Origin of the sequence: Hydrotalea sp. AMD, assembly GCF_004100315.1 — a bacterium.
Taxonomy (GTDB): domain Bacteria; phylum Bacteroidota; class Bacteroidia; order Chitinophagales; family Chitinophagaceae; genus Hydrotalea; species Hydrotalea flava.
Genome location: NZ_SCKY01000002.1, coordinates 57,672 through 264,729, shown reverse-complemented (window position 1 = coordinate 264,729; position 207,058 = coordinate 57,672). Strand labels below are relative to the sequence as shown.

The window sequence follows — 207,058 nt, the reverse complement described above, 5'->3', positions numbered from 1 at the left end:
GGCCGGAATATTTTTTTCAATCAACCCACAGATCAAGTCCCATTGTTCGTTTGTGATATCCATAAATGTCGTTTCTCTTATAAACGGCAAATTCATTCAATTTATTACAAAAAACATACTTTTGAGACATGCTCTAGTAAAAGTCTTAGCGAACTTGAAAAATTAGGCTGTTTTACAACAAGGATTGAACAACGAAGAGGATTTAAAACAAAGGTATTTGAGGTAACTTATAATCTTTTTATTTTGCTTAATGATATTGAAAGAAAGGCAAGAAATACGAAATTAAGGTAAGAATCTATCTTTTCTGTATATGAAGTAATTTGTATAATATTTTGCTTTATTAGTTTAGGCACTTGTCATAAACCAGGAATAGTGGTTTATTATATGAATATAAAATTAAACATTTGTCTACCTTAAACCCTACTGTTTTTGGGGGAGCTCACCCCTGTAAAATATCATAGATTTATTTTGGCCTTAACTGATCATGCAAAATTGGTGAAAACTTGTTTTTCGTTTTTTTAAAATTATTTAAGTTTACGTGCTGTTATTGTTTTAAATTCATTACAATTGTCGTTTGTATTTTGGATCAAAATCAACCATCCACTCAATGCCGTACTTGTCTCTAAACATACCAAAATAGGAACCCCAAGGACTGTCGCCAATAGGCATTTCTATTTTCCCACCTTCTGAAAGCCCATTAAATAATTTATCAGCTTCTTCCTTGCTTTCTGCACTTATAGAAATCTTACTTCTTGTCTCATTTTCGTTGTGCCTGCCCATAAATTCGGGCGTATCACTGGCCATTAGCACGTTATGTTTACCAATGGGCAAAGCAATATGCATAATTTTATTTTCTTCACTTTCTGCAATAGGATGTTCGGGATTTGAAAAGTCTTTGAAACGCAGTATCATCGCAAATTCACCTCCAAAAACTGACTTATAAAAGGTAAATGCTTCTTCTGCATTTCCGTTAAAATGAATGTAAGGATTGATTTGTGCCATTTTATTTTTTATTTTATTAAATTTAATACTAATTTTTAAATAGTGTTAGTAGGTAAGTGTCTTTGTAAAATTACAGCAACAAAGTAGCAAAACGACAACTCCATAATCAATAAACACCCGGATAATTTACCGGTTTCGTTTAACAGGCGGCTTCATTGTTGGCGCTACGCAGCCAACGAAGCCTTAGTTGTTATGGGCTGTTATTCTAATAGTTTAACATTATACATCAACATCATGTCACTATAATCGACATATACTTGAAGCCTACCGTTTTGAGAATTTAGCTTTAGCCATCTAACATGACATCTTAATCCATTTGCATCAACACAAGCATATTCAAAAGTGTCGTCACCATCACTATCTGTATATTTTTCATAAGTTTGATAAATGTCATAAACTTGAGTCTCTTTGCTGTAAATAGTAATCCTGTTTTTATCCAAATCAAAAACAATTAATATATTAACCTCGGTAGGCTCACTCCATTTAGTCCAACCATAAGTTCCTTTTGTCTTTAAACTAAAAATTGACGAACGAAATTTCATTACTTGTCCGAAGCTAATGTTTAGATTACAAAGTAACAATGCCATTAATAAATACTTTTTCATAAAATATTATTTAATTATCATTTTGAATTTGATACACTTTTCTATCTTCTCCATCAATTGTACAAGAAGCATCTTCTTAAAGCTTAGCAGGTGTTATATGGTCGATGTCAAGCCAACCACCATTAGGAAAGTCAATTTGCACAACTTCACAATCTTCTACTTCAACGTCTAATGTGTATGTTTGGCTGTAACCCGTTTCTGGATTGTAGTAATTAACTGTTGCGGAATATGTTCCGTCTTCAAATTTGCAACCTGAATTTGAAGAATATTCGTCATTATCTTCGTTACTTTCTTCTTCTTCTGAATAATTAGATGAGTTACTTTCATAATTTCTGTTGTCGTAGCTACTTGTATAGTAGTCGTTATTTTGTTTTTCAGATTTTGAAGAACACGAAGTTAGAATCGCTGTTAGTGATATTCCGATGAATATGTATGTCAAAAAGTGATATGTGTTCATTACTCAAAAATTTTGTCATACCATTTTGAAACATCGTCCCTGATTAGGTCATAATACTTGTATATTATCAAAGCCAAATTAAATTCTGCTCTTTTGCTTTTGCTCTCGTTTATGGTAAAATAGCCGTAAAAATTGCCGTCTTTGTCCACAACTACGGGTGGGTTTGAACTATACTTGTTCCAAGGTGAGTATGAGTTGTATTCGTTTCCATATGTTCCATACTCATTCCATATTGATTTTGAATTGTAACTATTTCCGTAAGTTCCATATTCATTCCAAATAGAATTATTGTCGTAACTGTTGCAGTTTAGACAACCAAGATATTCATCGTGATTTTCTCCACCGTAAAGATGTAGCGTTTGTCCAAATGTCGTTGTCGCTGAAATAAAAATTAAAGCAATCAAAAATATTTTTCTCATTGTCGTCCGTTTTGCTCGTTTGTAAAATTACTGCCAACGAACAGGGCTTGCTGCAGGTGTGGCATTAGGTCTTATGTATGAGTTGACAGGATACTCGCTTAAATTTAAGAGTAAAATATCCGCTCATTTTAAAACTTCATTTCCATGGCTAAAGTTAATCAATTAGATTTCACAGGTAGTACCATTTTCTGTGGCCTTGATGTACACAAAGTTAGTGTTCCGTCTGCCCGGAGCCGCTGCTGATTGATGAACTAAAAGTACAAGTTAAAAACCAAAAGCCCAATAGCATTCCGTCCAGCCCGGACTGAAGCCGAACAGCGAACTGCCGCTGAAGCTAACAACGTCCAGCCACACTTGCAGCAAACCCCATGTTGGTGGCAGGCTTTTTAGTCTGCCATTTCTTTTTCAAGTTCTGAAAGAATTTTAATGAGTTGCGTAACATCGCTTTTTTCAAGAGTGATAAAGCCACTATAAATATTGTCATCACCAGTCTGCCCAATACTAATAAACACTTTACCGTTGTCATTTAAATAACAATCCATTTCATTATTGTTGTCGTCCGAAAAAACTGTCCTTGTTGCCATAATTTATTTGCTTTTTGCTTTTGTTTTAATTGAATTTAATTTGTTCTCTGCAATCGTTGCAAGATGAGGTGCGCTATAAACATATTCTAAAATAGCACTGCACAATGCATTTACAATAGGAATTTCTTTTTCTGTTAACTCTCCGCTTCCTGCATGTGCACCGATATTCCCAAAGTCTTTCAACCCTGATGCGACTTTGACAAGTTTTTGAGGTATTTCGTTTTTGTCTGCAAGTTCTTTTAGCATTGCTGCTAATGTTCCAGAAGATGCTTGCCGGTCTAAGCAAACTAATTCAAGCAGCCGTCTCATTAAAATGGCGTAAGCATTTACGTCAATAGATTTTACTTTTTCTGCTGCTTTATACGCTGTCAAAATTTTTTCAGGAAGTCCAATAGGATAATTTGCATTTTGAGGATACAAAAAGTCATAACTAATTTCATCGTCGCTTTCCATATCGTCATGCCATGTGTACGAAACAATATTGATTTTTTCACAAGCAGGACACCTCAAAACATTGTAATGAATACCCCATGCGCCAATTGGTCCGTCATCTGGGTCATAATCAGTTTGGTCATCATTTACATTGCCGACTATTTCCATTTTAGCAATGTTGCCGCAGTGTCTGCAAGAGATTAGTTTTGATAAATTCATTTTGAATAATTAGGGTGTGTCCGATAAGCTTGCCACCAACTTATAAATATACGAAACTTTACTATTTGAATGGATTAAGGTTAAAAAATATTGTTGTTCTGATTATCAATACTGTATGACACTTTTGCGAAATACATATACATTTTTACACGCTTTCGTAAAGCCAACTATTTGATTTTTTATTTTTTACATCCTCTCAGTATATGAATACTAATACAGTAACCATTCACTCAAAACCCATGCATCGATTTTTACCCTAAAATAATAATAATTATGAATAAAATCAATTCAACCAAAAAAAATCATAATAAAAGTTAATTTTTTTTTATAATTAATTGAGTATAAATGTTTTATTTTGAAAGAGTATGGCAAAATAGTACACAGTTTCTTTGTAGCAGCATAAGTGGTTAAAAATGGTGTTTAGAAACCAATAAAACGGTATTGATGGCCAGCAATAAACTTGTGTATCAAATAGCTGGGTTACCACTAAAAAACCACCCCGTAAAACTTAAAGGGGGAAAACGTTTAGCCGTGTAGGTGGTAAGAATTGAAAAAATAATACCCCCAATTTTCAATTGCAGCAACAAAGTAGCAAAACGACAACTCCATAATCATTAGCCCCCTAATTTACCGGTTTCGTTCAACAGGCGACTTCATTGTTGGCGGTTCGGCTTTTTTTTCAAAGTGCTTTTTCAATTCGTCTGACTGAAATAGTAATTCCATTTCGCACATTGCTTTCTTAGGATTTTCATTGTCAAAATTTCCAAGAGCAATAGAGTTTGCTAAACCTGTCTTTAGGTTCGGTTTTAATTTCAAATAAATGTCGTCATTTTGTTTCGTGAAGAACTTTTGTGTCTTTTTCGTAATTCTTTAAGTGTTTTTTTAATTCTGTTTCCACACTTGAGCAAGTGTTGAAATACTTTGATGTTTTTTCAAAATGAAGTAGAAACCAAAATTCAAGACAAGGATTATTTACGATTACAACAACGTTTGTATAATTCGTAATAAGGTCTGTTCTATATTCTTCAAATATTTTAAGTGGTGATTTTTTTCCTTTGGGTGCTTCATTTTCTTCCTTGATAACAGTATCAAGATCAATTATCCAAAACACTTTTGTAAATTCTTTGTTTGATAAATCACAAACCAAATTGTATTGCTCTTCTACACTTTTTTTGTTCGGGATTTCAGGCTTTATACTAACACGAATGTCTCGCTCGTTTTGCTGGGCATGTTGATTAAAAAGAATTAAATTTTATATGGACAAAGAACAATCTTGCGAGAGGGAAAGATGATCTTTCATACTATCATCTTTCTCTTTCAAAAGAAAAAAATTAACACATATTACCCCTTTACTTCCTCAGTCGTTAGGTACATAGGATACTTTTGTTAGCCGTTCGTTGTTAATTTTCGCCTTTAAGGTCCATATGTATTTGGTTAAATAAAGCAATTATAATTGAGTAATAAACTTGTCAAGTTATTTGTCTAAGTATTTTAATTGTAAGGAATAAAAAATTATAAATATTAATGGAAAAATGAGTGCTATAAAATAAATAGTGCGAAAAATCATAAAATCAGTTATAATTGAAATACCAATTGTCGGTAAAATTTCACCAATTAACCAAAAATAAAATCCATCTTTTTTCATTTTTCGCATTTTTAATGCACCATAGAAACAAAGAATAATAGCAACTATATTTATTAAAAGAATTGGAAATTTATTTTGAAATGCAATAGTTGCAAATTCTAATGTTCTTTCATTGTATATGTTATTTAAAAATGAATTTTTGCCCGTCTGTTCAATAGCTGTTTTTATTTCTTCAATACTTTCATCGCCAGATACATACTCTTTAATGCTACTATACAAATCGAAGACGCAGCCAATTATAGTAAAGATTGTCAAAGCATTGATTATTGGTGTTATTTTTTTGGTCATTGTTTATTGATTTTTCGTGAGATGTATTCATAATTATATTTTGCTTTATAAAAATGAGGGTCAATAATTAAAGCCTGTTTGTAATCGTTTAAAGCCTCTCTAAACATTCCTTTATTAGTATAAGCAAACCCTCGATTATACCACGCCTCTTTATAATTTTTATCTCTTTCAATATATTTTGTGAAATAATAAATAGATTTATCCCAATCTTCTTTTTTGGCATATGCAATTCCCAAATTATAAATAGCATCTGTATAATTTGCATCAATAGCTAATGATTGCAGATAATAGTTAATTGCTTCATCATAATTCCTGTTTTTTAAAGAATGATTCCCTTGCTCTTTTAAAAATACCTTCTTATCTGTTTGACTCATTGCTATGGTATTTGCAAAATTGAGTAGTATAAAAAAAATTATCTGTTTCATTGAAATAAAGTTTTAATTGCTTCAGTTAATTTTGTCTGTATATTTCCAAAGTTGTCAGGGTGTTTAATGGATATTATGCATTTCCTCGTTGAAGGAGAGATAATTGAATTTTTCACTTCAATTAAGTAACTAATGCTATTGAGACCATAACCATATTTTGTATTTTTTACAATAGATTTTAGTGGCGTTACTTTTATTATGGCATCCGAATTCGTATGATTGATTTTTGCCTCAATTTCTTCTTTAGTAATAAACGAAAGTGGTGTTATAGTGAGCGTATCTAATATATTAATATTATTTTCCTTTAGTGCCAATAATAATTTAGATATAAAGAAATCATCTCTATTTGCTTGTGTAGAAAAATCAAATAACACATAAGAAGTTTTGATTAATTTCTTGTCATTAGAGTTTGTAGAAATTTGATATTTCAGATTCATACATGAATTAAGAAATACAAATGATAACAATAAAATAGTTTCTTTTTTCATTTTTTTAAATTTTAAAATTCAATAGTCCGGTAGTTAATTAAGCAGCCATAGCGCCTATATTCAGGCACCGGCCGTATAGCTTTCTTATTTTATTATACTTCAGATCCAGACCTAAGTTTGAAAAAATAGTTTCTGTCAGGTACTTATTATAGAACCAGATTTTGATGCTTCGCATAGAAAAGGGCGTTTCGTTTTTGTCAGGTAAGTTCGCCCAGCAACTGTACTTCATTAATGAAACCGTCATGAGTGATAAATTAAAATGGTTATACAATTTCGTTTCTGATCGGGCCTGGCATTCTTCCAGACCGGTATATTGTTTGGCATCCCGTATCAAAAACTCGATCTGGAACCGTAACTGATAATATCGGATAATTTTTTCACCTTGCAATTCCGTGTCTGTACTTAACAGAATTACATACCCTTTCCGGGCCTTGCTTTCCAGATGTATCACTTTTACGATACGCTTCAGTGCCACACACCAAACTTTCAACTCAAATCCCTCCATATCCTCATCCTTATAGCAGCGCTTCCATTTACGCTTATCTATTTTCTTCACATTTACCTTTCCCGCATAGCTCCGCTTTCTGCCTCTGCCCGGATTTTGAGGGCCATTATACAGGTACAGCAAATTGGCATCGGGGCGCATCCGCGTAATTACTTCCAACCGCAACAACAGTACCGGGTCAATAAAGGTCTTCTTCATAAAGTACCCATCCACCGCCAGGTACTTCGTGTAGCACAATACTGCCCTCAGATTCTTCTTTATTATACCCACATAATGAGCCACCAATTGGCTCTTCATACCCGCCGGCGTTTGAACCGCCTCTATACTATACGCCGTTGAATCCCCTACATCCACCAGTGCCAGGCAGCCTATTTCCAGTCCAGGCTTTGCCCGTTGATCCTTGCCACTCCAAAACCGGTCTTTACCATAGGTCTTTTTACCGCTCTTCCTAATATAGGATGGATCGAATGCCGCTATGCATTCTTTACCCTTCAGCCCGTTCATCGATCCCTCAAACCAGCTACTGAAATTAATCTTCCGGTTAAACTGCTGACGAATACTCTTTTCTGCATACCCTCCGCCGCCATACCGAAACAGATTCAAAAAGTTGTGACGAACAGGAAGCATCACCCATTTCTCAAAAACCCAATGCAGAAATTTTTGCTGCGGTTTGGTTATTCCTTTTACTTGTTCTATACTTGCATCGATAAAGCGCTTCGCTTTATTAAAGGCGGTTATGTTGTTCTTCACAAAACAGTTTACCGCCTTTTTCCTTTCTATTACTCTACTGTTAACATCTTTTCCCCTCCAAATTTGTTATCCATATCCAATCCTTCTCAACCTTAAAAAACTACCGAAGTATTGAAAATTAAGAGATGGGCTTTTTGAAAACCCATCTCCTTTCTAGTTTACTTTGTTGCGTCAATTAAGGCAAAAATACCAGCAACAATTGAAAGAATTGCTGATAAGATACCCCAAATGCTTAAAAGTGTTGTTAACATACGTTTAAATTTTAAGTGTTAGAAAATAAAGAACAATTTACAAATTTTATTTATACTAAATTTTTTATATCACTATTATTTGATGCTGGTTGTCCTTACAATGACAGCTAACGTTCGAGTATTTGCGAAGGCAGGGAATTCATTGATTGTCCAGCCCGGTACAAATGCCCATTTAAAATATGTTGTTGAAGTTAAGAACTAAAGCTGAACATTGAAAGTCGAGCCCGAACCGCTGCTGATCCCTGCACATAGCTGATGTTACAATGTCCAACCCTGCTTTTGCAAATACTTTTGTTGCATGCCGTTAAAATTTCATTACAACATTTTCAATAATATCCTCAATAAAGGAAATAGCTTTTGTTTCTTTTATTACGACAGTATTTGGATGGGCACATGTGTTTCTAAAGTCAAGTTTTTCGTCTAATATTTTTCTTGTATCGTTTGAAACAATTTTTGCGACACGAAGCAATTCAATAAAGTCAGACTCTTTAATGTCGGAAAAGTTGTCCTTAATTGAAACTACAATTTTCTTGTATTTTCCATGTGTCTGAATTGCATTATTAAATTCTGATAATTTTTTAGCTAATACAAATTCATAAATTGTGTCCATAGTTAAAAGCCAAGTCGTCACTATGGCTGCCCGAAATGATTTTATTTCGAAACAACTAATAGCTTCTTCTAAAAAGGATTGTTGCTCTTTGCTTTTTAATTTTGGAATAAGGTCTCTTAACGTAGTTGAAATGATTTGTTTGTGAGTACTTCCTAAATAAACAGATTCTAGGCTCTTCCTTGCATTTCTTTCAAAAGTATATCCACTTCCTTTTTTAACAAAGGTCGGAGGCTTTTCATCAGTAAGTTTCTTTACTTCATTATTTACGTTTGCAGGAACTCTAAGACTTTCATTTTCGAAGCAACTTCTTATTTGTGAAGGAAGAAAACTGTCCACTTGATGTTCGACACAAAAGAAAAAACTCATTAGTTTAACTTGTTCTTTTTGAGTCAAGTTTTCAAACCCTTCAACTTTGTCTAGTAATTCAGATATTTTTAGTACCATTAGCTTTTCGGTGGTAATTTTTCATCTACGAATATTTCTCCTGTTCTTGCTAACCTCCATTTACCTTCTTCGCCCGGCTCAAAAAAGTCTTTATCATTTTTAGCATTGATAATAATTTGTCGAAGGTGGTTTGGTCGTTTAGGAATAGAGAGTGTACGATAAGCATAGTCAATATTTCCTTCTGAAAAATATTCAGCACCTTTAAGAACTGTGATGTAGTAGCCAATTACGGCAATAACATTTGCTGTGGTTTTACCTGGATTTTTTTCTTTCAAAAAATCTTCTAAAGATGGATTGTCTTTGTCTTTGTGTATATCAAATTTTTCAATAGCAATGTTTTTTGCTTTCGTTGGCTTGCTGACTTTCTTTTCCTTTTTCCCTTTTATTTTTTCCTCATCTTGTTTCGTTTCGGTTTCTTCATCTTCCATATCATCAATCACTTCCTTTTTTGCAGCTGCTTTTTTTGAATCAAGTTTATCCTTAAAAATGTCCAAGTATTTAGAAACAAACTCTTCTGAACCGACAAGTTCTACCGTGCCTTCCTTTAAGTTTATTAGGGCTTTTGTCTCCATGGTTTAGTTTTATTGTTTAAGTTATAGAATGTTTGTCAATTTGAGGGCTGTCAATTAATGGCATGCAACTCAAAAATATACGAATTTTTCCAAGATTTTCTTGTTAAAAAATGAATAGATATTTCTATTGATTCTCAATCAATCATCCCATTTTTGCGAAATACATATTGCTTTTTTTATTCTTTCGTAAAGCACACCTGGCCGGTTTTGATCAATCCGGCCAGGTCTTTGAACAAACTCATAGTATTCGTTAAATCTTGAAGGCTATGCAAGCTTATGCAACGTTCGAGTATTTGCGAAGGCATGGAATTCATTGATTGTCCAGCCCGGTACAAATGAACATTTGAAAATATGTTATTGAAGTTATGAACTAAAGCTGAACATTGAACGTCGAGCACGAACAGCTGCTGATGCTTGCACATAGCTGATGTTTCAATGTCCAGCCCCTGCTTTTGCAAATACTTTTGTTGGCAGAAGTTATAAATAAAGTCAATACTCGCTTTTAAAAAGAAGATACTGACTTAACAATTTTTATTTCATTTATTTTTAGTGTTTTCTTATTTCTTTATAAAATTTATAAAAAAAATAGATACACATGAAGAATATAAAATAAATTGAAATGTACTCATTATTTTTTATTTCTGTTATTGCTTTGTTTATGAAAAAAGCAATAAATAGAAATGGTAAAAAAAAGTACCTAAATGCTCTTGCGTATTTTGTTTTGGAAAGATATTTTTTGTTTATCCACCGAAATATAACCCATACTGCAATAACATAAATTCCGATTAATATAAATTGATTATTTCCCATATTATATAATTAATATTATTTGAGTCCAGGACACTCAGCGTGAATACAATAAGCACAACAAAGAAAATAAACTGGTCCTGTTTCTGCTGTAAGTGCACAAAGAGTTATACACGCATACACCCAATTACTACATGGATTCGATGAAACTGCCATAGTTGCAACTAAACTATTTGTTGATATACTATTAGATACATTTTTAGAAAAATCATATGTCAATCGATTTGTGAATTCAGTGTAAGTAACTTTATTTTTCTGGAAACTACTTAACATCTTACCGACAGTACTTGCCTTTTGCAAATCCGATACTTCACATGAGGTGCAAAAATGATTATCTCCCTGATCATTAATGTTATACCTTAATATAAATCGTGCTGCAGCATTTTTTACTTTAATTGCCTTTTCTAAATATTCTTGTTTACTCATGTTTAGAATTTTCAAAACAGTTGGCAAATCAGAAAAGTTAACTTTTGCTAAATCTACTTTTGAATTTATCAGTTTATTAATAACCTCCAAACTGTTACTAATAATAAACTTATAGTCTTTGTCAGAACTATAAGCAATAATTTTTTCTTGATCCGTCATCGGTTTACTAACTGTTTTTACAAATGTTTTAGAGTAAATATTATCATCTTTAATATTTACACCTTTCTTACTACATGATGATATAATCGTAAAAATTAAGATACACAATAGAGTATTTTTTTTCATAAATGAAACTTTTAATAATTATTCTTACCTTCAGATTAGGCGCTGTTCCAGAATTTTCCGCCGTCGGCAGTTGTCATTTTTTGTTGTCACTCTCTATGATTTAACGCACTCTTGGCTTAGAGGTGTATCCAATTATTTCTGCCAACTCACTTATTTACGAATATTTAGGCGTTCCGCTTTATTAGGTTGAAAAATATTGTTGTATTGATTTTCAAAGTATTATATCACTTTTGCGAAATACATATACATTTTTAAACGCTTTCGTAAAGCCAACTATTTGATTTTTTATTTTTTACATCTTCTCACTATATGAATACTAATAATGTAACCATTCACTCAAAACCTATACACCCATTTTTACCCTAAAATAATAATAAATATGAATAAAAGTGATTCAACCAAAAAAAAATATAATAAAAGTTGATTATTTTTTTATAACTAATTGATTATAAATGTTTTATTTTGAAAGAGGATGGCAAAATAGTATACAGTTTTTTTTGTAGCAGCATAAGTAGGTAAAAAATGGTGTTTAGAAACCAATAAAACGGTATTGATGGCCAGCAATAAACTTGTGTATCAAATAGTTGGGTAACAACTAAAAAACCACCCCGTCAAACTTAAAGGGGGAAAACGTTTAGCCGTGAAGGGGGGTGCATCTGAAATGGAAAACGAAAATCCATTTTCATCAACCTTTAAAGAAGTCTATTACATTTCAAATTTGTAGAAAGTGAAAATTAGTATAACTTAACATGCAATAGAAACGTCCTTATGCTCTAAAATATTTTGACGGAATGATTCAGGTACAATTTGTAAAACAATTCTATAGAATAAAGAATAACACAACAACAAAAGAATGGAAGGTAGTATTCCTTCAAAAATTCTTAAACTTTTCTTTCTCAATAATTTTGTACCTCTATTGTACCTCAAATAATATAAAATCGATGAAAATCAATACCAGTAAAGACTTTTAACATTAGTTCGATTCCTGTTCTGGCACTATGCCGGAAAAAGAGGTTGTCTTAAAAGTGTTTCGCAGCCTCTTTTTACTCGGTAAAGGAAGAAGGGATGGAGAAAACGCTCGTTTATGCAAATCTAAGCCCCTCATTTTGCTATTAATATATCCACTTTCATTTTATTGTTTTACATTATAATAAAATATAATACCTTAAATCACAACCTATCTTATCATTCATTTATTTTTATTTGCACAATAACACTAAAAAATACTCATATCAATTATCTTTATCCGCTAAAACCTGAAAAGCATGTTGAAAGTAGGTGTATTTGGCGTTGGCCATTTAGGTAAATACCATTTAAATAACTGGAAAGAAATAAAAGATGTTAAATTGGTTGGCTTTTTTGATCCCAATAACGATGCAGCCAAAGAAGTTGCCAATCATTATGGCTTAAAACGTTTTTTAGATGAAGATAAATTAATGGATGCCTGCGATATTATTGATGTAGTAGTACCCACCGATAAACATTTTGAAATTTGTATGTCGGCCATTAGAAAGGGAAAACATGTATTTGTAGAAAAACCTTTTACCCATACTATTCAGGAAGCAAAAAGTTTGGTAAATACAGTGAAAGAAGCCAACATTAAATTACAGGTAGGCCATGTTGAACGATTTAACCCCGCATTTCTGGCAATCAAAGATTTAAAGCTGAACCCAATGTTCATTGAAGTGCATCGGCTGGCACAATTTAACCCCAGAGGAACAGAGGTGAGTGTTATTCTGGATTTAATGATACATGATATAGATATTATTTTAAGCTTAGTGAAAAGTGGTGTGAAAAATATTTATGCCAGTGGTGTGGCCGTTATGACTGATACACCCGATATTGCCAATGTGCGCATTGAATTTAACAATGGATGTGTTGCCAATTTAACCAGCAGCCGTATTAGCATGAAAAAAATGCGAAAAATACGCTTGTTTCAAAAAGATGCCTATTATGGTATCGACTTTCTGGAAAAGAAAACCGAAATTATAACCTTGAAACAACCGGAAGACAACAATAGCTTTTCATTTGATATAGAAACCCCCAATGGTACCAAAACAATCGCTGTATCGAATCCGGAAATTGAGCCTGCCAACGCCATTCAACTTGAATTGCAAAGTTTTGTTGATGCAATTAAAAACAATACACCTACTTTAGTGAGTGAAATTGATGGTTTACTGGCGCTGGAAGTTGCACACCAAATACTTACAAAAATTAATAGTAATAATATTGCCATATCTTAAATGTGCGCCAATGTTTTATAAGACTTTGGAAATAAAAAAGCTTGCACGAACTAAAGAAAATGTACAAAGACGACAAACCAAAAGTTTGTTGTACAATGCTGTTAAAAGATTTACTGATATCATACTTTCTTTGTCCGCATTAGTTGTATTGGCCCCTCTCATTATTTTTATTATTATCAGAACCAAACTTTCTTCACCCGGAAACATTTTTTATTTGCAGGAAAGAATTGGTTACAAAGGCATTCCATTTACCATTTATAAGTTTAGAAGTATGTATGCAGATGCTGAAAAAAACGGCCCACAGCTTTCTTCAGATGATGACAAACGCATTACCCCATGGGGAAAAATTATGCGCAAATGGCGCTTAGATGAAATTCCGCAGTTATGGAATATCCTTAAGGGAGATATGTCGTTGGTAGGACCAAGACCCGAAAGGCAATTTTATACCAGCCAACTGATAGAAATTATACCGGATTATGCCGCTTTATTTTTGGTAGAACCCGGTCTTACTTCTTTGGGTATGATTGAATTTGGATATGCATCTAACATCCATGAAATGGTAGAACGTGCCCAATATGATTTAATATATGTACAAAAAAGATCCTTTTTGTTGGATGCAGGAATTATTCTAAAAACATTTCTCATTATTATTTTGGGCAAAGGAAAATAAGCAACGAAATTTTATGCATGAACAATGAATTTCAAATAATACCCGCTCATGCAATTAATACTAAAAAATGGGATGTATGCATAGCCCAATCGCACACCCCGCTTATTTATGCTTATACCCGGTACTTAAATGCACTTTGCCCGCAATGGGTGGGTTTTGTACTCAATAATTATGAAGCCGTAATGCCGGTGCCCTTCAAAAGAAAATGCGGTATTGCTTACTGTTATCAACCAAACTTTATTCAACAATTGGGTTTATTTGAAAAAAATTACAACACCTATCCTATTCATGAACTTTTAAAATGGGTTCTGAAAGAATTTAAATATGGCAATTTATTTATTCCTTTTTATCACCCGCTGCCCAACATTCAAAATTGCACTATTCAGGTTCGGGATAATTTTGTGCTGAACTTAAAGGCTGATTACAGCCAAATTGCAGCCAACTACTCAGGAGATTTGAAAAGGAATCTGATGAAAGCTTACAGCAATCAGTTGGTGTACCACGACAAAACCCATGCGCAATTGATATTAAATCATTTCTACCAGCTTTATCACCCTGCCATGCATTTGAAGCAACAAGATATCACTGCTTTTGCAACACTTTTAATGCAAAACGAAATGCAGTCATGTTTTTTTGTACGAGGTGTGAATGCTGCTAATGGAGTATTAGTTGCGGGAGCCATTTTTCTGAAAGACTGCAACAGAATTTATAATATCATGAATTTTACAACCGAAGCTGGCCGTAAACTGAGTGCCAATCATTATTTATTAGATCAATGTATTCATGAGTTTGCCGGAAAAGCATTGTTATTTGATTTTGAAGGCTCTTCTCAAAAGGGTATTCAGGCTTTCTATAAAAATTTTCATCCCGACCATCACCCCTATTTACAACTACACATCAACCAACTACCCCTGCCTTTCAGGTATTTAAAACAATGATGGATCTTCTAAAAATTTCTGCGCAATTAATAAATCAATGGGCCTTGTAATTTTTATGTTTTGGTATTCCCCTTCAATTAAATGTACGGAAACGCCGGAGTGCTCTACAACAATTGCCTCATCAGTAAACGAAGCTTGGTAAGGCATTTGAAATGCCGGCAATAAAATACTGCTTTTAAAAGTTTGAGGTGTTTGCATTAAATATATTTCATCTCTATTAATGGGGATAGAAGTTTGGCCTTTGAGTTGCCTTATACTATCAGTAGCTTTAATGGCAGGAATGGCGCTTCCTTTTTCTATGGCCTGATGATAACATTGCTGAATAAGTTTTGTACTCAATAAGCAGCGCACTCCATCATGTACAAAAATAACCGCATCTGTTTTCGATGAAATTGCTGCTAAGCCTGATTGTACAGAATGAAACCTGGTATCGCCACCTGCAACAATTTGTATCCGTTGGTATTGAGGCAAGGAACGGATCATTGTTTCTCCTGCTTCAAAATAAGCAGCCGGTAAAACCAAAATCACATGCATATCTTCAAAAGCGGCAAAAAAAGTTTGCAGGGTATACAACAGAATTGGCTGGTTATTGAGCAATAAAAACTGTTTGGGTAAATGCGATCCCATTCGAACACCTGAACCACCGGCTACAATCACTGCAATTTTTTCCATGAAATATTAATCATTAAAATACAAATGTAGCAGTGATTAGAAAAAGTATTGCTATTTTAAGCATAAATAGCTAACTCATAAAATCCTTTACTGTTTTTAGCTGCCCTGTACATACCTGCACTGTTAAATTCCATGGCTATATTGCCGTGAGCATCCACACCAATCATCCCTCCCTCTCCTTTCATGGCTACTAATTTTTTATGCACCACTTCATGCATGGCTTCCTGAAGCGAAAAGCCTTTGTATTCCATTAAACAACTTACATCATGTGCAGCAACTGCACGAATAAACAATTCTCCATGCCCAGTGCAACTAATACCACAGGTTGCATTATTGGCGTAAGTTCCTGCACCAACAACAGGACTATCGCCAATGCGACCATATTTTTTATTAGTCATTCCACCTGTACTGGTAGCAGCAGCAATATTGCCATTGGCATCACAAGCTACTGCACCAACGGTACCAAATTTCTTATCTCTTAACAATTCTTCTAAATGATGGTTGGTATGATCTAAAGAGTAGTTATCACTATCTCGAATGGCCTTCCATTGTTCATACCGAAAGGGGGAGAAAAAATATTCATCGGGTTCTAATTTAACACCTTGTTTAATCGCAAAATCGTTAGCGCCCTTTCCACTTAAAAAAACATGATTGCTATGCTGCATTACTTCAGTGGCAAGTACTATCGGATTTCTTACATTACGTACACCCGCAACAGCACCGGCATTTAAAGTAGTGCCATCCATGATGGCTGCATCCATTTCCTGAACGCCTTTCTTTGTAAAAACCGCACCTCTTCCTGCATTAAACAAAACATTGTCTTCTAATAAAACGATGGCGGCTTTAACCGCATTAATAGCACTGCCGCCATTTTCAAGTACTGCATAACCAGCCTCCAATGCTGCAGCCAGTCCACCTTCATAAGCCTGTTCTAATTCGGGGGTCATATCTTCTTTTAGAATAGTGCCGGCACCCCCATGTATTACCAATGCGTAAATTGACATGCTTGTAGAATTTCAACCCGAAATTATACAAATCAACGAAGTAAAATTTTGAAATATATTTACAGAATGATGAAGAACATGCAATGTATTTGCCAGTTTGTTGAACAAAGCTATGAAAGCAGGATGTTGCATTCTTTCAATAATTTTTCTTTTTGAATAGCAGCGGTACCCACTTCTTCACAAACCAACCCACCGGCAATATTTGCCATGTCAGCTGCCAGGGCAATTTGACGGGTTGCTGCATATACCAGCGAGGCTACAGCAATTACGGTATCGCCGGCACCGCTAACATCTGCAATGTTGCGCACATGTGTAGGAATAATTTTAGATTCATTCCCATATTGATAAAAAACCCCTTTTTCGGAAAGTGTAACCAGTGAAATTTTGTGTGCTAAAATATTGGCTAATTCGGCATGTATTTTCTCCAAAACAGATTGGTTCACTTCTTCCAACAATAGGTTAAGCCCTTCTTTTACCTCTTTTAAATTAGGTTTAAAAATATCTACCCCTTTGAAGGATAAGAAGTTTTTCTTTTTAGGATCTACTGCTGTAAGCACATTATACTGCTTACAAAGTGCAATTGTTTTTTGAATAATTTTTGGAGTAAGTACTCCTTTGTTGTAATCTTCAAAAATGAGCACATTGGGTTGATGCTGCATAAAGTATTGCTCTACATTATGCAATAAAGCATTTTCAGTTGTTTCATCAATATCAGTAGCTACCTCGCAATCTAACCGCAGCATTTGCTGGTTACGGCTCATAATTCTGGTTTTATTGGTGGTAACCCGATTAGGTGCTGTTATAATAAAACCGGTATCAATCCCATTTTGACTGAGCAAACCGGTTAACAGTTTGCCATCATCATCATTGCCAATTACAGATAAAATTGTGGTGGGTGCACCCAGAGAAATGGTATTTAAAGCTACATTACCAGCACCACCAATACGCAATTCTCTTTTATCTAATGCTACAACAGGTACCGGTGCTTCAGGAGAAATACGATCTACATGACCCCACCAATAACTATCTAACATTATATCGCCAATTACGGCTACTTTAATTTCTGTAAAACGATGAAATAGTGCTTCGAAATTCATTTATTGATGCTTTGACTTTGTTGCGAGTGCAAGATAATACAAAGGAATACCTAAGAGTGCAAAAATTAATCCCGGCCAAGTATATTCTGATTTATAAATAATTAATAGTGTACAAAAAGTTAATCCCATTATGATATATAATACAGGTAAAACCGGGTAACCAAATGCACGGTAAGGCCTTTCTGCCGCAGGCATTTTTTTTCTGAGAATGAAAATGCCGATAATGGTTAACACATAAAAAATTACAACAACAAAAGAAACCATATCTAATAAATCGCCATACTTTCCGCTTAAGCATAGTATAGAAGCCATAGCACATTGTATCCATAATGCAAATTCGGGAACGGCTTTTTTGTTTAGCCGTGCTGTTTGTTTAAAAAACAAACCATCATTGGCCATTGTATAATAAACTCTTGCACCTGCCAAAATTAATCCGTTATTACAACCAAAAGTTGAAATCATAATCATCACTGCAATAATGATAGTTCCTATATTACCGAAAATAACATGTGAGGCAGCTACAGCAACCCGATCGTTTGCTGCTGAGGCAATGCTTTGCATGGGCAATAATCCGGTGTAAACAATATTGGTAGACACATAAACGATGGTTACCAACAAAGTTCCAAGAAACAGGCTTAAACCTATGTTCCGTTTAGGGTTTTTAATTTCCCCCGCAATAAAGGTTACATTGTTCCAGGCATCACTACTAAAAATAGAGCCTACCATGGCTGCGGCTATGGCACCCATTGCAGCGGCCATTCCGTAAGATTGGTATGAACCATCTTTGTTGAGGCGTTGCAAATGCCATGCATTTTCAGTCCAGTTCTTGTGCCAAACTTCAGGTTGTAAGGCCATCCATCCAAAAACAATTAAACCAAACAAACTCAATAATTTGGTTAAGGTAAAAGTTGTTTGAATGAATTTGCCGCTTTTAATGCCACGGGTATTGATATAAGTTAAAAGTACAATGATGGCAATTGATAAAATTTGTGCGGGAGAAATATGTAATGAACCGATGCTAAATAACACTATATCATCACCTACCTGCGGAATAAGATAAGCCGTGAATTTGGCAAATGCCACCCCAACGGCTGCAATGGTACCTGTTTGAATAATGGCAAAAAAACTCCATCCGTACAGGAATCCTATTAAAGGGTTGTAGGCTTCTTTTAGATAAACATATTGCCCGCCCGCCTTTGGGAACATACCACTTAACTCACCATAACTTACTGCAGCAATTAAAGTCATTAACCCGGTCAGTAACCAAACAACAATTAACCATCCGGCAGAACCTACATTTCGGGTAATATCTGCACTCACAATAAAAATACCGGAACCAATCATACTACCGGCTACAATCATGGTAGCATCTAATAAGCCTAAAGAGGGTTTAAAGGAGGTTGTACTCATAAAAAAAGTCCCTTATTGCATTTGGGACTTGAAGATAATGATTTGATGGTAAAAATTATTTTTTCTGACGATATTGTTCATTCAATCCTTTTACAATATCAGCAGTTATATTATAAGCTGTATCTTTATAATACATCATATCAGGTACATTCGAAAAAATATATGCATAACCTTTACTTTGATTATACTCTTTCAGGTAATCTTCAATTCGTTTTTTTACATCCTGTAATTTCTTGAAACTTTCATCCTGCATTTCCTGTTCCATTACCTGCCGCTTGTTTTTAAGATTTTTATCTAAATCCATAATTTCCTGTTGCCTGCTTGCTATCTCGGCCTGGCTTAATGCGTTCCCATTTTTTTGTAAATCCTGGTATTTATTGCGTAATGAATTCTCTAAACCCGATAATTCTTTGCCCATTTCCTGATCTTTGGCCATTAATGCACTTCTTACTTCTTTCAATAGAACATATTGATTTTGCAATGAATCCATTTCAAAATAAGCTATTTTAAAACCATTGGCGGGTACGGCTGTATTTGAATTTGAAACAGTTGTTACAAGATGATTTTTTTCAGTAAAATGTGCATACAATAAATAAGCAACTGCAAGTACTAAAATAGCATTAATGATAAGTAGAACATTTTTCATATTAAAATTTTAATTAAGTTAATTTTTTCATCAAATGTGCATAATAATGCCGGAAAATAATTGTAGGGGCATTCCATAAATGCATTTCTACAGAAATTGCAACGAATATACAGGCAATTAAAATATTCAAGAAAATTAGCAGTTACTTTTAAAAATTAATTAGGATTTAACGAACAAAAAAGCCTGCAATATTGAATCATCTCAAAAATTACAGGCTTATTATATATAAATTACAGAAACCGATAATGAATTAGATAAAGTTTATTCATCCTCATCAAAATTCATAGCTTCTCTTGCGGTAGCTAATACATCAAAGTCTTCTTTACTACCCACTATTAAATTTTCAAATTCGCGCTGTCCGGTACCGGCAGGTATTAAATGACCGGTAATTACGTTTTCTTTCAAACCAATCATTAAATCGGTTTTACCCTGAATGGCAGCCTGACTTAAAACTTTGGTGGTTTCCTGGAATGAAGCAGCTGAAATCCAACTCTTCACGCCCAGAGAGGCTTTGGTAATACCTAATAATACCGGTGTAGCAGTGGCTGGTTTTGCATCGCGTACCTCCACCAACTTTTTATCTGCACGGCGAAGGATAGAGTTTTCTTCTCTCAATTCACGCAGTGTAACAATTTGTCCAGCTCTTAATTTGGTACTTTCACCCGGATCTGTAACTACTTTCTTATCGAAGATGCGGTCATTTTCTTCAATAAATTCAAACCTGTCTTCTAAGTCTTCTTCTAAGAACTTCGTATCACCTGCATCTACAATTTCTACTTTCTTCATCATTTGGCGAACGATTACTTCAATGTGTTTATCATTAATATCCACACCTTGTAAACGATATACTTCCTGAATTTCATTTACAATGTATTCCTGAACTGCAAATGGTCCTTTGATGGTTAAAATATCATAGGGTGCAATTTGTCCGTCAGAAAGAGGTGCGCCTGCTTTTACAAAGTCGCCATCCTGTACTAAAATCTGGCGGGTTAATGGTACCAGATATTTCTTTACAATACCATCTTTTGCTTCTACAATGATTTCACGGTTACCGCGTTTTACGTTACCAAATGCTACCACTCCGTCTATTTCACAAACAATTGCAGGGTTTCCCGGATTTCTTGCTTCGAATAATTCGGTTACCCTTGGCAAACCACCGGTAATATCTCTTAATTTCCCTAATACACGTGGTATTTTTACCAGCACCTGACCTGCTTTTACCTCTTCGCCTTCTTCTATTGAAATATGGCTACCAACAGGTAAATTGTATTGACGCGTATCTTTACCTTCTACAATAATGGTAGGAATTTTGGTTTTATCTTTCGATTCAATAACCACTTTTTCGCGGTGGCCGGTTTGTTCGTCGGCTTCATCCCGATAAGTGTAACCATCAATAATATTTTCGAATTTAATTACTCCATTTTGTTCGGCAACAATTACGTTGTTAAATGGATCCCAAGTACAAATAACTTCACCTTTTTTCACCTGCTGACCATCTTTTACCATTAAAGTAGAACCATAAGGTATATTGTTGGTAATGAGTAAACGATCATTTTTTTCATCCATTAAACGCATTTCGCCGGTACGTCCAATTACAATATTCACTTTATTTCCTTCATTGTTTAAAGTGCTTACTGTTCTTAAACCATCAAAACGAACGGTACCATCAAATTTTGCCAATAAAGAAGATTCAATGGATGAGCTACCCGCAACACCACCTACGTGGAACGTACGAAGGGTTAACTGTGTACCGGGTTCACCAATTGACTGGGCAGCAATGATACCTACAGAATCGCCACGTTGTGCAATGTAACCTGTTGCCAGGTTTTTACCGTAGCATCGTACACATACGCCTTTCTTAGCCTCGCAGGTTAATACGGAGCGAATTTCTACGCTGTCTATTCCGGAATCTTCAATTTGTTTGGCCACATCATGGCTAATTTCTTCGCCTGCTTTTATAATCAATTCTTCAGTAACAGGATGCAACACATCGTGTAACGAGGTTCTACCTTCAATTCTATCTGATAATGGTTCAATAATATCTTCATTATCTTTTAATGCACTGATTGATATACCTCTTAAAGTTCCGCAATCATCTTCAGCTATTACCACATCCTGCGCCACGTCAACTAATCTGCGGGTCAAGTAACCGGCATCAGCAGTTTTAAGAGCAGTATCGGCTAAACCTTTACGGGCACCATGGGTAGAAATGAAGTAGTCTAATACGTTCAAACCTCCTTTAAAGTTAGACAGAATGGGGTTTTCAATAACTTCACTACCTGAGCTGCCACTTTTACGGGGTTTTGCCATCAATCCACGAATACCCACCAACTGTTTTACCTGTGTTTTTGAACCACGGGCACCGGAATCAAGCATCATGAAAACAGAATTAAATCCTTGCTTATCAGTAGCCATTTCACGAATAAGGGTTTCAGTAATCCGCATATCTACACGGCCCCAAATATCAATTACCTGGTTATAGCGTTCGTTATTGGTAATTAAACCCATATTATAACTTTCACGCACCTCATCTACTTCGGCTTTGGCACTTTCCAACAACTGGTCTCTTATTTCAGGTACAATCAGGTCGTTTACACTAAAGCTTAAACCTCCTTTAAAGGCCATGCGGAAACCAAGTGTTTTAATATCATCCAGAAACTTAGCTGTTTTTGGAATATTTGTTATTTTAATGATATTACCAATAATTTCCCGCAGGCTTTTTTTGGTTAATAACGCATTAATGTAACCTACCTCTTCCGGTACAAACTGATTGAATAAAACACGACCAACGGTAGTATCGATAATTTTCTTTTCTAATTTACCATCTGCATTGCGAACATGGGTTCGTAGTTTAATATTGGCATGTAAGTCAACACGTTTTTCGTTGTATGCAATAATTACTTCATCCATGTTGTAAAAAGTTTTTCCTTCACCTTTTACAATTTCAGTTTCTGTGCTCTTTTTACCTTTTGTGATGTAGTACAAACCAAGCACCATGTCCTGAGATGGAAGGGTAATGGCAGTACCATTTTGAGGGTTTAAAATATTGTGAGATGAGAGCATTAATAATTGTGCTTCCAGAATAGCAGCGCTACTTAATGGAACGTGCACAGCCATTTGGTCACCATCAAAGTCGGCGTTGAAAGCAGATGTTACCAATGGATGCAACTGAATGGCTTTTCCTTCAACCAAACGAGGCTGGAAGGCCTGAATGGATAAACGGTGTAATGTAGGGGCCCTGTTCAACAAAACCGGGTGGCCTTTTAGTATATTTTCAAGAATATCCCAAATAATAGCTTCTTTCTTATCTACTAATTTTTTAGCGGATTTTACCGTTTTAACAATGCCTCTTTCTATTAGCTTACGAATAATAAATGGTTTGAATAATTCGGCTGCCATATCTTTCGGCAAACCACATTCATGCATTTTTAATTCGGGACCTACCACAATTACAGAACGTCCGGAATAGTCAACACGCTTACCCAATAAGTTTTGGCGGAAACGACCTTGTTTACCTTTTAAAACATCACTCAATGATTTTAAAGCACGGCCTCCTTCTGCTTTAACGGCATTAGATTTTCGGCTATTATCAAAAAGTGAGTCAATGGCTTCCTGCAGCATTCTTTTTTCATTACGAAGAATTACTTCAGGTGCTTTAATTTCCAATAATCTTTTTAACCGGTTGTTACGGATAATAACACGACGATATAAATCATTTAAATCGGAAGATGCAAAACGACCACCATCCAAAGGCACCAATGGCCTTAATTCGGGAGGTATGACAGGTATATATTGCATCACCATCCACTCGGGGCGGTTGTTAATTCTTGAATTGGCATCTCTGAATGCTTCTACAACACTCAATCTTTTTAAGGCATCGGCTTTTCTTTGTTGCGATGTTTCATTGGCGGCAGCATTGCGGAGCGAAAAACTTAATTCATCTAAATCTAAGCGCGCCAATAAATCACTTACTGCCTCAGCGCCCATTTTAGCAATGAATTTATTGGGATCTTCATCAGGCAGCATTTGATTTTCTTTGGGCAATGCATCAATAATATCTAAATATTCTTCCTCAGATAACAAATCGCCTGCAGAAAGACTTTCTTTAATACCTCCCTGAATTACCACATATCTTTCATAATAAACAATACTTTCTAACTTTTTAGAACTCATTCCCAACAAATAACCAATTTTATTGGGTAAACTTTTAAAATACCAGATATGCACTACAGGTACCACTAATTTAATGTGGCCCATACGTTCGCGGCGTACTTTTTTCTCGGTTACTTCTACTCCACATCTGTCGCATACAATACCTTTATATCGAATACGCTTGTATTTTCCGCAGGCGCACTCATAATCTTTTACCGGCCCAAAAATTCTTTCGCAAAATAAACCATCTCTTTCAGGTTTATAGGTACGATAGTTAATGGTTTCGGGCTTTAATACTTCACCAAAACTTTTTTCCAGAATTGAATCCGGAGAAGCAAGACTAATGGTAATGGTTGAAAAGGTTGATTTCGGACGATTGTCTCTTTTGATGGCCATAGTACTATTTGCAATTTATTTAATTCCAGACGTCGAAATACCCCATTCTACAATAAAAAAAGCGGACAAAACAGCCATGCAGACTGCATTTACCCACTACGGCGTTAATTTTTTATGTAAAAAAAATTGGAATACTTCAAAATCATTAAGGGGGCAAAGGTAAGGACTGCTTTTTAAATAGAAAAAAGAAACCCTTAAAAATTTGGTTTTGAAAGATTTTGACAATTAAATGTGGCAAAAATCTCCTTTTTTAAATTACTGCTTGCATAGGTGCCACATTTTTTATTAGAAAATTTAGTATCCACAATTTTTTCTACACTTTTTATCGGGATTATGAAGTATAAAACTGTAAACATGATGAAAATCAGTATTTAAGCCAATTCATCAGGATATTTTTGTTTTTGAGTCCATTTAGCATGAACCTAACCATTAACGATAACAAAAATATTCAAACCCTGCAGTCGGAGTTTAATGCAATGTTCCCCTTTTTACGTTTAATGCTTACAAAAGCACAAACTGAAGGAGAAACATCCAGAAATATATCAGTGAAACAACCTTTTGATGAACATACAACCCTGCTTGCGTATAAAATTGCTCCGGATGCTGCCCCAATCACCATTTATCCTGAAATGACTGTTGCCGAACTGGAACACCAATTTGTACAGCAATATGGACTTGAACCCATTATTCTGCGAAAATCTGGTAAAGTTTGGATTGAAACCTCTATTACAGATGATTGGACTTTGGAAGAACAAAACACCCAGGGTGAATTAATTACCAGACAAATGAATGAGCGAAACAAACCCTCATAAACCGCTTAATTTCGCAAAGCCAATAATTTGGGATAATTTAAAATGGTAATTTTACTGGATTGAATTTCGATCAATTTTTCATCTTTTAAATCGCTGAGGGTTCTGATGGTGCTTTCCGTAGCAATGCCGGCTATGTTTGCCAAATCTTCTCTTGAAATTTGCATACTAAAGTTCTCGCCAGGTTTTTGTTGATATTTTTCCTGTAATGTTAATAATGCATCGGCTACTTTTTTACGGGCTGAATTGTAAGCCAATTTCAACAACTGCGCTTCCCGTTGTTGTACCTGATTAGAAAGCATTTGAATGAATTTTCTGGAAACCTCTGCATTTTTATACACCAGTTCATAAAAATCTGCCTTAGGTACCATACAAACCTGTGCTTCTTCCAGCACAACTGCACTATCTGCGTGCTTTGCATCCTCCAACAAAGCTATATACCCAAAATAATCACCATCTTTATACAGGCCGGTAATTAATTCTTTTCCATCATCGTTGGTTTTACAGGTTTTTATTTTACCACTTACTAATAAATAAAGCCCTTTTGGAAAACTTCCTTCTTTATAAATTTCTTCTTTCCTTTTATAAGAGCGTAATTCATTCTCTTCTGATAACCTTTTTAAACTATCAAACCCCCTTGCTGTTTGAATAAAACTGTTTAACCCCTCTACATTATTGGCATATTCCTGTTTAATTAAATCAGATTTTCTTAACCGACTTTCAATGGCATTTAACAATTCAATATCATCGAAGGGTTTGGTTAAATAATCATCGGCTCCCATTTCCATGCCTTTTCTAAAATCAGTTCGCTCGGCCTTGGCTGTTAAAAAAATGAAGGGTATGGCACTGGTTTTTTTATTTTTAGAAAGCAGGTGTAAAACGCCATACCCATCTAAAACCGGCATCATAATATCACATATTATTAAATCAAAATGTTCTTCCTCTGCCAAAGCAACACCTTCTTTTCCATTTTTTGCAGTTTTAACTGTATAATTAGCCAATTGCAAAATTTCAGCTGTATTTTCCCGCATATCGGGGTTATCTTCAATCAATAAAATTTTTTTACTCATTTTCTATAGTATTTGGTATAATAATGGTAAATGTGGTTCCATGTTCTATTTGGCTCTTAAAGGTAATATTACCTTGCATTAATTCTACATATCTTGCAATGATATTCAAACCTAAACCCGTACCCTGAATATTGGTGGCATTTTGAGCCCTGAAAAAACGGCCAAATAAATTGGGTTGATCTTCTTCGGGTATGCCCATGCCTTCATCTTTTACAACAATTGTCATGGCTGAATCGGTAATGGATAATGACAAATAAATATTCGTTTTTGCAGGTGAAAATTTAATGGCATTGGAAAGCAAATTCATGATGATGGTAGTAAAAATGTTTTGATCAATATATCCCAGCTCCTGCCCTTGATGCTGAAAATGTATTTGTTGTCCGGTTTTCAGAATGGGCCGAATTTCCTGAATAATGTGTTGAGAACACTGGGTCAAGTTAATCCAGTCTTTTTGAATGATAATTTTTCCTTCTTCAATTTTACTGATGGAGAGCATATCATTCAAAATATCTGTCATGTGATTGATGGCCGTTTTAATGCGCATGATATGTCTTTGCTGATTTTCCCTGTCGTTTAAAGTGCCATATTTTTCAACTAAATTGAGTGAGGATAAAATGGTCGCCAATGGAGTTCTGAATTCATGCGATGCCATAGAAACAAAGCGTGATTTTAATTCATTCACTTCTTTTTCTTTTTCTAGTAACTGGCTCAGTTCCGCTCTGGAATGCTCTAATTCATGTAACGCTTCTTCTAAAATTAACGTTCGGTGGCGTACCCTTTTTTCTAATTCAGCAGTTAATTTTTCTAACTCCTCTTTTTGTTTACGCAAAGTGGCCTCCGTTTGTTTGCGTAAAGTATTGTCAATAATAAATGCAATTACAAAATTGCCTTCTGCTGTTTTAAAGGGGCTTAAACTCACTTCTACCGGAAACTCAGAACCATCTTTTCGTAATGCATATAAATCCATACCAATACCCATATTACGGGCATGCGGATTTTGAGAATACTTGGTTCGGTAATGGTGATGCGTGTGTTCATACCTTTTGGGAATCAGTTGCTCCAACTGCGTGTGCAATAAAGTGCCGGGTTCATAACCAAACAAACGCTCAGCAGCAGGATTGGCCATGGTTAATTTACCTTGCTCATTTACTACAATAATTCCTTCGGTAGCATAAGTAAAAAGCGCACTAAATTCTTCCTTATTGGGCATCGTTATTGGTTTTGTAAACAGAATTATTTTTGTGTTTTAATGAGGCAGGAGTTTTTCTGCCCTGCAAAAATTTTTTGCGCCTAACCTCCTGCACCGGAACCCCTTCAATTTTGCTTTCGAGCCACCCTATAATATCCAAATACATAAATGAGCGACTTTCTAACGGATGGCCTTCTAATTGTTCTAATTTTTCTTTTAAACTTTTAAATGCCGGTAATAATTTTTGTGGCGAAAGTGAAAAAGATTTTCGGATAAATTTAAATATCTCTTCTTCAACCGTACTTAAATTTTTCATTTTTGCCATGAACCGGTATACCGATTTTATCAGATATTCCAACAAACTATCATTGCCTAATTCGTAGTGTGCAATCAGGTGCAGCAGGCGGGCATAGCATTGCAAGTCGGTTCGTAAATCAACTTTCCAATTAATAATCTTATTTAAATAATCAATAGCCTGCTCATTATCGCCGCTGCCAAAATATAAACAGGCAATTTTATAATAAAACACCAATGTGCGGTGGCGGTCTAAATGCAGGCGATATTCTTCTAAATGCTGAATGATTTCCGGTACCAGTAGTAACCCTTCTGTAAAAGTACCTTCTAAAAAATGTTTGTTGATGCGAGCCGTATTTAAATACACAAAAGTCTGTATGCGAACATTATCATTAATATTTCCTAAAGGTGATGTCGCAAAAGCTTCAAACCGGGCCAGATACTCATTAAATTTTTCAAAATTATTTAAATTAAACTGGGCGCCCAGTAAATTATGCATACCGCGAATATACTGGCCGGTTTCAATGCGTTTCATGTATTCATTTTCTTCGAATAATGATACCCATTTTTGGGTATAGCGATAGTACATCAGCAAATCTTGCAGAATAAACCCATACCAGCAATATGATTGATAGAGGTATAATTTTTCATAAAACCCAAGTTGCGCTGCATTACAGGCAGGTAAATTGGATTCAAAAAAAACTTTAACCGCATGCACATCTCTTTTATCTCTGGCATGGCCATTTTGAATATACCAACTATATAACTCCAATGCCAGGTTAGATAATTTGCCGGTTAAATAAAGTTGTTGATGAACCGCATCAGATTCTGCACTCAATGCCTCTGCCCGGTTTTCCATACTTCGGGTAATGTGCATTGATTCAATTTTCTTCTCGAATTGAATGGCCAGCAACTGATAGGCATGTTGCTGTTGAGTGGCTGCCGTTTCTTTTAATTTTTCAAGCAGTTTTAAACTTTGCAGGTAAAGCCCTTTGTTGTATAATATCCGGGCAAAATCTAACTGTTCATGAGCGTACATATCAATATTATCCGCCTGTTGAATCAACCGCAGGCTTGATAATAGTTCGCGGTATAAATGTGCCTTAATATTGGAAAGTTGTTGTTTTTTGATACCGGGATTTCTTTGCAGTAACTGCCCTTCATCATAATCTTTCATCTTATCCAAAGCATCAAATAACTGCACTATTTTCAAATCTTCACCCGATGCATTCCGTTTTACATATAATTTAAAATTACGTTTTTCGCCTTTTTCAAGCGACTTAATAAGCTGGAACAGCATGTCGGTACTTCGGTTAGGCATCGTAATTATATGAATTGAAAATGTTTACCGGTAAAGGGTTTGGGCAAAATTAGCACAATTTAAGCAGCGTAAAATACACTTCATTTTGTTGCCCAACACCTTTTTATATTGGATACATTCGATGTTACGTAAAAATACGGCTGGTTTTTCGTATTAAAAGCAATAACCGAATAACAAATTTTACATGAGCCAAAAAGTAAATATATTTGATACTACCCTAAGAGATGGCGAGCAGGTACCCGGTTGTAAACTGAATACTACCGAAAAAATTGAACTGGCTCTGGCCATTGAACAATTGGGTGTTGATGTAATTGAAGCCGGATTTCCCATTTCTTCGCCCGGCGATTTTTTTTCAGTTCAGGAAATTGCCAAAATCATTACCCGAGCTACCGTTTGTGGTTTAAGCAGGGCAGTTAAAAAAGACATTGAAGTAGCAGCAGAGGCATTAAAACATGCAAAAATGCCCCGCATCCACACCGGTATTGGTACATCTGATTACCATATAATAGGGAAATTTAACTCAAACAGAGAAGATATTTTAGAAAGAGCGGTACAATGCGTAAAATGGGCAAAAAAATTTGTAGATGATGTTGAATTTTATGCTGAAGATGCCGGCAGAACAGATAATGAATATTTAGCCCGTGTAGTGGAAGCAGTAATTAAAGCAGGCGCCACCGTTATTAATATCCCTGATACCACCGGCTATTGCCTACCCAGCCAGTACGGTGCCAAAATTGCTTTCCTGAAAAATAATGTTCCCAATATTGATAAGGCCATTCTCTCCTGCCACTGCCATAACGATTTGGGATTGGCTACTGCCAATTCAATTGAAGGTGTGATAAATGGTGCCCAACAAATAGAATGTACTATTAATGGTTTAGGCGAAAGAGCAGGAAATACCTCATTAGAAGAAGTAGTGATGATTATACAACAACACAAAGATTTAGGTTTTTATACCAACATACAAAGCCAGCAATTAAATCCCATTAGCCGATTGGTGAGCGATACCATGCGTATGCCGGTACAGCCCAATAAAGCAATAGTAGGTGCCAATGCATTTTCACATTCGTCCGGTATTCATCAGGATGGATTTTTAAAGAGCGCTATTACTTATGAAATCATCAACCCAAAAGATGTGGGTGCAGATATTTCTAAAATTGTGTTAACAGCCCGAAGCGGACGAAGTGCTTTGGCTTATCGGTTAAAAAATTTAGGTTATGAATGCACCCGTAATGATATTGATGTTTTATATGAAAAATTTTTACAAATAGCTGATCAGAAAAAAGAAGTTGGCGATGATGATTTGCATGCAATGGCCAAACAACATCAAAACATAGAAGCATAGTATGAATGTAGCACCCGCAATACAGGTTAAACATTTACAAATAAAACAATATGGTAAAACCATTTTGCAGGATGTGTCTTTTACTTTAAATAGTGGTGAGCATTTGTTGATTACCGGTGCTGCAAGTGCAGGAAAAACGACATTGGGAAAAGCCATTGCAGGAAAAATTTTTTACAAAGGAAACATTGACATTAACAATAGCAATCATACACCTGACCAGGCACAAATTGTAATGATTGAAGATACGCATCGGTGGAAAAATTTAACCAACCAATCACAATTTTATTACCAGCAACGCTTCAATAGTTGCGATGCAACAGACAGCATTACTGTTGAAGCCGATTTACTGCAACATTTGCAACAATTTGGTATTTCAGATACAGAAGCACTGTATTTAAATTATTGCCAACAATTTAATTTACTGCACCGCTTACAAACACCACTTATTCAATTATCGAATGGTGAACAAAAAAAACTGCAAATTATTAAAGCACTGCTGCAGCAACCGCAGTTATTGATTGCAGATAATATTATGACCGGATTAGATGTTGCAGCCAAAGAAACCCTGTTACAAATATTGCAACACCTGGGCAGGAATGGAACCACACTGATTTTTATTACTTCCGGAACACTTTGGCCCGATGTTATTACGCATGTATTAACACTTGAATTGAACGGAATTTATGCGTTTTTAAAAAAATCTGAATACCAAATTAAAAATACATATACTACACCGTTACCCAGATTTATGAATGTAACAAAGCCAATTGAAAAACAGACAGCTTTGGCGCATTCAATGATTGAAATAAAAAATACTACCATTCAATATGGTTCAAAAAAAATATTGGATAATATTAACTGGCAGGTTCATAGTGGCGAAAAATGGCTGATTCAAGGACATAATGGTGCCGGCAAATCAACTTTATTAAGCCTAATAACAGGAGATAATCCACAGGCCTATGCCAATCAAATTAAAATATTTGGAAAACAAAGAGGCAAGGGTGAAAGCATTTGGGATATAAAAAAAAGAATTGGCTACATCTCTCCGGAATTACATAAATATTTTGACACAGATATATCCGTTGAAAAAACCATAGCATCTGGCTTTTTTGATACAATGGGTGTATATAAAAAGCTAACGGATGATCAGCAAATTGCAATAAGCGCAATTATGCAACAGTTTCATCTGAACGAATACAGCCAACAAAAACTGGGTGCATTATCATTGGGTTTACAACGCTGGGTATTATTGGCAAGAGCATTGGTAAAAAGTCCGCCTTTATTGATTTTAGATGAACCCTGTCAGGGATTGGATGAAGCACACATTCAATATTTCCTGTCAACCATACAACAAATTGTAGCAACCAATCACACCACTTTAATCTATGTTACACATGTTGAAAATGAAATTCCTGAAGGAATTGATTTTGTGTTACAGCTACAGCAAGGCAAACAATTCATTCATCAACATATAGCTGGCAAAGTATCAACTTCAACAAAGCAACCAGAAACGATTGAATCCATTATCTGTGAAAACAATTAAAACGGAATGTATGAAAAAGAATATAGTTATTATAAATGGAGACGGAATTGGCCCAGAAGTAACTGCACAGGCCGTTCGTGTATTACAAGCTATTGCAGAAAAATTTAACCATGAATGGCATTTTACCGAATGTTTAATGGGTGCAATAGCCATCGATAAAACAGGGGATCCTTTACCCGATGTAACGATTGAAGCCTGTTTAAACAGTGATGGAATTTTATTTGGTGCAATTGGTGATCCTAAGTATGATAATAATCCCTCAGCAACCGTTCGTCCTGAACAGGGTTTATTGAAATTAAGAAAAGCATTACAGTTGTTTGCAAATGTGCGCCCTGTTACAACGTACCCGTCTTTACATTATCTGTCACCCTTAAAAGAAAAACAATTACAAAACGTTGACTTTGTAATTTACCGCGAATTAACAGGTGGTATTTATTTTGGAAAAAAAGAATTAAACGAGGAAAAAACTCAGGCTATTGACGAATGTATTTATACAACAAATGAAATAGAACGCATTGCCCACAGTGCATTTAAAGCTGCAGAACAAAGAAGAAAAAAATTAACATTGGTTGACAAAGCAAATGTGCTGGAAACATCAAGGCTTTGGAGAAAAGTAGTGCAAGATGTTGCTAAAAATTATCCGGAAGTAGAGGTGAACTATTTATTTGTAGATAATGCTGCCATGCAAATCATCTTGAATCCTGCACAATTTGATGTAATACTTACCGAAAATATGTTTGGCGATATTTTAAGTGATGAAGCAAGTGTGTTAAGTGGTTCTTTAGGATTATTGCCCTCCGCTTCTTTCGGGTTAAGTACTGCTTTATTTGAGCCCATTCATGGTTCCTACCCACAAGCCGCAGGTAAAGACATTGCTAATCCGCTTGGAGCTATTCTTTCTGCTGCCATGATGTTAGATTATTTTGGTTTAGGGAATGAAGCCGCCATTGTTCGTGCCGGTGTAAGCTGGACACTCAATAACAAATTTGTTACAAAAGATATAGATCCAATTAATTTTTATTTCACATCAACGATAGGAGAATTAATATGCGATTTTATTGCAAGCAATAACAATTTTGAAGACATCAATCATAAAAATATTGAGTTGCGCAAGTCTACCATTATTTAATGCCAACTTGTTCAACTCAAAAAAAGTTCTTTGTTCTTAAGCATACAACAGGTATATTTGTTCTAAACACAAAAACGTTGAAGAACAAATTTTATAATACAATTTCTTTTCGTCTGTTTGTATTAACAGCAGCGATAGTTATTGTCATTATTCTGCCTGTCTTTAGAGGGGGGTAAGTTGATTTGTTCTAACCTATAAACAAATTTGACCCGCCTCTAAAAATGGCGGGTTTTTTATTTCATACAACAAAAACAAACACATGTATTACAACGAAAATACTTTTATTTATTTAAATGGCAGCTATGTAAAAGCAGCCGATGCAACTACAGATTTATATGGCCAGACATTGCATTATGGTTATGGTGTTTTTGAGGGAATACGCTCTTATAAAACAATTGCAGGCACAACAAAAATATTTAAGCCTGAAGCCCATTTTCATCGGTTACAACAATCTGCAAAAGCACTAAATCTGCCTTATCATTATACTGTTGAAGAATTAATTGAAGCCACATATAAAGTGTTAGCACTAAATGAATTGCAAGACGCATATATACGTCCGTTAGTTTATGCACCTGCCAATATGAGCTTTGTACAAAATACTACTTCATATATTGTTATTGAAGCTTGGAAAATGGAACCATTTTTAGGTGATAGAATGTTACGTGTGGTAACATCTTCTTTTGAAAGACCTAATCCTAAAGCATTTCACATTCATGCCAAAGCAACCGGCCATTATGTAAATTCTATCTTAGCCAGTCAGGAGGCAAAGCAAAAAGGATACGATGAAGCCTTGTTATTAGATATGCATGGTTATGTTGCAGAAGCACCTGGCGCAAATGTTTTTTTTGAAAAGAACGGCACCCTCTTTACACCAAAATTGGGAAATATTTTACCCGGTATAACCCGTGCAACCATATTGGAATTGTGCAACGAATTAAACATTCCGGTGAAAGAAATACAATTTAAAATTGAAGATATGTTCCATGCAGATGCAGCTTTCTTCTGCGGAACTGCTGCCGAAGTAATTGGTATTGCATCATTAGATGATAAGCCCTTTGTAAAACCCTGGGCCGAAACAATCAGCAAACTCATTCAAACTTCTTATAAAAACTTAATTACTGAAAACAAAAGAACACTTTTAAACGAAGTGTTAGGAACCGAATAATTAATTCACCACCATCATTCTACAACTTTAATTTTATGCCGAACGAATTAAATAAGTACAGTAAAACACTTACAAAAGACGAAACACAACCTGCAGCGCAGGCCATGTATTATGCTATTGGTTTTAAAGAAGAAGATTTTAATAAAGCACAAATTGGCATAGCAAGTATGGGATGGGACGGAAACCCCTGCAACATGCATTTAAATGATCTGGCTACAGCAGTTAAAAAAAGTGTTGATCATACAGATGGTTTATTAGGGCTACGATTTTATACCATCGGTGTAAGTGATGGTATTAGTATGGGAACTGAGGGTATGCGTTACTCGCTGGTTAGCAGAGATTTAATTGCAGACAGTATTGAAACCAATGCAGGTGCCCAATATTATGATGGTTTGATTACCATTCCGGGATGCGATAAAAATATGCCAGGCTCTATCATGGCAATGGGCCGTTTAAACAGACCCGGTATTATGATTTATGGTGGCACCATTGCCCCCGGACATTACAAAGGAGAAGATTTAAATATTGTTTCTGCTTTTGAAGCATTGGGACAAAAAATTGCCGGTAAATTAAATGAAGGTGATTTTAAAGGTATTATTCAACATGCCTGCCCGGGTGCAGGTGCTTGTGGTGGTATGTATACCGCTAATACCATGGCAACTGCCATTGAAGCATTGGGTATGAGCCTTCCTTTTTCCTCTTCCAATCCTGCATTAAGTAAAGAAAAACAAAAAGAATGTGAGGAAGCAGGTAAAGCCATCAAATTATTACTGGAAAAAGATATTAAACCAAGAGATATTATGACACGTGAGGCTTTCGAAAATGCCATCACCGTTGTTATGATTATGGGAGGCAGTACCAATGCAGTATTACATTTAATTGCCATGGCCAAAAGTGTAGGCATAGCATTGAACATTAATGACTTTCAAAAAATTAGCAATAAAGTTCCGGTACTTGCCGACTTTAAGCCCAGCGGTAAATATTTAATGGAAGATTTACATCAGTATGGCGGTCTTCCTGCAGTAATGAAATATTTATTGAAAAAAGGGTTACTGAACGGTCAATGCCTTACCGTTACAGGAAAAACTGTTGCTGAAAATGTTGCAACAGCTCCTGATCTTGATTTTAACCAACAACAGGTTATTAAACCTGTTGAACAACCCATTAAAGCAACCGGACATTTACAAATTTTATTTGGCAATTTGGCCACTGAAGGTGCCGTTGCAAAAATAAGTGGTAAAGAAGGAACACATTTTAAAGGTACAGCAAGAGTATTTGATGGTGAACATGACTTTATAAAAGGCATTGAAAATAATTTAATTAAACCGGGTGATGTTGTCGTTATACGCTATATAGGCCCGAAAGGTGCACCCGGCATGCCCGAAATGCTAAAACCAACCAGTGCCATCATTGGTGCAGGCTTAGGTAAAAGTGTGGCATTAATTACTGACGGGCGTTTCAGTGGCGGTACACATGGCTTTGTAGTAGGCCATATTACCCCCGAAGCATTTGCAGGAGGCCTATTATCACTGGTTGAAAATGATGATATTATTGAAATTGATGCAATAAAAAACACCATCAATCTGTTGGTAGATAACAGCATTATTGAAGCCAGAAAATTAAAATGGAAACGTCCTGCTTTAAAAGCAACCAATGGCGTTTTATATAAATACGCTCAGTTGGTAACCTCCGCATCTGAAGGCTGCGTTACCGACGAAAAACCATATCAATCATAATTAAAATTATTTTATGGAAACAACACTTACAGCACCTAAAAATATTGCAGCATCCACTCCTGGTAATACCACTAATATTTCCGGATCACAAGCAGTATTAGAAGCCTTTATGGCAGAAGGCGTTGATACCATATTTGGTTACCCCGGTGGCGCAATTATGCCAATTTATGATGCATTGTATGATTATAATAATGAACTAACACACATACTCGTAAGGCACGAACAAGGAGCCATTCACGCTGCACAAGGCTATGCACGCAGTTCTGGTAAAACAGGTGTAGTGTTTGCAACCAGCGGACCGGGTGCTACAAATCTGGTAACAGGATTGGCTGATGCAATGATAGATAGTACACCGTTGGTTTGTGTAACCGGCCAAGTTTTTGCACACTTATTAGGTACCGATGCATTTCAGGAAGTAGATGTAATTAACATTACTACACCCATTACAAAATGGAATTACCAAATTACCGATGCTACTGAAATACCGCATATTTTAGCAAAAGCATTTTACATTGCCAGAACAGGAAGACCCGGCCCGGTATTGATAGACATAACCAAAAATGCACAGTTGCAAAAATTTGATTATGAAGGCTACAAAAAATGCGAACATATTAGAAGCTATAGGCCTAAACCCTTTGTTAGAAAAGAATACATTGAACAAGCTGCACAACTCATTAACGAAGCCAAAAAACCTTTTGTACTATTTGGGCAGGGCGTTATTTTAGGTAGAGCTGAAAATGAATTCAAAGCATTTATAGAAAAAGCCAATCTGCCCGCTGCATGGACGCTTTTAGGGTTGAGCGCGCTGCCAACAGACCATCCGTTAAACGTTGGAATGCTTGGCATGCACGGTAATTATGGCCCCAATGTATTAACCAATGAATGCGATATACTCATTGCCGTGGGTATGCGATTCGATGACAGGGTAACCGGCCGTTTAGACAAATATGCCAAACAAGCCAAAATAATACACTTAGATATTGACCCCGCAGAAATAGACAAAAACGTGCAAACAACAGTACCGGTTTGGGGCGATTGCAAAGAAACGCTCCCCATGCTCACTAAATTATTGCAACCCAATCAAAATAAAGAGTGGATTGAAAAGTTTAGTGCTTTTGCCCAAAAAGAATACGACATAGTAATACATGAAGAACTGAACCCAAGTACCGAAATTATGACAATGGGTGAAGTAATTAAAACATTGAATGAGTTAACCAACGGTAATGCCATTATTGTTACCGATGTAGGCCAACACCAAATGGTTGCATGCCGTTATGCAAAATTCAATCAGTCAAAAAGCAATATCACTTCCGGAGGAGCCGGCACTATGGGATTTGGATTGCCCGCTGCCATTGGTGCAAAATTTGGCGCACCCAACCGAACAGTTGTGGCAATTATTGGCGATGGGGGCTTTCAAATGACCTTACAGGAACTGGGTACCATTATGCAATTTAACGTAGATGTAAAAATACTCATACTGAATAACCGGTTTTTAGGAATGGTTCGCCAATGGCAACAATTATTCAATGACAAACGCTACTCATTTGTTGATATTACCAGTCCCGATTTTGTACAATTAGCCAAAGCTTATCGAATAGAGGCAAATAGTATTGATAAAAGAACAGATTTAAAAAATGCATTACAAACCATGTTGAACCATAACGGTAGTTATTTATTAGAAGTGATGGTTGGAAAAGAAAATAATGTTTTCCCAATGGTACCGCAAGGTTGCAGCGTTGCAGAAATCAGGTTACAATAAATGCAATTGATTCAAATTATAACATTAACAACATGAAACAGGAATTTACCATTACCGTATATACCGAAAATCAAATCGGGCTTTTAAACAGAATTGCCATCATTTTTTCGCGTAGAAAAATAAATATTGAAAGCCTGAATACTTCTCCTTCCGAATCAGAAGGTATACATCGGTTTACCATTGTCATTAATGAAACAGAAGAAATTGTAAGAAAATTATGCCGCCAAATAGAGAAACAGGTAGAAGTTTTAAAAGCTTATTACAATACAGAAGATGAAATAGTATGGCAGGAATTGGCCATGTACAAAGTATCTACGGAAGCCATTGCAGAAAAAGTAAAAGTAGAAAGGTTATTAAGAGAATATGGCGCCAGAGCCGTTGTAATTAGAAAAGATTATACCGTTTTTGAAACTTCCGGTCATCGCGAAGAAACCGATCGGTTAGTAAAATTTTTAGAACCCTACGGTTTAATAGAATTTGTAAGAAGTGCAAGAGTAGCCATCATCAAATCAAGCCATGGCTTTCATGAAAAATTAAAAGAATTTGAACAAACAGAACCTGGTGAGGAAGTAATAGAAAATGAATACCTCAGTAAACAGGCAGAAGTATTTACTATGTAATTTATAATTGTAAACAACCAACTTTAAAAATCAAAAATTAGCAAAATGGCAAAATTGAATTTCGGCGGCGTTGAAGAAAACGTAGTAACCCGTGAAGAATTTCCATTATCAAAAGCACAGGAAGTATTAAAAAATGAAACTGTTGCTGTAATTGGTTATGGCGTTCAAGGACCCGGACAGGCTTTAAACCAAAGAGATAATGGTATTAATGTTATTGTAGGGCAACGTAAAAGCTCTAAAACATGGGATAAAGCCATTGCCGATGGCTTTGTACCCGGCGAAACTTTATTTGAAATTGAAGAAGCACTGCAAAGAGGTACCATTATTTGTTACCTGTTAAGCGATGCTGCGCAAATAGCATTGTGGCCAACCGTAAAAAAACACCTTACACCCGGTAAAGCACTTTATTTTTCGCATGGCTTTGGCATTACATTCAATGAACAAACCGGCATCATACCTCCAAAAGATGTAGATGTATTTTTAGTTGCACCAAAAGGTTCCGGTACTTCATTAAGAAGAATGTTTTTACAAGGCCGTGGCTTAAACAGCAGCTATGCTATTTATCAGGATGCTACCGGTAAAGCGAAAGACAGAGTAATTGCATTAGGCATTGCCGTAGGAAGTGGCTATCTGTTCGAAACAGATTTCAGAAAAGAAGTATTCAGCGATTTAACCGGCGAACGGGGTACATTAATGGGTGCTATACAGGGAATATTTGCTGCCCAATACCAGGTACTACGCGATAAAGGTCATTCACCCAGCGAAGCTTTTAATGAAACAGTAGAAGAGCTTACACAAAGCCTTATGCCGTTGGTTGCTGAAAATGGTATGGATTGGATGTATGCCAATTGCTCTACTACAGCTCAAAGAGGTGCATTAGACTGGTGGAAGAAATTCAGAGATGCCACAGCTCCTGTATTTAAAGAATTATATGAAAGTGTTGCAAGCGGAAAAGAATCTCAGCGTTCTATTGACCTGAATAGCCAACCCGATTACCGCGAAAAATTAGAAGTTGAATTGAAAGAATTAAGAGAAAGTGAAATGTGGCAAGCAGGAAAAACAGTGCGCAGTTTAAGACCCGAAAATCAAAAATAAAGTGAATGAAGATGATGGTGGTGTAACATACACACCATCATCTTCTTTTAATGATCAGTACATGCATGTAGCAGAAAATACATATCAATTCAATTATAGTGAGGCTTACCAAAAACTAAAGCAGGTGGTAGCGCATACGCCCTTGCAATACAATCAAATTTTATCTAACCAATACAACTGCCAGGTATATTTGAAGCGGGAAGATTTACAAATAGTTCGCTCGTATAAATTACGCGGTGCATATAATTTGTTAAGCAGCCTATCATCTGAACAATTAAAGAAAGGAGTGGTTTGCGCCAGTGCAGGCAACCACGCACAGGGCTTTGCGTATAGTTGTAAATACTTGGGCATCAAGGGCATTGTGTTTATGCCCATTATAACACCAAAACAAAAAATTCATCAAACAAAAATGTTTGGTGAAGATGCTATTGAAATAAAATTAACAGGCGATACTTTTGACGATTGTTCCCATACAGCACAACAATTCACCCTCAAAAATGAAATGACATTTATTCCTCCATTTGATGACCGGAAAGTAATTGAAGGACAGGCCACTGTTGGTATTGAAATCTTGGAATCCTTATCAAATATTGATTATTTATTCATCCCTGTAGGCGGTGGCGGATTAGCAGCCGGAGTGGGTAGTTATTTTAAACAATATGCCCCCAATACGCAATTAATTGGCGTAGAGCCCGAAGGAGCGCCTTCTATGCTAAAAGCTTTTGAGGCCGGCCGACCTGTAATGCTGGAACAAATTGACCGTTTTGTTGATGGCGCAGCCGTTAAAAAAGTAGGCAACCTTACCTACCCTATTTGTAAAGAAACACTTACAAATATTTGTTTGGTACCCGAAGGAAAAGTGTGTACTACCATATTAAACCTCTACAACCAAAATGCCATTGTAGCAGAACCTGCCGGTGCATTAAGCATTGCCGCATTAGATCAGTATGCAGAACAAATTGCAGGTAAAAAAGTAGTTTGTATTGTAAGTGGCGGTAATAATGATATTGACAGAATGCCTGAAATTAAAGAACGCTCATTACAATATGAAGGCATTAAACATTATTTTCTTATTCAATTTGCACAAAGGCCTGGTGCCCTTAGAGAATTTTTAAACAAAGTATTAGGGCCAAGTGATGATATTACCCGCTTCGAGTACATGCAAAAAACCAATAAAGAAACAGGCCCTGCATTGGTAGGAATTGAATTAACTGACCGTAATGATTATGGCCCCCTTTTAACCAGAATGCAAACCAATAACATCGATTTTACTGAAATTAATAAACAGGATACGCTTTACAGCTATCTCATCTAAATTTTTGCTTAAAAACTTAGATTTTTTATACAAATTTTTCTAAAAATTGAATATATTTGAACGATTGTTGCCATTATATAAAAACAATTTAAATAACAATGGTAAATTCTAACAAAAAAATGGCTGAAACTATCGGTTTATACAACCCAGCTTTTGAGCATGATGCATGTGGCATTGGCTTCGTTGCCAATATTAAGGGAAACAAATCGCACCAAAATGTATTGGATGCCTTAACCATTTTAGAAAATATGGAGCACCGGGGTGCCTGTGGTTGTGAAAACAATACGGGTGACGGTGCCGGTATTATGATACAATTACCCCATGAATTTTTCTTTGAAGAATGTGTAAAACTTGGCGTACATCTTCCATCTTTTGGAAAATATGGTGTAGGCATGATCTTGTTTCCAAAAGATATTCGCTTAAAAGAAGAATGCAGAGATATTTTTAATCGTGCAGCCGAAACATTGGGGTTAGAAGTATTGGCTTATCGTAAAGTACCGGTTAATCCCGCTAATATTGGATCTACTGCACTTTCAGTTGAACCCGAAATGGAACAGGTATTTATTGCCTGCCCTGATCATATCAATCATCCCGATGCTTTTGAAAGAAAATTATTTGTTTTAAGAAATTATGCTTCGCATACTATTCAAGATACAGTAAAAAAAGATACCATTGGTTTTTATATCGCTTCCTTATCTTACAAAACCATTGTATATAAAGGCCAGTTAACCAGTATGCAGGTTCGGAATTATTTCCCCGATTTAGTAAACAAAAAAGTAGTCAGCGCATTTGGTTTGGTGCATTCTCGTTTTGCTACCAATACTTTTCCTTCCTGGAAATTGGCACAACCCTTTCGATACATTGCACACAATGGAGAAATTAATACCCTCCAGGGTAATTTAAACTGGCTAAAAACCAGTGAAAAAGGCTTTACTACGCCTTATTTTACCAAAGAAGAAATGGATATGCTGTTGCCCATAGTAACAGAAAATCAGTCAGACTCAGCATGTTTAGATAATATGATTGAATTACTCACCCTTTCCGGTCGTTCACTACCCCATGTAATGATGATGTTGATTCCGGAAGCATGGGATGGCAACGAACAAATGGATCCGGTAAAAAAAGCATTCTACGAATTTCATGCTGCTTTTCAGGAACCATGGGATGGTCCGGCCTCTATTTCTTTTACAGATGGTAAAATTATTGGGGCCACTTTAGATAGAAACGGACTGCGTCCGTCCAGGTATTGTGTTACCAAAGATGATCGTGTTATCATGGCATCTGAAACAGGGGTATTGCCGGTAGCACCCGATTTGATTATTGAAAAAGGCCGCCTGCAACCGGGTAAAATGTTTGTGGTAGATATGGAACAGGGAAGAATTATTAGTGATGAAGAATTAAAGAACGAAATATGTTCTAAAAAACCTTATGCAGAGTGGTTAAACAAATATAAAATAAGATTAGAAGAATTACCGGAACCAAGAGTAACGTTTAGCCATTTGCATCACGATCAGGTTTTTAAATACCAAAAAGCATTTGGTTATTCAACCGAAGATTTGGAAACCATTATTGCGCCTATGGCTTTAGATGGAAAAGAACCCATTGGCTCAATGGGAACAGATACGCCTTTGGCTGTATTAAGCAACCAACCACAACACCTAAGCCATTATTTTAAACAACTATTTGCACAGGTTACCAATCCACCCATCGATCCCATACGCGAAAAAATGGTGATGAGCCTGGCAACTTTTGCAGGAAATAATGGAAATATTTTGGTAGAAGATCCATTAGATTGCCATAGTGTAGCTTTAAAACATCCCATACTCAACAATCACGAATTAGAAAAAATAAGAAGTATTGATACAGGTATTTTCCAGGCTAAAACCCTACAAACCTATTTTCGTGCCGATGCTAAACCGGGTTCATTGCAAAAGGGTATTGACCGGCTTTGTCGCTATGCGGTAGATGCAGTGGAAGATGGCTTTGAGGTATTGATTCTTTCAGACCGTGCCATTGATAGTGAACATGCTCCTATACCATCTCTGTTAGCCACTGCTGCAGTGCACCATCATCTCATCAGAAAAGGTTATCGTGGACAGGTAGGTATTATTGTTGAAGCCGGTGATGTATGGGAAGTGCATCATTTTGCCTGCTTAATTGGATTTGGTGCCACAGCCATTAATCCTTATCTGGCGCTTTCTACCATTCGGGATATGAAAATTGATGGTTATTTGCAAACCAAATTGGATGTTGATCAACTCAAAAAAAATTATATAAAAGCTGTGTGCGATGGGTTGTTAAAAGTTTTCTCTAAAATGGGTATTTCTACCCTGCAATCTTATCAGGGAGCGCAAATATTTGAAATAGTAGGCTTGAACAAATCGGTAGTAGATAAATATTTTACCGGAGCCACTTCGCGTATTCAAGGTATGGGGCTCGATGAAATTGCCCGTGAAGCTTTGGCCAAACACAACCTCGCTTTCAGTAAAAAAGATATTCCGGTACAACGGTTAGCCGTTGGTGGACAATACCAATGGAAAAGAAAGGGAGAAGAACATTTATTCAACCCACAAACCATTCATTTGTTGCAATATGCTACCAGAATGAATGACTACAATACCTATAAAAAATATTCAAAACTAATTAACGAACAAGGCTTAAAAGCTTGCACCATCCGCAGTTTGTTAGATTTTAAAAGAACCCGTGAACCAATTTCAATTGATGAAGTAGAACCCGCAGAAAATATCTATAAACGCTTTGCTACTGGTGCCATGAGTTTTGGTTCTATTTCACATGAAGCACATAGCACATTGGCCATTGCCATGAACAGACTGGGCGGAAAAAGTAATACGGGCGAAGGTGGTGAAGATGAATTGAGGTATGAAAAATTGCCCAATGGCGATAGTATGCGCAGTGCCATTAAACAAGTGGCTTCTGCCCGTTTTGGAGTTACCAGTTTGTACCTTTCAGAAGCCGATGAATTGCAAATTAAAATGGCACAAGGTGCTAAACCCGGTGAAGGTGGTCAACTACCCGGACATAAGGTTGATGAATGGATAGGCAAGGTTCGGCACGCTACACCGGGTGTAGGGTTAATTTCTCCCCCACCCCATCATGATATTTATTCCATTGAAGATTTGGCGCAATTAATTTACGATTTAAAAAATGCCAATAGAAAAGCCAGAATTAGTGTAAAATTAGTTGCCAAAGCAGGTGTTGGAACCATTGCCGCCGGTGTAGCAAAAGCAAAAGCTGATGTTATTTTAATTTCAGGATATGATGGCGGAACCGGCGCTTCTCCGTTAAGTTCAATTAAACATGCCGGATTACCTTGGGAACTTGGTTTAGCAGAAGCGCACCAAACCTTGGTAAAAAATAAATTACGCAGTAGGGTTGTATTACAGGCAGATGGACAAATGAAAACCGGAAGAGATATTGCTATTGCTACTTTAATGGGTGCTGAAGAATGGGGCGCCGCTACTGCAGCATTGGTTGTAGAAGGTTGTATAATGATGCGTAAATGCCATTTAAACACCTGCCCGGTAGGTGTTGCCACACAAGATCCTGAATTAAGAAAACGCTTTACCGGCGATCCTGAACATGTAATACATTTTTTTCAATTTGTAGTGCAGGAGCTCAGAGAAATTATGGCAGAACTTGGTTTTAGAACCATCAATGAAATGGTAGGAAAAGTAGATAACTTAACCGTACGTGAAAATCTAAAACATTGGAAATACAGTAAACTAGACCTTTCGCCTATTTTGTATAAAGAAGAAGCATCTCCTTATGTAGGATTATACCATCAGGAAGAGCAGGATCATGGATTAGAAGGTGTATTAGACTGGAAATTATTGGAAGCAGCAAAACCTGCCATTGAAAGTGGCAAAAAAGTAAAAGCCGATTTCCCCATTAAAAATACCGATAGAACAGTTGGGGCAATACTTTCCAATGAGATTACAAAAATTTATCGTTCAAAAGGACTGCCAACAGATACCATTCATTTCAATTTTACCGGCACAGCAGGCCAAAGTTTTGGAGCCTTCAATACCAATGGCATTACGCTTGAGTTAGAAGGCGATGCCAATGATTATTTTGGTAAAGGTTTAAGTGGTGCCAAACTCATTGTATATCCATCCAAAAACGCTTCTTATATTCCTGAAAACAATATCATTATTGGCAATGTTGCCTTCTATGGTGCTACTTCAGGCGAAGCCTACATTAGGGGGAAAGCCGGCGAACGTTTTGCCGTACGTAATTCGGGTGTTGTAGCTGTTACAGAAGGCGTGGGCGATCATGGCTGCGAATATATGACCGGCGGTAAAGTGGTTATTTTAGGAAATACCGGAAGAAACTTTGCAGCGGGTATGAGTGGTGGCATTGCATACATATATGATGTAAACAACAATTTTAAACAGAATTGTAATACCGAAATGGTTGATTTAGATCCGCTTGATGAAGCAGACAGTAAGGATTTACAGCAATTAATACAGGCGCATTACAATTATACCGGCAGCACGGTGGCCCGTTTTGTAATGGATGATTTTGATAACCAGTTGAAAAATTTCATCAAGGTATTTCCGAAAGATTATAAAAAAGTGCTGAAAGAAAAAAGCGCAAAAACTGTTAAGCAATCTAAGTAAGCATTTGAACATTGTACAAGAGCAATAACAATTATTTTTAAAAGAAATGATTATGGGTAAACCAACAGGATTTATAGAATTTCAAAGAGAAACTCCCAAAAAAAGACCGGTTGAAGAGCGGTTAAAAGATTATAAAGAATTTGTACTTCCCTTTACTGAGGAACAACTCAATCATCAGTCAGCCCGTTGCATGAATTGTGGCGTACCTTTTTGCCACAATGGCTGCCCCTTGGGTAATGTTATTCCCGAATTCAATGATGCAGTGTATGATGGTAATTGGAAGGAGGCCTATGACATCCTCATCTCTACCAATAATTTTCCGGAATTTACAGGTCGCATTTGCCCCGCTCCTTGTGAAAGTGCCTGCGTTTTAGGTATTAATCAGCCTGCAGTTACCATTGAAGAAATTGAAAAACATATCATTGAAATTGCCTTTGATAAAGGCTTTGTTCAACCCCAAAAACCCAATGTATACACCGGTAAAAAAGTGGCTGTAATTGGCTCGGGACCAGCAGGTTTAGCTGCTGCTGCACAATTAAACTATGCAGGCCATGCAGTAACCATATTTGAAAGAGATGATGCGCCAGGTGGATTGCTGCGTTATGGAATACCCGATTTTAAATTAGAGAAATCTGTGGTGGATAGAAGAATTCAATTAATGGAACAAGAAGGTGTTGTATTTAAATGCAATGCCAATGTTGGCGTAAATGTTAGCATTAATGATTTACTGCGAGAATTCAATGCTATTGTATTGGCGGGGGGATCAACTTTTCCAAGAGATTTGAACATACCCGGCAGGGAATTAAATGGCGTATATTTTGCCATGCAATTTTTAAAACAAAACAATAAAAGAGTGGCCGGTAAAAAACCAACTGTTGATGAAAACTTCTGTATAGAAAGTAATATGCTATCGCATGAATTAATGGCCACAAGCAAAAATGTTGTCATCATAGGCGGTGGTGATACTGGAAGTGATTGTGTAGGTACCTCTAACCGGCACAAAGCTAAATCAGTTACACAATTTGAATTATTACCCAAACCACCGGAAAGCAGAACCCCTTATATGCCTTGGCCTACATATCCAATGGTATTAAAAACCACTACTTCACATGAAGAAGGAGCTGACAGAAAATGGGCAATTGCAACTAAAGCTTTTTTAGGTGATGAAAACGGCAACCTGAAAGCCATTAAAGTGGTGGATTTGGAATGGACTATTACAAATGATGGAAAGCCGGCAAGGTTTATTGAAAAAGAAGGTAGTGAAAGAGATATGCCTTGCGAATTGGCATTATTGGCCATGGGTTTTGTTCATCCTGAACACAGTGGGTTAATAGAAGAACTTGGCGTTGAATTAGATGAAAGGGGCAATGTAAAAGCCACTGAAAAAAACTATCAAACCAATATTGCCAAAATATTTACAGCCGGCGATATGCGAAGAGGCCAATCGCTGGTAGTATGGGCCATTAGTGAAGGCAGAGAATGTGCCAGAAAGGTAGATGAATTTTTGATGGGCAGTTCAATTTTAGAAACAAAAGATGAATCTTTATTGGCTGTAATTTAAATTAATTAAATTTTAATACTTTTTAATTAGTCACCCATTTGGGTGACTTTTTTATTTATACCATCATAAAAAATTGAAAATCAGTTATTTATAGTAACCAATACTATTTTGTCAAAATTATATATACAAATTACAATAATTTACATTTGATATTTTTATTTGTTTTTATAATTTTTTTGCTATTTTAGCAAAATAAATTTCATATTTTTATAAAATTTAAATTTAAATCTGTATCATGGTAAAAAAAGTATCCTTTAGAGCAATTGCCCCTTTTACTTTACTTGGCATTGTTGCAATCGCAGCTTTATTTATCCCTTCATTACCAGATTTTACGGATACCAAAGGTCAATACAATACCGCAGATATTGCCTGGATATTGGTGGCAACGGCATTGGTATTTTTAATGACTCCCGGATTAGCCTTCTTTTACGGCGGTATGGTGCATAGAAAAAATGTACTTTCTACTATGATAAAAAGTGTAGTAGCCGCAGGTATTGTTAGCATTCTTTGGGTGGTTGTAGGGTATAGCTTGGCATTTGGTGATTCCATTGGAGGATTCATTGGTAACCCAGCTACGCACTTTTTTTTTAAAGGTGTAGCTTCAGGGGCTCCCTGGATAGGTGCCCCCACCATTCCGCTTACTTTATTTGCCTTATTTCAATTAATGTTTGCCATTATAACACCCGGTTTGGTGGTAGGCGCTGTAGCGGAACGCATTCGATTTACTGCATATATATTGTTCATTGCATTGTTTAGTTTATTAGTTTATGCTCCTATTGCTCACTGGACATGGCACCCAGATGGCTTCCTGGCAAAAATGGGTGTTCTGGATTTTGCAGGTGGAACTGTAGTGCATATTTCAGCAGGTTGCGCTGCCTTAGCCGGTGCATTGGTATTAAAACGAAGAAAAGCTCATATAGAGCAAAGAGAAATTCCTCCGGCTAATATACCTTATGTTTTAATTGGCACAGGTTTGCTTTGGTTTGGTTGGTTTGGTTTTAATGCCGGCTCTGCAATGGCAGCTAATGCTTTGGCTGTATCGGCCTTTGCTACTACCAGTATTGCTGCCGCTGCCGCTGGTTGTTCATGGATGTTTTTTGATGCTGTAAAAGGTAAAAAACCCTCTGTACTCGGCTTTTGTATTGGCGCAGTGGTTGGACTTGTTGCCATTACTCCTGCATCCGGCTTCATTGGTATACCTCAAAGTATTTTTGTAGGAGCAATTGCAGCCGTCATTTCTAACATCGCGGTTCATTATAAATCAAAGTCTACACTCGATGATACATTAGATGTTTTCCCCTGCCATGGTTTAGGGGGTATGGTGGGCATGTTATTAACCGGTTTATTAGCTACAAAAACGGTAAATGCCGCCGGTAATAATGGTTGGTTATATGGTAATACCAGCTTATTCTTTATTCAATTAAAAGCAATGCTTATTGTGGTAGCATATAGTTTCACGATGTCGTTTGCCATATTCAAATTTATCAATTTCATTTTACCATTAAGGGTAAGTTCAGCTGAAGAAGAAGTAGGATTAGACAAATCACAACACGACGAAAAGTACGTTCAGGGAACAATTTTATTAGAAGAGATTGGCGAAAACGAAGAAGGCTCCATCATTCAAAAGGAAATTATTATGCATGCATCATAACACAAAAAAGGTACAGCAGGTAACAAACTTCTGACCAAGCCTATTTGCTGTACCCTTTTATTAACAAAAAACCAACCACAATGTTAAAGAAAATCTGCCAACTAACTGCAATAAGTTTTGCAGCAGTCACTTCTATTGAGGCCCAAACGGACTCTACAAAAAAAATAGAAAGTAACACCACATTTACTTACGCAATTGATGCTTATTACAGAACTGATTTCACTGACCCCTCCTCCGACGCTAAATCGAACAATTTTACCAGTTTTACCGATTCAAAAAATTCGTTTGAATTAGGGATGGCCTCTGTTAGGGTTGACCACTCCTTTGGAAAAGTAGGTGCAACTGCCGATTTAGGCTTTGGAAAAAGAGCCGAAAATTACTCTTACAATGATGTAGGCACCATGGCTGCTATTAAACAGTTATTTTTAACCTATACGCCTGTTAAAGGTGTTACCTTAACAGCAGGCAAATTTGGTACTTTTATCGGCTATGAAGTATTAGATGCTTATGCCAACAGAAACTATAGCATGAGTTATGGATTTTCTTATGGTCCCTTCTTTCACACAGGTATTAAAGCTGATATTGCATTGGGCGGTAAAACAGCCATAATGGTGGGTATTGCCAATCCTACCGACTTCTCCACAACAACTTCGGGTCGTAAAGTTGCCATAGCCCAATTGAGTACCGGAACAAAAGATGATAAATTTAAAGCAATCCTTAATTTTCACGGAGGGACTGACTTTAATCAGTTCGATTTGGTATTGAATGCAAATTTGAGCAGTAAGTTCAGTTTAGATTACGATGGCACCATTAAAACAGTGAAAGTTGCCGGCAATAGTAACAGTTGGTCAAGCAATGTGCTGTATATAAATTATGATGCCACAAAAACTGTTGGCTTTACCTTAAGAGAGGAATATTTTGATGACAAAAAAAATGTAGCAGGTGTTGGTGCCGGAATTATTGCAACCACGCTATCCGGTAACATTCACATCAATAATCTCACCCTCATTCCCGAAGTAAGAATAGATAATGCGCAATCTGCCATTTTCTCAAAAAGCAGCCTCAATTCATATAGTAAAAGCGATGTTAGCTGCTTATTGGCTGCTGTTTATAAGTTTTAAAAAATTACCAACCAAAACTATTTAATCATATTAAACCCTACAACTATGTTTTCTTCTACAATTAGCTATTTAAAACAAATTAGGAAAGCAAGACCTACCGAAAATTCAGTGGTTTATCATCTTACCAGAAAAGAAAAAATGAGATTAGCATTAACCGTTTTTTCAGGAAAAATTTTTGGAGTAATTGCTGTTGTAATCTTTATAAAAAGTTTACCGGGTATATTTGCTACTACGGCATTTGCAACTGAAACTTTTACCCCTCACGAAATAACTACATTCAATTCCATAAATACAGTATGGACACTTGTTGCAGCTTTTTTAGTTTTTGGAATGCAGGCAGGTTTTGTTATGCTGGAAGCGGGTTTTGCAAGATCAAAAGAAACTGTAAACGTTCTTTTGGAGTGTATTTTTGATACAGCAATTTGTGGTATTCTTTTCTGGGCAATTGGATATGCTTTCATGTTTAGCCATGGAAATGGTTTTATTGGAACACATTGGTTCTTCTTGTCCGGAGCTCCGGCAACTTATGAAACGACTGGTATTCCAATTTTGGCACATTGGATTTTTCAATTCGCATTTGCTGATACAACTTCTACCATTACATCTGGTGCAATGATTGGAAGAACAAGTTTCAGAGGTGATATATTATATAGCATAGGTGTAACGGGTTTCATTTATCCCATAATAGGGCATTGGGCATGGGGCCCTGATGGCTGGTTGGCTTTAATGGGTAGTGAAGGGCATTTTTTCCCATCTTTAGGCCAAGGATTTAGAGATTTTGCCGGATCTACTGTTGTGCATACAATTGGCGGTGTAATATCTTTAGCAGGTGCCTTAGTTTTAGGGCCTCGTATTGGAAGAATCTTTACCAGAGATGATAAAGAAAAAGGCGGATTACCACCAGCCCATAATCTACCATTAGCAACTGTTGGTGCTTTTATACTTTGGTTTGGCTGGTATGGTTTTAATCCTGGCAGTACGCTTTCCGCAATAGATGCAGATGGAATTGGAAGAATCGCTGCTAATACAACGCTTGCAGCTTGTGCCGCTTCTTTAACAGCAATGATTCTGCCGCTGTGGTTCGGCCCTAACAAGGGTAAGTTTGATTTAGCTTTTACAGTCAATGGATTATTAGCTGGCCTTGTTGCAATAACCTGTCCTTGTTACTGGGTTTCCCCATTTGGTGCTATTTTAATAGGACTTATTGCAGGAGTAGTAGTATACTATGGAACGCTTTTATTGGAATTTTTAAGAATTGACGATCCGGTAGGTGCGGTTCCGGTGCATGGAATAGCAGGCATATGGGGCACATTATCTTTGGGACTTTTTGCCTGTGGTCAATTTGGCGCAACCGGTCCAACAGGTGCAGATAATTCTTCTCCGGTAAAGGGCTTATTTTATGGTGGAGGTTTAAACGTTTTGAAAGCACAATTTATAGGTAGTGCTGTGATTACTTTATCTACCTTTTTAATTGCATTAATATTGATGTGGGTTGTAAATAAATTGCCATATCCCTGGAAACTCCGTGTTGAACCAGAAGCTGAATATGGTGATGGACTTGATAAATTTGAACATGGGGTGTCAGCATATCATTTTCAAGAGTAATATACAATCTGGGGTGGTATAAACAATGGATAAGGGGCATTTTGCCCCTTTCCCTTTATACTTAAATATAATTTAGTTTATATACTATTTATTTTCTTAAAATCAATGCTATACTTAATTAAGAATGATTACATACATGGGTGTATTTGTATTAATGTTAAAACCCAGCACACTTAAAAAAAAGGAAACTTCCATTTATTTTAACAAACTTTTGAATTGTAACCAGTACAACAAAACGTTACTGCAATTCCAATCTCTATTTTTGACAGACAATAATGATATAAAATCATATAAATTGATGAGTTTGACTTAATCCACCTTTCTTATTTTAAGCAGAATTTCGTCCGGCATTAATAATACCAAAGGAACAACGCATTGCCAATTTTTCGTAAGTATTTTTTAATGATTCTTGTGAAGAATATGCTTCCAGCTCTCGAACTTTCGTAATAGCATATTGTTGAATGGTTACCAACGGTAAAACAATGCGTTCCCGCATTTGAATAGACATTTGATCAACAGGATAATCTGCCATTAAGCCAGATTTGTTGTTTAAAAGCAGTATATATTTTTTTGTGAGTTCATATTCACTATAAACCATATTCCAAATTTCACCATACTTTTCATCATTTGCTAAAAATGCGGTTAATGGAAAGAAACATTTTTGCATGGCCATCTCACAATTATCAATTAAAGTTTTGAAAAATAATGAATGCTGGTATAATGCTTTAATGGCGTCCCATTTCCCTTGATGCTCTGCAGCTTGCAAAGCGGTTCCAACGCCATAATAGCCGGTAACATTTTGTTTTATTTGACTCCACGAGCCTACAAAAGGTATGGCACGCAAATCATTCAAAGTTAATTTACTGGAGCCGCCTCTTTTGGTAGGCCTGCTTCCTATATTGGTTTCTGAATATAATTTAAGCGGACTAACATGCACCAGATAATCAATAAAATAAGGATGATTTTTTAATTGTAAATAAGCCTGATAACTGGTTTCAGCAATTGCTTCCATTAATTGTTCTTCCATTTTTTCTAATGTTATTTTATTATTAGAAAAAATTTCATTCGACATGCCGGCATGTATTAATTGCTCAATATTGTATTGTGCTGAATCGATCGTACCAAAATTAGAACTAACGGTTTGGCCTTGAATGGTTAACTGTATTTCTTTGTTGGAAATATTGCTGCCCATTGATGCATAGAATTGATGGGTTTTACCACCGCCTCTGGCAGGAGGGCCGCCACGTCCATCAAAAAACACTACATCAATTCCGTATTGTTTTGAGATATCGGTTAATGCCTCTTTCGTTTTATAAATACTCCAGTTAGCCATTAAATAACCGCCATCTTTTGTTCCGTCTGAAAAGCCCAGCATGATGGTTTGCTTATTATGCCTTTTTTGAAGATGTGAACGATAGGTATTTTGCTGATACAATGTTTCCATAATCGCAGCAGCATTTTTTAAATCATCAATGGTTTCAAATAGTGGAACAATATCAATTGTTAAATTTTCTTTCTTCCACCCCATTAACAAAAACATACCAAAAACTTCCATTACATTAATGGCACTAAAGCAATGGCTAATAATATATCGGTTACAACCCGCCTCGCCGTTTAAATGCTGTATATCACGAATTGCAGCAATAATATCTAATGTATCTTTTTGTACGGGATCTTTCAAAACTCCTGAATCAATTGTAGTTTCAATAGCAGCCAGCATGTTTAATTTTTCAGCATCACTTGATGCAGCATAATCTTTGGGCAAGACATTGGTATCATGAATAAGAAAGTCAAAAATTTTGGCATGAATACTGCTATCCTGCCTAATATCTAATGTTGCAAAATGCAACCCAAACAATTCAACTTTATTAATGAATGATTCAACCAGATTTACAAAAAGATGATTGTGCTCATAAATGAGTTGATACCTTATTTTTTCAAGTGCTTGTAGAATTTCATTTTTGGTTAAATCAAATTCATGCTCTGGAACAAATAAATTATCGTACAATCTTTTTTCCAAATTAGTTAAAGCTACATCTACCCCTTTAAAAGTTAAACGCCGCTTTAACTTTCTAACTTCACTGAAATAGGAACGAATAATACTTTCTCGTAGCACATTGGCTACCTTTAAACTGATATCACGAGTAACAAACGGATTACCATCTCTATCACCACCCGGCCAAAAACCCATTCTAATGATAGCATGATGCTCACTTAATAAATCAGGTACATTTTCTTTAATATAAGTAATAATGCGGCCTGCAGCATGATAAAATACATTTTCAAGATACCATATTAAACTAACTGCTTCATCGAAGGGAGTAGGTTTTTGTTGTTGAAAAAAAGGAGTTCTTCCTAATTGTTGCAAATAAGTATATATCTGTTTTTCATTATTGGTATTGATGGCAGAAGAAAGATCATGAATAATGCCCAATACAGCACCCCTGTAAAATTGAGTAGGATGCGCAGTGAGCACTAACTGAATACTAAAATCATTGATACGTTTTTTCAAAGTATCCATCATCTGCTTTTGATCTGCTTCTAACAGTAATTGTTTTACCGTTCCTTTGCCCTGCATATCATTTACTTCCTTAAAAGCTGCATCTTCTAAGGCATCAAACAATACTACCTGTCTTTCAATATATTGAACAAACCTAAAAAGCAAATCAATTTTTTCTTGCTCAGAATTTAAATTGGTTTGTTTATTAAAAAATTCCTGAATAATTTCTAACGGTCCTTGCTTTTTTTTATATCCTTCTTCACAATTTAATAAAAGCAATGAAACCAAAATACCGGTTTTCTCAATTCGGTGAAAAGGTAATGATGTGAACAAACTATTGTATAACTGAAACTTAATAGCCACCTGGCTTTGAAATACGGATAAATTAGCTGACGCAGACATGATAGTATAAAAATTTTAGATTAAAAAAGTGACAGGCCATCGTTTCGGGCTTGAAAATTAATAAATATTTTGGTAGTATAATTAAATTTTATTTACCTTAGCATTAAAATCAGTAAAAAAAAAGCAATCAAAATTGATTTTTATATAGCAATGATTAACTCCATCATTTACATATTTTCTACCACCACTACTACTACCCTGTAAAGGGTAACATTATTTTATATTACACATTGGGCATTTTCGCTGTTTTCTTCAAAAAGAATTTATTTTAACAAAGTTAATGCGAGTGGGCAAATTGAAATGTCTATTTTAAAAATAATTATTATATAAAATAATTTAAATTTATGAAGGTTTTAAAATTTGGCGGTTCCTCTGTTGCAAATGCAGAGAATATAAAAAAAGTAGCTGAGATAGTAGCTGATAAAAAATATGAACAATCCATTATTGTAGTTTCAGCATTGGGTGGTGTTACAGATGCATTAATACAAACAGGCACTTCTGCGGCCAAAGGCGATGATAACTACAAACAATTGTTACTAAATTTAGAAACCCGGCATTTAGAAACCGTTAAAAACTTATTACCTGTAACTATACAGAGCAGTTGCTTAAGCAACGTAAAACAAAAATTTAATGAATTAGAAGATATATGTGAAGGCGTATTCCGATTAGGTGAATTATCTAAAAGAACCATGGATAGAATTGTAAGTTATGGAGAATTGCTTTCATCCACTATCATTTCTCATTATTTGAATGCCATTCAAATTAACAACGAATGGCTGGATAGCAGAAAATTAATTACCACCAACAGCCAATTCGGATTTGCACAGGTTATTTTTCCGCTAACCAATAAAAATATACAGGATTGGATTGCACACTCGTCCTCAAAGAAATTTGTTTCCCCCGGCTTTATTGCTGCCAATCAGGAGGGTTTAACTACTACACTGGGACGAGGTGGCTCAGATTATACTGCAGCAATTTTTGCAGCAGCCATACAATCAGAATCATTAGAAATTTGGACCGATGTTACCGGAATGATGACAGCCGATCCGAGATGGGTTTCAAATGCAAAAACCATTCCTTCCACTTCTTACAGAGAGGCCATGGAATTATCACATTTTGGAGCAAAAGTTATTTATCCGCCTACAATACAACCGGCAATGCAACAACTTATTCCAATATGGATTAAAAATACTTTTCAACCACAGCAGCCAGGTACCGTTATTGAAAACATTTCAGCACAAAAAAATGAAATTATTACAGGAATATCCAGTATCAATACCATTAGTCTGCTCAGCTTAGAAGGCAGCGGCATGGTAGGTATTCCCGGTTTTTCAAAACACTTGTTCGAAGCATTATCTTCAGCAGGAATTAATGTTATACTGATAACACAAAGTTCTTCTGAACATTCTATTTGTGTGGCAGTAAACAGCGCAGATGCAAATATGGCTAAACACATTGTAGATGAGCATTTTGCCAATGAAATTGCTTCGGGGAAAGTAGATCCTTTGAAAGTTGAACATGAATTATCAATTATTGCATTAGTTGGCGATAAAATGAAAAGCCACCCGGGGATTGCCGGAAAAATGTTTGCAGCACTGGGCAGAAATGGTGTAAACATCAGGGCAATTGCGCAAGGCTCATCAGAAAGAAATATTTCTGCTGTAGTTGCTTTTAAAGATGTAAAAAAAGCAGTCAATGTTTTACATGAGGCATTTTTCGAATCGAGTTACAAACAACTGAACCTTTTTATTATAGGTTCCGGAAATGTAGGTAGTAAATTATTGGAACAAATTAAACAACAACAAGAATATTTACTGCATCATTTGAATTTGCAAATCAGAATTACCGGTATTGGCAATAGCAGGCACATGCTTTTTAATGATGATGGCATTCAACTCAACAATTGGAATCAATTATTACAAGAAGCGCCACCCATGAAATTGAGTGGGTTTATTGAAACCATTTTGTTAAAGAACTTACGTAACAGTGTTGTTGTAGATGTTACTGCCAATCATCAGGTGGCAGATACCTATGCCGAATTATTATCCCACTCTATAGCTATTGTTGCATGCAATAAAATTGCAGCCTCTTCTGCCTATAAAAATTATATAAAGTTGAAACAATTAGCCAAGGAGTTTAATGTTCCCTACTTCTTTGAAACCAATGTAGGTGCAGGATTGCCGGTGATAGGAACATTAAATGATTTAATTAGAAGCGGCGATAGTATTCATAAAATTCAGGCTGTATTGTCAGGTACATTAAATTATGTTTTTAACAATTATAATGCTACTGAAACGTTTGCAACAGTTGTAAAACAAGCACAAAAAGAAGGTTATACTGAACCCGATCCAAGGTTAGATTTAGGTGGTACAGATGTAATGCGTAAAATAATGATATTGGCCAGAGAAGCGGGAACTGCTATAGAAATGGAAGATGTAACCAATCATTCTTTTTTACCGCCATCTTGTATGCAGGGAACTGTAGACGACTTTTATGTGGAATTAGAAAAACATGAAGCACATTTTAAAGAATTATACTTAAAGGCTACCGCAAACAACTGTAAGCTAAAATTTGTAGCTGAGTATGTAAATGGAAAAGCCGAGGTAGGATTAAAGCAGATACCTGCTGATTCTGATTTTTATCATTTATACGGAAAAGATAATATCGTATTGTTTTATACACAGAGATATCCGGAACAACCCCTAGTAATAAAAGGGGCCGGTGCAGGTGCCGATGTAACTGCATCAGGAGTTTTTGCGGATATTATTCGGGTGGTTCATTAATGATGAATACCTATAAAGTGTTCATAAGCTTTCTGTTCACTTAAAGCAATATTTTTAAAAAGCAAAAAAGAAATTGTGCAAATAAAACAACAAAGCATTACCGTTAGTAGTCCTGCAACTGTTGCCAATATAGTATGCGGCTTTGATATTCTGGGTTTTGCAATCAATCAACCTGAGGATTTCTATACCTTAACTATTAGCGATACCAAAGGTGTTACAATAATAAATGAAGATAATTTTAACCTACCACTTAAAGCGGAAGAAAATGTTGCCGGAGCTGCACTTTTAGCATTTTTAGAAGCAGTACCTGAAATAAATGGATTTACATTGATTAGTAAAAAACAAATTAAACCCGGCAGTGGAATAGGTTCCAGCGCAGCCAGTGCAGCAGGTGTAGTGGTTGCAGCCAACTTTTTATTAAATAATTATTTTAACAAATTAGACCTGGTTCGTTTTGCCATGTTTGGTGAAAAAGTGGCCAGTGGGGTAAAACACGCCGATAATATTGCACCGGCAATTTATGGTGGCGTTACACTCATCCGTTCTATTTTTCCATTAGATATTATTCCCATAACAGCTCCCGATTTATATGTAACCGTTGTTCATCCTCAAATTGAGGTGAGAACAGCCGATGCCCGTCAAATTTTAAAACAAAATGTTTTACTAAAAGATGCTATCAAACAGTGGGGTAACATTGCAGGTTTGGTAGCAGGTTTTATTCAACACGATTATGAATTAATTGCAAGAAGCTTAGAAGATGTAATCATTGAACCGGTAAGAAGCATATTAATTCCAGGATTTTATGAAATAAAGAACAAATGTAAAGAAGTGGGTGCTTTAGGTGGCGGTATTTCAGGTTCAGGCCCTTCTATTTTTATGCTAAGCAAAACCAAAGACATAGCCATTGCAGTTGAAAATATTATGAAAGAGGTATACTATGCTATTGGTTTAGATTACTATACCCATGTAACCACTATTAATCAGCAAGGTGTAAAAATCATCAATTAAGATATGTATATATAATTTATTTATAACAAATAAGTATTGGCTACACATTTCATTTTAAAACTTCACATCAACATCCATTTATTTTATAATCATGAAATATTTTAGTTTAAACCATAAAGCCCCTGTTGTAGATTTTTCAGTAGCCGCCATTCAAGGACAGGCACCGGATAAAGGGTTGTATTTTCCGGAAAACATACCTGCTTTACCCAAAGGATTTATTGAAAATATTCAACACTACAAGAAAACAGAGATTGGGGTAACCGTAATGCAACCTTATATGGGTAATGCAATGCCTCTTTCCATTCTTGAAAAAATTATTGAGGAAACGGTTGACTTCCCATTTCCTTTAGTAACCATTACACCCTCCATTGCTGCATTGGAATTATTTCATGGTCCAACCTTAGCTTTTAAAGATGTAGGCGCAAGATTTATGAGCAGATGTCTGGCTTATTTTAACCGGAATAATACCCAGCCGGTAACTGTGCTGGTTGCTACTTCCGGCGATACCGGCGGTGCTGTTGCTCATGGATTTTTGGGTGTGAAAGGTGTTGAAGTAATTATTTTATATCCCAAAAATAAAGTAAGTAAAGTGCAGGAATTGCAATTAACAACACCAGGTAACAATATTACAGCACTTGAAATTGAAGGTAATTTTGATGATTGCCAGGCAATGGTGAAGGAAGCATTTATGGATAAAGATTTAAACCGGAAATTAACGCTTACTTCTGCCAACTCTATCAATGTAGCCAGATGGCTGCCACAACAATTGTATTATTTTTTTGCATACCAGCAATGGCAACAGCAAACCCCTCCCGTTATATCTGTACCAAGCGGTAATTTTGGTAATATCTGTGCAGCAATACTGGCACACCATTCGGGCCTGCCTGTTCAGCATTTTATTGCAGCTTGTAATGCCAATAAAGTAGTAACCGACTATTTAAATACCGGTACCTATCATGCCCAACAATCTGTTCCAACCTTTTCCAATGCAATGGACGTGGGCAATCCAAGTAATTTCATAAGAATTCTTGAAATATTTCAACACTCATTTCAATCATTAAAAAATAAAATAAACAGTTTTAGTGTAGATGATGCAACTACCCTACAAACCATACAAACCGTATACAAACAATATAACTATTTGTTAGACCCGCATGGAGCAGTTGCTTTTGCTGCATTATCACACTATTTAAAGCAATTTCCAAATGAACACGGTTATATAGCTGCAACTGCGCATCCGGTAAAATTTCCTGATGTTGTAGAGCTGGCAACCGGTTATCAGGTACCCTTTCCTGAAGCTATTAAGGAACTCTTCACTAAAGAAAAAAAAAGTATGAATATGCCTGCAAACTTTAATGCATTGAAAGAGTGGTTATTGAACAGGAAACATTTTTAAACAAACTGGCTTTTCCGATTTTATTTGTACACCGGTGGGTACTAACATACCGGTACTTTTATAAATGGTAAATACTACAATATTATTTGTATCTCTATTGGCTACCAATAAAAATTTCCCGGTAGGATCAATAACAAAATTTCTGGGATGTACGCCAAGTGTTGACTGATGCCCCAATTCTGTTAAAGTACCATTGGCAGCAATTCGGTAAATGGTAATATCGTTCGCCTTACCCCGATTTGAAGTATATAAATATTTCCCATCAGGAGTAATATGAATGTCTGCACTTCCCCGCTCATTGGGATCACCAACAGTACATGATGCAATGGTTTGTATGGCTTGCAGCCGCCCGGTATTGCTATCATAATTAAAACAAATTACTTTACCGGCCAATTCTGTAATTAAGTATGCAAATTTTTTGTTGGGACTAAATGTTAAATGCCTTGGGCCATATCCGTCAGGAACATCAAATAATGCGGTATCTGTTTCTGATAAAGGCGCTGTTTCATTGGTAGGATTAAAATGATATTGATACACTTTATCTGTTCCTAAATCATCCACAAATAAATATTTATTGCCAGGAGAAAAAATGGTACAATGTACATGTGCCTGTTCCTGTCGGGTAACGTTTACACTATATCCGTGATGTTCTATATTTTGTGCCAGTGGTTGCAAAGAACCATCTGCATTAATCTTTAACATAGACAAGCTACCGCTGCTATAATTAGCCACAGCAGCCCATGTATGGGTAGCATCTACATCAATATAGCAGGGATCATCTCCCCCACTCGGCGTGGTATTTAACAATTGTAGTGTTCCATTTTTTTTATTGAAAGAAAAGGCACTTACGGCCCCCGGAATTTCTTTGTGATTTTCATTCACAGCATAAACAAATTTGCCATTATCTGAAACGGTAAGATAAGAAGGATTGGATGTTCCAGTAAATGTACTCACCAAATTAGCAGAACCGATATTCGTATTAAACTTATACACTTCAATATGATTGGTATAACTACCTACCATCATATAATATTCATGGGGCTGACTGATTCCTAATAAAGAAAAAACTGAACAGCATAGCGCAAGCAATAAACGCATAAAAATTAATTTTAAGTACAAGGTAAATATTTTAAAATGAAAGCATTACTTAAAAAATACTAAGGAGCAGAATTTGATTTTTGTTAAGTAGAATGTACAAAAGAAACAAAATAAAAAAACCGTTTGAAAAAATCAAACGGCTTTGTATGAAAGAAATATTCAGGAAGATTACTCAAATTTTAAATCGAGCCCTAAACCTCTTAATTCATGAACCAATACATTGAAAGACTCCGGCACGCCTGCCTTTGGTATGTTTTCACCCTTTACAATGGCTTCATATGTTTTTGCACGGCCAATAATATCATCAGATTTTAATGTTAATAATTCCTGTAATATATTAGCTGCGCCATAAGCTTCCAATGCCCAAACTTCCATTTCACCAAAACGCTGACCACCAAATTGTGCTTTACCACCCAAAGGTTGTTGGGTAATTAAACTGTAAGGTCCAATTGAACGAGCATGCATTTTATCATCAACCATGTGGTGCAGTTTAATCATGTAAATAACACCCACAGTAGCTTTTTGATCAAAACGTTCACCGGTTTCACCATCATACAAATAAGTATGACCATTTAATGGAATATTCGCATCTTCACAGTATTTTTCAATTTCTGTTGTAGTAGCACCATCAAAAATTGGCGTAGCAAATTTCAACCCTAATTTTTTTCCGGCCCATCCTAAAATGGTTTCATAAATCTGGCCCAGATTCATACGGGAAGGTACCCCTAATGGATTTAATACAATATCCACCGGTGTACCATCTTCCATAAAAGGCATATCTTCGGCACGTACAATTTTTGCAACAATACCTTTATTTCCATGGCGTCCGGCCATTTTATCACCAACTTTCAATTTACGCTTAACAGCCAAATAAACCTTAGCCAATTTTAAAACACCGGCTGGCAATTCATCACCAATTGAAATATTGAATTTCTCTCTTTTGTATCTGCCCAGTTCTTCATTATATTTAATACTGTAATTATGCAACATTGTATTAATATAATGATCAGTTTCGGCTTCACCTGTCCAGCCTAACGGATTAACGCTTTGATACTCAATAGAAGCAATATTTTTGGCATTAAATTTTGCGCCTTTCCCAATTAATACTTCACCAAAAGTATTGGTAACACCGGCAGATGTTTTATCTTTTAATAAAACCTGCAGTTTACTATGCAATTGTTCTTTTAAAACTTCAACATTTTGCTGATGTATTTTTTCTACTTTTTCTAATTGTGATTTTTCTTTTTGTTTACTGTTCTTATCTTTCTTAGCACGCTGAAACAATTTTTTATCAATCACAACGCCTTCTGTTCCGTTAGGTGCTTTTAAAGAAGCATCTTTTGCGTCACCGGCTTTATCACCAAATATGGCTCTTAATAATTTTTCTTCCGGTGTAGGATCAGATTCACCTTTGGGCGTTATTTTACCAATTAATATATCACCCTCTTTAATGGATGCACCAATTCTGATGATACCATTTTCATCCAAATCTTTGGTGGCTTCTTCAGAAACATTTGGTATATCGGGCGTTAATTCTTCTTCACCCAGTTTGGTATCGCGTACTTCTAATTCATATTCATCAATGTGAATAGAAGTAAATAAATCTTCACGAACTACTTTTTCGTTAATTACAATGGCATCTTCAAAATTGTAACCTTTCCATGGCATGAAAGCTACTTGCAAGTTTCTTCCCAAAGCCAATTCTCCATTTTGAGTGGCATAACCTTCGGTTAAGAAATCACCTTTTTTAACAATTTGTCCTTTTTTAACAGCCGGACGAAGATTGATAGAGGTAGCCTGATTGGTTTTGATAAATTTGGTTAATTTATAAACACGCAAATCATCATCGAATGAAATGAGTTTATCAATCTCGCTTCTTTCATAACGCACATGTATTTCATTGGCATCTACAAATTCTATCACACCATCTCCTTCTGCATGAATTTGAATTCTGGCATCACGGGCTGCTTTACCTTCCAAACCTGTACCTACAATCGGAGATTCTAATCTGATTAATGGTACGGCCTGACGTTGCATGTTAGAACCCATCAATGCACGGTTGGCATCATCATGCTCTAAGAAAGGAATTAATGAGGCACTTAATCCTACAATTTGGTTGGGCGCAACATCCATATATTCAACTTCCTCTTTATCTAAAATGGGAAAATCGCCTGTTTCACGGGAAATTACCTGATCTACAGCAAATTCACCATTAGGGGTAAGTGGTGTATTACTTTGTGCAATTTTTGCGGTATCTTCTTCTTCTGCACTTAAATAGGTTAATTCTTTCAAATTAACTTTCCCATTTTCTACTTTACGATAAGGGGTTTCTATAAAGCCCATATCATTAATGGTTGCATGTACACAAAGGGTAGAAATCAATCCGATATTCGGGCCTTCGGGTGTTTCAATGGTACATAAACGACCGTAATGAGAATAGTGAACGTCGCGCACCTCAAATCCGGCTCTTTCTCTGCTTAAACCACCGGGTCCTAAAGCTGAAATCCTGCGTTTATGTGTAATTTCAGATAAGGGGTTGGTTTGGTCTAAGAATTGAGATAATTGGGAAGTACCAAAAAATGAATTAATAACGGAAGATAAAGTACGAGCATTGATTAAATCAACAGGCGTAAATACTTCATTGTCGCGTACATTCATTCTTTCACGAATGGTACGAGCCATACGAGCTAAACCTACGCCAAATTGTGCATACAATTGTTCGCCCACTGTTCTAACACGGCGATTGCTTAAATGATCAATATCATCTACTTCGGCTTTACCATTGGTTAAACGAACCAAATATTTGATAATTTCAATAATATCTAATCTTGTTAATACTTTTTTCTCGATGGATAAATCAAGGTTCAGTTTGCGATTAATTTTATAACGGCCAACTTCACCTAAATCGTAACGTTTGTCTGAGAAAAATAATTTATCGATAATACCACGTGCTGTTTCATTATCTGGAGCATCAGCACCACGTAACTGACGATAAATGTGCTGAACAGCTTCTAATTCACTGTTTGAGGTATCTTTATTTAAAGTATTATAAATAATTGCATAATCACCGCCTACGTCTTCTTTTTGAATGAATACGCTTTTAACGCCTAATTCAATAATTGTATCAATGGCATCTTCATCTAAAATGGTATCGCGTTCCATTACAATTTCATTACGCTCAATCGATACCACTTCACCCGAATCTTCATCTACAAAATCTTCAACCCAGGTTCTTAGTACACGGGCAGCTAATTTTTTTCCAATGAATTTGGATAATTCCTTCTTATCAGTTTTAACTTCATCGGCCATTCCGAATAATTCAAGAATATCTTTATCTGTTTCGTAGCCTATGGAACGTAAGAGGGTGGTTACCGGGAATTTTTTCTTACGATCAATATACGCATACATTACGTTGTTAATATCGGTGGCAAATTCCATCCATGCACCTTTAAAAGGAATTACACGGGCAGAATAAATTTTAGTACCGTTAGGGTGTACAGACTGGCCAAAGAATACACCAGGTGAACGATGTAACTGAGATACAACCACACGTTCAGCACCATTTACTACAAACGTGCCGCGAGGTGTCATATAAGGAATATTTCCTAAAAACACATCTTGAACAATGGTTTGAAAATCCACATGTTCTTCATCATTACAACTTAACCGCAGTTTAGCTTTTAATGGAACGGCATAGGTTAAACCACGCTCCATACATTCTTCAATTGAATAACGTGGCGGGTCAATAAAATAATCTAAAAATTCCAGCACGAAAATATTACGTGTATCTGTAATAGGAAAGTTTTCCTTAAATACACGGAATAGTCCTTCTACATTCCTTTTATCGGGTGTAGTTTCTAACTGAAAAAATTCACGAAATGATTCAAGTTGAATGTCTAATAAATCAGGTGCTTCAGCTAGGTTTTTTGTTTTGCCAAAGTTGATCCTTTTGTTCAGTGTTGTTGTTGACATAGTATTTTGTAAAACCGGTTTTAGCTAAAAAATAGGGAAACGATAGGTTCCCGGCGCTCTGTTATACAAAGATGAAAGGGATTTAATGGCCATTCCCAATTCACCGGAATCTAAATGCCTTAAAATAAGGATGGCAAAAGTACGGAAAGCAGGTGAAAGAAAAAACAAAATTTATTTCAATATTGGCTGGTTTTTGCTTCCGGTACATCAGTCGGGTTGTTCACTACCAACCCAATGCATTACCCAGTCCCGAAATTCCCTTTAAAAAAATTACCTCCGAAAGTATTTCGGAGGTAATGAAGGAATAATTTTCGGTAAAGTTATTTGATTTCAACTTCAGCTCCGGCATCTTTCAGCTTATTGGCTAATTCTTCAGCTTCAGCTTTAGAAATACCTTCTTTTACTGGTTTGGGTGCACCATCAACCAGATCTTTCGCTTCTTTCAAACCTAAACCGGTTAATTCTTTTACAATTTTAACCACATTTAATTTGCTGGCTCCACCACTTTTCAGAATAACATCAAATGAAGTTTGTTCTGCAGCAGCAGCAGCACCGCCACCATCACCACTTGCAACTACTACAGCTGCGGCAGCGGCTGGCTCAATACCATATTCTGCTTTTAATACATCTGCTAATTCTTGTACTTCTTTAACTGTTAAACCTACCAAGGTTTCGGCTAATGCTTTTACGTCTGCCATAATATTTAAGTTTTAAAAACCGCCTTCATTGCGTTTGCTCCGGCGGAAGGTTATGGAAAAATACCCCATTTTTACCTCAGAGGTGTTGGTTATAAAATTTTACAAATGAACTATTCTGCAGCAGTGGTTGTTTCTGCCTGTTTTTCGTGATGGTGCAATAAAGCAGCCAAAACACGTTTTGCAGGAGATTGTAGTAAACCAATTACTTCACCTATCAATTCATCTTTTGTTTTAATTTTTGTTAATGTTACCAGATTAGCATCACCGGTGTAGATATCACCATTAATAAAAGCTGCTTTTAATTGAGGCTTTTCATCATTGCTTGCTTTTCTGAAAGAAGAGATAATCAATGCAGGATCTTTCGGGTTCTCCGAAAAAAGTAACGCTGTTACATTGTGCAATGATTCATATACCCCTGTATATTTTTCAGCATCTAATGCTTCCAATGCTTTTTTAATCAGTGTGTTTTTGGCTACTTTCAGCTCTACATTCTTATCGAAACAGGCTTTACGTAATTTACCTACCTGATCTACTGTTAATGATTCAGTATCGGTAACATAAAAGTTATTGTATTGTGAGAACTTTTCTTTTAAAAGTTCAATCACTTCATTTTTTTGTTCTTTGGTCATAACTAATTTTTTAAATACCCGCGTCATATTCGGAATTCCGAATCACCAGGACTTAGTTTGCTAATGATTTTGCATCTAATGTAATACCGGGGCTCATAGTGCTGGCCATATTAACGCCTTTTAAATAAGTACCCTTTGCAGTTGCGGGTTTTAATTTTAAAATAGCATTAATTAATTCAGTGGTATTTTCTGCAATTTTATTGGCATCGAAAGAAACACGGCCAATGGAAGCATGAACAATACCTGCTTTATCAACTTTAAATGCAATTTTACCACCTTTTACTTCATTCACTGCAGCGGCTACATCGTTGGTAACGGTACCGGTTTTGGGGTTGGGCATTAAGTTACGAGGACCCAATACTTTACCTAGTTTACCAATTTTAGGCATTACTGATGGGGTTGCAATAATTACGTCTACATCAACCCAGCCTGATTCTATTTTTTGAATGAATTCATCCAACCCAACATAGTCAGCGCCAGCCTGTTTTGCAGCATCTTCTTTATCAGGTGTACATAAAACCAGTACTCTTTTGGTTTTACCAGTACCATGTGGTAAACTTACAGTACCGCGTACTTGCTGATCGGCTTTTTTAGGATCAACGCCTAAGCGAATATGTATATCTACAGAACTATCGAATTTGGTGCAATTAATTTCTTTTACTAATACAGCGGCTTCTTTAAGGGAATAAACTTTGTTTTTATCCACCTTACTTTCTGCTACTTTTCTTTTTTTAGTCAGTGCCATTTTATAAAGTTATTTAAGGTGAATAATTAGTTTTTCCAGGGAGCATCCCCCTCAATATTAAGTCCTAAACTACGTGCAGTACCTGCAACCATTTTCATGGCGCTTTCTAAAGTAAAACAGTTCATATCGGGCATTTTATCTTTTGCAATGCCTTCAATTTGTTCCCATGTTACTTTTCCAACCTTAGCACGGTTGGGTTCTTTACTGCCTTTTTGAATTTTTGCTGCTTCCATTAATTGAACGGCAGCCGGTGCGGTTTTAATAACAAAGTCGAAAGACTTGTCGGAATACACTGTAATTAAAACGGGAACAACTTTTCCCATTTTATCCTGAGTTCTTGCATTGAATTGTTTGCAGAACTCCATAATATTAATTCCCTTGGAACCAAGGGCAGGACCTACAGGTGGTGCGGGGTTGGCCTGACCACCTTTTACCTGCAGCTTTACAAAGCCGGAGATTTCTTTTGCCATAATTTTACGATTTGATTGGTAATAACGTTTTGTTTTAAACAAAACTCCCAAGCTCCATCATTACGAATAAGAACTATTTTGGGACGGCAAAGGTAATAGAATTTTTGATTCATTTAACCTTCCAACTAAAAAATCTCCTTATTGGGAGATTTTTTAGAAAATATTTTCTGGATTACCATTAGCTTATTTTTTCAACCTGCATATAATTTAACTCTACAGGAGTTGATCTTCCGAAAATTTTAACGGTAACTTTTAGTTTTTTCTTCTCGTCATTCACTTCTTCAATAATACCATTAAAATCGTTAAATGGCCCTTCAATAATTTTAATGGTTTCACCAACAATAAAAGGCTCGCTGATGCTGATACCCTGATCATTCATTTCATCCACTTTTCCAAGCATTTTATTTACTTCACTTTTACGAAGTGAAATGATATTGCCTTTAGAACCCTTGCCATCAGTAAGAAAATGCATTACATTGCTAATATTGCTAATGTGCTGAACAATTTCATCGTTTAATTTACCATCCGCTACTTCTATCATTACATAACCTGGAAAATAGTTTTTTTCCCGCATTATTTTTTTACCATTCTGCACTTTGTACACTTTTTCCATTGGTAAAAAAACCTGTTTAATAATATCAACCCAACCACTGCGCTGAATATCTTTATCCAGATATTCTTTTACTTTTCGCTCTTTTCCACTCACTACCCGTAACACATACCATTTGGTTTCTGGTTGTGGTGTAGTAATGGCATCTATTACTTCTGAAGAAATCTCCATGGAATAAAAATTACTTGAACAATGAATAAATTAATTTTAGTACCTGGTTGGAGCTAAAATCCATTAACCATACAATACCTGTAATAATGATGGTGGCTACCAAAACAATTACGGTGCTTTGTTGCAACTCTTGCCAAGTTGGCCAGGTTACTTTTTCAACTAACTCGCGGTAGCTGTCTTTAAAATAGGTAGTAACTTTATTCATTTTATTTTTGATGTTATGATGGCAAACACACATTTGTTGCAGCACTACTAATAATCAGTTCGTTGCACAAGGCATGTGTAAACCCCGGTTAAAATAAAACCAACAATAGCACGGGTACTAGGATTCGAACCCAGATCGAAGGTTTTGGAGACCTCTATACTAACCGTTGTACGATACCCGTATAAACTTAAAAGCTATCCCGATGTTGTCGGGACAGCCTTTAAGAAATTTGTCTGTTGCAAATATAAGCGAATTACAACAAAGAATTTATTAAAATAAAGAGCCTATTTCAAAATTTCAGTAACCTGTCCTGCTCCTACTGTTCTACCACCTTCTCTAATCGCAAATTTCAAACCTTTTTCCATTGCGATGGGTTGGATTAATTTTACAGTTAAGTTAATATTATCACCAGGCATTACCATTTCTGTTCCTTCAGGTAAGGAAACTTCACCGGTTACATCGGTAGTGCGGAAATAGAACTGAGGACGGTATTTGTTGAAGAATGGAGTATGACGGCCACCTTCTTCTTTGCTTAATACGTAAACCTCACCTTTAAATTCTGTATGTGGGGTAATGCTTTTTGGTTTGCAAATTACCATACCACGACGAATATCTTTCTTTTCAATACCACGTAATAATAAACCAGCATTATCACCAGCCTGACCTTCATCTAATAATTTCTTAAACATTTCCACACCAGTTACAGTTGAGGAAAGGGGCGCTTCCATTAAACCAACAATTTCAACTGATTCACCAACTTTGATCACACCACGTTCAATACGACCGGTAGCTACTGTACCACGACCTGTGATAGAGAATACATCTTCCACACTCATCAGGAATGGTTGATCAATTGGGCGGGGAGGTAATGGAATATAACTATCAACAGCATCCATTAATTCATCAATTTTACCAACCCATTTTGGATCTTCAGCCAAGGCGCCGGTTGCAGAACCCTGAATAATAGGAGTATTATCACCATCAAAACCATATGAGCTTAATAACTCACGGATTTCCATTTCTACTAATTCTAATAATTCAGGATCGTCAACTAAGTCAACTTTGTTCATGAATACTACAATACGTGGTACACCTACCTGACGGGCCAAAAGAATGTGCTCTTTGGTTTGAGGCATTGGACCATCGGTCGCAGCAACCACCAGAATAGCACCATCCATCTGTGCAGCACCTGTAATCATGTTTTTAACATAGTCAGCGTGACCAGGACAGTCAACGTGTGCATAGTGACGGTTAGCAGTTTGATATTCCACGTGTGCGGTATTAATGGTAATACCACGCTCTTTTTCTTCAGGTGCACCATCAATCTCATCATATTTCCTAGCCACATTACCCATTCCTTTTTTAGATAAGATTGTAGTTATGGCCGCAGTCAAGGTGGTTTTACCATGATCCACGTGACCAATTGTTCCAACGTTAACGTGGGGTTTATCCCTCAAGAAGCTTTCTTTTGCCATTTTATTTGTTTTTAGTTGTGTTTAAAAATTTAAGGCCTCTGCCTTGTTTTAGTTTTTATTTTCTGGATTTTTCAAATCCTGTTATTCAAATTAGTAACACTATTTCCAACTGCACATTCTTTTCCATTATAAATGGAGCCGTTGATGAGAATTGAACTCACGACCTCTTCCTTACCAAGGAAGTGCTCTACCCCTGAGCTACAACGGCCTGATAAAAAAAATCGGTTTCACTTATTAATAGTATTCATTCCAATTCAAAAAGTCATGAACCTATTTTTTTTATTTCCGTTATTTCAGGCAAAGAGCGGGAGACGAGGCTCGAACTCGCCACCTATAGCTTGGAAGGCTATCGCTCTACCAAATGAGCTACTCCCGCTTGAAATTGTAACAGCCACTGAGCCGATACTTTTTCGTTTTAAAGAACTATTTTATTCTTCCAAAAAAAAAGAATAATTGTGGGCAGGAGTGGATTCGAACCACTGAAGTCGAAAGACAGCGGATTTACAGTCCGCCCCATTTGGCCGCTCTGGAACCTGCCCAATACATTTTTTGAGCCGAAGAAGGGAGTCGAACCCACGACCTGCTGATTACAAATCAGCTGCTCTACCAACTGAGCTACTTCGGCTTACACAAAGAACTACCGTTTTTTTCGGGATGGCAAAGGTAATGGAAAACTTATTTCAACAAAATTCTTCTACAAAAATTTTTAATCAGTTTTCAACATTTCTGCAAAAGTACTGCTATTACTGAGCAATTAATTTAAAAATCGAATGCCACAATAGCAAAAAAAAGCCCTCTTTGCAGAGGGCCGGTAAAATTGTTAAGCAATGGTTAGCTTTTCTTTTTTTCGTTTAATTTGATTGATCATGGAATCAAACGCCATATCAAAAGACTCTTCGAATGATTTTGAAGAGGCTTTTACAAAAAAATTGTGTTTGGGAACATGAACGCGGATTTCAACAATCTTGTCTTTAATTTTATGAACTACATTATCCAATTTAAGAAAGACATCTACTTTTAAAACCTGATCATGAAAAGTGTTTAATTTTTCCGTTTTTTTAGTTACATAATCTAACAGTTTAAAATCTGCTTCAAAATGCACAGTTTGAATGTTGATGTTCATAGCAACACACGTTTAATGGTGAAAAAATAATGTAAAGAACTGTTTTAAATGATGTGTTTTTATACATCATCATTTCATGATAAATCTACTGCTTTCATTTTATAAAATAAAGCTAATTCGTCATTGTTTTTCTTAAAAAATTTTCCTATTGCTGGTGCCATAAAATTTCAGGCTTTAGGATGAGCTTTTTTGTGAATATCTTTTAGCTTTTCGATGGTGGTGTGGGTATACACCTGTGTTGCGGCTAAACTGCTGTGCCCCAATAGTTCTTTTACGGCATTTAAATCTGCACCATTGTTTAAGAGATGGGTTGCAAAAGTATGGCGTAGCACATGCGGACTCTTCTTTTGCATGGTTGTTACTGTACCCAATAAATTTTTAATGTTTTGATACACCTCTCTAGGTTGCAATGGTTTATTTTTTTTATTCACAAATACACAGGATTCAATAGTTCCAAACTGATGATGCTTTTCCTTCAGATACCCTTTTAACTGAGTCAATAAGGTATCATGAATGGGTATGATTCGTTCTTTGTTCCCCTTCCCTATTACTTTTATTTGTTGGTTGGCAGCATCAATTTGCATTTCTTTTAAATGTATTAACTCACTTAAACGAATGCCGGTAAAATAAAATAACTGTAAAACCAGAAAATTTGTTTTTTCATCCCAATTGGTGGTATCAATAGCTGTTTGTAACAATAATTCCATTTTGGATTCATCTACAAATGCAGGCAGCCTTTTTTTGGCTTTTGGAGAAATAATGGTTGCCATGGGCGGTTGCCGCAACAATCCCAATTTTTGAAGATGCTTGAAAAAAGATTTTAAAGTAGAAATTTTTCGATTGATGCTCTTGGACTCAAGTCCCTGTTCTTTTAAAAATGCAAGCCAACTTTTAATAAATGTGGGCTGAATATCGTTGATAGCCGGAGAATTAAACTGATTGATTTGAAAATGAAGAAATTGCTCCAAATCCTTTTGATAAGCTGCAACGGTATATTTTGAATATCGCTTCTCAAAACTGAGATATTCAATAAATTGTTGTAATTCAGGATATGTTTCAATTATAGACATAAAAAAGTAGCCTAAAATTAACTATCTCAGGCTACTAAATATATTTTGGGTATAAAAGCATTTTATGCTTCTATTTTTCCACTGGCAATTTTCTGCTTGTAGATTGCTTTTAACACAGTTTCTCTGCGTTTAACAGAGGGCTTTGTAAAAGTTTGACGCTCTCTTAATTTAAGCAGTGTTTTGCTTTTTTCAAACTTTTTCTTATACTTTTTCAGCGCCTTGTCAATGTTTTCGCAATCTTTTGAATCGATAATAAGCATAATAAAATATCTCCTTTTTTGAATGAATGGGTTGCAAAGATAATAGGTTCCGGTAAAATTCCAAATATCAAAATCATTTTTGTGTCTTTTCCATTTAAATTGCAGGCATGTTTACAGGAATTATTGAATGTACCGGCTATGTTGAAAAGATTGAAAAAAGTGGTACAAATACCATATTTTGGATCTCATCGCCACTTAGCAATGCTTTAAAAACCGACCAAAGTGTATCGCACAATGGTGTTTGCCTTACTATTGAGGCTGTTAAGGATAATTTGCATCGGGTTACCGCTATTGAAGAAACATTACAAAAAACCAATTTAAACCATTTACAACCGGGCGATATGGTGAATATTGAACGCTGTATGGTTATGAACGGACGTATAGACGGGCATTTGGTGCAGGGCCATGTAGATTGTACTGCCACTTGTACAGCAGTTCAAAACTTAAACGGAAGTTGGGAGTATTCTTTTCAGTTTCCTTCGGCACATGCAACATTGGTGATTGAAAAAGGCTCTATTTGTGTAAACGGCATTAGTTTAACCTGTTTTAATGTTACGGAAAACAGTTTTAAAGTAGCCATTATTCCTTATACATATGAACATACCAACATGTCAACTGTAACCATCAACACTGAAGTGAATCTTGAATTCGATGTAATTGGAAAATACATCTTAAGAATGGAAACGCTAAAAAAATTATCTTAAATCATTTTCCTTTTCCAAAAACATCTTATAAAATTTTTACAAAATCTTTACTTTAAGGTAATGCGCTCAAAATAGTTGGTGATTTTTTAGTTTAAAAAAATACAGTCATGTCTTTCCAAAAAATTAAGCTTCTACTACCCTGGTTTTACTTAAATAATCATGCAATGGCATTTCTAAAAAAGGAATAAAAAAAGCATCTATGATAGTTAACCGGATAATACTGCGCACAAATACAGGCCATATACCGGGTTTACCTCCCGATTGGGTTACCACCTTACTTCGTGAAAACCATTTTCCCGGTGTACGTGCAAAGATCCATTCAAACAAAAAATAATATACGAACACTACCAATCCAAATATTTCACCAAAACTATAAGGCGTGTATTCATAAAAAACAACATACCAATCCCATACTTTATTCAATAAATATGCGATAGAAAACACAAAAATTAAATCTACCAGAAAATTAAGCACCCGGGTACCAAAACCTACTATTTGCATATTGTTATTATTTTTATGATAGAACTTCCCACTGTGGCATCTTCCTGAATTATTGAACAGCATCAGCTGATTCATTTGCAAACATAACGCAACAATTACATTTATTCCGAACATCAAAGTAATTACTTTTGCGCAAATTGAATTTTGTATGAATCTAATGGAAGAATTGCAATGGCGTGGATTAATTCAGGATATAATGCCCGGAACCATTGAACAATTGAATAAGGAAATGACCTCGGCCTATATTGGTTTTGATCCTACTGCAGATAGTTTACATATTGGCAGTCTGGTGCCTATTTTATTATTGGTTCATTTGCAAAAAGCAGGGCATAAACCCTTTGCTTTAGTAGGCGGTGCAACAGGCATGGTGGGCGATCCGAGCGGAAAAAGTGAAGAAAGAAATTTGCTGAGTGAAGATGTTTTACAGCACAATGTGCAATGCGTAAAAAAACAGTTAGAAAAATTTTTAGACTTTGATACCACAAAGCCCAATGCCGCCGAAATGGTGAATAATTACGACTGGTTTAAAGACATGAGTTTTCTGCATTTTATCAGAGATGTAGGAAAGTATATTACCGTAAACTATATGTTGGCCAAGGATAGTGTAAAAAAACGGATAGAAAATGAAAATGGAATGAGTTTTACCGAATTTACCTATCAGTTGGTACAGGGCTATGATTTTTACTGGCTTTATACACACAAAAACTGCAAACTGCAAATGGGTGGCAGCGATCAGTGGGGTAATATTGTAACCGGAACTGAAATTATCAGAAAAAAAGCAGGCGGCGAAGCCTTTGCATTTACCTGCCCGCTGATAACCAAAGCAGATGGCGGTAAGTTTGGTAAAACTGAAAAAGGCAATGTTTGGTTAGATGCACAAAAAACTTCTCCCTATCAATTTTATCAATTTTGGATGAATGCCAGTGATGAAGATGCAAAAAAATGGATTAAAATATTTACGCTGCTACCAAAAGAAACCATTGAAAGCTTATTGGAAGCACATAACAAAGCGCCGAATGAAAGGATTTTACAAAAAAAATTAGCCGAATCATTAACCATTTTTGTGCATAGCAAAGCAGATTATGATTTTGCAGTGCAGGCGTCTGAAATATTATTTAATAATGAAACTGCTGATATACTGGCCAGCTTAAGTGAAAAGCAACTAATACAGGCTTTGGAAGGTGTGCCTACCATCACCATTTCAAAATCACAAATTGAAAACGGTTATGATTTATTAAACTTTTTAACTGAAACCAGTATTTTTCCCAGTAAAAGCGAAGCCAGAAAAATGTGGCAGAATGGTGGTATCCGCATCAATAAAAAGAAAATTGAAACCGATTATGTGCAGATTACAAAACAAGACCTTTTGCAAAACAAATACCTCCTCATTCAAAAAGGAAAAAAAAATTACTATTTAGCAGTTGTAAATGATTAGGATTTGAGTAGGCTTACTCAATTTTGTATTCATCTAAATTATTTAAAAAAGACAGTTTACTTTCAAACAAACTGTCTTTTTGTTTTATAAAAAACCGGGAATTTGAGCAATGGTTTGCCAAATATTTTCTGCTACCATCCTATTGCCGGTTTCATTTAAATGAACCCCATCTTTGGTTAAAACCCCCCTGTCGGCATTGGTATGATTTTGTGCTGCAATACAATCAAATGCCGCTTTTCGCAAATCACAAAGTGGTACCTGGTAAGTGGTGGAAAGATTTCTGATAATACCATTGTATACATCAATATCATCATCTTGCCGGTTTTGACCTTGTAATTTTTCGCCAATGGATATAATGGTGCATAAAACCACAGGAATATTGGACGCCTGAAGTTTATTTAAAATGGCTTTGTAGAATTTTTCAAACTTATTGGCATCGGTACCTGTTCCGTGCGATACTTTATGCCATACATCATTTACGCCAATTAAAATAACTACCAAAGCAGGATTTTTATTCAAAACATCATCTTCTAACCGAAGGTATAAATCGTAAATTTTATTGCCACTAATACCTGCCCCCAAACAAGTTAGCTGAGATAAGCCATTTTGTACTATTTTTTCATTTAACAACTGCAAATAACCACCAGGCAACGTGCCAAATTCGGTAATTGAATCGCCGAAAAATAGAATTGTTTTTGTTTTTTTTGAAACTGTGTACGACATAAGCAACATTACAATTACAAATAATGCCAATAAAATTAGTTTACTTTCCATTTGGATACCCATCAGGGATGAATTAAAGATAACCTGTTGCAACGGAAATAAAAAAGATGTGAGATCATTTTTTAACCATAAAATCTATTCCATACAAAATAAATAGAGGAACTTAGTGTTTCTTTTATATTCAACACTAAAATTGATACATGTTAAAAAAAACACTTTTCTTACTGGGTATCATTTTTTCAGGACTTTTGGCAAAAGCTGTTGAACCAGATACCACCAGTGCCAGGGTATATTTTCAATTCAATAAACCCGATTTAACACCTGCTGCAAAATTAATTTTAAATGATGTACCGCCCGGCGATTCAAGTATTACTTTAACCAGAATTAGAATTTATGGTAATGCACTTTCTAAAGAAAAAAATACAAACCTTGCTGTTAAAAGAGCCAATAATATTAAAAAATATTTAATGCGAATTGGTATCAATCCGGCTATCATTTCAACATTTGCAGTTTCAGAAAATGGCACTGCACTCCCCCAGCAAAATGATGAAGTTGTTGTTACCATTTTAATTGATTACGATGCAGCGGTAATAGAAAGAACGATTATTATAAAATCACCCGCAAAACAAACTGATTATTTGAAAGATTGAAGCCTTATTGAAGTTGTAACCAGAAAATTCCCTTTTATTGTGATAAAATTTTTTGGAACAAACCAAAGGCTCCCCTATTTTTGCACCCCAATGTAAAAATTGGTGATAGGATTGGGTTATGGTGTAACGGTAGCACTACAGATTTTGGTTCTGTCTGTCTAGGTTCGAATCCTAGTAACCCAACCAAAAATAAGCCCTGGTAAATATTTCCGGGGTTTTTTATTGCAATAAAAAACCGAAGTATTGACAGTACTTCGATTTTTTGTTTTAATTTATTATGAAATCAATTTTTGGAAGATACTTTAATTTCCTGCATTGGATTAGGTGGTGTAACAGGGTTCCTTCTATTGATTAAACCTGCTTTAAATAATTCAAATTTAGTAGGCGCACTTACTTTTGGCCACGAATTATTACTTTCATCAATATCTGCAGTTTCGCGTAATGGGTCTAATTGCATTGATTTTACTGCCTGATTGGTAACAAATACTTTGGTTACCTCATTTTCATTTTTTCGCCAAATTTGTGCAGGTATTCTTTCAACAGCTGTGGTGCCATCTTCAAATGTGAATTGAAGAATGATGGGCATTACCAACCCGCCTTTATTTTTAAAAGTTATTTCATACAAGTGTTTACCCAGATAAGGCTTTAATTCATCCTGCGTAAACTTTTCTGCAGTACCGCTTGCAGGAAGTGTTACATGAATCGTTGAATCGTACGGAATGATACCGCGGTCATATTTCCAGTAAAAATCGCGGAGAGAGGTATCTGCATCGGTAAGAAAAGTAATGGAATTATTTTCCCTGTTCCTTATTTTAGAAATATCATCAAACTGAGGAACTGCAGGTTTGGCTAATGGCATTGTACGAACGCCATTTCGCTGCGGCATGGCACCTATTGAAGCAGCATCGACTACAGCATGTTTTACTGAATCAATGGCAATATCGCAGGGATCGGTACTGTAAAACCAACCTCTCCAAAACCAGTCTAAATCTTCACCGCTTGCATCTTCCATTGTCCTAAATAAATCGGCAGGTGTTGGATGTTTGAATGCCCACCGGCGTGCATATTCCCGGAATGCAAAATCAAACAACTCATGCCCCATAATAGTTTCGCGTAATATATTTAATCCGGTAGCCGGTTTGGTATATGCATTAGGGCCAAACTGAACAATATTTTCACTATTGGTCATAATAGGTTCTAACTGATCTTTAGGCAAGCGCATGTAATCGGTTATTGTCCAGGCGGCTCCTTTACGGGATGGAAATTTATTGTCATACAATTCTTCGGTGAGGTATTCAACAAAACTGTTCAGGCCTTCATCCATCCATGTCCATTGGCGTTCATCACTATTTACAATCATTGGGAAGAAATTATGCCCCACTTCATGAATTATCACACCTAACATGCCATTCTTAACGGCTTCGCTGTAAGTGCCATCTTTTTCGGTTCTTCCATAATTAAAACAAATCATAGGATATTCCATGCCATTGCTGGCTTCGATACTTTGTGCCACAGGATAGGGATATGGTATAGAAAATTTTGAATACGTTTTAATGGTATGTGCCACTACCCTGGTTGAAAATTTTCGGTATAATCCATATGCTTCTTTACCGTAAGCGCTCATACACATAATTTTTTTACCATCTATATAAGCAGGCATAGCATCCCAAATAAATTTTCGGGATGATGTCCATGCAAAATCGCGTACATTATCGGCTGAAAATATCCAGGTTTTGGTTGCAGATATTTTCCCTGTTTCAGCCTTTTTTGCCTCATCTAAGGTTACTATTTCAATCGGTTCTTTGGCAGTTTGTGCTTTGTTCCAACGTGCTAATTGATTGGACGACAAAACCTGATTATAGTTTTGGCAGGTGCCGGTTGCCATTACAATATGATCGGCAGGCACTGTCATTTGTACTTTAAAATTTCCAAAAGTTAATGCAAACTCGCCTCTGCCGGTAAACTGATGGTTTTGCCATCCTTGAAAATCGCTGTACACACACAAACGGGGATACCATTGCGTAATAGTAAATAAATAATTTCCATCTTCAGGAAAGTATTCATAACCACCACGGCCTCCCATTTGCATTCTGTCGGAAATTTTATAACTCCAGTTTATTTTAAAATTAAATTGCTGGCCTGGTTTTAAGGGGTGAGGCAAATCAATGCGCATCATGGTTTTATTGATGGTGTAAGGCAATGCCTTTCCTGTTGCCAGATTGATGACTGCATGAATTTTATCGCCATAACCATTATCTTCTTTCGATGTTTCTAATCTGTTAATCATGGCATTTGTCATGCGGTTATTCAGATAGCTGGCATCCTGATAATTGGCATTGTGCAAATTATTGTGTTCATTTTCATCTAACTGAATCCACAAATAGGTAAGCGCGTCGGGTGAATTGTTGTAATAGGAAATATTTTCCGTTCCGGTTAACATCAATTTTTTCTCATCTAATGAGCATTTTATATCATAATCGCAGCGTTGTTGCCAGTATTTAGGCCCCGGGGCGCCACTGGCCGTTCTGTACTCATTGGGTGTTGGTAAAATGGTGCCCAATTGTTCAAATTTGTTTCCATGGTTGGAACCCGGATTGTTTTGAATATTTTGTGCTGGCAAAACACGCCAACCAGGCAGTAATACCAGTAATAGTAGCCACTTTCTCATAGCATTTATGTTATTTTTTAAAAATGAAAAGGCATTCGTTGTAAACACATTTCTAAAGATAAGGCAATAATGACTGCCGACAAAAACAGCAAATAATCTCTTCGGTTAACGCTAAAAATTTGCACCATTATAAAAGCAATTACCAAAATAATGAGTACAATAATAAGTTGCCCAACCTCTAAGCCACAGTTAAAGGCAAATAATTGCCAAATAATGTTTTGATCTTTCCCCAATAAACTCTTTAAATAATTACTAAAACCCAACCCATGAATTAATCCAAAAAATAATGCAAAAAAATAAATAACCGGAAACTTTGCTTTGAACACAAATTTTTTCACAAAAAAATTACTAATGGCTGTAATTAAAATGGTAACAGGAATTAAAAACTCAATCCATCGTGCTGAAAAATGCACTACATTCAAAACACTTAAAGCAAGGGTAATAGAATGGCCAATGGTAAATGCGGTTACTAAAATTAAAATTTTTTTCCAATCTGCAAATTGATATCGGGTGCATAAAGCTGCAATAAACAGAATATGATCTAATGCAGTGATATTGGCAATATGTTCACGCCCTAATGTAAAATACAAATTAAAATCGCTCATGGCGTTCAATATAATACCGACATTTGTAATCACCAAAAAATTAAGATAAATGGTTGCTTTACTGTATAAATGGATATGGATTACCTGCATTACCGCCATGCACCCGTTTTATGTTTCGGTTATTGATTTGCATCACAATGCAAAAGAAAAAATGGTGGAAGTAAGTATTAGAATTTTTACAGATGATCTGGAACAGGTTTTAAAAAAACATTTTAATAAAAATGTAGACCTTACGCATCCTGCAAATAAAGCAGAAGTAAATAATATGATTCAACAATACATTACGCAGAAAATGAATGTTAAAATCAATAACGCATCTGTTCATTTAAAATATGTTGGGTACGAAATTCAAAAAGAAAGTGTGTGGAGTTACTTTGAGATAGAAAATATTCCATCCATCAAAAAAATGGATATAACATCAACGCTATTGTATGATTACCAGCCAACACAAGTAAATATTTTTCATGTAAACTGCAATGGTGAAGATAAAAGTTACAAGTTAGATAACCCGCAAAACGCTGTAAGCTTTACTTTTTAACCGTTTTTTTGAGGGGTGGTATTAAATCCACAATGGCATAGTGCTGCAATTCTTCCGGCCTGGTTTCCGGATTAAGAAAGTCAAAACTCAATTGTGTTACATGAAAATTATCGCCCCGGTGCAACACTTTGGCATAGGGAAATTTCTTTTCAATTATAGCAACACTATCAGCATTGGTTACAGCAACTTCGCCTTCTTTTAATCCATTTATGGTGGTGTCAGGAAAAATATATTGTCCATAAAAATAAAATGGATAGCCAGGATGTATGCCTGCAACAATCACCTTCGACTTGTCAATATGTTTGGCGTTGATAAACCCGGCTGCAGTATTGCCCATTTGGTATTGCAATAAAGCAGGATAGAATGCAGTATTTAAAAACACATTGATGCCGATAATGGTAAAGAATGCAATAACAGGTAACCGGTGAAAATGTAATTTTTTAGAATAAAAAAGCGAGTACATTAATAATAAACATAATGCAGATAATGTTGCTACAAATTTGGGTATATCTGAAAAAGGAAATGCCATTAATACAATTAATGCCAGCCAAAGCACAGTAAAAATAAGAAGGTGTAATAAAACCAGGATTCGCCGTAAATGCCTCCATTTATGTTCAAAAAACAAAGCATATAAAAACTTTGCAGTTACAATTGCTGCGAAAGGGAATGCTACAAAAATATAGTGTGGCAATTGTGCCTGGCTTCTGGCTAACACGCAATAGGTAATAATGAAGCCTCCGGTGGTAATCCACTCCTGCTGTTCAGTAAGTTTACCTTTTTGCTTTATTACTGTTTTTATTTCTAAAAACAATCCAACCAGAAAAAAAATAATCCATGGCGAAAAGCTCCACAACATATTTTGCAGTAAAAAGGTAAACTGATTCATTTCTCGGTTGGCATTCTCGCCGGTATAACGGCCAAAACTTTGCGTCCAGTAATAAAACCTCAATCCTGATGTGATATAATTTCCGCCTACCATTTTACCGGGATGCATATCAAACTGTTGGTACAATCCTATACTCATTGGCAATAATAGTATTGCTATTATTAGCAGGCCCGGAATGTATTCCCAACGATAGAACTGCTTCCATTCCCTACGTAAAATAAAATGGGGCAGAAATGCAAAAACCGGTACAAATAATGCTATAGGCCCTTTTGTAAGCATACCACCAGCAATAGCTATAAAGCCCAACACAAAATGAATATACTTTTTGTTTGTATACCATTCTGCCAATTGCCAGATACTGAAAATAACCCAACCCATTAACATGGTATCGGCTCTTACATCATGATTCATGAGGAAGAGTGCCTGACTGGCTGCCAGCACCATAGCACTCAGCATGGCTGTTTCTTTCTTATAATAAAGCAATGCCAACCGGTAAGTAGCATAAATAGCTACAATAGAAAATAAAACAGATGGCAAGCGATAAGCCCAATCATGAACACCGAAAATATACATACTTAATCCGGATAGCCAGAAAAGCATGGGTGGTTTATCTAAATAATCGTGGCCTAAATCATATACTTGCAGATAGCTTTTGCGGACAAACATTTCTCTGGAAATGGATGCATACTGCGCCGCATCAATATCCATTAGCGGAATTAAAAACATTCCCAATATATAAGTAAATATGCATAAACCTATTACAAATAATACAACATTTTTTTTCAACATACCTGCTGCCTTAATCCACCATTACAAATAAATCATTTGGTTGCAAAATACAGTTAAATAGTTACAGAAATATCAAAATAAAACACAAATATTACTGTATTGCTCCATTTTATTTGCGTAAAAATGGCAAGCATTATGCTGTAATGCTTGGGTTACTGATTTTTTTTGCAATGATAATTATACTGGGCAATTGCTTCAGGTGAAATGGCTCCAGTGCATAATTCCCAAAAACTTCCTAAATTTGCAAATGTTGGTAGGCCATTATTTCAGTAAAATCAACCAATGTAAACTTTGCAACTTTTTCGGTAAATAAATGCTTTAAGGTAGTATTGCCTTTTTCAGCTACCTGAATTTGTTTATAAAAATGTTCCGGACCCTACCAACGTGTAATATAAAAAACGAGATGATTGATTTCAATTTGCTCTGTTTTTTTTAAATAACTTTCTACATACTGAACATTCATATAATCTAAAAAAAAACACCATTCGGTTTTAGGCATTGAGCAATGGTACGGATAGCATTATTATGTTCTCTCAACGTTCTAAAAAAACCAAAACTGGTAAAAAAATTAAATGCAAAATCAAAATAATTTACATAAAAGGGCAGTCGCATATCATGCACAAAAAAATGTAACCTGTCATTTTCAAATTGCTTAGCTTCTACTATATTTTCTGGTGCCAAATCAATGCCGGTTACATCAAATCCTTTTTCGGCAAATATTTTACTATGACGCCCTTTTCCGCAGGCAACATCTAAAATAGTATATGAAATAGCCGGTTTTAAATACTGCAGCAAATGAATAATCCATTCATTGGCCTCATCTTCATTTCTGTTTTGATATAATAAATGATAATATGGTGAATTAAACCAGTCTTTATACCAATTTCTTAAAGGCATCCACTAATTGCTATTAGTGAAGCTGCAAAATTACAAATAGAAAGTTGGTAATGATGTAAAACAAATGTTTGTAAACAATAAGGCCACTATAATTAAATTAATGAAAAAAATATGAATCAATTACTTAAATTTGCATTCCCCCTGCAGAGAAAATAAGCGAATAAAATATGGCATTAATCAAAAGTATTTCAGGCATTCGTGGCACCATCGGTGGCAAATCGGAAGATAATCTTAGCCCTTTAGATGTTGTAAAATATACTGCAGCATTTGGTACATGGCTATTGCAACAAAATCATTCAAATAAAAAAGTAGTAATTGGCCGCGATGGAAGAATCAGCGGTGCAATGGTTCAGGAATTGGCTATGGCTACACTCATGGCATTGGGTATAGATGTTGTAGATGCAGGTTTAAGCACTACCCCTACCATTGAAATGGCGATTCAGTTTGAAAACGCAGCCGGTGGAATGATCATCAGTGCCAGCCACAATCCCAAAGAGTGGAATGCTTTAAAACTATTCAATCATCAAGGTGAATTTATTTCGGCAAGTGATGGCGCTATTGTTTTATCCATTGCAGAAAAAAATGAATTTGTATTTGCACAGGTAGATAAATTAGGTAATAAAACCATTCATACAAACTTTATAGCACAGCATATACAAGCAATTATAGATTATCCGTTGGTAGATGTGGCTTCGATTAAGAAGAGAAAATTTAAAGTAGTGGTTGATGCCATTAACAGCACCGGTGCTATTGCAGTACCTGCTTTATTACAGGCTTTGGGTATTAAAGAGACCGACATTATTATATTGAATGAAACAGTAAATGGAAAATTTGCACATAATCCCGAGCCATTACCACAACATTTGCAGGAATTATGTAATGCAATAAACAAACACAAGGCTGATATTGGTATAGCAGTAGATCCTGATGTAGACAGGCTTTCATTTGTATGTGAAGATGGCAGTTTATTTGGCGAAGAATATACATTGGTAGCCATTGCAGATTATGTATTAAAGAACAGGAAAGGCAATACCGTTAGCAACATGTCGAGCACCAAAGCATTGAAAGATGTTACATTAAAACATGGTGGCATGTACTACCCTTCTGCTGTTGGCGAGGTAAATGTAGTTACAAAAATGAAAGCAGTAAATGCCGTAATTGGGGGTGAAGGCAATGGCGGCGTAATAGTGCCCGATTTGCATTATGGCCGCGATGCTTTAATTGGCATTGCTTTATTTTTAACTTATTTGGCTAAAGAAAAGAAAAGTGTAAAACAACTACGCAATATTTATCCCAACTATTTTATCAGTAAAAATAAAATTGAGCTTGAAAAAGGATTTGATATTAAAAAGATATTTGAACAGATTACAAAGAAATATAAAAAATACCCCATCAATACAGAAGATGGTTTAAAAATTGAATTTGAAAATGACTGGGTGCACCTTAGAACCAGCAATACAGAACCCATTATTCGCATTTATGCGGAAAGCAACTTTGAAACTACTGCCGATAATATTGCCAAAAGAATGATGCAGGACATCCGTGAAGTAATGTAATACAACTTCAAATGCTTGTAAAAGCTCTTATTAACACTGTGATAAGAGGTTTTTTTGTAAGAAACTGTACAGTATATACCTTTACTGTTTAACTGAACAACGATTACCCGATGAGTAAAAGAATTTATTTCGATAATGCAGCCACTACCCCTATCGATCCCGAGGTTTTAGCGGCAATGATGCCTTATTTAACTGAACATTTTGGAAATCCCTCTTCAATATACAGCTATGGCAGAGAAACACGCATGGCAATAGAAAATGCACGAAAATTGGTAGCAAAAATTTTAAATGCCCATCCTGCAGAAATATTTTTTACAAGCGGGGGTACTGAAAGCAGCAACACTGCTATTAATGCCGCAGTATACGATTTAGGATGTACACATATTATTACATCGCCTATTGAACACCATGCTACTTTGCATACTGTTGAAAAATTACACCATCAACATAAAATAAAACTGAGTTATGTAAATATTCTGGAAAACGGCCATGTTGATTTGCAGCACTTAGAGCAAATTTTAACCAGTTCAACCGAAAAATGTTTAGTTACGCTGATGCATGCCAACAATGAAATTGGAAATATCACCAATATTGCATGGATAGGAAATATTTGCAAAAAATACAATGCAATATTTCATAGTGATACCGTGCAAACCGTTGGTCATTTTCCATTTAATTTAAGAGAATTACCCGTTCATTTTATTACCGGCGCGGCTCATAAATTTCATGGGCCCAAAGGGGTTGGTTTACTTTACATTAATGAAAATATAAAAATAAACCCCTTTATACAAGGTGGTGCACAAGAAAGAAATATGCGTGCAGGAACTGAAAATGTGTATGGTATTGTAGGGTTTGCAAAAGCATTGGAAATTGCTACGGAAAATTATCCAACCCAAAGTAAATACATCAGAGGGCTAAAGCAGTATATGATGCAGCAGCTACAACAGCATATCAAGGGCATCAGTTTTAATGGTGATACTTCTGATGAAAGTCTGTACACCGTTTTAAATGTAAGCTTTCCGAAAACTGAAAAAAGTGAGATGCTGTTATTTAATTTAGATATTCATCACATCTGTGCCAGCGGTGGCAGCGCCTGCACCAGCGGTGCCGATCAGGGAAGCCATGTTATCAGGGCATTTAATAATAATCCAAATAAAGTCGCCGTTCGGTTTTCTTTTAGCCGGCACAACTCAAAAGAAGAGATTGATGAAGTGATTCAACAATTACAACAATTTATATAACAGGAACGAAATCATTATTAAGAAACCGGCTTCCCATTTTAGAAGCCGGTTTCTTAATGATATAATGTGCAGATGTTGTGGTATTTACTTCAACTATTATTGCATCTTAATAGCCAGTTTTTTTCTTAATAAAGCATGATAAATTATTAATAGCATTGGTACAAATAATAATGTAGCCATTAATGAATTTTTATAAAAAGGCAACCCATCTACCATACAAAGCCATAAACCGGAAGCGTTCATTGGGTGGTTATATCCGCCGTGTGTAGCCCAAACCGTAAAATTAGAAAGCAAAAAGTAAACTGTAGGACCGGCTAATGCCCCAAACACCAAGGTTGTATAATTTTTACCTTTTAATAGCCACCCTGCTAGTACTAATACACTTAAAAACAAATAATTTAGCAATTGATAACTATAAAAACCTGGAAAAGGAAACTGTCCGGTTACATACAAAAGCTGAATCATGATATCACTGCCCAATAAAGCGAATAATGGAAAAATAAAAGTGAAATGCTTTTGATGCACCATCATACCAGATACAAGGGCAACCGCCATAATCGGCGAAAAACCACTCCATTGTATACTATTGGCAAAAATAATTTTGCAGAAAACTGTTAACAGTAAAACAATTCCTGCATAAATCATATTCTTTTTTGAAAATTGCATATTGCTGATTTAAAGGTTCATATAAAATAGCATAAAAAACAGGCAATCAGCTCCAGCATACACACAGTTGATAATTTTGCCCATTCAACAAAAACAAAAATAAGCAATTTGAAGGTTTTATACGCTTTTTAACTATAAAATTGATACTCTTAAATAGGAACAAATGCTTTAAACAACAATACCCTGCCACTACTGGATATAGAATATTCTGTATTGGGAATTATGAAACAGGCTTCGCCCTGTTTAATTACTTTATTTTTTCCATTGGTGCTGCTGATAATAAAACCACCTTCTACCGCAATAATAATTTCGGGAGAGGCTGCATAAGCTGTGTATTGATTGGCTCCTTCCCATTCTATTTTATGAATGCCAAAATCAGGCACCGGGCATGGATAATTGAATTCAAGTACGTTTCTTTCAATTTGCTTTCCAGTTAAAATTTCCGGTATAACGGGTTGAAAAATGGTATGTTTCAATAATTCCGGCACATCTATATGTTTAGGTGTTAAACCCGCCCGCAAAACATTATCGCTATTGGCCATTAGTTCTACATTTTGCCCCTCTAAATAAGCATGTGGAATACCAGCTTTTTGGAATATTCCCTCCCCTTTTTTTAATTGTACGATATTAAAAAAGTAAATAGAAAAAATGCCACGGTCAATATTTTCAATTGCTTCTTTTCCTTCATATAACTTAGCTACCCACCAACCCGGATCGTTTTTGGTAAGAAGGCCTTCTGCTTTTTTATGCAGCTCTTTTCGAATCAATGTATTTAACTTATTATTAATATCTTTTTGTTCCATTTCCATCACTAACTGATACAATGCTTTGTAGCCCTGCTTTTTAAACAGGGGCAATAAAACGCTTAACTCAAATGTATTGGCCAAAACAGACTCAATTGCTGCAGCACTTTTAAAGCCATGCAACAACCAAAATGTTTCGCTGAGTGCAACCATCACTTCAGGCTTGTGGTTTTTGTCTTTATAATTCCGATGCGGCGCATGAATGGGAATGCCTGCCTGTTCTTCTGACTCAAATCCTTTGATGGCATTTTCTTTTGTAGGATGCACCTGAATGGAAAGCATTTCTCTTACATCCAAAACTTTCAATAAATAGGGTAACTCGCCAAATTTAGCCTGAATGGCCGGGGTTAACACTCTGTTTGGATCCTGTTGTATGAATTGTAACAAACTAACCGATGCTCCATCATCCAAAATAATTTCTGCAGCGGCACTGGGATGTGCACCCAGCCAATATTCGGCATAGGGTTCACCATTGGTATTTTCAATTCCGAGCAGTTTCGAAATATATGTATAGCCGCCCCAGGCATAATGCTGAATTTTACCTTTTAATTTATAAATATTATCTTGCATTTGTTCGTTTTTTTCTTTGAAAGAAGCAGAAGCCGATTTTACACTTTTGCATCCTAAAATATTTTTCAATTAACGCTGTTTCATCAAATGCTAATCTATGCTTTCCATCTGTTTATAAAAATAATTTTATTCACATGAGCCATCAAAAAGAAATAGGAAATCTTGGAGAAAATTTAGCAATCAGGTATATTCTTGAAAATGGTTTTCAGTTATTGTATCAAAACTGGAGGTATAAATATTGGGAAGTAGATATCATTGCTTTAAAAAATAATACCATTCACTTTATAGAGGTAAAAACCAGGCAACAATCGCCTTTTGGGTTTCCGGAAGATAGTATTCAGCAACCAAAAATGGATGCTCTGAAAAAGGCTGCCTCGGCATTTATGGAACAACATCCACAATGGGAACAGCTTCAGTTCGATGTAATTGCCATTACCCTTCAGCAACAGCAGGTGATTGAAATTTATTGGATAGAAGATGTGTTTTTTTAAGTTCAATTGAAAGTATCACTTTTTTTACATTTAAACTTTGGGGCAATTTTTCTTAAATTTAAGCAATAGATTCACTTTCTTTAAATTTTAAAAAGGAACGATAAGTCTTAAACAAGCAAACATCAGGAGGGCAACTGCTCCATCATTTTTTCAACCATTTTATAAGTAGCCGGACAATAAGCAACATTTTGTTGATGTACGTGAATATATTGTACTACCGGCTTTTTGGCCAAATGCGGGAAACCGGCACAACTTTGTGGGCGTACAGAATATATACTGCACTTATTATCTTTTAAATTTAAAAACTGGCAGGGTTGTTTGTTATTCACCCAGTCTTTGTCTTTTTTATCAAAATGCAACCAATAATCTTTCATTTCTGCAACACTTATATTTAAATAAGCAGCAATTCGCTTCATGTCGGCAGTTGTAAAAGTAGGTGTCATTGTTTTACAACAATTGGCACAGCTAAGGCAATCAATTTCATTCCACACAGCTGTATCTAACATTACCACCAATTTATTTAAAGATGTGGGTGCCTTTTTTTCTATTTTACCTAAATATTTTTTAAAAGCAGATTTATGATAACGAACTTTTTGTTTAAATGAACGGAGATTAACAGGTTGCATAAATGTGAAATAAATTGTTTTAGAAAGTATTAACGGTAAAAATATTGTGGATTGAGCAATTACTGAAATAAATATTACAAGATTGATAGAATTGACCCTGCTTAAAAAAGCACTACTATCGCCACTTTACTGCTTCATCTTCTAAAAATGATATCAAATACTAAACAGCTAAAAATATTGTATTTTTATGGGTTGTAACCTGCAATGATGCAACAATGAAATGTTATGTGGGAAGCATATAAAAAAGGATTTAAAACCTATTTACAATTAGAGCGCTCATTAAGTGAACATTCGGTTGAGGCGTATTTGCGTGATGTTGATAAATTAACTCAATACATTCAATTACAATCAACACCTAAAACCCCGGCCGACATTCAATTAAATGACCTGCAACATTTTTTGGAATGGATTGGCAATTTAGGAATGCTGGCCACATCGCAGGCCAGAATTATTTCAGGCATTAAACAATTTTATAAATACTGCTTAACTGAACAAATTGTAATTACAGATCCTTCCACACTTTTAGAGGCACCTAAAACAAAAAGAAGTTTACCTGATGTACTCAGCTTTGAAGAAATTGAAAGCATTATTGCTCAAATTGACTTAAGTACACCAGAGGGTACCCGCAATAAAGCTATAATAGAAACCATGTATAGTTGCGGATTAAGGGTAAGTGAAGTAATTAATTTAACCATCAGCCATATTTATTTTGATGTTGAATTTATACGTGTTACCGGAAAAGGCAATAAAGAACGCCTTGTGCCCATTGGTGCACCTGCTTTACGGTACATTCAATTATATATGGAAACCATCCGCAAACACCTTCCCATCCAAAAAGGTTTTGAAGATGTTTTATTTTTAAACAGAAGAGGCAAGAGCCTAAGTAGAATCATGATTTTTTATATTATAAAAGGTCTGGTTTTAAAAGCAGGAATTCAAAAAAATATTTCACCCCATACTTTCCGCCATTCTTTTGCCACACATTTAATTGAAGGAGGAGCCGATTTAAGGGCCATTCAGGAAATGCTGGGGCATGAAAGCATTACCACAACAGAAATATATACCCACTTAGATCGTAATTTTTTAAGAACCACTTTACAGGCTTTTCATCCTGCCTTTAAAAATTAACAACAAAAGCTGGTATATTCAACAAACGTTTAATAGGTTTGCAGCACATTAAACACTATTATATGAAAAAAACATTGTTTGCAGTCCTTGCTTTACTGACTGTACAATTTGGTTTTAGCCAAATAAAAGTACCCGCAGCAAGCCCTACAGAAACCATTATCCAGGATTTTGGTATGGGCAGATTAGAATTAACGTACTCAAGACCCAATTTAAGAGGTAGAAATGTTTTTAAAGAAAACAGTGAATTAGCACCATTGGGAAAAGTTTGGCGTACAGGTGCCAATGCTTCAACCAAATTAAAAGTAACCGACGAAATTGATTTGGCCGGTAACAAATTGGATTCAGGTACCTACGCCATTTTTACCATCCCGGGTAAAAAAAAATGGACCATTATCATCAATAAAGACTCAAAGAATTGGGGAACGGATTATGCGCAGGCCGATGATATATTCCGGTTTACAGTTCCTGCAGAAAACATGAAAGAAACGATGGAAACTTTTACCATGCAATTTACCAACATACAACCCGAAAGTTGTGAGCTGCATTTAATGTGGGGTAATGTGGCAGTAAAAGTGCCCATTATTACGCATATTGTAAGCCGGCTGAATGCACAGTTTGAGCAGGCGCTGCAAGCAGATAATGTTAACCCCAATCTCTATTTTGCAGCAGCTAATTTTTATTACGATATAGCCAAAGATTACAATAAAGCTTTAACCAACGTTACCAAAGCAACTGAAAATAATCCTAAAGCCTATTATATGTTTTTATTAAAAGCAAAAGTTGAAAAAGCCATTGGCGATAAAGCCAGTGCTAAAGCTGATGCTGAAAAATGCATGCAATTGGCCACCGAAGCCAAAAATGATGATTATGTGCGTGGTGCCAATATGCTGTTGAAATCATTATAATTTAGATTAATGCATTATTAAGTGTTCATTTACCCATAAAAAAGCTGCTGTCACTAATTTGAGAAACAGCAGCTTTTATTTTTTAAGCTATTGGAAAACTTAATGCACTTCTGCCATATCTGGAATAGCATCAACTTTATAAACACCTGCATCTAACTTAGCCTTGGTTTCGCTAAATGCTTGTAAAGTTTCCTGAATATCTGCATCGGTATGCGCAGCAGTAGGTATTAACCTGTAAATGATGTGTCCTTTGGGAATAACAGGATACACCACAATAGAACAGAAAATATGATAGTTTTCACGTAAGTCCATTACCATTGCAGTTGCCTCTTCTACCCCACCTTTCATGTAAACGGGAGTAACTACTGAATCGGTATTCCCAATATCAAAACCTCTTTCTTTTAATCCCTTTTGCAATTGAATGGCATTACTCCACAATTTTGCCTTCATTTCAGGCATATTTCTTAACATTTCCAAACGCTTCAAATTACCAATTACAATAGGCATTGGTACACTTTTGGCAAAAATTTGAGAACGGATATTATAGCGGATATAATCTATAATTGCTTTAGGCCCTGCCATAAAAGCACCAATAGAAGCCATTGATTTGGCAAAAGTTGAAAAATATAAATCAATTGCATCCTGACAACCCTGTTCTTCACCTGCTCCAGCACCGGTTTTACCCAAGGTACCAAAACCGTGGGCATCATCTACCAGCAATCTAAACTCAAATTGTTTTTTAAGTGCAGCAATTTCTTTTAATTTTCCCTGATCGCCGGCCATTCCAAATACACCTTCTGTAATTACTAAAATACCGCCGGCATTTTGCTTTTCAATTAAAGCAGTAGCCCTCACCAATTGCTTCACTAAATCTTCAATATCATTGTGTTTGTAAACATAACGGTGGCCGGTATGTAAACGCAAACCATCTATAATACAGGCATGGCTTTCTGCATCATACACAATTACATCATGCCTGCTGCAAAGCGCATCAATTGCACTCATAATACCCTGATAACCATAATTCATCAGAATGGCATCTTCTTTCTGTTCAAACGCTGCTAATTCTTGCTCTAACTGTTCATGGTAATTGCTGTTACCACTCATCATTCTTGCGCCCATTGGTGCAGCCAATCCAAATTGTTTGGCAGCTTCAGCATCGGTTTTTCTGATTTCAGGATGATTGGCTAAACCTAAGTAATTATTCAGGCTCCAAACAATCATTTCTTTACCACGAAATTGCATTCTATTGCTTATTTCTCCATCTAATTTAGGAAATGCAAAATAACCATGTGCTCTTTCCCGATGCTGGCCAAGAGGGCCATAATGTTTTACTAATCTTTCAAAAATGTCTGCCATGCCTAATTTTTATTTTAAATGAGGAATGCTTCAGGAGGTTGCCAACAAAGCAATATTGATTGATTGGTTGGTAAACAAAAACCCAACATATTTGCTACAACACTGAAATATATTCGGCTGCAAAATTAATAAATTGGTAAGATGAAGGAATAAAAAAGATTTTTTAATTACCATATACACCGATTTATACAATAAATTAATAGCTGCAAAAAATCAGGCAACTTATCTTTAACACCTTAAATATGGAAAAAATGAATAGAAAAAGTTTATTAATTGCTCTGGGATTTATGGTGTTATCCATTCCGCAGTTGCATGCACAGCCAAAGATGAACAATACACAAACGGCAACTATTGCAAGACCAAAATTAATAGTAGGAATTATTGTAGACCAAATGCGGTGGGATTATTTGTACCGCTTTTATAATGTATATGAGCCCAATGGCGGTTTTAAACGATTGTTGCATCAGGGATTTTCCTGTGATAATACTTTAATGCCTTATGTGCCAACGGTTACGGCTGTGGGCCATACTTGTGTGTATACCGGCAGTGTACCTGCTTTAACAGGCATTACAGGCAATAACTGGTTTGATAACAACATCTTAAAAAACGTGTATTGTACTGATGACGCCGGTGTTGCTACAGTTGGCAGTATTACCAAAGCAGCCGGTGAAATGAGCCCACGCAATTTATGGGTTACTACCATAACCGATGAATTACGCCTCGCTTCTAATTTTAAAAGTAAAACAATTGGTATTTCCATTAAAGACAGAGGAGCTATTTTGCCTGCAGGACATGCCGCCAATGCAGCCTACTGGTACGATTACCAAACCGGCAATTTTATAACCAGTACCTATTACATGAATCAATTACCTGAATGGTTAACTAATTTTAATAATAAAAAATGGGTAGATACTTATTATGAAAAAAGATGGTCGCCCATTTTACCGCAATCAACCTATCAGCAACTGTGTGATGTTGATGAAAACAATTATGAAGGCAAGCCTTTTGGAAAAGATGAGAAAGGATTGCCGTATGATTTGTCAAAATTCAAAGGAAAAGATTACAGTAAAATTGCCAGTACACCTTATGCCAATGATTTGTTAGAAAACTTAGCCGAAACCACCATTGCCAACGAGCAAATGGGGAAAGGCAACGAAACAGATTTTTTGGCAGTAAGTTTTTCAAGCACCGATTATATTGGCCATGCATTTGGACCCAATAGCTGGGAATTATTAGATACCTACGCCCGTTTAGATAAAACATTGGGTAAATTATTGGATTATTTAGATAAAACCGTTGGTAAAAATCAATACACTCTGTTTTTAACTGCCGACCATGCCGGTGCACAAATTCCTGAATTTTTAACCAAACACAATATTCCCGGCGGCAGGGCTGATGATCGTGATTTAATGAAAGAATTGAATCAACATTTAGCAGCACAATTTCACCAACCCAATTTAATTCATGCTATTTGGGAATTTGATATTTATTTAAATCATGGTTTAATAGATTCACTGCAACTGAATCAGGCTGCTATTGAAAAAAATATTGCACAATATTTACAAACAGATAACCGAGTGTTAACTGTTGTAAACAAAACCACTGCTGCAACTGCTTCTTTACCTGTCAGTATCAGAGAAATGATTGTAAATGGATATACACCCAAAAGAAGTGGCGATTTACAGATAGTGATGAAATCCGGCGTTATGGATGCCGGAAAAACCGGTATGAGCCATGGCGTTTCTTATACTTATGATACCCATATTCCTTTGTTATGGTTTGGATGGGGCATACAGAAAGGCCATACCAACAAAACTACTTACATGACCGATATTGCCGCAACTTTAGCTGCATTATTAAAAGTTCAAATGCCCAGCGGTTGCATTGGAAAACCCATTACAGAAGCCTATCAATAAAATTTCAACTTGCTGATAAAAAAGCAGTGCTCCTAATGGAACACTGCTTTTTTAGTTTTATCAATGCGATAAGCATAAGCTATGCAAATTATTTTGCCAGCTTAGCCTGAAGGTTTTGATTCAAAGCTTCTAAAAATTCTTCTGTATATAAATAATGCTCACCGTGATTTACTTTATTGCCATAAATGCAAACAGCCAAATCTTTCGTCATTTTTCCACTCTCAACAGTTTCAACACAAACGGTTTCCAAAGCATGGCAGAAATGAATCAATGCCTCATTATTATCCAACTTACCGCGAAATTCCAGGCCTCTTGTCCAGGCAAAAATAGAAGCAATGGGATTGGTAGAAGTTGGATTCCCTTTTTGATATTCACGATAGTGGCGGGTAACCGTACCATGTGCAGCTTCTGCTTCCATTACAGTACCATCCGGTGTAATTAAAGTAGAGGTCATTAAGCCCAATGAACCAAAACCCTGGGCAACGGTATCGCTTTGTACATCGCCATCATAATTTTTACAAGCCCAAACAAAGTTGCCATTCCATTTTAAAGCAGAAGCCACCATATCATCAATTAAGCGATGTTCGTAAGTAATGCCGGCTGCATCATATTTGGCTTTAAATTCATTTTGATAAATTTCTTCAAAAATATCTTTGAAACGGCCATCGTATTTTTTCAGGATGGTGTTTTTAGTAGATAGATAAAGGGGCCATTTTTTGCTCAATGCCTGATTAAAGCAGGCACGTGCAAAACCTTTAATGCTTTCATCGGTATTATACATAGCCAGAGCAACACCATCTCCTTTAAAATTATATACTTCAAATTCCTGAACAGAACCATCATCACCTTCAAACTTAATGGTTAGTTTTCCTTTCCCTTTGGTTACAAAATCGGTAGCGCGGTATTGATCGCCAAAAGCATGGCGGCCAATGCAAATAGGGGCAGTCCAGTTAGGTACCAATCGTGGTACATTTTTGCAAACAATGGGTTCACGAAATACAGTTCCATCTAAAATATTGCGGATGGTACCATTGGGGCTTTTCCACATTTGTTTTAAGTTGAATTCTTTTACACGAGCTTCATCAGGTGTAATAGTAGCGCATTTAATACCAACACCTGCTTTTTTGATGGCATTGGCAGCATCAATGGTTACCTGATCATTGGTGGCATCGCGGTGTTCAATACCCAAATCAAAATATTGAATATCAACATCTATATAAGGCAGAATAAGTTTGTCTTTAATATATTTCCAGATAATTCGTGTCATTTCATCGCCATCCAGTTCTACTACCGGATTTGTTACTTTAATTTTTTGTTCCATATTGCTAATTTAGTTTTTAAAGGGATACAAAAGTAGGGGTTTTGCTATTTTGAATAGAAAAGATGAAAGCATTAGGTAATAAAACCATCAACAGCACATCTGCTATGAAAAAAGTTTACATGTATATATTCAATCTAAACATTCACAACCAAAACGGGAATATGCACATGGTGCCTGACCGATTCAATAGTTTCGCCAAATAAATAATCTTTAATACCCCGGTGTTGATGTGCCCCCATTACCAATAAATTAGCTTTGTTTTTTTCAACGATACGCACAATTTCTTTTTTTCGGTTACGATAACCCAGCTCATATATTGCCTCATAGCCCAATTGTTGTAATTGCATGGCATAATTTTCAAGCCGGTCTTTATCTTTCCGGGTTTCATCATCATCACTTTCTTTTCCTAAAAAAAGAGCCGATACACTTTCCACCACATGTATTAAAATAAAAACAGAAGCTTTATTACCCTGTGCCAAGGCATAAGCAATTAATTTTTCATCTTTAGCAGTAAAATCTAAAGCAATGGCAATTTTATTATTTTCTTCTAAACGCAAAGCATGTAATTGAGGGGTTTCACCATGTAATATAATACTCTTACGCATCTTGCGTTGAATGGCAAGGGGTAAAAATGTGGTCGTTAAAAACAACCACGATAAAAAAACTGCTCCTATACCAACTAGTATTTTCCATATATAATTTCCCGGCTCCTGATATAAAACAGCTACTTCTTCTATCACCATTTTTACATTCAAATAAATTAATATAATAGCTACTAACCATGATAATAATTTAATGGGCAATGAAATGGTAAATTTGCCCATGGTTTCCTTATCGCTTACAAAATGTATGAGCGGAATCATGGCAAACCCTAATTGCACGCTCAGTATTACCTGACTTAAAATAAGTAAGGCGTCTATCCTGTCATCACCATAAATTAAAATCGTAATTACAGCGGGAATAATAGCCAAAAGCCTTGTAATTAATCTGCGTAACCATGGATTAATGCGTAGGCTGATGTAACCCTCCATTACAATTTGCCCGGCATAAGTGCCGGTAATGGTAGAGCTTTGGCCGGCAGCAATTAAGGCAATGGCAAATAACAAAGGGGCCAGTTTAGAACCCAGCAGTGGTTCTAATAAATGATGTGCATCTTCAATTTTTGCTACACCTGTATTACCGGTGGTAAAAAAAACAGAAGCAGCCAAAACCAAAATAGCAGCATTTACAAAAAATGCGGCATTCAACGCAATAGCACTATCAATATTATTGTAACGGATGGCTCTTTTTATACCTTCCTCATCTGTTTTTATTTTACGGGTTTGCACTAATGCTGAATGGAGGTACAGGTTATGCGGCATTACTGTTGCACCTATAATTCCTACGGCAATATATAATGCTTCTTTATTTAGATGATGGGGCACAAAACCATACATTACCTGATTTAAAATAGGATGCGCCAGAATAATTTCAATTAAGAAGGATACGCCAATAATGGCTACTAATGCTATAATAAAGGCTTCTAATTTGCGAATACCAAAATTTTGTAACCAAAGTAATAGCAGCGTATCCAACACTGTTAATGAAACACCCCATATTAAAGGCAATCCGGTCAATAAATTAATACCCAATGCCATACCCAGCACTTCGGCTAAATCGCAGGCAGCAATGGCAATTTCAGCAAGAATATATAAACAAAAATTTACAAATTTAGGATATATTTCTCTGTTGGCCTGGGCCAAATCTCTTCTTCTTACAATTCCTAATCGGGCACTTAAACTTTGCAATAACAAAGCCATTAAATTACTCATTAATAATACCCATATAAGGCTGTAACCAAATTGAGCGCCACCCTGCAAATCGGTAGCCCAGTTTCCGGGATCCATATAACCTACACTCACCAAATAGGCAGGCCCAATATAAGCCAGTATTCTGCGCCAGCCTTTTCTGGGTTGCAGTGTATCTACACTTTCGTGTACTTCGCTTAAAGAATGTTCGTTACGTTGCACCAATCTATCCATAAATATTACTTACAAAAATAATGGTTAATCTTCCTTAAACTATAAAACTTACCACAGAAGTATTACTTTAGTGCCTGAAATAAACGCCATGAAAAGTATTCAACAGCTTATTACGTTTATACTCATCTTCATTTTTTTAGTCGGCTGCCAAACACATCCTGGCGACTTAAGTGGTACAAAACCAGTTAGCAGCAGCGATTTTTTTGCTGCCTTCCCTCCCATTGGGTTGCCCATTACCATTGCCGATACCAACATCAATTCATTTGCCGACACTACTGTAATAGGTATAAAAGCCATGTCTCAGTTTATACCCGATAGTATTTTAAATCATTTCCATCTCAATAAAAAAGCCATTATACATCCCGTAGGAAGTATTCAGAAATTAAAAGAAAAATACATTTTGGCTAACTTCAGCTATAAAAATAATACCATACTTGGGGTATTTGTGTTTAACGAAAAGAATGAATTTCTGGCTGCAAAAAATTTGGTTCAATCAAAACAAAATGATGGTTATGTACACAGTGTATATATTAATAAAGAACCTACTTTTTTAATTAGCCGGGAAAAATACACTGCTGATAAAAAGTTGTTATATACCCGTACAGGCTGGGTGTATAACAACGGAAATGCCTTTATGGTAGCTATGAATGACGGCAATGAAGATGAATTAAAAAACAATACCATCATTAATCCTATTGATACTTTGCCCGAAAAAAATAAACACAGTGGCAATTATGCAAAAAACTCAAAAAATTTTATTGCAATCAGGGATGGTAAAACGCCCAAATTATATCATTTTTTTATTCACTTTGAAAATAAAGACAATTGTAACGGCGAATTAAAGGGAATGATGAAAATGGTGGGTGAAGATAAAGCCGTATATAAAGAAATTGGGGAACCCTGCAGTATAGAATTTACATTTAAAAACAACGAAATTACTTTTAAAGAAAATGGCAAATGCGGCAATAAACGCGGCATACAATGCTATTTTGATGATACCTATCCTAAACAAAAATCACATAAGATCATTAAGAAAAAAAGAACCTGAATTTTTCTATTCATTGGGTAAGGCACTTGTTTCAATCGATTGCGGTTTATAAAATTTAAACTTTTATGTGCTATAATTGAAGCTTTTAACATAGTTTCACTTTTTAGGTCTAATTAATGTGTAAAAAATACATTTTAAATAAAACCCTTTATATTGCAAGCCCAATTCAAATAACCAATCAAGAAAAAGTAATTTATGAACTTCCGAAGTTATCATGTGCCATATGTTGTAAGCGAACAATACAATAAAAGAGCAGCCTATTTTTCAATGGAATTTGCGATTCATCAGCCACTTAAAATATATAGTGGCGGCTTAGGATTTTTAGCAGGTTCGCACTTGCGAAGTGCTTATGAATTAAGACAGAATATGGTAGGTATTGGAATTTTGTGGAAATATGGCTATTACGACCAAACCAGAAATCAGGATCAAACCCTGCAACCCACCTGGATGGAAAAAATATATTCATTTTTAGAAGATACGGGCATTAAATTTCAAATTATTATACATGATCATCCGGTATGGGTAAAGGCCATGTATTTAAATCCTGAAACTTTTAAATCAGCACCTCTGTTTTTATTAACTACCGACTTGCCGGAAAATGATTATGTATCGCAAACCATTTCACACCGGTTGTACGATGCCAATGTATCTACCAAAATTGCCCAATTTATGCTACTGGGTATAGGCGGGGCCAAATTAATGGATGAACTTGGATTTAATCCGGATGTATATCATTTAAATGAAGCACATGGTGTATCGGCTGCTTTTTATTTAATGAATAAATTTAAAAGTGCTGAAAAAGTAAAAGAACATCTGGTATTTACTACCCATACACCAGAGGAAGCAGGCAATGAAAAACACGATATTTATCTCTGTCAGAAAATGAGTTATTTCTGTGGTATTAGTATTGATGAAGTAAGACGTTTAACCGGTATTACAGATGATTTATTCAACCATTCATTAGCCGCCCTGCGTTTTGCACGTAAAGCCAATGGCGTTAGCCGGCTGCACGGTGAAGTAAGCAGAAAAATGTGGAGTCATTACATCGGCATTTGTGAGATTATTCACATTACCAATGCACAAAACTGGCGTTACTGGGCAGATAAACAGTTGTACAAAGCCATGGAAGAGGGCAATGACCTTGCTTTTGATGACAGAAAAAACTATTTGAAGAAAAGAGCATTTGAAATTGTAGCTGACCAGACCGGTAAATTATTTGACCCTAATGTATTAACCATTGTTTGGGCCAGAAGATTTGCAGGGTATAAACGTGCCGACTTTCTTACACAGGATTTAGAAAGATTTGAAAAACTGATCAATAGCTTTGACCAGCCGGTACAAATTATTTGGGCCGGGAAACCTTATCCGGTTGATTACCCTGCCATCAGCCAATTTAATAATTTGGTGCATTTAAGTAAAAATTATAAAAATGTAGCAGTATTAATTGGATATGAACTTACATTAAGCAAAAGGTTAAAACAGGCGGCAGATGTTTGGTTAAACAACCCCCGTGTGCCCAGAGAAGCATCCGGCACCAGTGGCATGACGGCAGCTATGAATGGAGCAGTTAATTTTTCAACAGATGATGGCTGGATTCCGGAATTTGTAAATCATGGCAATAATGGTTTTGTAGTGCCCAAGGCAGATTATGAAAACTTAAGTGTACACGATCAGGACAATTATGACCTGAATAAGATGTATGAAATTTTAGAACAACAAATTGTGCCACTATATTATAAAAATTTTGAAACCTGGCGCCAAATTATGAAAAATGGAATGCGTGATGTGCGTTTTCAATTTGACAGCAATAGAATGGCACATGAGTATTACGAGTTAATGTACAAATAATTTATATTTATAATAAAAATAAAAATCTGCTGTTCTTATCAATACAGCAGGTTTTTTTTGGATGGATGGAACCAGCGGTTTTGTTTTAAACCCACAAGCACTAACAGTTCATCGCTTCTGTAATAAATAACCAAAAAAGCCCCTTACAAATAAAGTAAAGGGCTTTTTTAAAAATGATGATTAAGACCAAAACCAATTAGTAATACCTGAGTTTTAATTCTACCCTCCTGTTCATGGCTCTGCCTTTGGCAGTTTTATTATCAGCAACAGGTTTTTTAGAACCATAACCGGTTGCATGCAACCGATCGGCACTAATACCACCTTTATCAACAAAGTATTGCATTACCGCATTGGCACGTTTATCACTTAAAGCCTGGTTTACAGCTTCACTACCTACGTTATCTGTATAACCTTCAATATCTAATTTTAAATTAGGATCATCTTGTAAAATTTTTAATAATTCACTTAATGGCTTGTAAGAATTAGCAATTAATTGTGAACTACCTGTTGAGAAAAAGATGTTTTTGGCAATGCTATTCACTCTCACAATTACCTCTTCTTTTACAACAGGGCAACCAAAGTTTTCTTTTACACCAAAAACATTGGGGCATTTATCTTCTTCATCATTAATGCCATCCCCATCCGAGTCTGGCACCGGGCAACCCTGATAACGTGCAACTCCTGCCACATTCGGGCATTTGTCTTCATCATCATTAATGCCATCCCCATCTGTATCAGGAATGGGGCAACCATTATATTTGGGCAAACCCGGAACGGTAGGGCATTTATCATTGTCATCATTAACGCCATCACCATCTGTATCAGGCACAGGACATCCATTGTATTTTGCAACACCGGGTACTGTGGGGCATTGGTCTTTATCATCAGTAATACCATCACCATCAGTATCTTTTGGTACTTCCTTTACAGGTGGTGGTGGTGCAGCCAATTTTACCTGTTTTTTGCCGGGAGCAATGGGTGAGGCAAAACCTAAACTATATTGAAAATTATAGTTGGTTAAATCAGATATTCCTAAATGATAGGAATATTGCAGATTAATAAAATTGCCTTCGCCCAAATTAAATTGCAAACCTGTTCCAACTGGAATATAGGCTCCAAAATAAGTTCCTGCATACATGGATGCACCAATTCCGGCAGATAAATAAGGCACCATAAAATACTTATCTGTTAATAATTTTAAATTTACACTGGCATCGGCTTCCAATAAAAATTTATCCTGAAATGGTACTTGTACGCCACTCTTGTATAGGAATGGATATTTTAAGAATGAACCTCCAATGCCCGCCATAAAATCTAAATGATCTGTTAAACCTTGAAAATACTGCACATTTAACCCCGGCGACATATCCTTCATTTTTGTCCATTGGCGATTCTCAAAAACAGTAGTAATTGAGCTGCTGCCAATTAAATCGGGGGTTTTAAAATCCTTGAGAAAGAAATTGATACTCAAAGAAGGCCTTTTTATCAGCTGTGTTGCTTCCTGGCCAAATACAGAAAGCATACTGCCAATACTGATTAAAAGTAGTAGGGTTTTCTTCATAATGTTAATTTTATTGTAGCAAAAATAAAGGGGTTATTCAGTTTTAATAAAATTATTGCAATTTTAATATTCAGTTAATGTTAACATCCTCATTCCAACGTGTCTTTATTTACCTCTTCTACCCTTACTTTCACCAGCCCACGCTTCATAAATTGCAGTTTTCGGGCAGCAATTCTGCTTAAATCAATCACCCTCCCTTTTTTGGCCATGTGCTTGCTCATTCTGTCATTAATCCGCACAATCACCGATTTATCATTTCGCAGGTTAGTTACCCTTACCCAGGTATTCAATTTAAAACTGTTGCTGGCTGCTGTCATATTTTTATTATCAAAACGCTCTCCGGTTGCGGTTTTGGTACCTGTTAAATTTAAACTGTAAAAACTGGCAATACCAGTTACCGTTTTGGGCTTTTTTACAGCAATGGAATCCATGCTATCCTGGCACTTTCCAATTACAGCAATGCTTAAAAAAAACAAAAAGTTAAGCAAAAAAATCTTCATTTGCTATTATTTAATTTAAAAAACTACCGCTGATTTATTATTATATATGAACATATCGGCCAGCGGTTACCTACTTTCATCCAATATGGAGTTAAGTATTGATTAACAAGATCTTATATACCATTATAAGCATCTTGCAATAAATAATTTCTATATACTGTATATTAGTGTTTATAAAAAAGTTGTTATTGCAACAAGTCAACTGAAAATGTGACATTTTAGCAGGATGATACCTGAAATTATTACAAACTATACTCCAAAGCCTATTATTTGTAAACTACATATACATATAGGATACCGGTTATATTGTATCTGCCTTTGGACAATATTAGGCTGTGCTTTTCATCCAAGTACTGTGCCAAAAAATGAAAATACAGCATTCATACCAGAAAATCTACACAATTTTAAACATTTTGATGCTGCATTTGATTGTTTGCATATGATAAACCTGAATGAATTTGTACCTAACATTTACATTGACTCGCGTTATGCCGGAAATGATAATTTTATGCATACACCTATGTATCTTTTCCATACGGCTATTGCCTATGCCAGAAAACCAGTAACTGAAGCTTTAAAAGCAGTACACAAGAAGCATTGAATGCAAAAGGATTATCCTTAAAAATTTGGGATGCCTACCGTCATTATGCAGTTACTGTGGCATTTTGGAAAAGGGTGCATGATGAACGATATGTAGCCAATCCTGCTAATGGCAGTGGAAATAACAGAGGTATTGCAGTAGATGTTACTTTGGTTCAATTACATAACGGTATGCCATTAGACATGGGTACTGATTTCGATAATTTTACGGATAATGCGCATGGTAATTTTAGTCAATTTCCATCGCAAATATTGGCGAGTCGAAAACTATTGCAGGATATAATGACAACACACGGGTTCAAGGCTTTGCCTACTAAGTGGTGGCATTTTAGTTGGACCAAATGCAGCAAATTTTCCTGTTCTGAAAATTCCTTTTAAAAAGATGAAAAAAATAGTACAATAATTTGTAGGAATGGAATTACTGAAGAAATTTTTGTGTTTTTTCAATCCTTGTAATATCCATACTACTTCTTATCTGAAGCTGAATATTCTGAATCCATTCGGCGCAGCCACGTTGGTATAAATGCTCATTAATGGCTTGTATTACCTGCATCACCGCATCATATTTTCCTTCAATTACAGTAGCAAAAGGCCCAACTTCATAATCAATACCCGATTGTTGAATAATGGCAATGGCTTCATCTACCCACTCATAGGGATGCTTATCCATTACAATTGGCACAATTTGAATGGAGGCATTTACAATAAATTGATGCATGATTTAAATTTTATATTTCAATAATACTTACAATAGCATTCAAAGAAATAGTTCCATAAACATGCAGAAACTGATCTTGAACAGTTGGAGATGCTTCGTATTTTAACGGAACATTTAATTGAAGGGTATCAATGGTTAATTGGAGTAAATGAGTTACACCGGCATAATACCGTTATAGCACGCCGCCGGCAATTTGCTTATGTGAACAACAATGAAAAACCCTTTAGATTGCAAAGAAGGGGCGGGTATAATAGCCCAATTGCAGTGCAACTGCCCATTGTTGTTTTGTAGTGATATGATAAATTATTGGTGACATTATTCTAAAACACAATTTTCGCCATCAAATCCATTATTTCCAAACACGTTGTATCTCTTGATTCAGCATCATTAAATCGGCCAGCACCATTGCTGTTACAGCTTCTAATACTACCGGCACACGAAGTGCAATACACAAATCGTGACGGCCTTTTACAGAAAAAGGCTCAACAGTATTGGTTTCCCAATTCAATGATTCCTGCTCCTTGGGTGTAGAAGAAGTTGGTTTAACGGCTACCCTGAATATAAGCGGATTATGATTAGTGATACCTCCAACAACGCCTCCTGCATGATTTGTTTTTGTAGTGCCATCAGCAGCAACAATTGCATCATTATGCTCTGAACCTAACATTTTAGCCGCAGCAAAACCGGTTCCAAATTCAATACCGCGTACAGCAGGAATGGCAAAAACAGCATGCGCCAATAACGACTCAACCGAATCGAAAAAAGGTTCACCAAGGCCCATCGGCAATCCTGTTACAAAACACTCTACAATACCGCCTACGGAATCTTTCGCTGCTATTGCTTTTTCTAATCCTGCTTCGATAGATGGAAGGCCGCCTATTTCTGTAACTGCAGCATTTATTGAAATATTTTTTAATATTTTTTTTGCAATTACACCCACTGCTACCAAAGCAACGGTTAAGCGACCACTAAAATGTCCACCACCTCTATAATCTTCAAACCCACCAAATTTTTGATGTGCCACAAAATCGGCATGACCGGGCCTGGGAATGGCACGTTGTTTGGCATAATCATCACTGCGGGTATTATTGTTTTCAAATAAAATAGTTAAAGGTGCACCGGTAGTACAATCGTTAAAAACCCCACTTTTAAAAATGGGTAAATCAGATTCCTGACGCGGTGTAGTACCTTTTTGCGCCCCACCTTTTCGCCTCTCAATATCTTCTAAAAAATCTTCCACCTTCAGTGGTAATCCTGCAGGGATTCCATCAACACAAACACCTACACTTTCGCCATGCGATTCGCCAAATATTTGTACCCTGAAAATTCTGCCAAATGTGTTCAAAGTTTGAAAATTTAATGGTTAATGATGTAAAGATACAACTGCACCCAATGCAGATATATGGTGATAAAAATCGGGATAAGATTTGTTGATGGCTTCAGCAGATTCTATCACTACAGGGCCATTTGTTTTTAAAGCAGCTAAAGCACAAGCCATTGCTATACGATGATCATGCCGGGACGAAACAGTTGCAGCATGCAATTCGGTTCCACCTTCTATCATCATAATATTATCTTGTAATTGAATGCGTATTCCCAATTTGGCAAACTCTTCTTGCAAAGTAAGTGCCCGGTTACTTTCTTTATGCGTAAGCCTTTCAGTACCCTCAATAACGGTAGTGCCTTTACAGTAAGCAGCCAGCGCTACCAATGGCGGAAATAAATCCGGACAATCTGTTGCATTAAAATGAAATGCCTGAAGGTTGCTTTTCTGAATGTGAATTTGATTGAGTTCAATAGAAATAAGGCAACCGGTATCTATCAGTGCCTGCAATATAGCTTTATCGGCCTGTGTTGAATGAATATCTAATCCTTTAACAGTAATATTTCCTGCTATTGCACCGGCCACCAATAAAAAAGCCGCCCCACTCCAATCGCCTTCCACTTCATATTCTACAATATTATTTTGTGAAGTAGCATGCCATGCTTTATCAAAATAAAAAGAAGTATACCCGTTATTCTTTGGTGTTTTTAAACCAAAGTGTTCCATTACTTTTAACGTTAAATCAATATAAGGTTTACTTTTTAAATTATTTACGAAAATGCTTACATCTTTAGCATCGGCAGCAGCATATGCCATTAATAAGCCCGTTAAAAACTGCGAGCTGAGGGTACCATCAATTGTAATATTAGCCGGTGTTAATGGGCCTGTGACCTGTATAGGTAACTTGCCCTGATTGGTTTGTACTTTTACATTTAACTGTGGTAATATTTCATCAAAAAAATTCATGGGGCGCTGTAATAAGCTGCCTTCACCGGTAATAGAAATGGCAGTAGTATTGAGAGCTATTAAAGGTGTAAACATTCTGATACCTAACCCACTTTCTCCACAATTCATTTGATGGGTGTTGGCATATATTCCTTTTGAAGCAATAATTAAACGGTTGTTTTCATTTTGAATAGTAGCCCCAAGCTGCTGAATTACCTGCAGTGCCGCTCTGTCATCATTTGAATAGCCAGGGTTCTTTATAATACTAGTACCCGTTCTCACTAATGCTGCAGCACAGGCTCTTTGCATAGAACTTTTAGAAGCAGGTGCCTGAAGAATGCCTTTTATTTCAGAAGGATGAATCGTTGCAATCATTGAATCAAATTAAACTAAATTATTTTATAAAATTTTTCAAGATCTTTCAATGGAATGGGTAAAATAATACCCTTTCCAATTTTTTCAATCAAAATATAGTGAACAAACTCTTGCTGCCGTTTTTTATCCATTTGCAGCATATTCATTACCTTTTTTGTATCAAATACAAAATGAGTAGGCAGACCATATTGGGTTAACAAGGCCGATATACGTTCGGGCTGTTTAAAACCCAATATTTGTTGAGATAAAATGGCTGCATAGTGAATACCAATTGCTACTGCATGACCATGTGAAAGGCCATATTGGTTTTCAATGGCATGACCGAGTGTATGCCCCAGATTGAGTAATTTTCTTTCCCCTTTTTCAAATTCATCGGCTTTTACAACCGACATTTTTAGCTGTACATTTTTTTGTATCAGCTCATTCAATTTTTGTTTGTTTTTCTTGAGTAATGCAGGTGATAATTTTTCTAAATTTCTGAACATGGCTGCATTTTTAATACAGGCATGTTTAATAATTTCTGCAAAACCGTTCTGCCATTCTGCATCAGGAAGAGTTTTTAGAAAATGTGTATCATACAATAAAAATGCAGGTTGACGAATGGTGCCCATTAAATTTTTGTACAATCCAATATCAATCCCATTTTTTCCACCGATAGAGGCATCTACCATTGCCAGTACAGTAGTTGGTACAAAACCAAAAGCCACACCACGCATATAAATGGCTGCAACAAAGCCAGTAATATCGGTAACAACGCCACCCCCTACACCAACCAATGTTGCTGTACGGTCGGCCTGCAACTGAATTAATTGTTCAATAATGTATTGAACTGTTGCTATGTTTTTGTGCGCCTCACCTGCAGGTATAACAATGGTTTTCCAACCTTTAAAATAGGTTGTATGTAATGGAAAGATATTGGTGTCGGTAATAATAAAAGTGTTTGCCGGCTTCAGCATTTGCTTCAATTGCCGGAATGATGCATCAAAATAAAAATCAGTATGTTGCTGATTGAATTGAACAGATTGATGCAGCATATATAATTAGTTTATTAAATGTAAAAAAATAAACAAGATGAGAATGTGTTTATTCATTAAAAATAGAACATATTACGCCAAAGGTGAACAACAAATATGGCTATTATACAAAACAGCCAATAACAATTGACGTTATTGGCTGCCATTAATTTAAGAATTCATGATTTTATTTTGATGGTTAATACTTTCCATGTGTACTGCATCAAAATAACGGGTAATAAATTCTTTGCTGAGGCCTAATTTTTCACCTTTTGCATAAGCTCTTTCTAATATTGCATTCCATCTGTTGGTTTGAAGAATGGTGATATTGTTTTCCTTTTTGTAAAGGCCAATTTTTTCGGCTGCTTTCATACGTTGACCCAGAATTTGCATCAGTTCATCATCCAGATGATTAATTTGTTGACGCAATTTTTCTAATGCTGCATGGTATTCTTCAGATGGTACATCTTCTTTTCTCCAGTTAATATTGCCAATCATTTCTCCCAACCGTTCGGGGGTTATTTGCTGTTTGGCATCACTCCATGCATTATCAGGATCAATATGGCTTTCAATAATTAAACCATCATAATCCAAATCAATAGCAGTTTGCGCAACATCCTGTAAAATATCGCGCCTGCCGGAGATATGAGAAGGATCATTAATCATTAACATGCCGGGATTTCTCCTTTTCATTTCAATAGCCAAATGCCACATGGGTGCATTTCTATATTCTGTATTACCATAAGAACTAAAACCACGATGTATTAATCCAATATTTTGAATACCGGCTTTGGCAATGCGTTCTACTGCCCCTGTCCATAATTCCAAATCGGGATTAATTGGATTTTTAATTAATACCGGAATGTCTATACCGCGCAATGCATCAGCAACTTCCTGTACACTAAAAGGATTAACGGTTGTACGTGCACCAATCCAGAGTATATCTACATCAAAATTAAGCGCATCTTCTACCTGTTTGGCAGTAGCTACTTCCACCGTGGTAAATAATCCGGTAATTTTTTTAGCTTGTAATAACCACGGCAATCCCTTTACGCCAATTCCTTCAAATTGCCCGGGTCGTGTACGGGGCTTCCAAATTCCAGCCCTTAACATATCTACCTTTCCCGTTGCCGCCAAACGGGTTGCGGTTTCTAATACCTGTTGTTCTGTTTCAGCGCTACATGGGCCACTAATGATGAGTGGGCGCTTTTGCCACACATCCATGATGTTTTTTGTTTGTTGGGTTGCCTGCTCCATCTTCATTCAAATTGTAAGTGATGATTAATTGGTTGTTACAGCAAAAAATAGAACAATTGTTGACCGCACTAATCTATTTATTTGCAAAAAATTTAGCGCTCATTGGCTTCATTCATTCTGATTTTGCGGCCGCGATAGTTTTTACCATCAATGGCTTTGATCATTTTAGCAGCAGATTTTTTTTCAATTTCAATCCAGCTGTTCATATCTCTTAAATCAATTCTGCCTAAAACATCTTTTTTCAAATCGCTCATATCTAAAATAAACTGAAGAAAACTGGCTTTATAAAAGCCATCTTTACTTCCCAGATTAATGAATAAGCGAGTGGTATCTGCACCAGACAAATTACTATGCCTGTCTGAAGCACCTCTTCTGCCATTTTCGCCATTACCGGTTACAGCATTGCGCCCTACTGATTCCCTTTTTTCTCGTTTAGCTTCTCTTAAGTTTAAATCTTCTGCGTTTTCATAATATTTAAGGAAACGGTCAAACTCTAATGCTGCAATTCGGGTTAAAACTTCTTCTTTTGTTATGTCGGCAAATTTTTCACGCAGCATGGGTAAATAGGATGCATACCTGTCGTTTGATACATCGGTTTGCAACAATTTATCCATGAAGGCATAAAATTGTTTACGGCAAACATCTTTACCGGTGGGTAATTCTAATTTATGGAAAGTTGTTTGTACCAATTTTTCAATTGAACGTATTTTGTATACTTCCTTTACATGTATTAAACTCATGCAAATACCTGTACTTCCTGCACGGCCGGTTCTACCACTACGGTGGGTATATACTTCAATATCATCAGGCAAATCGTAGTTAATAACATGGGTAATTTCTTTTACATCAATTCCCCTTGCTGCCACATCGGTGGCTACTAATAACTGCAATGCCTTTTCTCTGAATTCGCCCATTACTTTATCTCGTTGTTGCTGCGATAAATCGCCATGCAGTGCATCAATATCATATCCATCACGGGTTAATTTTTCAGAGATAGATTGTGCTTCGGCTTTTGTTCTGGTAAAAATGATACCGTAAATACCGGGATTAAAATCAATTAACCTTTTCAATGCTTCATATTTGTGATGTGCATTCACCACATAATACTGATGGTCAATATTTTTATTAGTGGTATTCACCTTACCCACAGTAATTTCAAAAGGCTCTTTCATGTAGCGTTTACTAACCTTTTTAATTTCGGGAGGCATGGTTGCACTAAACAACCAGGTAGATTCTCTTTTAGGAGTATTTTCCAGAATAAACTCAATATCATCTTTAAAGCCCATATTCAGCATTTCATCGGCTTCATCTAAAACCACATAACTGATTTGTTCCAGATTAATGGCTTTTCTTTCAATTAAATCGATTAAACGGCCGGGTGTTGCAACTACTATGTGCACACCTTTTTTCAGGTCGCGAATTTGCAAGCCAATGGAGGCGCCTCCATATACTGCCACTACCTGAATGTTTTGTTTAAATTTTTTAAACAATTGAATTTCGCTTACAATTTGCAGGCAAAGTTCTCTTGTAGGGCATACAACCAATGCCTGAGGGTATTTCTGATTTTCGTTAATTAACTGAAGTAAGGGCAATCCAAATGCTGCAGTTTTACCGGTTCCGGTTTGTGCCAATCCAATTAAATCTTTTGTTCCACTCAATAAAACCGGAATTGCTTTTTCCTGTATGGCAGTAGGATTCACGAATCCTAATGATTCAGTAGCCTTTACTAAATTTTCTTCTAATCCTAACGCTTCAAATGTTATCATGTATTCTTAAATTTTGTGCAAAGGTAGATTATATTATCTCCTTGCTTTGTTTTGTTTATGTAACCTGCACAATGCGCTATTTCATTTTTAAAGCGTTTTGTGCTTTCCGTTTTTATTGAAGAATGCGTTTTATTTTATTAGCATTCTCCATTAATTCTATTAAATAGGTATAATTTTCTTTTTCCAGACAGGCTTTAAATTTTCTCAATTGTACAATATGCTCATTCAGTACATCCAGCACATTTTCTCTGTTTTGCATAAATATGGGCCCCCACATAGCGGGATTACTTTTAGCCAACCGAACTGTACTTTCAAAACCACCACCGGCCAAATCAAAAATGGCATCTTCTTCTTTTTCTTTTTCCAACACAGTATTTGCCAATGCAAATGAGGTGATGTGTGAGATATGACTTACATAAGCCGCATGCACATCGTGTGCATTGGGAGTCATATACACCAAATGCATTCCTAATGCTTTGTACACCCCTTCCATTTTTTGCACAGCTAAACCATCTGACAATTCTTTTTCACATATAACACAGGACCGGCCTGCAAAAGCATCGTGTACAGCTGCCTCGGGGCCACTGTATTCTGTACCCCACATAGGATGTGTTGCCACCAGTCTGCGCCGCATGGGATGCTCTTGCACTGCTTTACAAAGTGCCATTTTGGTGGAGCCTGCATCGGCAACAATTTGTTGATCATTGATTTGATCTAAAATATCCACAACAACAGGAATGGTAACATCCACCGGGATGGCCACATAAATTAAATCGCTTTTTTGGATTGCCTCTTTTAAAGGAAGTGCCTCATCTATCAATCCTAATTGAAGCGCTTTTTGTTCACTTTCTCTGGTTCGGCTAACGCCAATAATATGTTTGGCCATACCCTTTTCTTTTAAGGCAATGGCAAAAGATCCGCTGATTAATCCAACACCTACTATCGTTACATTGTTAAACATGAGTTCATTTACTTAATTCGATGAATGGCTTCCATTAATTTTTCTTCTGTTGCACAAAGGCTTATCCGTACATATTGATTACCTGCTGTTCCAAAAATACCTCCCGGTGTAATAAAAACACCTGCGTTGTGTAATACCGAATCGCTCATAGCAAAACCATCTTGTATAGTATTTGGAACTGAAGCCCAAACAAATAGCCCTACCTGATTGGTTTGATAAATACATTTTAATAAATCCAGTAATTCAAAAACTTTTTCCCGGCGTCTGGCATATACTTTATTCAATTCAATAAACCAGTCTTTACCTAATGAAAGTGCTTTTGCAGCGGCTAATTGTAATGGCAAAAACATGCCACTATCCATATTACTTTTAAAGCGCAATACTTCATCAATTCTTTCTTTCCTGCCACACAGCATTCCCACACGCCACCCGGCCATATTATGGCTTTTGCTTAATGAATTTAATTCTATCACTACATCTTTAGCCCCATTCACCTGTAGCATACTAACCGGATGTTCATTCAAAATAAAACTGTAGGGATTATCGTGAACAATTAAAATTTGATGCCGGTGTGCAAATGCTACCATTTTTTCAAATAAGGCCAAATGCCCGTTCTGACCTGTAGGCATATGCGGATAGTTTACAAACATTAACTTTACCTTCGACAAGTCTTCTTGCGCCAATGCGTTGAAATCTGGTGCCCAGTTTGTTTGTTCCTTCATTTCATAATTTCTGCAAATACCACCTGCTAACGTAACTGCACTGCTGTAGGTTGGATAACCAGGATTAGGAACCAAAACTTCATCTCCCGGGTTCAGATAGGTCATGCAAATATGCATTAACCCCTCTTTGCTGCCGATTAGTGGTAAAATTTCCGTCTCGGAATCTAAATCAACCTGATACCATACCTTATACCAGTCGGCAATTGCCTTTCGCAATACAAGTGCACCCTTATAAGATTGATAGCCATGCACATTGGGCAATGCAGCATTTTGTTGCAATGCAGTAATTACGTCGGGATGCGGAGGCATATCAGGACTGCCAATACCCAAATTAATAATTTGCTTCCCTTCGCGGTTCAAAGCATCTATTTCTCTGAGTTTACCAGAAAAATAATATTCTCCCACTCCCTGTAGTCTGTCTGCAATGGGTATCATATTAAATATTTCCATTTTTATAAATACCGAAATTTTTAAACATATCGATATGAGGCTTCAAAAGCTTTAATACTTTATTCAATTCGTTTACATTTTCAAATTCCATGTCAGCATAAAAGCTGTACTTAAAATTAGTACCGGCAATAGGCATACTTTGCAGCTTACTTAAATTGATGCCATTATCGGCAATAATGGTGAGCACTTTAGCCAGACTTCCTTTTGTATGATCGGTTGCAAAGTGAACGGTTGCTTTGTTTGCATCGGCAGCCTCGGTTGCATCCTCTGTACGTTCTACTACCAGGAAACGGGTGTAATTATTTTTCTGTGTTTGAATATTGGGGGCAATGATATCCAATTCATACAATTCTGCTGCCAATGAACTGGCAATAGCTGCAATCGCTTTTTTATGTTGTGTACTTAAAATCTGTGCGCTTAATGCAGTATCTTCCGTTTCAACCAATTTCCAGTTATGTTTTTCTAAAAACTCCAAACATTGCTGAATAGCCATGGGATGTGAATGCACTTCTTTAATATCTTCTATCCGAACACCCGGATCAACCATAAGGTGTTGCTTAACCGGCAAATACACTTCTCCAGTAATTTGCAGATTACCTTTCTGCAATAATCCGTAATTGGGTAATATGCTACCCACAATAGAATTTTCAATAGCCATTATACCACCATTACTTTCCTTTTTGGTGCCGGCTATTTTTACCAGATCTTTAAATGTAGCACATGCTATAATTTCTACATTTTTACCGAAGTATTCGATGGCAGCCATGTGATGAAAACTGCCTTCATAACCCTGAATTGCTATTTTTTTTTTCATAAAATAAAAAATCCCGGCTTTAGGCCGGGTGTTATATTGGTTGTTTTAAAATTAAACATTGGCAAATTACACCCGGCTACTATTGAATAAAGTAGTAATAAAAGAAAAAACAGAAACCGGTATTTGCTGTAATTTGTTTCATAATGCCTCAAAAATAAGGCATTCAAAAATCACCACAAAAAAAATTTTAAATATTTTTAAAAACTAACATGCTTTAGTTTTTAATTATTTATAATTTATATACTAATTATATTACATGAGGTACTGATATGAAATGATCTAAAAAAGGGTACAAATTGTTAAAAATATTGACTTTACCGAAAGAAAAAAGCCCTTCCGTGGAAACGGAACGGCCTCTAACGATTGCTTGCCATATGAAAAACTCTTCTATACTTTACTTCGACTGCAAGCCGCCTTTTGAAATAAGTATACTTGCTTATTGCAATTATTTTTTAGCAGCGCTATCTACTTTTGCAGCAGCAGTATCTACTTTTGCAGTAGCAGTATCAACTTTTGCAGTAGCAGTATCTACCTTAACGGCAGTTGTTGAATCAGTTTTTGCTTCATCAGATTTTGCATTGTTGCAGGCTGCCATAACACCGGCTACTGCTAAAACGGCTAATAATTTTTTCATTGTTGTGAGCTTTTTTTGTGAATGAATTTTCTATTAATACCACACTGCAATAAAAGGTAACCCTGCCACAAGATTTTTTTTGAAATAATATTTTAAGTAATTTTTGGGTTACTTTTACCCTCCTTCAAGTATTAAAAGTACATCGCGTGAAAGCTGAGTTTAACGAACAGGAATTACTGAAAGGTTTGGCAAGCAACGATACCAGAGCTATTGAAACCATATATAAAAAAAATTTTAATATGGTACAGTCTTTTATTCTTAATAACAATGGTACTTACGATGATGCCAGAGATATTTTTCAGGAAGCTATGATTGCGCTATATGAAAAAGCAAAAAGCGAATCATTTGTTTTAACCTCTAAAATTAACACGTATGTATATTCCATATGCAGGAGATTATGGCTTAAACGATTACAACAAATGGGCAGATTTGTTCAACAAATTGATGGCTTTGAAGAGACTGTTCAGGTGGAAGATGACCTTGAGATTCATGAAAAACGCAACGCCGAGTTTGCAATAATGGAAAGAGCACTCAATAGTTTAGGTGAACCCTGTAAAAGTTTATTGGAAGGCTATTATTTGAAAAAATTAGATATGCAGGAACTGGCCAAATCGTTTGGGTACACCAATGCAGATAATGCCAAAAACCAGAAGTATAAATGTTTAACCCGATTGAAAAAACTATTCTTTGCACAATATAATATTGGAGAATAAATACAATGGAAGACATTCTTTTAATACAAGCAATTGAGCGTTACTTAGACGGTACCATGTTACCTGCAGAGAAAGCTTATTTTGAGCAGTTGCGAAAAAACACGCCCGAAATTGACCAAATGGTGGTAGAGCATAGCATGTTTTTAGCACAAATGGATGCATTTGCCGATCGCCAGCAATTTAAACAGGCATTGCACCAAAGCCATCAAAAACTGATGGAAAAAGGTGAAATTAATGAAGGCTCGGCTATTCATACCAAAGGCAAAATTGTAATGTTATGGAACAGGTACAAAAAAGTTACAGCCATAGCTGCAAGCGTTGCCGGTGCCATTGCCATTATAACCAGTGCTATGTTTGCTTATTTTAGTCCGGCAGTGAATGTAAGCCAATTGCAACAGTTGAGTAAAGACATTGAGGTAATTAAACGCAACCAACAGGTGCAAGGCTCTTTAATTAACGAAGTAAAAAGTAAATTACCCGAAAATGCCCGTTTAATTAGTGGTGGTACGGGTTTTTTAATTGATACCAAAGGATATCTGGTTACCAATGCACACGTATTAAGAGGCTCAGGCGCTATTGTTGTAAATAATAAGGGACAGGAATTTACCGCCAGTATTGTTAACATAAACCCTGCCGTTGATTTGGCAATTTTAAAGATTAATGACAAAGATTATCAGCCATTAAAATATTTACCTTACAGCATTGCTAAAAAAACCGGCGATTTAGGAGAAGAAATTTTTACGCTGGGCTATCCCCGAAATGAAATTGTTTACACGCAGGGTTATTTAAGTGCAAAAACAGGTTTTGATGGAGATACTTTAAGTACACAAATTCAAATGAATTCTAATCCCGGTAATAGCGGAGGCCCGGTTTTAAACAAAAAAGGTGAAGTAATTGGTATTTTAAGTACACGCCAAACCCATGCCGATGGTATTACTTTTGCTATCAAAAGCAAAAATATTTACAGCTTAGTGAACCACTTAAACAACAATGATTCGGAAAAAAATATCACAAAAATTAAACTCCCCTTAAAATCATATATTGCCAATAACAACAGAGAAGAACAGGTGAAGAAAATGGAAGATTGTGTGTTTTTGGTGAAGGCTTATAATAACTAAGCAAAGTTTTATAACATTAAAAAAGCCACCTCATTAAATCGGGTGGCTTTTTCCTTTTCAAATAAAACCATTATTTCCATAAATATTCAGGATATGCTCCGGTTTGTACCAATGCTTCAATGCTTTTTTTCACTTCCGGCGCATCTTCTTTATAAGTAACCCCAAACCATTGGGCAGATGTAGGCAATACTTTTACCACGCCTAAATTTCTTTTCACAAATTCATCAACCACTAAAGGAATAAAAAATTCTGATTTAATATTTTTGATATGCTTATCGAGAAATTCACCAAACAATTTTTCTGCCAGCGCAATAATGTTGGGATGAAAACCGAAGAAATTCATACTGACAAGGGTATTATCTGGCAAAGTACCATTCCCGTTTTCCTCTTCAAATATAATTTTTCCGGATGTATGATCTCTATAAATTTTTGTTCTTTCCCTGATATTCACCAATTGTTGTGCTTCATTTACAGAACAAACACCGCGGCTTACACTTCCATTGCCACTCAGTGTTTTCGATAATTCATAACCCATAATGGCATAAGTTGTTTCATTGCATTCCTGCTGCAAAAATTTAGCAGCTTTTTCAAAAGCTTCTCTTCCATAAAAATCATCTGCATTGATGATGGCAAATGGTTCAGTTATTTTCCCTTTACAGCATAATAATGCATGGGCTGTACCCCAGGGTTTTACCCTATCAGAAGGAACAGTGTGGCTTCCCACAAAATCATGTATGCGCTGGTACACATAATCTATTTCAATTTTACCATTTAAACGGGGCTCAAATTGTGCTTTAAAGGCATCCGCAAATTCTTCACGAATTATAAAAACTACTTTCGAAAACCCACTTCTAATGGCATCAAAAATAGAATATTCCATAATGGTTTCGCCACCGGGACCAAAAGCTTCTGTTTGTTTCATAGAACCATACCTGCTGGCCATACCTGCTGCTAGAATAACGAGTGTTGGTTGCATAATTGTAAATTTGAATCTTTGCGAAGCTAAAAGATAAGTTTAAAACATCCAATAGTTTTATTACAAACACATGCTGCATGTTTACATTACCTTTTGATAAAATGCCCTATTTGCAAGCTATTCCACTAACTTATGCAGCTGTTAATCAAAACATAACACTCGCTGTTTTGCGATTAGATGTTATTCATCCGGAAGTAAGTGGTAACAAATGGTTTAAATTACAATTTTATTTAAATGAAGCCATTCAGCAAAACAGCAGTCGCATTGCTACTTTTGGGGGTGCATATTCCAATCATATTTTAGCAACAGCTGTAGCCTGTAAAATGGCAGGTATGCCTTGTATTGGCTTTATAAGAGGTGAAGAAAAAATTACCCCTACACTGAAAGCTGCTGCCAATGCCGGTATGGAATTGCATTTTATAAGCAGAACAGATTATCGGAATAAAACCCTGCTACAGCAGCAATTTCGTCAATCCGGTTATTATTGGGTGCAGGAAGGCGGTTATGGTGAACCGGGTGCAGCAGGTGCAGCAACCATACACCGGTTTATTCCTTCGCAAACCACCCATATTACCGGGGCTGTTGGCACAGGTACCATGCTGGCAGGATTGCTAAAGGGTGCAGTACCACACCAAACTATTTTAGGAATTCCCGTTTTAAAAGGCGCCGAAAATATACAGCAGGATATTGCACTATTGGTAAAAGAACCGGAAAAAATGAAACAAATGGTTTGGTTGAATACCTATCATTTTGGGGGCTATGCAAAACATAACAATCAGCTACTGCAACAAATGAATGAATGGTGGCAATTATACCGTTTACCTACCGATAAAGTTTATACAGCAAAACTCATGTGGGCTGTTTTCGATTTAATAGAAAAAAATTATTTTCCTTCAGGAAGTAATATTGTAGCTGTTCATAGTGGCGGTTTACAGGGTAATGCATCCTTGTTGCCGCATATTTTGAAGTTTTCATAACAGCATCACCATTATATTTGTCTGAATGAAACGTATTTATTTTCTTGCCTTTGTTTTTCTAGTTTGTGGTCAATTACCTGCACTTGCACAGCAAAACGATACCTTGCCCAATTTTTCGGTGCATGCGCTCACTAAAAATAAAAATCAAATCAGTTGGATCAACCCATATCCAGATTGCAATCAATTAGTTGTGCAGCGCTCTTATGATAGTTTAAAGTTTTTTACCAGTATTTTTTCGGCCCAATCACCAGAATTGGTGCAAAACGGATTTGTAGACAATCAGTTTACACCGGGAGTTACAGTGTATTATCGTATTTTTTATGTACAGCAGGGAGGTAAATATTTTTTTACTGCTTCCAAATCGGCGGATAATTTAAGAGTTATGGCAGATGCCCAAAAAAATAACCAGATTTTATTACCGGGTCAGCCTTTACAAAATAATGAAACGATTATCATGTTCCGCATCTTTAATAAAGAGCGTGATTCGTTGTTGTATATGCTGGAACCCAAAGATTACAGGCATTTTAAAGATTCTATTACTACAAAAACCAAAGACACATTAAGTATAGTAGCAGAGAATGAAATTATATTAAAAAGGTATATCCCCAAAATGGTGTGGAAGCCATCTATATTTGTTTTTACCAATAATAAAGGCTATGTAACCATTGCTTTACCCAATACAAAAATACATGATTACAGTGTAAAATTTTTTAATGACAAGAATGAATTTGTATTTCAGATGAATGGAATAAAAGATCCCTATCTGGTGGTAGATAAATCTAATTTTTTACATGCAGGCTGGTTTTATTTTGAATTGTATGAAGACCACCACCTGCAAGAAAAAAACAAGTTTTATATCGAAAAAGATTTTTAAACTGCCCATTCCACCTCAAACACCTTTGCAAAGTTTTCTTTTACGTGTTGTTTTACCTCATCCATGGGGATAAACATTCCCAACTCTTTTTGCAGCGAAGTAACCTGTTTATTTTGAATACCACAGGGTATAATATTGTTGAAATAATTTAAATCGGTATTGATGTTGAAAGCAAAACCGTGCATGGTAATCCACCTGCTGCATTTAATACCCATGGCACAAATTTTACGTTCAAAACCTTTTTTATCCGGATCAATCCAAACACCGGTTTCGCCCTTACTGCGGCTGCCTTTTATACCATAAATTGCCAATGTTTGAATGATGACTTCTTCCAAACTGCGCAGGTACCAGCCTAAATCGGTTTTAAATTTATCTAAATCAAGAATAGGATAACCAACAATTTGTTGCGGACCATGAAAAGTAATATCACCGCCTCTGTTAATATGAAAAAAATCAATACTTTTTCCCTTCATTTCAGCTTCTGAAATCAAAATATGTTCGCGTTTTCCGCTTTTACCCAATGTATAAACGGGTGTATGTTCAACAAAAAGCAAATAATTTTTGGTTTGTTTCCGGGTAGCCTCATTCGATTTTAAGGCTACATTGGCTGCAAGCAGTTGCTCCTGAAAATCCCATACACTTTTATAATCTTTTAAACCTAAATCTTCAAAATAAACCAACCGCTCCATAACTGTATAAATTAGAATTGAATATAAATTTCAGCAGCACTTTTCAAAGTATTTCTTCAAAGTAATTTGGCAAAGTTACAAAAGCAGGCCGGTGAAAATAATACAGTTTTATGGCCTGCACCTATATTTGCAATAATGAATATGGAATACATTCAAATACCTGCTGAAGAAAACAATGAAAACCTTTATGAACGCAAAGCGTTTTCAATTGATAAAAATCAGGAACCCATTCGTATTGACAAATGGTTACAAATGCGATTGGAAAATGCCACACGCAACAAAATTCAGAAAGGTATTGAAGCAGGTTTCTTAACTGTAAATGGAAAAATTGTAAAGAGCAATTACAGAATTAAACCCGGCGATGAAATTGTATTACTCAGTTTCAATAATCCTGAATATACCGAAGTTAAAGCTGAACCCATTCCTTTAAACATAGTATTTGAAGATGATGCCATTATGGTCATTAATAAAACAGCCAATATGGTGGTGCATCCGGGAATAGGTAATTATACCGGCACATTACTGAATGGTGTAAAATATCATTTACTGCAACAAAACGCTGCTTTAAATGAAGATGAATTGCCGCGTTATGGCCTGGTACATCGTATTGATAAAAATACAACCGGTTTAATTGTGTTGGCTAAAACTGCCGATGCAGCCGCACATTTGGCCAAACAATTTTTTCATCATACCGTTAAACGAAAATATGTGGCATTGGTGTGGGGAAATATAGAAGCAGATGAAGGTACCATTGATGCACATATTGCCCGGCACCAGCAATATAGAAAAATGTTTGCCGCATATCCCGATGGTGAAATTGGCAAGCATGCCATTACGCATTACCGTGTGTTGGAACGATTTAATTATGTAACATTAATTGAATGTGTGTTAGAAACCGGAAGAACCCACCAAATAAGGGTACATATGAAATATTTAGGCCATACCCTGTTTAATGATTTTGAATATGGTGGCGATAAAATTTTAAAGGGAACCATTTACACCCGTTACAAACAATTTGTTGAAAATTGTTTTACTGTTTGTAACAGATGTGCATTACACGCAAAAACGCTGGGCTTTGTGCATCCGGTTACGGGCAAAGAGGTATTATTTGAATCTGATTTACCGACCGATATGACACAGGTAATTGAAAAATGGAGAAACTATATTCAACACAAAAACATAACAGATTGACAGTTTACCGCTTCATCAGAAATTTGTTGAAACAATGCGTACTGCATGCTCCCATTGCACTCACAAAGAATGAACAAATAGATCGTCAAACCCATCGCGTTATAAAAAAAGTTTTACAAAATGAAGGCATTGGTGCAGATGTAGGTGCTCACAAAGGAAAAATTACAGCAATGATGGTAGCGGCATCACCCCGCCAACAACACTATGCTTTTGAGCCCATCCCACAATTGTTTAAACATTTAGAAAAAAAATTTAATGAAAAAGTAAAAGTGTATCCTTATGCATTAAGTAATAGTACAGGCATATCAACGTTTAATCTGGTTACAACCAATATGGCATACAGTAGTATACGAAAAAGGCCTTATGACCGGCCTGAATTAGATGACTACATACCTGTTAACTTAAATACGTTAGATGCAGTTATTCCTTCATCCATCCAAATACAGCTAATTAAAATAGATGTGGAAGGGGCAGAGTTTTTAGTATTAGAAGGAGCTATGCAAACCATACAACGCTGTAAGCCCATAGTTTTGTTTGAATTTGGCAAAACCGGTGCCGGTGTATATGGTATTCCTTCCAGAAAAATGTTTACCTTATTTAACCAAACACTGCGCTATAACATTTTTACTTTAAGCGGATGGCTACAGCAAAAAGAACCACTTACTTATGCCCAATTCAACCATTTTTTCATTCATGAAAAAGTTTATTTCTTTTTAGCGGCACCTCAACCGGATTAATCGCAAAGTTTTACAGGTATTCCTATATTTGTCGCTGAAAAAGTAGAAATCAATTATATGCAAACAGATATCAAAAGTAACTGGACCCTTTTAGAAATTGAAAATATATACCGCTCACCTTTATTGGAATTAATATTCAATGCAGCAACCCTGCATAAAAAATACAATAACACTGCAGAAGTACAGGTTTGTACTTTACTGAGTATTAAAACCGGAGGTTGTACCGAAGATTGTGCCTATTGCCCACAGGCAGCACGTTATAATACCGATGTAAATGTTCAGGCTTTAATGCAAAAAGAAGAAGTACTGGCTTATGCAAAAAAAGCAAAAGATGCAGGCAGTACCCGTTTTTGTATGGGTGCAGCCTGGCGTGAAGTACGCGATAACAGAGATTTTGACCGGGTATTGGAAATGGTAAAAGGCGTAAATGAAATGGGCATGGAAGTTTGCTGTACACTGGGTATGCTGACTGAAGATCAGGCAAAAAAATTAGCAGATGCCGGTTTATATGCCTACAACCATAATTTAGATACCAGTGAGGAACACTATCACGAAATCATTACTACCAGAACATACAACGACAGATTAAATACTTTAGAAAATGTAAGAAAAGCTGGTGTTACGGTTTGTTGCGGCGGTATTATTGGATTAGGCGAAACACATGAAGACAGAATAAAAATGCTACATACACTGGCAACAATGCCCCAACACCCGGAAAGTGTACCCATTAATGCACTCGTACCCATTGCCGGAACCCCTTTGGCACATAATAAAAAAGTAGATGTATGGGATATGGTGAGAATGATTGCCACAGCAAGAATTATTATGCCTGCAACCATGGTACGCCTGAGTGCCGGAAGAACCAGTATGACTATTGCAGAGCAAGCACTATGCTTTCTGGCAGGGGCCAACTCAATTTTTGCCGGAGATAAATTGTTAACCACTCCCAACCCCAGTTTTGAAGAAGACAATGCCATGTTTGAATTACTGGGCTTGGTACCAAGAGAATCTTTTAAAGAAGAAAAACAACATTTGAGTGAAATGGTATAGCGGTTCAACAATTCATTTATTCTAAAGGCCATCACCCTTCCAGTTAAAATTTAAACTAACCTGGTGAAACATGTTTTGCTGATAAAAACCGGTTGCATAACGAATGTGTATTTTTTTAAATAGCACACCTGCACCCATCGTAAATCCATTTAAACCATTGGCCGTAGTATAAGCATTTAAATCGTGGCGGCGTAAAAAATTATAGCCTGCTGTAACTTCTACTTTATGATCAATCAACAATTGTACAGAAGCAACCAAATGGGTTACCAATTGATTTATAAAATTAGCATTATTGCTTGTATTACTATAAGCTGCATTAAAAGCAGTATCATTATACAAGGTATTAAAGGTTTGCAAATGATGCGCAGTTAAGGAAAATTGCAAAGGTGCCTTTTCTAATCTTTTGGTAAAGCCCATTTGCACATCAAAAGGCAATTCTTCTCTTATGCCATTGGTATAAGTTTTTAATTGTGATCCCATATTTTTAACAACCAATCCGGCCTGAAAACCCCGAGCGGAATCATAATAATTTAATCCAATATCTATTGCTATTCCGCTGCTTTTATATTGGGCATACTGGCTATTCATGAATTTAAAAGTACTACCCACCCACCAATTGTTGTGATAAGCATGCGAAAATAGGAGCTGCGCCACATAATCTACAGGTTTGAATGTTCCGAAAACATTGCCGGAAGCATCTGTTTGAGTTAAAATGCCATAATCAAAATAATTAATACCAATGGCTACATTGGTTTTTGATTGATTCAAATACCATGCAGTGGTTAAGCTATAATTTTTAATACCTGCAATAAAATTATTGAAAGCAGTATTGAGTTGCTGTTGCATAGCAGGCCTTAGCAGAGCCGGATTTTGAAAAGCCATACCCACATCATTGCTAATATTGGAAATATTTACCCCTCCCAATGCAGACAATTGGGCTGTATTAGGCTGTGTAACAAAATTATATACAGTATTTCCACCCAATGTTTGGGCAAACAAACCCATACTGCATAATAGCAAAAAAAGAAGGAATTGTAGTTGTTTCATTAGCGCGGTCAAGATACTAAAACTTGTAATTGTTCCGGTAAAAGTTACCATTCAAACTAAATTTTTCCCTTTAAAAAAAGGAATGGGTAAGCTTTGCAGCAATAATTATATTTGTTGCCATGCAAAAATCAGTTTCAGAAACCCCCTTAATACAACAGCATAATGCAATCAAGCAAAAATACCCTGATGCCATTCTGTTATTTCGGGTAGGCGATTTTTATGAAACTTTTGGTGCCGATGCTATTGTTGCATCATCCGTTTTAGGTATTACCCTAACCAAGAGAAATAATGGCGCTGCTGCTGCATCTGAGCTGGCCGGTTTCCCGCACCATGCCTTAGAAACATATTTACACAAATTAGTAAAAGCCGGTTATCGAGTGGCCATTTGCGACCAGTTAGAAGATCCAAAACAGGCCAAAGGCATTGTAAAAAGAGGTGTAACCGAATTGGTTACCCCGGGTATTGCCACCAATGATAAATTACTGGAACATAACAGCAATAATTTTTTAGCTGCCGTTCATTTTACAGAAACTATTACAGGAATTGCTTTTTTAGATATCTCAACCGGTGAGTTTTTTATTGCAGAAGGCAATATAGAATATGCTGATAAATTACTGCAAAGTTTAAAACCGGCAGAGGTAATCTTTCAACGCAACCACCAAAAACAATTCAAAGAATTATTTGGTAACAAGTTTTATACCTACACGCTAGAATCATGGATTTTTGATGAATTGTTTGCCAATGAAAGCTTGCTCAAGCATTTTCAATCGCATTCATTAAAAGGTTTTGGTATTGAGCATTTAAGAGCAGGCATTGTAGCAGCCGGTGCAATTCTGCATTATCTGAAAGAAACAGAACACCCCAACTTACAACATATAACTGCTATAAAACGTATAGAAAAAGATGATTTTTTATGGATGGACCGTTTCACCATACGCAACTTGGAATTATTGGGCAGTGGATATGGTGAAGGAAACGGACTATTACAAATTTTAGACAATACCGTAAGCCCAATGGGCGCCCGTTTATTGCAACGCTGGATGGTTTTTCCACTTAAAAATAAAATTGCGATTCAGGAAAGGTTAGATGCGGTTGCTTATTTAATTAAGGAACCTGAATTACGCAGCAAAACTGCCCATGCCATTAAGCAGTGTGGTGATATTGAACGCTTACTGAGTAAAATTCCCACAAAAAAAATTAATCCCCGCGAAGTATTGCAAATTGCCAAGGGATTACAGCAAACCGCTGCCATAAAAAGCGCATTTGCCAATTGTAACAATATTTATTTACAACGTTTATCTGATGCGTTAAACAATTGCAGCGTAATTACAGAAAAAATTATTAAAGAGCTAAAAGATCCACCCCCGGTTTCTGCACAGAAAGGAGATGTTATACAAGTTGGGGTGGATGCAAACTTAGATGAATTAAGAAAAATTGCTTCAGGAGGTAAATCATACTTACTCAATATCCAACAAAAAGAATCCGAAGCCACCGGAATAACATCATTGAAGATTAGTTTCAACAATGTATTTGGTTATTACCTGGAAGTTACCAACGCTCATAAAAATAAAGTACCCACACACTGGATAAGGAAGCAAACTTTAACCAATGCTGAGCGATACATCACGCCTGAGTTAAAAGAATATGAAGAAAAAATAATGGGTGCTGAAGAAAAAATTCTTGCACTAGAGTCCGGTCTATATGATGCACTGTTAACTGCGCTGCAAGATTATATTGCACCCATACAGGTAAATGGCAGTACGTTAGCCATTATGGATTGTTTAATTTGTTTCGCTGAAAATGCATTGAAATTTGAATACAGAAAACCTGAAATACACGATGGGTTAGCATTGCATTTAAAAGAAAGCCGGCATCCGGTCATTGAACGAAATATGCCTTCAGGTGAAGCATATATTGCTAATGATATTTCATTGGATCCTTTAACCCAGCAAATTATTATTTTAACCGGACCAAACATGAGTGGTAAAAGCGCCATATTACGTCAAACTGCCTTAATTACGCTCATGGCTCACATGGGCAGTTTTGTACCTGCTGCAAATGCCTCTATTCCATTAACCGATAAAATTTTTACCCGTGTTGGTGCCAGCGATAATTTAAGTGGAGGTGAATCTACTTTTATGGTAGAAATGAATGAAACAGCCAGCATTATTAACAACCTTTCGGAACGGAGTTTAATTTTATTAGATGAAATAGGAAGAGGCACCTCAACTTATGATGGTATTTCCATTGCATGGAGTATGGTAGAATACTTGCACGATTCGCCATTTACGCCAAAAACATTATTTGCTACCCATTACCACGAATTAAATGCACTGGAAAACCAATTGTTGCGGGTAAAAAATTTTCATATTACTAATAAAGAAACAAGTAATAAAGTTATTTTTCTGCGAAAACTGGCGCCGGGTGGCAGCACACATAGTTTTGGTATTCATGTTGCTAAAATGGCTGGCATGCCGCCTGAATTAATTGAACGGGCCAACCAAATTTTACTGCAATTGGAAGGAAAAGAATTACAACATCAACATAATGATGATGAACCTGATACAACAACACATTTGCCGAAAATAAAATCAGGAAAATTGATAAAAGCGCCACAAGTTCAGTTATCTATTTTTGATGCACATACCGAAACTTTTGAAAATATTCGTAAAATGCTGGCTGCCATTGATATTAACCGACTTACGCCGGTTGAGGCGCTGATGAAGTTGAACGAAATAAAAGATATGCTTCGCTAGTATTTGAAATACAGAGAGACGATCCTATTACTGATACGTCTCTCTGTTTCCTGTTACCCTGATTGTTTTTAAAAGGTTGTATTGGATTTTTGGTTTTTTAAAAGTATTGGATGCTGAATTATATTGGATATTAGATTCTAAAGTATTCCCCCTCCTTCATTTTTATGCACCTGGCATTAATACGGTATCAATTACATGTATTACTCCGTTACTTTGATTTACATCGGCAATAGTAACATAGCTTTTACCTCCTTTGGCATCGGTTAATACTAGTTTTTTACCTTCTATAGTAGCGGTTAATGTACCACCCTCTACTGTTTTTAAAGTTGCTTTACCATGGCCTTCTTTAATTAATTTCGCAATGTCTTTGGCATTGTATTTTCCTGCCACTACATGATAAGTCAAAATTTTAGTTAATAAAGCCTTGTTTTCCGGTTTTACCAAATTATCAACAGTTCCAGCTGGTAATTTATCGAAGGCTTCATTGGTGGGTGCAAAAACCGTAAACGGACCGGCACTTTGTAAAGTTTCAACCAATCCGGCGGCTTTAACTGCAGCTACCAGTGTGGTATGATCTTTTGAGTTTACTGCATTTTGCACAATGTTTTTACTGGGATACATTGGCGCTCCGCCAACTTCAACGGTTTTTTCTTTTTGAGCCATAGTTGCATTCATTACCAAAGCCGCTGTCATCATTAAAAAAATTCTTTTCATAGTGTTTTTTGTATTTGTTTTTAAATGTTTTGTACAATAGTTACGAGGGCGGAATCAATTCGGTTTTGTATTTCTGATTTTTTTTGTATCCCGGTATGCCAATAAGTAATTAAATTCAACCTTTAAACTTCATCTTAAACGATCTGCCATGTATCAATGGAGAATTAAACTCTCGATATTCATTAATTATTTCGTGTTTGCTATTTTATTAAATAGTGTAGGCACGGTTATCCTGCAAGTTCAAAATAATTATGGTGTAACACAAAGCGCTGCAGCCGTTTTGGAGCCCTTTAAAGATTTAAGTATTGCCATCGTTTCATTTATTATATCTTCTTTTATTACTAAAATAGGCTATAAAAAATCGATGCTCATTGCACTTGCATTTATTTCATTGGTGTGTTTTTCAATGCCTTATACCAATAGCTTTTTTGCCACCAAGCTTTTATTTGCGGCTATAGGTTCCAGTTTTGCATTAATTAAAATATCAGTGTACAGTACCATTGGATTAGTTACTCGCTCTGAAAAAGAACATATCAGCCTCATGAATTTTGTAGAATCATTTTTTATGGTGGGTATTTTAGCAGGCTATTTTATATTCAGCTATTTTGTAAACGATAAAGATCCACATTCTACCGCCTGGCTGAAAGTGTATGTTTGGTTGGGGGCCTGCACTACATTTGCTTTTATTTTATTATTGAGTGCACGACTCGATGAATCAAAAGCACAACAGCAAGTTCAGAAAATTTCATTAGCGAAAAGTGTTGGAGAAATGTTTCAATTAATTGTTTCTCCAATTGTACTTATTTTTATTGCCTGTGCATTTTTTTATGTATTAATTGAACAAAGTATTATGAGCTGGCTGCCCACTTTTAATAGCCAGGTTTTAAAATTACCAACCACACTAAGTATAGAAATGGCCAGCATTTTAGCCGGCTCTACTGCAGCGGGCCGCTTTTTAGCCGGCCTGGTACTAAAAAAATTAAATTGGTTTACAGCACTGTTTTTATGTTTGATTCTGGCAACCATTTTAGTGTTAGTGGCCATACCGTTAGCACAAAAAACAACGGGGCAACCCATTACCGGTTGGGCTACTGCTCCCATTGCAGCATTCATTTTCCCTATGATTGGATTATTAATTGCACCTATTTATCCGGCCATTAATTCAGTTATTTTAAGTACACTTTCGGTAGAAAAGCAAGGTGTTATGTCTGGATTAATTATTATTTTTTCCGCATTGGGCGGTACAACAGGCTCTTTAATTACCGGCAATATTTTTCAATATTATGGGGGTACTCAGGCATTCTACTTTTCATTGGTACCAATCACTATTTTGGCGCTTTGTTTGTTTATTTTCAGAAAATTACAACTCAAATACAAGCAACAACAGTCACAAGTGTAAACATTCAATCAATTTCATTTTATTCTATATGCAAACATTTGATAACTTATTAAATATTGAAGATTTTGGAGAATTATATGTTACCATCCAACAAAGTAATTTATTTTCTGATTCTAAATTTTTTGTAGATGCCATTCCTGTTGATTCCGTTGAACAAATTATTCATTCCTATCAGTCACAAAAAAATTCAACCAATTTTAATTTGTTATCGTTTATTAAAACGCATTTTAAACTGCCAAATGACAGTACACTTCATTATCATTCAGACAATAAAGATATTACTACCAATATTCAGGATTTATGGGAAGTATTAACCCAGCAACCCGGAGAAAAGGGTGGCACATTGATTCCACTACCCTACCCTTATATTATACCCGGCGGACGTTTCAGAGAAATTTACTATTGGGATAGCTATTTTACAATGCTTGGGTTAAGTGTGGATAGAAGATGGGATATCATTGAAAATATGATTAAAAATTTTTCCTATTTAATTAATACGTTCGGTCATATTCCCAATGGTAACAGAACCTATTATCTTAGCCGCTCACAACCGCCATTTTTTTGTTTAATGGTGGAATTACTGGCTGCAAAAAAAGGGACGCATATTTTATTGGATTATTTACCTGCAATTGAAAAAGAATATGCTTACTGGATGGATGGAGCTGACCAGTTATCTGAAATCCAATCAACTTACAGAAGGGTTGTTTTATTAGAAAATGGTGCTGTTTTAAACAGATACTGGGATGATGATGATACACCAAGGCCTGAAGCCTATAAGGAAGATACACACCTGGCTCAACAGGTAGCAGGGGCTACTGCTAATGAAATATACCGCCATATAAGAGCTGCAGCAGAATCGGGCTGGGATTTTTCGAGCCGGTGGTTTACTGATGCGCAAAACATGGCCACAATTGAAACCACCCATATTATTCCGGTTGATTTGAATTGTTTGCTTTTATTTATCGAAGAAACGCTTGCTAATATTTATAATGGTACTGGCCATACTAACAAAGCAAACTTATTTATCCAAAAAAGTACAAAACGCAAGGAAGCCATTCGGCAGTTTTGCTGGAATGAAGAGAAGGGTTTTTATTTTGATTACCAGTTTATTAAAAAGCAACAAAAAACAGTTTATTCACTGGCAGCATTGTATCCATTATTTTTTTCAATTACATCGAAAGAAGATGCAGCTAAAGTTGTAGCCATTACGGCTGAAAAATTTTTACAACAAGGCGGTGCCGTTACTACTACATTGCATTCAGGCCAGCAATGGGATGCACCGAATGGATGGGCACCTCTGCAATGGATAACTTATAAAGGTCTCAAAAATTATCAGGAAAATCATTTAGCCCATCAGTTAAAAGAGAACTGGCTTTTACTCAATGAAACAGTGTACAGAAATACAGGAAAATTAATGGAGAAGTACAATGTTGAAACATCCGGCATACATGCGGGTGGTGGTGAATATCCTACACAAGATGGTTTTGGGTGGACCAACGGTATTTTTCTGGCCTTGAAAAATGATGATTAATTTTTTTGAAAAATATACGCAATGCAACAAACCAGCACTTTAAAGCAATTGGCTCAAATATTAAACATGAGTATTTCTACCGTTTCCAGAGCGTTAAAAAATCATCCGGATATTGCCGAAAAAACCAAACAAAAAGTAAGAGAATTGGCAGCATCTTTAGAATATGAACCTAATGCATATGCCATTCAATTGCGAACCAACGTTAGCAACGTACTGGGTATTATGATACCTACTATTACAAATTTTTTTTATGATACCTTTATTGCATCTGTTGAAGAAGAAGCAAGAAAGGCCGGCTATTCTTTATTAATTATGCAATCGGGCGAAAGCAGTGAAGTGGAACAAAACAATTTAAAATTGTTAAAAAAAAACAGGGTTTCGGGATTATTTGTATCGGTTACTAAAGAAAATAACGACATATCAGCATTTGAAAAATTAGAAGAACAGGACATACCGGTGGTGTATATTGATAGGGTTCCGCATCATGAAAACTGTAATAAAATTTGTTTGGCAGATACAGAAAGTGCAACCATAGCTGCACATGCACTTATTGAGCATCAGAAAAAAAATGTTCTGGCTTTATTTGGTTATCCGAACCTATCTATCACAGAAAAAAGATTGGAAGCATTCACACATACTTTTCAAACATTTGCTCCTGCTGCAATTGTAAATTGCCGGTTTCCTGATCAAACAAAAGCTGCTAAAAAAGAAACCTTACACTTTTTAAATTCCAAAAACATACCCGATGCTATTTTTTGTATGGGCGATCAAATTTTAATGGGTGCCATGCAGGCATTATATGAAAAAAAAATAAAAATTCCTGAACAAACTGCTGTTATCAGCATCAGTAATGGATTTATTCCTACTTTATTTCAACCCAATATCACATACATTGAAACCAGTGGGAAAAAATTAGGAAAATATGCTTTCAAAAGAATGATGGAATGTTTGCATGGTGATAAAACATTCAAAGAAATATTAGTTCCGTCTATTCTTGTTAGCGGTAACTCACTTTAATTTTTTATACAAATCAGGATAATCGCTGATTAAGCCGTTTACACCCATCTTTTTTAAACGCTGCATGGTTGAAAAATCATCCACCGTCCAGGGTATTAATGCAATACCCAAATCCCGGCATTGTTTTACCAGTAAAGGCGTAACCATACTATAATCGGGCGAATAAATGGCAGGGATAAATCCGAGTTGCTTTAACTGTGCCGCAAAATTCAATTGCATTGGGGGTTCTACCAATAAAGCAGTTTTAATTGCAGGATAATGCTGATGCAGGTATTGCAATGTTCTGATATCAAATGATTGAATAATAACTCTTGAAGCAATACCTTTCGCTTCAACTATATTCATAATTAAACGAACAAAAGTGGCAGGATCAGGATGGAAAATACCGTCGGTAGAATCGGTACTTTTTGTTTCAATGTTGTATTGAACCAGTGGTAAATGGTGTAAATGGGTATAGGCTTCTACTGTATCAATCACTACACTAAGTTTGGGCTTATGTACCGCAATTTTTTGCTGATTGGGAAATCGCGGATAAAATTTCGTACCCACATCATATTGCTGTGTTTCAGCATACGTCATCTGATAAATATTCAAAGTTTTTTCTTCTGCAGCTGTTACCGGTGTTCCATCATGATGTAAAGAAAATTCTTGATTAATATAAGGATCGTGACTAATTAGTACCTGACTATCTTTCGTAGTCACTGCATCCATTTCAAGTGTAGTTACCCCTAACTCAATTGCTTTTAAAAATGCAGGAATTGTATTTTCAGGCATCAACCCCCTGCAACCCCTATGGCCTTCTTTATCAAAAAAACCGGGTTGGGTGGCTTGTTGTATTTTAGCAGTGGTACAAGATATCATCAATAAAAATAAAATACTATATTTTTTCATTTGGCTGATTGAATTTTTATTTTCAACATTTCATTGGCCAAAGCCTGTTGTGTTGCATTACCGGTTTTTAAATGCCCCACAACAGACTGAAAACTTTCTTCATCTTTATTCTGACTGAGTTTAAACACATGGTTGCATTGTGTAACTTCTATTTCAAAAGCTACAATAGCTTTCATGTTTTCTTTTACATAATCAGCGGGCATCTTTTCAACATCTGCAGTACTGTTTGCTGTACCTTCAAAATAACGGGTTTGCCGTACTAATAATTGATACAATCCTGCATCATCTAAAAACCCGATGATTCCTGATGCATGTACCGCCATATAATTCCAGGTACTGGCCACTGCGGGCGGGCTGTACCAAGCTGCGCTAACATAACTTTCCGGCCCCTGAAAAATTGCCAATACCTTGTTATTTGCTTCATAAGCCAGTGTATGTAATTGATTGCGCATAACATGACCTGTAAGAAAAATAGTTTCACTTCTTTTTTCAATCAGTACAGGAATATGTGTTGCCACAGGCCAGCCCTCAGGCGAACATCCACATAAAGTAATGAAAGGATGTGCCTGCATAAATGCAAATACATCGTTGGGATAATTGGCTTTGAAATGTGGCAAATGATACATGTTCGCAATTTGGGGATTCAACCGATGTCCATTTCCAATGCCCGGTTCGTAATAAATTGAAACAGAGCCTATCCGTTTTCCAGGCTATCCTTTTTTTAAGATGGAACGGCTACCGGTTGGGTATTGATCATATTCGCATTCCGCATGGCAATATTCCTTACCGCAATATTGGTAATAGTTCTAAATGCTTCCTGCGAAATAACATCACCCCCCACCATTGCAGGAACACCGGTGTCTCCCCCCTCACGTATGCTTTGCACAATGGGAATTTGCCCCAAAAACGGCAACTCATACTCTTCAGCTAATTTTCTGCCTCCTTCTTTTCCAAAGAGATAATATTTATTTTCAGGCAATTCGGCAGGCGTAAAATACGCCATATTTTCAACCAACCCGATAATTGGAACATTAATTTGTGCCTGTCCAAACATGGCAATTCCTTTCTTGGCATCTGCCAATGCCACGGGTTGCGGTGTTGTTACAATTATCACTCCCGTTACAGGTACTGTTTGCATCAGCGTTAAATGAATATCGCCGGTACCGGGGGGCATATCTATAACCAGATAATCCAATTCACCCCAGTCAACTTCTGTTACAAACTGTTTTATGGCACTGCTGGCCATTGGGCCGCGCCATACCACCGCATTTTTTTCATCTACCAGCAACCCAATGCTCATTAATTTAATTTGATATTTTTCCAAAGGAACAATGACCCCTTTCCCATTTATTTCGCGCATCATGGGGCGTTGACCTCTTACACCAAACATAATAGGTACACTGGGCCCATAAATATCGGCATCCATTAAACCTACATGCGCACCACCCTCAGCCAATGCCAATGCCAGATTTGCAGCAACGGTACTTTTTCCAACTCCGCCTTTTCCGCTTACCACTGCAATAATATTTTTTACTCCGGTCAATAGTTGAAGAGCATCTTTTCTGTTGGTGGTAGTTTGGGCAGTAAAATTGATATTCACTTTTGCATTTTTATTGACCAGTGTATGAATGGCATTTTCACTGGCTTTTCCAATTGTTTCTTTCAACGGACAAGCCGGAGTGGTTAAAACAATAGTGAAGCTAACTTCATTATCATCGATAACAATATCTTTTACCATTTTCAATGTAACAAGATCTTTACCCAGATCGGGGTCCTGTACATTACTGAGTGCTTTTAAAATATCAGCTTCTGTCATCACGCAAGTTTTTGTTAAAAAATGTAAATTTTCGCAAAGTTAATCCCCATCCCCCTTACTTTGTTACGAAATTAGCAGTAATCAACATTTATAGAAAACCTTTGTTCTCATTGTGTACAACACCCTATTTTTGTGCCATACGATTGGTATGCACATGAATTGAATAGACAGAGATTTTACCCTAAATTGCAATTCAGTTTACAGAAAGTAGCAAAACATGATTTTATAAATCAACAAATGAAACAAATTCTACAATATTTTTTGCCTGCCATTGTTTTATTTCTGTTTGTGCCAAAACTTCAGGCACAAATCAGTAAAGCACCAAGAGATTCTGTGATTCAGTTATATGGTGTGGTAATGACTTCTGATAGTTTAAAGGCCATTCCATCTACCAGTGTTATTGTGGATGGCAAAGGCAGGGGTACTATTACCAATTATGATGGTATCTTCTCCATTGCTGTTTTAAAGGGCGATAAAATTACATTCTCATCAGTAGGTTATAAAGATAAAACTTACGAAATTCCCACACATTTATCTGATAACCAATATAGTTTAATTGTATTATTAGTTAGTGATACCAACTATTTGCCTGCTGCTATTTTAAAACCCAGGCCTACCCGCGAACAATTTGAAAGAGATTTTGTGAATACACAAATTCCCGATGATCAATATGAAATTGCACGGCAAAATACCGACGAATCGAAACGCAGGGCTCTGTTAGCTGCTTTACCTGCCGATGGCCGTGAAGCAGTAAATTATCAATTAAGGCAACAGGCTAACCGATACTACTACCAAGGTCAGTTACCTCCACAAAATATTTTTAACCCTCTGGCATGGGCCGATTTTATTAAAGCCTGGAAAAGAGGTGATTTTAAAAGCAAAAAGTCATCTTCCTCCAGTGGATATTAGTTAACTATTGTAACAATTTATTTTAGTTAAATAATTTATTTATGGAATATGTTTCAATAATTGGTGCTGGCACTATGGGCAATGGCATTGCACATGTATTTGCACAAAATGGATTTAAAGTTGCTTTAATTGATGTACACCAACCTCAATTAGACAAAGCAATGGCTACCATTGCAAAAAACTTAGACCGGCAAGTTGGAAAAGGTATTCTTACAGAAGAAAAAAAAATTGAAACGCTCCAAAATATTGTTACACATAATACGATAGAAAAAGGGGTACAACAGGCAGCCCTTGTTGTTGAAGCAGCTACCGAAAATATAGACATTAAATTACAATTGTTTAAACAATTAGATGCCTTTGCACCTGCCAATGCCATTCTGGCTTCAAATACATCATCCATTTCCATTACAAAAATTGCTTCGGTAACCAAAAGGCCACAGCAGGTAATTGGAATGCATTTTATGAATCCGGTACCGGTAATGAAATTAGTTGAAATTATTAATGGGTATGATACGCTTCCTGATGTTAGTAATACCATTATTGCGTTGAGTACACAATTAGGAAAAATACCATGTGTTGTGAATGATTATCCAGGCTTTATTGCCAACAGAATTTTAATGCCGATGATAAATGAAGCCATTTACAGTTTATATGAAGGCGTTGCTGGTGTTGAAGCCATTGATACCATCATGAAATTGGGTATGGCCCATCCAATGGGGGCACTTCAACTGGCCGATTTTATTGGGTTAGATGTTTGCCTCAGTATTTTAGAGGTGCTGCATAAAGGGCTGGGTAATCCAAAGTATGCACCCTGTCCGTTATTGATCAACATGGTTACTGCAGGAAAATTAGGCGTAAAATCCGGAGAAGGATTTTATACTTATACTGCCGGCAATAAGGAATTGATTGTAAGTAACCGATTCAGGCATTAAATATTACAGTGCATCTAACCTGAGATCAATCACTTAAATTTACCACAACGGCAATTTTTCTTTTTTAAGTTTCAACTATCTGCATCATGTTTTTTGTGCTTTCCAAACTATTGTTCTTTTTACTTTCGCCCCTTACCTGGTGTGTTATTTTTGGGATAGCATATTATTTTTCAGAGTCAAAAAAAGTAAAAAAAGTCTTTAAAATATTGGGTATTGGCCTTTTCATTTTATTCAGTAATACTTATTTGTACAACAGTGCAGAAAGCCGATGGCAAACCAATCCTGCTCCATTTAATCAGCATGGCGAGGCAGCCATAGTATTGGGTGGATTAATTAGTTTTAATAAAAACCATGAAGGCTTTTTTAATGGTGCAGCCGAAAGGTACACTGCCGCTTTGCAGTTGTATAGCGTTGGCGCCATTCACAAAATTATTGTAAGTGGAGGTGCAGGATTGTTGTTGGATACCGTTGATAAAGAAGCCAAATTTTTGCAACAACAGTTTTTGAAAGCTGCTGTTCCTGAAAATGATATTTTGGTAGAAAACCAATCACGCAATACTTACGAAAACGCATTGTATACCAAAAAACTGATAGAAGCCGATCATCTTAAACCACCCTTTTTATTAATAACATCTGCAGAACATATGCGCCGTGCATTTGCTGTTTTTCAGAAAGCAGGTATTCCTGTAATACCCTACCCCGTTCATTACAACGTTTTACCCAACCGAAAAAATAATTGGTATGATTTTATCATTCCAAATTTTTGTAACTTCTATAACTGGCAGGAACTATTCAAGGAAATGATTGGATTTGCTGTGTACCGCATTACCAATAAATTGTAACTATAACGCTTTTATTTCAACTGATCGTAAATCATTTAGTTTAAATAAAACTTCATTCAATCTTGACTTGGGTATTCCAATTTTCATATAACAAAACAACTGCGTATCCTGATAAGTAATAGAACAATTGTATTGTTTAATTATCATCATTATATCATTCATTGCGGTATAATTGAAATGCAAATCATACAACAAGGCTACAGGGCATTGAACCACCGGAACCATTTGCAAAACAAGCGCTGCTGCAGATTTGTATGCATTGATCAATCCTGGAACGCCTAATAAAGTGCCGCCAAAATATCGAACCACAATAATTAATACATTGATTAACTGCCTGCTGTCTATTTGCCCAAGAATTGGTCTTCCGGCAGTTCCGGAAGGTTCGCCATCATCACTCACTCTAAAATCTGTTTTATCCATTCCCAACCGGTAAGCAAAACAATGATGCACTGCTTTGGGATGTTCTTTTTTTAAATCAGACAAATATTGTTTTACCTGATCTTTTGAAGTTAAGGGATAAGCATAAGCCAGAAATTTACTGCCTCTGTCTTTATATTCTGCAAATGCTGGTTGTTGAATGGTGAAGAAAAAATCAGGTGTTTCATTCATATTCAGCAGGAATAAAATATTGAATAAAATCGTTTTGTAAATTTTCTGAACATTGTAATTGCGCTCCATGTAATTTGGGTGCGGGTAAGCCACGGTTCATCCACATTGTTGTATTGGTAATTACCCTTGCATCATCCCATAAACCGGCATCAATAAAACACTGCAACAAAGTTGTACCCCCTTCGACCAAAATGCTTTGAATGTTTTTTTCATAACAAGATTGCACAATAGCAGGGATTGCTGATATTGAATGCTTCCATTGTATGTATTCAACACTTCCTGTTGTACGGTTTATTTTTCGATTCCAAACAAGGGTAGGATTTCCATCTGATAAAATATGTAAGCGCTCAGGAAGCTCACAATCGGCATCAATCACCATTCGCAGAGGTTGCGCACCATTAGGCCAATACCGATTGTTTAAAAGTGGATTATCCTGTAAAGCTGTATTTTTTCCAATAAAAATGGCTGCCTCCTCACTCCGCCATTTGTGTACCAGTCGGTTGGTATAAGCGTTTGTTATGAACAAACGTTCTGTTGAATGATTCGCAATAAACGCATCGGCGGTTTGTGCCCATTTTAAAATAATATAGGGTCTTTTTTTTGTATGAAACGTAAAAAATCGTTTATTTAATTCTTTACACTCCTTTTCCAGAAGACCGGTAACTACTTCAACCCCTGCTGCTTTTAATTGATCAATACCCTTACCGTTTACTGCCTCAAAAGGATCAAGAGTACCAATAACTACCCGCGGTATTTTATGCTGTAAAATCAGCAAACTACATGGTGGTGTTTTACCAAAATGTGCACAGGGCTCCAATGAAACATATAAAGTAGATTTTGAAATGAGTTGCCGGTTCGCATCAGAAACGCTATTCATGCAATTCACTTCTGCATGCGGGCCACCAAATTGTTGATGATACCCCTCTCCAATTATTCTGTCATCATATACCAAAACAGCACCCACCATTGGGTTAGGTTGGGTGTACCCAACAGCCATTTTTGCCAATTGAATACAACGTTGCATATAAAACTGATCTCTTTCCATATTACACCTGCCAATTTTACAAAAGTAGCTGAATTGGTGCTATTTTGCAGTATGACTATAAAAACTGCATATCAACAACTACTATTGGCTTTGTTTGAATTGTACAATGACAGAGAAGCTGCAAACATTGCCGATATGGTCATTGAAGCAATAACCGGTTTCAATAAAATTAACCGGATCGTGCATCCGGAAATAACACTGAATCAGGTACAAAAGGCTATATTGAAACAATATTCAGATGAGCTGGCACAATATAAACCGGTTCAATATGTACTGAAAAAAGCCTGGTTTTTTGGTTTGCCATTTTTTGTAAATGAATCTGTATTAATTCCAAGGCCAGAAACAGAAGAACTGGTTGCATGGTTGCTGCAAGAAGCAAAGAATATAGAACTTCCTGTTTCAGTTTTAGACATTGGCTGTGGAAGTGGTTGTATACCCATTACTATAAAACATCAACGCCCCGATTTCAATGTAATCGGTGTTGACATTAGTGAAAAAGCTTTATCAGTTGCTAAGCAGAATGCAGTAACACATCAAACTAATATTAATTTTAAAACAATTGATATTTTAAATACCTACAACTGGTCATTATTGGATAGGTATGATTTTATTATCAGTAATCCACCCTATATTGGATGGTTAGAAAAAAAATCAATGGCAAAACAAGTGGTTGAATTTGAACCACATGAAGCCTTGTTTGTGCCGGATAATGATCCATTGCTATTTTATAAAACAATAGCCCAATTTTCAAAAAGCCATTTAAACCCGAATGGTTTGCTTTTTTTGGAAGTGAATGAAAATATGGCACTTGAAACTGAAAAGGAATTACAGGTATTGGGCTATACAACTTTTTTAAGAAAAGATTTGCAGGGCAAAAACAGAATGCTACAGGCAAAGTATAATTTTTTAAATGAAAATAAATAGTATATTACTTCAAATTACAGTATGGAAAAAATTCTCACCACCGATAATATTTCTAAAAGCTACGGGCCTGTTAAAGCATTGAACAGTCTGACTTTTGAGGTTCCGAAAGAAGCTATTTTTGGTATATTGGGACCCAATGGAAGTGGCAAAACCACTACCCTCAGTATTTTATTGGATGTGTTAAAAGCAGACAGTGGACATTATAGTTGGTTCAACAATAGCACCAACAAGCATTACAGAAAAAGAATTGGCACCTTATTGGAAACGCCCAATTTTTATAATTATTTATCTGCATATGATAATTTAAAAATTACACAAGCCATCAGTAGCCGGGGTAATAAAACAGATATTGATGCTGTATTAGAAACTGTTCGGTTACAAAGCAGAAAGAACGATAAATTCAGCACATACAGTTTGGGTATGAAACAACGGTTGGCCATTGCAGCAGCATTATTAGGCAATCCGGAGGTATTGGTTTTAGATGAGCCCACGAATGGTTTAGACCCGGTTGGAATAGCAGAAATAAGAACATTGATAAAAGAATTGGGCCAACAGGGAAAAACAATTATTATGGCCAGCCATTTGTTAGATGAGGTAGAAAAGGTTTGTACCCATTTCTGCATTTTAAAACAGGGCAATTTATTGGTAAACGGGCCGGTAAAAGAAATTTTGAGTAATGAAGATGTTATCATTCTTCGTTCAAGAGATCTCAACCAATTAAAGCAGGTTTTATTATCCATCCCAGGATATACGCATTTAACAGAAGAAAAAGATTTTTGTCAAATGCACTGTTCCGCAAACGCTATTCTACCGGAGGATATTAATGCCCATTGTTACAACAAAGGTGTTATTTTATCGCATTTGGAAGTAAAGAAAAAAAGCTTGGAAGAAAAATTCTTTGAATTAACAGGAAATTAAAATTATATTTTAAAAATATTTATACTGCATCATGAAACAACTATTACAAATAGAATGGCTGAAAATAAAAAAATATCCTGCATTCTGGTGGATGCTGGGCATTGTAACTTTTACTTATCCGGCTATCAATCTACTATTCCACAACGTATACGAAAATATTACCTCCAGAAAAGATATGGCCGGTAATGCTGCAAGATTTTTATTAGGTAATCCTTTTGCTTTTCCCGATGCCTGGCATTCTGTTGCTTACTTTTCTTCCTGGTTTTTGCTGGTACCTGCTATTTTAATTATTATGCTCATCACCAACGAGTATCAATATAAAACGCACCGGCAAAATATTATTGACGGATGGATCCGGGATGAATTTATTACTGCTAAACTTTTAGATGTATTGATTGTAGCTGTACTTGTTACGGTAATGTATACTTTGGTAGCTGCATTTTTAGGATTTTATTATTCTGATGCGGTGGGTCAACACAGATGGAGTGAGGAGCTGTATTTTATTCCACTTTTTTTCTTAATGACATTTGCACAACTCAGTATTGCATTTTTTACAGGATTTATTATTAGAAAAGCATTTATTGCGTTGGGCATTTTCTTTTTTTATATGCTCGTTATTGAAAATATAATGAAAGCCTATTTCAGTTTCAAAAGCATACCCATTAATGCCTATTTACCGTTTGAATTATCAAACAGATTGGTACCCAGACCAAACTTTTTAGGAAAAATTGATGAAGCATCCAATCAGGCCTATTTACAAAGTTTATCAGATATTAATTTGCATATCTTGTATACACTAATTTTTACAGGCTTTATCTGGTGGCTTTGTTATAAAACTTTTAGGAAGGCAGATTTATAAATGTTATTATTCCGAAGCTTTCAATTGTTGTAAGGCATGCTCAATTTCCGGATATAAAAATGTAAACCCTGCTGTTCTTATTTTGGTATTGTTAACGGTAGTGCTTTTCAGTACTTCAATACTCATTTCGCCCATTATTATTTTTAAAAGGAATGATGGAACATAAACGGGTATAAACCATTTTCCACGTTGAATTTTGGCTAATGTCAGTGTCAATTTTCTGTTAGTAACTGGTTGATTGGCTACAGCATTATAAACGCCATTGAGCTGATTATTTTCGAGGGCATTCATAAAAAGCCGGCATAAATCGTCAATATGAATCCAGCTTATCATTTGGTTCCCGGATCCTAATATGGTAGCAATCCCCCCCCGTAATGGTTGTCTAAATGCCTGAAGTGCCCCGCCGGCATTACTTAAAACAATACCAATTCTATATTTAACCAATCGTATTCCTAAGTTTGAAACAGGTGTAATGCTTTCTTCCCAAAGCCTACAAGTTTCTCCTAAAAAATCCTTTGCTGGAGGTGTACTTTCAATAAAGCCGTTTATTTTGCTTTCATCGTTATCCGGACCATACCATCCAATGGCAGATGCACTTACAATTGTTTTTACTTTAAAATTATTCATAGTTTGCAATGAATCAACAAGCAGTGCACTGCTTTTGATTCTGCTTTCCTGTATTGCTAATTTTCTTTTAGCCGACCAGCGTTTATCTGCAACACCCGCACCGGCCAAATGCACAATGGCATCTGCTGAAGCCAGCGCTTCAACATCAATCAACTGATTTTCTACATCCCACTTTGCATAGGAAAGTGCCTTGTGATGACTATTTCCAGGCGGATTTCTACTCAGCACAATTACCTGATAACCATTGTTTAGCAACATAGCAGTTAAATGTTTTCCTACCATTCCTGTGCCACCTGTTATAACGACAGTTTTCATAAAAATGATTTACAATAGTAATTGAATGAATAAAGTTTTTATTTAAACAAGAAATATATCAATTGTTATCAAAAATAAACCCTTCGCTACGAAACGAAGGGTTATTTTTTATTCTACCAACTAAACCTAAAAATTAATCAGGTTTTTTACCATCTAAAAAACTATTCAGACTAGAAATCTGAGTTTTGTTCTTTTCATCTTTTTCAACTGTTATTTTACTATAAAAGTTTTCTACTGATGCCAATTGGTTATTTCCAAATAATTCCATTTTACGGCGCACATAAGCAGGCACTGTATCAAATTCATTATTCGGATCATTAGAATTCATGTTATAAGATAAATTTCTTAACCGATGTAAGCGCTCAGTAGCCCTGCGACGTTGTTCTTCTGCCTCATCCAAATCACTATTGTATTGAAACAAAGAAGGCTGCTCAACCTGTGTACGTTCGTGGTAATGGTGTTTTACTTCAGGTTCTTCTTTCTTTTCATTGGTATAAAACTGAAGTGGTAATTCTTCTTTTTTAGTTTCTTCTTTTATTTCAGCAGGCTGAACCGGTAAACTATTGCCGGTAACTTCCGGTATTTCCGGTTCTGCATAAATCTTAAAAGGTTTAGAGAGAATAGAAGGTGATTCAGCTTTCTCTGTTAATTTCATGCCTGCAATATTTTCCTCAATGGCACTAGGCAGTTCTGCCTCCATTTTTACTTCCTGCTGAGGAGTTACAGGAGCTGTTATTTCAGTACTCAATTCAAATTGCAAAATCTCAGTTTCACGCATATCTAACACAGCTTCTCTTTCCACAGGAGTATACAAGGAAAATTCAGCAGTATTATTTTCCGGTTCATTTTTAATATGTGGTGCAAATGGATCTGCAATAGCTTTATCATTTGCATCAGTAGTATTTGAAGCCGGTTGCACATCTGTATACTGATGTTCATCCAAACCCAGCGTCATTACAATTTTTTCAGGTTTGGGTGCTTCCATTTTAGGAGCAGCTTGTTTTTCAAATGGATTTTTATGCTCAAATCCGGTTGCAATCATGGTAATACCAATTTTTTTATCCAAAGTATTATCATAACCCATTCCGACAATAACATCTGTATTTTCTCCTGCCTGCAGGCGCAAGTAATTATTAATCACTTCAATTTCATCCATCGTGCATTCATGATCTCCTTCCGCGCTATTGATGTTGATTAAAATCCATTTGGCGCCTTTAATATCATTGTCATTTAATAAAGGCGAGTTTAATGCTTCTTCAATCGCTCTTTGTGCCCGGTCTTCACCTTCTACCTCAGCTTTTCCTAAAATAGCAACGCCTCCATTTTTCATAACAGTGCAAACATCTGCAAAGTCAACAATAATATGGCCGCGGCTATTAATAATATCTGTAATACATTTAGCAGCAGTTGCCAACACATTATCAGCTTTACTAAATGCTTCTTTCATTTTTAAATTTCCATATTGCATCCGTAATTTATCATTGCTAATTACAAGCAATGTGTCTACGTATGGTTTTAATTGCATAATACCTTCTTCCGCTTGAGCCATTCTTCGTGGGCCTTCAAAACCAAAAGGAGTGGTTACAATACCAACGGTTAAAATACCTAATTCTTTACATATTTGGGCAACAATGGGGCCACCTCCTGTTCCGGTTCCTCCACCCATACCGGCCGTTATAAATGCCATTTTGGTATTTACTTCTAAAATACTTTTAATTTCCTGCAACGATTCTTCTGTTGCTTTTTTTCCAACTTCAGGATTCGCACCTGCACCAAGACCCTGTGTTAAATGTGGGCCTAGTTGAATTTTATTGGGTACTTTACTTTGTTCAAGCGCTTTGGCATCGGTATTACATATAATAAAATCTACACCTTCAATGTTTTGTTCATGCATGAAGTTTACGGCATTACTACCTCCACCACCAACACCAAGCACTTTGATGATGGATGATTTTTGTTTGGGCAAATCGAAATGAATCATAACGTACGGTTTAATAGTTAGTAAGTAGAATAAACGGTATTTACAGGATAGTGGTAAAAAATTTATCTTATAATTTGATCTTCTTCTTCTTTAAACAATTCAATGATGCCATTTTTAAACTTATCCCAAAAACGTGCATTCAATTTGGGAGCAGTTCCAATTTTTTCAGTTGGTTGAACCATTGGCGTTTCTATAATTTTGGTTTGCTCTTTTAACTGATGTGGCACCTGAATATATTTAAATTGTTTTGAAAAATCTTTGGATTTTGATTCGTAATCATTATAACCTTTCAGAATTAACCCCAGGCAGGTTGCATACATGGGCTGTTTTAATTCTGCAATATGATTGGGTGCCAAATGCTCATTAGGATAACCAATTCGGGCATTTAAACCGGTAATATATTCGGTTAACTGAATTAAGTGTGTTAACTGAGAACCGCCACCGGTAAGAATAATACCTCCATTTAAAGCATTATTATCTAAACCAACCTGTTTTATATGGTAGGTTACAAAATCTAAAATTTCACTCATTCTTGCCTGTATAATTTGCGCCAGATTACGCATGCTGATTTCTTTTGCAGGCAAACCTTTTAATCCCGGTATGGTAATATAAGTATTGGCTTTGGCCTCATCGGCAATAGCACAACCGAATTGAACTTTTAATGCTTCAGCCTGTTGTTTTAATACACCAAGGCCCATCCGTATATCGTTGGTAATATTTTCACCACCAAACGGAATAACTGCTGTTTGTTTTAAAATACCTTCATAAAAAATTGCCAAATCGCTGGTTCCACCACCAATGTCTAAAATAGCAACTCCGGCTTCTAAATCAATCTCACTCATTACTGCACTGGCACTGGCCAAAGGCTGCAATACCAGATCTTTTGTATGAAGTCCACTTCTCAATACCGCTCTGTTAATATTTCTGATGGCATTTTTATCGCCGGTAATAATATGAAAATTAGCTCCGACTTTTACGCCATTGTATCCAACAGGGTCTTTTATATTTTGAATGTTATCTACCTTAAAATCCTGAGGAATTACATCAATAATTTCGTCTCCTGCAGGAATAAAAGTTTTCCGTTGATCGGCAATCAGTTGATCAATTTCTTTTTGCTGAATTTCAATTTCAGGATCCTGGCGTACAATATCACCTCTTGTTTGTAAACTTTTAATATGATAACCGGCAATTCCTACATACACATCTTCAATCAACAGTTCCGGATTACTTTTGGCACAATTTTCTAAAGCCTGTTGAATAGATTTGATTGCCTGATCAATATTCAGCACCTGGCCATGATGCACACCATTGCTGTTGGCTTTTCCAAAACCGAGTATTTCTAATTTACCTTGCTCATTTTTTCTGCCTGCTATCACAGCAATTTTGGTAGTGCCAATATCTAACCCTACAATAATTGGCGACTCGTTCATTCCAACTATTGCTTCGTTTTGAACAGATGATTGATTCATATTTGGCTTATCTTGTTGCATCATACTGATTTTGTTTTGTATAGGGTACTTTGAAAATGATGATATTTAATTTTGTTTTTTCATGACTGCTTTGGGCGCTTTTTTATTCTTATTTGAATTCGTTTTTAAACCCAACTTCTGATTATCTGATAACGTGTGATTGTTTATTTTATTTTGTTTAAAATTTATTTGTTTTTGCACCTTTTGCTGCTCTTTTTCTACAGGTAGGTTATTCGTTTTATTCACACTATTTTGTACAGGTAAATTATGCTGAACAACTGCAGTATCAGACATCCATGATATAGCAGCGTCTTGTTTGGCTTTTACAGAATCAAGGCCATTATTTTTATATTCACTTTTAACAGCTACAACCTGATTGTTAAATCGAAGATCAATTGTTTTATAAGCATTCATGCTTGTACGGGTAAATATCTGTTGATAAAAAGCATAAAGATTATTAAACTTTTTTTCCAGACTATCAGCTGTACCAAAATTGATTAAATGACTGCCAACCATAGGCACCAGTTCAAATTCAGCATTTGATTGTATGTTGATTTGTTCAATTTGTGCCATCCAAAAACTATCGGCTTGTATAAAAGATGCCATCCGAACCATTTGCCGTAACAGCAAACTATCTGGTTTAGAAATTTTAGCTGACATACTGCCGGGATAACCAGTAAACACCGGTACACGAACCGCAAACTTATCACTTTGTGGTAAACGCATTGCTGCACTATCTATATAAAATGCATCTTCATTATTACCCAATACCATTGCAACAGGAGTTCGTTCTTTAATTTTTACGTGTAAAATATTTTTATTATCAAAATACAAGGCTGCATTTTTAACCCATGCATTCTTTTCAACCAGCATTTCAAAACTTTTTAAATAAATACTTTGGAGCGAATGCTGTGTAATTTTTCCATTCGTATTCAATAACGCTATAACATCTTTTTCATCTATAAAAGCATCCTCAAAATTTTTATCTAATTCAACACTTACGCCACTACACACCTGCTGGTTTTGCCTTTTAATGGCAGCTGACAATAAAACAATCATACCCACACCAAAAATTATCCAAAACAGATTGGCAATGCCTTTTCTGCTGAATAATTGTTTGAAACGAATATGAGTAAGTACGGCCATTTTTATTCTATTAGTTTTTCTTTTAAAGGTTCTATCATTTTATCAATATCTCCTGCACCGGCTGTTATCAGTAGCTCGGGCCGGTTCGTTGCTACCCAATGTATTAGTTCATCTTTCGATAGTAATAACACATTCGCACTATTCATTTTTTCTGTCAACAATGCAGCATCAACGCCAGGAATGGGTAATTCTCGTGCCGGATAAATTGGCAGTAGAATTACCTGATCTGCATTTTGTAAACTTTTTGCAAAAGCATCCGCAAAATCTTTTGTTCTACTGTATAAGTGTGGTTGAAAAACCAAGACCATTTTTTTATTTGGATAAAGACTGCGTACACCATGAATGAGTGCATCCAATTCAGCAGGATGATGTGCATAATCATCTATAAAAACATGTTGAGCTGTTTTTAAAATGAATTCAAATCTTCTTTTAACTCCTTTAAATGTGCTTATGCTTTCTTTGATTAAATGGTCGGCAATACCTAATTGTTTGGCTACGAGAATAGCAGCCAGGGCATTTTCAACATTATGCAAACCACCCATATTTAATTGAACGGATGTTAATTGCCAGTATTTTGCCTGAACCGTAAATACATAACCACCCTCCTGAATTTGAATTTGTGAAGCATGCACATCGGCGTCGGGAGTTGATAAAGCATAATTGTAGTGCACTACTGTTTTATTTAATTTGTCTGCACATGGTATTGTAGAATGATAAATTAAAGTTCCATCTTTTTTAATTTTTTTGGTAAAAGCAATAAAAGCCTCTTCTACTGCTTCAGCTGTACCATAAATATCTAAATGGTCTGGATCAATTGCAGTAACAATAGCAATATTGGGCAAAAGTTTTAAAAAGCTTCTATCATATTCATCGGCCTCTACCACTACTACATTATTTTCACTGCTCCAGAAATTAGATTGATAGTTAGTAGAAATACCACCTAAAAATGCATTACAACCATAGCCTGAATGTCTGAGAATGTGCGCAATCATGGTACTGGTAGTAGTTTTACCATGGGTACCACTAATACAAATATTAAAAGAATGAAGGGTAATCCATTGCAGCACATCGCTCCGTTTTACAATCAAATATTTTTTTTCGGCACAAAACACTAATTCTTTATTGTCTGCAGGTATTGCAGGTGTATATACCACCACATCTGTTTCAGCAGGAATAAGTTTGGTGTTTTCTTGATAATGTACAGCAATACCTTCAAGTTCTAATTGTTTCGTCAATGCGGTTTCGGTTCTGTCGTATCCACTTACATGTGCACCTTTAGCATGAAAATATCTTGCCAAAGCGCTCATGCCAATGCCGCCAATGCCAATAAAATAAACAGTCTGTATGTTTTTTAATTCAATCATTGAATCGTTTCTAAAATTTTTTCAGCAATCATATCTGCGGCATTCAACTTAGCCAGTGATGCAATATTTTTACTCAGTGTTTCCTGCAACGCCACATTTTGAATTAAATCAAGAATAGCAGGCACTAAGCCAGTATCAGCCTCATTGTCTTTTACCAAACGTGCAGCATTTTTTTGAACCAGATATTGTGCGTTAACGGTTTGATGATCTTCGGCTGCATATGGATAAGGTACAAATACAACAGGTTTCTTCACTACACACAACTCAGCAACAGACAGGGCTCCTGCTCTTGAAACCACCACATCGACAGCAGCATAAGCCATATTCATTTTTTCAATAAAAGCTTGAATACAAAATGAATTTGTTCCTTCTGACAAATGCTTATATTGTTGATAGGTATGTTGCCCAGTTTGCCAAATTAGCTGTAATCCATTGTCGGAAAACGATGCAATATTTTTTGCGATTGCATTATTAATACTTTTGGCACCAAGGCTTCCACCCAGAATTAAAATTGTTTTTTTGTTGTTCAATAACCCAAAATATTCCAGCGATTCATATTTTGAAATTTTGTTATTTATTATTTCCTCACGTACAGGATTACCTGAAATAATAATTTTTTCTTGAGGAAAATATTTTTGCATGTCCTCAAAAGCAACAAATACGTATTGTACTTTTTTTGCCAGAAGCTGATTAGATTTACCGGCTAAGGAATTACTTTCATGTATAAATGTTGGAATACCCTTACGCTGTGCTGTTCGCAATACCGGAAAACTGGAGTATCCACCTACACCAATCACAGCATCAGGTTTAAAATTGTTCAGTATTTGATTCACTTGCCAAAAACTTTTAATCAATTTAAAGGGCAAGGAAAAGTTTTTAAAGAGATTGGCTCTGTTATATCCGGCAATATCAATTCCATTAATTTTATAACCCGCCTGTGGTATTTTTTCCATTTCCATTTTTCCCTTCGCACCAACAAACAATAACGAAACAGCAGCTTTTTTTTCAAGTGCTTTTGCTATGGCCAATGCCGGAAAAATATGTCCGCCGGTTCCTCCTCCGGCAATCAAAATTTTAAGCATTCGTTATTAATTGTTGTATCATAATATTATACAATTTAGAATCAAGCGTTTTGTAATGGTACCTGAACTAACTTTTCATCTATATTTTGTTTCTCGTCTTCATTGGTTTTACCTTCTAACTGTTCAACATTTCTTGCTACACTTAGAATAATACCTATCGATGCGCAAGTAAATAAGAAAGAGCTTCCGCCCATACTAATTAAGGGTAGTGTAACGCCGGTAACGGGTACCATATTTACATTCACTGCCATATTTGCCATGGCCTGTATAACAAGGGTAAAGCTGAGTGCCAGCGCTAAAAATGCACCAAATGCATAAGGGCATCTTCTGAAAATACTGATACATCTGAATAAAAAAAGTAAGTAAATAAAAATAACAAACCCGCCTCCTAACAAGCCATACTCTTCAATAATGATGGCATAAATAAAATCATTATAAGCCTGCGGCAAATAATTCCGTTGTCTGCTATTACCAGGACCTAATCCCAATAAAACACCTCCATTGGCAATGGCAATTTTAGCCTGCTGTACCTGATAAGGTACTTCTGCATTGTTGGAATAAATAAAATCCTGTACCCTTTTTACCCAGGTAGATAACCGACCAAATGAATTGAGTTTTTCTATATTTTCTGTTTTATAGTTATTGCCGGGTTTTACCGGTTTGTAAGTAGTAATAGCAATGGTAATAATGATCATAACCGGAATGGAAGCCACCATCAATAATAAAAGAATGTGTTTAATACTTACACGGCCAATAAACATGAGTAATAAAGAAGTGGCACCTGTTAATAATGCATTTGACAAATTAGCAGGCATAATGAAAGCACAAACCAGAATAACCGGAATAACAATGGGGATAAACCCTTCTTTAAAATCTTTGATTACCCGTTGTTTTTTACTTAGCATTTTAGATAAATACATAAACAAAGCCAGCTTGGCAAAATCACTGGTTTGAAAAGTCATGTTAATAATGGGCAGTCTAATCCATCTGCTTCCATCATTAATTCGGGTACCAAATAATAAAGTATATAACAATAATGGAATGGAAACCAGAAACAATATTGTTGCTACTCTTGAAAAAATGGTATAATTAACTCTGTGCAAGAAATAAATAATCAGCATACCCATTACCATAAAAGCCAGTTGCTTAAATAAATAAATCTCATTATTGCCTTTATTCATTTTATAAGCAAGTGAACCGGTTGCACTATATACCACAAGTACTGATATTAAAGTCAGTAAAATAACGATACCCCATATGTATTTATCACCTCTTGTTTTTTGCAAGAGTTGTCCCTTCATACCTTCTATTGAAGATATTTGTGTAAAAAGTGTATCGCTATTTGCCTGACTCATTTTTTATAAATCTTTTACAGCAACTTTAAATTGATTACCCCTGTCTTCAAAATTTTTAAACAGGTCGAAGCTGGCACAGGCAGGGCTTAATAAGACAACATCACCCTTTGTTGCTAATTTAAAAGATTGTTCTACTGCATCTTTTGCGGAAGCTGTTTCGATGATTACCGGAACAACATTTTTAAAAGCAGTAACAATTTTTTTATTGTCGGTACCCATGCAAACAATTGCTTTTACCTTTTCTCTCACCAGGTCGGTAATCAGGCTATAATCGTTTCCTTTATCAATACCGCCCAGTATAAGAATAGTAGGCTTGTTCATACTCTCCAAAGCAAACCAGGTACTGTTTACATTGGTTGCCTTACTATCATTAATAAATTCAACACCGCGAACGGTTGCTACAAACTCCATTCGATGCGCAAGGCTTTGAAAATCATTCACCGCCTCTCTAATTTTTTCTTTTCTGATTCCTACTGTTGTTGCAGCAATACATGCAGCCATTGTGTTGTAAGTGTTATGCTTTCCTTTTAAAGCAAAATCATAAATGCTCATGCTTACGCGTTCTTCCTGAATGCGTAACATCATTTGATCTCCTTTTAGGTAAGCTCCGTTTTTAATTTCGTGTTTCATAGAGAATGATAAGGGGTTAGTATGAGTGATTGAAATTTTGTTTAATTCTTTTTTAATAACATCGTCATCATCGCAATAAATAAAATAATCATCGGTAGTTTGATTTTCAATAATCCTAAACTTACTGTTGACGTAGTTTTGAAAATTATATTCATATCTGTCTAAATGATCTTCTGTAATATTGAGCAGTACAGCAACATGTGGCTTAAAGGCAATAATATCATCTAATTGAAAAGAACTGATTTCGGCAACATACCATTGCTTAGGAGCTAATGCAACCTGTTTCGCAAATGAAATACCAATATTACCTACCATTGCACAATCCATTCCTGCCTTATCCAGAATATGATACATTAATGCTGTGGTAGTACTTTTGCCATTACTACCGGTTATTGCAATGATCTTGCTTTCGCCACAATACCGGTATGCCAATTCCACTTCACTGATAATGGGTATGCCTTTTTGTTTAACTTTTTTTATTATTTCATTTTTATCGGCTATTCCCGGACTTTTTACAACAATAGCTGCTTCCTCTATTTTATGAATTGAATGTAATTGCTCTTCAAACTCAATTCCAAATTGTTGCAACTCGAGTTTGTATTTTTCAGCAATTGTATTACCATCAGATACAAAGACTGAAAACCCTTTCTGCTTTGCAAGAATAGCAGCACCAACACCACTTTCGCCAGCACCTAATACTACTAACTTTCGATTAGCAGGGTTTTTAAAATCAATATGTTTAAATATATCTGGATGCATGGTATGATACTATCTAATTTTTAAGGTTACAATTGACAACAGCACACAAAAGATGGTTATAATCCAAAATCGTACAGCAATTTTACTTTCATGAAAACCTTTTTTCTGATAATGATGATGCAAAGGACTCATGAGAAAAATTCGCCTGCCTTCGCCAAACTTTTTCTTGGTGTATTTAAAATAAGCCACCTGAATAATTACACTTAATTCTTCAATTAAAAACACACCACAAAATATTGGTATCAATAATTCTTTCCGAACAATAATTGCCAATGAGGCAATAATTCCTCCTAACGCAAGGCTGCCGGTATCGCCCATGAAAACTTCTGCAGGATATGCATTGTACCATAAAAATCCAATACAGGCGCCAACAAATGCACCAACAAAAATGGAGAGTTCGCCCAAATTGGGGATATACATGATATTTAAATATTCAGCAAACTTTAAATTACCACTCACATAAACGAATATGCCCAATCCTGCACCAATAATGGCACTTACACCTGCTGCCAGTCCATCTAAACCGTCTGTTATATTTGCACCGTTCGAAACAGCAGCAATGATGAATGTTACAATTAATATATAAATAATCCAGGTATAAGCCTCGGCTCTGTTCCCCATCCAACTAATTAATTTACTATAATTAAATTCATGATTTTTGGTAAATGGAATGGTGGTGATGGGTGTTTTTACTTCAACAAATCTTCTGCTCTCGCCTTCAATATTTTTGGTAACAACATTAGAGCCTCTTGCTACAATTTCACCGGGATGCAACGATTTATTTACTTCTTTCGTAATAATTTCTCGTTCAACCGTTACATTACTATTAAAATATAAAGTGGCGCCAATAATAATACCCAAGCCAACCTGCCCAATAATTTTACTGACTCCGGCCAAACCATCACTGTTTTTCTTTTTGTATTGTTCACCCCGTTTACCTGCCAGCCTTCTTGCTTTAATTTTAAAATAATCATCTAAAAAACCAATTATTCCAAGCCATACTGTACAAAGCAACATGAGGCGTATGTAAACCTTACTTAAATCCGCAAATAATAAAGTTGGAATTATAATCGCCAATAAAATAATTATACCCCCCATAGTAGGAGTTCCCTTTTTCTGTTGCTCTCCTGCCAAACCCAAATCACGCACCGTTTCACCAATTTGTTTATCCTTCAAAAAAATAATTATCCTTTTACCATAAACTGTAGTAATAATTAACGATAATAATATAGCCATAGCTGCCCTGAAGGTGAGGTATTGAAATACACCTGCCCCCATTATGTTGAAGTGTTGTTTAAGCCAGCTAAATAATTCGTATAACATAGTTTATATTATTATCTATCACTTATAAATTCATTCAAACTTTGCAAACATTTCCCGCAATACTTGTTTATCATCGAATGGATATTTCACTCCGTTTATTTCCTGATATTTTTCGTGACCCTTTCCTGCTACAAGTATAATATCACCGGTATTTGCCATTTTAACGGCTTTTTCTATAGCCTGCCTTCTGTCGGGTATCGCAACATATTTTTTCTTTGCTGCAGTAGTCAATCCATTTTCCATATCAGCAAGAATATCCATTGGATTTTCGCTTCTGGGATTGTCGCTTGTAAAAATGGCCTTATTGCTTAAATCACATGCAGCCTGCGCCATAATGGGTCTTTTGGTTTTATCCCTATCACCACCGCAACCCACTACAGTTATGATTTGCTGAAAATTTTTTTTTAATTTTATCAGTGTAGTTAATACATTTTCTAAAGCATCTGGTGTATGCGCATAATCAACAATTCCTATAACCTGATTTTTACTTATAATGTAATCAAACCTTCCCTCTGCTCCGGTTATACCACTGAGAACAGTTAATGTTTTTTCGGAATCTTCTTTTAAACATAATGCAGTACCATATACAGCCAATAAATTGTATGCATTAAATTCACCAATAAGCCTGAAATGAACCTCTTGCTTATTGATAAGCATTTGTAAACCCGTTAAAGCATTATCTAAAATTTTTCCTTTAAAATCAGATGAGGCTTTTAAACTGTAATAGTATTTTACAGCTCTGGTGTTTTGCAACATTACTTCACCACGTTTATCATCTTTATTAGAAAGTGCAAAAGCATTTTCTGTTAAATTATCAAAAAAGCTTTTTTTAACCCGGATATATTCTTCAAATGTTTTGTGGTAATCTAAATGATCGAGTGTAATATTGGTAAATATTGCTCCTTTAAACTGAAGACCTGTTATTCTATGTTGATGAATAGCATGGCTGCTGCATTCCATAAACACATGCGAACAATTTTCGGTAACCATTCTTTGCAATAATGCATTCAAGCTGATGGCATCTGGTGTGGTATGTGTGGCAGGAATAATGTTTTGATTGATTTGATTTTGAACAGTACTAATCAAACCGCATGAATATCCTAAACCTGAAAAAAGTTTGTACAACAATGTAGCCACCGTTGTTTTTCCATTGGTACCTGTAACACCCACCAATATCATTTTTTCGGAAGGATAATCATAAAAATTATGTGCCATATAAGCCACGGCTTCATGGGTACTGTTTACTTTAATGTAAGTAATATTTTTTTCAAATTGCAGTGGTAAAACTTCAGCAATAATTGCAATAGCACCATTAACAATAGCCGCATCAATGAATAAATGACCATCTGCCTTTTCGCCCTTTATGGCAATAAAAACTGAATTTTGTTCTACTTTACGTGAATCAATATATAAACCGGATATCGCAATATCGGTATTGCCATACACTTCCTGTAAACGCACTTTATATAATATATCCTGCAATAACTTCATGTTGCTTAATTTAATGCTACCGTTAATATTTGTCCTTTGGAAATTGTTTCGCCCGGTATAATGGACTGATCTATTACTTTACCTACTCCTTTGGCATTTACTTTTAAACCCATATTACCGCACAAATACATTACATCTTTTAAACCCATACCCTTTAAAGAAGGCATTCGATAAAGCTGTATTTTTTTTGTATATACAATTGCATGACTTGGGGTGCCTGCAATACCGGCCCAATCATCTACAATAGAAACCGAATCGGTTGTTTTTATTTTCAATGATTTTGCAATATTCAATAAGTCAGTTTTATAACCAATATAATTAAAATGCGTACTATCGTTTTTAGCAACTGCAAACTGCGTACTGCTTTGTTTAACGTAAAGGGTATATAGTCTGTCTGCAATTTCTTTAAACACAACACCAGCCACTGCTGCACCATAAAAAACTTTTGCAAAAGGCTTATTTTTGATTACCACAATGCAGGTATACTGCGGGTTGTTGGCGGGGAAATAACCTGCAAATGAAGATTGATAAACTTTATCTGCATATCCTTTATTTGCATCTGCTACCAGAGCGGTACCGGTTTTACCTGCAACAGTATAGGGTGTATTTTTAAAAAGCTCTTTAGCAGTACCATTTGTACATACGCCTTCCAAACATGATTGAACTTGTTTTAAAGTAGTATTACTGCAAACTTTATCAATAAGTGTTACTGGTTCAATTTTCTTTAATACATTACCTTCTTCTACAATTGCGTTGACCAAATAGGGTTTCATCATTACACCGTTGTTGGCAATAGCATTGTATAATGTGAGTATTTGCAAGGGGGTAACCTCCACATTGTATCCAAATGCCATCCAAGGTAGTGTAGTAGCACTCCAACTTCTGCTTCCGGGTTTAATGATGGTAGAATTTCTTTCTCCAACCAAATCAATTCCGGTAGTTTCATCCAATCTAAAATCATGTAATTTTTTAATGAATGATCGTGGATTATTTTTATAGGCATCCAACGCCATTTCGGCCATCCCAACATTTGAACTTAGTTCAAATGCATGTTTTGCAGTAACTTCAAAATGTCCATGTTGTTCTGCATCATAAATGGTTCTATCGGCAATTTTTAATGTACCGCCATGCAGGTTTACAGTTTGACCTAATGTAATTTTTTTATCTTCTAATAAAGCCATTAATGTTGCCAGCTTAAAAGTTGATCCCGGCTCTGATGCATTGATTGCATAGTTATAATTTTCATAATAACTACCATCAGTACCTTTACCCAGGTTGGCCATTGCTTTAATTTTACCAGTAGCTGTTTCCATTACAATGGCGCAACCGTGTTGTGCATCGTTTTGTACCAACATTTTCATGAGTGCATTTTCGGTAATTTCCTGAATCAACACATCAATATTTGTAATTATATCTTTTCCGTTTATTGCTTCTGTTTCGTAACCGGCATCTACCGGAACTCCCACTCCACCTGCAATGTATCGAACAAGGCGGCTTCCTGATTTGCCACGTAGAATACTATCATAACTTAATTCCAATCCCACTTTAAATGAATCCCGATCTAAGCCAATGGTTCTAAAAGCCAGCATTTTATATGGATTGAGCCGTATACTTTTATCATCAGCAATAAATCCGCTTTTATTTTTTCCCAAACGAACCAATGGAAAGTTTTTTAGTGTTGTGTATTGCTGATAGGTAATACTTCTTTTTAATAGAAAATAACGAAACTTCTCTCTGTAACCTTTCAGTAAAATTCTTTTATAACCTGCGGCAGATTCATCTTTAAAAAGATTGGCGAGTGAAATGCTGAGCGAATCAATATTTTCTCTGAACCTTTTTCCATTTCTTTCACGTAATCCATCAGCGCCAAAATCTACATATATATCAAATTGCGGAATACTGGTACTTAACATTTCGCCATCCTCACTATAAATGGTACCTCGCTCTGCATCGGTTTCTACATAACGTTCATGCAAACTGTCGCTTAAACTTTGCCAGTATTTTCCCTGTACCTGCTGAATATAAACAGCTTTGGCAAATATGGTAATACCAACCGCTACAATTAAAATGTAGGTTAGGTATACTCTCCATAATATGTCGCGTTTTACATCCATTTTATACTATTTCTTTTTAGTATATAATTTAACGGGTAATTCTTTGTTAATCTGAATACCCATTGGTTCAACTTTTTTTAAAATTTCTGTTTCTTCAGTTTTAAACATCACTTCACTTTTCAGTGTTTTATATTGATATTGTAAATCTTTGATATCATTTTTTGTTTTACTGATATTTCGAATTGTTTTATCAGCAACATGGCCATTAGCGATATACAGAACTGCCAAAAAACTAATGAATAAAATAAAAAACAGATTATTGGTAATCCATTCAGAATTAAAAAGCCTTTGCAATGGCTTTCCGTTTTTATTTTCTGTTTTATTATTCGTATTCATGGTATTGAATCATGCTTTTATAATTTTTCAGCTACTCTTAGCTTGGCACTTCTGCTCCTTGAATTCATTTTTATTTCACTCTCAGAAGGCACAATTGGTTTTTTGGATATCAGTTCAAACTCCTGTTTTTTGGGCGTTGAAATGAAAGGGTTTTCATCTTCAACTGTTGTTCCTTTAAAATAATTTTTCACCAGCCTGTCTTCTAATGAATGGAAAGTAATAAAAGCCGCACGGCCACTGGTTTTTAATATAGTCGGCAATTGCAGTAATAAATCATTGAGTGCCCCCAATTCATCATTTACTTCTATTCGTAATGCTTGAAATACCTGAGCAAAATATTTATTAGGATTACCCTTTACCATCTCTGCCAAAGCTGCTTTAAACTGTGCAACATTGCTTACGGAGGTATGCTGACGGTATTGAACAATATGCTTGGCTAAAGTTTTAGCATTGGTAACCTCACCGTATTTTTCAAATAACTTGTGTAATTGGTGTTCAGAATAAGTAGCAATAATTTTTTCAGCAGTTAATTCAGAACGACCGTCCATACGCATATCTAAAGGCCCATCGAATCGTATTGAAAACCCCCTTGATGCTTCATTGAACTGATGACTGCTTACACCTAAATCGGCTAAAATACCATCTACCTGAAACACACCATGCAATTTTAAAAATCGTTGTATGTGTCTGAAATTTTCAGGAACAAATACCATACGAGCATCATGCGGAAAATTTTGAAAAGCATCTGCATCCTGATCAAAAGCAAATAACCTACCCTCCGCATTCAGGTGCTTTAAAATTGCAGCAGAATGTCCACCTCCTCCAAAAGTGCAATCAACATAAATGCCATTGGGCTGAATGGCCAGCATATCAATTGTTTCTGAAAGAAGTACTGGTATATGGTAAGTATTATTCATTGTAGCGCAATTAAAAATGTAAAACCATGATTATATACCACCTTCTAAACCCGACATTACTTCTTTGGCTAAATCGCTAAAAGCTTCCGGTGAAAAATCTTCAAAGAGCTGTTTGTATTTACCTGCATCCCAAATTTCAAAACGATCAATAGCTGCTGCTAATACAATATCTTTTTGCAATCCTGCATACTCCTTTAAAGATGCCGGCAATAACATACGGCCGGCGCTATCCAATTCTACTTCAGTAGCACCTCCTAAAAACTGGCGACGGAATTGACGTACTTTTGGATCAAAATCATTTAACCGATTAATCTTAGCAATAATGACTTCCCAGCTTTTAAAAGGATATAGTGTGAGGCATTTTTCAAAACCACGACTGAGGATAAAACGAGACTCCCCTTCCGGCAACTGCTTTTTCAAGCCACCGGGCAAAAGGAAGCGACCTTTCGCATCTACTGTAGCCTCATATTCGCCGTGAAATCCGTTCATTTTTAAAATTGTGGTTTAAAATTACCATTTATTTACACAAAATAACACTTTTTCCCACTTTAAATACAAATTTTGAGTACTTGTATTTATCCACAAAAAATAACAGAGCCAAATCCTTACCTGCATTAACTTTCAGCGATTTTTGATGAAAATTAAGGTGAATTCAATGTGAATTAGTGTGGATAAGCTGCAAAAATGCTGTGAATACAGGCGTTTACAAAACTTATTTTTGAAAATTTAAATGATAAAAACCACCCAAACAGTATTTGCCGAAATGGCTATACCTTGAGTAAAAAAGGATGAATGGATGCTTTATTGAACATTAATCTTTCAAAACACCAGTTATAAAATATTATGTTGTTATGCAGAAATCTATCAACCCACAACAAATTGCTATTCAGGAATACCAGTATGAATTACCGGAAAATGCCATTGCTAAATATCCGTTAGCCAAACGTGATGAAAGTAAATTATTAGTATACAAACAATCAACTATACATACCTCAACCTACCAGCATTTACCTGATTTTTTACCTGAAGATAGTATTTTGATTTTCAACAATACAAAGGTGGTAGAAGCGAGATTGTTATTCACTAAATCAACCGGCAGCACTATTGAAATATTTTGTTTAGAACCTTTTGATACGCACAAAGATATTACAATAGCCATGCAACAAACCGGTAATGTACAATGGAAATGCCTGATTGGTGGTGCAAAAAAATGGAAAGAAACCATATTGGAAAAAGTAATTACAATGCCTAACGGTACTCTATTGCTGCAAGCAGCAAAAAAAGAGGTATTAGACGAGGCAGGAACTTATTTGGTAGAATTTAATTGGAATGATGCAAATGTCAGCTTCGCTGAAATATTGCATTTTGCCGGTATTATACCATTACCCCCCTACTTGAACAGAGCAACGGAACAAGAAGATGCTATTCGGTATCAGACTATTTATGCTGAGAAAGATGGTTCGGTAGCAGCACCTACTGCAGGGCTTCATTTTACACCAGAATTAATGGATGCATTGAAACAAAAAGGAATACAAACCGATTATGTAACATTGCATGTTGGCGCCGGAACCTTTAAACCCGTGAAAGCTGCTTATTTAGCCGCACATGAAATGCATGCTGAGTTTATAGATGTTTCAAAACAGTTTATACAACATATACAAATGCAATTGAATTATCCAATTGTTGCAGTTGGCACCACTTCATTAAGAACCCTGGAATCACTTTATTGGATTGGTATAAAAATTCATCAGTATTATCAAAAAAACAAAACACTCAATTCTTTACAGGATATCACAGTAGAGCAATGGCTACCCTATCAACAACAGGAAAATGTTTCTATAGATCAGGCACTTAACTATATTCTACAATGGATGGATATTCAGGGTAAAGAAAGGCTCATTACAAAAACAAGTATCATCATTGTTCCAGGGTATGATTTTAAATTAGCAAAAGGTATTATTACTAATTTTCATCAACCACAATCTACTTTACTGTTATTAATTGCAGCGATGATTGGTGATGACTGGAAGCGTGTTTATGATTATGCACTGAACAATTCTTTCAGATTTTTAAGTTATGGTGATGGCAGTTTGCTTTGGAGGATTTAAGCAGTTACACCAACAGGCATTTCTATAGTAAAGGTTGTTCCCTTACCAAGGGTACTATCCACTCTTATTTTACCCTTGTGCGCATCAATTACGGTTTTAACATAACTCATGCCCAAGCCGAACCCTTTTACATTGTGCACATTACCGGTATGGGCCCTGTAAAATTTTTCGAAGACACGCTTCATGGTTTCCTTACTCATTCCAATACCATTGTCTTCTATCATAATAACAATATATTTATTGGTACTGTGTGTTGTAATTTTTATTTCAAGATTATCTTTTGAATATTTAATGGCATTATCAATCAGGTTCGATAATAAGTTGGAAAAATGAACTTCATCGGCCACCAGCATATCATTTTTTGCATTGAGTTGTAATACTACTTTGGCTTCTTTTTCCTTCAGTTGTAATTGATAATTTTCTACAATTTTACGTATCAGTTCATGCAAATGCAGTTGTATCTTTTTTAATTGCAGCTCCTGTTTTTCTGTAATAGCAGCCTGCAATATGGTTTCAACATGCTTATTCATTCTTTTATTTTCTTCTTTGATAATGCCACTGAAATAATTCAGCTTTTCTCTATCACTCTGCACTTTTTCATTTCTGATAGCATCAACCGCCAAGGATATGGTAGCCAATGGTGTTTTAAACTCATGCGTCATATTATTAATAAAATCACTCTTAATTTCGCTCAATTTTTTTTGATTTAAAAGTGTTCGCAGTGTAACAAAGAAAGCAGCAATAATTATAAGCATGAAAACTGCAGCACCGGCAATGATCCATTTCAGTGAATCCCAAACCTGTTTTTGAAAATCAGGAACAATGATAATTAAATTTTCATAAGGTCCAATCCCTTCTAAATCGCTGCCAGTTTCAGGTACCACCGGTACAAAAATTCTTCTGTTGTGTAATGTATCCCAGAATTCTTTTTCAAAGCCTGCTGATTTCATTTCTATTTCATCATTATTATTGGTAATGGCAAACTCAAAATTCAAATCTTTAATATTGGCTTTGTGAAATGCACTGCGTAATTTATGATCAACATCTTGTTGTGAAAATCGGTCGCTGATGGCAGGTGGTTTTATTAAACTTAAAAAATCATTGGCAATTCTAAAACCGGGTCGTTTTGGAAAACGAAGCGAAGGGGTATAATGCATACTCTTACTTAAATCAATAGCCACATTTACACAGGCTTCTTTTACATTTCGCTGTAACTGTTCCTGTCTTACTGCCAGTAAATTTTTTAACCAGGATGCTTGTAGAAGAAAAAGCCCGAAAAGGGAAAGAGATATCAAAACAACAATAAGCGGTAATGTTTTCTTCATCATGTATTTCAAATATAAAACCCTGACAAGAAATATGGAACAATCTGTTGGTTATTATCATGCTTTTAACTTATTTACCGGATATACCAGGTAAATAGAGTTTACTTAGAAAGTTAAATATGCATATCCGGAACATTAGCCGGGCAAACTAACCTGCCCAATGTTTTGGCTTTAATTTCTTCAACAGATACGCCCGGAGCCTTTTCTTTTAATAAAAAACCTTTGGGTGTAATTTCTAATACTGCTAAATCGGTTACAATTTTCTTCACGCATCGCAGTCCGGTAAGGGGCAAAGTACACGCAGGCAAGAGTTTGCTCTCACCTTTTGGATTGGTATGCATCATTGCTACAATAATATTTTTGGCACTGGCCACTAAGTCCATAGCGCCACCCATTCCTTTCACCATTTTACCCGGTATTTTCCAATTGGCAATATCTCCATTTTCACTCACCTCCATCGCACCTAATACAGTTAAATCTATCTTACCCGCCCGAATCATGCCAAAACTTTCTGCACTATCAAACAAAGCGGCACCTTTAATGAGTGTTACGGTTTCTTTTCCGGCATTAATTAAATCAGGATCTATTTCAGCTTCGGCAGGGTAAGGCCCCATTCCTAAAATGCCATTCTCTGATTGAAATATAACGGTGATGGATTGGGGTACATAATTGGCAACTAATGTTGGTATACCAATTCCTAAATTAACATACATGCCGTCTTGCAGTTCCTGCGCAATTCTTTTGGCAATTCCATATTTATCTAATGCCATAAAAAATGATTTAATGATGTTGAGAGAAATTTGAAAAAATATTTACTTCTCCATTCTTACTGTTCTTTTTTCAATTCTTTTTTGATAATGCCACCCCTGAAAAATCCTGTGTATATAAATGCCGGCAACATGTACCTCATCGGGATCTATTTCACCGGGTTGAACCAATTCTTCTACTTCTGCAATGGTAATATTACCGGCCTTTGCCATTGAAGTTGAAAAATTACGGGTTGTTTTTCTGAATACAAGATTTCCCATAGTATCTCCTTTCCAGGCTTTAACTATTGCAAAATCGGCATGCAGGGCTAACTCCATTAAATAGGGTTTATTATTAAAGTACCGTACTTCTTTACCAATTGCTACTTCTGTACCAAAACCTGCTGGTGTATAAAAGGCAGGAATGCCCATGGCGGCCATTTGTATTCTTGTGGCAAGTGTACCTTGTGGAATTAAATCAACTTCTAATTCTCCTTCCAATAATTGCCTTTCGAACTCTGCATTCTCGCCTACATAACTGCTAATCATTTTTTTTATCTGTTTTTTTTGCAGCAGAAGGCCTAAACCAAAATCATCTACTCCTGCATTATTGGAAATACAGGTTAAATTTTGAATACCCTTTTGTACAAGGGCAGCAATACTATTTTCAGGAATACCATTTAAGCCAAAACCACCCAACATAATGGTGGCACCTTCATGAATATCTTTGATGGCTTCTTGTGCATTTAAAACAACCTTATTCATACCTTACCATTTAAAATATGTATTGCAGCAATGCATGCATCATTCAAAAAAAACGAACATCTGCTTAGATGGTATGATGCATTTGATTATAACCGTTCTTATGCAAGATAAGGCAAATAATTAAGCCATAAAACGTAATGTTCTATAAAAAATTAATCTGTGCCTATTTATGAGTAGGTTGGGTATCAACAGATTTAAGTGTAACTCTTCTACCATATGCAGAAAGTGAGTCCACTAGTTTTTTCATTTTATCAGGATGTTGTTCATAATATGAGAGGCTATGATAAAAACTGCTTTTGGTAATATGATGCCAATAGAAAACCTGTTCAAATTGTTTACGGTCGTCTCTAATTTTTTTAAAAACGGTATCCTGCCCGGCTTTCATATTATTCCATTCATTTACATTCAGCAAATCCCACATTACCACTTTCATGGTATCAAAATTCAGTACAGGCATTTCTGATTTATGGCTATTACAGGCCATCAGGTAAATTATTAAACAAATTATCATTAATATCTTCTTCATTTTATCTATTCATGCAGGTGTTTGGCAAAATTTTATAAGCTTTAGTTATTTTATTTTTTATCAATACATTTTAAATTATATTATTGTAATTGTTCTTTATATTTTGTTGCATTTCCAACATCTAAATTGGTAAAAACATCCAGCGCTTTTAGTTTGTCATCGGAATTTGCTTTTACAAAAAGGCCAATTAATTCCTGCACTTTTGTTTGCATAAAAAATTGAACAAACATGGTATTGGGATGTTCTCTGTTAAATGACTGTAATAAATTCAAAGCCTGTAAAATTCCGGAGCGTGCCTGCAATTCATTATCATACATATTATCAAGTCCCAATCGGTAATAATCATAAATTACAGTATGAATAATATTGTTGGCATTGTTGGTTAAATTATCTACCAGCCAATATCTGTTTCTCAATCCATCAAATGCACGCCATCCGCTAATACTGGCATCTTCAGGTGCATTGTTTACTATATTTTGTGCTTTTAAAAAATAGGGTTGTCCTGCTTTGGGAGCAAATGAATCATAATCCAATCCAATGATTACATAGGCATAATAAGCCAGCACAGCAGTTAAGTTAGCTACCAAAGGGTCATTGCCCTGTACTCTGCTATCATTAAATTCTATGGGTTGAAATTCTATGTACTTGAATGTTATATCCTGATCTTGAAAATTTACCAATGCTGCCTGATAGGTACTATTGTATACAGGCCTTGCTGCCTGAATAATCAATGATGCACTAAATACATTGGTTTGTGGCATTGATTCAATATTGAATAAAAAACTGCAAACAATTTTTTCAGCAGGATTAAATTGATCATCTGTCCACTTCCTGCTATTTAAAAAATTGGTTAATTGCGATTGAAGTGTATTGAATATTTTTTTATCGATGGTAGTATTTACCCTGCTTGCATTAATGGTTACTTTGGCCTGTAATTCCTGTGCCGTAATGCCAGTACTTAAACCCAAGCAAAGCAATAAAAATATGATAAATATGCTACGCATCTAATTCTTCACTTATGTATAAAACAATGTCTTTTGCCAGTTCTGTTTTAGACTTTAATGCCATCTTTTCTGTTCTGCCATTTTTTGAAATAATGGTAATTTGATTGGTGTCATATCCAAAACCGGCTTGTGCATCATTGAGTGAATTTAGTACAATACTATCAATTTTTTTTACATTTAATTTTTCTAAGGAATTTTTAAGTTCTTGCTCTGTTTCTAAGGCAAAACCCATAATGTATTGATGCGCAGTTTTCTGCTTTCCGAGCAATGCAAGGATATCAATAGTTTTAACCAATGGAAGAAGCCATTCCGATTCGTTTTTACCCTTTTTAATTTTTTGAGTTTCTTTTTTTAGTGGTGTATAATCTGCCACAGCTGCATTCATGATAATAATTTGTGCTTGCCGCGCTTCTATCATGCACTGTTCCAACAATTCATTGGCAGTAGTAATATGAACCAACTTAATTTCTTTGAATGAAGAATACAATGCAGTGGGGCCGGTTATTAAAACAACGTTGGCACCTTCCAGATAACAGGCTTCAGCTATGGCGAAACCCATTTTTCCGGAAGAATGATTTCCAATAAATCGAACAGGGTCTATTGGTTCATATGTAGGACCAGCAGTTACCAGAACAGTTTTGTTTTTTAATAATGTACCTCTAAAAAACTGACTAATTAAAAAGTTTACAATGGTTTCAGGTTCAGCCATTCGGCCCTCACCTACTAAGCCACTGGCCAACTCACCATTTTCAATAGGAATAAAATGAACACCATCTGATGCTGCATGCTGAATATTTCGTTTTGTAGCAGGATGTAACCACATGTCTTCGTCCATAGCAGGAGCCGCTACAACCGGACAAGTAGCAGAAAGATAAACGGCCATCAATAAATTATCGCATATTCCGTTGGCAATTTTTGCAAGACTGTTTGCACTGAGTGGTGCAATTAAAAATACATCGGCCCAACGGCCTAACGCCACATGGTTTGCCCAGGTTGACGATTCGGTTAAATTTTCTAATACCGCATTTTTACTGAGTGTTTCTAATACCAACGGACTCACAAAATTTTTTGCAGATGCAGTCATAATAACCTTTACTTCTGCACCGGATTTTACCAGCAACCGAACCAAATAAATTACTTTATAGGCAGCAATACTACCGGTAATACCTATTAATATTTTTTTCCCTTTCAACATGGTATTTTAATTAAACTGCAAATAACAAAAAAGGCAGTATATATACTGCCCTTTTATCAATTTTAATACATTTTGTTGCTTTATCTGAATAAATCGTTATCGTTATTTAAACGGTAGTAAATTTTTCCTTCCATAAATTCATTTAAAGCAAGAATTGCCGGATTGGGCATTTTCTCGTAGGCACGAGAAATCTCTATTTGTTCTTTATTTTCATGAATTTCTTCCAGACTGTCGGTATGGCTAGCAAATTCATCTAATTTATTATGCAACTCTTCCCGAATGGTAATGTTAATTTGATTGGCCCTTCTGGCAACAATTGCAATAGACTCATAAAGATTACCGGTGATATCTTTAATATCTTTCAAACTTTTAGGTTCAACAGAGCTAGGTATATTAGCGCTGAGCTGTCTTCTTAGTTTGCTCATTTTGTAGGTTTTTAATTAAATTATTTGTTTCTGTATTAATTTTTGTAATTTCTGTAGTGTATTTACTTCCCTGAAAACGATCCAAAAAATCTGAACAATCGGCTTTTACTTTTTCAAATCTTTCCAATTGTTTATCAGGATAACTCATTTCGGCATATTTAAAATATGAACGTACTGACTGATATTTATATAAATCACCATTTTTTGAATCGGGATAATTATCTAAAACTCCTGAAAATGTTATAGCAGCCGCCTTAAAATAACCTAAATTATAATAGAGCTGGGCATTTAAGAAATCTTTTGTTTCTAATTTTTCCCGACATAAATCAATAATTTTATTTGCTTCTTTTATTTTAGATGAACCGGGATGCATGTTAATGAATGCCTGCATTAAACCAATTGCCTTATTGGTATTTGTTTGATCTAATTCCGGTTTGGGCGATTGCTTATAATAAGTATATGCCCGCATGTACTCACACTCTTCGCTTTTTGCACTGGAAGGAAACGTTTCAGTGAATGTTTTAAAATAATTTTCAGCGTTCAAATAATCTTTTTGATAATAATAACAATAAGCCAGTTTGTAGTACATGTCTTCATACCGATCAGTTCCTTTTACATAAGGGAACAAATCTTCAAAGAGCTGCTGAGCAAAATTATATTTTTTATTTACATAATATTGTTCGGCCATTTTGAATTTATAGTCAATATCCTTACTCTTTAAAATCTGCGAGAATCGGTGACTTTTTTGAAACTTCACTCCTTTTCTGGAACAAGCAGCAAATCCCAAAATTATTAATGAAAACAATACAAGTTTCTTCATACAAGTTTGCGAAGGTAAATAATTTTGGCAATATAAATACGCAGCTTTAAAACATACGTTAATATTCTTGAAAAGTACCCCAATTTACAGGAAAATGAAGCTATTATGGATAGGCAAGGTAAAAACCTTCTCTTTATCTAAACATAAAAAAGCCCCAAAATTGGGGCTTTTTTAAAAATATGCTGATTAATTATTTAGTTTCTGCTTCTCAAGTTCGGATGTGGAGCAGGTACTGTATTAGGACCTTCTTCGGTTGTGCCTTGCAAATCAATGGTATTAGCATCACCGGAACCACCATCGTAAGAGAAAATGAATCTGCTTTCAGAAATACCTTGTTTATCAACTAAGTATTTAATTACAGCATTTACTCTTTCCCATGCCATTTGCTGAGCTGCTTTGCTGGCAGCGGGGTGACCAATTACTTTTACTTTACAATCTGGGTTTGCTTTAATGCTTGCGGCGGCAGCATCTAATAATTGCATTGCTTCTTTGGTTAATTTATCACCTCTTTTAAATTGTATGCTGGGTAAGCTACTGATGTTACAAACCGGTGCTTTTTGCATGTTTGCAATCATATCTCTTAACTCTTTGCAACAAGCTGGTTCAGGACAAGTACCAACACCATCTGCATTTACCGGGAAACAACTTTGTGGTGTTAAAATTTCTTTATCTCTGTAGTCAGGAACGCCATCACCATCAGTATCTTTTGCTCTACCATGGCTATCAACAGGTGCACCGGCTGGTGTATTGGGTTCTAAGTCGAATTGATCAGTTACACCATCACCATCTGCATCAGGCAATACAACCTTTGGCATTTTCATATGCTTGGGGCTATTCAGCTCATTGTACTCATAATTGTAAGGGTTAATCCACCATAAGGGTTGTACTCTTTTGGCAGTTTTACCTAAGTTAATGTTTAAATGAGCAGTTGAGAAGCTGTATTGGTCTCCTGAATTACCTACTTTGTTACCATCTAAATAATCATTACCGAACATGGGAACAGTGAATCTTTGTTCAATTCCGATATTTACACGGTTACTGATTTTATAAGATACACCACCACCATAGCTTAAGCCATGCATTAAAGCCCAGGTATGTCTGCCATTTACAGCAGGTGCATCATTGGGAAAATTAGAGGTACCAATTAAATTAGTTTGTGGATAATACAAGTTATGCAGTGAACCACCCTGGTTGGTCATTACTCTGGTATAAATTAAAGAATAACCTCCAAAAACATAAACATCCCATTTTGGATTGCCTCTGTAATGACTCATAGAATTTAAAGACGCGATGGCATCAATAGAACCCATGTGGGTATAGTTTTTAGCCCATACGGTAGTTTTACTGCTGGGAATAGAAACAATGGAACCATTGTAAGCACCTCTAATCGAGAATACATGACTGATGGATTTACGAAGAGAAATTCCACCTACAATACCACCATTGTATCCGCCAGCTAAAATGGCCCGGTCACCTAAAATGAAAGAACTACCGGCACTTAAACCTAACTCCCACTGATCGCGGGGTTTAGCCGGGTAAGGGTATTGGTTGTTTAGAAACTCATTGTACTGAGGTATCCTTTTAGTAGGAACTTTAGAACTGTCTTTCCAGTCCCAACCCCAATCAGTTGATGTTTGCGCAAATCCAATGCTCTGAAACAGAACAAACATTGCTGCAAATAACGAAATGTACTTTTTGCTTGCCATAGCTTATGTTTAATGTTGATGATAAAATTCCCGACAAAAGTATTATAATCGGAATGAACAATCAAATTTTATATTATGTTTTTACAGAACTGCCTAAAAAGACAGTTTATTTCTGAAAAACGTTGCATCTGCAAAATTATTGTAAGTTATGGCTAATTAACACACTATATTATTCTGCTGCACATAATTATTATATTGCACCACTATACAAAAAGCTATGAAATTAGCCCTTCAGGTAATAAAAGACGAGTTGGATGAATTTGAAAAGCACTTTAAAGAGGCTGTACAAAGCAGGGTACCGCTGTTAGATCGGATTATGCAATATATTGTTAAAAGAAAAGGAAAGCAATTGCGGCCTATGTTTGTTTTACTCAGCGCCAAACTAGGGGCACCGGTAAATAAAAGTACATATAGGGCTGCTTCTTTGGTAGAATTATTGCATACGGCCACTTTGGTTCATGATGATGTGGTGGATGAATCAATGGAAAGACGTGGTTTTTTTTCCATCAATGCCTTATGGAAAAATAAAGTTGCCGTTTTAGTAGGCGATTACCTTTTATCAAAAGGTTTATTGCTTTCGCTGAGCAATCATGATTTTGGCGTTTTACAAATTATGTCAGAGGCAGTTAAACAAATGAGTGAAGGCGAATTGCTGCAAATGGAAAAATCGCGAAACCTGAATATAAATGAGGCCATTTATTTTAACATTATTAAAGGAAAAACTGCCTCATTATTAGCCTCTGCCTGTGCCGCAGGTGCCTCTACCACATTCAATAATCCGGAGCAAATTGAACAAATGCGTTTGTTTGGCGAAAAAGTAGGCATGGCGTTCCAAATAAAAGACGACCTTTTTGATTATGGCACTTATAATATAGGCAAACCTACCGGCAATGATATAAAAGAAAAAAAATTAACCTTACCACTCATTTATACCTTGAATAATATACCTATAAAGGAAAGGAAAGCTTTGATGTACATACTGAAAAACGAAAATAAAAACAAGGTAAAAGTGCAACAGGTGATTCAAGAAGTCATGAAACACGGCGGTATTCAATACACCATTGAAATCATGAATCAATACAGGGATGAAGCTTTAAAAATTTTACACCAATTTCCTGAATCAGAAGTACGCAGTGCATTAGAAGAATTGGTTCGTTTTACTACAGACAGAAAATATTAGTACCTCACTTATTTTTTACCTAACGTGTTGTGCTATTAAAATCAGTTTTCGTTTGAAACTCATTGCCTAATGGTGTTTCAGTAAACTATGTATAACTAATTGATATTGAGCAAAGTTTATTGAAACCTATGCCCAGTAAGATTTTCAGGGCGTAATAGCACAACACGTTTTTTACCTAATCATTTTCAGAAACATCAGCATATACATTGGTTCTTCATGCTGTAACTGTTTTTTTTTGATTCATTGAAAAGCCAGAGCCTGAAAATGAATTGTATAAAATTAAATGATATCTTCATTCCCATTGTTTGTTGTACCAATAAAGTAATTTAAATATGGAGAAACGATGGAAAATGCCCGTTTGGGATGCCAATGCTGTTTTGCAATTACAATCTTCTTTAAAAGTAAATCAGGTTATCTGCCAAATTTTGGTTCAAAGAGGTATTGATAATTTTGAGAAAGCCAAACAATTTTTTCGCCCACAATTAACCGATTTACACAGCCCCTGGCTAATGAAAGATATGGATAAGGCTGTACAGCGTATTCTGAATGCTTTTCAACAAAACGAAAAAATTTTAGTGTATGGCGATTACGATGTAGATGGCACCACTTCTGTTGCCTGCATGTTCCGATTCTTACAATCTGTTTATCCGAATGTGGCTTTTTATATTCCCCATCGTTACAGAGAAGGATATGGTGTTAGTCAACAAGGCATTCATTATGCCCAAGAGCATGGATTTTCATTAATTATTTCATTAGACTGTGGTATAAAAAGCATAGAACTTATTCAATATGCAAAAGATCTATCAATAGATTTTATTGTTTGCGACCACCATTTACCAGACAAACAACTACCCCCTGCGGTTGCCATCCTTAATCCGAAACAAAAAAATTGTGCTTATCCCTACAAAGAACTGTGTGGCTGCGGAGTAGGGTTTAAATTAATTACAGCATTGGCTGAAAAACTCGGATTATCTGATACAATACCATTTCAATATATTGATTTGGTTGCCTGTGCCATTGCTGCAGATATTGTGCCCCTTACAGGGGAAAACAGAACACTGGCTTATTTTGGATTAAAAAAAGTAAATGAAAACCCTTGTATAGGCATTAAAGCCCTGTTGCAACTTGCCGGCATCCAAAAAGAACTACATATTAATAATCTTGTTTTCATTATTGCTCCAAGAGTAAATGCAGCCGGTAGAATGGATGATGCTAAAAAAGCCGTTCAGTTATTCATTGAACAGGATATGCAAGCAGCATTGCAATTAGCAGAAATGTTGCACAACGACAATACTGACCGAAAAGAAGCAGATACCACTATTACAGCAGAAGCACTGTCATTAATTCAGGATGATGCAAATCACACACATAAAAAAACGACCGTAGTATATCAGGAACACTGGCATAAAGGAGTAGTAGGCATTGTGGCAAGCAGATTAATTGAAAAACATTATCGCCCCACAATTGTACTGACCAAAAGTGGCGAATACCTTACCGGCAGTGCAAGAAGTGTGGCCGGTTTTAACCTGTATGAAGCCATTCATGCCTGCAGGGATTATTTAATTGGTTATGGCGGCCATTTTGCCGCTGCAGGATTAACTTTAAAACCCGAAAACTTAATTACATTCAGCAATGCATTTGAAGCCATTGTAAATGAAACCATTGATCCAGATCTGCTTACCCCCGAAATTATAGTTGATGCGGTGATTACACTCAATGATATTACAATGGGGTTCTATAATATCATTTGCCAAATGGAGCCTTTTGGACCGGAAAACATGCAACCTGTTTTTATGATAGAAAAACTTACTGATACCGGCTACTCTAAAATTGTAAAAGAGGAACACATTCGCTTTGTATTAAAACAAAATAATAGTACTATTACCGGCATTGGCTTTAATATGGCGCATTTTTTTTCTTTATTAGAATCACAACAGCCTATAGATATTGTTTGCACAATTGACCTGAATGAATATATGGGAGAAAAAAAATTACAATTACGGGTAATGGATATTAGACCGTCAAAATAAGTCAAAATAAATTGTACATCGCAGTAAAAAAATGCTATTATTCTTTCACAATTTTAAATAGAACATTTGAAAAACTTTATTCAAAAACAGCATTGTTCCTGTGTTCACACCAAAAATATTTGCAGATGAAAATATTGCAACACATATCTTATTTCTGGTACATTGCCATTAACTGGAATACTAGGATTGCCTGGTATATTGTTAGAAACGAATGGCGCGGAGAAAAAAAATATAGCATTCATTCAACCGGCCATGATGAATTAAAACATTTAGCACTTGCTGATGTAAACATAGAGCACGCAAGTATTTATATGCCCGTCGATTTTACACTTTTAGAAACCGGATTTCAACAATTACAGTTACCACATTTGCATTTCATAGATTTCGGATGTGGCAAAGGAAGAGCCTTATGTGTTGCAGCTCATTTTGGTTTCAACAACATTACCGGAATTGAACTATCACCGCAATTGTATAAGGATGCGCAAAATAATATTGCCCTAACGCAACATTTGTTTCCGCATGTAAATTTTCATTTGATAAATAACGATGCCTTTTACACTCCAATCCCATCTACCGCAAATTGCTTATTCTTTTACAATCCCTTTGATGAAATGATTATGCAGCAGGTTGTTTTGAATATCGATAAAAGTCTGCTCGAACATCCACGATCTATTGAAGTTATCTACATAACCCCCATGCACAAAAATTTATTTCTTGAAAAAGGGTATACTGAAACATTCCATCAACGAATTCAGAAATATATGGAAATCAGCATTCTAAAAAAAGAGGATGTATCTAAAGCAAAAAGAAGGGGCTGAGATTTGCATAAACGAAAATTTTCTCCATCCCCCCTCCTTACAGAATAAAAAGAGGCTGCATAGCACTTTTGATGCAGCCTCCCTGAAAAAAATACAAAGTTTTATGCAGAAGCCTCTGCCTGCTGATGCATGAGTTCAATATTACGATCAATAAATCCGGTTAAATAATTTCCTTTTAACAAGCCTTGCGATAATAGCGCTAAATCTGCCAGATTTCTTACCTGCTTTTCCTGTTTTTCTTTATCATCCAACTTCAAAATATGTTGAAAAATTGGATGATTACCATTAACGGTAAGTGTAACTTCATCGGGCATTTGCGCATAGAATGATGCCATACCACCGCCAACAGCACCCATATCTTTCATACGACGCATAAATTCGGGCCTAGTAGCTACAACGGGTGTACTTTGTGAACTTAACCCTTTTAGCTCTACTGTAACATGTAAATCGTTGATGGGAAAACTAAAGAGATTTTTCAGATTTTCCTGCTCATCTTTTGAAAGTACCATTTCATTGTGTTCCTGTTTATCAATCAAATTATCTACAATATCTGCGTCCACTCTCACAAAATGTACATTTTCCCATTTCATTTCCATTGTATTAATGAAAGCCGCATCTACCAATGTTTCCATTTTAACTACTACATAGCCTTTATCTACACAGGCTTTAATAAAAGCATGTTGCTGTACCGGTTGGGTAGTGTATAAAATTACATTTTTACCATCTTTATTTTTTTGTAATGCATTCGTTGCATTCTTGTATTCCTCTATAGTATAAAATTTAGCTTTTGTTTTTTCTGCTTCGCTTTTTGCGGTATCTTCTAACACTGTCTCTTCCATAATGAGGAAACGATTGGCCTTCTCTAAAAACTTATCGTCCGTCATCATACCATACTTCACAAATAAGCCAAGGCTTTCCCATTTCTCTTCAAATGAAGCACGATCATTATTAAAAATTTCTTCTAACTTATCGGCCACTTTCTTGGTAATGTGGTTGTTGATTTTTCGAACATTCGGATCGCCTTGTAAATAACTGCGGCTTACGTTTAATGGAATATCCGGGCTATCAATTACACCATGCAGTAACATTAAAAATTCGGGAACAATATCTTTCACCTCATCGGTTACAAATACCTGATTGCTATACAACTGTATTTTGTCTTTTTGTATTTCGTAACTCTGCTTAATTTTCGGAAAGTATAAAATACCGGTTAAATTAAACGGATAATCTACATTCAGGTGTATCCAGAACAATGGCGTTTCGCCAAAAGGATATAATTCCTTATAAAACTTTTCGTAATCTTCTTTATTTAATTCACTTGGCTTTTTGGTCCAAATAGGTGCTGTATTATTAATAGGTTTTATTTTCTCATCTTCTTTCTTTTCGGCAGCAACATCAATAAAATAAATCGGAACCGGTAAGAACTTACAGAACTTTTCTAAAATACCCTTAAGCCGGTATGCATCCAAAAATTCTTTACTATCCTCGCCTACATGTAAAATAATTTTTGTACCGCGATTCCTTTTTTCTACCTCAAACAATTCAAACTCAGGGCTGCCATCACAACTCCAATAAACGGTAGGCGCATCTGCATTGTGGCTTTGGGTTAATAATTCCACTTTTTCTGCCACCATAAATGAGCTGTAAAAACCTAAACCAAAATGTCCAATAATGTTGGCATCTTTATATTTTGCTAAAAACTCTTCGGCACCACTAAAAGCCACCTGATTCAGGTATTTATCTACTTCCTCCTTTGTCATTCCCACACCGGTATCAGTAATGCTGATGGTTTTTTCTTTCGCATCTAATTCAACTTCAATTTTCAAATCGCCCAGTTCACCTTTAAACTCGCCTATTGAGGCCAATGTTTTCAATTTTTGAACCGCATCAACTGCATTACTTACCAATTCCCGAAGAAAAATTTCATGATCACTGTAAAGAAATTTTTTAATGATGGGGAAAATGTTTTCTGTTTGTACCCTAATTTGTCCTTTTTGCATAATAATAGTATTTGAAATCTTTTAAGTTGAAATTTTGACAGGCCGATATTTTTCAAATAGGTGAGGCATAACTATTCATCCAAGAAAAATTAGCCTATTGTTTGTAGACAAATTAAATACCAAAGCAACTTAAACTGACAAGCTGACAAACAAACCCATTTATTCCCAGGTGAATGAAAGATCATCTATTGCGGTAACCGGCCTACTTCCAGTTCCGGATGTGGTCGATTTTGCAACAATTCTTATCCAAATTTCTGTAGGTATATTATTGAGTAGCGAACCAAAATTTATTTGAACAGTTCCCGAACCGAATTGGCTATTTCCCGATTGCAATAATCCGGTTGCAGTAATGCTGCTGAATGTGGTTGGATTGTCGCCTAATCCGTATTCCACCGTCCAGTTAGTGGTGCGGGTACTGCTTACATCGAGCGATTGCAGTTGAAAGGATATTTGAATATTTTTTTTACCGGTAGTATTGGCCAAATGCAGTACAAAAGCCGCACCGGGATCGTACCCACCGGTTCCTGTTTGCCGAAGTGCTAATGCTCTGTTTGTTGCATTATCTTGTTGTATAGTAGTTGCATTTGAAGAAAGGCCAATTGCTGAGGCGCAGTTTTTAAACCCGCCGGTGGTATTTCCCCAACTTGTTTTTGAAGTAGCAAAATTGGTAACATTGCCCAAACTATTGCTACCTGCATTTGTGTAAACAGAACAACCGTTTGGTAAACCATTGGCAATATCATCAAAGTTGATGAGAAGAGGAGATTGATTTAATTGAATAACATTGTTCAAATTACCACTACCTCCTGAAAGCAATTCAACATCATTCAAATTACGCAACATTATAACAGCTCCGGTTTGATGAAGGCTTACAATTGCTGTTAGTTTATTAACTGCTTGAGTAGGAACCGGTGTATTATAAAAATTTGCTGTTGAATAAGTAAATAAATCAATGCTGCCGGATGGGTCTGATAAACGAACAGCATTATTCCAGAATGTTCCACTGATTGCCGGATAGTTCAATTGAATCAATGTAGATTCCCAATCGGTAATATTTTCCTGTAATTGCTGAATAGTAACCATTCGGGGAATAATTTTTTTTGAACCGGCAATTTTTGTAATAGCGGTAGTATCCATATTTTTCAGCAATAATATATTGTTTTCTTTGGTTAGCATGGCCTGATTTAATTGAACAGTTACCGAATCGCCCATTTTAAAACCATGCCCGGTATTTAATTGGAGCAGAATACCCGGCATATTTGAATCTTCCTGCAAAATCACTTCATTTTCAGGAATATTTCCCGCAGTTGCATCTGAAATAACAATACCATTGATGAATTTATCTTCCTGATAAGTATATGCAGTACCTTTATAACTATTGCGAACAGCAGCAATTGAAATTTTACTGACAGTGCTGTTCCCACATCGGGCATTTTGAAAATGAACATCTGAAGTATCACGAATCAACAATTGTTTGGTCGTTCCAAATATTGCAAAAACCGCAACCAGATTACCATTGCCTGCCGGAATTTTATTGGAAGCAAAATCTGCATAACCACTTGTTCGTAATATAATACTGTTACCGGAACAATTTTTTATGGTTAGGTTTGCAGCCTGCTTACCCACTGCATCGGCATAGGTTTTATCTAATTCATTTACAGCAAATTCTACATCGGCTAACTGAATTAAAGTACTTTGTAATGTATCCTGCAAGTTTGCAGAAAGTGTATTGATATTTACTAACCTGGGGATAACCTGATTGTTCAAACTACCTTTCAAAACATATTTATCGAATAAAGATGTTGGAAGCGGAATTAGGCTTGGATTATTGGGATCGCTGTTATCAATACCTGCTCCCAATTGTATCACGCCGCCATAATCACCCAAATACAAACCTTTTGCTTTCACTGCAATTTTTCTTCCTACAGGGTAATTGTTAAACAAATTATTACCATCCATTCGTACAGTAATTCCTCCGGTTTCATCCTGAATAATAATTTGCTTGTACCAATTACCTGATTGATCATTTGCAATTACAATACCACTAACAATTAAATCATCTGTTATCCTTTCAAAATTATTTTTAACATGCAATAATTTTAACTGCCGGATAGTAGTATTTGCGTTAAGTGTTAGTGTATCATTTGCAGGAGGTGCATCAAATGGTTTTGCGCAACTATTCATTAAAAAAAAACAGGCCGCAAAATAAAAAAATGATGCATATTTTTTCATCATACCATTGGATTTAAAATTTTAAACTAGTACTCAAAAAATATTGTATGCCATAAGCATAATAATATTTTGGAGGAAATTTTTCCGGATTTTGTGTGGCAAAATCAAATCGCATTTGTTCATACCCACCGGCAACCATTGCTTTGTTATTGAGCAAATTGGTAATACCTAAACTCACAAACAAATGGTTTGATTTTATTTTTGATTGAATTGCAGGCATTACAAACTGGTAACCCGTAAACAAATTCACAACAAAATAATCGGGTAATTTTTCGGGACGAATAATAGCATTGAACGCATTACTTTTTGTATCTAAGCCCTGCACTGCCCTTTCGGTTCTTCTAACCCGATTTAAATTAAGCCAGTTATCAGCCATATAATTACCGGATACTGTTATAAAACCCTTGCGGGTAGGCCGGTATGTTGCTGCTATATTCACAGCCTGTTGCGGCGATCCGGGCACTTTAAAATTTTTAATATAAACGGTTTCTTTTTGAATGATTTCAGAAGAATTGTCGAAAGTTACGATGGCCTGAGGCCTGTTGGTATAGCGGTTATTGGCCAAAGTAAAAGCGCCTGCAAATTGTAGCTTGTCATTCCATCTCAATTCAGCACCCAATTCTATACCCGCATTCATCTGGTTAATATTACTTAAAGCATCATTCACAAAACCCTTTACACCATCATCATAAAATGTATAAATTTTTAATGCATCTTGAATTGTGGTTAAATAGCCGGTAATACGTAATTTAATGAATGAAGTATTTAAATGATAGTTTAATTCATATGCTGCATATTTTGTGCTGGTAATATTGTCCTGAGTAGCAGCTCTTGTTCGGGGTGATAGAAATACATCTGAATAATAAGGTGGCATTGAAAGCCAGGCCATATTTAAACTGAAGTAATTTTTACCATTTAATTTGTAAGTAATCCCCGATTTAAATGCATAATTGAGAAAAGTATTTGTTGTAGAATGGCCATAAGAGCTTTGGGGGAACAGACCATTTTTAACTAAACCTAATCGTTGAAAACCGGTATAACTCAATGCCTCGGCAGCAAAAAAATCAAAGTGTCTGAATTGTTTGGAAATCTGAAAAAAACGGGAAGCCTTCCAGATATTCATTTGAAAATCGTATCCATATTTTTCGCCTTTCTTTACCAACCGGTTAGGATGCAATATATCATTTTGTAAAGCATTTGTATTCGCAACCAGATTCTGGTCAGCAAACTGATTCCAATTCACAAAAAAATCGCCCCCTAATAAATCGTTTACCGTTTGAAAATAATGGCTTTGCTGATATTGAACAGTGCCTCCGGCAGTGAGCTGCCAGTTTCCTGAATAGTTTTTATGTAATACAGGAGAAAGTACAAAAAAAGTATTCAGTACATTATTATCTCTTAATATATAACGACTTCTTAACCCGTTAATATTATTGCCATTTATACCATTTACATTGGCAATGGTTTCTTTACTATTTTGGTTAATTTCATAAAAATTTTCCCAATTCAGTTGCAATAAATTCGGTTCATTTTCCAATCGTTTTTTTACCTGCATTTGTAAATCCGGATCTGTTTGAAAAGAGGGTAAATACCGATAATAATCGGGACGAGGGTCAGGTGCATTGTGCCAATCTAAACCTCTGCTTTTTTGTAGCCCTATACTAACTAATGCCCCCAAATTAAAAGTGCTTTGCTGATCAATCCTCCATTGATAATTCGATACAATTAGTGGTTGTATATTTCGATATTCAGCTGCATTGCGCTTCCGGTTATTCTGATATCCCCAATTGGGATTATAATAACGATTACCTGCCAATTGCATAGCTTCTAAAGTTGTGGCTGCAGCCTGACCATTTATTGCAGAAGACCCTAAAAAACTAAATGTGAGCAAATGTTTAGATGAAATGATTTTATTGGCAGCAAAAAAGAGTGATAAATAATTGGTATAAGTACCTGGAACATAAGATTCTTTTGCCCATTGCCATGCAGTGCTGTATATAAATGACCATCCCTTTTTTAACTGGCCACTGTAATGCGCATAATTGAAGCGATGGGAATAATTTTTATTGGCAACGCTGTAGTTTAAAATATTTTGTCGTTGTTGCTGAATGGGTGCAATATGAATATTGATGACATTACCCAGATTGCCGAAAGAAAATTGATTGGGTTGTAACCCTATTACCATTTCACGTGATTTAAATACGCCTGTTAACCCCATCCATAAATTCACCAACGTATTGCCATTAGCCAGATCCTCGAGTGGCACTCCATTTAAATAAGTAGTAAATAAAGATTTAGAATAGCCACGCATTTTAAAACGAGCTATATTCCAATTGAAAGCTGCAGCATTGTAAAATGCATCTCTTCCGGCTGAAAGTAAAGATGCATACTGTTGATTATTTTCACCATCCAATGTAGCATCTTCTAATACTACCAACGCCATTTCATCAGCAGTTTGTTGGCGAAGTTGCTGCCAGTAAACACTTTCCGTATTTTTTGATGTATCTGTAACCGGCTGGGCCATGAGCATACTAAAGCCACCCAGACAAAAAAAGAGAAAAACATAATGCATATAGATATTGTATTTAAGCAAAGCAGTTTTACCCACTTACCTAACGCACTATCCGGCATCAATCCGCTCACACCAAAACAGAACAATTGCCATCTAAAAAATTAAATTTAATAAATTTTTTAATTACTTTAACTATTTTTTAATATTTTTATTTTTTAAGCATAATCCTCTGTGAAATGAAACCAATATTCTCACTATTTCTTGTAACATGCCTGCTTGCAAATAGCCAACAAAAATCCATTTTCAAATCAGCTACCATTATTTTTTATAATACAGAAAATTTATATGATACGATTCAAAACCCGTTATACAGAGATGAGGAGTTTACCCCAACAGGAGCAAGAAAATATTCCGGTACTATATATACCAGTAAATTAAATAACATTGTTCAGACATTGGCCAGTATTGGCAGCAATTTGCCTGCATTCATTGGGCTGGCAGAAATAGAAAATGATTGGGTACTAAACGATATCGTCAACCATTCCAGGTTGAGAACTGCCAACTACTCGTTTGTGCATTATGACAGCAGAGATGCCAGAGGAATTGATGTTGCCCTGCTCTACCAACCCTCCTATTTCAAAGTCATTCAAAGCAAAGCCATTCAGGTAATTTTACCGGAAGGAAGTAAAACAAGCAGATATACCAGAGATATTTTATGGGTGGAAGGATTTCTGGACGGAGAACTCATTGACATATACATCAACCACTGGCCATCCAGATATGGAGGAACCAATGCCAGTGAACCGGCAAGAATGTATGCTGCGAATGTATTAAAACGGCATATAGACAGCATTAAACAAATTGAGATAGGAAGAAAAATTATCATCATGGGCGACTTCAACGACAATCCATCCAACAAAAGTATTTATCAGATTTTAGGCGCAAAAGAAAAAGCCATTGCCAATAATTTGTATAACCCATTTCATGCGCTTTATATGAAAGGCATTGGCACACTTGCTTTTCAGGATGCCTGGGCGCTTTTTGATCAGATTATTTTGTCGCAGGAATGGTTAGATAAAAAACAGAAAGGTTTTTTTTATTATAGAAGTGGTATTTATAATGCTTCTTTTTTAACCGAAAATATTGGCAAGTATAAAGGATATCCAATGCGTTCATGGGATGGATATCAATTCAGAAATGGTTATAGTGACCACTACCCGGTTTATCTCAGTTTATTGAAATCGTTCTGATTGAAGGTACAATGAAATTAGATAACATGATCAAATTCATTGCCAATAAAAATACTGACTTTTAATGTACAGCCATTTCCCGGAGAAGATTCAATTAACAATTTACCATTGTGCAGCAAAAGCCGGTTCGCAATATTTCTTAGGCCAATTCCTTTGGTTTTTTTGAGGTATCAAATCCCTGTCCGTTATCTTTCAAAATAAGATTTACATAACTATGCTCGGAAGAGCGTTCAATAATAGCTTCGGCAGCATATGCATGTTTTAAAATATTAACGCGTTGTGCTATTAAGCTCTGAAAAACTTACTGAGCATATGTTTCAATAAACTTGGCTCAACAGCCATTAGTTATACAGAGTTTACTGAAACACTATTAGGCAATGAGTTTCAAACGAAAACAGATTTTAATAGCATAACACTTTAAAACATTAGATCAAAAATCTAATTCAAAGCTTTGATTTACAATCGTCTATAATCCTCTTTTTTTAATCATTCCACCTTTGGTGTCTTTTACACTGCTCATTACAACAAATGCATTTGAATCTACCCGTTCAATTTCTGCACTTAATTTATTCAACTCCAAACGGGTTACTACTGTATAAATGATATCTACTTCTTTGGTTTCGCCATTTTTGCCAAATCCGCGTTTACCGTTATACACCGTTACGCCTCTTCCCATTTTATGAATAATCATTTGCCGGATAGTTTCATGATAAGGCGAAATAATGGTAACACCAATGTATTCATCAATACCTTCTACAATAAAATCTAAGGTTTTAGAAGCTGCCAAATAAGTAATGAGTGAATACATAGCTGCTTCAATAGAAAGTAAATACGCTGCAGCACAAAATATGATTACATTAATTACAACAATTATATCCCCAATGGTAGTTCGTAATTTTTTACTTAAAAAAATAGCCAAAATTTCGGTACCATCAATTACTGCACCCCCCCGAACAGAAAGTCCGATACCGGCGCCCAAAAAAAATCCGCCAAATACTGCTACCAACAAATGATCTTTTGTAATTACCGGAAACTGAATAAATGCCAAACACATGGCCAAACCTGTAATTGCGAAAGTAGTTTTAATGGCAAATGCCCGATTGATAACTTTAAATGCCATTAAAATAAAAGGTATGTTGATTAGAATAATATAAACATAAATGGGCAAATGGGTAAGTGCGGCCATCAATAATGAAATACCGGTTACACCACCATCAATAAACTTATTGGGTAATAAAAAGCCTTTTAATCCAAAGGCTGCTGAAAAAATTCCACCCAACATCAATGCCACATCTTTTATCAATCGAAAGAAAAGCAGCTTGAAAAAACGGAATCCTTTGGCTTTTTTATAACTGGAATCGTCTTTGTTTATAAAAAAGCTTTTCTTTTTTAAAATTTGATGATAAATAAATTGCGACCAAAGTGGATTCATTTTTTATGAACAATATACAAAATTTAAGCGAAAAATCGGGTATAATTTAAGAATGAAACCCAACAAAAATGCCAGATAAATTCGGGTATTTCATAAAAAATATATTATAATAATTAATTAACCATGAAAACAGCATTGGCAAACATCAATTTTCCATTTTCCCAAAACATTCTGAAAATTGGATCATCAGCCATAAATACATAAATGCCTTTTCCTACAGGTTGTGTGCCAAACAATACGCCATTTTTAATTTTATCTTTTAACTGGTTACCTACAAAACCGGCCACATAATTGTTATCTGCAATTGTTCCTACATTCCATCCATTGTTAACATATTCGTATACATGATCATTTTGTTTTAATGTATAATAAACTTTATCGTAACCATACGCCAATGGGTTGGTATTATCTAACTGAACACTATAAATACTGCCGGGAATGGAAAAAGATAAACGATCTCTGTCTTGCTGATCATAAACAGGTAATTTATTTACTGAAATGGTGTCGTCTGTTTTTTGCCTTTTTAATTTTAGGCCAAATAAATTGGTTCCAACAATTGCGGTAGCATTTTGCAGGGTAATTAACTTACCGCCGCTTTGTACAAAATTTTTTAATTTTTCTGATACAGCTTTATCATTCAATACCCTATAATATCCATCCGGTATGATGATAACGGTATAAGCACTTAAATTCAAACGGTACAAATCAACAGCATTTAATAAGGTAAGCGGATATTGCAATGCTTTATCAAAATAATTCCATACTTCGCCTGCATCGGTTGCAGAACTTTGTTCACCAGTTATTAAAGCTACTTTAGGTGCATGAATAACCTGAATATCAGGACTTCCAAAATCAGGCCCCTTCTGCATTAATCCGGTGTTTACGGGAACGGGTGTAATATTATACAAAGTTGCAGCCGACTGAACTAACGATACCCAGTTTACGTTATCGTTACTGGTTTTTAAAACCAATAGCGTTCCATCGGGATAAGTAATATTATTGTAGGTAATTGGTTTGGCAGTTACCCGTACTTTCACTTTGTTTTTTATTAAGTATGCCAGCAATTTTGCAGCATTAAATGATTGATAGGGAATAATATAGCCATAATCACTTGCAACAACATTGGCAACATTTACTGCACCAGGAAATTGCTTTAAAGTTATCTTTTCATTGATAGCGTAAGCATCTAACCCAAAAGTATAGGGAATACTCCAGGCAGTAATATCGTAAGTAGCACTGTCTGAAAATTTTGATTTCGGTTCAAATAAAACCCTTGCCAAACTACTTTTAGGCTGGTACATGGATACCGCTAATTGATATTTCTGCAATTTTACATCTTCCACAGCATTGTTAACATAATGATAGCCTTTGTAGTTTCCTTCCATCACACCATATTCAATTCGATTATTATCGAGTAATTTTTTTACTGCATTGATTTTATTGAGATCATTACTGCTAACAACATAGGTTTTGTATACACTATTGGCAGCATTGTTATTATTCTCGTAGTATTTCTTAAAATTATCTATTAATTGCTGATGTTGGAGTGCAGATACCTGAACTGTTGAGATACCGGTTGTAAAATGATGCATTACCCTGTCGCGAAGTGTAAGTGTATCACCATCATCATTAATTACACCAAGGCCTGCACGTATACCACCCTGCTCAAACGTCATTCCTATTGCGCCATTGTATAATGGATAAGTATCACCATAAGATGGGTAAAATAAATCGAAGCGCTCTTTGGTAAAATATAGCCATCCATTTTTATCAAAATAAGATGCATTGTTTTTACCTATCAATACCTGAAAATCCCTCTGCCATTTTGTAATTACTTCATGATAAGGTTCTGCAGCCGGTGCAAAATAGTAAGGTTCATTAAAACCCTGTTCATGATAATCAACATGTACTTCCGGCATCCATTGCTGGTATAAATTCAGGCGTTGTTGTGTTTCAATTTGTGTTTGCCATGCCCAATCGCGGTTTAAATCAAAATTATAGTGATTGGTTCTGCCACCAGGCCAGGGTTCTGCATGCTCTCTTGACTGCACATCCACATTCATATTTACGCCAACTACGCTATTATACCAATTAATGTAACGGTCGCGACCATCGGGATTAATACAGGGATCCATGATAATGACTTCATGTTGTAACCATTCCTGGGCATCTTTATTATCGGGTTTCAATAAAGTATATAAAGTTAGCATAGCAGCTTCGCTTGATGCGGCTTCATTACCATGCACATTATAACTTAACCACACAATGGGGGGCACATTATTGGATACGGGTGCCACAATATCCTGCAATAAACCGGTTAAGCGTAAATTATTTTTTCGGATTTCTTCCAGTTGCTTATGATTTTCCGGATTGGCAATGATGGCAACCATTAATTCCCTGCCTTCGTTGGTTGTACCATAAGGTTGAATGGTTACCCAATCTGGCCGTTCTTTTGCAATAAGTTTAAAATAATCTACAATTTGATGGTGCCTGGTAAAGCGGCTTCCAATAGGATAACCCAAAAATTCTTCAGGACTGGTAATGGTGTTTTGTGCCATTAAACTTCCTGACACCAAAAGCAAAACAAATAACATAAGCCATTTTCTCATACAATCAATTATTTATAAGCTTCAATAATTTAATCTACTGCCGATTATGCAGTTAAAGTTGTGAATATAGGTAAAGAAAAAAAGCAGTCCAAAAGACTGCTCTTGTTTTTGATGAAAGGAAAAATTACAACTACTGTTACATGGGTGCAGTTGTTAAATGAATTTTAGTCATATCTGCATAATGGTTTTGCAATTGATGGATGTAATGAACGTTGGGATGATATCTTCTATCTTCTCTGTACCACATATCTAAACCTGAAAAATCGCCTTCACCGGGTATTAACATTCTAAAAGCACCCTTACTATATTTTATGGAACCATCTGCCTGAACTTCTTTTTTAAAATGTAGTTTTTGTAATTGTTCATCATTCAGTGGCAGGGGTTCTAAATCATCAGGTTCATACCAAAATTCCTGTACTTCAGTTGCTACACATACCTGTTTTTCATCATGGTTAAGGTCGGTTACTTCCCCTTCCCATTGTTTTCCTTCAAAGGTGCATTTTACATAATCACCTATTTTAAGATCGTTGAATGGTATCATATTGGCAAATTTTTAGAACATGAATATAAAAAAATTATTCGGACAAAAAACAGACTAATTTGGCTCATTTGTAATTGCAATAATGTTTTTTAGTGCCAAATTTCGCTGCAAGGCAGTTTGAATAAAGATTGCAACACAAATCTTTCATCCGAAACAAACAAACAAACTTTATCAACGCCTTACCATCCGGGCAGGCTTTTTTCTGTAAATTTTATTCTGCCCAACTCATTACATAGCCTTTATTTTCAATATTAATAGCTGTTTCTGTGAGCTGCAGTGGATGAAAAGTATCAACCATTACCGCCAGTTCCCGTGTTTCTTTTTTACCGATACTTTTTTCAACTGCTCCAGGATGTGGACCATGTGGTATTCCTGCAGGATGTAAAGTAATCATTCCTCTGCTAACATTTTTACGGCTCATAAAATCACCATCTACATAATACAAAACTTCATCACTATCAATATTACTGTGATTATAAGGTGCCGGAATTGCGAGTGGATGATAATCATATAACCGGGGCACAAAACTACAAATCACAAAATTATTGGCTTCAAATGTTAAATGAATGGGAGGGGGTTGGTGTACCCTGCCAGTGATGGGTTCAAAATCGTGAATACTTAAAATATAGGGATAGCAACAGCCATCCCACCCTATCACATCAAACGGGTGATGTGCATAATGAACACCATACAGCATGCCTTGTTTTTTTGTTTGAATCAAAAAATCGCCTTTAGCATCAACGGGCTCTTTAAATTCAGGTACTTTTAAATCGCGTTCTGTATAAGGAGAATGTTCTAACAACTGGCCATTTTTACTCACATATTTTTTGGGGAAACGAATGGGGCTAAAAGATTCCACTATCAGTAATCTGTTACTGTTGTTTTGAAAACTAATTTGGTAAATGGTTCCTCTGGGTATAACAATATAATCACCATACTGAAAATAAAGATCTCCATATTGCGTATGTAGAATACCATTTCCTTCATGAATAAAAAGCAGCTCATCTGCATCTGCATTTTTATAAAAATAGTTTTCCATACTTTTTTCCGGGGCAGCTACAGTTACCATGCAATCACGATTTACCAGTAAAGGTTTACGGCTCTCCAAAAAATCGGGCACCGGTTTTATATTAAATGTTTCAAAACACCGGTGATGCAGCATTTTTTCTTCGGCTATTACCGGTGTAACATTTACAGCAGCATCTGTTTTTATTATTTGAGTGGGCGGGTGATAATGATACAGCAGGGTATAATCGTTACTAAAGCCTTCAGTAGAAAATAATTGTTCTGAATATAATGATCCATCAGATTTTTTAAACTGGGTATGTCGTTTAGGCGGGATATTCCCTCTTTGAATATAATATGGCATTGTGTTGATTTTATTGTGATAGAATATGCAAAACCATTAGCTATGCTGGTTTGTTTAATAAAAGCCACGGGGCACGTTGAAAGTGCCAACATAGAATGCAGGAAAACATATTTCCAGCCACGCTTATCTATCCAGTAAAGAATATTCCTGCAATAAGGCATAAGGCAATCGTATTCACTCAAAGATACAAAAACAAAAGAGGCCGAAGCCTCTTATAATAATAAAATGGATTGGAGTGAATGAAATTGAAATTAAAAACCTCTGAACAATGGAACATCGCCAAAACGACCGGGCCAGGGTATAGAAGATAGAATAATAACAAGGGCCAACACATAGAATAACAGTAGTTTTTTGTTCTTTTTTGAAGGTTCTGCTTCCTTTTTGGCTATCCCGCGGGTAAGAGTAATCAATATAATGGCAATTATCATCCCTGTAATATGTTCCACCGCCCAAAAACGTAGTACTGCATCTTTCATAACCGTTGCAGCACCCATTGTTCTAAAAAAAACGAAGCCTTTGGGACCAAAAAAATATTGATATAACCCAATTAATAAAGTAATGTGTGCGGCAATCATTAGCCATAAATTCATTTTTTTGGCCACGCTGCTCAAAGGTTTTTGCATTTTGGCAATGCTGTTAATAATGCCAACTATTAACAGAATTAAAATAATCCAGCGTAACCAGCTGTGTAAAACAAGCAGAAAACTATCCAAAGCACTCATATTTAAAATATTGAAGATTTAAAAAATATACTGCCCGAAGATATAACTTTCAATTACAAAACAACCGATAAGTAGTAATATTTTCTTATAAACAACAGAACTTGGCATTCAACGGCTTACACTGATTTTTATAACATTTTTTATGCGCAGGCACTTGTACTTTTGTACAATACAGGAAAAGAATAACAAAACGTTTTTTCATTTAACAAATAATGATTATTTTAACAAAGTAAATAGTGCTTCATGAAAATATTGCCCGCTATAATATCAAGCATCCTGATTGTATTATTAATGGCAGGATGTACCAACCGCAACTCAGAAAAGCAGGCTAAAACAGACAGCAATCAAACAATAGTACTAACACCCTATATTAAAAATTTAAAAACAGCAATTGCCACACATCCGGATAGTGTAGGTATTCGTTTGAAATTGATTGATGCTTATGACAGCTTGAACTTATTTAAACCGGCAATAATGGAGTTAGATTCACTCATTGCAAAAGATGAATTCAATTACGGCCTTTGGTACCGTAAAGGACGTTTATCTGAAAATGCAGAAGATACCGCTGCTGCCATAGATGCCTACAGGCACGCAACTGAAATATATCCTGCACCAGATGCTTTGCTTTCATTGGCAAATTTATACGCAGAAAAAAAGAATAAAGAAGCCCTGAAACTATGTAATCAAATAGCTGAATTAAGATTAGGCCGCGAAACAAATGCTAATTGCTTATTTATAACCGGCGTTTATTATGCTCGAACAGGACAAAAGAATAAGGCACTGCAGGCATTTGATCAATGCATTAATCAAAACTTCGCATACATGGAGGCATATTTAGAAAAAGGATTTATTTATTATGATCAAAAAGATTATGCCATCGCCTTAAAAATTTTTCATATGGCATCGAATGTAAACAATACTTATCCTGACGCTTATTACTGGCAGGCCAAATGCTATGAGGCCCTGCAACAAACAAACGATGCCATAAAAAATTACCAAACATCCCTTACTTTAGATCCTACCCTACATGAAGCTGCCACTGCCATTAAAAGATTAGAAAAGCATTAGGCAACTGCAAAAAGAAAATTTAATTACTCAACACATAAACAACATTGTACTATGCCAATTATAGCCCCTTCAATTTTAGCTGCCAATTTCTTGCAACTACAACAAACCTGTGCTATGCTGAATGAAAGTAAAGCAGACTGGTTTCATTTAGATATTATGGATGGCCGCTTTGTACCCAATATTAGTTTTGGTATTCCGGTAGTAAACGCCATTAAAAAGGCTACTTCAAAAATATTGGATGTACATTTAATGATTGTGGAACCTGAAAAATATATTGATGATTTTAAAAAAGCCGGTGCAGATAGTATAACGGTTCATGTAGAAGCCTGCCCGCATTTACACCGTAATATTCAACAAATAAAAGATGCAGGTTTAAAAGCAGGTGTTGCTCTAAATCCACACACCCCAATTTGCATGTTAGAAAATATTCTTTCGGATATTGATATGGTTTTAATAATGAGTGTAAATCCCGGTTTTGGCGGACAATCTTTTATTCCTAATAGTTTACACAAAATAAAAGAATTAAGAAAGTTACTAAACAAAGTTGCTCCGGAAGTTTTAATTGAAGTAGACGGTGGCATTACATTAAAAAATGCAGCAGCTGTTATACAAAGCGGCGCCAATGTTTTGGTGGCTGGAAGCGCTATCTTCAATACCCAGCACCCTGATGCTACAATAGAACAATTTAAAATGGTGGTATAATAGTTTACCAATAATAATGTAACCCTGAACTTGTAAATATATGAACGAGTATAATAAAGAAAGCAATCATTCACAACACACAACCAGTCCGGTAGTAAATGTGAATGTTGCTTACAAAGAACATCTTACCTCATTAAATAAATTAGCCTTATGGATTACCATCAGAGTAGGCAGTATGGGTTTTTTCATTATCATTTTTACCTGGTCGGCCTTATGGTTACTGTGGAATACCATTGGACCAAAGTCGCTTAGATTTGATCCTTATCCTGCCTTTGTGTTTTGGTTATTTATTTCAAACCTGATTCAAATTTTATTGATGCCACTCATTATGGTAGGCCAAAACCTGCAAGGCATACATGCAGAAATAAGAGCTGAAACAGATTTTAGAATTAACCAAAAAGCTGAGGCTGAAATTGAATCAATTTTGGTTCACTTAGAAAAACAAAATGAGTTGATTTTAGAAATATTGAAGAAATTAGATTCGAAATAAAAGTAAAAAAATACAAACTGCATCGAAACCATCATGGAGCTTATACTATCGTTTTTAAATCTTGTGTTCATTGGATTTGTGGCATTATTTCCACCGGTAAATCCTATTGGAACTGCATTGGTAATGGATCCTTTACTGCACAATTTGGAAGAAAAACAAAGAAGAATAGCAGCAAAAAAAATTGCCACTTATAGTTTTATCATTTGTGCGGTTTCAACCATTACCGGGAGTTGGATTTTTAAATTATTTGGCATTTCCATTCCGGTTGTACAAGTAGCAGGCGGTATATTAATTTGCAAAATGGGATGGCAACTGCTATCTTCTGACAATGACATCAAAACATCGGAAGAAACGAAAAGCCCCGATACCAAAACTGATATGGAAAGTGTCAATAAAATTTTATTTTATCCATTATCATTTCCCATGACTACCGGTGCAGGAACTATATCTGTTTTGCTAACCTTAAGTGCACATGGGCATGCCAAAAAAGTATCTACTTATTTTATTAATTTGGGCGCTTTGCTTTTTGCTGTGCTTTTAATGGCTGTACTTATTTTTTTGAGCTACGCTTATACACCCATTCTCATCAAAAAACTGGGTGCCAAAGGCGGTCAAATTGTAAACAGATTAAGTGCCTTTTTAGTTTTTTGCGTAGGCTTACAAATTGCCACCAGTGGAATCATACACCTCATCAAACCTGCATAATTTTGCATTTGAACACAATAATTGTTTGAAATAGGGGGAATGCTGTTAACATAAAAATAATTGCATTGCATTTTCTGTTTTCAATACCATTCAATCAAGAAAAAAGGTTTATAGTTATTTTTAAAAGCGTGATACTTAAACTTCAATAATTCTTTCCACAATATGTGCAAAAACAAGTTTGTTATTTCATCAATAAAATAAATTAAATTTGAGAAAGCAGCAAACAGAAATAAATAATTTTATTCAACCTAAAACGAATAAACATTGACAGACACCATTATTAGCCTTAACAGCGTTAATCCCATTGAATTCTTCGGCGTTAACAACGGCAAATTAGATTTATTAAAAAAGAAATTTCCATTATTAAAAATTTTATCAAGAGGTACTCAAATAAAAATTAGTGGTGCTCCGGAACAAATAGAAGTAGCCAAAGAAAAAATTGAACTCATTCTGCAATACTTAGAACGGAATGGGCATTTAAGTGAAAATTATTTTGAACAGATATTAGGTGGAGATGATGCAGAAACCGTTGACAATTTTGTAGACCGGCACCCCAATGACATTTTAGTTTTTGGACCAAATGGCAAAACAGTACGTGCCAGAACGGCCAACCAGAAAAAAATGGTACAGGCTATTGATAAAAATGATATTGTTTTTGCCATTGGGCCGGCAGGTACCGGTAAAACTTATACTGCTGTTGCATTAGCGGTTAGAGCTTTAAAAAATAAAGTGGTAAAAAAAATTATTCTTACCCGGCCTGCTGTTGAAGCAGGCGAAAGTTTGGGTTTTTTACCCGGCGATTTAAAAGAAAAAATTGACCCGTATTTACGCCCTTTATATGATGCTTTGGATGATATGATTCCTGCGGATAAACTGGGATATTATATGACTACCCGTACTATTGAGATTGCTCCGTTGGCTTACATGCGTGGCCGTACATTAGACAATGCCTTCATTATTTTAGATGAAGCGCAAAACACCAATGATTTGCAGTTGAAAATGTTTTTAACACGTATTGGTGCCAATGCAAAAGCCATTATTACCGGCGATCCTACGCAAATAGACTTACCCCGCAATCAACGCAGTGGTTTGCATAAAGCTTCACGCATTTTGCAAAATATTGATGGCATAGCACATGTTGAATTATCGGAAGAAGATGTAGTACGGCATAAGTTGGTAAAAGCCATTATTAAAGCCTATGAAAAGGAATATGAAAAAGAGGAAGCATTTTTAAAAGAAAGATAAATTAATGCAAAAAAGGTAAGCGAATAATGGCTACCTTTTTTTTAAGTTATTTCTTTTTCAAAATTTCGTGCCCCATTTTGTCGCGTTTGGTTTGTAAATATTTTTCATTGAATGGGTTGGGTGGAATTTCAATGGGAATAATATCAACAATTTCTAAGCCATAACCTTTTAATGCTGCTCTTTTCTTGGGGTTATTACTCATTAAACGAAGTTTGGTTACGCCTAAAGCCCGCAACATTTGTGCACCTACACCATAATCACGCTCATCCATGGCAAAACCCAGATGCAGATTGGCCTCTACAGTATCCATGCCTTCTTCCTGTAAGCGATAAGCTTTTAATTTATTCATCAACCCAATGCCTCTGCCTTCCTGATTCATGTATAAAATAACGCCTTTACCTTCAGCCTGTACCATTTGCATAGCTTTGTGCAACTGATCGCCACAATCGCAACGAAAACTGCCTAAAATATCGCCTGTAAAACAACTGCTGTGTACACGGGTTAAAACGGGTTCATCCGGCTTCCACTCCCCTTTTATTAATGCCAGGTGCTCACCACCGGAAATTTTTTCTTTAAAAGCCACCAATTTAAAATAGCCATATTTGGTGGGCATTTCTACCCGGGTAACTTCTTCAATCAATGAATCGGATTGCAGCCTGTATTCAATCAAATCTTTAATTGAAATAATTTTCAAATCAAATTTTTTTGCAATTTTTAATAACTGCGGCAATCGAGCCATAGTGCCATCTTCATTCATAATTTCAACCAGCACGCCGGCTTCTTCAAAACCTGCCAAACGTGCCAAATCAACAGTTGCTTCGGTATGTCCGGTACGGCGCAAAACGCCACCTCTCTTCGCTCTCAGCGGAAAAATATGACCGGGCCTACCCAAATCATCCGGTTTTGTATTAGGGTCAATTAAAGCCTGAATGGTTTTGGCCCTGTCATGGGCACTGATGCCGGTGGTGCAACCATGCCCCAGCAAATCAACACTCACGGTAAAGGGTGTTTCGTGCAATGCGGTATTTTGGTTCACCATTAAATTGAGTCGAAGCTTATCGGCCAATGCTTCTGAAATGGGGGCACAAATCAATCCACGGCCTTCCTTGCTCATAAAATTGATGATTTCCGGTGTTACATTTCGTGCAGCAGTAATAAAATCTCCTTCATTTTCACGGTCTTCATCATCTACAACAATCACTAATTTGCCATTTTTAATGGCTTCAATTCCTTCTTGGATAGAATGCAACATGTTTCAATATTATCTTACAAAAGTACAGATTAGGTACTGTTTTATTTAAAAATATAAAATCTGCGAGCACATTGGATGTGTTTAAAACAGTTCAAATTTCACCTTAAAACCGGTAAACGTTCATAAAAAGCAACAATTTGTTAATATTTTAATGTGGTTCAACGTAAATAATTCACTTTATTTGCCTCAGAAAAAATTAACATTATGCTTAGTAAAAAACTACTGCGAGCCTTTGTATTGCTGTTATTGTGCTTGCCGGCAACCTTGATTGCCCAGGTAACCACCAGTAGCATTAAAGGTTTTGTAAAAATGTCAGACGGGAAACCTTTAGAAGGTGTTTCCATTACTGCAACCCACATTCCTTCTGGAACTGTTTACAGTACCGTATCCCGCAAAAGCGGTGAATACACTTTACCGAACGTAAGAATTGGCGGCCCCTACAAAATTGAATTTAAATATGTAGGATTAAGGCCTGAAACTGTGGAGGACTTTTACCTGAATTTGGGTGAACCTTACATTGCCAACGTTTCAATGCAGGATATATCGAACAATTTAAGTGAAGTGGTGGTAACATCTCAAGCCCGTAGAATTAACACGGACCGCACGGGAGCTTCCACACAAATTTCTCAACGGCAATTATCTACCCTGCCTACCATTGGCAGAAGCATTACCGACTTTACACGTATTACACCACAAGCCAACGGTACCAGCTTTGCTGGAAGAGACGGCCGTTATAACAATGTGGTAATTGACGGTGCCAACCTGAATAATAATTTTGGTTTAAGTTCTGACCCTTTACCGGGTGGTGGTAGTCAGCCTATTTCATTAGATGCCATTGAAGAAGTTTCAGTAAACATTGCCCCATTTGATGTTCGCCAATCAGGCTTTACAGGTGCCGGTATTTTTGCAGTTACCAAAAGTGGTACCAATACCTTCCATGGTTCAGCTTATGGTTTGTACAGAAATCAGGATTACAATGGTAAAAAAGTAGGTTCTGTAACCTTAACAGACCCGGCTCCTTCTACTAAAAAAATCTATGGTTTTACCTTGGGTGGTCCAATTATTAAAAATAAATTGTTCTTCTTTGCCAACTATGAGCATGAAGAAAATACTTCACCTGGTATTACTTTTTCTCCAACAGGCGGTAGTGGTATTGGAAATATATCACAAACACCCATCGATTCTTTAAAGAAATTTGCTGATTATTTAAAATCGCAATACAATTACGACCCGGGTGCGTATGATAATTTTCCGAATTTTGTTACTGCCAACCATAAATTATTAATTAAGGTAGACTGGAATATTAACAAAGTGCACAAACTCAGTGTAAAATACAATGAGTTGATTGGTACAGACATGAACCCGCTGAATGGCACTAGTATCCCAAACGCTGCACCATTCTCAGTGGTAGGAGGAAGTGGACAAATCAGCCGTTTACCCAATAACAGGTTTAGTTTACGATCAATGGCATTCAGTAATTCAAACTATGGGTTTAAGCATTTGGTAAAATCAGGTGCATTTGAATTGAACTCTAACTTCAACAGCCGCTTCTCTAATCAGTTTATTGCTACCATTACTAAAATACAGGATACCAGAACCATTCCCGGCGGACAAGCTTTCCCTACTATTGATATTTTTAACAATAACGGGCAAAACTATATGTCTGCAGGAACGGATCCTTTTACCAGGAATAATGACGTAATTAACGATATATACAATGCTACGGATAACTTTACCTATTATGCCGGTAAACACACATTAACCTTTGGTGCTACTTATGAATATCAACGTGTAGGCAATATGTTTATGCCGGGTTCTTCCAGTTATTATGCTTTTAATTCTTTAAGCGATTTCATGAATAACCGGGCACCTGCATTTTTCTCTTATAACTTCTCTTTGGTACCGGGCACACCGGCCGTTTATTCTGCCGATTTAAAAATTGGTCAGTTGGGTTTATATGCACAGGACGAGTTTAACGTGAATGATAAATTAAAGATTACTTATGGTTTAAGGATCGATAAACCTGTTTATCCGCAACAACCATTAGAAAATCCAAATATTACGGCTTTAACTTTCCCTGATAAAAATGGTAATCCAACCCATTATAGCACAGGAAAATGGCCCAAAAGCACCTTGTACTTCTCACCCAGAGTAGGTTTCCGTTATAAAATTGATGAAGAGAATATTGTATTTCGCGGTGGTACCGGATTGTTTACCGGAAGAATACCCTTTGTATTCTTAACCAACATGCCCTCTAATAGCTTCATGTATCAGTCTGGTCAGGCAGTGAATAATGCTGCACAGTTGCAGAATTTTTTATTCAATCCTAACCCTGATGCGTATGCCAGCAAATTTAATCCAACACCCGGTACATTACCCAATAATGCCAATATTGTTTTGATTGATCCTAATTTTAAATTCCCGCAGGTATGGCGCTCTAATTTAGCCTTCGACAAAAAAATTGGGAAGGGCTGGTTAATTACTACTGAGTTTTTGTATACAAAAGATGTGAATGCAGTAGTAATGCGTAATGCAAATTTAAAAAATCCGGATGGAACTATTAATGGTATTGATTACAGAGGCAGATTTTCATCTCCAGCGGCCAGAAACGTTTATAGCAATATCAATACGGCTATTGTGTTAGAAAATACCAGTATGGGTTCCAGTGGTTCTGCTACCTTCCAAATTCAGAAATCAGCAGCAAAAGGTTTTTATGGCTCATTTGCTTACACTGCCAGCTTTGCTTCAGAAGTTACCGCCAACCCGGGTGCTCAGGCAACTTCTGTATGGAACAGCAATGCAACAACTGGAACGCCTAATACATTACAATTGGCCACATCATCTTATGTTACACCCCATCGTTTTATTGGTACGCTTTCATACAGATGGGAATACTTAAATCACTTAGCTACTACTGTAAGTATTTTCGGTCAATTAGCCAAACAAAACAATTATAGCTATGTATATGGTGGCGATATTAATAATGATGGGTTAAGTGGTATTGATTTGATGTATATTCCTAAAGATCCACCTCAGGTTATATTTGTACAATCTGGAAGTTCTTTCACACCGGCTCAACAGGCTGCAGCTTTCCAGCAATTTATACAAAACACGCCTTATTTAAACAATAACAAAGGAAAAGATGCAGAAAGAAATGCTGCTTACTTACCTTGGTTAAGCACATTTGACGTGAGAATTTTGCAGGATTTCTACGCTAAAGTGGGTGATAGGAAACACACTTTACAACTTTCTGTAGACATTTTAAATGCCGGCAACCTGATTAATAAAATGTGGGGAGTACGCCAAATTACCACCACTACACAGCCTTTAATTTTTAGAGGATTAGATAGTCAGGGAAGACCCACTTTTAATATGCAAACCTTAAATGGGCAATTGATAACCAAGCCATGGCAAAACTCATTAAGTACATTAAGTACCTGGGGTATGCAGTTAGGTTTGAAATACTTTTTCTAAATTTCAGCTTAATACAAATTAAATTTTAATAAAGAAGCTCCGAATATTTCGGGGCTTCTGCTTTTTAACGGAATATTTGCGCTTTGTTAATAAAACGGTAACATTAGTATAAGGTTGTGTTAAAACTTAACCATCAAATTTGCACCTGAAATTAAAAAATCAAATCACATGCTAAAAAAACTACTACTTATGGTAGCTCTGTTTATCGGAGCAATCAATTATGTAATGGCCCAGGAAACCACTTCCGATGTTCAGGGAAGGGTAACCGATGGCAAAAATCCGGTAGCAGGTGCTGTTGTTACAGCCATTCATCAGCCTACCGGTACCAAATATGTAACCACAACACGTAAAGATGGCCGCTATAATTTGGCCAATATGAAAGTGGGAGGTCCCTACCAAATTACCGTTACTTTTTTGGGTTACAGAACAGAGCAACAAGACAATGTTTTTTTGGTGTTAGGCCAGGAATTTAAAGCTGACTTTTCTTTAACTGAAACCAGTAATCAGCTAAATGCGGTAGAAGTAAAAGGTATAAGGCAAGATAAAGTATTTAATACCGGCCATACCGGCAGCCAGGAAATTATTAGCCGCAGCCAAATTGAACGCTTACCCACCATCAACAGAAGTTTACAGGATTTTACCCGTTTAACACCTTCTGCCAACGGTTTAAGCTTTGGTGGCATGAATAGTTCTTACAACAACATTACAGTAGATGGTGCCAATTTCAATAATGCTTTTGGTCTTTCATCAGTTTTAGGTGGTCAAACCAATTCGCAACCTATTAGCTTAGATGCAATAGAACAAATTCAAGTAAACATTTCTCCCTACGACGTTCGTCAGGGTGGCTTTGCAGGAGCCGGTGTTAACACCGTTACCCGCAGCGGTACCAATCAGGTAAAAGGTTCAGTTTATACCTACATTAGAACCCCCGGATTACAGGGTTATAATGTTAGAACCAATACAGTACCCCGACCCAGTTATACCTATAATTTACGTGGTGCATCCATTGGTGCCCCCATTATAGAAAATAAATTGTTCATTTTTGTTAGTGCTGAACAGGAAAGAATTAGCCAACCTGCTACCACTTTTGTTGCTGCCAAGCCGGGACAAGCGCCTGTACCGGGTGTGGTTTCGCAAGCAGTAGCAGATACTTTAGATGCTTTAAAAAATTTTCTGATTCAAAAATACAATTACAATCCAGGCAATTATCAGAACTATAACTATAATACCTATAGTGATAAATTGACTGCCCGTTTAGACTGGAACGTAGGTAAAAACAGTACATTTACCCTAAAATACAATTACCTCAAATCATATCGCGATATTTCAGCCAGTAACAGTGGTGCGCCAAATGGTAACCGCCAACCCAGTAATACCGGTTTACCTTTTAGTGGCAGTGGTTATAGAATTAACAACAACTTCAACATTGTTATTGGTGAATTAAATACCCGTTTCAGCAATCGAGTATCTAACAAATTACAAGTAGGTTATACCGCTTTAAGAGATTTCAGATCAAGCCTTTCCGGTGCCAACTTCCCATTGGTAGATATCCTGAATGGTTTAGGCCAAAGCTATACTGCTTTCGGTTATGAGCCGTTTACTTACAATAACGTTTTAAATACCAATGTATTCCAATTTTCAGACATAGTAACTGTTTATAAAGGCAACCATGAAATTACCTTGGGAACACAAAATTATATCAAGCGCTTTAAAAATGGTTTTTCGCCCAACTATGCCGGAGCCTACCAATTTAATACTTTAACTGATTTTTATAATAGTGCAATGAATGGTGCTCCTACTGCAGCCAATTATACTTTATCATATGCGCTGACTAAAGATGGTTCTTTCCCATTTGCGCAGGTAGGTTCAAATGAATTGGGTTTCTTTGCACAAGATAAATGGCGTGCAAAAGATAATTTAACCATTACTTATGGTTTAAGATTAGATTTACCCATCTTCACCAATAGCTTCACTGCAAATCCTTATGCCTCTCAATTGGTATTTAGAGATGGTAAAACTTACGATGTAGGTCATAAACCGGACAATAATTTGTTGGTTTCTCCAAGATTAGGTGTTAACTGGGATGTATTTCATGACCACAAAACACAGGTTCGTGGTGGTATCGGTTTATTTACAGGACCCCCACCATTTGTATGGATTAGCAATCAGGCCAGCAACAATGGTGTATTGTTTGGGTCTTTCTTCCAAGCTAAAACCAATCCTTCCACAGGTAAACCCTGGGTATTTAACCCCGATATTAATGCATACAGACCTTCAGCAACTTCGCCCAATACTTCCTACAACTTAGTATTTACAGATCCTAAGTTTAAATACCCTCAGGTAATGAAGTTAAGTGCAGCAGTTGACCAAAAATTGCCCGGAAATATTGTAGCTACATTTGAATATACCTTCTCAAAAGATGTGAATGCAGTGTATTTCCAAAACGTTAACTTACCTTCAACAGGCACACCTTTGGTAGGATCTGATAATCGCTTACGTTATTCTTCTACCAAAATTTGGTCTGGCGCCGGTGGTGCTTCCGTAACCAATCCGAACATTAGCAGTGCAATCTTAATGGCCAATACCAATAAAGGCTATGCTTATACCGCCACCGCACAGTTTCAACGCTCAGTAAAAAACTTAACCACCAGTATAGCTTACACTTATAGCCAGGCTAAAAATGTAAATGATGGCGGTTCTATTGCACAAAGTATGTGGAGGGATCGGCCAACACACGGCGACTTAAACTCTGATGAATTAGGCTACGCAGGTTATTACCAACCACACCGTGTTATTGGTTATGCCCAATACCGTTTTGAATATGGTAAACATTATGCCACTTCAGTAGGTTTGGTGTTTGAAGCGGCTACTGCAGGTGTAGGTTCTTATACTTATCAGGGCGATTTAGTGAACGGTGGTACCGGAGGTAACAGTTCTTTAATTTATATTCCTAAAACACAATCCGATATTGTACTGGTTCCTGTAAATACAGGCGGTGGTACCATTACCGATACACGTACACCTGATATTATCTGGAACCAACTGAATAACTTTATTCAGCAAGACCCCTACATGAGCAAACACAGAGGCCAATATGCTGAAAGAAATGCCATTGTATTACCCTGGTACAAACATGTTGACTTAAACGTTACACAAGATTTTTATGTGAAATCAGGTAAAAACAAACATACCATTCGTTTAACTTTTGACCTGATTAACTTAGGTAACTTCTTAAATCCGAACTGGGGTATTGTTAAAACATTTAATAATACTTCATTCCTGAAATTTGAAGGCATTGCACAATCTGGCGTTAATGCAGGCAAACCAATGTTCTCCTTCCTGTATCAGGATCCTAAAAATCAAATTCCTTATGTAAACAGTTTTCAGGACAATACCGGCATCTTCTCTCGCTGGCAAGGGCAAATTGGTGTACGTTATTTATTTAACTAAGCGACCCAATCCAACACAAATAAAAACCTGTTAGTAAAAAGCTGACAGGTTTTTTTATGAAAATAATTTGACATTATTTACCCCAACCCCATTCTAAAAATTCAATCAAGGCAGTAGCCCAGGTTGCCACATCATGCTTTCCATCTTCAATGATTAAATATTTTATATGTGCATCGGTATAGCCTTTTGCTTTCAATGCAATAATTAAATCAAGTGTATCATCAATACTATCAATTACACCGTTATTATTCCGGTCTGCCGTTTCATCTAAAGTGCCGCATTGCAAAAAAAACTGAAGCCATGGGAAAAAAGCCCCATTTCTTACCTGCAAATGCATCAGTCGATCGGTTTCATCATCATAACCATTGTCGTATGATTTTCTACGCCACCATAAACTACCGCTAAAAACACCCACTTTAGCAAATTCTAAAGCATGGTTCCATACAATATCCAATGCACTTAACCCACCCAATGAAAATCCAGCAAATGCTTTTTCTTTAAAAGATGGTGCATGGTATTTTTTTCGAAGAAACGGCAGTAATTCATCAAAAATAAATTTATGGTATAAACCGGCTTTATCGCCCCTGCCTAAATAATCGGCACTATAGGCAGTACCATATTCGCGTTTGCGTTCTTCCCCACAATAAATACCTATACACAAAACAGGCATCAATTTATTTTGAATATACAGTAGGTTCAATTGCTCCTGTAATGGCATTTTAATTAAATCCTGCCCATCATTCACCAATAACAAGCTCACTTCTTTCAACGTATGAAATTGAGGTGGCATGTAACTATCCACTATCACCTCTCTTTCCAAATATTGAGAAAATAAGGTGCTTTGTTCTACAATTACTTCGGTGGCGTGTTGAATGGTTTCGGTTGGCATATCTTCAAAAATAGTGTATCTAAATCTGCCTTCCCAAATTTCCTTTAAATTGGTTCGTTTTCAAGTTGAATATCAAATAAAATATAATTTGTTGAATCATTAAACCAGGAATAATTTTAGCATACCCCCATCCAAAAAAAATAAAAGCGAAACAATGTTGTTACTGTATTCAAAAATTTACTTATTTTAATGGTACCATCGTTAACTCCATCACTAATATATTTTATACAAGTATTTTTAATCAAATAATTTTTCAAATTTTACATTATGAAAAAAATAGGTATATTGTTTGGAAAAGAAAGAAGCTTTCCCGAAGCCATTATTCAACGCATTAATAGCAAACAAATTCCCAATATAATTGCCGAACCGGTTCATATAAGCAAAGTAATACAGGGCGAAGATGCAGGTTATAGTGTTATAATTGATAGAATTAGTCAGGATGTACCATTTTATCGCGCCTTTCTAAAAAACGCTGCGTTATGTGGTACTGCAGTTATTAATAATCCGTTTTGGTGGAGTGCCGATGAAAAATTTTTTAATAATTGTCTGGCTACAAAAATAAATGTCCCCGTTCCTAAAACAGTTATTCTACCCTCTAAGGAATTGCCAGATGATACGACAGATGCCTCGTTTTCTAATTTGGCCTATCCGTTAGACTGGGACCATATTTTTAGTTATGTAGGATTTCCTGCCTATATGAAACCATTTGCCGGCGGAGGTTGGAAGCATGTTTTTAAATTAGAAAACAAAGCAGAATTTTTTGAAAAATATAATACCACAGGGCATTTGGTAATGCTATTGCAGGAAGAAATTGTGTTTGAAGAATACTACCGTTGTTATTGTATAGGCGGAAAACATGTGCGTATTATGCCTTATGAACCACGCAACCCACACCATTTACGCTATGATGCCCATTTTAAACCATCGGCAGAAAAACTGCAGGAAATGACTGAAATAGTACTCCGTATTAATCAATATTTGGGGTATGATTTTAACACGGTAGAATTGGCACTTCGTAGCGGTGTACCCTTTGCTATTGATTTTTGTAATCCGGCACCGGATGCAGATAAACAAAGTGTGGGTGAAGAAAATTTTGAATGGGTAGTTGAAACAGCTGCCAACTTTGCCATTGAGCGTGCACAAATACAAGAAAACGGAAAAGACAATTTAACCTGGGGTGAATATTTGAAAAGAAGCACTACCAAAACAAAACTATTTTAACAGCATTAACCGGGTAATTTTTAATGATTTAAATGCACCTTATGCCATCTCTTAACTTTCATCAATTTACATTAGGTATTGAAGAAGAATACATGGTAATAGACCCTGTTACCAGAGAGTTGAAAAGCCATGAACAAAAAATTGTTCAGGAAGGGCAAAAGCTATTGAAAGATAAAGTAAAAGCAGAAATGCACCAGGCCGTGGTAGAAGTGGGAACCGACATTTGCAAAAATGCAGCAGAAGCTTTGGAAGATGTAGCTTCACTGCGCGGCAATATTGCTGCTATTGCAAATAGTATGGGTTTGGGAATAGGTGCAGCAGGTACCCATCCCTTCAGCCACTGGAACAGCCAGTTAATTACCGATCACGACCGTTATCATCAAATTGTAAATGAATTGCAGGAAGCAGCCCGTAGCAATTTAATTTTTGGGCTGCATGTACATGTAGGTGTTGAAGATAGAAAAATGGCCATACATATTGCAAATAGTGCCCGTTATTTTTTACCCCACGTGTACGCTTTAAGCACCAACTCGCCTTTTTGGGAGGGCAGGTATACCGGCTATAAATCATTCCGCTCTAAAGTTTTTGATAAATTTCCCCGAACCGGAATACCCGATCATTTTCAAAGCATTGAAGCCTACGAAGCTTATGTTAATCTGTTGATTAAAACCAATTGCATCGATAATGCAAAGAAAATATGGTGGGATGTAAGAGTGCATCCCTTTTTCAACACGGTTGAGTTTCGCATTTGCGATGTGCCATTAAAAATAAAGGAAACCATTGCCATAGCTGCATTATTTCAGACAATTTGTGCTAAATTGTATTTGTTACGTACCCAAAACCTCAACTTCATTTCATACCAACGTGCATTATTGAATGAAAATAAATGGCGGGCAAGCAGGTATGGGATTGACAGTATGCTGATTGATTTTGGTAAAGAAACCGAAGTACCTACCCGACAACTGATTATAGAATTACTCGATTTTGTAGATGATGTAGTGGATGCATTAGATGCACGTGAGGCTTTGCAATACATTCATACAATTTTACAGGAAGGTACCGGCGCCGATAAACAACTTCAGGTATACCAAACTACCAATAGTTTGCAAACAGTGGTCGATTTTATTCAATCCCAATTCCTTTTACGTTAACCTTTATTACCTGCAACTTTCGTCGTACTTTAAACAATCCGGTGTATTTAAAAGTCTATATTTCATTCATTTTAACTGCAATTAGGTAATTTTATGAAAATATCAGATACTTGGGCAGCATTGCTATGTTGTTGGGCATCTGATGATTGTTAACATATATAAACCTGCCCCCGTTGACAGAGTTTGAATTAATTAAAGGTTGTATAAAGCAACAGGCAAATTGCCAGCGTATGCTCTATGAGCAATATGCCGGTAAATTAATGGCTGTTTGTTTGCGTTATGCCAATGATGCCATGGAAGCGGAAGATATTTTGCAGGATGCATTTGTAAGAATCTTTAACTACATCAACCAATTTAAATTTGAAGGATCATTTGAGGGCTGGATGCGAAGAATAACAGTGAATGTGGCTTTAAAATATATTCAGAAAAAAAAATTACAGTTTACCGAAGTAAGTGAGCATCATGATTCAGCAGCTACTATTCCTGCAATGGCTTATAGCCAGTTGGGTGAAGAAGTGCTGCTGCAGCTGATTCAACAATTACCAACAGGTTATAAAATTGTATTTAACCTGAATGTGATAGAAGGATATAGCCATGAAGAAATAGCTAAAATGCTGAATATTAAAGCCAGTACCAGTAGAAGCCAATTAGTAAAAGCCAGAAAAATTTTACAGGAACAAATTATACAATTACAAAAAATTGCTGTGTAATGAATGATCAATTAATGGATGATTTTATCAGAAACAAACTGAAAAATTACTCCGCTCCCGTTCCACCCGATCTATGGGAGAAAATAATGGCTGATACCAATAAAAAGCCCAAAGGCTTTTGGATAAATCAGCACAAAACTATACTTGCCATAGCAGCACTTTTCCTGATATTGGCCGGTAGTCTTGCTTTTTATTTTTTTAATAAAAATGCTTCTTCTATTGATCAAAAATCTACGCTTCAACAAACAATAGTTTCTACCCCTGGTCAATCTAATGTTCACACACACAATTCTCCTGAAAATCAGCAATTAAATGGAGCTGTTTTAACTGATAGTTTGCAAAGTTCAAACAACCTGAACAAAAGTACTTCCAAACTTCCCCAGCATCAAAACAATACATCCAATTCATATCTATCTAAAAATAGCTATTTACCAAACAAGCAGTTATTGCGCCCTCAAAGTACCACCAGCCATAACGCATTATCAGGCCAAACCTTCTCCCCCACATTCAATCGCAATTTACCCGGCTACTCAGATAATAATCAAGATGCAGCAAATAACTTCTCTTATAATCAGGTAAATGCTTTTATTTCATTAAAAAATAATTTATTATATAATACTGGTTCCCTGCATTTACCACCGCTTAATTTACGCCGCATTTTAGGTTTGGATGCCTGCCCTAATGCCAATGGCAGCCAGCGAAACGACTGGTATATTGAATTATATGGTGCGCCGGATTATACCATGAAATCAGTATTAACCAGTGGCGCCAGTGCCAATTACCTGCAGAAAAAAGACAGTAGCGAACGCATGAAAGGCGGCTTTACGTTTGGTGCCAGATTTAGTAAAACCATTGGAGAACACACTTATCTGAAATTAGGCTTGCAATACAGCCAGATGAATGAATTATTTAGCCAGCGAAAAGAAAACGAAACGCAAACAACTACAGTAATTGTACGGCGCACCATTACAACACCACAAGGCAATTCAACAACTATTATGGATACTTCTTCTGTTACTCAAATTGGTTATAGAGTTATCAGAAGTCTCAATCATTATAAAAACTTAGAAATCCCGGTAATGCTGGGTTATGAATTTGGCCGGACCGATGATAACTGGCGTATGGCAGTTAATGGCGGACTCATTTTTGATCTTTCCTCCTGGTACATGGGCGAAACTTTAGATACCAGTTTACAGGTAGTTGCCATCAATAGTAAATCAAACAATGGGGTGTATCAGCATTCACTTACCACCAGCATTTATGGAAGTGTTAGTATTTACAGAAGGCTCTCGGATCTGGTTGATGTATTTGCAGAGCCTTATTTCAGGTATAATCTTTTTGGTACAAATAGTCTTTACGGCGTGAACCAACGTTTTGGTGCCGCCGGTTTAAACATTGGCACCCGCATAAAGTTAAATGGCCGAAGGCAGCATTTATAACCCATTCCATATCTTATTCAGTAACCATGAAAAAAGTATTTTTTTATATATTCATCATTTTCGCAACCATTACAAGTTGTAAGAAAGATTTTTCTGATGAATTTACGCCTTATCAGGGCATGTCGTTTAATGACACAACCTGGACCAATGAGCCTATTAGCAATGACCTTATTGATTCATTGCAAGTGCAATTAGGCTTACCGATGGCTTACTATACTACATTTAATCCCACCCATGATACAGCTTTTTGGCTGAATAATGATATACAACTAAAAATTCCTGCTTATACCAGTGCGTATGTGAGCAATACAGCCAATCCTGTAACAGATCCTGTTTACTTGAGGCTAATTACCTTAAAAGAACGGGGTGATTTTATCAGATATCTGATTTCCACTACTTTTAATCAATATCCACTGGTTTGTGCGGCAGATTTTTATGTGAGTTTCACTTCAAACAATCAGCCCATTGCGATTGCACCTGCTAAACCTATTACCATACAATGGATGGATGATAATGTAAACAACGCCATGCAATTTTATTCGGGATCATCCAACACAGGCGGCCAATATGAAGTGAATTGGCAACAGGACAATAATGGTTCTGTTACACGTTGGGATACTTTGGTAAATGGAATGCACAAAACCGGCTATCGTTTACAATCGCCGCACTTGCAATGGATGGGTGCCAATTATTTAATGGATACCACACAGGCTACTACCAATTTGAATGTAGTATTACCGCTTAATTTTAATAATAAAAACACAATAGCTTTTGCAGTTTTTAATAATGTAAAGTCTGTTATTCGGTTAACACCATCGGCAATTGAAAAAGGCTTTTATACCACTAATCTTCCTACAAATGCCAATATTACCATTGTTAGCATTTCATTGATTAACAATAGTTTTTATCTGGGTACAAATACATTATTTGGGCTCAGTGCAGGTTTGCAAAAATTATACCCTAAAAAAATTAGTGTTCAAAGTTTAAATGTATTTTTAAACAGTTTATAAAGGGTAAGCATTTATTTTTGGAAGTGCTACTTAAAATCGAATAAAGTAGCTGTAAATACTGCACGTTCACGTTTCTTAAATATCACATCCCAATTACCTTTATATCTTAAAACAGCGGGTACTAAAAAATTTTTATAATGTGTCATTTCTACTTCCATGCTTACATCAAAATCGTATACACCGGCTTTATAACTTAAAATATACCTTCTGCCCTGCACTTCTAATGTATTGGTATTAAACCAGGTAACCATTTCATCAACCACTACATCATCTCTTTGCGATGCTGTTAAATCTTCTTTTGGAGTAATGGTAAACACATAACATAATTGATGATGATATTCCTGAATATCTAATCGGTAATCGTATAATTTGTGCGCTTTCTCATCGTATAGATCTAACTTATTACCTATAAAAGGTATACCGGCAATTTTTTTACCGGGATTAAAAAATAACATTTTTAATTGTTCTTTATGCTTATCTATACCACTTTTAGCAGATGTAGAAATTTCATGACCCTTTACAATATTATTTTCGCCGCAAATGGTGCCTTTCGTAAAAAATAAAGCTGCATATAATTCGGGGGTTAGGTAGTTATACTGATGTTTTTTATTGTAGAAATCACCGGTTGTTTTTTCTTCCAGTACATCCATGGTGCGGCAACCATTTACATAATTTTGTCTGATTTTACTATATAATGATGCAATAGTATTACCCGTTTTATCCTTCATTTGTATATCGTTGTAAGCAGAATAACCCAAAATCCGTAAGTTGCGAAAAGCCTTATAAAAACTGGTATCTTCTTTAATTTGTTGCAGTAATTTTTCGTAGTTAAAGTTGGTTCGCACCATTACTTCGGGTAAAGTAAACAGACCCGATTTTCCAAAGCCCACCGTAGTATCTGCCTTTGATGGATGCAAAGTGGTATCCTGAGCGTATACAGATGAAATGCTACAGCAGATTAGTACCAATATTTGTACATATTTCATTTAACAAAAAGCATTTTGTAATCCACTTTCACCTTGCCTTTACTAATATCATTCAACTTGCCTTGCAGTAATTTTTTCTTGAGAGGTTTTAAATAATCAATGAATAATTTACCATCAATATGGTCGTATTCATGCTGAATAATTCTGGCGGTTAAGCCGGTAAATGTTTCTCGGTGTGGTACAAAATGTTCATCCACATATTCTATTGTAACTAATTCAGGGCGTTGAATATCTTCCCGTATTTTAGGAATACTCAAACATCCTTCATTATACACCCATTCTTCTCCATTTAATTCCACTAATCTGGTATTGATAAATACTTTTTTTATACCCGGTTCATCCGGATAGGTTTCATCTTCTTCTTCGCGGTTAGCGAAAATTTGAGCACTATCCATTACAAACAAGCGGATGGGTTTATTGATTTGAGGTGCAGCTAACCCTACGCCATTACTGGCATACATGGTTTCCCACATATCTTCAATCAATGTATACAATCCGTCATAATCAGATGTTATTTCTGCTGCCGGTTTTCTTAATACAGGATTGCCGTATGCAACTATTGGTAAAATCATATACAAAAAGGGAGAAATTATAAATTTAAATACAACTGCAAAGATAATTGAATGTGGCTACATAGCCCTTTCCTGCAGGTAAGTTTGTAACATAATGGTGGCAGCAATCTGATCTATATTTTCTTTGATTCTTCTTTGTTTTTTCTTCATGCCCATTTCTACCATGGCTCTCGATGCCATTTTAGAAGTGTATTGCTCATCTACAGTTTTTACGGGTATTTGCGGAAAATATTTTTTTAGCTGTTCGATTGCTTTTAACACCAATGGGGTTGCATGGGTAGCTGTTTGGTCTAAATTATAAGGTTCTCCAATTAAAATCAGCTCTACTGGTTCTTTGGCTATATATTCTTTTAAAAAAGAAAATAATGTTTGTGTA

177 protein-coding genes and 6 tRNA genes (1 of these 183 running past the window's edge) are annotated in these 207,058 nt (G+C 36.0%); 71 read left to right on the top strand and 112 right to left on the bottom strand.

The annotated features are described in order from the left end of the window. Window positions 1-291 (top strand): hypothetical protein (locus tag EO766_RS02905; RefSeq protein ID WP_287100664.1); only part of this gene is annotated, 291 nt, incomplete at its 5' end. A gap of 270 nt (window positions 292-561) precedes the next feature. Here EO766_RS02905 and EO766_RS02900 read toward each other — a convergent pair. The 15 genes from EO766_RS02900 to EO766_RS02830 all read right to left on the bottom strand — a co-directional run bounded on the left by EO766_RS02900 (window position 562) and on the right by EO766_RS02830 (window position 11,214). Continuing rightward, complete coding sequence (locus tag EO766_RS02900) at window positions 562-1,002, bottom strand: VOC family protein (RefSeq protein ID WP_074421235.1); 441 nt, start codon at window positions 1,000-1,002, stop codon at window positions 562-564. 200 nt (window positions 1,003-1,202) lie between these two features. Continuing rightward, complete coding sequence (locus EO766_RS02895; protein WP_143439669.1) at window positions 1,203-1,607, bottom strand: hypothetical protein; 405 nt, start codon at window positions 1,605-1,607, stop codon at window positions 1,203-1,205. A gap of 76 nt (window positions 1,608-1,683) precedes the next feature. Continuing rightward, window positions 1,684-2,064 (bottom strand): hypothetical protein, encoded by a 381-nt coding sequence (locus EO766_RS02890; RefSeq protein WP_074421233.1) that lies wholly within the window; start codon window positions 2,062-2,064, stop codon window positions 1,684-1,686. Next, window positions 2,064-2,483 carry a hypothetical protein gene (locus EO766_RS02885; protein ID WP_074421232.1) on the bottom strand — a complete coding sequence of 140 codons (420 nt, stop codon included), beginning with the start codon at window positions 2,481-2,483 and terminating at the stop codon, window positions 2,064-2,066. The genes EO766_RS02890 and EO766_RS02885 overlap by 1 nt, the downstream gene beginning before the upstream one ends. A 386-nt stretch (window positions 2,484-2,869) precedes the next feature. Next, window positions 2,870-3,067, bottom strand: coding sequence for a hypothetical protein (locus EO766_RS02880; protein ID WP_143439667.1), 198 nt, complete (start codon window positions 3,065-3,067; stop codon window positions 2,870-2,872). A 3-nt stretch (window positions 3,068-3,070) separates the two neighbouring features. Further along, window positions 3,071-3,718 (bottom strand): DUF4145 domain-containing protein, encoded by a 648-nt coding sequence (locus EO766_RS02875; RefSeq protein WP_074421231.1) that lies wholly within the window; start codon window positions 3,716-3,718, stop codon window positions 3,071-3,073. A gap of 627 nt (window positions 3,719-4,345) precedes the next feature. Further along, window positions 4,346-4,534: a hypothetical protein gene (locus tag EO766_RS02870; RefSeq protein ID WP_074421230.1), complete on the bottom strand. Its 189-nt coding sequence runs from the start codon at window positions 4,532-4,534 to the stop codon at window positions 4,346-4,348. A 10-nt stretch (window positions 4,535-4,544) separates the two neighbouring features. Then, window positions 4,545-4,901, bottom strand: coding sequence for an RloB domain-containing protein (locus tag EO766_RS02865; protein ID WP_353744812.1), 357 nt, complete (start codon window positions 4,899-4,901; stop codon window positions 4,545-4,547). 291 nt (window positions 4,902-5,192) lie between these two features. Then, window positions 5,193-5,651, bottom strand: a complete 459-nt coding sequence (locus tag EO766_RS02860) for a hypothetical protein (RefSeq protein ID WP_074421228.1) — start codon at window positions 5,649-5,651, stop codon at window positions 5,193-5,195. Continuing rightward, complete coding sequence (locus EO766_RS02855) at window positions 5,648-6,076, bottom strand: tetratricopeptide repeat protein (RefSeq protein WP_074421227.1); 429 nt, start codon at window positions 6,074-6,076, stop codon at window positions 5,648-5,650. The genes EO766_RS02860 and EO766_RS02855 overlap by 4 nt, the downstream gene beginning before the upstream one ends. Continuing rightward, complete coding sequence (locus EO766_RS02850) at window positions 6,073-6,564, bottom strand: hypothetical protein (RefSeq protein WP_143439665.1); 492 nt, start codon at window positions 6,562-6,564, stop codon at window positions 6,073-6,075. The genes EO766_RS02855 and EO766_RS02850 overlap by 4 nt, the downstream gene beginning before the upstream one ends. Before the next feature lie 37 nt (window positions 6,565-6,601). Next, the gene (locus EO766_RS02845; RefSeq protein ID WP_074421225.1) at window positions 6,602-7,819 is read right to left on the bottom strand and encodes a transposase; all 1,218 of its coding nucleotides are present in this window, start codon (window positions 7,817-7,819) and stop codon (window positions 6,602-6,604) included. A 555-nt stretch (window positions 7,820-8,374) separates the two neighbouring features. Next, entirely contained in the window at window positions 8,375-9,124 is a 750-nt protein-coding gene (locus tag EO766_RS02840; protein ID WP_081301454.1) for a hypothetical protein, read from the bottom strand. Continuing rightward, window positions 9,124-9,696, bottom strand: a complete 573-nt coding sequence (locus EO766_RS02835) for a hypothetical protein (protein WP_074421298.1) — start codon at window positions 9,694-9,696, stop codon at window positions 9,124-9,126. Before EO766_RS02835 ends, EO766_RS02840 begins: the two co-directional genes overlap by 1 nt. A gap of 825 nt (window positions 9,697-10,521) precedes the next feature. Then, window positions 10,522-11,214, bottom strand: a complete 693-nt coding sequence (locus EO766_RS02830; protein ID WP_074421299.1) for a hypothetical protein — start codon at window positions 11,212-11,214, stop codon at window positions 10,522-10,524. A gap of 1,265 nt (window positions 11,215-12,479) precedes the next feature. Here EO766_RS02830 and EO766_RS02825 point away from each other — a divergent pair. The 3 genes from EO766_RS02825 to EO766_RS02815 are packed head-to-tail and all read left to right on the top strand — an operon-like array spanning window position 12,480 to window position 15,065. Next, complete coding sequence (locus EO766_RS02825; protein ID WP_074419971.1) at window positions 12,480-13,457, top strand: Gfo/Idh/MocA family protein; 978 nt, start codon at window positions 12,480-12,482, stop codon at window positions 13,455-13,457. Window positions 13,458-13,467: 10 nt separating this feature from the next. Next, window positions 13,468-14,127 (top strand): sugar transferase, encoded by a 660-nt coding sequence (locus tag EO766_RS02820; RefSeq protein WP_074419972.1) that lies wholly within the window; start codon window positions 13,468-13,470, stop codon window positions 14,125-14,127. Between the two features lie 17 nt (window positions 14,128-14,144). Then, window positions 14,145-15,065, top strand: a complete 921-nt coding sequence (locus tag EO766_RS02815; RefSeq protein ID WP_074419973.1) for a hypothetical protein — start codon at window positions 14,145-14,147, stop codon at window positions 15,063-15,065. On the opposite strand, the gene EO766_RS02810 is transcribed toward EO766_RS02815, so the two are convergent. The 6 genes from EO766_RS02810 to rpoC all read right to left on the bottom strand — a co-directional run bounded on the left by EO766_RS02810 (window position 15,054) and on the right by rpoC (window position 24,442). Continuing rightward, window positions 15,054-15,737: a 2-C-methyl-D-erythritol 4-phosphate cytidylyltransferase gene (locus EO766_RS02810; protein WP_074419974.1), complete on the bottom strand. Its 684-nt coding sequence runs from the start codon at window positions 15,735-15,737 to the stop codon at window positions 15,054-15,056. The genes EO766_RS02815 and EO766_RS02810 overlap by 12 nt on opposite strands. Before the next feature lie 56 nt (window positions 15,738-15,793). Then, on the bottom strand, window positions 15,794-16,741 hold the full coding sequence (locus EO766_RS02805; RefSeq protein ID WP_074419975.1) for an isoaspartyl peptidase/L-asparaginase family protein: 948 nt from the start codon (window positions 16,739-16,741) through the stop codon (window positions 15,794-15,796). Between the two features lie 110 nt (window positions 16,742-16,851). Next, complete coding sequence (locus EO766_RS02800) at window positions 16,852-17,838, bottom strand: bifunctional heptose 7-phosphate kinase/heptose 1-phosphate adenyltransferase (RefSeq protein WP_074418273.1); 987 nt, start codon at window positions 17,836-17,838, stop codon at window positions 16,852-16,854. Next, on the bottom strand, window positions 17,839-19,248 hold the full coding sequence (locus tag EO766_RS02795) for an APC family permease (protein ID WP_074418274.1): 1,410 nt from the start codon (window positions 19,246-19,248) through the stop codon (window positions 17,839-17,841). Window positions 19,249-19,303: 55 nt separating this feature from the next. Beyond that, window positions 19,304-19,894 (bottom strand): OmpH/Skp family outer membrane protein, encoded by a 591-nt coding sequence (locus EO766_RS02790; RefSeq protein ID WP_074418275.1) that lies wholly within the window; start codon window positions 19,892-19,894, stop codon window positions 19,304-19,306. 261 nt (window positions 19,895-20,155) lie between these two features. Continuing rightward, window positions 20,156-24,442: a DNA-directed RNA polymerase subunit beta' gene (gene rpoC / locus EO766_RS02785; RefSeq protein WP_074419976.1), complete on the bottom strand. Its 4,287-nt coding sequence runs from the start codon at window positions 24,440-24,442 to the stop codon at window positions 20,156-20,158. Window positions 24,443-24,843: 401 nt separating this feature from the next. Here rpoC and EO766_RS02780 point away from each other — a divergent pair, with 401 nt between their 5' ends. Beyond that, the gene (locus EO766_RS02780; RefSeq protein ID WP_287100663.1) at window positions 24,844-25,254 is read left to right on the top strand and encodes a hypothetical protein; all 411 of its coding nucleotides are present in this window, start codon (window positions 24,844-24,846) and stop codon (window positions 25,252-25,254) included. A gap of 5 nt (window positions 25,255-25,259) precedes the next feature. Here the strand turns inward: EO766_RS02780 and EO766_RS02775 are convergent, their stop codons facing one another. From EO766_RS02775 to EO766_RS02765, 3 genes are read right to left on the bottom strand one after another with little or no spacing between them, the layout of a single operon-like run. Further along, window positions 25,260-26,321 carry a response regulator gene (locus tag EO766_RS02775; protein ID WP_074419978.1) on the bottom strand — a complete coding sequence of 354 codons (1,062 nt, stop codon included), beginning with the start codon at window positions 26,319-26,321 and terminating at the stop codon, window positions 25,260-25,262. After that, a complete protein-coding gene (locus EO766_RS02770) occupies window positions 26,314-27,531 on the bottom strand; it encodes a PAS domain-containing sensor histidine kinase (protein WP_074419979.1) in 1,218 nt (405 codons plus the stop codon). Before EO766_RS02770 ends, EO766_RS02775 begins: the two co-directional genes overlap by 8 nt. Further along, a complete protein-coding gene (locus EO766_RS02765) occupies window positions 27,521-29,125 on the bottom strand; it encodes a hypothetical protein (RefSeq protein ID WP_074419980.1) in 1,605 nt (534 codons plus the stop codon). Before EO766_RS02765 ends, EO766_RS02770 begins: the two co-directional genes overlap by 11 nt. A 184-nt stretch (window positions 29,126-29,309) precedes the next feature. Between EO766_RS02765 and EO766_RS02760 the strand changes: the two genes are divergently transcribed. The 14 genes from EO766_RS02760 (at window position 29,310) to EO766_RS02695 (ending at window position 51,410) form a co-directional block, all read left to right on the top strand. Continuing rightward, window positions 29,310-30,470 carry a 2-isopropylmalate synthase gene (locus EO766_RS02760; RefSeq protein WP_074419981.1) on the top strand — a complete coding sequence of 387 codons (1,161 nt, stop codon included), beginning with the start codon at window positions 29,310-29,312 and terminating at the stop codon, window positions 30,468-30,470. A gap of 1 nt (window position 30,471) precedes the next feature. After that, a complete protein-coding gene (locus tag EO766_RS02755; protein ID WP_074419982.1) occupies window positions 30,472-32,013 on the top strand; it encodes an ATP-binding cassette domain-containing protein in 1,542 nt (513 codons plus the stop codon). A gap of 10 nt (window positions 32,014-32,023) precedes the next feature. Beyond that, window positions 32,024-33,142 (top strand): 3-isopropylmalate dehydrogenase, encoded by a 1,119-nt coding sequence (leuB, locus tag EO766_RS02750; protein WP_074419986.1) that lies wholly within the window; start codon window positions 32,024-32,026, stop codon window positions 33,140-33,142. 259 nt (window positions 33,143-33,401) lie between these two features. Continuing rightward, entirely contained in the window at window positions 33,402-34,307 is a 906-nt protein-coding gene (locus EO766_RS02745; RefSeq protein WP_074419983.1) for a branched-chain amino acid transaminase, read from the top strand. A gap of 35 nt (window positions 34,308-34,342) precedes the next feature. Continuing rightward, the gene (gene ilvD / locus EO766_RS02740) at window positions 34,343-36,043 is read left to right on the top strand and encodes a dihydroxy-acid dehydratase (protein ID WP_074419984.1); all 1,701 of its coding nucleotides are present in this window, start codon (window positions 34,343-34,345) and stop codon (window positions 36,041-36,043) included. Between the two features lie 13 nt (window positions 36,044-36,056). Continuing rightward, complete coding sequence (ilvB, locus tag EO766_RS02735) at window positions 36,057-37,802, top strand: biosynthetic-type acetolactate synthase large subunit (RefSeq protein WP_074419985.1); 1,746 nt, start codon at window positions 36,057-36,059, stop codon at window positions 37,800-37,802. 32 nt (window positions 37,803-37,834) lie between these two features. Next, window positions 37,835-38,422: an acetolactate synthase small subunit gene (gene ilvN, locus EO766_RS02730; RefSeq protein WP_081301281.1), complete on the top strand. Its 588-nt coding sequence runs from the start codon at window positions 37,835-37,837 to the stop codon at window positions 38,420-38,422. A gap of 45 nt (window positions 38,423-38,467) precedes the next feature. Further along, complete coding sequence (gene ilvC, locus EO766_RS02725) at window positions 38,468-39,517, top strand: ketol-acid reductoisomerase (protein WP_068246779.1); 1,050 nt, start codon at window positions 38,468-38,470, stop codon at window positions 39,515-39,517. Between the two features lies 1 nt (window position 39,518). Beyond that, window positions 39,519-40,832 (top strand): threonine ammonia-lyase, encoded by a 1,314-nt coding sequence (gene ilvA, locus EO766_RS02720; RefSeq protein ID WP_287100662.1) that lies wholly within the window; start codon window positions 39,519-39,521, stop codon window positions 40,830-40,832. A 119-nt stretch (window positions 40,833-40,951) separates the two neighbouring features. Next, a complete protein-coding gene (gene gltB, locus EO766_RS02715; protein WP_074419989.1) occupies window positions 40,952-45,472 on the top strand; it encodes a glutamate synthase large subunit in 4,521 nt (1,506 codons plus the stop codon). A gap of 52 nt (window positions 45,473-45,524) precedes the next feature. Further along, the gene (locus EO766_RS02710; protein WP_074421048.1) at window positions 45,525-47,033 is read left to right on the top strand and encodes a glutamate synthase subunit beta; all 1,509 of its coding nucleotides are present in this window, start codon (window positions 45,525-45,527) and stop codon (window positions 47,031-47,033) included. 235 nt (window positions 47,034-47,268) lie between these two features. After that, entirely contained in the window at window positions 47,269-48,684 is a 1,416-nt protein-coding gene (locus EO766_RS02705; RefSeq protein ID WP_074420462.1) for an ammonium transporter, read from the top strand. Window positions 48,685-48,764: 80 nt separating this feature from the next. Further along, a complete protein-coding gene (locus tag EO766_RS02700; protein WP_074420461.1) occupies window positions 48,765-49,805 on the top strand; it encodes an outer membrane beta-barrel protein in 1,041 nt (346 codons plus the stop codon). Window positions 49,806-49,850: 45 nt separating this feature from the next. Next, the gene (locus EO766_RS02695; RefSeq protein ID WP_081301329.1) at window positions 49,851-51,410 is read left to right on the top strand and encodes an ammonium transporter; all 1,560 of its coding nucleotides are present in this window, start codon (window positions 49,851-49,853) and stop codon (window positions 51,408-51,410) included. A gap of 328 nt (window positions 51,411-51,738) precedes the next feature. Here EO766_RS02695 and EO766_RS02690 read toward each other — a convergent pair whose 3' ends face one another. Next, window positions 51,739-54,312 carry a phosphoenolpyruvate carboxylase gene (locus EO766_RS02690; RefSeq protein ID WP_218331210.1) on the bottom strand — a complete coding sequence of 858 codons (2,574 nt, stop codon included), beginning with the start codon at window positions 54,310-54,312 and terminating at the stop codon, window positions 51,739-51,741. A 344-nt stretch (window positions 54,313-54,656) separates the two neighbouring features. Between EO766_RS02690 and thrA the strand changes: the two genes are divergently transcribed. The 3 genes from thrA to thrC all read left to right on the top strand — a co-directional run bounded on the left by thrA (window position 54,657) and on the right by thrC (window position 59,499). Then, complete coding sequence (gene thrA, locus EO766_RS02685) at window positions 54,657-57,095, top strand: bifunctional aspartate kinase/homoserine dehydrogenase I (protein WP_287100661.1); 2,439 nt, start codon at window positions 54,657-54,659, stop codon at window positions 57,093-57,095. Between the two features lie 75 nt (window positions 57,096-57,170). Further along, entirely contained in the window at window positions 57,171-58,103 is a 933-nt protein-coding gene (locus tag EO766_RS02680) for a homoserine kinase (protein WP_287100660.1), read from the top strand. A 91-nt stretch (window positions 58,104-58,194) separates the two neighbouring features. Next, window positions 58,195-59,499 carry a threonine synthase gene (gene thrC / locus EO766_RS02675; RefSeq protein ID WP_074419541.1) on the top strand — a complete coding sequence of 435 codons (1,305 nt, stop codon included), beginning with the start codon at window positions 58,195-58,197 and terminating at the stop codon, window positions 59,497-59,499. On the opposite strand, the gene EO766_RS02670 is transcribed toward thrC, so the two are convergent. The 17 genes from EO766_RS02670 to rpsU all read right to left on the bottom strand — a co-directional run bounded on the left by EO766_RS02670 (window position 59,476) and on the right by rpsU (window position 72,025). Beyond that, entirely contained in the window at window positions 59,476-60,597 is a 1,122-nt protein-coding gene (locus EO766_RS02670) for a lactonase family protein (protein WP_074419540.1), read from the bottom strand. The genes thrC and EO766_RS02670 overlap by 24 nt on opposite strands. A 168-nt stretch (window positions 60,598-60,765) precedes the next feature. Next, window positions 60,766-64,569: a DNA-directed RNA polymerase subunit beta gene (rpoB, locus tag EO766_RS02665; protein ID WP_074419539.1), complete on the bottom strand. Its 3,804-nt coding sequence runs from the start codon at window positions 64,567-64,569 to the stop codon at window positions 60,766-60,768. A 320-nt stretch (window positions 64,570-64,889) separates the two neighbouring features. Next, window positions 64,890-65,267, bottom strand: coding sequence for a 50S ribosomal protein L7/L12 (gene rplL, locus EO766_RS02660; RefSeq protein WP_068246813.1), 378 nt, complete (start codon window positions 65,265-65,267; stop codon window positions 64,890-64,892). Window positions 65,268-65,377: 110 nt separating this feature from the next. After that, on the bottom strand, window positions 65,378-65,896 hold the full coding sequence (rplJ, locus tag EO766_RS02655; protein ID WP_074419542.1) for a 50S ribosomal protein L10: 519 nt from the start codon (window positions 65,894-65,896) through the stop codon (window positions 65,378-65,380). 52 nt (window positions 65,897-65,948) lie between these two features. Continuing rightward, entirely contained in the window at window positions 65,949-66,641 is a 693-nt protein-coding gene (gene rplA / locus EO766_RS02650) for a 50S ribosomal protein L1 (RefSeq protein ID WP_074419538.1), read from the bottom strand. Window positions 66,642-66,667: 26 nt separating this feature from the next. Continuing rightward, entirely contained in the window at window positions 66,668-67,111 is a 444-nt protein-coding gene (gene rplK, locus EO766_RS02645; protein ID WP_068247125.1) for a 50S ribosomal protein L11, read from the bottom strand. A gap of 178 nt (window positions 67,112-67,289) precedes the next feature. Further along, a complete protein-coding gene (gene nusG, locus EO766_RS02640; protein ID WP_074420173.1) occupies window positions 67,290-67,892 on the bottom strand; it encodes a transcription termination/antitermination protein NusG in 603 nt (200 codons plus the stop codon). A 10-nt stretch (window positions 67,893-67,902) separates the two neighbouring features. Then, complete coding sequence (gene secE / locus EO766_RS02635; protein ID WP_074420172.1) at window positions 67,903-68,097, bottom strand: preprotein translocase subunit SecE; 195 nt, start codon at window positions 68,095-68,097, stop codon at window positions 67,903-67,905. 109 nt (window positions 68,098-68,206) lie between these two features. Beyond that, window positions 68,207-68,278: transfer RNA gene (locus EO766_RS02630), tRNA-Trp, on the bottom strand. Between the two features lie 103 nt (window positions 68,279-68,381). Beyond that, entirely contained in the window at window positions 68,382-69,572 is a 1,191-nt protein-coding gene (gene tuf / locus EO766_RS02625) for an elongation factor Tu (RefSeq protein WP_074420171.1), read from the bottom strand. A gap of 133 nt (window positions 69,573-69,705) precedes the next feature. Next, window positions 69,706-69,780: transfer RNA gene (locus EO766_RS02620), tRNA-Thr, on the bottom strand. Window positions 69,781-69,875: 95 nt separating this feature from the next. Beyond that, window positions 69,876-69,948: transfer RNA gene (locus EO766_RS02615), tRNA-Gly, on the bottom strand. A gap of 80 nt (window positions 69,949-70,028) precedes the next feature. Then, window positions 70,029-70,111 (bottom strand) — tRNA-Tyr (locus EO766_RS02610). Between the two features lie 13 nt (window positions 70,112-70,124). After that, window positions 70,125-70,197 (bottom strand) — tRNA-Thr (locus tag EO766_RS02605). Window positions 70,198-70,392: 195 nt separating this feature from the next. Continuing rightward, a complete protein-coding gene (locus EO766_RS02600) occupies window positions 70,393-70,695 on the bottom strand; it encodes an HPF/RaiA family ribosome-associated protein (RefSeq protein WP_074420170.1) in 303 nt (100 codons plus the stop codon). A gap of 167 nt (window positions 70,696-70,862) precedes the next feature. Next, on the bottom strand, window positions 70,863-71,765 hold the full coding sequence (locus tag EO766_RS02595) for a tyrosine-type recombinase/integrase (protein ID WP_074420169.1): 903 nt from the start codon (window positions 71,763-71,765) through the stop codon (window positions 70,863-70,865). A gap of 62 nt (window positions 71,766-71,827) precedes the next feature. Continuing rightward, a complete protein-coding gene (gene rpsU / locus EO766_RS02590; protein ID WP_068246832.1) occupies window positions 71,828-72,025 on the bottom strand; it encodes a 30S ribosomal protein S21 in 198 nt (65 codons plus the stop codon). Between the two features lie 107 nt (window positions 72,026-72,132). Between rpsU and EO766_RS02585 the strand changes: the two genes are divergently transcribed. After that, window positions 72,133-72,729 (top strand): riboflavin synthase, encoded by a 597-nt coding sequence (locus EO766_RS02585; protein WP_074420168.1) that lies wholly within the window; start codon window positions 72,133-72,135, stop codon window positions 72,727-72,729. 123 nt (window positions 72,730-72,852) lie between these two features. Here EO766_RS02585 and EO766_RS02580 read toward each other — a convergent pair whose 3' ends face one another. Beyond that, window positions 72,853-73,230, bottom strand: coding sequence for an RDD family protein (locus tag EO766_RS02580; RefSeq protein WP_179853754.1), 378 nt, complete (start codon window positions 73,228-73,230; stop codon window positions 72,853-72,855). Between the two features lie 148 nt (window positions 73,231-73,378). Between EO766_RS02580 and tyrS the strand changes: the two genes are divergently transcribed. After that, on the top strand, window positions 73,379-74,665 hold the full coding sequence (gene tyrS, locus EO766_RS02575) for a tyrosine--tRNA ligase (RefSeq protein ID WP_074420166.1): 1,287 nt from the start codon (window positions 73,379-73,381) through the stop codon (window positions 74,663-74,665). A gap of 84 nt (window positions 74,666-74,749) precedes the next feature. On the opposite strand, the gene EO766_RS02570 is transcribed toward tyrS, so the two are convergent. After that, window positions 74,750-75,439, bottom strand: a complete 690-nt coding sequence (locus EO766_RS02570; protein WP_074420177.1) for an SGNH/GDSL hydrolase family protein — start codon at window positions 75,437-75,439, stop codon at window positions 74,750-74,752. A 149-nt stretch (window positions 75,440-75,588) separates the two neighbouring features. Here EO766_RS02570 and EO766_RS02565 point away from each other — a divergent pair, with 149 nt between their 5' ends. Continuing rightward, a complete protein-coding gene (locus EO766_RS02565; protein WP_074420165.1) occupies window positions 75,589-76,038 on the top strand; it encodes an OmpA family protein in 450 nt (149 codons plus the stop codon). A 112-nt stretch (window positions 76,039-76,150) separates the two neighbouring features. Continuing rightward, a tRNA-Gln gene (locus EO766_RS02560) sits at window positions 76,151-76,224 on the top strand. Window positions 76,225-76,321: 97 nt separating this feature from the next. Here the strand turns inward: EO766_RS02560 and EO766_RS02555 are convergent. Beyond that, a complete protein-coding gene (locus EO766_RS02555) occupies window positions 76,322-78,706 on the bottom strand; it encodes a M1 family metallopeptidase (RefSeq protein ID WP_074420176.1) in 2,385 nt (794 codons plus the stop codon). A gap of 17 nt (window positions 78,707-78,723) precedes the next feature. Continuing rightward, window positions 78,724-79,311, bottom strand: coding sequence for a HupE/UreJ family protein (locus tag EO766_RS02550; protein ID WP_074420164.1), 588 nt, complete (start codon window positions 79,309-79,311; stop codon window positions 78,724-78,726). A 49-nt stretch (window positions 79,312-79,360) separates the two neighbouring features. Between EO766_RS02550 and EO766_RS02545 the strand changes: the two genes are divergently transcribed. Further along, window positions 79,361-79,849: a DUF6702 family protein gene (locus EO766_RS02545; RefSeq protein WP_074420163.1), complete on the top strand. Its 489-nt coding sequence runs from the start codon at window positions 79,361-79,363 to the stop codon at window positions 79,847-79,849. Here EO766_RS02545 and EO766_RS02540 read toward each other — a convergent pair. Together EO766_RS02540 and EO766_RS02535 are read right to left on the bottom strand one after the other, a co-directional pair. Continuing rightward, complete coding sequence (locus EO766_RS02540) at window positions 79,839-81,524, bottom strand: ArnT family glycosyltransferase (RefSeq protein ID WP_074420162.1); 1,686 nt, start codon at window positions 81,522-81,524, stop codon at window positions 79,839-79,841. The genes EO766_RS02545 and EO766_RS02540 overlap by 11 nt on opposite strands. A gap of 468 nt (window positions 81,525-81,992) precedes the next feature. After that, window positions 81,993-82,421 carry a class I SAM-dependent methyltransferase gene (locus EO766_RS02535; protein WP_228733198.1) on the bottom strand — a complete coding sequence of 143 codons (429 nt, stop codon included), beginning with the start codon at window positions 82,419-82,421 and terminating at the stop codon, window positions 81,993-81,995. Window positions 82,422-82,588: 167 nt separating this feature from the next. Between EO766_RS02535 and glmM the strand changes: the two genes are divergently transcribed. Together glmM and EO766_RS02525 are read left to right on the top strand one after the other, a co-directional pair. Further along, entirely contained in the window at window positions 82,589-83,977 is a 1,389-nt protein-coding gene (glmM, locus tag EO766_RS02530) for a phosphoglucosamine mutase (protein ID WP_074420161.1), read from the top strand. Between the two features lie 110 nt (window positions 83,978-84,087). Continuing rightward, on the top strand, window positions 84,088-85,218 hold the full coding sequence (locus tag EO766_RS02525) for a cysteine desulfurase family protein (RefSeq protein ID WP_074420160.1): 1,131 nt from the start codon (window positions 84,088-84,090) through the stop codon (window positions 85,216-85,218). Between the two features lie 96 nt (window positions 85,219-85,314). Here EO766_RS02525 and EO766_RS02520 read toward each other — a convergent pair whose 3' ends face one another. Together EO766_RS02520 and manA are read right to left on the bottom strand one after the other, a co-directional pair. Next, window positions 85,315-85,884, bottom strand: coding sequence for a DUF6580 family putative transport protein (locus tag EO766_RS02520; protein WP_074420159.1), 570 nt, complete (start codon window positions 85,882-85,884; stop codon window positions 85,315-85,317). 149 nt (window positions 85,885-86,033) lie between these two features. Then, a complete protein-coding gene (manA, locus tag EO766_RS02515) occupies window positions 86,034-87,257 on the bottom strand; it encodes a mannose-6-phosphate isomerase, class I (protein ID WP_074420175.1) in 1,224 nt (407 codons plus the stop codon). A 134-nt stretch (window positions 87,258-87,391) separates the two neighbouring features. Here manA and EO766_RS02510 point away from each other — a divergent pair, with 134 nt between their 5' ends. Next, window positions 87,392-87,748, top strand: a complete 357-nt coding sequence (locus tag EO766_RS02510) for a YraN family protein (RefSeq protein ID WP_068246866.1) — start codon at window positions 87,392-87,394, stop codon at window positions 87,746-87,748. 122 nt (window positions 87,749-87,870) lie between these two features. On the opposite strand, the gene EO766_RS02505 is transcribed toward EO766_RS02510, so the two are convergent. Then, a complete protein-coding gene (locus EO766_RS02505; RefSeq protein WP_074420158.1) occupies window positions 87,871-88,374 on the bottom strand; it encodes a YkgJ family cysteine cluster protein in 504 nt (167 codons plus the stop codon). Window positions 88,375-88,599: 225 nt separating this feature from the next. Between EO766_RS02505 and xerD the strand changes: the two genes are divergently transcribed. Next, window positions 88,600-89,502 carry a site-specific tyrosine recombinase XerD gene (gene xerD, locus EO766_RS02500; protein ID WP_074420790.1) on the top strand — a complete coding sequence of 301 codons (903 nt, stop codon included), beginning with the start codon at window positions 88,600-88,602 and terminating at the stop codon, window positions 89,500-89,502. 62 nt (window positions 89,503-89,564) lie between these two features. Beyond that, on the top strand, window positions 89,565-90,407 hold the full coding sequence (locus EO766_RS02495; RefSeq protein WP_074420157.1) for a DUF2911 domain-containing protein: 843 nt from the start codon (window positions 89,565-89,567) through the stop codon (window positions 90,405-90,407). A gap of 99 nt (window positions 90,408-90,506) precedes the next feature. Here the strand turns inward: EO766_RS02495 and EO766_RS02490 are convergent, their stop codons facing one another. Further along, window positions 90,507-91,766 (bottom strand): aminotransferase class I/II-fold pyridoxal phosphate-dependent enzyme, encoded by a 1,260-nt coding sequence (locus EO766_RS02490; RefSeq protein ID WP_074418173.1) that lies wholly within the window; start codon window positions 91,764-91,766, stop codon window positions 90,507-90,509. Window positions 91,767-92,017: 251 nt separating this feature from the next. On the opposite strand from EO766_RS02490, the gene pafA reads away from it, so the two are divergent. Further along, complete coding sequence (pafA, locus tag EO766_RS02485; protein WP_218836918.1) at window positions 92,018-93,682, top strand: alkaline phosphatase PafA; 1,665 nt, start codon at window positions 92,018-92,020, stop codon at window positions 93,680-93,682. A gap of 88 nt (window positions 93,683-93,770) precedes the next feature. Here pafA and EO766_RS02480 read toward each other — a convergent pair whose 3' ends face one another. Together EO766_RS02480 and EO766_RS02475 are read right to left on the bottom strand one after the other, a co-directional pair. Next, entirely contained in the window at window positions 93,771-95,003 is a 1,233-nt protein-coding gene (locus tag EO766_RS02480) for an NADP-dependent isocitrate dehydrogenase (protein WP_074420792.1), read from the bottom strand. 134 nt (window positions 95,004-95,137) lie between these two features. Continuing rightward, window positions 95,138-97,024 (bottom strand): Nramp family divalent metal transporter, encoded by a 1,887-nt coding sequence (locus tag EO766_RS02475; RefSeq protein WP_074420793.1) that lies wholly within the window; start codon window positions 97,022-97,024, stop codon window positions 95,138-95,140. A gap of 88 nt (window positions 97,025-97,112) precedes the next feature. Between EO766_RS02475 and EO766_RS02470 the strand changes: the two genes are divergently transcribed. Beyond that, on the top strand, window positions 97,113-98,072 hold the full coding sequence (locus tag EO766_RS02470; RefSeq protein WP_074418169.1) for a hypothetical protein: 960 nt from the start codon (window positions 97,113-97,115) through the stop codon (window positions 98,070-98,072). A 195-nt stretch (window positions 98,073-98,267) separates the two neighbouring features. Beyond that, window positions 98,268-99,920 carry an alpha-glucan family phosphorylase gene (gene glgP / locus EO766_RS02465; RefSeq protein ID WP_074420794.1) on the top strand — a complete coding sequence of 551 codons (1,653 nt, stop codon included), beginning with the start codon at window positions 98,268-98,270 and terminating at the stop codon, window positions 99,918-99,920. 196 nt (window positions 99,921-100,116) lie between these two features. Here glgP and EO766_RS02460 read toward each other — a convergent pair whose 3' ends face one another. Next, on the bottom strand, window positions 100,117-101,481 hold the full coding sequence (locus EO766_RS02460; protein WP_074420553.1) for an OmpA family protein: 1,365 nt from the start codon (window positions 101,479-101,481) through the stop codon (window positions 100,117-100,119). Between the two features lie 89 nt (window positions 101,482-101,570). After that, the gene (locus EO766_RS02455; protein ID WP_074420795.1) at window positions 101,571-101,981 is read right to left on the bottom strand and encodes a septal ring lytic transglycosylase RlpA family protein; all 411 of its coding nucleotides are present in this window, start codon (window positions 101,979-101,981) and stop codon (window positions 101,571-101,573) included. Between the two features lie 597 nt (window positions 101,982-102,578). On the opposite strand from EO766_RS02455, the gene EO766_RS02450 reads away from it, so the two are divergent. Continuing rightward, window positions 102,579-102,959 carry a M15 family metallopeptidase gene (locus EO766_RS02450; RefSeq protein WP_074418164.1) on the top strand — a complete coding sequence of 127 codons (381 nt, stop codon included), beginning with the start codon at window positions 102,579-102,581 and terminating at the stop codon, window positions 102,957-102,959. 40 nt (window positions 102,960-102,999) lie between these two features. Here EO766_RS02450 and EO766_RS02445 read toward each other — a convergent pair whose 3' ends face one another. Then, complete coding sequence (locus EO766_RS02445) at window positions 103,000-103,299, bottom strand: thiamine-binding protein (RefSeq protein WP_074418163.1); 300 nt, start codon at window positions 103,297-103,299, stop codon at window positions 103,000-103,002. 10 nt (window positions 103,300-103,309) lie between these two features. Next, window positions 103,310-103,432: a hypothetical protein gene (locus tag EO766_RS18370; RefSeq protein ID WP_081301342.1), complete on the bottom strand. Its 123-nt coding sequence runs from the start codon at window positions 103,430-103,432 to the stop codon at window positions 103,310-103,312. Here EO766_RS18370 and EO766_RS02440 point away from each other — a divergent pair. After that, window positions 103,390-103,590, top strand: coding sequence for a hypothetical protein (locus tag EO766_RS02440; protein ID WP_081301341.1), 201 nt, complete (start codon window positions 103,390-103,392; stop codon window positions 103,588-103,590). The genes EO766_RS18370 and EO766_RS02440 overlap by 43 nt on opposite strands. A gap of 58 nt (window positions 103,591-103,648) precedes the next feature. Here the strand turns inward: EO766_RS02440 and EO766_RS02435 are convergent, their stop codons facing one another. The 9 genes from EO766_RS02435 to EO766_RS02395 all read right to left on the bottom strand — a co-directional run bounded on the left by EO766_RS02435 (window position 103,649) and on the right by EO766_RS02395 (window position 113,560). Then, entirely contained in the window at window positions 103,649-104,644 is a 996-nt protein-coding gene (locus tag EO766_RS02435) for a chorismate synthase (RefSeq protein ID WP_074418162.1), read from the bottom strand. 18 nt (window positions 104,645-104,662) lie between these two features. Beyond that, window positions 104,663-105,943: a 3-phosphoshikimate 1-carboxyvinyltransferase gene (gene aroA / locus EO766_RS02430; RefSeq protein ID WP_074420796.1), complete on the bottom strand. Its 1,281-nt coding sequence runs from the start codon at window positions 105,941-105,943 to the stop codon at window positions 104,663-104,665. Window positions 105,944-105,957: 14 nt separating this feature from the next. Further along, window positions 105,958-106,977, bottom strand: coding sequence for a 3-dehydroquinate synthase (aroB, locus tag EO766_RS02425; protein ID WP_074420797.1), 1,020 nt, complete (start codon window positions 106,975-106,977; stop codon window positions 105,958-105,960). Window positions 106,978-107,127: 150 nt separating this feature from the next. After that, a complete protein-coding gene (locus EO766_RS02420) occupies window positions 107,128-108,213 on the bottom strand; it encodes a chorismate mutase (RefSeq protein ID WP_081300519.1) in 1,086 nt (361 codons plus the stop codon). Between the two features lie 92 nt (window positions 108,214-108,305). Continuing rightward, entirely contained in the window at window positions 108,306-109,979 is a 1,674-nt protein-coding gene (locus EO766_RS02415; RefSeq protein WP_074418571.1) for a DEAD/DEAH box helicase, read from the bottom strand. Between the two features lie 112 nt (window positions 109,980-110,091). Beyond that, on the bottom strand, window positions 110,092-110,940 hold the full coding sequence (locus EO766_RS02410; RefSeq protein WP_074418570.1) for a prephenate dehydrogenase: 849 nt from the start codon (window positions 110,938-110,940) through the stop codon (window positions 110,092-110,094). An 8-nt stretch (window positions 110,941-110,948) separates the two neighbouring features. After that, entirely contained in the window at window positions 110,949-112,112 is a 1,164-nt protein-coding gene (locus tag EO766_RS02405; protein ID WP_287100659.1) for a pyridoxal phosphate-dependent aminotransferase, read from the bottom strand. Continuing rightward, window positions 112,099-112,926, bottom strand: coding sequence for a prephenate dehydratase (locus tag EO766_RS02400; protein WP_218330581.1), 828 nt, complete (start codon window positions 112,924-112,926; stop codon window positions 112,099-112,101). Before EO766_RS02400 ends, EO766_RS02405 begins: the two co-directional genes overlap by 14 nt. Window positions 112,927-113,371: 445 nt before the next feature. Further along, window positions 113,372-113,560, bottom strand: coding sequence for a hypothetical protein (locus EO766_RS02395; protein ID WP_287100658.1), 189 nt, complete (start codon window positions 113,558-113,560; stop codon window positions 113,372-113,374). 146 nt (window positions 113,561-113,706) lie between these two features. Here EO766_RS02395 and EO766_RS02390 point away from each other — a divergent pair, with 146 nt between their 5' ends. After that, window positions 113,707-114,273 carry an RNA polymerase sigma factor gene (locus tag EO766_RS02390; protein ID WP_218330583.1) on the top strand — a complete coding sequence of 189 codons (567 nt, stop codon included), beginning with the start codon at window positions 113,707-113,709 and terminating at the stop codon, window positions 114,271-114,273. 5 nt (window positions 114,274-114,278) lie between these two features. Next, the gene (locus EO766_RS02385) at window positions 114,279-115,391 is read left to right on the top strand and encodes a S1C family serine protease (protein ID WP_218330584.1); all 1,113 of its coding nucleotides are present in this window, start codon (window positions 114,279-114,281) and stop codon (window positions 115,389-115,391) included. Window positions 115,392-115,461: 70 nt separating this feature from the next. Here the strand turns inward: EO766_RS02385 and EO766_RS02380 are convergent, their stop codons facing one another. Continuing rightward, entirely contained in the window at window positions 115,462-116,367 is a 906-nt protein-coding gene (locus EO766_RS02380) for a nucleotidyltransferase family protein (protein WP_074421288.1), read from the bottom strand. 77 nt (window positions 116,368-116,444) lie between these two features. Between EO766_RS02380 and EO766_RS02375 the strand changes: the two genes are divergently transcribed. Together EO766_RS02375 and EO766_RS02370 are read left to right on the top strand one after the other, a co-directional pair. Then, the gene (locus EO766_RS02375; RefSeq protein WP_287100657.1) at window positions 116,445-117,344 is read left to right on the top strand and encodes a 1-aminocyclopropane-1-carboxylate deaminase/D-cysteine desulfhydrase; all 900 of its coding nucleotides are present in this window, start codon (window positions 116,445-116,447) and stop codon (window positions 117,342-117,344) included. A 25-nt stretch (window positions 117,345-117,369) separates the two neighbouring features. Next, window positions 117,370-118,218 carry a hypothetical protein gene (locus tag EO766_RS02370; protein ID WP_218330587.1) on the top strand — a complete coding sequence of 283 codons (849 nt, stop codon included), beginning with the start codon at window positions 117,370-117,372 and terminating at the stop codon, window positions 118,216-118,218. Here EO766_RS02370 and lipB read toward each other — a convergent pair. Then, window positions 118,215-118,907 (bottom strand): lipoyl(octanoyl) transferase LipB, encoded by a 693-nt coding sequence (gene lipB / locus EO766_RS02365; protein WP_074421246.1) that lies wholly within the window; start codon window positions 118,905-118,907, stop codon window positions 118,215-118,217. The genes EO766_RS02370 and lipB overlap by 4 nt on opposite strands. A 66-nt stretch (window positions 118,908-118,973) precedes the next feature. Between lipB and EO766_RS02360 the strand changes: the two genes are divergently transcribed. From EO766_RS02360 to bioB, 3 genes are read left to right on the top strand one after another with little or no spacing between them, the layout of a single operon-like run. Next, on the top strand, window positions 118,974-120,098 hold the full coding sequence (locus tag EO766_RS02360) for an RluA family pseudouridine synthase (protein WP_287100656.1): 1,125 nt from the start codon (window positions 118,974-118,976) through the stop codon (window positions 120,096-120,098). Continuing rightward, on the top strand, window positions 120,095-120,835 hold the full coding sequence (locus tag EO766_RS02355; protein ID WP_179855961.1) for an FkbM family methyltransferase: 741 nt from the start codon (window positions 120,095-120,097) through the stop codon (window positions 120,833-120,835). Before EO766_RS02360 ends, EO766_RS02355 begins: the two co-directional genes overlap by 4 nt. 57 nt (window positions 120,836-120,892) lie before the next feature. After that, window positions 120,893-121,885, top strand: coding sequence for a biotin synthase BioB (gene bioB / locus EO766_RS02350; protein WP_074420291.1), 993 nt, complete (start codon window positions 120,893-120,895; stop codon window positions 121,883-121,885). A 21-nt stretch (window positions 121,886-121,906) separates the two neighbouring features. On the opposite strand, the gene porQ is transcribed toward bioB, so the two are convergent. Continuing rightward, window positions 121,907-122,932 carry a type IX secretion system protein PorQ gene (gene porQ / locus EO766_RS02345; RefSeq protein WP_287100655.1) on the bottom strand — a complete coding sequence of 342 codons (1,026 nt, stop codon included), beginning with the start codon at window positions 122,930-122,932 and terminating at the stop codon, window positions 121,907-121,909. A 119-nt stretch (window positions 122,933-123,051) separates the two neighbouring features. Here porQ and mutS point away from each other — a divergent pair, with 119 nt between their 5' ends. Continuing rightward, a complete protein-coding gene (mutS, locus tag EO766_RS02340; RefSeq protein WP_074420293.1) occupies window positions 123,052-125,688 on the top strand; it encodes a DNA mismatch repair protein MutS in 2,637 nt (878 codons plus the stop codon). 162 nt (window positions 125,689-125,850) lie between these two features. On the opposite strand, the gene EO766_RS02335 is transcribed toward mutS, so the two are convergent. Continuing rightward, window positions 125,851-126,402: a fasciclin domain-containing protein gene (locus EO766_RS02335; protein WP_074420294.1), complete on the bottom strand. Its 552-nt coding sequence runs from the start codon at window positions 126,400-126,402 to the stop codon at window positions 125,851-125,853. A 148-nt stretch (window positions 126,403-126,550) separates the two neighbouring features. On the opposite strand from EO766_RS02335, the gene EO766_RS02330 reads away from it, so the two are divergent. From EO766_RS02330 to EO766_RS02320, 3 genes are read left to right on the top strand one after another with little or no spacing between them, the layout of a single operon-like run. Then, window positions 126,551-127,801: an MFS transporter gene (locus EO766_RS02330; RefSeq protein ID WP_074420295.1), complete on the top strand. Its 1,251-nt coding sequence runs from the start codon at window positions 126,551-126,553 to the stop codon at window positions 127,799-127,801. 28 nt (window positions 127,802-127,829) lie between these two features. Continuing rightward, the gene (gene treA, locus EO766_RS02325) at window positions 127,830-129,332 is read left to right on the top strand and encodes an alpha,alpha-trehalase TreA (protein ID WP_074418367.1); all 1,503 of its coding nucleotides are present in this window, start codon (window positions 127,830-127,832) and stop codon (window positions 129,330-129,332) included. Window positions 129,333-129,353: 21 nt separating this feature from the next. Then, on the top strand, window positions 129,354-130,349 hold the full coding sequence (locus tag EO766_RS02320; RefSeq protein WP_074418368.1) for a LacI family DNA-binding transcriptional regulator: 996 nt from the start codon (window positions 129,354-129,356) through the stop codon (window positions 130,347-130,349). Here the strand turns inward: EO766_RS02320 and EO766_RS02315 are convergent. The 3 genes from EO766_RS02315 to EO766_RS02305 form a co-directional block, all read right to left on the bottom strand. Next, on the bottom strand, window positions 130,341-131,240 hold the full coding sequence (locus EO766_RS02315) for a glycerophosphodiester phosphodiesterase family protein (protein WP_074418369.1): 900 nt from the start codon (window positions 131,238-131,240) through the stop codon (window positions 130,341-130,343). The two genes, EO766_RS02320 and EO766_RS02315, sit on opposite strands and share 9 nt — an antisense overlap. Then, window positions 131,237-131,866 (bottom strand): FMN-binding negative transcriptional regulator, encoded by a 630-nt coding sequence (locus EO766_RS02310; RefSeq protein WP_074420296.1) that lies wholly within the window; start codon window positions 131,864-131,866, stop codon window positions 131,237-131,239. Before EO766_RS02310 ends, EO766_RS02315 begins: the two co-directional genes overlap by 4 nt. 95 nt (window positions 131,867-131,961) lie before the next feature. Further along, the gene (locus EO766_RS02305; protein ID WP_074420297.1) at window positions 131,962-133,056 is read right to left on the bottom strand and encodes an Mrp/NBP35 family ATP-binding protein; all 1,095 of its coding nucleotides are present in this window, start codon (window positions 133,054-133,056) and stop codon (window positions 131,962-131,964) included. Window positions 133,057-133,293: 237 nt separating this feature from the next. On the opposite strand from EO766_RS02305, the gene EO766_RS02300 reads away from it, so the two are divergent. From EO766_RS02300 to EO766_RS02290, 3 genes are all read left to right on the top strand, one after another. After that, the gene (locus EO766_RS02300; protein ID WP_074420300.1) at window positions 133,294-133,965 is read left to right on the top strand and encodes a carboxypeptidase-like regulatory domain-containing protein; all 672 of its coding nucleotides are present in this window, start codon (window positions 133,294-133,296) and stop codon (window positions 133,963-133,965) included. 41 nt (window positions 133,966-134,006) lie between these two features. Beyond that, entirely contained in the window at window positions 134,007-134,897 is an 891-nt protein-coding gene (locus tag EO766_RS02295) for a 3-hydroxyacyl-CoA dehydrogenase family protein (protein WP_074418372.1), read from the top strand. A gap of 86 nt (window positions 134,898-134,983) precedes the next feature. Beyond that, complete coding sequence (locus EO766_RS02290; RefSeq protein WP_074418373.1) at window positions 134,984-135,739, top strand: YdcF family protein; 756 nt, start codon at window positions 134,984-134,986, stop codon at window positions 135,737-135,739. Here the strand turns inward: EO766_RS02290 and EO766_RS02285 are convergent, their stop codons facing one another. Together EO766_RS02285 and ribD are read right to left on the bottom strand one after the other, a co-directional pair. Next, window positions 135,740-136,348, bottom strand: a complete 609-nt coding sequence (locus tag EO766_RS02285; protein ID WP_074420298.1) for an IMPACT family protein — start codon at window positions 136,346-136,348, stop codon at window positions 135,740-135,742. Beyond that, window positions 136,341-137,393 (bottom strand): bifunctional diaminohydroxyphosphoribosylaminopyrimidine deaminase/5-amino-6-(5-phosphoribosylamino)uracil reductase RibD, encoded by a 1,053-nt coding sequence (ribD, locus tag EO766_RS02280; RefSeq protein WP_074418375.1) that lies wholly within the window; start codon window positions 137,391-137,393, stop codon window positions 136,341-136,343. Before ribD ends, EO766_RS02285 begins: the two co-directional genes overlap by 8 nt. Before the next feature lie 51 nt (window positions 137,394-137,444). On the opposite strand from ribD, the gene prmC reads away from it, so the two are divergent. Genes prmC through EO766_RS02265 form a run of 3 tightly spaced genes read left to right on the top strand, consistent with a single transcriptional unit; the run spans window position 137,445 to window position 140,094 of the window. Next, complete coding sequence (gene prmC / locus EO766_RS02275) at window positions 137,445-138,317, top strand: peptide chain release factor N(5)-glutamine methyltransferase (RefSeq protein ID WP_074418376.1); 873 nt, start codon at window positions 137,445-137,447, stop codon at window positions 138,315-138,317. Between the two features lie 21 nt (window positions 138,318-138,338). Continuing rightward, window positions 138,339-139,235 carry an ABC transporter ATP-binding protein gene (locus tag EO766_RS02270; RefSeq protein ID WP_074420712.1) on the top strand — a complete coding sequence of 299 codons (897 nt, stop codon included), beginning with the start codon at window positions 138,339-138,341 and terminating at the stop codon, window positions 139,233-139,235. A 31-nt stretch (window positions 139,236-139,266) separates the two neighbouring features. Beyond that, complete coding sequence (locus EO766_RS02265; RefSeq protein WP_074419697.1) at window positions 139,267-140,094, top strand: DUF2705 family protein; 828 nt, start codon at window positions 139,267-139,269, stop codon at window positions 140,092-140,094. Between the two features lie 6 nt (window positions 140,095-140,100). On the opposite strand, the gene EO766_RS02260 is transcribed toward EO766_RS02265, so the two are convergent. The 14 genes from EO766_RS02260 to mraZ form a co-directional block, all read right to left on the bottom strand. After that, the gene (locus EO766_RS02260; protein WP_074420711.1) at window positions 140,101-141,036 is read right to left on the bottom strand and encodes a TIGR01777 family oxidoreductase; all 936 of its coding nucleotides are present in this window, start codon (window positions 141,034-141,036) and stop codon (window positions 140,101-140,103) included. A 133-nt stretch (window positions 141,037-141,169) separates the two neighbouring features. Beyond that, entirely contained in the window at window positions 141,170-143,017 is a 1,848-nt protein-coding gene (ftsZ, locus tag EO766_RS02255; RefSeq protein WP_074420710.1) for a cell division protein FtsZ, read from the bottom strand. Window positions 143,018-143,079: 62 nt separating this feature from the next. Further along, window positions 143,080-144,510: a cell division protein FtsA gene (gene ftsA, locus EO766_RS02250; protein WP_228733101.1), complete on the bottom strand. Its 1,431-nt coding sequence runs from the start codon at window positions 144,508-144,510 to the stop codon at window positions 143,080-143,082. A 42-nt stretch (window positions 144,511-144,552) separates the two neighbouring features. Beyond that, a complete protein-coding gene (locus tag EO766_RS02245; protein WP_074420709.1) occupies window positions 144,553-145,632 on the bottom strand; it encodes a cell division protein FtsQ/DivIB in 1,080 nt (359 codons plus the stop codon). Between the two features lie 2 nt (window positions 145,633-145,634). Beyond that, window positions 145,635-146,996, bottom strand: a complete 1,362-nt coding sequence (gene murC / locus EO766_RS02240; RefSeq protein ID WP_074420708.1) for a UDP-N-acetylmuramate--L-alanine ligase — start codon at window positions 146,994-146,996, stop codon at window positions 145,635-145,637. After that, complete coding sequence (murG, locus tag EO766_RS02235) at window positions 146,993-148,078, bottom strand: undecaprenyldiphospho-muramoylpentapeptide beta-N-acetylglucosaminyltransferase (RefSeq protein ID WP_074417865.1); 1,086 nt, start codon at window positions 148,076-148,078, stop codon at window positions 146,993-146,995. Before murG ends, murC begins: the two co-directional genes overlap by 4 nt. Before the next feature lie 41 nt (window positions 148,079-148,119). Then, window positions 148,120-149,433 carry an FtsW/RodA/SpoVE family cell cycle protein gene (locus EO766_RS02230; protein WP_081299039.1) on the bottom strand — a complete coding sequence of 438 codons (1,314 nt, stop codon included), beginning with the start codon at window positions 149,431-149,433 and terminating at the stop codon, window positions 148,120-148,122. A gap of 3 nt (window positions 149,434-149,436) precedes the next feature. Continuing rightward, window positions 149,437-150,822, bottom strand: a complete 1,386-nt coding sequence (murD, locus tag EO766_RS02225) for a UDP-N-acetylmuramoyl-L-alanine--D-glutamate ligase (RefSeq protein WP_074417866.1) — start codon at window positions 150,820-150,822, stop codon at window positions 149,437-149,439. Between the two features lie 9 nt (window positions 150,823-150,831). Continuing rightward, a complete protein-coding gene (mraY, locus tag EO766_RS02220; RefSeq protein ID WP_074417867.1) occupies window positions 150,832-152,145 on the bottom strand; it encodes a phospho-N-acetylmuramoyl-pentapeptide-transferase in 1,314 nt (437 codons plus the stop codon). Between the two features lie 30 nt (window positions 152,146-152,175). Next, complete coding sequence (locus EO766_RS02215; protein WP_074417868.1) at window positions 152,176-153,636, bottom strand: UDP-N-acetylmuramoyl-L-alanyl-D-glutamate--2,6-diaminopimelate ligase; 1,461 nt, start codon at window positions 153,634-153,636, stop codon at window positions 152,176-152,178. A gap of 5 nt (window positions 153,637-153,641) precedes the next feature. Beyond that, window positions 153,642-155,750, bottom strand: a complete 2,109-nt coding sequence (locus tag EO766_RS02210; RefSeq protein ID WP_287100654.1) for a PASTA domain-containing penicillin-binding protein — start codon at window positions 155,748-155,750, stop codon at window positions 153,642-153,644. 6 nt (window positions 155,751-155,756) lie between these two features. Then, window positions 155,757-156,086, bottom strand: a complete 330-nt coding sequence (locus tag EO766_RS02205; protein ID WP_074420706.1) for an FtsL-like putative cell division protein — start codon at window positions 156,084-156,086, stop codon at window positions 155,757-155,759. Window positions 156,087-156,103: 17 nt separating this feature from the next. Next, window positions 156,104-157,003, bottom strand: coding sequence for a 16S rRNA (cytosine(1402)-N(4))-methyltransferase RsmH (gene rsmH / locus EO766_RS02200; protein ID WP_074420705.1), 900 nt, complete (start codon window positions 157,001-157,003; stop codon window positions 156,104-156,106). Window positions 157,004-157,033: 30 nt separating this feature from the next. Continuing rightward, a complete protein-coding gene (gene mraZ / locus EO766_RS02195; protein ID WP_074417871.1) occupies window positions 157,034-157,492 on the bottom strand; it encodes a division/cell wall cluster transcriptional repressor MraZ in 459 nt (152 codons plus the stop codon). 362 nt (window positions 157,493-157,854) lie between these two features. On the opposite strand from mraZ, the gene EO766_RS02190 reads away from it, so the two are divergent. After that, window positions 157,855-159,111, top strand: coding sequence for an S-adenosylmethionine:tRNA ribosyltransferase-isomerase (locus EO766_RS02190; RefSeq protein ID WP_074417872.1), 1,257 nt, complete (start codon window positions 157,855-157,857; stop codon window positions 159,109-159,111). Here EO766_RS02190 and EO766_RS02185 read toward each other — a convergent pair. The 9 genes from EO766_RS02185 to EO766_RS02145 all read right to left on the bottom strand — a co-directional run bounded on the left by EO766_RS02185 (window position 159,108) and on the right by EO766_RS02145 (window position 167,623). After that, a complete protein-coding gene (locus EO766_RS02185) occupies window positions 159,108-160,439 on the bottom strand; it encodes a sensor histidine kinase (RefSeq protein WP_228733102.1) in 1,332 nt (443 codons plus the stop codon). The genes EO766_RS02190 and EO766_RS02185 overlap by 4 nt on opposite strands. Before the next feature lie 110 nt (window positions 160,440-160,549). Beyond that, the gene (locus EO766_RS02180) at window positions 160,550-161,206 is read right to left on the bottom strand and encodes a CoA transferase subunit B (protein ID WP_074417873.1); all 657 of its coding nucleotides are present in this window, start codon (window positions 161,204-161,206) and stop codon (window positions 160,550-160,552) included. Between the two features lie 42 nt (window positions 161,207-161,248). Then, window positions 161,249-161,947, bottom strand: coding sequence for a CoA transferase subunit A (locus EO766_RS02175; RefSeq protein ID WP_074417874.1), 699 nt, complete (start codon window positions 161,945-161,947; stop codon window positions 161,249-161,251). 163 nt (window positions 161,948-162,110) lie between these two features. Next, complete coding sequence (locus EO766_RS02170; protein ID WP_081299037.1) at window positions 162,111-162,473, bottom strand: DUF4296 domain-containing protein; 363 nt, start codon at window positions 162,471-162,473, stop codon at window positions 162,111-162,113. 80 nt (window positions 162,474-162,553) lie between these two features. Beyond that, window positions 162,554-163,477, bottom strand: a complete 924-nt coding sequence (gene porD / locus EO766_RS02165; protein ID WP_074417876.1) for a type IX secretion system protein PorD — start codon at window positions 163,475-163,477, stop codon at window positions 162,554-162,556. Next, complete coding sequence (gene coaBC / locus EO766_RS02160) at window positions 163,470-164,672, bottom strand: bifunctional phosphopantothenoylcysteine decarboxylase/phosphopantothenate--cysteine ligase CoaBC (protein WP_074419970.1); 1,203 nt, start codon at window positions 164,670-164,672, stop codon at window positions 163,470-163,472. Before coaBC ends, porD begins: the two co-directional genes overlap by 8 nt. Before the next feature lie 80 nt (window positions 164,673-164,752). Then, entirely contained in the window at window positions 164,753-165,097 is a 345-nt protein-coding gene (locus EO766_RS02155) for a DNA-directed RNA polymerase subunit omega (RefSeq protein WP_068247057.1), read from the bottom strand. Then, window positions 165,066-165,917 carry an outer membrane protein assembly factor BamD gene (locus EO766_RS02150; protein ID WP_287100653.1) on the bottom strand — a complete coding sequence of 284 codons (852 nt, stop codon included), beginning with the start codon at window positions 165,915-165,917 and terminating at the stop codon, window positions 165,066-165,068. Before EO766_RS02150 ends, EO766_RS02155 begins: the two co-directional genes overlap by 32 nt. 194 nt (window positions 165,918-166,111) lie before the next feature. Then, window positions 166,112-167,623, bottom strand: coding sequence for an OmpA family protein (locus EO766_RS02145; RefSeq protein WP_074417879.1), 1,512 nt, complete (start codon window positions 167,621-167,623; stop codon window positions 166,112-166,114). A gap of 217 nt (window positions 167,624-167,840) precedes the next feature. Here EO766_RS02145 and EO766_RS02140 point away from each other — a divergent pair, with 217 nt between their 5' ends. The 3 genes from EO766_RS02140 to EO766_RS02130 all read left to right on the top strand — a co-directional run bounded on the left by EO766_RS02140 (window position 167,841) and on the right by EO766_RS02130 (window position 171,651). Beyond that, window positions 167,841-168,803: a polyprenyl synthetase family protein gene (locus EO766_RS02140; protein WP_074417880.1), complete on the top strand. Its 963-nt coding sequence runs from the start codon at window positions 167,841-167,843 to the stop codon at window positions 168,801-168,803. Between the two features lie 332 nt (window positions 168,804-169,135). Then, window positions 169,136-170,833, top strand: a complete 1,698-nt coding sequence (gene recJ / locus EO766_RS02135) for a single-stranded-DNA-specific exonuclease RecJ (protein ID WP_074417881.1) — start codon at window positions 169,136-169,138, stop codon at window positions 170,831-170,833. A gap of 125 nt (window positions 170,834-170,958) precedes the next feature. Continuing rightward, window positions 170,959-171,651, top strand: coding sequence for a methyltransferase domain-containing protein (locus EO766_RS02130; protein ID WP_074417882.1), 693 nt, complete (start codon window positions 170,959-170,961; stop codon window positions 171,649-171,651). Between the two features lie 101 nt (window positions 171,652-171,752). On the opposite strand, the gene htpG is transcribed toward EO766_RS02130, so the two are convergent. The 3 genes from htpG to EO766_RS02115 all read right to left on the bottom strand — a co-directional run bounded on the left by htpG (window position 171,753) and on the right by EO766_RS02115 (window position 178,455). Then, the gene (gene htpG, locus EO766_RS02125; RefSeq protein ID WP_176712986.1) at window positions 171,753-173,651 is read right to left on the bottom strand and encodes a molecular chaperone HtpG; all 1,899 of its coding nucleotides are present in this window, start codon (window positions 173,649-173,651) and stop codon (window positions 171,753-171,755) included. A 159-nt stretch (window positions 173,652-173,810) separates the two neighbouring features. Continuing rightward, the gene (locus tag EO766_RS02120; RefSeq protein WP_074419605.1) at window positions 173,811-175,886 is read right to left on the bottom strand and encodes a DUF5689 domain-containing protein; all 2,076 of its coding nucleotides are present in this window, start codon (window positions 175,884-175,886) and stop codon (window positions 173,811-173,813) included. Between the two features lie 10 nt (window positions 175,887-175,896). Then, window positions 175,897-178,455: a TonB-dependent receptor gene (locus EO766_RS02115; protein WP_074419967.1), complete on the bottom strand. Its 2,559-nt coding sequence runs from the start codon at window positions 178,453-178,455 to the stop codon at window positions 175,897-175,899. 176 nt (window positions 178,456-178,631) lie between these two features. Between EO766_RS02115 and EO766_RS02110 the strand changes: the two genes are divergently transcribed. Continuing rightward, a complete protein-coding gene (locus EO766_RS02110) occupies window positions 178,632-179,645 on the top strand; it encodes an endonuclease/exonuclease/phosphatase family protein (RefSeq protein ID WP_074419205.1) in 1,014 nt (337 codons plus the stop codon). Window positions 179,646-180,111: 466 nt separating this feature from the next. Here the strand turns inward: EO766_RS02110 and EO766_RS02105 are convergent, their stop codons facing one another. The 5 genes from EO766_RS02105 to EO766_RS02085 all read right to left on the bottom strand — a co-directional run bounded on the left by EO766_RS02105 (window position 180,112) and on the right by EO766_RS02085 (window position 186,318). Continuing rightward, a complete protein-coding gene (locus EO766_RS02105; RefSeq protein ID WP_074419206.1) occupies window positions 180,112-181,077 on the bottom strand; it encodes a YitT family protein in 966 nt (321 codons plus the stop codon). Window positions 181,078-181,190: 113 nt separating this feature from the next. Further along, window positions 181,191-183,686: a M14 family metallopeptidase gene (locus EO766_RS02100; RefSeq protein WP_074419207.1), complete on the bottom strand. Its 2,496-nt coding sequence runs from the start codon at window positions 183,684-183,686 to the stop codon at window positions 181,191-181,193. 136 nt (window positions 183,687-183,822) lie between these two features. After that, window positions 183,823-184,227 carry a hypothetical protein gene (locus EO766_RS02095; protein ID WP_074419208.1) on the bottom strand — a complete coding sequence of 135 codons (405 nt, stop codon included), beginning with the start codon at window positions 184,225-184,227 and terminating at the stop codon, window positions 183,823-183,825. 211 nt (window positions 184,228-184,438) lie between these two features. Further along, window positions 184,439-185,596: a homogentisate 1,2-dioxygenase gene (locus EO766_RS02090; protein WP_074419209.1), complete on the bottom strand. Its 1,158-nt coding sequence runs from the start codon at window positions 185,594-185,596 to the stop codon at window positions 184,439-184,441. 251 nt (window positions 185,597-185,847) lie between these two features. After that, window positions 185,848-186,318, bottom strand: coding sequence for a hypothetical protein (locus EO766_RS02085; protein ID WP_074419210.1), 471 nt, complete (start codon window positions 186,316-186,318; stop codon window positions 185,848-185,850). Between the two features lie 243 nt (window positions 186,319-186,561). Between EO766_RS02085 and EO766_RS02080 the strand changes: the two genes are divergently transcribed. The 5 genes from EO766_RS02080 to EO766_RS02060 all read left to right on the top strand — a co-directional run bounded on the left by EO766_RS02080 (window position 186,562) and on the right by EO766_RS02060 (window position 190,528). Beyond that, complete coding sequence (locus tag EO766_RS02080) at window positions 186,562-187,386, top strand: tetratricopeptide repeat protein (RefSeq protein ID WP_074419211.1); 825 nt, start codon at window positions 186,562-186,564, stop codon at window positions 187,384-187,386. Window positions 187,387-187,437: 51 nt separating this feature from the next. After that, window positions 187,438-188,088: a ribulose-phosphate 3-epimerase gene (gene rpe, locus EO766_RS02075; protein ID WP_074419212.1), complete on the top strand. Its 651-nt coding sequence runs from the start codon at window positions 187,438-187,440 to the stop codon at window positions 188,086-188,088. Between the two features lie 40 nt (window positions 188,089-188,128). Then, window positions 188,129-188,578 (top strand): DUF1003 domain-containing protein, encoded by a 450-nt coding sequence (locus EO766_RS02070; protein ID WP_074419213.1) that lies wholly within the window; start codon window positions 188,129-188,131, stop codon window positions 188,576-188,578. A 33-nt stretch (window positions 188,579-188,611) separates the two neighbouring features. After that, the gene (locus EO766_RS02065; RefSeq protein WP_074419214.1) at window positions 188,612-189,283 is read left to right on the top strand and encodes a MarC family protein; all 672 of its coding nucleotides are present in this window, start codon (window positions 188,612-188,614) and stop codon (window positions 189,281-189,283) included. 264 nt (window positions 189,284-189,547) lie between these two features. Next, entirely contained in the window at window positions 189,548-190,528 is a 981-nt protein-coding gene (locus tag EO766_RS02060; RefSeq protein WP_074419215.1) for a PhoH family protein, read from the top strand. A 46-nt stretch (window positions 190,529-190,574) separates the two neighbouring features. Here the strand turns inward: EO766_RS02060 and EO766_RS02055 are convergent, their stop codons facing one another. Further along, window positions 190,575-191,780 carry a bifunctional 3,4-dihydroxy-2-butanone-4-phosphate synthase/GTP cyclohydrolase II gene (locus EO766_RS02055; protein WP_074419216.1) on the bottom strand — a complete coding sequence of 402 codons (1,206 nt, stop codon included), beginning with the start codon at window positions 191,778-191,780 and terminating at the stop codon, window positions 190,575-190,577. 204 nt (window positions 191,781-191,984) lie between these two features. Here EO766_RS02055 and EO766_RS02050 point away from each other — a divergent pair, with 204 nt between their 5' ends. Together EO766_RS02050 and EO766_RS02045 are read left to right on the top strand one after the other, a co-directional pair. Further along, entirely contained in the window at window positions 191,985-195,254 is a 3,270-nt protein-coding gene (locus tag EO766_RS02050) for a TonB-dependent receptor (protein WP_074419217.1), read from the top strand. 168 nt (window positions 195,255-195,422) lie between these two features. Next, window positions 195,423-198,704, top strand: a complete 3,282-nt coding sequence (locus EO766_RS02045) for a TonB-dependent receptor (protein WP_074419218.1) — start codon at window positions 195,423-195,425, stop codon at window positions 198,702-198,704. A 73-nt stretch (window positions 198,705-198,777) separates the two neighbouring features. On the opposite strand, the gene EO766_RS02040 is transcribed toward EO766_RS02045, so the two are convergent. Further along, window positions 198,778-199,593, bottom strand: coding sequence for an alpha/beta hydrolase (locus tag EO766_RS02040; RefSeq protein WP_074419219.1), 816 nt, complete (start codon window positions 199,591-199,593; stop codon window positions 198,778-198,780). A gap of 267 nt (window positions 199,594-199,860) precedes the next feature. Between EO766_RS02040 and EO766_RS02035 the strand changes: the two genes are divergently transcribed. The 5 genes from EO766_RS02035 (at window position 199,861) to EO766_RS02015 (ending at window position 205,124) form a co-directional block, all read left to right on the top strand. After that, entirely contained in the window at window positions 199,861-200,814 is a 954-nt protein-coding gene (locus EO766_RS02035) for an ATP-grasp domain-containing protein (RefSeq protein ID WP_074419220.1), read from the top strand. Between the two features lie 41 nt (window positions 200,815-200,855). Next, window positions 200,856-201,965 (top strand): carboxylate-amine ligase, encoded by a 1,110-nt coding sequence (locus tag EO766_RS02030; protein ID WP_074419221.1) that lies wholly within the window; start codon window positions 200,856-200,858, stop codon window positions 201,963-201,965. Window positions 201,966-202,195: 230 nt separating this feature from the next. Beyond that, window positions 202,196-202,675 carry an RNA polymerase sigma factor gene (locus EO766_RS02025; protein ID WP_218330606.1) on the top strand — a complete coding sequence of 160 codons (480 nt, stop codon included), beginning with the start codon at window positions 202,196-202,198 and terminating at the stop codon, window positions 202,673-202,675. Beyond that, window positions 202,675-204,114, top strand: coding sequence for an outer membrane beta-barrel protein (locus EO766_RS02020; RefSeq protein WP_074419222.1), 1,440 nt, complete (start codon window positions 202,675-202,677; stop codon window positions 204,112-204,114). Before EO766_RS02025 ends, EO766_RS02020 begins: the two co-directional genes overlap by 1 nt. 26 nt (window positions 204,115-204,140) lie before the next feature. Further along, complete coding sequence (locus EO766_RS02015) at window positions 204,141-205,124, top strand: hypothetical protein (RefSeq protein WP_074419223.1); 984 nt, start codon at window positions 204,141-204,143, stop codon at window positions 205,122-205,124. Window positions 205,125-205,150: 26 nt separating this feature from the next. Here EO766_RS02015 and EO766_RS02010 read toward each other — a convergent pair whose 3' ends face one another. The 3 genes in view from EO766_RS02010 to ruvX are tightly spaced (at most 57 nt apart) and all read right to left on the bottom strand, a layout consistent with a single transcriptional unit that may run on beyond the window. Beyond that, window positions 205,151-206,110: a hypothetical protein gene (locus EO766_RS02010; RefSeq protein WP_074419224.1), complete on the bottom strand. Its 960-nt coding sequence runs from the start codon at window positions 206,108-206,110 to the stop codon at window positions 205,151-205,153. Then, window positions 206,107-206,682 (bottom strand): peptide deformylase, encoded by a 576-nt coding sequence (gene def, locus EO766_RS02005; RefSeq protein ID WP_074419225.1) that lies wholly within the window; start codon window positions 206,680-206,682, stop codon window positions 206,107-206,109. Before def ends, EO766_RS02010 begins: the two co-directional genes overlap by 4 nt. 57 nt (window positions 206,683-206,739) lie before the next feature. Continuing rightward, window positions 206,740-207,058, bottom strand: partial view of a Holliday junction resolvase RuvX gene (gene ruvX / locus EO766_RS02000; protein ID WP_074419229.1) — the 3' portion only. It continues 98 nt past the right edge of the window; only the last 319 of its 417 coding nucleotides appear in the window; the start codon falls outside the window, past its right edge; the stop codon is at window positions 206,740-206,742.

What these genes read in the sequence shown, in the direction of transcription:
- rpoB (WP_074419539.1), bottom strand. Translation starts at nt 64,569, where the DNA reads ATGTCAACAACAACACTGAACAAAAGGATCAACTTTGGCAAAACAAAA.
- leuB (WP_074419986.1), top strand. Translation starts at nt 32,024, where the DNA reads ATGAAAAAGAATATAGTTATTATAAATGGAGACGGAATTGGCCCAGAA.
- ribD (WP_074418375.1), bottom strand. Translation starts at nt 137,393, where the DNA reads ATGGAAAGAGATCAGTTTTATATGCAACGTTGTATTCAATTGGCAAAA.
- EO766_RS02035 (WP_074419220.1), top strand. Translation starts at nt 199,861, where the DNA reads ATGAAAAAAATAGGTATATTGTTTGGAAAAGAAAGAAGCTTTCCCGAA.
- EO766_RS02890 (WP_074421233.1), bottom strand. Translation starts at nt 2,064, where the DNA reads ATGAACACATATCACTTTTTGACATACATATTCATCGGAATATCACTA.
- EO766_RS02490 (WP_074418173.1), bottom strand. Translation starts at nt 91,766, where the DNA reads ATGGCAGACATTTTTGAAAGATTAGTAAAACATTATGGCCCTCTTGGC.
- EO766_RS02700 (WP_074420461.1), top strand. Translation starts at nt 48,765, where the DNA reads ATGTTAAAGAAAATCTGCCAACTAACTGCAATAAGTTTTGCAGCAGTC.
- treA (WP_074418367.1), top strand. Translation starts at nt 127,830, where the DNA reads ATGCAAACATTTGATAACTTATTAAATATTGAAGATTTTGGAGAATTA.
- EO766_RS02100 (WP_074419207.1), bottom strand. Translation starts at nt 183,686, where the DNA reads ATGAGAAAATGGCTTATGTTATTTGTTTTGCTTTTGGTGTCAGGAAGT.
- EO766_RS02015 (WP_074419223.1), top strand. Translation starts at nt 204,141, where the DNA reads ATGAAAAAAGTATTTTTTTATATATTCATCATTTTCGCAACCATTACA.
- EO766_RS02885 (WP_074421232.1), bottom strand. Translation starts at nt 2,483, where the DNA reads ATGAGAAAAATATTTTTGATTGCTTTAATTTTTATTTCAGCGACAACG.
- EO766_RS02420 (WP_081300519.1), bottom strand. Translation starts at nt 108,213, where the DNA reads ATGGAGCAGGCAACCCAACAAACAAAAAACATCATGGATGTGTGGCAA.
- EO766_RS02010 (WP_074419224.1), bottom strand. Translation starts at nt 206,110, where the DNA reads ATGAAATATGTACAAATATTGGTACTAATCTGCTGTAGCATTTCATCT.
- EO766_RS02080 (WP_074419211.1), top strand. Translation starts at nt 186,562, where the DNA reads ATGAAAATATTGCCCGCTATAATATCAAGCATCCTGATTGTATTATTA.
- EO766_RS02045 (WP_074419218.1), top strand. Translation starts at nt 195,423, where the DNA reads ATGCTAAAAAAACTACTACTTATGGTAGCTCTGTTTATCGGAGCAATC.
- EO766_RS02825 (WP_074419971.1), top strand. Translation starts at nt 12,480, where the DNA reads ATGTTGAAAGTAGGTGTATTTGGCGTTGGCCATTTAGGTAAATACCAT.
- EO766_RS02580 (WP_179853754.1), bottom strand. Translation starts at nt 73,230, where the DNA reads ATGCAAATAGTAGGTTTTGGTACCCGGGTGCTTAATTTTCTGGTAGAT.
- rplJ (WP_074419542.1), bottom strand. Translation starts at nt 65,896, where the DNA reads ATGACCAAAGAACAAAAAAATGAAGTGATTGAACTTTTAAAAGAAAAG.
- EO766_RS02690 (WP_218331210.1), bottom strand. Translation starts at nt 54,312, where the DNA reads ATGTCTGCGTCAGCTAATTTATCCGTATTTCAAAGCCAGGTGGCTATT.
- tyrS (WP_074420166.1), top strand. Translation starts at nt 73,379, where the DNA reads ATGAATCTAATGGAAGAATTGCAATGGCGTGGATTAATTCAGGATATA.
- bioB (WP_074420291.1), top strand. Translation starts at nt 120,893, where the DNA reads ATGCAAACAGATATCAAAAGTAACTGGACCCTTTTAGAAATTGAAAAT.
- EO766_RS02145 (WP_074417879.1), bottom strand. Translation starts at nt 167,623, where the DNA reads ATGGCAAGCAAAAAGTACATTTCGTTATTTGCAGCAATGTTTGTTCTG.
- EO766_RS02850 (WP_143439665.1), bottom strand. Translation starts at nt 6,564, where the DNA reads ATGAAAAAAGAAACTATTTTATTGTTATCATTTGTATTTCTTAATTCA.
- murG (WP_074417865.1), bottom strand. Translation starts at nt 148,078, where the DNA reads ATGCTTAAAATTTTGATTGCCGGAGGAGGAACCGGCGGACATATTTTT.
- rpe (WP_074419212.1), top strand. Translation starts at nt 187,438, where the DNA reads ATGCCAATTATAGCCCCTTCAATTTTAGCTGCCAATTTCTTGCAACTA.
- EO766_RS02800 (WP_074418273.1), bottom strand. Translation starts at nt 17,838, where the DNA reads ATGAATTTCGAAGCACTATTTCATCGTTTTACAGAAATTAAAGTAGCC.
- EO766_RS02895 (WP_143439669.1), bottom strand. Translation starts at nt 1,607, where the DNA reads ATGAAAAAGTATTTATTAATGGCATTGTTACTTTGTAATCTAAACATT.
- EO766_RS02835 (WP_074421298.1), bottom strand. Translation starts at nt 9,696, where the DNA reads ATGGAGACAAAAGCCCTAATAAACTTAAAGGAAGGCACGGTAGAACTT.
- EO766_RS02470 (WP_074418169.1), top strand. Translation starts at nt 97,113, where the DNA reads ATGAAAAGTATTCAACAGCTTATTACGTTTATACTCATCTTCATTTTT.
- EO766_RS02810 (WP_074419974.1), bottom strand. Translation starts at nt 15,737, where the DNA reads ATGGAAAAAATTGCAGTGATTGTAGCCGGTGGTTCAGGTGTTCGAATG.
- ilvC (WP_068246779.1), top strand. Translation starts at nt 38,468, where the DNA reads ATGGCAAAATTGAATTTCGGCGGCGTTGAAGAAAACGTAGTAACCCGT.
- EO766_RS02245 (WP_074420709.1), bottom strand. Translation starts at nt 145,632, where the DNA reads ATGGCCGTACTTACTCATATTCGTTTCAAACAATTATTCAGCAGAAAA.
- EO766_RS02790 (WP_074418275.1), bottom strand. Translation starts at nt 19,894, where the DNA reads ATGAAAAATGTTCTACTTATCATTAATGCTATTTTAGTACTTGCAGTT.
- rplA (WP_074419538.1), bottom strand. Translation starts at nt 66,641, where the DNA reads ATGGCACTGACTAAAAAAAGAAAAGTAGCAGAAAGTAAGGTGGATAAA.
- EO766_RS02295 (WP_074418372.1), top strand. Translation starts at nt 134,007, where the DNA reads ATGGAATATGTTTCAATAATTGGTGCTGGCACTATGGGCAATGGCATT.
- glgP (WP_074420794.1), top strand. Translation starts at nt 98,268, where the DNA reads ATGAACTTCCGAAGTTATCATGTGCCATATGTTGTAAGCGAACAATAC.
- EO766_RS02265 (WP_074419697.1), top strand. Translation starts at nt 139,267, where the DNA reads ATGAAACAACTATTACAAATAGAATGGCTGAAAATAAAAAAATATCCT.
- EO766_RS02115 (WP_074419967.1), bottom strand. Translation starts at nt 178,455, where the DNA reads ATGCATTATGTTTTTCTCTTTTTTTGTCTGGGTGGCTTTAGTATGCTC.
- EO766_RS02020 (WP_074419222.1), top strand. Translation starts at nt 202,675, where the DNA reads ATGAATGATCAATTAATGGATGATTTTATCAGAAACAAACTGAAAAAT.
- ilvB (WP_074419985.1), top strand. Translation starts at nt 36,057, where the DNA reads ATGGAAACAACACTTACAGCACCTAAAAATATTGCAGCATCCACTCCT.
- thrC (WP_074419541.1), top strand. Translation starts at nt 58,195, where the DNA reads ATGAAATATTTTAGTTTAAACCATAAAGCCCCTGTTGTAGATTTTTCA.
- murD (WP_074417866.1), bottom strand. Translation starts at nt 150,822, where the DNA reads ATGCATCCAGATATATTTAAACATATTGATTTTAAAAACCCTGCTAAT.
- EO766_RS02710 (WP_074421048.1), top strand. Translation starts at nt 45,525, where the DNA reads ATGGGTAAACCAACAGGATTTATAGAATTTCAAAGAGAAACTCCCAAA.
- EO766_RS02110 (WP_074419205.1), top strand. Translation starts at nt 178,632, where the DNA reads ATGAAACCAATATTCTCACTATTTCTTGTAACATGCCTGCTTGCAAAT.
- EO766_RS02260 (WP_074420711.1), bottom strand. Translation starts at nt 141,036, where the DNA reads ATGAAAACTGTCGTTATAACAGGTGGCACAGGAATGGTAGGAAAACAT.
- ilvN (WP_081301281.1), top strand. Translation starts at nt 37,835, where the DNA reads ATGAAACAGGAATTTACCATTACCGTATATACCGAAAATCAAATCGGG.
- EO766_RS02150 (WP_287100653.1), bottom strand. Translation starts at nt 165,917, where the DNA reads ATGAAGAAACTTGTATTGTTTTCATTAATAATTTTGGGATTTGCTGCT.
- EO766_RS02855 (WP_074421227.1), bottom strand. Translation starts at nt 6,076, where the DNA reads ATGAAACAGATAATTTTTTTTATACTACTCAATTTTGCAAATACCATA.
- porD (WP_074417876.1), bottom strand. Translation starts at nt 163,477, where the DNA reads ATGCGTAGCATATTTATCATATTTTTATTGCTTTGCTTGGGTTTAAGT.
- htpG (WP_176712986.1), bottom strand. Translation starts at nt 173,651, where the DNA reads ATGCAAAAAGGACAAATTAGGGTACAAACAGAAAACATTTTCCCCATC.
- EO766_RS02130 (WP_074417882.1), top strand. Translation starts at nt 170,959, where the DNA reads ATGAAAATATTGCAACACATATCTTATTTCTGGTACATTGCCATTAAC.
- EO766_RS02875 (WP_074421231.1), bottom strand. Translation starts at nt 3,718, where the DNA reads ATGAATTTATCAAAACTAATCTCTTGCAGACACTGCGGCAACATTGCT.
- EO766_RS02805 (WP_074419975.1), bottom strand. Translation starts at nt 16,741, where the DNA reads ATGTCAATTTACGCATTGGTAATACATGGGGGTGCCGGCACTATTCTA.
- rpsU (WP_068246832.1), bottom strand. Translation starts at nt 72,025, where the DNA reads ATGCTTATTATCGATTCAAAAGATTGCGAAAACATTGACAAGGCGCTG.
- manA (WP_074420175.1), bottom strand. Translation starts at nt 87,257, where the DNA reads ATGCAAGATAATATTTATAAATTAAAAGGTAAAATTCAGCATTATGCC.
- ftsZ (WP_074420710.1), bottom strand. Translation starts at nt 143,017, where the DNA reads ATGATTCATTTCGATTTGCCCAAACAAAAATCATCCATCATCAAAGTG.
- ftsA (WP_228733101.1), bottom strand. Translation starts at nt 144,510, where the DNA reads ATGATGCAACAAGATAAGCCAAATATGAATCAATCATCTGTTCAAAAC.
- EO766_RS02385 (WP_218330584.1), top strand. Translation starts at nt 114,279, where the DNA reads ATGGAAGACATTCTTTTAATACAAGCAATTGAGCGTTACTTAGACGGT.
- EO766_RS02050 (WP_074419217.1), top strand. Translation starts at nt 191,985, where the DNA reads ATGCTTAGTAAAAAACTACTGCGAGCCTTTGTATTGCTGTTATTGTGC.
- EO766_RS02400 (WP_218330581.1), bottom strand. Translation starts at nt 112,926, where the DNA reads ATGAAAAAAAAAATAGCAATTCAGGGTTATGAAGGCAGTTTTCATCAC.
- EO766_RS02695 (WP_081301329.1), top strand. Translation starts at nt 49,851, where the DNA reads ATGTTTTCTTCTACAATTAGCTATTTAAAACAAATTAGGAAAGCAAGA.
- EO766_RS02335 (WP_074420294.1), bottom strand. Translation starts at nt 126,402, where the DNA reads ATGAAAAGAATTTTTTTAATGATGACAGCGGCTTTGGTAATGAATGCA.
- EO766_RS02395 (WP_287100658.1), bottom strand. Translation starts at nt 113,560, where the DNA reads ATGAAAAAATTATTAGCCGTTTTAGCAGTAGCCGGTGTTATGGCAGCC.
- EO766_RS02745 (WP_074419983.1), top strand. Translation starts at nt 33,402, where the DNA reads ATGTATTACAACGAAAATACTTTTATTTATTTAAATGGCAGCTATGTA.
- def (WP_074419225.1), bottom strand. Translation starts at nt 206,682, where the DNA reads ATGATTTTACCAATAGTTGCATACGGCAATCCTGTATTAAGAAAACCG.
- rplL (WP_068246813.1), bottom strand. Translation starts at nt 65,267, where the DNA reads ATGGCAGACGTAAAAGCATTAGCCGAAACCTTGGTAGGTTTAACAGTT.
- EO766_RS02070 (WP_074419213.1), top strand. Translation starts at nt 188,129, where the DNA reads ATGAACGAGTATAATAAAGAAAGCAATCATTCACAACACACAACCAGT.
- glmM (WP_074420161.1), top strand. Translation starts at nt 82,589, where the DNA reads ATGGCATTAATCAAAAGTATTTCAGGCATTCGTGGCACCATCGGTGGC.
- EO766_RS02510 (WP_068246866.1), top strand. Translation starts at nt 87,392, where the DNA reads ATGAGCCATCAAAAAGAAATAGGAAATCTTGGAGAAAATTTAGCAATC.
- EO766_RS02830 (WP_074421299.1), bottom strand. Translation starts at nt 11,214, where the DNA reads ATGAAAAAAAATACTCTATTGTGTATCTTAATTTTTACGATTATATCA.
- EO766_RS02215 (WP_074417868.1), bottom strand. Translation starts at nt 153,636, where the DNA reads ATGAAGTTATTGCAGGATATATTATATAAAGTGCGTTTACAGGAAGTG.
- EO766_RS02230 (WP_081299039.1), bottom strand. Translation starts at nt 149,433, where the DNA reads ATGAGTCAGGCAAATAGCGATACACTTTTTACACAAATATCTTCAATA.
- EO766_RS02375 (WP_287100657.1), top strand. Translation starts at nt 116,445, where the DNA reads ATGTTTACATTACCTTTTGATAAAATGCCCTATTTGCAAGCTATTCCA.
- EO766_RS02495 (WP_074420157.1), top strand. Translation starts at nt 89,565, where the DNA reads ATGAAAAAAACATTGTTTGCAGTCCTTGCTTTACTGACTGTACAATTT.
- nusG (WP_074420173.1), bottom strand. Translation starts at nt 67,892, where the DNA reads ATGGAGATTTCTTCAGAAGTAATAGATGCCATTACTACACCACAACCA.
- EO766_RS02405 (WP_287100659.1), bottom strand. Translation starts at nt 112,112, where the DNA reads ATGGAAATATTTAATATGATACCCATTGCAGACAGACTACAGGGAGTG.
- EO766_RS02600 (WP_074420170.1), bottom strand. Translation starts at nt 70,695, where the DNA reads ATGAACATCAACATTCAAACTGTGCATTTTGAAGCAGATTTTAAACTG.
- EO766_RS02520 (WP_074420159.1), bottom strand. Translation starts at nt 85,884, where the DNA reads ATGCAATTTTCAAAAAAGAATATGATTTATGCAGGAATTGTTTTACTG.
- EO766_RS02140 (WP_074417880.1), top strand. Translation starts at nt 167,841, where the DNA reads ATGAAATTAGCCCTTCAGGTAATAAAAGACGAGTTGGATGAATTTGAA.
- EO766_RS02525 (WP_074420160.1), top strand. Translation starts at nt 84,088, where the DNA reads ATGAGTAAAAGAATTTATTTCGATAATGCAGCCACTACCCCTATCGAT.
- ilvD (WP_074419984.1), top strand. Translation starts at nt 34,343, where the DNA reads ATGCCGAACGAATTAAATAAGTACAGTAAAACACTTACAAAAGACGAA.
- EO766_RS02900 (WP_074421235.1), bottom strand. Translation starts at nt 1,002, where the DNA reads ATGGCACAAATCAATCCTTACATTCATTTTAACGGAAATGCAGAAGAA.
- rplK (WP_068247125.1), bottom strand. Translation starts at nt 67,111, where the DNA reads ATGGCAAAAGAAATCTCCGGCTTTGTAAAGCTGCAGGTAAAAGGTGGT.
- EO766_RS02555 (WP_074420176.1), bottom strand. Translation starts at nt 78,706, where the DNA reads ATGAGAAAGTGGCTACTATTACTGGTATTACTGCCTGGTTGGCGTGTT.
- xerD (WP_074420790.1), top strand. Translation starts at nt 88,600, where the DNA reads ATGTGGGAAGCATATAAAAAAGGATTTAAAACCTATTTACAATTAGAG.
- EO766_RS02025 (WP_218330606.1), top strand. Translation starts at nt 202,196, where the DNA reads ATGCTCTATGAGCAATATGCCGGTAAATTAATGGCTGTTTGTTTGCGT.
- murC (WP_074420708.1), bottom strand. Translation starts at nt 146,996, where the DNA reads ATGATTGAATTAAAAAACATACAGACTGTTTATTTTATTGGCATTGGC.
- EO766_RS02305 (WP_074420297.1), bottom strand. Translation starts at nt 133,056, where the DNA reads ATGACAGAAGCTGATATTTTAAAAGCACTCAGTAATGTACAGGACCCC.
- EO766_RS02535 (WP_228733198.1), bottom strand. Translation starts at nt 82,421, where the DNA reads ATGCCTTTAAGAAATTGGTATAAAGACTGGTTTAATTCACCATATTAT.
- EO766_RS02065 (WP_074419214.1), top strand. Translation starts at nt 188,612, where the DNA reads ATGGAGCTTATACTATCGTTTTTAAATCTTGTGTTCATTGGATTTGTG.
- EO766_RS02380 (WP_074421288.1), bottom strand. Translation starts at nt 116,367, where the DNA reads ATGCAACCAACACTCGTTATTCTAGCAGCAGGTATGGCCAGCAGGTAT.
- thrA (WP_287100661.1), top strand. Translation starts at nt 54,657, where the DNA reads ATGAAGGTTTTAAAATTTGGCGGTTCCTCTGTTGCAAATGCAGAGAAT.
- EO766_RS02475 (WP_074420793.1), bottom strand. Translation starts at nt 97,024, where the DNA reads ATGGATAGATTGGTGCAACGTAACGAACATTCTTTAAGCGAAGTACAC.
- EO766_RS02315 (WP_074418369.1), bottom strand. Translation starts at nt 131,240, where the DNA reads ATGAAAAAATATAGTATTTTATTTTTATTGATGATATCTTGTACCACT.
- EO766_RS02310 (WP_074420296.1), bottom strand. Translation starts at nt 131,866, where the DNA reads ATGTATCATTTGCCACATTTCAAAGCCAATTATCCCAACGATGTATTT.
- EO766_RS02410 (WP_074418570.1), bottom strand. Translation starts at nt 110,940, where the DNA reads ATGTTTAACAATGTAACGATAGTAGGTGTTGGATTAATCAGCGGATCT.
- secE (WP_074420172.1), bottom strand. Translation starts at nt 68,097, where the DNA reads ATGAATAAAGTTACTACCTATTTTAAAGACAGCTACCGCGAGTTAGTT.
- EO766_RS02285 (WP_074420298.1), bottom strand. Translation starts at nt 136,348, where the DNA reads ATGAATGAAACACCTGATTTTTTCTTCACCATTCAACAACCAGCATTT.
- EO766_RS02090 (WP_074419209.1), bottom strand. Translation starts at nt 185,596, where the DNA reads ATGCCATATTATATTCAAAGAGGGAATATCCCGCCTAAACGACATACC.
- EO766_RS02670 (WP_074419540.1), bottom strand. Translation starts at nt 60,597, where the DNA reads ATGCGTTTATTGCTTGCGCTATGCTGTTCAGTTTTTTCTTTATTAGGA.
- EO766_RS02565 (WP_074420165.1), top strand. Translation starts at nt 75,589, where the DNA reads ATGTTAAAAAAAACACTTTTCTTACTGGGTATCATTTTTTCAGGACTT.
- EO766_RS02445 (WP_074418163.1), bottom strand. Translation starts at nt 103,299, where the DNA reads ATGCATCAATTTATTGTAAATGCCTCCATTCAAATTGTGCCAATTGTA.
- EO766_RS02755 (WP_074419982.1), top strand. Translation starts at nt 30,472, where the DNA reads ATGAATGTAGCACCCGCAATACAGGTTAAACATTTACAAATAAAACAA.
- EO766_RS02180 (WP_074417873.1), bottom strand. Translation starts at nt 161,206, where the DNA reads ATGGCATTAGATAAATATGGAATTGCCAAAAGAATTGCGCAGGAACTG.
- EO766_RS02175 (WP_074417874.1), bottom strand. Translation starts at nt 161,947, where the DNA reads ATGAATAAGGTTGTTTTAAATGCACAAGAAGCCATCAAAGATATTCAT.
- EO766_RS02210 (WP_287100654.1), bottom strand. Translation starts at nt 155,750, where the DNA reads ATGGATGTAAAACGCGACATATTATGGAGAGTATACCTAACCTACATT.
- rsmH (WP_074420705.1), bottom strand. Translation starts at nt 157,003, where the DNA reads ATGAATAATACTTACCATATACCAGTACTTCTTTCAGAAACAATTGAT.
- EO766_RS02820 (WP_074419972.1), top strand. Translation starts at nt 13,468, where the DNA reads ATGTTTTATAAGACTTTGGAAATAAAAAAGCTTGCACGAACTAAAGAA.
- EO766_RS02440 (WP_081301341.1), top strand. Translation starts at nt 103,390, where the DNA reads ATGCTTCGTATTTTAACGGAACATTTAATTGAAGGGTATCAATGGTTA.
- EO766_RS02815 (WP_074419973.1), top strand. Translation starts at nt 14,145, where the DNA reads ATGAACAATGAATTTCAAATAATACCCGCTCATGCAATTAATACTAAA.
- EO766_RS02330 (WP_074420295.1), top strand. Translation starts at nt 126,551, where the DNA reads ATGTATCAATGGAGAATTAAACTCTCGATATTCATTAATTATTTCGTG.
- aroA (WP_074420796.1), bottom strand. Translation starts at nt 105,943, where the DNA reads ATGATTGCAACGATTCATCCTTCTGAAATAAAAGGCATTCTTCAGGCA.
- mraZ (WP_074417871.1), bottom strand. Translation starts at nt 157,492, where the DNA reads ATGAACGGATTTCACGGCGAATATGAGGCTACAGTAGATGCGAAAGGT.
- EO766_RS02880 (WP_143439667.1), bottom strand. Translation starts at nt 3,067, where the DNA reads ATGGCAACAAGGACAGTTTTTTCGGACGACAACAATAATGAAATGGAT.
- aroB (WP_074420797.1), bottom strand. Translation starts at nt 106,977, where the DNA reads ATGCTGCATCAATCTGTTCAATTCAATCAGCAACATACTGATTTTTAT.
- EO766_RS02585 (WP_074420168.1), top strand. Translation starts at nt 72,133, where the DNA reads ATGTTTACAGGAATTATTGAATGTACCGGCTATGTTGAAAAGATTGAA.
- EO766_RS02105 (WP_074419206.1), bottom strand. Translation starts at nt 181,077, where the DNA reads ATGAATCCACTTTGGTCGCAATTTATTTATCATCAAATTTTAAAAAAG.
- EO766_RS02270 (WP_074420712.1), top strand. Translation starts at nt 138,339, where the DNA reads ATGGAAAAAATTCTCACCACCGATAATATTTCTAAAAGCTACGGGCCT.
- EO766_RS02290 (WP_074418373.1), top strand. Translation starts at nt 134,984, where the DNA reads ATGTTTTTTGTGCTTTCCAAACTATTGTTCTTTTTACTTTCGCCCCTT.
- mutS (WP_074420293.1), top strand. Translation starts at nt 123,052, where the DNA reads ATGCAAAAATCAGTTTCAGAAACCCCCTTAATACAACAGCATAATGCA.
- EO766_RS02155 (WP_068247057.1), bottom strand. Translation starts at nt 165,097, where the DNA reads ATGAGCAAACTAAGAAGACAGCTCAGCGCTAATATACCTAGCTCTGTT.
- EO766_RS02550 (WP_074420164.1), bottom strand. Translation starts at nt 79,311, where the DNA reads ATGAGCGATTTTAATTTGTATTTTACATTAGGGCGTGAACATATTGCC.
- rpoC (WP_074419976.1), bottom strand. Translation starts at nt 24,442, where the DNA reads ATGGCCATCAAAAGAGACAATCGTCCGAAATCAACCTTTTCAACCATT.
- EO766_RS02840 (WP_081301454.1), bottom strand. Translation starts at nt 9,124, where the DNA reads ATGGTACTAAAAATATCTGAATTACTAGACAAAGTTGAAGGGTTTGAA.
- EO766_RS02040 (WP_074419219.1), bottom strand. Translation starts at nt 199,593, where the DNA reads ATGCCAACCGAAACCATTCAACACGCCACCGAAGTAATTGTAGAACAA.
- EO766_RS02030 (WP_074419221.1), top strand. Translation starts at nt 200,856, where the DNA reads ATGCCATCTCTTAACTTTCATCAATTTACATTAGGTATTGAAGAAGAA.
- recJ (WP_074417881.1), top strand. Translation starts at nt 169,136, where the DNA reads ATGGAGAAACGATGGAAAATGCCCGTTTGGGATGCCAATGCTGTTTTG.
- mraY (WP_074417867.1), bottom strand. Translation starts at nt 152,145, where the DNA reads ATGTTATACGAATTATTTAGCTGGCTTAAACAACACTTCAACATAATG.
- gltB (WP_074419989.1), top strand. Translation starts at nt 40,952, where the DNA reads ATGGCTGAAACTATCGGTTTATACAACCCAGCTTTTGAGCATGATGCA.
- prmC (WP_074418376.1), top strand. Translation starts at nt 137,445, where the DNA reads ATGACTATAAAAACTGCATATCAACAACTACTATTGGCTTTGTTTGAA.
- EO766_RS02705 (WP_074420462.1), top strand. Translation starts at nt 47,269, where the DNA reads ATGGTAAAAAAAGTATCCTTTAGAGCAATTGCCCCTTTTACTTTACTT.
- EO766_RS02540 (WP_074420162.1), bottom strand. Translation starts at nt 81,524, where the DNA reads ATGTTGAAAAAAAATGTTGTATTATTTGTAATAGGTTTATGCATATTT.
- EO766_RS02300 (WP_074420300.1), top strand. Translation starts at nt 133,294, where the DNA reads ATGAAACAAATTCTACAATATTTTTTGCCTGCCATTGTTTTATTTCTG.
- EO766_RS02320 (WP_074418368.1), top strand. Translation starts at nt 129,354, where the DNA reads ATGCAACAAACCAGCACTTTAAAGCAATTGGCTCAAATATTAAACATG.
- EO766_RS02055 (WP_074419216.1), bottom strand. Translation starts at nt 191,780, where the DNA reads ATGTTGCATTCTATCCAAGAAGGAATTGAAGCCATTAAAAATGGCAAA.
- EO766_RS02370 (WP_218330587.1), top strand. Translation starts at nt 117,370, where the DNA reads ATGAAACGTATTTATTTTCTTGCCTTTGTTTTTCTAGTTTGTGGTCAA.
- EO766_RS02595 (WP_074420169.1), bottom strand. Translation starts at nt 71,765, where the DNA reads ATGTCTATAATTGAAACATATCCTGAATTACAACAATTTATTGAATAT.
- EO766_RS02760 (WP_074419981.1), top strand. Translation starts at nt 29,310, where the DNA reads ATGAGCCAAAAAGTAAATATATTTGATACTACCCTAAGAGATGGCGAG.
- EO766_RS02415 (WP_074418571.1), bottom strand. Translation starts at nt 109,979, where the DNA reads ATGATAACATTTGAAGCGTTAGGATTAGAAGAAAATTTAGTAAAGGCT.
- pafA (WP_218836918.1), top strand. Translation starts at nt 92,018, where the DNA reads ATGAATAGAAAAAGTTTATTAATTGCTCTGGGATTTATGGTGTTATCC.
- EO766_RS02095 (WP_074419208.1), bottom strand. Translation starts at nt 184,227, where the DNA reads ATGATACCATTCAACGATCTTAAAATAGGTGATTATGTAAAATGCACC.
- EO766_RS02085 (WP_074419210.1), bottom strand. Translation starts at nt 186,318, where the DNA reads ATGAGTGCTTTGGATAGTTTTCTGCTTGTTTTACACAGCTGGTTACGC.
- EO766_RS02775 (WP_074419978.1), bottom strand. Translation starts at nt 26,321, where the DNA reads ATGAGTAAAAAAATTTTATTGATTGAAGATAACCCCGATATGCGGGAA.
- EO766_RS02545 (WP_074420163.1), top strand. Translation starts at nt 79,361, where the DNA reads ATGGTTGCTTTACTGTATAAATGGATATGGATTACCTGCATTACCGCC.
- EO766_RS02120 (WP_074419605.1), bottom strand. Translation starts at nt 175,886, where the DNA reads ATGATGAAAAAATATGCATCATTTTTTTATTTTGCGGCCTGTTTTTTT.
- EO766_RS02170 (WP_081299037.1), bottom strand. Translation starts at nt 162,473, where the DNA reads ATGAAGAAGATATTAATGATAATTTGTTTAATAATTTACCTGATGGCC.
- EO766_RS02860 (WP_074421228.1), bottom strand. Translation starts at nt 5,651, where the DNA reads ATGACCAAAAAAATAACACCAATAATCAATGCTTTGACAATCTTTACT.
- EO766_RS02185 (WP_228733102.1), bottom strand. Translation starts at nt 160,439, where the DNA reads ATGATGAAGAAAACATTACCGCTTATTGTTGTTTTGATATCTCTTTCC.
- EO766_RS02190 (WP_074417872.1), top strand. Translation starts at nt 157,855, where the DNA reads ATGCAGAAATCTATCAACCCACAACAAATTGCTATTCAGGAATACCAG.
- EO766_RS02770 (WP_074419979.1), bottom strand. Translation starts at nt 27,531, where the DNA reads ATGCCCAATAAGGAAGAATTTAGTGCGCTTTTTACTTATGCTACCGAA.
- EO766_RS02460 (WP_074420553.1), bottom strand. Translation starts at nt 101,481, where the DNA reads ATGAAGAAAACCCTACTACTTTTAATCAGTATTGGCAGTATGCTTTCT.
- EO766_RS02765 (WP_074419980.1), bottom strand. Translation starts at nt 29,125, where the DNA reads ATGCCTAACCGAAGTACCGACATGCTGTTCCAGCTTATTAAGTCGCTT.
- EO766_RS02455 (WP_074420795.1), bottom strand. Translation starts at nt 101,981, where the DNA reads ATGAAGATTTTTTTGCTTAACTTTTTGTTTTTTTTAAGCATTGCTGTA.
- lipB (WP_074421246.1), bottom strand. Translation starts at nt 118,907, where the DNA reads ATGGAGCGGTTGGTTTATTTTGAAGATTTAGGTTTAAAAGATTATAAA.
- EO766_RS02205 (WP_074420706.1), bottom strand. Translation starts at nt 156,086, where the DNA reads ATGAATACGAATAATAAAACAGAAAATAAAAACGGAAAGCCATTGCAA.
- coaBC (WP_074419970.1), bottom strand. Translation starts at nt 164,672, where the DNA reads ATGTTGAAAGGGAAAAAAATATTAATAGGTATTACCGGTAGTATTGCT.
- EO766_RS02505 (WP_074420158.1), bottom strand. Translation starts at nt 88,374, where the DNA reads ATGCAACCTGTTAATCTCCGTTCATTTAAACAAAAAGTTCGTTATCAT.
- porQ (WP_287100655.1), bottom strand. Translation starts at nt 122,932, where the DNA reads ATGAAACAACTACAATTCCTTCTTTTTTTGCTATTATGCAGTATGGGT.
- tuf (WP_074420171.1), bottom strand. Translation starts at nt 69,572, where the DNA reads ATGGCAAAAGAAAGCTTCTTGAGGGATAAACCCCACGTTAACGTTGGA.
- EO766_RS02480 (WP_074420792.1), bottom strand. Translation starts at nt 95,003, where the DNA reads ATGGAACAAAAAATTAAAGTAACAAATCCGGTAGTAGAACTGGATGGC.
- EO766_RS02570 (WP_074420177.1), bottom strand. Translation starts at nt 75,439, where the DNA reads ATGGAAAGTAAACTAATTTTATTGGCATTATTTGTAATTGTAATGTTG.
- EO766_RS02795 (WP_074418274.1), bottom strand. Translation starts at nt 19,248, where the DNA reads ATGAGTACAACCTCCTTTAAACCCTCTTTAGGCTTATTAGATGCTACC.